General features: G+C 74.1%; 223 protein-coding genes and 1 pseudogene (1 of these 224 cut by a window edge). 108 read left to right on the top strand and 116 right to left on the bottom strand.

The features are described 5' to 3' along the window. The 4 genes in view from EV188_RS07435 to EV188_RS07420 are tightly spaced (each overlapping or abutting the next) and all read right to left on the bottom strand, a layout consistent with a single transcriptional unit that may run on beyond the window. Positions 1-960, bottom strand: partial view of an ABC transporter substrate-binding protein gene (locus EV188_RS07435; RefSeq protein WP_133825636.1) — the 5' portion only. The gene continues 522 nt to the left of window position 1, outside the view; 960 of the gene's 1482 nt are visible here — the first part of the coding sequence; it begins with the start codon at positions 958-960; its stop codon lies beyond the left edge, outside the window. Continuing rightward, positions 957-2219, bottom strand: a complete 1263-nt coding sequence (locus tag EV188_RS07430) for an MFS transporter (RefSeq protein ID WP_133825635.1) — start codon at positions 2217-2219, stop codon at positions 957-959. The genes EV188_RS07435 and EV188_RS07430 overlap by 4 nt, the downstream gene beginning before the upstream one ends. After that, on the bottom strand, positions 2216-2992 hold the full coding sequence (locus tag EV188_RS07425) for an ABC transporter ATP-binding protein (protein WP_133825634.1): 777 nt from the start codon (positions 2990-2992) through the stop codon (positions 2216-2218). Before EV188_RS07425 ends, EV188_RS07430 begins: the two co-directional genes overlap by 4 nt. Then, positions 2989-3747 (bottom strand): ATP-binding cassette domain-containing protein, encoded by a 759-nt coding sequence (locus EV188_RS07420; protein WP_341770744.1) that lies wholly within the window; start codon positions 3745-3747, stop codon positions 2989-2991. Before EV188_RS07420 ends, EV188_RS07425 begins: the two co-directional genes overlap by 4 nt. 247 nt (positions 3748-3994) lie before the next feature. Between EV188_RS07420 and EV188_RS07415 the strand changes: the two genes are divergently transcribed. Both EV188_RS07415 and EV188_RS07410 read left to right on the top strand, forming a co-directional pair. Next, positions 3995-4207 (top strand): CbtB domain-containing protein, encoded by a 213-nt coding sequence (locus tag EV188_RS07415; RefSeq protein WP_345339361.1) that lies wholly within the window; start codon positions 3995-3997, stop codon positions 4205-4207. After that, on the top strand, positions 4207-5064 hold the full coding sequence (locus EV188_RS07410) for a CbtA family protein (RefSeq protein WP_133825632.1): 858 nt from the start codon (positions 4207-4209) through the stop codon (positions 5062-5064). Before EV188_RS07415 ends, EV188_RS07410 begins: the two co-directional genes overlap by 1 nt. Positions 5065-5124: 60 nt before the next feature. On the opposite strand, the gene EV188_RS31410 is transcribed toward EV188_RS07410, so the two are convergent. From EV188_RS31410 to EV188_RS07390, 5 genes are all read right to left on the bottom strand, one after another. Further along, positions 5125-6537 (bottom strand): nucleoside recognition domain-containing protein, encoded by a 1413-nt coding sequence (locus EV188_RS31410; RefSeq protein WP_166659770.1) that lies wholly within the window; start codon positions 6535-6537, stop codon positions 5125-5127. Next, positions 6534-7364 (bottom strand): FeoB small GTPase domain-containing protein, encoded by an 831-nt coding sequence (locus tag EV188_RS31405; protein ID WP_166659769.1) that lies wholly within the window; start codon positions 7362-7364, stop codon positions 6534-6536. Before EV188_RS31405 ends, EV188_RS31410 begins: the two co-directional genes overlap by 4 nt. A gap of 3 nt (positions 7365-7367) precedes the next feature. Beyond that, positions 7368-7619, bottom strand: coding sequence for a FeoA family protein (locus EV188_RS07400; protein ID WP_133825631.1), 252 nt, complete (start codon positions 7617-7619; stop codon positions 7368-7370). Between the two features lie 68 nt (positions 7620-7687). Next, positions 7688-8407 (bottom strand): metal-dependent transcriptional regulator, encoded by a 720-nt coding sequence (locus EV188_RS07395; RefSeq protein ID WP_133825630.1) that lies wholly within the window; start codon positions 8405-8407, stop codon positions 7688-7690. A gap of 30 nt (positions 8408-8437) precedes the next feature. Then, positions 8438-8782 (bottom strand): four-helix bundle copper-binding protein, encoded by a 345-nt coding sequence (locus EV188_RS07390; RefSeq protein ID WP_133825629.1) that lies wholly within the window; start codon positions 8780-8782, stop codon positions 8438-8440. Between the two features lie 96 nt (positions 8783-8878). On the opposite strand from EV188_RS07390, the gene EV188_RS07385 reads away from it, so the two are divergent. After that, positions 8879-9904 carry an acyl-CoA dehydrogenase family protein gene (locus tag EV188_RS07385; protein WP_133825628.1) on the top strand — a complete coding sequence of 342 codons (1026 nt, stop codon included), beginning with the start codon at positions 8879-8881 and terminating at the stop codon, positions 9902-9904. A gap of 137 nt (positions 9905-10041) precedes the next feature. On the opposite strand, the gene EV188_RS07380 is transcribed toward EV188_RS07385, so the two are convergent. Continuing rightward, positions 10042-10416 (bottom strand): glyoxalase superfamily protein, encoded by a 375-nt coding sequence (locus tag EV188_RS07380; RefSeq protein WP_133825627.1) that lies wholly within the window; start codon positions 10414-10416, stop codon positions 10042-10044. Positions 10417-10533: 117 nt separating this feature from the next. Continuing rightward, entirely contained in the window at positions 10534-11148 is a 615-nt protein-coding gene (locus EV188_RS07375) for a superoxide dismutase (protein ID WP_133825626.1), read from the bottom strand. A gap of 111 nt (positions 11149-11259) precedes the next feature. Here EV188_RS07375 and EV188_RS07370 point away from each other — a divergent pair, with 111 nt between their 5' ends. The 3 genes from EV188_RS07370 to EV188_RS07360 are packed head-to-tail and all read left to right on the top strand — an operon-like array spanning position 11260 to position 14509. Beyond that, positions 11260-12774 carry an ABC transporter substrate-binding protein gene (locus tag EV188_RS07370; RefSeq protein ID WP_243741538.1) on the top strand — a complete coding sequence of 505 codons (1515 nt, stop codon included), beginning with the start codon at positions 11260-11262 and terminating at the stop codon, positions 12772-12774. Then, positions 12774-13706 (top strand): ABC transporter permease, encoded by a 933-nt coding sequence (locus tag EV188_RS07365; RefSeq protein WP_133825624.1) that lies wholly within the window; start codon positions 12774-12776, stop codon positions 13704-13706. Before EV188_RS07370 ends, EV188_RS07365 begins: the two co-directional genes overlap by 1 nt. Beyond that, positions 13703-14509, top strand: a complete 807-nt coding sequence (locus tag EV188_RS07360) for an ABC transporter permease (protein WP_133825623.1) — start codon at positions 13703-13705, stop codon at positions 14507-14509. The genes EV188_RS07365 and EV188_RS07360 overlap by 4 nt, the downstream gene beginning before the upstream one ends. On the opposite strand, the gene EV188_RS07355 is transcribed toward EV188_RS07360, so the two are convergent. Together EV188_RS07355 and EV188_RS07350 are read right to left on the bottom strand one after the other, a co-directional pair. Beyond that, positions 14440-16635, bottom strand: a complete 2196-nt coding sequence (locus EV188_RS07355; RefSeq protein WP_133825622.1) for a S9 family peptidase — start codon at positions 16633-16635, stop codon at positions 14440-14442. The genes EV188_RS07360 and EV188_RS07355 overlap by 70 nt on opposite strands. A 41-nt stretch (positions 16636-16676) precedes the next feature. Continuing rightward, positions 16677-17234 (bottom strand): sigma-70 family RNA polymerase sigma factor, encoded by a 558-nt coding sequence (locus tag EV188_RS07350; protein ID WP_133825621.1) that lies wholly within the window; start codon positions 17232-17234, stop codon positions 16677-16679. A 128-nt stretch (positions 17235-17362) separates the two neighbouring features. Between EV188_RS07350 and EV188_RS07345 the strand changes: the two genes are divergently transcribed. Genes EV188_RS07345 through EV188_RS07335 form a run of 3 tightly spaced genes read left to right on the top strand, consistent with a single transcriptional unit; the run spans position 17363 to position 19851 of the window. Then, positions 17363-18097 (top strand): DUF5134 domain-containing protein, encoded by a 735-nt coding sequence (locus EV188_RS07345; protein WP_133825620.1) that lies wholly within the window; start codon positions 17363-17365, stop codon positions 18095-18097. Positions 18098-18143: 46 nt separating this feature from the next. Continuing rightward, a complete protein-coding gene (locus EV188_RS07340; RefSeq protein ID WP_133825619.1) occupies positions 18144-19532 on the top strand; it encodes a PepSY-associated TM helix domain-containing protein in 1389 nt (462 codons plus the stop codon). A 4-nt stretch (positions 19533-19536) separates the two neighbouring features. Then, a complete protein-coding gene (locus tag EV188_RS07335; protein ID WP_133825618.1) occupies positions 19537-19851 on the top strand; it encodes a zf-HC2 domain-containing protein in 315 nt (104 codons plus the stop codon). A 13-nt stretch (positions 19852-19864) separates the two neighbouring features. Here EV188_RS07335 and EV188_RS07330 read toward each other — a convergent pair whose 3' ends face one another. The 7 genes from EV188_RS07330 to EV188_RS31400 all read right to left on the bottom strand — a co-directional run bounded on the left by EV188_RS07330 (position 19865) and on the right by EV188_RS31400 (position 25988). Then, positions 19865-20881, bottom strand: a complete 1017-nt coding sequence (locus EV188_RS07330; protein ID WP_133825617.1) for a D-alanine--D-alanine ligase family protein — start codon at positions 20879-20881, stop codon at positions 19865-19867. Position 20882: 1 nt separating this feature from the next. Next, a complete protein-coding gene (locus EV188_RS07325; RefSeq protein WP_133825616.1) occupies positions 20883-22190 on the bottom strand; it encodes an ATP-grasp domain-containing protein in 1308 nt (435 codons plus the stop codon). Further along, positions 22187-22975: a TauD/TfdA dioxygenase family protein gene (locus EV188_RS07320; protein ID WP_133825615.1), complete on the bottom strand. Its 789-nt coding sequence runs from the start codon at positions 22973-22975 to the stop codon at positions 22187-22189. Before EV188_RS07320 ends, EV188_RS07325 begins: the two co-directional genes overlap by 4 nt. Positions 22976-22985: 10 nt before the next feature. Then, complete coding sequence (locus EV188_RS07315) at positions 22986-23807, bottom strand: O-methyltransferase (protein ID WP_133825614.1); 822 nt, start codon at positions 23805-23807, stop codon at positions 22986-22988. Next, the gene (locus tag EV188_RS07310; RefSeq protein ID WP_133825613.1) at positions 23804-25003 is read right to left on the bottom strand and encodes a sedoheptulose 7-phosphate cyclase; all 1200 of its coding nucleotides are present in this window, start codon (positions 25001-25003) and stop codon (positions 23804-23806) included. Before EV188_RS07310 ends, EV188_RS07315 begins: the two co-directional genes overlap by 4 nt. 72 nt (positions 25004-25075) lie before the next feature. Continuing rightward, entirely contained in the window at positions 25076-25732 is a 657-nt protein-coding gene (locus tag EV188_RS07305; RefSeq protein ID WP_133825612.1) for an HAD family hydrolase, read from the bottom strand. An 82-nt stretch (positions 25733-25814) separates the two neighbouring features. Continuing rightward, positions 25815-25988, bottom strand: a complete 174-nt coding sequence (locus EV188_RS31400) for a hypothetical protein (protein ID WP_166659768.1) — start codon at positions 25986-25988, stop codon at positions 25815-25817. A gap of 75 nt (positions 25989-26063) precedes the next feature. Here EV188_RS31400 and EV188_RS07300 point away from each other — a divergent pair, with 75 nt between their 5' ends. Both EV188_RS07300 and EV188_RS07295 read left to right on the top strand, forming a co-directional pair. Beyond that, positions 26064-26699, top strand: coding sequence for an ATP-binding cassette domain-containing protein (locus EV188_RS07300; RefSeq protein ID WP_133825611.1), 636 nt, complete (start codon positions 26064-26066; stop codon positions 26697-26699). Continuing rightward, entirely contained in the window at positions 26696-27463 is a 768-nt protein-coding gene (locus tag EV188_RS07295) for an ABC transporter permease (protein WP_133825610.1), read from the top strand. The genes EV188_RS07300 and EV188_RS07295 overlap by 4 nt, the downstream gene beginning before the upstream one ends. Before the next feature lie 258 nt (positions 27464-27721). On the opposite strand, the gene EV188_RS07290 is transcribed toward EV188_RS07295, so the two are convergent. Continuing rightward, positions 27722-28933, bottom strand: coding sequence for a pyridoxal phosphate-dependent aminotransferase (locus EV188_RS07290; protein WP_133825609.1), 1212 nt, complete (start codon positions 28931-28933; stop codon positions 27722-27724). Positions 28934-29096: 163 nt separating this feature from the next. On the opposite strand from EV188_RS07290, the gene EV188_RS07285 reads away from it, so the two are divergent. From EV188_RS07285 to EV188_RS07270, 4 genes are all read left to right on the top strand, one after another. Beyond that, positions 29097-29693 (top strand): dihydrofolate reductase family protein, encoded by a 597-nt coding sequence (locus EV188_RS07285; protein ID WP_243741536.1) that lies wholly within the window; start codon positions 29097-29099, stop codon positions 29691-29693. 120 nt (positions 29694-29813) lie between these two features. Continuing rightward, a complete protein-coding gene (locus tag EV188_RS07280; protein WP_243741535.1) occupies positions 29814-30929 on the top strand; it encodes an alcohol dehydrogenase catalytic domain-containing protein in 1116 nt (371 codons plus the stop codon). A 14-nt stretch (positions 30930-30943) separates the two neighbouring features. Next, a complete protein-coding gene (locus EV188_RS07275) occupies positions 30944-31861 on the top strand; it encodes a fumarylacetoacetate hydrolase family protein (protein ID WP_243741534.1) in 918 nt (305 codons plus the stop codon). Next, positions 31849-32739 carry a VOC family protein gene (locus EV188_RS07270; protein ID WP_133825607.1) on the top strand — a complete coding sequence of 297 codons (891 nt, stop codon included), beginning with the start codon at positions 31849-31851 and terminating at the stop codon, positions 32737-32739. The genes EV188_RS07275 and EV188_RS07270 overlap by 13 nt, the downstream gene beginning before the upstream one ends. 69 nt (positions 32740-32808) lie before the next feature. Here EV188_RS07270 and EV188_RS07265 read toward each other — a convergent pair whose 3' ends face one another. The 5 genes from EV188_RS07265 to EV188_RS07245 are packed head-to-tail and all read right to left on the bottom strand — an operon-like array spanning position 32809 to position 36026. Continuing rightward, on the bottom strand, positions 32809-33567 hold the full coding sequence (locus EV188_RS07265) for a GntR family transcriptional regulator (protein WP_166659767.1): 759 nt from the start codon (positions 33565-33567) through the stop codon (positions 32809-32811). Positions 33568-33602: 35 nt separating this feature from the next. After that, a complete protein-coding gene (locus EV188_RS07260; RefSeq protein ID WP_133825605.1) occupies positions 33603-34253 on the bottom strand; it encodes a class II aldolase/adducin family protein in 651 nt (216 codons plus the stop codon). After that, the gene (locus EV188_RS07255) at positions 34250-34642 is read right to left on the bottom strand and encodes a nuclear transport factor 2 family protein (protein WP_133825604.1); all 393 of its coding nucleotides are present in this window, start codon (positions 34640-34642) and stop codon (positions 34250-34252) included. The genes EV188_RS07260 and EV188_RS07255 overlap by 4 nt, the downstream gene beginning before the upstream one ends. Before the next feature lie 17 nt (positions 34643-34659). Then, on the bottom strand, positions 34660-35124 hold the full coding sequence (locus EV188_RS07250) for an SRPBCC family protein (protein WP_133825603.1): 465 nt from the start codon (positions 35122-35124) through the stop codon (positions 34660-34662). Beyond that, a complete protein-coding gene (locus EV188_RS07245) occupies positions 35121-36026 on the bottom strand; it encodes a VOC family protein (protein WP_133825602.1) in 906 nt (301 codons plus the stop codon). The genes EV188_RS07250 and EV188_RS07245 overlap by 4 nt, the downstream gene beginning before the upstream one ends. A 109-nt stretch (positions 36027-36135) precedes the next feature. Here EV188_RS07245 and EV188_RS07240 point away from each other — a divergent pair, with 109 nt between their 5' ends. The 3 genes from EV188_RS07240 to EV188_RS07230 all read left to right on the top strand — a co-directional run bounded on the left by EV188_RS07240 (position 36136) and on the right by EV188_RS07230 (position 38187). Further along, complete coding sequence (locus EV188_RS07240; RefSeq protein ID WP_133825601.1) at positions 36136-36951, top strand: SDR family NAD(P)-dependent oxidoreductase; 816 nt, start codon at positions 36136-36138, stop codon at positions 36949-36951. Positions 36952-37205: 254 nt separating this feature from the next. After that, the gene (locus EV188_RS07235) at positions 37206-37466 is read left to right on the top strand and encodes a hypothetical protein (RefSeq protein ID WP_133825600.1); all 261 of its coding nucleotides are present in this window, start codon (positions 37206-37208) and stop codon (positions 37464-37466) included. 16 nt (positions 37467-37482) lie between these two features. Beyond that, positions 37483-38187, top strand: a complete 705-nt coding sequence (locus EV188_RS07230) for a mycothiol-dependent nitroreductase Rv2466c family protein (RefSeq protein WP_133825599.1) — start codon at positions 37483-37485, stop codon at positions 38185-38187. Here EV188_RS07230 and EV188_RS07225 read toward each other — a convergent pair. The 3 genes from EV188_RS07225 to EV188_RS31395 form a co-directional block, all read right to left on the bottom strand. Continuing rightward, on the bottom strand, positions 38184-39599 hold the full coding sequence (locus tag EV188_RS07225; RefSeq protein ID WP_133825598.1) for a selenium-binding protein SBP56-related protein: 1416 nt from the start codon (positions 39597-39599) through the stop codon (positions 38184-38186). The genes EV188_RS07230 and EV188_RS07225 overlap by 4 nt on opposite strands. Positions 39600-39694: 95 nt before the next feature. Next, on the bottom strand, positions 39695-40705 hold the full coding sequence (locus EV188_RS07220) for a sigma-70 family RNA polymerase sigma factor (RefSeq protein WP_133825597.1): 1011 nt from the start codon (positions 40703-40705) through the stop codon (positions 39695-39697). Beyond that, a complete protein-coding gene (locus EV188_RS31395) occupies positions 40702-41520 on the bottom strand; it encodes a MerR family transcriptional regulator (protein ID WP_243741533.1) in 819 nt (272 codons plus the stop codon). Before EV188_RS31395 ends, EV188_RS07220 begins: the two co-directional genes overlap by 4 nt. Positions 41521-41691: 171 nt before the next feature. On the opposite strand from EV188_RS31395, the gene EV188_RS07210 reads away from it, so the two are divergent. Further along, a complete protein-coding gene (locus EV188_RS07210) occupies positions 41692-42810 on the top strand; it encodes a ferredoxin reductase (protein WP_243741532.1) in 1119 nt (372 codons plus the stop codon). Positions 42811-42845: 35 nt separating this feature from the next. Beyond that, a complete protein-coding gene (locus EV188_RS07205; protein ID WP_133825595.1) occupies positions 42846-44063 on the top strand; it encodes a fatty acid desaturase family protein in 1218 nt (405 codons plus the stop codon). Between the two features lie 4 nt (positions 44064-44067). On the opposite strand, the gene EV188_RS07200 is transcribed toward EV188_RS07205, so the two are convergent. The 3 genes from EV188_RS07200 to EV188_RS07190 form a co-directional block, all read right to left on the bottom strand. Beyond that, on the bottom strand, positions 44068-45360 hold the full coding sequence (locus EV188_RS07200; RefSeq protein WP_133825594.1) for an MSMEG_0569 family flavin-dependent oxidoreductase: 1293 nt from the start codon (positions 45358-45360) through the stop codon (positions 44068-44070). A 99-nt stretch (positions 45361-45459) separates the two neighbouring features. Continuing rightward, the gene (locus EV188_RS07195; RefSeq protein WP_133825593.1) at positions 45460-46617 is read right to left on the bottom strand and encodes an LLM class flavin-dependent oxidoreductase; all 1158 of its coding nucleotides are present in this window, start codon (positions 46615-46617) and stop codon (positions 45460-45462) included. A gap of 1 nt (position 46618) precedes the next feature. Further along, positions 46619-47416 carry an alpha/beta fold hydrolase gene (locus EV188_RS07190; protein WP_133825592.1) on the bottom strand — a complete coding sequence of 266 codons (798 nt, stop codon included), beginning with the start codon at positions 47414-47416 and terminating at the stop codon, positions 46619-46621. A gap of 117 nt (positions 47417-47533) precedes the next feature. Between EV188_RS07190 and EV188_RS07185 the strand changes: the two genes are divergently transcribed. Beyond that, on the top strand, positions 47534-48529 hold the full coding sequence (locus EV188_RS07185) for a helix-turn-helix transcriptional regulator (protein WP_133825591.1): 996 nt from the start codon (positions 47534-47536) through the stop codon (positions 48527-48529). Between the two features lie 49 nt (positions 48530-48578). Here EV188_RS07185 and EV188_RS07180 read toward each other — a convergent pair whose 3' ends face one another. The 3 genes from EV188_RS07180 to EV188_RS07170 all read right to left on the bottom strand — a co-directional run bounded on the left by EV188_RS07180 (position 48579) and on the right by EV188_RS07170 (position 51386). Then, positions 48579-49376 carry a methyltransferase domain-containing protein gene (locus EV188_RS07180; protein WP_133825590.1) on the bottom strand — a complete coding sequence of 266 codons (798 nt, stop codon included), beginning with the start codon at positions 49374-49376 and terminating at the stop codon, positions 48579-48581. A 53-nt stretch (positions 49377-49429) separates the two neighbouring features. Continuing rightward, positions 49430-50266 (bottom strand): DMT family transporter, encoded by an 837-nt coding sequence (locus EV188_RS07175; protein WP_133825589.1) that lies wholly within the window; start codon positions 50264-50266, stop codon positions 49430-49432. A 250-nt stretch (positions 50267-50516) separates the two neighbouring features. After that, complete coding sequence (locus EV188_RS07170) at positions 50517-51386, bottom strand: aldo/keto reductase (RefSeq protein WP_133825588.1); 870 nt, start codon at positions 51384-51386, stop codon at positions 50517-50519. Between the two features lie 59 nt (positions 51387-51445). On the opposite strand from EV188_RS07170, the gene EV188_RS07165 reads away from it, so the two are divergent. Further along, complete coding sequence (locus tag EV188_RS07165) at positions 51446-53341, top strand: DUF222 domain-containing protein (RefSeq protein ID WP_133825587.1); 1896 nt, start codon at positions 51446-51448, stop codon at positions 53339-53341. Between the two features lie 89 nt (positions 53342-53430). Next, positions 53431-54612, top strand: coding sequence for an FAD-dependent monooxygenase (locus EV188_RS07160; protein WP_166659765.1), 1182 nt, complete (start codon positions 53431-53433; stop codon positions 54610-54612). 66 nt (positions 54613-54678) lie between these two features. Here EV188_RS07160 and EV188_RS07155 read toward each other — a convergent pair whose 3' ends face one another. After that, positions 54679-56097 (bottom strand): amidohydrolase family protein, encoded by a 1419-nt coding sequence (locus EV188_RS07155; protein ID WP_133825585.1) that lies wholly within the window; start codon positions 56095-56097, stop codon positions 54679-54681. A gap of 225 nt (positions 56098-56322) precedes the next feature. Here EV188_RS07155 and EV188_RS07150 point away from each other — a divergent pair, with 225 nt between their 5' ends. From EV188_RS07150 to EV188_RS07130, 5 genes are all read left to right on the top strand, one after another. Then, on the top strand, positions 56323-57129 hold the full coding sequence (locus tag EV188_RS07150; protein WP_133825584.1) for an IclR family transcriptional regulator domain-containing protein: 807 nt from the start codon (positions 56323-56325) through the stop codon (positions 57127-57129). A 90-nt stretch (positions 57130-57219) separates the two neighbouring features. Next, the gene (locus EV188_RS07145; RefSeq protein WP_133825583.1) at positions 57220-58380 is read left to right on the top strand and encodes a CaiB/BaiF CoA transferase family protein; all 1161 of its coding nucleotides are present in this window, start codon (positions 57220-57222) and stop codon (positions 58378-58380) included. Then, positions 58373-59173: a citryl-CoA lyase gene (locus tag EV188_RS07140; protein ID WP_133825582.1), complete on the top strand. Its 801-nt coding sequence runs from the start codon at positions 58373-58375 to the stop codon at positions 59171-59173. Before EV188_RS07145 ends, EV188_RS07140 begins: the two co-directional genes overlap by 8 nt. 20 nt (positions 59174-59193) lie before the next feature. Further along, the gene (locus tag EV188_RS07135; protein ID WP_133825581.1) at positions 59194-60069 is read left to right on the top strand and encodes a dioxygenase family protein; all 876 of its coding nucleotides are present in this window, start codon (positions 59194-59196) and stop codon (positions 60067-60069) included. Beyond that, entirely contained in the window at positions 60066-61127 is a 1062-nt protein-coding gene (locus tag EV188_RS07130) for a 5-methyltetrahydropteroyltriglutamate--homocysteine methyltransferase (protein WP_133825580.1), read from the top strand. The genes EV188_RS07135 and EV188_RS07130 overlap by 4 nt, the downstream gene beginning before the upstream one ends. A gap of 6 nt (positions 61128-61133) precedes the next feature. Here the strand turns inward: EV188_RS07130 and EV188_RS07125 are convergent, their stop codons facing one another. After that, complete coding sequence (locus EV188_RS07125; protein ID WP_133825579.1) at positions 61134-61427, bottom strand: hypothetical protein; 294 nt, start codon at positions 61425-61427, stop codon at positions 61134-61136. A gap of 148 nt (positions 61428-61575) precedes the next feature. Between EV188_RS07125 and EV188_RS07120 the strand changes: the two genes are divergently transcribed. From EV188_RS07120 to EV188_RS07110, 3 genes are read left to right on the top strand one after another with little or no spacing between them, the layout of a single operon-like run. Continuing rightward, positions 61576-62082 (top strand): hypothetical protein, encoded by a 507-nt coding sequence (locus EV188_RS07120; protein ID WP_133825578.1) that lies wholly within the window; start codon positions 61576-61578, stop codon positions 62080-62082. Between the two features lies 1 nt (position 62083). Beyond that, positions 62084-62695 (top strand): hypothetical protein, encoded by a 612-nt coding sequence (locus tag EV188_RS07115; RefSeq protein ID WP_133825577.1) that lies wholly within the window; start codon positions 62084-62086, stop codon positions 62693-62695. 7 nt (positions 62696-62702) lie between these two features. Further along, a complete protein-coding gene (locus tag EV188_RS07110) occupies positions 62703-63017 on the top strand; it encodes a hypothetical protein (protein WP_133825576.1) in 315 nt (104 codons plus the stop codon). Here EV188_RS07110 and EV188_RS07105 read toward each other — a convergent pair. Next, a complete protein-coding gene (locus EV188_RS07105) occupies positions 63007-64305 on the bottom strand; it encodes an MFS transporter (RefSeq protein WP_133825575.1) in 1299 nt (432 codons plus the stop codon). The genes EV188_RS07110 and EV188_RS07105 overlap by 11 nt on opposite strands. Positions 64306-64403: 98 nt before the next feature. Between EV188_RS07105 and EV188_RS07100 the strand changes: the two genes are divergently transcribed. From EV188_RS07100 to EV188_RS07070, 7 genes are all read left to right on the top strand, one after another. Continuing rightward, positions 64404-65570 carry a PucR family transcriptional regulator gene (locus tag EV188_RS07100; RefSeq protein WP_133825574.1) on the top strand — a complete coding sequence of 389 codons (1167 nt, stop codon included), beginning with the start codon at positions 64404-64406 and terminating at the stop codon, positions 65568-65570. Positions 65571-65630: 60 nt separating this feature from the next. Next, on the top strand, positions 65631-66806 hold the full coding sequence (locus EV188_RS07095; protein WP_208114055.1) for a cytochrome P450: 1176 nt from the start codon (positions 65631-65633) through the stop codon (positions 66804-66806). Positions 66807-66901: 95 nt separating this feature from the next. Then, complete coding sequence (locus EV188_RS07090; RefSeq protein ID WP_133825572.1) at positions 66902-67696, top strand: IclR family transcriptional regulator; 795 nt, start codon at positions 66902-66904, stop codon at positions 67694-67696. A 20-nt stretch (positions 67697-67716) separates the two neighbouring features. Continuing rightward, entirely contained in the window at positions 67717-69018 is a 1302-nt protein-coding gene (locus EV188_RS07085) for an MFS transporter (RefSeq protein ID WP_133825571.1), read from the top strand. 41 nt (positions 69019-69059) lie between these two features. After that, positions 69060-69743 carry a GntR family transcriptional regulator gene (locus EV188_RS07080; RefSeq protein ID WP_166659764.1) on the top strand — a complete coding sequence of 228 codons (684 nt, stop codon included), beginning with the start codon at positions 69060-69062 and terminating at the stop codon, positions 69741-69743. A 15-nt stretch (positions 69744-69758) separates the two neighbouring features. Then, positions 69759-70895 (top strand): acyl-CoA dehydrogenase family protein, encoded by a 1137-nt coding sequence (locus EV188_RS07075; RefSeq protein WP_133825569.1) that lies wholly within the window; start codon positions 69759-69761, stop codon positions 70893-70895. Beyond that, positions 70892-71701: an oxygenase MpaB family protein gene (locus EV188_RS07070; RefSeq protein ID WP_133825568.1), complete on the top strand. Its 810-nt coding sequence runs from the start codon at positions 70892-70894 to the stop codon at positions 71699-71701. Before EV188_RS07075 ends, EV188_RS07070 begins: the two co-directional genes overlap by 4 nt. Here EV188_RS07070 and EV188_RS07065 read toward each other — a convergent pair whose 3' ends face one another. The 3 genes from EV188_RS07065 to EV188_RS07055 all read right to left on the bottom strand — a co-directional run bounded on the left by EV188_RS07065 (position 71702) and on the right by EV188_RS07055 (position 74902). Next, positions 71702-73384: a class I adenylate-forming enzyme family protein gene (locus EV188_RS07065; protein ID WP_133825567.1), complete on the bottom strand. Its 1683-nt coding sequence runs from the start codon at positions 73382-73384 to the stop codon at positions 71702-71704. It lies immediately after the preceding gene. Beyond that, a complete protein-coding gene (locus EV188_RS07060; RefSeq protein ID WP_133825566.1) occupies positions 73381-74427 on the bottom strand; it encodes an LLM class flavin-dependent oxidoreductase in 1047 nt (348 codons plus the stop codon). The genes EV188_RS07065 and EV188_RS07060 overlap by 4 nt, the downstream gene beginning before the upstream one ends. Positions 74428-74491: 64 nt before the next feature. Further along, positions 74492-74902, bottom strand: coding sequence for a GlcG/HbpS family heme-binding protein (locus tag EV188_RS07055; protein ID WP_133825565.1), 411 nt, complete (start codon positions 74900-74902; stop codon positions 74492-74494). Positions 74903-75094: 192 nt separating this feature from the next. Between EV188_RS07055 and EV188_RS07050 the strand changes: the two genes are divergently transcribed. Both EV188_RS07050 and EV188_RS07045 read left to right on the top strand, forming a co-directional pair. Next, positions 75095-75709: a sulfite oxidase-like oxidoreductase gene (locus EV188_RS07050; protein ID WP_133826272.1), complete on the top strand. Its 615-nt coding sequence runs from the start codon at positions 75095-75097 to the stop codon at positions 75707-75709. Beyond that, positions 75684-76430: an FAD-binding oxidoreductase gene (locus EV188_RS07045; RefSeq protein WP_133825564.1), complete on the top strand. Its 747-nt coding sequence runs from the start codon at positions 75684-75686 to the stop codon at positions 76428-76430. Before EV188_RS07050 ends, EV188_RS07045 begins: the two co-directional genes overlap by 26 nt. Before the next feature lie 78 nt (positions 76431-76508). On the opposite strand, the gene EV188_RS07040 is transcribed toward EV188_RS07045, so the two are convergent. Continuing rightward, complete coding sequence (locus tag EV188_RS07040) at positions 76509-76856, bottom strand: UBP-type zinc finger domain-containing protein (protein WP_133825563.1); 348 nt, start codon at positions 76854-76856, stop codon at positions 76509-76511. After that, complete coding sequence (locus EV188_RS07035; protein WP_166659763.1) at positions 76853-77206, bottom strand: GNAT family N-acetyltransferase; 354 nt, start codon at positions 77204-77206, stop codon at positions 76853-76855. The genes EV188_RS07040 and EV188_RS07035 overlap by 4 nt, the downstream gene beginning before the upstream one ends. A gap of 160 nt (positions 77207-77366) precedes the next feature. On the opposite strand from EV188_RS07035, the gene EV188_RS07030 reads away from it, so the two are divergent. Together EV188_RS07030 and EV188_RS07025 are read left to right on the top strand one after the other, a co-directional pair. Further along, on the top strand, positions 77367-78578 hold the full coding sequence (locus EV188_RS07030) for a thiolase family protein (protein WP_133825561.1): 1212 nt from the start codon (positions 77367-77369) through the stop codon (positions 78576-78578). Then, positions 78575-79273 (top strand): SDR family oxidoreductase, encoded by a 699-nt coding sequence (locus EV188_RS07025; protein WP_133825560.1) that lies wholly within the window; start codon positions 78575-78577, stop codon positions 79271-79273. Before EV188_RS07030 ends, EV188_RS07025 begins: the two co-directional genes overlap by 4 nt. Here EV188_RS07025 and EV188_RS07020 read toward each other — a convergent pair. Genes EV188_RS07020 through EV188_RS31390 form a run of 3 tightly spaced genes read right to left on the bottom strand, consistent with a single transcriptional unit; the run spans position 79270 to position 81342 of the window. Next, on the bottom strand, positions 79270-80565 hold the full coding sequence (locus EV188_RS07020) for a hemolysin family protein (RefSeq protein WP_133825559.1): 1296 nt from the start codon (positions 80563-80565) through the stop codon (positions 79270-79272). The genes EV188_RS07025 and EV188_RS07020 overlap by 4 nt on opposite strands. 38 nt (positions 80566-80603) lie before the next feature. Next, positions 80604-81140: a TIGR03086 family metal-binding protein gene (locus EV188_RS07015; protein WP_133825558.1), complete on the bottom strand. Its 537-nt coding sequence runs from the start codon at positions 81138-81140 to the stop codon at positions 80604-80606. A 43-nt stretch (positions 81141-81183) separates the two neighbouring features. Next, on the bottom strand, positions 81184-81342 hold the full coding sequence (locus EV188_RS31390; RefSeq protein WP_166659762.1) for a hypothetical protein: 159 nt from the start codon (positions 81340-81342) through the stop codon (positions 81184-81186). Between the two features lie 77 nt (positions 81343-81419). On the opposite strand from EV188_RS31390, the gene EV188_RS07010 reads away from it, so the two are divergent. Continuing rightward, positions 81420-81899 carry a CGNR zinc finger domain-containing protein gene (locus EV188_RS07010; RefSeq protein ID WP_243741531.1) on the top strand — a complete coding sequence of 160 codons (480 nt, stop codon included), beginning with the start codon at positions 81420-81422 and terminating at the stop codon, positions 81897-81899. 73 nt (positions 81900-81972) lie between these two features. Beyond that, a complete protein-coding gene (locus EV188_RS07005; protein ID WP_133825556.1) occupies positions 81973-82170 on the top strand; it encodes an Lsr2 family DNA-binding protein in 198 nt (65 codons plus the stop codon). On the opposite strand, the gene EV188_RS07000 is transcribed toward EV188_RS07005, so the two are convergent. Genes EV188_RS07000 through EV188_RS06980 form a run of 5 tightly spaced genes read right to left on the bottom strand, consistent with a single transcriptional unit; the run spans position 82171 to position 86603 of the window. Next, on the bottom strand, positions 82171-82725 hold the full coding sequence (locus tag EV188_RS07000) for a VOC family protein (protein WP_166659761.1): 555 nt from the start codon (positions 82723-82725) through the stop codon (positions 82171-82173). Next, positions 82722-83735, bottom strand: a complete 1014-nt coding sequence (locus EV188_RS06995) for an LLM class flavin-dependent oxidoreductase (protein ID WP_133825554.1) — start codon at positions 83733-83735, stop codon at positions 82722-82724. Before EV188_RS06995 ends, EV188_RS07000 begins: the two co-directional genes overlap by 4 nt. Continuing rightward, entirely contained in the window at positions 83732-84106 is a 375-nt protein-coding gene (locus tag EV188_RS06990) for a nuclear transport factor 2 family protein (RefSeq protein WP_166659760.1), read from the bottom strand. The genes EV188_RS06995 and EV188_RS06990 overlap by 4 nt, the downstream gene beginning before the upstream one ends. Then, the gene (locus EV188_RS06985; RefSeq protein WP_133825553.1) at positions 84103-85212 is read right to left on the bottom strand and encodes an LLM class flavin-dependent oxidoreductase; all 1110 of its coding nucleotides are present in this window, start codon (positions 85210-85212) and stop codon (positions 84103-84105) included. Before EV188_RS06985 ends, EV188_RS06990 begins: the two co-directional genes overlap by 4 nt. Next, positions 85212-86603, bottom strand: a complete 1392-nt coding sequence (locus EV188_RS06980) for a phytoene desaturase family protein (RefSeq protein WP_166659759.1) — start codon at positions 86601-86603, stop codon at positions 85212-85214. The genes EV188_RS06985 and EV188_RS06980 overlap by 1 nt, the downstream gene beginning before the upstream one ends. 84 nt (positions 86604-86687) lie before the next feature. On the opposite strand from EV188_RS06980, the gene EV188_RS06975 reads away from it, so the two are divergent. The 11 genes from EV188_RS06975 to EV188_RS06925 all read left to right on the top strand — a co-directional run bounded on the left by EV188_RS06975 (position 86688) and on the right by EV188_RS06925 (position 97312). Then, positions 86688-87566: an LLM class flavin-dependent oxidoreductase gene (locus EV188_RS06975; RefSeq protein ID WP_133825551.1), complete on the top strand. Its 879-nt coding sequence runs from the start codon at positions 86688-86690 to the stop codon at positions 87564-87566. A 279-nt stretch (positions 87567-87845) separates the two neighbouring features. Next, entirely contained in the window at positions 87846-88724 is an 879-nt protein-coding gene (locus EV188_RS06970; RefSeq protein ID WP_133825550.1) for a hypothetical protein, read from the top strand. Between the two features lie 190 nt (positions 88725-88914). Beyond that, on the top strand, positions 88915-90129 hold the full coding sequence (locus EV188_RS06965; protein ID WP_133825549.1) for a cytochrome P450: 1215 nt from the start codon (positions 88915-88917) through the stop codon (positions 90127-90129). Between the two features lie 10 nt (positions 90130-90139). Next, positions 90140-90550 (top strand): nuclear transport factor 2 family protein, encoded by a 411-nt coding sequence (locus EV188_RS06960; protein ID WP_133825548.1) that lies wholly within the window; start codon positions 90140-90142, stop codon positions 90548-90550. Next, on the top strand, positions 90550-92121 hold the full coding sequence (locus EV188_RS06955) for an AMP-binding protein (RefSeq protein ID WP_133825547.1): 1572 nt from the start codon (positions 90550-90552) through the stop codon (positions 92119-92121). The genes EV188_RS06960 and EV188_RS06955 overlap by 1 nt, the downstream gene beginning before the upstream one ends. Positions 92122-92143: 22 nt before the next feature. Continuing rightward, positions 92144-92980 (top strand): mycofactocin-coupled SDR family oxidoreductase, encoded by an 837-nt coding sequence (locus EV188_RS06950; protein ID WP_133825546.1) that lies wholly within the window; start codon positions 92144-92146, stop codon positions 92978-92980. Between the two features lie 31 nt (positions 92981-93011). After that, on the top strand, positions 93012-94130 hold the full coding sequence (locus tag EV188_RS06945; RefSeq protein ID WP_133825545.1) for an NDMA-dependent alcohol dehydrogenase: 1119 nt from the start codon (positions 93012-93014) through the stop codon (positions 94128-94130). Between the two features lie 12 nt (positions 94131-94142). Beyond that, complete coding sequence (locus tag EV188_RS06940; protein ID WP_133825544.1) at positions 94143-94568, top strand: nuclear transport factor 2 family protein; 426 nt, start codon at positions 94143-94145, stop codon at positions 94566-94568. Next, the gene (locus EV188_RS06935) at positions 94565-95005 is read left to right on the top strand and encodes a nuclear transport factor 2 family protein (protein WP_133825543.1); all 441 of its coding nucleotides are present in this window, start codon (positions 94565-94567) and stop codon (positions 95003-95005) included. Before EV188_RS06940 ends, EV188_RS06935 begins: the two co-directional genes overlap by 4 nt. Beyond that, entirely contained in the window at positions 95002-96540 is a 1539-nt protein-coding gene (locus tag EV188_RS06930; protein WP_166659758.1) for a class I adenylate-forming enzyme family protein, read from the top strand. Before EV188_RS06935 ends, EV188_RS06930 begins: the two co-directional genes overlap by 4 nt. 100 nt (positions 96541-96640) lie before the next feature. Next, positions 96641-97312: a TetR/AcrR family transcriptional regulator gene (locus EV188_RS06925; RefSeq protein ID WP_133825541.1), complete on the top strand. Its 672-nt coding sequence runs from the start codon at positions 96641-96643 to the stop codon at positions 97310-97312. A gap of 52 nt (positions 97313-97364) precedes the next feature. Here the strand turns inward: EV188_RS06925 and EV188_RS06920 are convergent, their stop codons facing one another. Next, positions 97365-99065, bottom strand: coding sequence for an acetyl/propionyl/methylcrotonyl-CoA carboxylase subunit alpha (locus tag EV188_RS06920; protein ID WP_133825540.1), 1701 nt, complete (start codon positions 99063-99065; stop codon positions 97365-97367). An 89-nt stretch (positions 99066-99154) separates the two neighbouring features. Here EV188_RS06920 and EV188_RS06915 point away from each other — a divergent pair, with 89 nt between their 5' ends. The 10 genes from EV188_RS06915 to EV188_RS06870 all read left to right on the top strand — a co-directional run bounded on the left by EV188_RS06915 (position 99155) and on the right by EV188_RS06870 (position 110387). Continuing rightward, positions 99155-100741, top strand: a complete 1587-nt coding sequence (locus EV188_RS06915) for an acyl-CoA carboxylase subunit beta (protein WP_166659757.1) — start codon at positions 99155-99157, stop codon at positions 100739-100741. Next, positions 100738-101514 carry an enoyl-CoA hydratase/isomerase family protein gene (locus tag EV188_RS06910; protein ID WP_133825538.1) on the top strand — a complete coding sequence of 259 codons (777 nt, stop codon included), beginning with the start codon at positions 100738-100740 and terminating at the stop codon, positions 101512-101514. Before EV188_RS06915 ends, EV188_RS06910 begins: the two co-directional genes overlap by 4 nt. Before the next feature lie 79 nt (positions 101515-101593). Continuing rightward, the gene (locus tag EV188_RS06905) at positions 101594-102343 is read left to right on the top strand and encodes an ester cyclase (protein WP_243741606.1); all 750 of its coding nucleotides are present in this window, start codon (positions 101594-101596) and stop codon (positions 102341-102343) included. Further along, positions 102340-103278: an LLM class flavin-dependent oxidoreductase gene (locus tag EV188_RS06900; RefSeq protein ID WP_133825536.1), complete on the top strand. Its 939-nt coding sequence runs from the start codon at positions 102340-102342 to the stop codon at positions 103276-103278. Before EV188_RS06905 ends, EV188_RS06900 begins: the two co-directional genes overlap by 4 nt. Beyond that, positions 103275-104513 carry a cytochrome P450 gene (locus EV188_RS06895; protein ID WP_133825535.1) on the top strand — a complete coding sequence of 413 codons (1239 nt, stop codon included), beginning with the start codon at positions 103275-103277 and terminating at the stop codon, positions 104511-104513. The genes EV188_RS06900 and EV188_RS06895 overlap by 4 nt, the downstream gene beginning before the upstream one ends. Further along, on the top strand, positions 104510-106090 hold the full coding sequence (locus tag EV188_RS06890; RefSeq protein ID WP_133825534.1) for a class I adenylate-forming enzyme family protein: 1581 nt from the start codon (positions 104510-104512) through the stop codon (positions 106088-106090). The genes EV188_RS06895 and EV188_RS06890 overlap by 4 nt, the downstream gene beginning before the upstream one ends. Further along, positions 106087-106902: a MaoC family dehydratase gene (locus EV188_RS32465; RefSeq protein WP_243741530.1), complete on the top strand. Its 816-nt coding sequence runs from the start codon at positions 106087-106089 to the stop codon at positions 106900-106902. The genes EV188_RS06890 and EV188_RS32465 overlap by 4 nt, the downstream gene beginning before the upstream one ends. Positions 106903-106919: 17 nt before the next feature. Next, on the top strand, positions 106920-107750 hold the full coding sequence (locus EV188_RS06880; protein ID WP_133825533.1) for a mycofactocin-coupled SDR family oxidoreductase: 831 nt from the start codon (positions 106920-106922) through the stop codon (positions 107748-107750). A 73-nt stretch (positions 107751-107823) separates the two neighbouring features. Then, positions 107824-108744 (top strand): alpha/beta hydrolase, encoded by a 921-nt coding sequence (locus EV188_RS06875; protein WP_133825532.1) that lies wholly within the window; start codon positions 107824-107826, stop codon positions 108742-108744. A 20-nt stretch (positions 108745-108764) separates the two neighbouring features. Beyond that, positions 108765-110387 (top strand): flavin-containing monooxygenase, encoded by a 1623-nt coding sequence (locus tag EV188_RS06870; RefSeq protein WP_279536706.1) that lies wholly within the window; start codon positions 108765-108767, stop codon positions 110385-110387. Here EV188_RS06870 and EV188_RS06865 read toward each other — a convergent pair. The 3 genes from EV188_RS06865 to EV188_RS06855 all read right to left on the bottom strand — a co-directional run bounded on the left by EV188_RS06865 (position 110384) and on the right by EV188_RS06855 (position 112778). Further along, complete coding sequence (locus EV188_RS06865) at positions 110384-111115, bottom strand: GAF and ANTAR domain-containing protein (RefSeq protein WP_133825531.1); 732 nt, start codon at positions 111113-111115, stop codon at positions 110384-110386. The genes EV188_RS06870 and EV188_RS06865 overlap by 4 nt on opposite strands. 193 nt (positions 111116-111308) lie before the next feature. After that, on the bottom strand, positions 111309-111650 hold the full coding sequence (locus tag EV188_RS06860; protein ID WP_133825530.1) for a hypothetical protein: 342 nt from the start codon (positions 111648-111650) through the stop codon (positions 111309-111311). Between the two features lie 120 nt (positions 111651-111770). Continuing rightward, positions 111771-112778, bottom strand: coding sequence for an AraC-like ligand-binding domain-containing protein (locus tag EV188_RS06855; protein WP_133825529.1), 1008 nt, complete (start codon positions 112776-112778; stop codon positions 111771-111773). Between the two features lie 234 nt (positions 112779-113012). On the opposite strand from EV188_RS06855, the gene EV188_RS06850 reads away from it, so the two are divergent. Further along, entirely contained in the window at positions 113013-115148 is a 2136-nt protein-coding gene (locus tag EV188_RS06850; RefSeq protein WP_133825528.1) for a molybdopterin-containing oxidoreductase family protein, read from the top strand. 1 nt (position 115149) lies between these two features. Here EV188_RS06850 and EV188_RS06845 read toward each other — a convergent pair whose 3' ends face one another. The 7 genes from EV188_RS06845 to EV188_RS06815 all read right to left on the bottom strand — a co-directional run bounded on the left by EV188_RS06845 (position 115150) and on the right by EV188_RS06815 (position 121625). Further along, positions 115150-115437, bottom strand: coding sequence for a hypothetical protein (locus tag EV188_RS06845; RefSeq protein WP_133825527.1), 288 nt, complete (start codon positions 115435-115437; stop codon positions 115150-115152). Position 115438: 1 nt separating this feature from the next. After that, the gene (locus EV188_RS06840) at positions 115439-115630 is read right to left on the bottom strand and encodes a hypothetical protein (RefSeq protein WP_133825526.1); all 192 of its coding nucleotides are present in this window, start codon (positions 115628-115630) and stop codon (positions 115439-115441) included. A 220-nt stretch (positions 115631-115850) separates the two neighbouring features. After that, on the bottom strand, positions 115851-116507 hold the full coding sequence (locus tag EV188_RS06835) for an O-methyltransferase (RefSeq protein WP_133825525.1): 657 nt from the start codon (positions 116505-116507) through the stop codon (positions 115851-115853). Beyond that, positions 116504-119032, bottom strand: coding sequence for an HAD-IC family P-type ATPase (locus EV188_RS06830; protein WP_133825524.1), 2529 nt, complete (start codon positions 119030-119032; stop codon positions 116504-116506). Before EV188_RS06830 ends, EV188_RS06835 begins: the two co-directional genes overlap by 4 nt. A 74-nt stretch (positions 119033-119106) precedes the next feature. Continuing rightward, a complete protein-coding gene (locus tag EV188_RS06825) occupies positions 119107-119718 on the bottom strand; it encodes a TetR/AcrR family transcriptional regulator (protein WP_133825523.1) in 612 nt (203 codons plus the stop codon). Positions 119719-119754: 36 nt separating this feature from the next. Continuing rightward, on the bottom strand, positions 119755-120966 hold the full coding sequence (locus tag EV188_RS06820) for a cytochrome P450 (RefSeq protein ID WP_133825522.1): 1212 nt from the start codon (positions 120964-120966) through the stop codon (positions 119755-119757). Beyond that, positions 120963-121625 carry a TetR/AcrR family transcriptional regulator gene (locus EV188_RS06815; protein WP_243741529.1) on the bottom strand — a complete coding sequence of 221 codons (663 nt, stop codon included), beginning with the start codon at positions 121623-121625 and terminating at the stop codon, positions 120963-120965. The genes EV188_RS06820 and EV188_RS06815 overlap by 4 nt, the downstream gene beginning before the upstream one ends. Positions 121626-121673: 48 nt before the next feature. On the opposite strand from EV188_RS06815, the pseudogene EV188_RS06810 reads away from it, so the two are divergent. Next, positions 121674-123056: pseudogene (locus tag EV188_RS06810) on the top strand (MFS transporter); the annotation flags it as partial. Positions 123057-123420: 364 nt separating this feature from the next. On the opposite strand, the gene EV188_RS06805 reads toward EV188_RS06810, so the two are convergent. Both EV188_RS06805 and EV188_RS06800 read right to left on the bottom strand, forming a co-directional pair. Further along, complete coding sequence (locus EV188_RS06805; RefSeq protein ID WP_133825519.1) at positions 123421-124020, bottom strand: FMN reductase; 600 nt, start codon at positions 124018-124020, stop codon at positions 123421-123423. Beyond that, entirely contained in the window at positions 124017-125114 is a 1098-nt protein-coding gene (locus tag EV188_RS06800; RefSeq protein ID WP_133825518.1) for an LLM class flavin-dependent oxidoreductase, read from the bottom strand. Before EV188_RS06800 ends, EV188_RS06805 begins: the two co-directional genes overlap by 4 nt. 213 nt (positions 125115-125327) lie before the next feature. On the opposite strand from EV188_RS06800, the gene EV188_RS06795 reads away from it, so the two are divergent. Both EV188_RS06795 and EV188_RS06790 read left to right on the top strand, forming a co-directional pair. Then, a complete protein-coding gene (locus tag EV188_RS06795; protein WP_133825517.1) occupies positions 125328-126950 on the top strand; it encodes an FAD-dependent monooxygenase in 1623 nt (540 codons plus the stop codon). A 183-nt stretch (positions 126951-127133) separates the two neighbouring features. After that, positions 127134-128975, top strand: coding sequence for a GmrSD restriction endonuclease domain-containing protein (locus EV188_RS06790; RefSeq protein WP_133825516.1), 1842 nt, complete (start codon positions 127134-127136; stop codon positions 128973-128975). Positions 128976-129038: 63 nt separating this feature from the next. Here the strand turns inward: EV188_RS06790 and EV188_RS06785 are convergent, their stop codons facing one another. Genes EV188_RS06785 through EV188_RS06775 form a run of 3 tightly spaced genes read right to left on the bottom strand, consistent with a single transcriptional unit; the run spans position 129039 to position 132351 of the window. Next, entirely contained in the window at positions 129039-130505 is a 1467-nt protein-coding gene (locus tag EV188_RS06785) for a protein adenylyltransferase SelO (protein ID WP_133825515.1), read from the bottom strand. Beyond that, positions 130502-131128 carry a hypothetical protein gene (locus EV188_RS06780; protein ID WP_133825514.1) on the bottom strand — a complete coding sequence of 209 codons (627 nt, stop codon included), beginning with the start codon at positions 131126-131128 and terminating at the stop codon, positions 130502-130504. Before EV188_RS06780 ends, EV188_RS06785 begins: the two co-directional genes overlap by 4 nt. A gap of 17 nt (positions 131129-131145) precedes the next feature. Beyond that, on the bottom strand, positions 131146-132351 hold the full coding sequence (locus EV188_RS06775) for a cytochrome P450 (RefSeq protein ID WP_133825513.1): 1206 nt from the start codon (positions 132349-132351) through the stop codon (positions 131146-131148). Positions 132352-132426: 75 nt separating this feature from the next. On the opposite strand from EV188_RS06775, the gene EV188_RS06770 reads away from it, so the two are divergent. Then, positions 132427-133080 carry a TetR/AcrR family transcriptional regulator gene (locus tag EV188_RS06770; RefSeq protein WP_133825512.1) on the top strand — a complete coding sequence of 218 codons (654 nt, stop codon included), beginning with the start codon at positions 132427-132429 and terminating at the stop codon, positions 133078-133080. Here EV188_RS06770 and EV188_RS06765 read toward each other — a convergent pair. Further along, on the bottom strand, positions 133073-134263 hold the full coding sequence (locus EV188_RS06765; protein WP_166659755.1) for an alpha/beta hydrolase: 1191 nt from the start codon (positions 134261-134263) through the stop codon (positions 133073-133075). The genes EV188_RS06770 and EV188_RS06765 overlap by 8 nt on opposite strands. Before the next feature lie 88 nt (positions 134264-134351). On the opposite strand from EV188_RS06765, the gene EV188_RS06760 reads away from it, so the two are divergent. Then, the gene (locus EV188_RS06760) at positions 134352-136112 is read left to right on the top strand and encodes a pyruvate dehydrogenase (protein WP_133825510.1); all 1761 of its coding nucleotides are present in this window, start codon (positions 134352-134354) and stop codon (positions 136110-136112) included. Between the two features lie 155 nt (positions 136113-136267). On the opposite strand, the gene EV188_RS06755 is transcribed toward EV188_RS06760, so the two are convergent. The 3 genes from EV188_RS06755 to EV188_RS06745 all read right to left on the bottom strand — a co-directional run bounded on the left by EV188_RS06755 (position 136268) and on the right by EV188_RS06745 (position 139946). Then, positions 136268-136873 carry a TetR/AcrR family transcriptional regulator gene (locus EV188_RS06755; RefSeq protein ID WP_166659754.1) on the bottom strand — a complete coding sequence of 202 codons (606 nt, stop codon included), beginning with the start codon at positions 136871-136873 and terminating at the stop codon, positions 136268-136270. Between the two features lie 11 nt (positions 136874-136884). After that, positions 136885-138153, bottom strand: a complete 1269-nt coding sequence (locus EV188_RS06750; RefSeq protein WP_243741528.1) for a cytochrome P450 — start codon at positions 138151-138153, stop codon at positions 136885-136887. Positions 138154-138410: 257 nt separating this feature from the next. Continuing rightward, positions 138411-139946: an adenylate/guanylate cyclase domain-containing protein gene (locus EV188_RS06745; RefSeq protein WP_166659753.1), complete on the bottom strand. Its 1536-nt coding sequence runs from the start codon at positions 139944-139946 to the stop codon at positions 138411-138413. A 361-nt stretch (positions 139947-140307) separates the two neighbouring features. On the opposite strand from EV188_RS06745, the gene katG reads away from it, so the two are divergent. Then, positions 140308-142500, top strand: a complete 2193-nt coding sequence (gene katG / locus EV188_RS06740; protein WP_133826266.1) for a catalase/peroxidase HPI — start codon at positions 140308-140310, stop codon at positions 142498-142500. Positions 142501-142563: 63 nt separating this feature from the next. On the opposite strand, the gene EV188_RS06735 is transcribed toward katG, so the two are convergent. The 4 genes from EV188_RS06735 to EV188_RS33080 form a co-directional block, all read right to left on the bottom strand. Further along, a complete protein-coding gene (locus EV188_RS06735; RefSeq protein WP_133825508.1) occupies positions 142564-143988 on the bottom strand; it encodes a carotenoid oxygenase family protein in 1425 nt (474 codons plus the stop codon). Between the two features lie 11 nt (positions 143989-143999). Further along, entirely contained in the window at positions 144000-144626 is a 627-nt protein-coding gene (locus EV188_RS06730) for a DUF3159 domain-containing protein (protein WP_208114052.1), read from the bottom strand. 135 nt (positions 144627-144761) lie between these two features. Next, entirely contained in the window at positions 144762-145172 is a 411-nt protein-coding gene (locus EV188_RS06725; RefSeq protein ID WP_133825507.1) for a hypothetical protein, read from the bottom strand. A 100-nt stretch (positions 145173-145272) separates the two neighbouring features. Continuing rightward, positions 145273-146154, bottom strand: coding sequence for a hypothetical protein (locus tag EV188_RS33080; protein ID WP_341770743.1), 882 nt, complete (start codon positions 146152-146154; stop codon positions 145273-145275). 311 nt (positions 146155-146465) lie between these two features. Here EV188_RS33080 and EV188_RS33075 point away from each other — a divergent pair, with 311 nt between their 5' ends. Then, a complete protein-coding gene (locus EV188_RS33075) occupies positions 146466-146636 on the top strand; it encodes a hypothetical protein (RefSeq protein ID WP_341770742.1) in 171 nt (56 codons plus the stop codon). Here the strand turns inward: EV188_RS33075 and EV188_RS06715 are convergent. Continuing rightward, complete coding sequence (locus EV188_RS06715) at positions 146633-147436, bottom strand: class I SAM-dependent methyltransferase (protein ID WP_208114051.1); 804 nt, start codon at positions 147434-147436, stop codon at positions 146633-146635. The genes EV188_RS33075 and EV188_RS06715 overlap by 4 nt on opposite strands. A gap of 66 nt (positions 147437-147502) precedes the next feature. Between EV188_RS06715 and EV188_RS06710 the strand changes: the two genes are divergently transcribed. Continuing rightward, positions 147503-148288 (top strand): aldo/keto reductase, encoded by a 786-nt coding sequence (locus tag EV188_RS06710; protein WP_133825506.1) that lies wholly within the window; start codon positions 147503-147505, stop codon positions 148286-148288. Between the two features lie 3 nt (positions 148289-148291). Here the strand turns inward: EV188_RS06710 and EV188_RS06705 are convergent, their stop codons facing one another. The 3 genes from EV188_RS06705 to EV188_RS06695 all read right to left on the bottom strand — a co-directional run bounded on the left by EV188_RS06705 (position 148292) and on the right by EV188_RS06695 (position 151010). Continuing rightward, positions 148292-148897, bottom strand: coding sequence for a TetR/AcrR family transcriptional regulator (locus tag EV188_RS06705; RefSeq protein ID WP_133825505.1), 606 nt, complete (start codon positions 148895-148897; stop codon positions 148292-148294). 21 nt (positions 148898-148918) lie between these two features. Continuing rightward, the gene (locus EV188_RS06700) at positions 148919-150127 is read right to left on the bottom strand and encodes an acyl-CoA dehydrogenase family protein (RefSeq protein WP_133825504.1); all 1209 of its coding nucleotides are present in this window, start codon (positions 150125-150127) and stop codon (positions 148919-148921) included. A gap of 88 nt (positions 150128-150215) precedes the next feature. Beyond that, positions 150216-151010: an SDR family NAD(P)-dependent oxidoreductase gene (locus EV188_RS06695; protein ID WP_133825503.1), complete on the bottom strand. Its 795-nt coding sequence runs from the start codon at positions 151008-151010 to the stop codon at positions 150216-150218. A 53-nt stretch (positions 151011-151063) separates the two neighbouring features. Between EV188_RS06695 and EV188_RS06690 the strand changes: the two genes are divergently transcribed. Then, the gene (locus tag EV188_RS06690) at positions 151064-151873 is read left to right on the top strand and encodes an enoyl-CoA hydratase/isomerase family protein (RefSeq protein ID WP_133825502.1); all 810 of its coding nucleotides are present in this window, start codon (positions 151064-151066) and stop codon (positions 151871-151873) included. On the opposite strand, the gene EV188_RS06685 is transcribed toward EV188_RS06690, so the two are convergent. The 5 genes from EV188_RS06685 to EV188_RS06665 are packed head-to-tail and all read right to left on the bottom strand — an operon-like array spanning position 151860 to position 155718. Continuing rightward, positions 151860-152456 (bottom strand): TetR/AcrR family transcriptional regulator, encoded by a 597-nt coding sequence (locus EV188_RS06685; RefSeq protein ID WP_133825501.1) that lies wholly within the window; start codon positions 152454-152456, stop codon positions 151860-151862. The genes EV188_RS06690 and EV188_RS06685 overlap by 14 nt on opposite strands. 9 nt (positions 152457-152465) lie before the next feature. Continuing rightward, the gene (locus tag EV188_RS06680) at positions 152466-152705 is read right to left on the bottom strand and encodes a hypothetical protein (RefSeq protein WP_133825500.1); all 240 of its coding nucleotides are present in this window, start codon (positions 152703-152705) and stop codon (positions 152466-152468) included. Positions 152706-152718: 13 nt separating this feature from the next. Beyond that, complete coding sequence (locus tag EV188_RS06675) at positions 152719-153201, bottom strand: aromatic-ring-hydroxylating dioxygenase subunit beta (RefSeq protein WP_133825499.1); 483 nt, start codon at positions 153199-153201, stop codon at positions 152719-152721. Then, complete coding sequence (locus tag EV188_RS06670; protein WP_133825498.1) at positions 153198-154502, bottom strand: aromatic ring-hydroxylating oxygenase subunit alpha; 1305 nt, start codon at positions 154500-154502, stop codon at positions 153198-153200. The genes EV188_RS06675 and EV188_RS06670 overlap by 4 nt, the downstream gene beginning before the upstream one ends. A 13-nt stretch (positions 154503-154515) precedes the next feature. Continuing rightward, on the bottom strand, positions 154516-155718 hold the full coding sequence (locus tag EV188_RS06665) for an enoyl-CoA hydratase-related protein (protein WP_133825497.1): 1203 nt from the start codon (positions 155716-155718) through the stop codon (positions 154516-154518). A gap of 56 nt (positions 155719-155774) precedes the next feature. Here EV188_RS06665 and EV188_RS06660 point away from each other — a divergent pair, with 56 nt between their 5' ends. Beyond that, a complete protein-coding gene (locus tag EV188_RS06660; protein ID WP_133825496.1) occupies positions 155775-156530 on the top strand; it encodes an enoyl-CoA hydratase/isomerase family protein in 756 nt (251 codons plus the stop codon). Positions 156531-156646: 116 nt separating this feature from the next. Next, positions 156647-158371 (top strand): class I adenylate-forming enzyme family protein, encoded by a 1725-nt coding sequence (locus EV188_RS06655; RefSeq protein ID WP_243741526.1) that lies wholly within the window; start codon positions 156647-156649, stop codon positions 158369-158371. Between the two features lie 9 nt (positions 158372-158380). Here the strand turns inward: EV188_RS06655 and EV188_RS06650 are convergent, their stop codons facing one another. Continuing rightward, complete coding sequence (locus tag EV188_RS06650) at positions 158381-159694, bottom strand: phytoene desaturase family protein (RefSeq protein ID WP_133825495.1); 1314 nt, start codon at positions 159692-159694, stop codon at positions 158381-158383. Between the two features lie 66 nt (positions 159695-159760). On the opposite strand from EV188_RS06650, the gene EV188_RS06645 reads away from it, so the two are divergent. Beyond that, positions 159761-160879: an LLM class flavin-dependent oxidoreductase gene (locus EV188_RS06645; protein ID WP_133825494.1), complete on the top strand. Its 1119-nt coding sequence runs from the start codon at positions 159761-159763 to the stop codon at positions 160877-160879. Here EV188_RS06645 and EV188_RS06640 read toward each other — a convergent pair. Continuing rightward, on the bottom strand, positions 160843-161589 hold the full coding sequence (locus tag EV188_RS06640) for an SDR family NAD(P)-dependent oxidoreductase (RefSeq protein WP_208114050.1): 747 nt from the start codon (positions 161587-161589) through the stop codon (positions 160843-160845). The genes EV188_RS06645 and EV188_RS06640 overlap by 37 nt on opposite strands. Positions 161590-161618: 29 nt before the next feature. After that, a complete protein-coding gene (locus EV188_RS06635; protein ID WP_133825493.1) occupies positions 161619-161981 on the bottom strand; it encodes a hypothetical protein in 363 nt (120 codons plus the stop codon). 281 nt (positions 161982-162262) lie between these two features. Between EV188_RS06635 and EV188_RS06630 the strand changes: the two genes are divergently transcribed. Next, positions 162263-162931 (top strand): TetR/AcrR family transcriptional regulator, encoded by a 669-nt coding sequence (locus EV188_RS06630; RefSeq protein WP_166659752.1) that lies wholly within the window; start codon positions 162263-162265, stop codon positions 162929-162931. A gap of 101 nt (positions 162932-163032) precedes the next feature. Beyond that, positions 163033-163278, top strand: a complete 246-nt coding sequence (locus EV188_RS06625; protein ID WP_133825491.1) for a hypothetical protein — start codon at positions 163033-163035, stop codon at positions 163276-163278. Here the strand turns inward: EV188_RS06625 and rox are convergent. Then, positions 163250-164725 carry a rifampin monooxygenase gene (rox, locus tag EV188_RS06620; protein WP_133825490.1) on the bottom strand — a complete coding sequence of 492 codons (1476 nt, stop codon included), beginning with the start codon at positions 164723-164725 and terminating at the stop codon, positions 163250-163252. The two genes, EV188_RS06625 and rox, sit on opposite strands and share 29 nt — an antisense overlap. A 78-nt stretch (positions 164726-164803) precedes the next feature. Beyond that, positions 164804-167182 (bottom strand): xanthine dehydrogenase family protein molybdopterin-binding subunit, encoded by a 2379-nt coding sequence (locus EV188_RS06615; RefSeq protein WP_133825489.1) that lies wholly within the window; start codon positions 167180-167182, stop codon positions 164804-164806. A 61-nt stretch (positions 167183-167243) separates the two neighbouring features. On the opposite strand from EV188_RS06615, the gene EV188_RS06610 reads away from it, so the two are divergent. The 12 genes from EV188_RS06610 (at position 167244) to EV188_RS06555 (ending at position 181655) form a co-directional block, all read left to right on the top strand. Beyond that, positions 167244-168059, top strand: coding sequence for an SDR family NAD(P)-dependent oxidoreductase (locus EV188_RS06610; RefSeq protein WP_208114049.1), 816 nt, complete (start codon positions 167244-167246; stop codon positions 168057-168059). A gap of 89 nt (positions 168060-168148) precedes the next feature. After that, entirely contained in the window at positions 168149-168937 is a 789-nt protein-coding gene (locus EV188_RS06605; protein WP_133825487.1) for an alpha/beta fold hydrolase, read from the top strand. Between the two features lie 168 nt (positions 168938-169105). Then, positions 169106-171205, top strand: a complete 2100-nt coding sequence (locus EV188_RS06600; RefSeq protein ID WP_133825486.1) for a hydantoinase/oxoprolinase family protein — start codon at positions 169106-169108, stop codon at positions 171203-171205. 3 nt (positions 171206-171208) lie between these two features. Then, the gene (locus tag EV188_RS06595) at positions 171209-173527 is read left to right on the top strand and encodes a hydantoinase B/oxoprolinase family protein (protein ID WP_133825485.1); all 2319 of its coding nucleotides are present in this window, start codon (positions 171209-171211) and stop codon (positions 173525-173527) included. 1 nt (position 173528) lies between these two features. After that, positions 173529-175127: an FAD-dependent monooxygenase gene (locus EV188_RS06590; protein ID WP_133825484.1), complete on the top strand. Its 1599-nt coding sequence runs from the start codon at positions 173529-173531 to the stop codon at positions 175125-175127. After that, positions 175124-176698, top strand: a complete 1575-nt coding sequence (locus EV188_RS06585) for a (2,3-dihydroxybenzoyl)adenylate synthase (RefSeq protein ID WP_133825483.1) — start codon at positions 175124-175126, stop codon at positions 176696-176698. Before EV188_RS06590 ends, EV188_RS06585 begins: the two co-directional genes overlap by 4 nt. Then, the gene (locus EV188_RS06580; RefSeq protein WP_133825482.1) at positions 176695-177453 is read left to right on the top strand and encodes a maleate cis-trans isomerase family protein; all 759 of its coding nucleotides are present in this window, start codon (positions 176695-176697) and stop codon (positions 177451-177453) included. The genes EV188_RS06585 and EV188_RS06580 overlap by 4 nt, the downstream gene beginning before the upstream one ends. A gap of 9 nt (positions 177454-177462) precedes the next feature. After that, complete coding sequence (locus tag EV188_RS06575; RefSeq protein ID WP_133825481.1) at positions 177463-178689, top strand: cytochrome P450; 1227 nt, start codon at positions 177463-177465, stop codon at positions 178687-178689. Positions 178690-178758: 69 nt separating this feature from the next. Further along, on the top strand, positions 178759-179487 hold the full coding sequence (locus EV188_RS06570; protein WP_133825480.1) for a TetR/AcrR family transcriptional regulator: 729 nt from the start codon (positions 178759-178761) through the stop codon (positions 179485-179487). Positions 179488-179533: 46 nt separating this feature from the next. Next, positions 179534-180157, top strand: a complete 624-nt coding sequence (locus tag EV188_RS06565) for a VOC family protein (protein WP_133825479.1) — start codon at positions 179534-179536, stop codon at positions 180155-180157. Then, positions 180154-180399, top strand: coding sequence for a hypothetical protein (locus tag EV188_RS06560; RefSeq protein ID WP_133825478.1), 246 nt, complete (start codon positions 180154-180156; stop codon positions 180397-180399). Before EV188_RS06565 ends, EV188_RS06560 begins: the two co-directional genes overlap by 4 nt. Next, positions 180396-181655, top strand: coding sequence for an alpha/beta fold hydrolase (locus EV188_RS06555; protein WP_133825477.1), 1260 nt, complete (start codon positions 180396-180398; stop codon positions 181653-181655). Before EV188_RS06560 ends, EV188_RS06555 begins: the two co-directional genes overlap by 4 nt. Here the strand turns inward: EV188_RS06555 and EV188_RS06550 are convergent. Next, positions 181630-182187, bottom strand: coding sequence for a hypothetical protein (locus tag EV188_RS06550; RefSeq protein WP_133825476.1), 558 nt, complete (start codon positions 182185-182187; stop codon positions 181630-181632). The two genes, EV188_RS06555 and EV188_RS06550, sit on opposite strands and share 26 nt — an antisense overlap. Positions 182188-182329: 142 nt before the next feature. Between EV188_RS06550 and EV188_RS06545 the strand changes: the two genes are divergently transcribed. Then, the gene (locus EV188_RS06545; RefSeq protein ID WP_133825475.1) at positions 182330-183529 is read left to right on the top strand and encodes a sensor histidine kinase; all 1200 of its coding nucleotides are present in this window, start codon (positions 182330-182332) and stop codon (positions 183527-183529) included. Next, complete coding sequence (locus EV188_RS06540; protein WP_133825474.1) at positions 183526-184176, top strand: response regulator; 651 nt, start codon at positions 183526-183528, stop codon at positions 184174-184176. The genes EV188_RS06545 and EV188_RS06540 overlap by 4 nt, the downstream gene beginning before the upstream one ends. Here the strand turns inward: EV188_RS06540 and EV188_RS06535 are convergent. Together EV188_RS06535 and EV188_RS06530 are read right to left on the bottom strand one after the other, a co-directional pair. Next, a complete protein-coding gene (locus tag EV188_RS06535) occupies positions 184161-184640 on the bottom strand; it encodes an SCO family protein (RefSeq protein ID WP_133825473.1) in 480 nt (159 codons plus the stop codon). The two genes, EV188_RS06540 and EV188_RS06535, sit on opposite strands and share 16 nt — an antisense overlap. After that, entirely contained in the window at positions 184637-186109 is a 1473-nt protein-coding gene (locus EV188_RS06530; protein WP_133825472.1) for a linalool dehydratase/isomerase domain-containing protein, read from the bottom strand. Before EV188_RS06530 ends, EV188_RS06535 begins: the two co-directional genes overlap by 4 nt. A gap of 96 nt (positions 186110-186205) precedes the next feature. On the opposite strand from EV188_RS06530, the gene EV188_RS06525 reads away from it, so the two are divergent. Next, positions 186206-187138, top strand: coding sequence for an AraC family transcriptional regulator (locus EV188_RS06525; RefSeq protein WP_133825471.1), 933 nt, complete (start codon positions 186206-186208; stop codon positions 187136-187138). A 58-nt stretch (positions 187139-187196) separates the two neighbouring features. Here EV188_RS06525 and EV188_RS06520 read toward each other — a convergent pair whose 3' ends face one another. The 3 genes from EV188_RS06520 to EV188_RS06510 all read right to left on the bottom strand — a co-directional run bounded on the left by EV188_RS06520 (position 187197) and on the right by EV188_RS06510 (position 189373). Beyond that, positions 187197-188162, bottom strand: coding sequence for a mechanosensitive ion channel family protein (locus EV188_RS06520; RefSeq protein ID WP_133825470.1), 966 nt, complete (start codon positions 188160-188162; stop codon positions 187197-187199). A 74-nt stretch (positions 188163-188236) separates the two neighbouring features. Next, positions 188237-188602, bottom strand: a complete 366-nt coding sequence (locus tag EV188_RS06515; RefSeq protein ID WP_133825469.1) for a VOC family protein — start codon at positions 188600-188602, stop codon at positions 188237-188239. Positions 188603-188629: 27 nt separating this feature from the next. Further along, a complete protein-coding gene (locus EV188_RS06510) occupies positions 188630-189373 on the bottom strand; it encodes an SDR family NAD(P)-dependent oxidoreductase (protein WP_133825468.1) in 744 nt (247 codons plus the stop codon). Between the two features lie 33 nt (positions 189374-189406). On the opposite strand from EV188_RS06510, the gene EV188_RS06505 reads away from it, so the two are divergent. Further along, positions 189407-190417, top strand: a complete 1011-nt coding sequence (locus EV188_RS06505; RefSeq protein WP_133825467.1) for a phosphotransferase family protein — start codon at positions 189407-189409, stop codon at positions 190415-190417. Here EV188_RS06505 and EV188_RS06500 read toward each other — a convergent pair. The 5 genes from EV188_RS06500 to EV188_RS06480 all read right to left on the bottom strand — a co-directional run bounded on the left by EV188_RS06500 (position 190414) and on the right by EV188_RS06480 (position 195683). Continuing rightward, the gene (locus EV188_RS06500; RefSeq protein ID WP_133825466.1) at positions 190414-191526 is read right to left on the bottom strand and encodes a uroporphyrinogen decarboxylase/cobalamine-independent methonine synthase family protein; all 1113 of its coding nucleotides are present in this window, start codon (positions 191524-191526) and stop codon (positions 190414-190416) included. The genes EV188_RS06505 and EV188_RS06500 overlap by 4 nt on opposite strands. Further along, positions 191523-192665 (bottom strand): LLM class flavin-dependent oxidoreductase, encoded by a 1143-nt coding sequence (locus tag EV188_RS06495; protein ID WP_133825465.1) that lies wholly within the window; start codon positions 192663-192665, stop codon positions 191523-191525. Before EV188_RS06495 ends, EV188_RS06500 begins: the two co-directional genes overlap by 4 nt. 17 nt (positions 192666-192682) lie before the next feature. Beyond that, positions 192683-194134, bottom strand: a complete 1452-nt coding sequence (locus EV188_RS06490) for an aldehyde dehydrogenase family protein (protein WP_208114048.1) — start codon at positions 194132-194134, stop codon at positions 192683-192685. Then, the gene (locus tag EV188_RS06485) at positions 194131-194820 is read right to left on the bottom strand and encodes a class II aldolase/adducin family protein (RefSeq protein ID WP_133825464.1); all 690 of its coding nucleotides are present in this window, start codon (positions 194818-194820) and stop codon (positions 194131-194133) included. The genes EV188_RS06490 and EV188_RS06485 overlap by 4 nt, the downstream gene beginning before the upstream one ends. A gap of 143 nt (positions 194821-194963) precedes the next feature. Then, positions 194964-195683, bottom strand: a complete 720-nt coding sequence (locus tag EV188_RS06480; protein WP_133825463.1) for an IclR family transcriptional regulator — start codon at positions 195681-195683, stop codon at positions 194964-194966. Between the two features lie 48 nt (positions 195684-195731). On the opposite strand from EV188_RS06480, the gene EV188_RS06475 reads away from it, so the two are divergent. Together EV188_RS06475 and EV188_RS06470 are read left to right on the top strand one after the other, a co-directional pair. Then, positions 195732-197537: an FAD-dependent monooxygenase gene (locus EV188_RS06475; protein ID WP_133825462.1), complete on the top strand. Its 1806-nt coding sequence runs from the start codon at positions 195732-195734 to the stop codon at positions 197535-197537. Positions 197538-197602: 65 nt separating this feature from the next. Beyond that, positions 197603-198292 (top strand): DUF4190 domain-containing protein, encoded by a 690-nt coding sequence (locus EV188_RS06470; RefSeq protein WP_166659751.1) that lies wholly within the window; start codon positions 197603-197605, stop codon positions 198290-198292. 249 nt (positions 198293-198541) lie between these two features. On the opposite strand, the gene EV188_RS06465 is transcribed toward EV188_RS06470, so the two are convergent. Then, the gene (locus EV188_RS06465; protein WP_133825460.1) at positions 198542-199948 is read right to left on the bottom strand and encodes a flavin-containing monooxygenase; all 1407 of its coding nucleotides are present in this window, start codon (positions 199946-199948) and stop codon (positions 198542-198544) included. Next, entirely contained in the window at positions 199921-200499 is a 579-nt protein-coding gene (locus EV188_RS06460; protein WP_133825459.1) for a P-loop nucleotide/nucleoside kinase family protein, read from the bottom strand. The genes EV188_RS06465 and EV188_RS06460 overlap by 28 nt, the downstream gene beginning before the upstream one ends. Before the next feature lie 59 nt (positions 200500-200558). Here EV188_RS06460 and ypfJ point away from each other — a divergent pair, with 59 nt between their 5' ends. The 3 genes from ypfJ to EV188_RS06445 all read left to right on the top strand — a co-directional run bounded on the left by ypfJ (position 200559) and on the right by EV188_RS06445 (position 202873). Then, positions 200559-201578 (top strand): KPN_02809 family neutral zinc metallopeptidase, encoded by a 1020-nt coding sequence (gene ypfJ, locus EV188_RS06455; RefSeq protein WP_133825458.1) that lies wholly within the window; start codon positions 200559-200561, stop codon positions 201576-201578. Between the two features lie 91 nt (positions 201579-201669). Beyond that, positions 201670-202035, top strand: coding sequence for a hypothetical protein (locus tag EV188_RS06450; protein ID WP_133825457.1), 366 nt, complete (start codon positions 201670-201672; stop codon positions 202033-202035). A gap of 43 nt (positions 202036-202078) precedes the next feature. Further along, the gene (locus tag EV188_RS06445) at positions 202079-202873 is read left to right on the top strand and encodes an alpha/beta fold hydrolase (RefSeq protein WP_133825456.1); all 795 of its coding nucleotides are present in this window, start codon (positions 202079-202081) and stop codon (positions 202871-202873) included. Here EV188_RS06445 and EV188_RS06440 read toward each other — a convergent pair. The 13 genes from EV188_RS06440 to EV188_RS06390 all read right to left on the bottom strand — a co-directional run bounded on the left by EV188_RS06440 (position 202858) and on the right by EV188_RS06390 (position 216847). Continuing rightward, entirely contained in the window at positions 202858-206235 is a 3378-nt protein-coding gene (locus EV188_RS06440) for a molybdopterin cofactor-binding domain-containing protein (RefSeq protein WP_166659750.1), read from the bottom strand. The genes EV188_RS06445 and EV188_RS06440 overlap by 16 nt on opposite strands. Further along, positions 206232-206717: a (2Fe-2S)-binding protein gene (locus tag EV188_RS06435; RefSeq protein WP_133825454.1), complete on the bottom strand. Its 486-nt coding sequence runs from the start codon at positions 206715-206717 to the stop codon at positions 206232-206234. The genes EV188_RS06440 and EV188_RS06435 overlap by 4 nt, the downstream gene beginning before the upstream one ends. A gap of 29 nt (positions 206718-206746) precedes the next feature. After that, positions 206747-207169: a GMC oxidoreductase gene (locus EV188_RS32195; protein ID WP_424922919.1), complete on the bottom strand. Its 423-nt coding sequence runs from the start codon at positions 207167-207169 to the stop codon at positions 206747-206749. Positions 207170-207385: 216 nt separating this feature from the next. Then, the gene (locus EV188_RS32190) at positions 207386-208222 is read right to left on the bottom strand and encodes a GMC family oxidoreductase (RefSeq protein WP_208114046.1); all 837 of its coding nucleotides are present in this window, start codon (positions 208220-208222) and stop codon (positions 207386-207388) included. A gap of 91 nt (positions 208223-208313) precedes the next feature. Continuing rightward, the gene (locus tag EV188_RS06425; RefSeq protein ID WP_133825453.1) at positions 208314-209609 is read right to left on the bottom strand and encodes an MmgE/PrpD family protein; all 1296 of its coding nucleotides are present in this window, start codon (positions 209607-209609) and stop codon (positions 208314-208316) included. Continuing rightward, entirely contained in the window at positions 209606-210619 is a 1014-nt protein-coding gene (locus EV188_RS06420) for an LLM class flavin-dependent oxidoreductase (RefSeq protein WP_208114045.1), read from the bottom strand. The genes EV188_RS06425 and EV188_RS06420 overlap by 4 nt, the downstream gene beginning before the upstream one ends. Further along, positions 210616-211458 (bottom strand): alpha/beta fold hydrolase, encoded by an 843-nt coding sequence (locus tag EV188_RS06415; protein WP_133825452.1) that lies wholly within the window; start codon positions 211456-211458, stop codon positions 210616-210618. The genes EV188_RS06420 and EV188_RS06415 overlap by 4 nt, the downstream gene beginning before the upstream one ends. Next, positions 211455-212444 (bottom strand): DODA-type extradiol aromatic ring-opening family dioxygenase, encoded by a 990-nt coding sequence (locus tag EV188_RS06410; RefSeq protein WP_133825451.1) that lies wholly within the window; start codon positions 212442-212444, stop codon positions 211455-211457. The genes EV188_RS06415 and EV188_RS06410 overlap by 4 nt, the downstream gene beginning before the upstream one ends. Further along, the gene (locus EV188_RS06405; protein WP_133825450.1) at positions 212441-213775 is read right to left on the bottom strand and encodes a zinc-binding metallopeptidase family protein; all 1335 of its coding nucleotides are present in this window, start codon (positions 213773-213775) and stop codon (positions 212441-212443) included. Before EV188_RS06405 ends, EV188_RS06410 begins: the two co-directional genes overlap by 4 nt. Beyond that, a complete protein-coding gene (locus EV188_RS32905) occupies positions 213772-213894 on the bottom strand; it encodes a hypothetical protein (RefSeq protein WP_279536705.1) in 123 nt (40 codons plus the stop codon). The genes EV188_RS06405 and EV188_RS32905 overlap by 4 nt, the downstream gene beginning before the upstream one ends. Further along, a complete protein-coding gene (locus EV188_RS06400) occupies positions 213891-214682 on the bottom strand; it encodes an alpha/beta fold hydrolase (RefSeq protein ID WP_133825449.1) in 792 nt (263 codons plus the stop codon). The genes EV188_RS32905 and EV188_RS06400 overlap by 4 nt, the downstream gene beginning before the upstream one ends. Beyond that, positions 214672-215886, bottom strand: coding sequence for an aromatic ring-hydroxylating dioxygenase subunit alpha (locus tag EV188_RS06395; RefSeq protein WP_208114044.1), 1215 nt, complete (start codon positions 215884-215886; stop codon positions 214672-214674). Before EV188_RS06395 ends, EV188_RS06400 begins: the two co-directional genes overlap by 11 nt. Positions 215887-215908: 22 nt before the next feature. Further along, the gene (locus EV188_RS06390) at positions 215909-216847 is read right to left on the bottom strand and encodes a PDR/VanB family oxidoreductase (protein ID WP_341770741.1); all 939 of its coding nucleotides are present in this window, start codon (positions 216845-216847) and stop codon (positions 215909-215911) included. 289 nt (positions 216848-217136) lie between these two features. Between EV188_RS06390 and EV188_RS06385 the strand changes: the two genes are divergently transcribed. After that, the gene (locus EV188_RS06385; RefSeq protein ID WP_133825448.1) at positions 217137-218474 is read left to right on the top strand and encodes an MFS transporter; all 1338 of its coding nucleotides are present in this window, start codon (positions 217137-217139) and stop codon (positions 218472-218474) included. A gap of 29 nt (positions 218475-218503) precedes the next feature. Here the strand turns inward: EV188_RS06385 and EV188_RS06380 are convergent, their stop codons facing one another. After that, positions 218504-219238, bottom strand: coding sequence for a TetR/AcrR family transcriptional regulator (locus EV188_RS06380; RefSeq protein ID WP_133825447.1), 735 nt, complete (start codon positions 219236-219238; stop codon positions 218504-218506). Between the two features lie 90 nt (positions 219239-219328). Between EV188_RS06380 and EV188_RS06375 the strand changes: the two genes are divergently transcribed. From EV188_RS06375 to EV188_RS06350, 6 genes are all read left to right on the top strand, one after another. Further along, positions 219329-220084, top strand: coding sequence for an IclR family transcriptional regulator (locus EV188_RS06375; protein ID WP_133825446.1), 756 nt, complete (start codon positions 219329-219331; stop codon positions 220082-220084). A gap of 230 nt (positions 220085-220314) precedes the next feature. Then, positions 220315-221106, top strand: coding sequence for a 2-keto-4-pentenoate hydratase (locus tag EV188_RS06370; RefSeq protein ID WP_243741525.1), 792 nt, complete (start codon positions 220315-220317; stop codon positions 221104-221106). Further along, a complete protein-coding gene (locus tag EV188_RS06365; RefSeq protein WP_133825444.1) occupies positions 221103-222053 on the top strand; it encodes an acetaldehyde dehydrogenase (acetylating) in 951 nt (316 codons plus the stop codon). Before EV188_RS06370 ends, EV188_RS06365 begins: the two co-directional genes overlap by 4 nt. Next, positions 222050-223081: a 4-hydroxy-2-oxovalerate aldolase gene (gene dmpG, locus EV188_RS06360; RefSeq protein ID WP_133825443.1), complete on the top strand. Its 1032-nt coding sequence runs from the start codon at positions 222050-222052 to the stop codon at positions 223079-223081. The genes EV188_RS06365 and dmpG overlap by 4 nt, the downstream gene beginning before the upstream one ends. 19 nt (positions 223082-223100) lie before the next feature. Then, positions 223101-224129, top strand: a complete 1029-nt coding sequence (gene mtnA, locus EV188_RS06355) for an S-methyl-5-thioribose-1-phosphate isomerase (protein WP_208114043.1) — start codon at positions 223101-223103, stop codon at positions 224127-224129. Beyond that, positions 224126-224764, top strand: coding sequence for a class II aldolase/adducin family protein (locus EV188_RS06350; protein ID WP_208114042.1), 639 nt, complete (start codon positions 224126-224128; stop codon positions 224762-224764). Before mtnA ends, EV188_RS06350 begins: the two co-directional genes overlap by 4 nt. Positions 224765-224860: the final 96 nt, after the last annotated feature.

The raw sequence follows: 224860 nt of genomic DNA, 5'->3' as shown, positions 1-224860 counted from the left end.
GCGCGCTGCGGCCCACGGCGTCGCGGGCCCGAACAGGCCCGCCGCGGCGTCCGCGCGGCCCTCGTAGATCGTGCCGGCGACGTCGATCGGCGCGATCGCGCCGCGCACCGCCGCCCGCACGCCCGGGTCGGCGAGCACCGGCGAGCGCTGGTCGAGGTACACGGCGACGCTGCGCGGCAGCGGGACGCCGACGACCTGCTGCGGCGCGGTGATCGTCGGGACCTGCGAGACCGGGATCGCCTCGGCGACGTCCAGCTCGCCGGCGCGCAGGGCGTTGGCGCGGGCCGTCCCGTCGGCGAGGAACCGGGCGTCGACGCCGGGTGCGGCGACCGGACCGCGCCAGTACGCGGGGTTGGCCGCGAGCGTCGCGCCCGCCGAGCCGTCGACCCGCTCGAGCACGAACGGCCCGGTCCCGGCGCGTACCGGGCTCGGGCGGGTCGGGTCGGCGTAGGCGCCGGGCGCGAGGACCACGAGCTCGGGCGAGGCCAGGCGCTGGGGCAGCACGGGGTCGGGGACGGGCGTGGTCACGACGACGCCGTCGCCGTCGGCGCGCGCCGTCACCGGGAGGCCCGCCTCGGCCAGCGACGCCAGCGCCCGGGGGACCGGGGTGGCTGCGGCCGCCCGGTTCAGGCTCCCCGCGACGGCGTCCGGGGTCAGCGGCGAGCCGTCGTGGAAGGTCACGCCCGGGCGCAGCACGAACCGCCACGCGGTCGGCGCGATCTGGGTCCACGCGGTGGCCAGCGCCGGGATCGGGGTGCCGCCGACGAGGGTGACCAGGGGCTCGGTGACCCCGAGCCGCGTGGCGAGCGTGGCCTCGTTGCCGTACGGGGACAGGCCCGACGTGGGCGGGAACGAGAGCCCGACCCGCAGCCGTCCCTCGGCGGGATCACCCCCGGAACCGCTGAAGCACCCCGCCAGGGCCAGCCCCAGCACGGCGAGGACGACAGCGAGGCGCTTCATGAACGGTTCCTCTCGAACGACGGCTCGGGAGCCAGCGCCGGCACGCGACGCACGAGCACACCCATGACGATCGCGCTGGCCAGGGGGAGGGCGGCCGTGACCGCCCAGGGCAGGGCGGGCGGGCCGCCGGCATCGAGCAGGGCGCCGAGCAGCGAGCTGCCGCCGAGCACTGCGAGCCCGCCCGCGGACGCGAGCACGCCGAAGTGCGCGCCGAGCCGCCGCTCGCCCGCGAGCCGCCCGACGGCGTCCTGGGCGACGGGCACGACCGTCATCTGCCCGAGCGTCAGCGTCACGACGAACGCGACGGCGGGCACCGGGCCGGGGGCGTCGACCGCGATCAGCGCCGCCGTGACGAGGAACGCCAGCGCGAGCACCGCGAACCCCATCGGCAGCGCGCGCGTCCCGAGCCGGCGGCGCACGAACTCGGCGAGCGGGAGCTGCCCGAGCACGACCATGACCGCCGAGACGACGAACAGCCCGCCCAGGAGCCCGGCCGCCCCGACGCGGTCGAGCTCGACCGGCAGCGCCAGGTAGAGCTGGTTGTAGGACAGCAGCCAGGACGCGTAGGCGAGCGTGAACGACAGGAACGCGCGGTTGCGCAGCACCTCGCCCCAGCCCGCGAGGATCGGCTCGCCCGCGTGCGCGGCGGGCTCGCGCGGCATCCCGCGGGCGAAGGCGACGAGCACGACGACGAACACGCCGGCGGCGGCCACCGTCGTCACCGCGAAGTCGACCGTCAGCAGCAGCGAGCCGATCACCGGCCCGACGACGATGCCGACCTCGCCGGCGACGCCGAACATCGCGAACGCCTCGGAGCGGGTCGGGCCCTCGGACCTCTCCAGGTCCCCGGCCCGTCGCGCCAGCTCGGCCTCCACGGCGGGCGAGAAGAGCGCCGCGGCGAAGCCCGTCGCCACCGTCCCGGCCACCAGCAGCACCGGCCCCGCGGCCAGCGCGAGCAGCAGGAACCCGGCGATGCGGACGACGAACCCGGTGAGCGCGACCGGCCGGGTGCCGAAGCGGTCGGCGAGCGCCCCGCCGAGGAAGAACAGGCCCTGCTGGCTGAACGTGCGCAGCCCGAGCAGCAGCCCGACCAGCGCGCCGCCGAACCCGAGGTCGCGCGTGAGGTGCAGCGCGAAGAACGGCAGCACCAGGTAGAAGCCGGTGTTGAAGGCGAGCTGGCCCAGCACGATCAGGCGCATCGGCCGGGGCAGCTCGCCCAGGCGCCCGAGGATCGACCAGCGCCGCAGCAGGTCCCTCATCCGACGCTCACCCGCAGCACGGCGTCGAGCAGGGCGCGGGTGGCGTCCGCGGTGGGGCGGGCGAAGACCGCGTCGACGGGGCCGGTCTCGACGACCCGCCCCGCGTCGAGGACGGCGACGTCGGCGCAGAGGCGCTGGGCGATCCCGAGGTCGTGGGTGACGAGCAGCAGCTGGGTGCCCGACGCACGGGCCAGGTCGCCGACCAGCGTGACGAGACGCCCCCGCGTCGTCGGGTCGACGGCGCTGAACGGTTCGTCGCCCACGAGCACCGCGGGGCGGGCCGCGAGGGCGCGGGCGAGCGCGATCCGCTGGCGCTCGCCACCGGAGAACCCGGCGGGGCGGCGGTCGGCGACACCTGGGTCGAGACCGACGGCGTCGAGCAGCTCGGCGACGCGGGCGCCGTGGTCGCCGGGGACGGCGAGGCACTCGAGGGGCTCGCGGATGCTCGCGCCGACGGGCAGGCGCGGATCGAGCGAGCTGCCGGGGTCCTGCGCGACGACGCCGACGTCCCGGCGCAGCGCACCGGGGTTCCGCGGCGTGACGACGTCCCCGCGGAACCGGACCGTGCCGGCGTCGGGCGCCTCGAGGGCGAGCAGGAGCCGCAGCAGCGTCGACTTCCCCGAGCCCGAGGCCCCGACGATCGCGAGGTCGCGCCCGGCCGGGACCGTCAGGTCGACGCCGTCGAGGGCCGTGCGCGGGACGCGGCGCCAGGGTCGGTCGCCCGGCACGGTGTAGCGGCGGGCGACCCCGTCGAGGGCGAACGTGGCGGTCACGTCGGCACCGACAGCTGCGCCGCGTCGACGAGGGCGCGCGTGACCTCGTGCTGCGGGGCGGCGAGGACCTCGGGCACCGGGCCGGACTCGACGACCCGGCCTCCGGCGAGCACCACGACCCGCTCGCACACCGCCGCGAGCACGCCGAGGTCGTGGGTGACCAGCAGCAGCGCGGTCCCGGTCGCCGTCAGCGAGCGGTCGAGCCGGTCGAGCAGCGCCCGGGCGACGGGCGGGTCGAGGGCGGCGGTCGGTTCGTCGGCGACGAGCAGCCGCGGCCGGCAGGCCAGCGCGCCGGCGAGCGCGACCCGCTGGCGCTGCCCGCCGGAGAGCTGCGCGGGGCGGGCGCGGGCGAGCTCGGGTGGCAGGTCGACGGCGGCGAGGAGCTCGTCCACGGGGGAGCGGTCGAGCCCTTGGTGCCGGCGCAGGGGCAGGGCGAGCTGACGCCCGATCGTCAGCAGGGGGTGGAGCGCGACGGCGGAGTCCTGGGCGACGAGCGCGACGCCCCGCCCGCGGACCGCCGTCCCGGACGTCCCCACGAGCTCGGTCCCGTCGACGCGGATGCTGCCGGTGGCCGTCGTGCCGGGCGGCAGCAGGCCCGCGACGGCGGCCGCGGTCAGCGACTTACCGGCGCCCGACGGGCCGACGATGCCCCAGCGCTCGCCGGCCCCGACCGTCAGCGTCAGCCCGTCCACGAGCGTCGTGTCGCCGGCGGCGATCCGGACATCGCGGACGTCGGCGACGGGTGTGGACATCATCGCGGCGACCCTAGGTGCTTCCCGCCGCACCCGGGCCGTTGCGTGGAGTGGTTTGCGACGCAGAGGTCGCACGCGCATGTGTTCATCTGTTGCCACACCAGGGCGGCACGAGGTGATCGCCCTGCTCAGCCCCGATAGCTCATCACATGCTGAGACGTTGACGCCGTGATCGTCGGGCCCCTACGGTCGCACCGGTCGCCGTCCGACGGGGAGGGCGATGTCGTCGTGTCATGCACAGGAGGAGCCCGTGACCACTGCCGGTGCCGTCGCCCGCGCCAGAGCCACCACCGTGTCGGCGTCCGAGACGCTGCCCTGGCTGGTCAGCGCCCTGCTCGTGGGGCTGGTGCTCTACTACTTCATCGGCATCGACGAGGGTGCGGTCTCGGTCTTCGGCGACACGAGCTACATCCACGAGCTCGTGCACGACGCCCGCCACTTCCTCGGCTTCCCCTGCCACTGATGGAAGCGCGCTCCTTCGTCCTCCGCGGCGCGCTGGCCGGCGCCGTCGCCGGGGTCGTCGCCTGGTTGTTCGCCCTCGTGTTCGCCGAGCCGCAGGTCGAGGCCGCGATCGGTTACGAGGAGGGTCGCGGCGCGGCCGAGGAAGCGCTGGCCACCGCGGCCGGCGCCGCCCCAGCGGGCGGTGCCGAGGAGGAGATCGTCAGCCGCGGCATCCAGTCGACCCTCGGCATCGGGATCGGCATGGTCGGGATCGGCATCGCGCTGGGCCTGCTGTTCGCCGTGGCGTACACGCTGCTGCACGGCCGGGTCGCCCTGCGGCCGCGGGTGCTCGCGCTCGTCGTGGCCGGGGCCGGCTTCCTGACGATCTACGCGACGCCGTTCGTGAAGTACCCGGCGAGCCCGCCCGCCGTCGGCAGCGACGAGACGATCGGCGACCGGACCGCGCTGTACCTGGTCATGGTCGTCGGCTCGCTCGTGTTCCTCGCGGCGGCGGTGTTCGTCGCCCGCCTGGTCCGCGAGCGGCTCGGCACGTGGAACGCCGTGCTCGTCGGTGGCGTCGTCTACCTCGCGCTGTCGGCGATCCTCATGACGGTGCTGCCGGGCCTCGGCGAGCTGACGATCAACGTCGTCGAGAACGGCCCGCGGGTCACCGAGACGCCGCTGCCGCTGCGCGACGCCTCCGGGGCGATCCTCTACCCGGGCTTCGACGCGGACGTGCTCTACGACTTCCGCGTCGCGTCGTTCGCGGCCCAGGCGCTGCTCTGGGGCGTGCTCGGCCTGGTGTTCGGCGGTCTCGTCGAGCGCCGCCTCGCCCGCGGCGAGTCCGCCGAGCGCACGGCGGAGACGACCTCCGCCTGACGTGCCTCCGTGAGTGCTTTCCGGCCCTGGAGGGCCGGAGAGCACTCACAGAGGTCGGGGTCAGGCCCAGCCCGCCAGCCGCGCCACGCCCGCCGTCAGCGCGCAGACGGCAAACCCGAGTCCCAGCGGCAGCAGGGTCGCCAGCGTCGTCCAGCGGACGCTGCGGGTCTCGTGCCAGATGGTCATCACGGTGGTGCTGCACGGGTTGTGCAGGAGCGTGAACAGCATGAGGTTCACGGCCGTGAGCAGCGTCCAGCCGCCCGCGGTGACGAGCACCGACCCGATCTGCGCGTCGTCGCCCAGCTCGAGCATGACGCCCGGCGCGGCGCCCAGGGTGTTCGCGCCGAGGGTCAGGGTCAGCATGACGATGGTCGGAATGATGATCTCGTTGGCCGGCACCGCCACGAGGTAGGCGAGCAGGATGACGCCGTTGAGGCCGATCACCCAGCCCAGCGGGTTCAGCGCCGTGACCAAGTGCGCGGCCACGCTCGCGTCGCCGAGGTGCACGTTGCCGATCAGCCAGATCACGGCGCCGGCCGGGGCGGCCATGAGCACCGCGCGGCGCAGCACCTTGAGCGTGCGGTCGATGATGCTGGTGTAGAGCGTGCGCCAGACCTGCGGCGGGCGGTACGGCGGCAGCTCGAGCGAGTACACGGAGCTCTCGCCGCGCAGCACGGTGCGCGAGAGCAGCCACGACACCGCGAGCGTCACGCCGATCCCGACGATCACGACGGCGACGACGCTGCCCGCGGCGACGAAACCGGCGAGCGCCGGCGGCACGACCGCGCCGACGAAGATCGTCCCCATGAGGATCAGCGTCGGCCAGCGGCCGTTGCAGATGCTGAAGTTGTTGGTGATGATCGCGATCAGGCGCTCGCGGCGGCTGTCGATGATCCGCGTGGCCGTCACGCCGGCGGCGTTGCAGCCGTAGCCCATCATCATCGTCAGCGCCTGCTTGCCGTGGGCGCCGGAGCGGGCGAAGAGCCGGTCGAGGTTGAACGCCACGCGCGGCAGGTAGCCGAAGTCCTCGAGCAGCGTGAACAGCGGGAAGAAGATCGCCATCGGCGGCAGCATCACCGCGATCACCCAGGCCGTGGCCAGGTAGACGCCGTCGACCAGCAGGCCGGTGACCCACCACGGCGACCCGACGGCCTCGAACAGCCCGCGCAGCCACGCGTGCCCGTTCTCGACGAGCAGCACGTAGAGCAGGTCCGACGGCACCGCGGCGCCCGCGATGGTGAACCAGAAGACGCCGAAGAACAGCACGCCCATCGCCAGGAAGCCCCACACGCGGTGGGTGAGCACGCGGTCGAGCGCCCGGTCGAGGGTGAGCTTCGCGCGGGCGTCGTCGCGGTCGACGCTGGTGTCGGCGATCCGCGCGGCGTCGGTGTAGAGCGACTCGACGATCTTGTCGCCCACATCGTCCGAGAGGTTCCGGCGCAGGCGGGCGGCCTCGTCGAGGAGGTCGGTCATGCGGCTTCCCGGGGTGTCGCGAGGTCGCCGAGGGTGCCGTTGCGCACCGCCTCCTCGATGCCCGCGTCGCCCTCGAGCAGGCGCAGGGCCACCCAGCGGCTGTTGGGCACGCCGGGGAAGCGGGCCTCGACCTGCGCGGCGAGGTCGGCGACGGCCTTCTCGAGGGCGGGGTCGTGGTGGGTCAGGCGCAGGGGCTTCGGCGGGTCGTCGGCCGTGGCGACCTGCGCGATCGCCGCGAGCAGCTCGGGCAGCCCCTCGTTCCGGCGGGCGGCGGTGGCGACGACGGGGACGCCGAGCTCGCGGGTGAGGTGGCGGGTGTCGACGGTGATGCCGTGTCGGCGGGCCTCGTCGACGAGGTTGAGCGCGACGACCACCCGCCCGGTGATCTGGCGGATCTGCAGTACCAGGGGCAGGTTGCGCTCGAGGCGTGTCGCGTCGACGACCACCACGACGACGTCCGGGCGCCCGAAGAGCAGCACGTCGCGGGCGACGTCCTCGTCGGTGCTGGTCGACAGCAGCGAGTAGGTGCCGGGCAGGTCGACGATCCGGTAGCCGGCGCCGCCGAAGGAGAACCCGCCCTCGGCGCGCGCGACGGTCTTGCCCGCCCAGTTGCCGACGTGCTGGCGCAGCCCGGTCAGCGCGTTGAACACCGTGCTCTTGCCGGTGTTCGGGTTGCCGGCGAGCGCGACGACGTGGTCGTGACGGCCAGGGGCGAGGCCGAGGCGGGCGAGCCGGGCGGTGGACGGGGCCAGCGCGCACGACGTGCACGCCCCGGCGGGTTCTGCGGGGGACGGCCCGACGCCCGGCGTCGGCAGGGGGGCCGCCATTCCTCAGCGCTCCGTGGATCCGGAAGGGGTACCGGAGTGCTCGACGTGCACGGTCTTCGCCTGGCCCCGGCGCAGGACGACGAGCGCGCCGCGGACCTCGTAAGCGGTGGGGTCGCCCAGCGGGCTCGTCATGTCGGCGCGGATCGCGGCGCCGGGCAGCAGCCCGAGGTCCATGAGGCGGCGGCGCTCGCCGCCGCGCAGGTCGAGCGCGGTGACCACGGCCCGCTGGCCGCGGGGTAGCTCGTCGAGGGTCATCGCTCTCCCCGTGGTGCGCCGCCGGAGGTTTCGCCCGAACCTACCCGCAAAGTTCGGCTGGGCGAACTCTACGTTGCGGTGCCGCGATGAAACAATCCTTCGACGACGTGGTCGACCCAGAGGGCGTCGGCGAGCTCGGGGCCCAGATCGAGGTCCTGCTCGGGGTCCTGCCCCGACACCCGCACCTCGAACGATCCGCCGAAGGGCCGGCGGGCGACGAGCTCCAGCGTCACGCCCAGCTCGACGGTGTGCTCGCGCAGCCAGGTGAGCATGGCGGGCTCGGTGTCGTCGACGCGGACGAGCTGCCCGCGGTCGCCGGGCTCGAGGGTCGCGAACCGCCGCCCGGAGAACTCCGCGACCGTGCCGTCGGCGGCGGGGATCGGGTCGCCGTGCGGGTCGAAGCGCGGGTGGCCCAGGCGGGCGTCCATGCGGTCGAGCAGCGTGCGCGACACGTGGTGCTCGAGGACCTCCGCCTCGTCGTGCACCTCGTCCCAGCCGTACCCGAGCTCGCGGACGAGGTAGGTCTCGAGCAGCCGGTGGCGGCGCAGGACGTCGAGCGCGGCGCGGGTGCCGTCCTCGGTGAGCCGGACCCCGCCGTACGGGCGGTGCTCGACGAGGCCCTGGTCGGTGAGCTTCTTGAGCATCCCCGAGACCGAGGACGCGCCCACGCCGAGGCGCTTGGCCAGCGCCGTGGTCGACGCCGGCCCCTCGCCGCGCTCGTAGACCGCGTAGATGGTCTTGATGTAGTCGTCGACCGCGGCCGTGCGGGGCGCGACGGTCTCGGACATGGGTGTCAGGGTACCGGGGCCACCGCCTCCTCAGAGGGTGGTCCGCACCGCCGTCACCGCTCGTGAGCAGGCCGCGGCCGACTCCGCGTGTCGCCGGCAGTGGTCGTGGTGATCGGCGTGGGCGCCGCACGCGGCCGCGCTCGCGTCGCTCGCCCGGACGGCGGCGTCGAGGATCCCGGCCAGCGTGGCCGCGTCGCCGCCCTCGCCGCGCGCGAGCACGCGGTGGGCGGCGGCGCAGACGTCGGCGCAGTCGAGGGCCAGACGGACCTCGGCCGCCATGCCCCCGGTCGCGGTCATCGCGATCGCGCAGGACGTGCTGACCTTCTCGCAGTGGTGCAGGGCGTCGAGGGCCTGGTCGCGTTCAGCGGCTGTCATGCGTCCCGACCCTGCCCGGCGGGGCGCCCGCGGGGAAGGTGCGAGGGCACGGAGGTCGCCCTGCTCGCAGAGCGCCGGGAGCTATCCTCGGATCTCGTGGGCGACGTGCTGGACCGGGCGCGCGAGGTCGCCGCCGACGTGCTGTTCCCGGCGGCGGACGAGGTCGACCGCACCTCGACGATCCCCGAGGGGCACTTCCGCGCGCTGGCTGACGCCGGCCTCTACGGGCTGGCCGCCTCCGACGACGTCGCGTTCTCCGACTTTGTCGGCGTCGTGGAGATCCTCGCCGGCGCGTGCCTCACCACGACGTTCACGTGGATGCAGCACCACGGGGTGGTGCGCGGGCTCTCCGCGACGGCGAACACGGCGCTGCGCGAGCGTCACCTCGCCGACGCCACCCGCGGCGCGACCCGCTGCGGCGTGGCCTTCGCCGGCGCGATCCCGCAGCCGCCGAAGCTCTGGGCCACCGCCGTCGACGGCGGCTGGCGCCTCGACGGCGTCGCCCCGCTCGTCACCGGGTGGGGCCTGGTCGACCTGCTGCAGGTCTCGGCGCGCGACGCGGCCACGGCGGACGCCGACGACGAGCACGCCCGCGTCGTGGCCGTCCTGGTCCCGGCGACGGCCGCCGACGGTGTCACCGTGCACCCCCTCGACCTCGCCGCCGCCAACGGCAGCCGCACGGTGCGTCTCGACGTCGACGGGTGGTTCGTCGGGGAGGACGCGGTGGTCGCGACGCCGACGCGCGCCGAGTTCCTCGCGGGCCAGCACTTCAGCGCGCGGATCAACGGCTGCCTGGCCCTCGGGGTGGCCGGGCGCTGTGCCGCGCTGGTCGCCGAGGCCGGCGAGCCCGACGCCGCGGCGGCCCTGCGCAAGGCGCTCGACGCGGTGCGTGACGACCTCGACGCCGGCCTCGCCGAGGCCCCGCGCATGGCCCCGGCCCGCGCGGCGGCCTCTGCCCTGGCGGTCCGGGCGGCCGCGACCCTGACCGTCGCCGTCGGGAGCCGCGCGATCGTCGGGCGCCACCCGGCCCGGCGCCTGGCGCGCGAGGCGGCGTTCACCCTCGTCGCCGCGGGCCGACCCGAGATCCGCGCGGAACTGCTGGACGTCCTGCCGCCGAAGTAGGACGTCTCTGGGGAGCGTGACCGTTCGGGCCATCGCCGGGACCTCTCGCCGAGTCGACCGACGAGACCTAGGCCCATGATCGCATCGAGTCCGACCGTCCGACTCGACGCGATCATGGGCCTAGGTCGGCCGGGGTCTCACCGTCGCTCGTCGAGGCGAAGCGTGTTGCCGAAGGGGTCGAGCAGGGTGATGCACGCGCCGCCCTCGTCACCCGGGCTGGGCTCGAGGCCGGGGTGGAGGAAGGGGTAGTCCTTGGCGGCGAGCTCGGCGTGCAGCTCGCGCACGCCCCGGGCGCCGACGTACACGACCGTCCCGGGCGTCCCGTCGCCGTGGTGCTCGGAGAGGTGCAGGACGAGGTCACCGCGGGAGACCTGGGTGTAGGTCGGTCCCTCGTCGTCGACGCTGTGGGTCCAGTCGACGGTGCAGCCCAGGTAGTCGACGTAGAACTCGTGGGCCCGGTCCCTGTCGAAGATTCGCAGGATCGGCACGACGCGATCCACCGCGAAGCTCATGGCGTGATCGTAGGCAGGCACACGACGACCCCCCGACCGAGGAGGGTCGAGGGGTCGCCGCGCGCCGCGCGGCGCACGTTTGTCGGAACGATCACCGCGCGAGTTCTCCGGGAGGGCTCAGACCAGGGTCAGGCCCTTCGCGTGTTCGAAGCGCTCGGCCGCGTCGGCCCAGTTCACGACGTTCCACCAGGCCTTGACGTAGTCCGGCTTCACGTTGAGGTAGTCCAGGTAGAAGGCGTGCTCCCACATGTCGAGCATGACCACCGGGACGATGCCGAGCGGCACGTTCGCCTGCTGGTCGTAGAGCTGGAAGATGCGCAGCTTCTGGGCGAGCGTGTCGAAGCCCAGGATCGACCAGCCCGACCCCTGGATGGTCGTGGCGACCGACGTGAAGTGCTTCTGGAACAGCTCGAACGACCCGAAGTCCCGGTCGATCGCCGAGGCCAGGTCGCCGGTGGGCTTGTCGCCGCCGTCGGGGCTGAGGTTCTTCCAGAACACCGAGTGGTTGATGTGCCCGCCGTAGTTGAACGCGAGGTTCTTCTCCCACAGCAGGGCCGTGGTGCCGATCGTGTCCTGCTCGCGGGCCTCCGCGAGGGCGTCGATCGCCGCGTTCAGCCCGGTGACGTAGGTGTTGTGGTGCTTGTCGTGGTGCAGCTCCATGATCTTGCCCGAGATGTGCGGCTCGAGGGCGCCGTAGTCGTAGGGCAGGTCGGGCAGCGTGAACTCCGGCATGGGTCCAAGCTTGATGCTGTTGCCTCTGTCTTGCAACTCCGAGTGGCTGGCGATGTCCGATGTGACCGGAATCGTGCAGACACCTCAGCGACTGCTGAGATGATCAGGAGCGTGCGCTCCCTCGTCCTCGCTCTCGCCGCCCTGCTCATCCTCGCGGGCTGCGGTACGACCGCCCCCGCGGACCAGGGCGTCCGGGTGGCGCTGCAGTTCCCCCCACGCGCGGGCTACGCGTTCGACGCCGACGACGGCGGCCTGCTGACCAAGCTCGGGGTGGCCGAGCCCCTGGTCGGCCTCGACCCGCAGGGCAGCGCGGTGCCGGGGCTCGCGACGTCGTGGGCGCGCGAGGGCGACGGCCGGACCTGGCGCTTCGTGCTCCGCGAGGGCGTGGTGTTCCACGACGGCGCGCGCCTCGACTCCGGCGCCGTCGTCACGGCGTTGACCTCCGTGCTCTCGCGGCCCACCCCGCCGCGATCGATCGCGGACCTCGGGATGCGGGTCGAGGCCGACGGCCCCGGCGCGGTCCGGGTCAGCACCGACGCCCCCGACCCCGTCCTCCCGCTGCGGCTGAGCTCCGGCACGACGTCGGTGCTCTCGCCCGCGGCCTACGCGGCGGCCTCCTCGTCCGGCGGCCAGCCGTCGCCGCAGGACACCGGCACCGGTCCCCTGCGGATGACCGAGATCCGCGGGACCCAGGGCGCGACGCTGTTGCGCCACGACGGCTACTGGGGACCGCGCGCGGCGTCGTCGCAGGTGACCGTCGACTACGTGACCGAGCCCCAGACCCGCGAGCTCGCCCTGCGTTCCGGCGACGTCGGCTTCGCCGAGGGCCTGCCCGAGACCTCGCGGGCGAGCCTGCAGGCCGACCCCGACGTCACGTTCTCCGAGTACCCGTCGGCGCGCACCGTCCTCCTGCAGCTGAACGGCTCGGCGGCGCCCTTCGACGACGTGCGGGTCCGCCGGGCCGTCACCGCGGCCCTCGACCGGACCGCCCTCGCCGACCAGGTGCTCGGCGGCTCCGCGGCCCCGGCGGCCGACCTCTTCGGGCCCGCCGTCCCCTACGGAATGACCACGCCGCCGCCCGACGGCGACGTGCCCGCGGCGCAGGCCCTGCTCGCCGAGGCCGGGTACGGCCCCGCGAACCCGTTGCGCGTGCGGCTGTGGACCTTCCCCAACCGCCCCGAGCTCCCCGTGCTCGCGTCCGCGATCGCCGCGCAGCTCGAGCCGGCCGGGATCGCGGTCGACATCACCGTCGGCGACTACGCCGCCCAGGAGCCCGAGCTGCTCGCCGGCCGCTACGACATGTTCATCAACTCGCGCAGCTACCTCTCCGACTTCCCGGACCCCGCGGGCGTCCTGGACTCGGACTACACCTGCGACGGGTCGTACAACATCGACCGCTTCTGCGACCCCGCGTTCGACGCAACGGTGGCGGGCCTGGGCGCGCTGTCCGACCCGGCCCAGCGCGCCGAGGTGTTCCGGGCCGCGGCGGCGACGCTGACCGCGAACGCCGTCAACGTGCCGCTCGTGCACCCGCAGAACACCGCCGCGCAGCGGGGCGTCACCGGCTTCACCCCGGACCCGCTGGACCTGCGGCCGGTGCTGCCCACGTTGGCGCCGACCGACTAGTGCTCGGCGTCGCCCTGCGCCGGCTGGCGTGGATCCCGCCCGTCCTGCTCGTTACGTCGGTCGCGGTGTTCGCGCTGCCGCGGCTGCTCGGTGGCGAGGTGACCCGCTCGGTGATCCGCGCGCGCAGCGCGTCGTCGACGCCGGACCCGGCCGTCGAGGAGCGGCTGAACCGCGAGCTCGGGCTCGACCGGCCGGTGGTGACGCAGTACCTCGACTGGCTCGGCGGGGCCCTGCGCGGCGACCTCGGGACGTCGTTCACCACCCGCTCGCCGGTCGGCCCGGCTGTGCTCGAGGCGGCCGGGGTCTCGGCCGTGCTGGCGGCGCTCGCGCTCGCCCTGGCCCTGGCCGTCGGTGTGCCACTGGGCGCGCTCGCGGCCGGGCGGCCGGAGGGTGCGGCGGACCGGGCGACGCGGTGGGGCGGGGCGGTGGCGCTCGCGGTGCCGGAGTTCGTGCTGGGCCCGGTGCTCGTCCTCGTCGTCGCGGTGGGGCTCGGCTGGCTCCCGGCGCTGGGGTGGGGGAGCCCGGCGCAGGCCGTGCTGCCGGTGCTGACGCTCGCCGCGTTCCCGGCGGCGCTCGCGGCGCGGCTGGTGCGGGCCGAGACCGCCGAGGTGCTCGGGCACGCCTCGGTCCGCACCGCCCGCGCCAAGGGCCTGTCGCCGCGCCGGACCCTGCTCGTGCACGTGGTGCCGCGCGCCCTGACCTCGGTCACCGCGGGCGCCGGCCCGTTCCTCGGCGGGACGCTGGGCGGGGCCGTCGTGGTCGAGGTCGTGTTCGCCGTCCCGGGGCTCGGACGGCTGCTCGCCGAGGCCGTCGAGGACCGCGACCTGCCGGTGATCCAGGCCGGCCTGGTGGTCGTCGTCGCCGTCGCGCTGCTCGCCGCCCTCGCGACCGAGCTGGCCCAGCTCGCCGCCGACCCGCGGTTGCGCTCGTGAGACGCGCGGTGCCGGTGGTGCTCCTCGTCGTCGTCGCGGTGATCGACTGGCCCGCCGAGGTCGTCGACTTCGGCGACCGGCTCGCCCCGCCCTCGCCGGCGCACCTGCTGGGCACCGACGTCCTCGGCCGCGACGTGCTCGCCCGCGTCCTCGGCGGCGTGCGGTGGTCGCTGGGGCTCGGGCTGCTCGCGCTGGTCGTGGCCACGGCCGTCGGGACCGCGAGCGGGCTGGCGAGCGGCTGGTGGCCCGGGCACCCGCTCGGGCGCGGGGTGCAGGCCGTCGTCGACGTGCTCGTGGCGCTGCCGGCCCTGCTCGTGGGGCTGGTCGTCGCCGCGGTGCTCGGGCCGGGGCTCGCGCCCGCCCTGCTCGCCGTCGTGCTCACCGGGTGGGCGCCGTTCGCGAGGCAGGCGCACCGGCTGACGGTCGCGGTGCGCTCGGAGGGCTGGGTGCTCGCGGCGACCGCGCTCGGCGCGGGCTCCGGGCGCGTGCTGGGCCGCCACGTACTGCCCGCGGTCGCCTCGCCGCTGCTCGCGGCGGTCGCGGCGCGCTTCGCGGGCACCGTGCTCACCCTGGCCGGGCTGTCGTTCCTCGGGCTGGGCGTCCAGCCGCCGACCCCCGAGTGGGGCGCCATGCTCGCCGAGGGCCGCACCTACGTGTTCGTAGCCCCGTGGCTGGTCGCGGCCCCGGCGGCGGCTCTGGTGATCAGCACGCTCGCGCTCGGGTGGGGCACCGCTCAGCCGAGCGGCAGCGGCGCCAGGCGGTACCTCGGCGGCTCCTGGCCGTGGAGGTGGCGCACGAAGTAGTCCCAGGTCCGGCGGAACACGTGGTGGCGACGGTGGAGGATCGCGTGATCGCCGCCCGCGACGATGAGCATGTCGACGTCCTCGTCGGCGGCGATCAGCGCGTCGGCGAGCCGGTAGGTCTGCGACACGAGCACCGTCTCGTCGAGCTCGCCGTGGATCAGCAGCAGCTTGCCCTGCAGGTTGGCCGCGAGCGCGGGCGTCGAGAGGCTGCTCAGGTCCGCGTCACCGTGGTAGTGCTCGGCCCACATCTGCAGGCCGTAGGTGTCGTCGTGGTTGCCGGACACCGCCACGGCGACCCGGTAGAACTCAGGGTGCGCGAGCAGCCCGCGCGCCGCGGCGAACCCGCCCGCCGAGTGGCCGGTGATGCCGACGCGGTCGGTGTCGAGCCAGGGGTGGCGCCGCCTGAGCTCCCGGATCGCGGCGACGTGGTCGTCGAGCGCGCCGGCGTTGCCGAGGTCGCCGTAGGAGTGGTCGTGGAAGGCCTTGCTGCGTCCGGCCGTGCCCCGACCGTCGATGGCGACGACCGCGAAGCCGAGCGCCGCCAGCGCCTCCGGCTCGCCCTGGTGCGGGGAGTCGAAGGCGGGCAGGGCGCGGTGGTTCTGCGGGCCGGGGTAGACGTGGTCGATCACCGGGTAGGGGCGCTCCGGGTCGAACCCGTGCGGGCGCCACAGCAGGCCGAAGACCGGGGTGCGGCCGTCGGCGGCGGTGGCGCGGAACCGCTCGGGCGGGGTCCAGCCCTCGGCGCGCAGCGCGTCGGTCCCCGGCGCCTCGAGCTCGACGAGCACCTCGCCGTCCTCGTCGAGCACCCGCGTGCGCGGGGGCGTGGACGGCGACGAGGCGCTGTCCACGACGTAGCCGCCGCCGGGCGGGGCGACCGCGTCGTGGTCGAGGTCGTCGTCGGTGAGGCGGACGAAGCCCGTGCCGTCGAGGCCGATCCGCGCGATCTGCCTGATGTACGGGTCGTCGTGCAGCCCGCCCGCGACGAACCACACCTGCCGGCGCTCCTCGTCGACTCGCAGCACGCCGCGGATCTGCCACGAGCCGGAGGTGACCTGCGTGGCCTCGCCGTCGGGGGAGTACAGCCACAGGTGGCCCCACCCGTCCCGCTGCGACCACCACAGGATCTCCCCGGTGGCCAGCACGTGGGTCATCGTCGGCTCGCCGAGCTGCGGGGTCGCGTCGACGCGGGTGGCGGCGGTCTCGGTGACGAGCGTCGTGGTCGCCCCGGTCGCGGGGTCGAGGCGCCGCAGGTGCAGGGTCCTCGCGTCCCGCGACTGGCGCAGGTAGTGGACGGTGTCGCCGTCGGCGCTCCACCACGCGTACACGAACGCCGTGCCGTGCACCGCGGGCTCCGGCGCGTCCTGCCCGTCGACCCGCGTGCGGGCGGCGACGTCGAGCACGTGCCACGTCATCGTCGGGTGCGCCTCGTCGCCCGGCATCGGGTAGGGCAGGCGGTGCTCCACCGGGCGCCCGCCCCCGGCCGGCACGGATTCGACGAGCACCTGCTCGGGCAGCCCGCGCTCGTCGAGCCGGTGCACCAGGAGCCGGGTCGAGTCGGGCGACCAGGTGGCGTGGAAGAGCGGGCCGAGGCCGAACGAGCGCAGCAGGGTCCCCATGGCCATCGGGGCGTTGGCGGCGCCGTAGGCGAGGCCCGGCTCCGCGTCGTCGGTCAGCGCGACCTCCTCGCCGCCGTCCCGGTCGCGCACCCAGACGTTCCCGTCGCGGGCGAAGGCGACCCGGCGCCCGTCGGGCGAGGCGATCTCGCCGGGCAGCGGCGAGGTCTCGTCGATGCTGGTCAGCGCCCCGTCGGCCCACCGGTACCGCTGTCCGAGCGCGGTGAACCGGACGCCGAGGTCGTCGACCTCCACCGCCACCACCGGCAGCGCGTCGGCCGTCGCAGCCTGGCCGGTCTCGAGCGACAGCGCGGCGGCGACCCGCTCGTGGTCGAAGAGCTCGGTCCGTGCGGCTTTGCCCGGGTCGACGAGCACGTGGCGGCCCCCGACCACGTACCAGAAGCGCTCGCCGTCGCCCAGCCACTGCGGCGTCACCGTCGGCACCCGGCGGGCCCGGTAGGGCGCGAGCATCTGCTCGGCGCGGGCGTAGTCGGCGGCGGTGAGCGGTGACATGGACGAATCAGACACCGTGCCGTCGCGGCATGGTCAAGCGTTCAGCCGGTCTGCGCGGGCCCGGTCTCGTCCAGCAGTTCGACGAGCTCGTCGCGCGCCCGCGCCACGCGCGACCGGACGGTGCCGACCGGGCACCCCAGCACGGCCGCGGTCTCGCGGTAGTCCAGCCCGAGCACCTGCGTGAGCACGAACGCCTCGCGGCGGTCGGCGCCCAGCGCGTCGAGCAGGGAGCCGAGCGCGACGCGCTCCGCGTGGTCGTCCGGGGCGGGCGACTCGTCCTCCGCGGTCGGGCAGGCCTCGGCCGGTCGGCGGCGGCGCCGGCGGAGGTGGTCGGCGGCCACCCGGCGCGCGATGACGAGCAGCCACGTCCGCGCCGACGAGTCGCCCCGGAACCGGGGGAGCGCGACGAACGCGCGCTCGTAGGTCTCCTGCGTCAGGTCCTCGGCCACCGCGGCCTCCGTCAGGTGCGCCAGGAGGCGCCACACCTGCCGCTGGGTCGACGTGACGAACTCCCGCGCGGCGTCGCGGTTGCCGTCACGGGCTCCGAGCGCGGCGGCGGTGAGCGCGTCGACGGCGTCGCCACCCCGGTCGGGATCCACGGTGCCGAGACTCTTCGCGGGCCCGCGGACCGCGTCAAGCCGTCGGTCGGACGCATCACGCGACGCCGAGAAAGTGCGTGGGGCGTGGAACCGGCCGCGTCCGGCGGACGACTACCTCCTGCGTGTCCATGTTCTCGGCTCCCCTCGCCGGCGCGTTCACGGCGCTGTTCGTCCTGACCGGCGCCTACGCGTTCGTGCGCTACGTGCGGATCACCACGGGCGCGACGCACGCCGCCCGCGGGTCCGACGGCGAGGCCCGGGCGGTCGAGCTGCTGCACCTGCTCATGAGCATCGCGATGATCGCGATGGCCTGGGGCTGGTCGGGCGGCCCCACCTCGGGGAGCGGCGTGGTCCAGCTCGTCGTCTTCGGGGTGCTCACCGTGCTGTTCGGCGGGCTGGCGGCCGTCGCACGCGACCGGGGGCGGGCGGTCTCCCGGGCGGCGCACGCGCTGATGTCCGGGGCCATGGTGTGGATGGTCGCGACGATGCCGCTGCTCATGGGCCACTCCGGCGACGACGGGGGGAGCGGCGGCGGGCACGCCGGGCACGGCGGGTCGGAGGCCGCGGACGGCGCGGCCATGGTCATGCCGCCCGCGCCGGCGCCGGGGTGGGTCGTGGTGGCCACGGTGGTGCTGGCGCTGCTCCTCGCCGCCGCCGCGGTGCGGTGGGGTGTGGCCGTGGTGCGCGCGAGCACCCGCGTCGACGTCCCGACCCCGCCGGAGGTCACGGCCGACGGCGGCGGCGTCAGCACGCTCGTCGCCACCCCGGTCCGCACCGTGCGGACGCGGCGCGGCGGCCTCGCCGCGTCCTGCCACGCCCTCATGAGCCTCGGCATGGCCGCGATGTTGCTCGCGATGCTCTGACGCCCCGCGTCCCCCGCCCGTCCCCGACGATCCCGAGCGAGGAACCTTGTCCGACGTCACCCTCGACCCGCCGGCGCCCGGTGCCGAGCTGCCCCGCGCCGAGGCGTCCCGCCCCGGCGGCGCCGCCTGGTGGTGGCGGGGTCTGCGGCCCCTGGTGCGGCGCCTGCACTTCTACGTCGGGCTGTTCGTCGGCCCGTTCCTGTTCGTCGCCGCGTTCAGCGGGCTGCTCTACACGCTGTCGCCGCAGCTCGACCAGGTCGTGTACGGCCACGAGCTGCGCGTCCCCGTCGCCCCGACGGCCCCGCTCGACCTCGGCGCGCAGGTCCGCGCGGCGCAGGCCGCGGTCCCGGACGGCACGGTCACCGAGGTCCGTCCGGCGCCCACGGCCGACGCCACCACGCGGGTGTCCTTCGACGCCCCCGGCGTGCGCGAGGACTTCGCCCGGACCGCGTTCGTCGACCCGTACACCGGCGACGTGCGCGGGGTGCTCGACACCTTCGGTGAGTGGCTGCCGGCGCGGGCCTGGATCGACGAGATGCACCGCACGCTCTTCCTCGGCGACGTGGGCCGCGTCTACAGCGAGCTCGCCGCGAGCTGGCTGTGGGTCCTCGCGCTGTCGGGGGTCGCGCTGTGGGTGGTCCGGCGGCGCCGCGCCCGGCGCGTCCGGCGCACCCTGCTGCCCGAGGCCTCCGCACCGTCCGGCCAGCGCCTGCGGTCCTGGCACGGCGCGGTCGGGCTGTGGGCGACGGTCGGGCTGCTGTTCCTGTCGGCGACGGGCCTGACCTGGTCCCAGTTCGCCGGCGAGAACGTCTCGACGCTGCGCACGGCGCTCGACTGGTCGACCCCCGAGGTCAGCCAGGACCTCGCCACCGGCACGCCGTCGACGCCGCTGCCGGTCGACGCGACCTCCGACCGGGTGCTCGCCGCCGCCCGCGGCGCCGGGCTGAGCAACCCGGTCGCGATCACCCCCGCCGACCCGGGGGAGGCCTGGGTCGTCAGCCAGGTGAAGCGCTCCTGGCCGGAGAAGCAGGACTCGGTCTCGGTCGACCCCGCGACCGGGCAGGTCCTCGACGTCAGCCGGTTCGCCGACTGGCCACTGGCGGCGAAGCTCGCGCAGTGGGGCATCGACGCGCACATGGGCCTGCTCTTCGGCTGGGTCAGCCAGGTCTTCCTGGCCGCGCTCGCCCTCGGGCTGATGTGCATGGTCGCCTGGGGCTACCGGATGTGGTGGAAGCGGCGCCCGACCCGCGGCGGCCTGCCCGGCCCGCCGGGCGGGACGCAGCGGCCCGGCGTGGGCGCCGTGCTCGTCGTCGCGCTCGTGGCGATCGCCGTCGGCCTGTTCCTCCCGGTCCTCGGGGCGTCCCTGCTGGTCTTCCTGCTGGCGGACGGTGTCCGCCAGGCGGTGTCCGGCGCCACGGTCGTCCGGGCAGGATGAACCCGTGGACTGCGCGACGTGCCGCGAGATCGTGTCGGCGGGGCTCGACGGCGAGGCCGGCCTCGACGAGGAGAGCGCGGCCGCGGAGCACCTCGAGGGGTGCGCCACCTGCCGGACGGCCGCGGACCGCGCGGCGGGGGTGACGCGGCGGGTCCGGCTCTCGCGTGCCGCCGAGGGGCCCGACGTCGTCGACGCCGTGCTCGCGCGCGTGTTCGGTGACGAGGTGCGGGTCCTGCCCACCGTCACCTGCGGCTGCGCGCACACCTGCGCGTGCGGCTGCCAGGACGGCAACCCGTGCCGGTGCCGGGGCGCGGCCTGAGGGGCGCGCTCGCTCACCGGCGCGCCAGCGCACCCCGGACGGCCGTCGCGAGCAGCTCGTCGAGCTCGATCCCGCCGGCCTTCGCCATCACCGCGAGCACGCTGGACGGCGAGAACGAGCAGTAGAGGCTCGCCTCGAGGAACACCGGGCGCCCGGTCGAGTCGACGCGCAGGTCGAACAGGGAGTGGTCGCGGCAGCCCAGCGCGACGTGGGCGCGCTTCGCGACGTCCCACACGCGCGCGGTCAGCGGGTCGTCGGGGTCGACGATGACGACGTCCGGGTTGTCCTTGGCCACGAGCCGCAGGCCGGAGTCGGCGGGCGCGAGCTTGTCGGCGTACCCGCGGATCGGGCGGGTGTCGGCGTCGAGGAGGTACTCCTCCACCGGCAGCCCGACGAGCTCCCCGTCCCGCTCGACCAGCCCGCAGCGCACCTCGCGCCCCAGCGGGACGAACTCCTCGACGATCACGCGCCCGGCGTGCGCGAACGCCGTGTCGAGGGCGGCGTCGAACTCCCCGGGCGAGTGCACGAGCGTCACGCCGAGCGAGTTGTCGGCGTCCTCGGGCTTGACCACCGCGGGCGGCGTGATCGTCGGGCGCTGTCCGGGCGCGAGGACCTCACCGGCCGCGACGTCGACGCCCGCCGCCGCGACCAGCGCCTTCGCGGCCGCCTTGCGCGCGCCGAGGGCCATCACCTCGCCGGTGTTGCCGACCACCGGGATGCCGAGCACCTCGAACAGCGAGCGGTAGGACGTCATCCCGGGCAGGCAGAACATCTGGGGGAGGACGACGTCGATCCCGAGCCGGCCGAGGTGGGCCAGGGCGTCCGGGGCGTCGAAGGGGACGGCCGCCGCGATCGCGGCGTCGTCGAACGAGGCCGGGAAGCGCCACCGCCCGCCCGGCGAGACGTACGCCGCGTGGGACTCGTACGCGTCGCCCATGGCCGCGAGGCAGCCGCGGGCGTAGGTCAGCGACAGGTCGGCGTGGAAGTCGCTCACGGCGGACCCGGCGAGGTGCAGCACGCGCAGCGGCACGTCAGTCCCCCGCCGGCTCGACGAGCTTGCCGATGTTGACGTCGACGCGGATCCAGGGCTTCCCCGTGACGAGGGCGCGCAGCAGCAGCGACGGGATCTGCAGGTGGTGCAGCAGCAGGAACGGCAGCGGGTCGTCGCGGTCGAACACGGCGTCGGTCCCCGCGCGGAGCACGCGCAGCCGCTCGCGCACCGACGCCGGCCGGGAGACGAGGCGCCACAGCTCCTGGTAGAGCCAGTAGGTCGGGCGGCTGTCCGCGCTCGGGGTCAGGGGCGGGCCGTCGACGTCCTCGAGGTACGCGCGGGCCAGCGCGTGGGCGTCGCGGTGGAACATCGTGATCGCCGAGTGGGTCCGCGGGTTGCACTCCAGCGCGACGAGCGAGCCGTCGGGGGTCTCGATGAAGTCGAACGACACCTGCCCGGTGACGCGCAGGGCCCCGACGAACCGGCGCACCCACTCCTCGATCTCCGGCTTGTCGACCATCGCGTAGTTGAGCTGGAACGCCGACGACTCGCAGCACGCCCAGACCTGCACCCGGCCCTCGCGGACGGTGGCGTGGGTGCAGTACTCGCGGCCGGGGGTGAAGGCCTGCAGGATCCACGGCGCCTCGTCCGACATCGGCTTCGCGCGCGCCAGCTCGGCGGTCTGCGCGCGCGTCGGGCGCGGCAGCGTCGTGAGGTCGAGGCGGGCGACCGGGTCGTACGGGACGCTCTTGAGGATCCACGGCCCGGGCCGGGCGTCGAAGTCGAAGTCCTCGACCTGGGCGGGCGCGGTGACCCGGTGGGTCTCCGGGACGGGCAGCCCGAGGGTGTCGGCGGCCTCGGCGAACCGGTCCTTGTCGTCGAGGATGCGCAGCACCTGCGGGTCGGGGTGCAGCACCTCGCAGAACTCGGCGATCACGGGCTTGGCCAGCGCGTCGTACCGGCTGGCGGCGGGGCTGCACACCGGCACCCAGACGTCGACGCCCTCGGCCACCACCACGTCGCGCAGCGCGTCGACGTAGCCCGGCGCCCCCGGTTCCGGGATCACGTGGAAGGCGTCGACGGCGCGGGAGAACCGGTGCCCGGTGAAGCGGTACTTCGCCGACTCGACGAGCACCACGCGGTGCCCGGCGGTGTGGAACGCCCGCGCCAGCGCCAGCGCCTTGGTCATCTTGCCGCCGGTGACCAGCACCGTGCGGGGCTGCACGGCCTCGGCGCGGCGGGCCGGCACGACCACCGAGCGCACCAGGGCGGCCGCGGTCACCGCGAGCGTCACGGGCAGCGGGACGGTGAGCAGGGCGAGCGCGCCGAGGGTCTTGAGACGGTTCACGGTGTCGATTCCGGGACCGTGACCATCCCCCGGTGCATCACGCGGTCACCCGAGACGGCGCCGTGGTCCGCGCGGTGCAGGACGCAGCCGTTGTCCCAGATGACGACGTCGCCCGGCGACCAGGCGTGGCGGAAGACGTTGTCCTCGGTGGTCGAGTGCTCGTAGAGGTAGCCGATCGTCGTCCGCGACGAGCCGCGGTCCATGTCGCTGATCTGCACGCAGCGCTCCGGGGTGGAGAGGTAGAGCGAGGTGCGTCCGGACACGGGGTGGCGCCGGAACAGCGGGTGCTGGGCGCTGGTCTCGGGTCCGGCGTCCTCGGGCGCCAGCCCGCTGACGACGTGGGTGACCCGGCGTCCGGCGAGGTGGCTGCGGATGTCGCCGGGCAGCGTGTCGTAGGCGCGGTACTGGTTGGTGAACAGCGTCTCGCCCCCGGACTCCGGGATGGTCACCGCCCGCAGCGCCGTGTACGTCGGCGGCCGGGACACGTAGCTCGTGTCGACGTGGAACACGCTGCGCGGCGGCGTCGTGCGCCCGACGTTGCTGACGACGTTGAGGTCGTCGCGCCCCTCCACCGGCGTCTCGCCGGTCGTGAACGTGATCTCGCCGAAGCGCGCGAGGAACGCGGCGAAGCCGTCGTCGTCGAGCCCGTCCTGGCCGGGGATGACGACGACGCCGTGCTCGCCCAGCAGGGTGCGCAGCTCGGCGACCTGCTCGTCGTCGAGCCCCGCCGCGAGGTCGAGCCCGGTCACCTCGGCGCCGATCGGGGTCTGCGGGGTGGTGTGCACGCGGTACCTCCTACGCGGCCTGGTCGACGTGGGCCCGGCGGATGAGGGTCAGGCCGTCGCGCAGGGGCAGGAGCACCTGCTCGACGCGCGGGTCGGCGGCGACCGTGTCGTTGAAGTCGGCGATCGCCTTGCCGTTCCCGCCCGGGGTGCCGGTCCACGGCTCGCCCTGCATGAGGGTGTTGTCGACGCAGATCAGGCCGTGCGGGGCGAGCAGCTCGCCGTCGAGCAGCGTCGCGACGTAGTCGGCGTAGCCGGCCTTGTCGGCGTCGACGAAGACGAGGTCGAACTGGTCGCCCGCCGTCACCAGCGCGGCGAGCGTCTGCGCCGCCGGCCCGACCTCGACGGTGATGCGCCCGCCGGCGGGGGAGTCGGCGAACGACCGGCACGCGCGCGCCGCGACCTCGGCGTCGAGCTCGCACGCCAGGAGCCGGCCGCCCTCGGGCAGCGCCTCCGCCATCGCCAGCGCGGAGTAGCCCGTGAACAGCCCGATCTCGAGCACCTTCCGGGCCCGCGTGGCCGCGACGAGCATCTTCAGCGTCTGGCCCTCGACGTGGCCCGAGAGCATCTCCTGCTCGAGGAAGACCGCCGAGGCGTCCCGCGCGGACCAGTCGTGCTCGTGCGTCGCGGCGGCGAGCCGCGCGAGGGCCGGCGACTCGGGCGTCGTGCACTGCTCGAGGTACGGGTCCAGCCCGCCGGCCAGCGCGCGGGCGTGCTCCAGGTCGTCGCGGACCTCGTCGGGCACGTCGGCGACGCCGGCCAGCCCGTCGGCGACGCGCTCCAGCGTGGCCGCGAGGATGCCGACCGGGGTGACCGGACGGGGCGGCGCGCTCATCGGCGGAACACGTCGACGCCGGCGCCCGCGCGCGGGAGGCCGGCGCAGACCTCGCGGTGCGCGTCGAGGGCCGCCACGAGCTCGTCGGCGTCGAGGTCGTTGACGAAGTGGCAGGTCCCGATCGGGCGCGGCACCGCGGCGCGCAGCAGGCCGTCGCGGGTCTGCAGGATCGAGTCGGTCGCCTTGCGCAGCAGCTCCGGGGTCAGGTGCGGGCTGTCGAGCGAGAGCCCGAGGCGGCTCATCAGCCCGAGCACGCGGTCGCGGGCCGCGGCGGTGATGTAGCCGCGGCGCTCGGCGAGCGTCGTCGAGAGCGCCATGTCGACGCTGATCGCGTGGCCGTGGAAGAACGGCTCGTCGGCGGAGAGCTCCAGGGTCGGGCTCCAGGTGTGGCCGAACGCGATGACGCGGTCGAGGTCGAGCTCCTGGAGGTTCGGCACCTCGAGGCGCAGCATCGTCTCGATCGCGTCCCACGTGAGCCGGTCGGTCACCTCGCGCAGCTCCGGGGACCCCTGGAGGTGCCCGAAGCGGGTCTCGAGCAGGTCCTCGCCGTACTTCTCGAGGAGCTCGAAGATGCCCTCGTTGCCGACGACGGCGATCTTGATGAGCTCGGCCATGCCGTTGCGCACCTGCTCGGTGGGCAGGGTCGCGAGGAACGAGAAGTCGAGGAACACCTGCCGGGAGGCGTGGAAGGCCCCGAGGCGGTTCTTCGCCTTGCCGTGGTTGACCGCGACCTTGATCGCGACGCTGGCGTCGACGAGCCCGATCAGCGTGGTCGGGATGCGGATGTAGTCGGTCGACCGGCGGAAGATCGAGCACGCGAACCCGGCGACGTCGGTGGTGAGGCCGCCGCCGACGACGAGCACCGGCTCGGTGCGGATGAGGCCGAAGTCGCCGAACGCGTCGACGATCCGCTCCGCGGTGCGCAGGGTCTTGTCGGCCTCGTCGATGGCGATCGGGAACACCGTGACGTGGATCCCGTGGTGCGCGAAGTAGGCGCGCATCGCGTCGCCGTGCAGCTCGTCGACGGTCGCGTCGACCACGGCCAGACAGCGGCCGTAGGGGCGGTAGGCGTCCGCGAGCCCGGTGTTGGCCGGGGCGAACACCCCGTCGGTGATGACGAGCGAGTAGTCGATCTTCTGGTAGCCCTCGACGTGGAAGGCGGTGTCGGTCGCGGTGAGGGTGGGTTCGGCGGTCATGGGGCTCCGTCCGGGCGCGCGTCGTCCGGCCGCCGGGGTGCGGCGGCCTGCAGGGAGGTGGGGTGCCTGGGGTCAGGCGGCGGTGACGTCCTCGGGGGCGAGGCGGTCGACCCGGCGGGCGGCACCCGGGAAGTCGACGGCGACGGTGTTCTCGTTCGGGAACGCGAGGCAGGTGACGCCGGCCGCGGCGGCGGCGCGGACCCCGTCGGGGTTGTCCTCGATCGCCACGGCGGACCCGGCCTCCTCGCCGAGGGCCTGCAGCGCGAAGGTGTAGGCGGCGGGGTCGGGCTTGACCGCGTCGACCGAGTCGGTGGCGACGACGACGTCGAAGTCGTCGGGCCCGACGGCGGGGCCGAGGGCGTCGATCACCGCGAGCACGTTGTCGCGGGACGTCGTCGTGACGAAGCCGACCTTCCAGCCGTTGTTCTTGGCCGCGCCCAGGGTGTCGAGCACCCCGTCGCGCGGCGCGGCGCCGCCGCTGCGCAGCTTCTCGCGGAAGATCCGGGACTTCGTGGCGTGCACGGCGGCGGCGTCGACGTCCTCGCCGCGCCGGCGGGCCTCCTGCGCGATCCGCTCCGCGCCACCGGCATGGTCCAGGCGGGACCGGTAGCCCTCACGGTCCCAGTTCCAGTCGAGGCCGTGCTCGGCGAAGGCCTCGTTGAAGGCCGCCCGCTGGATCTCGGAGGTGTCGGCGATGCTGCTGATCGAGCCGAACAGGAGTGCGCTCACCAGGGGTCCCTTCGCCGTCGGGGCGCGGGTGTCGCGCCCCGACGCGGGTCCCCGAGGGGGAAGGGCCGAAACTTCTCCTCCGTCAGGCCTTCTCGGGAGTGGGCAGCGCCTCCTGGATGGCGCGCAGCTCCTGGGCCACGGTGACGAGCCCGTCGGCGTTCACGCGCCGCAGCTCCTCGAGCACCTGCTCGAGCAGGGTGTTGGTGGTCTCCAGGGCCTCGCGCAGGGGCGCGGTTCCGGCGATGTCGCCGAGCATGGGGTCCTCCTCCGTCTACTAGGTACCGACGGTACCTGATATTCGGCGGAAGTGGTGTGGGGAACCCTGGCGATCGTGACCGACCGGAGCTTCTCCCTGCGCGGCGTCGTCGTCCGCCGCGGCGACCGTGCCGTGCTCGACGACGTCGACGCCGACATCCCGTCCGACGGCATCACGGTGCTGTGGGGGCCGTCGGGGGCGGGCAAGACCACGCTGTTGCGCCTGCTCGACCGTCTCGACGTGCCGGACGCGGGCACGGTCTCGTACGGCGGCACCCCGCTCGACGACCTCGACGTGCTCGCCCTGCGCCGGCGCGTCGGGATGGTCTTCCAGCGGGCGACGCCGTTCGCCGGGACCGTCCGCGACAACCTCGCCGTCGCCGCGCCCGACGCGGACGACGACGCGGTGCGCCGGGTGCTGCAACGGGTCTCCCTGGACGCCGCGCTGCTCGACCGCGACGCGGACACGCTCTCCGGCGGCGAGGTCCAGCGGATGTGCCTCGCGCGCACGCTGATCACCGAACCGGAGGCGGTGCTGCTCGACGAGCCCACCTCGGCGCTCGACGAGGGCCCGCGGCGGACGTTCGAGCAGTCGGTGCTGGAGCTCGCGCGCGACGGCCTGACGGTCGTCTGGGTGGGCCACGACGAGGAGCAGGTACGGCGCGTCGCCGACCGCGTCCTGCACGTGTCGGAAGGCCGGGTGACGACGTGACCGTCAGCCTCGCCGGGCTCGCCGTCTCGCTGCTGCTGGTCGGTGTCGCCGCCCTGGTGTCGCTGCTGTGGCGCCTGGGCCTCGAGCTCTCGATCCTCTGGGCCGCCCTGCGGGCCCTCGTCCAGTTGCTGCTGGTCGGCGGCGTGCTGGTGCTGCTGCTCGCACCGGGGCGGTCGCTGTGGTGGTCCTGGCTGTGGGTGCTCCTCATGGTCGGCTACGCCGGGTGGACCGCCCGCCAGCGCGCGCCCGAGGTCCCGCGGCTGCTGCCGGTCGCGGCCGTCGCCTTCCTGGCGGCGAGCGCGGTGACGATGGCCGTCATCTTCGGTCTCGGCGTGCTGCCGCTGACCTCGAAGACGCTGGTGCCGATCGCCGGGCTGATCATCGGCAACGCGATGACCGCGACCGTGCTCGTCGGGCGCCGGCTGCTCGAGGAGCTGCGCGACAAGCGCGACGAGGTCGAGGCGCGCCTGGCGCTGGGTCAGCCGTCGTCCCAGGCCTCGCGGCCCTACCTGCGCGCGGCCCTGCGCTCGGCGCTGACCCCGCAGATCGAGACGACGAAGGCCACCGGCCTGGTGTTCCTGCCCGGCGCGATGACGGGGCTGATCCTCGCCGGCGTCGACCCGGTCTCGGCGGTGCTCGTGCAGGCGGTGGTCATGTTCCTGGTCCTCGCGGCGGCGGCGACCACGACGACCGTGGTGGCCCTCGGCGTCGTCCGCCGCCTGTTCACGCCCGACCACCGCCTCGTCGCCCCGAGCCGCTCCTGACCGGGTCGACGTGTTCCAGCCTGGCGGCCACGCTGGCGTTGAACGTCAGGAAAGCCCCCACGATCTCCACGGGGATGCCGCGTCGCCTGCCGGCGCCGCCCCGTCGGTGATCGAGGCGGATTTCCTGACATCTGACGTCAGCGTCCAAGCCCCACGCTGAAACACCTCGCCGACCACGGTGCACCGGCGTGTCGCGCAGCGAGGATGTGGCGAGTCTGGCGTCAGACGCCAGCGATGCCGCATCGCTCGCAAAGCCCTTCAGCCCTGGCGGTAGGTCTCCAGGAACGAGCCGATGCGGGTGATCGCGTCGTCGAGGGTCGCCGCGTGGGGGAGCGTGAGGATCCGGAAGTGGTCGGTCGTGGGCCAGTTGAAGCCCGTGCCCTGCACGACCTGGATCTTCTCCTCGCGCAGGAGGTCGAGCACGAACTGCTCGTCGTCCTTGATCGGGTAGACGTCCGGGTCGAGGCGCGGGAACGCGTAGAGCGCGCCGCGGGGCTTCACGCACGACACCCCGGGGATCGCGTTGAGCTTCTCGTACGCGCGGTCGCGCTGCTCGTGCAGCCGCCCGCCCGGGGCGCAGAGCTCGCCGATCGTCTGCCGCCCGCCGAGCGCCGCCTGGATCGCGTACTGCGCCGGGGTGTTCGCGCACAGGCGCATCGAGGCCAGCATCGCGAGGCCCTCGAGGTAGTCGCGGGCGTGCTGCCGCGGCCCGGTGACGACGAGCCAGCCGGAGCGGAAGCCGGCGACGCGGTGGGTCTTCGAGAGCCCCGAGAACGTCAGGACCACGAGGTCGGGCGCGAGGGAGGCGACGTCGTGGTGGACGGCGTCGTCGTAGAGCACCTGGTCGTAGATCTCGTCGGCCATCACCATCAGCCCGTGCCGGCGCGCGAGGTCGAGCAGGCCCTCCAGGATCTCCTTCGAGTACACCGCGCCGGTCGGGTTGTTCGGGTTGATGATCACGAGCGCCTTGGTGCGGTCGGTGATCCTGCGGGCCACGTCGTCGAGGTCGGGGGCCCAGTCGGCCTGCTCGTCGCAGCGGTAGTGCACGGCGTTCCCGCCGGCCAGGGTCGCGACGGCGGTCCAGAGCGGGTAGTCGGGCGCGGGGACGAGCACCTCGTCGCCGTCCTCCACCAGCGCCTGCACGGCCATGGAGATCAGCTCGGAGACCCCGTTGCCGAGGAAGACGTCGTCGACGTCGACGTCGAGCCCGCGCGCCTGGTAGCGCTGGGCGACGGCCCGGCGCGCGGGCAGGATGCCGCGCGAGTCGGTGTAGCCGTGCGCCTGCGGGAGCATCCGGATCATGTCCTGGACGATCTCCTCGGGCGCCTCGAAGTCGAACAGCGCGGGGTTGCCGGTGTTGAGGCGCAGGACGCTGTGCCCCGCCTCCTCCAGCAGGTTCGCCTGCTCGACCACCGGGCCGCGGATCTCGTAACAGACGTCGCGGAGCTTGTTCGACTGGCGGAACTCCACTGGCACTACCCCTCGCACATCGAGCACTGACACGACACCGTGCCGCGTCCCGGTCTACCAAACGAGGACGTGTGAGCGGCACCTCCGGTTGTTCAACTAGATGGTTGAACAACGAGTCCTAGAGCGATACCGTCGTGTTCACACGAGGAACAGGAGGTTCGTCATGGCCGTGGTGCTGGTGGCGACGATGTCGCTCGACGGGTTCATCGCCCGTCCCGACGACTCGGTGGGTCCGATCTTCGACTGGTTCTCGGCCGGTGAGGTCGACGTCCACGCCGGCGACGAGCAGCGCCCCTTCCGCACGGGCCGGGAGAGCGCGGACTGGATGCGCGAGCACTGGGGACGCGTCCGGTCGGGTGTCATCGGGCGCCACCTGTTCGACCACACCAACGGCTGGGAGGGTCGCCCGCCCGCCGGCGAGCACGTCGTGGTCCTCACGCACTCGGTGCCCACCGACTGGCCGCACTACGGCACCGCGCCCTTCACCTTCGTCACCGAGGGCATCGAGAAGGCCGTCGCGACGGCCCGGGAGCTGGCCGGGGAGGCCGACGTGACCGTGACGGCCGGCGACGTCGGCGGGCAGGCGCTCGCCGCGGGGCTGATCGACGAGGTGGAGATCGACCTGGCCCCCGTGGTGCTCGGACGCGGCAAGCGGTTCTTCGGCGAGGACGCCCCGGAGGTCGTGCTCGACGACCCGTACCTGGTCGTGCCGAGCGCGCGCGTCACGCACTTCCGCTATCGCGTCCGCAAGATCGGCTGAGGGCGCACGGGAGCGCATTGCGTCCTCCACCAAAGTGTGTGCACTATGACTCCGCGCAGTGCTCGGCCTCCGGCGCGGCAGCTCCGCTGCGCTCCGTGCCGCACGACAAGGAGCCCGTCGATGCCGACCCTCTCCGCGAGTCCCGTCCCCGCCGTCTGGCCCCGCGTCCCGCCCGAGGTCCCGCGCACGATGTCGGCGGTCGTGCTCGACCGCTTCGGCCCGCCCGACGTGCTGACACTCGCCACGGTGCCGACCCCGGAGCCGGGGCCCGGCGACGTCCTCGTGCGGGTCGCGGCCGTGTGCGTCGGGCGCTTCCTCGACGTGTCCCTGCGCGCCGGGCGGCACCCGGTGAGGCCCGCGCTGCCGCACGTCCTGGGCGTCGAGCACGCCGGGACGGTCGTGGCCGTCGGCGCCGACGTGCGCGGGATCGACGTCGGCCAGCACGTCGCCGTCTGGCCGGTCCTCGGGTGCGGCGACTGCGCGGCCTGCGCCGACGGCGCCAAGGAGGCCTGTCCCCGCCTGCACATCGCCGGCGTGCACGGCCCGGGCGCCTACGCCGAGTACACCGCGGTCCCCGCCGCCGCGATCTGGGCCATCCCCGACGACCTCGACCCCGCGACCGCCGCGGGCGTCGCGCTCGCCGGCCCCGTCGCCATGAACCAGCTCCGCCAGGCCGGCCTGCGCCAGGGCGACTGGGTGCTCGTGGTCGGCGCGGCGTCGGCCCTCGGGTCGACCACCGCCGAGCTCGCCCGCCACCTCGGGGCGCGGGTCATCGGCACCTCGCGGTCGGGCTGGAAGCGCGAGCGCCTGCTCGGCCTGGGCCTCGAGGCGGCGCTCGACCCGATGTCCGACTCCTTCGTCGACGACGTCCGCGCCCTCACCGGCGGGGCCGGCGTGGCCGTGGCCGTCGACGACCTCGGCGAGCCCGAGATCTTCGGCCGCGTCACCGACGTCCTCGCCCCCCGCGGCACCGTGGTCTCCTCCGGTGCGTTCCTCGGCGGCACGGTGCCCCTGAACCTGGCGCGGCTCTACACGCTCAACCAGCGCGTCCTCGGCGTGCGCACCGGCAACGACGCGAGCGCCGAGGCGCTGTGGGCCGAGGTCGGGCGCGGCTTCCGCCCGGTGGTCGACCGCGCGTTCCCGCTGGAGGCGGCGGCCGTCGCGCACCGCTTCCTCGAGGCCGACGACAACATGGGCCGCATCGTGCTGACGACCGCGGCCGCCGACAACGGCTGATCAGGAGGAGACGCGTGCGCGAGCCGCCGTGGATGCTCGTCACCCACCACCAGGGTGACCTGTCGAAGGCCGAGGTCGGCGTCCGCGCCGACGGGGTGATCCGGCGGGCGCCGGACGAGCTCGCCGGGCGCACCATGCTCGAGGTGCTGGGGGCGTGGGACGAGCTGGCGCCGACCCTGCGCGCCCTCGACCCCGACCGCCTCGACCCGGTGCCCGGCGCGGTCCTCGCCGCGCCGCTGCTCTACCCGCGCAAGGTGCTCTGCGCCGGCGCCAACTACTACGCCCACCTCGCCGAGATGGGCGTCGCGCGCCCCGAGGGCGACGTCGAGCCGTACTTCTTCTTCAAGCCGCCGACCACCTCGGTCATCGGGCCGGACGACGCGATCGTGCTGCCCGACCGCGCCGGCCGGAAGATCGACTGGGAGGTGGAGCTCGCCGCCGTCATCGGGCGCCGGTGCGTCGACGTCCCGGTCGAGCGCGCGTTCGAGGTCGTGGCCGGCTGGACGGTCGTCAACGACATCTCGTCGCGCGACCTGCTCGAGCGCGCCGACGCCGTCGCCCCGCCGTTCGGGCACGACTGGATCCTGGCCAAGGCCGGCGACACGTTCTGCCCGCTCGGGCCGGGGATCGTGCCGTCGTGGATGGTCGCCGACCCGCAGGACGTCGCGCTGCGGCTGACGGTCAACGGCGTGGTCAAGCAGGACTCGAGCACCACCGACATGGTCACCCCGATCGACCGGCTCATCGCCGCCGCCAGCCGCGCGGTGACGCTCGAGCCGGGCGACGTCATCGCCACCGGGACCCCGGCCGGGGTCGGCTTCCCGCGCGGCGAGGGCCTGGCCCCCGGCGACGTCACCGTCGCCGAGGTCGACGGGGTGGGCGCGCTGCACAATCACGTCACGGAGAGAGAGGACGTCTCATGGGCACGGTGAACGTCTCGAAGCTCGGCTACGTCGGCTTCGAGACCCCCGACGTCGAGCGGCTGGTGGAGTACTACACGAAGGTCCTGGACTTCGTGCTCGTCGACGGCGACGAGCGCGGGGCGTTCCTGACCACCGGGGTCGACCACCACTGCGTGGTCGTGACGAAGGGCGAGGCCAAGGCCCGCCAGGTCGTCGGCTACGAGCTGTGGGAGGACCTCGACAGCGCCGAGGCGCGGCTCAAGGACGCCGGGTACGTCACCGAGCGCCGCAGCGACATCGGCCCGGGCACCCCCGACGTGCTGGTGCTCGACGAGCCGCTCACCGGCGTCGCCCTGCACCTGGTCACCGCGCAGGACCCGAGCGGCGTCGCCGGCTTCACCCCGCTGCGTCCCACCAAGCTCGGCCACGTCGCGGCGTACACCCCCGAGCTCGCCCCGATGCAGGCCTTCTACCAGGACCTCCTCGGCTTCCGCTGGTCGGACACCGTCGGCGACTTCTTCGTGTTCATGCGCTGCAACGCCGACCACCACGCGGCCAACTTCATGGCGAGCCAGAAGTACTCGGGCATGCACCACGTCGCCTACGAGATGCGCGACCCGGACCACCTGATCTCGATGCTCGACCACCTGGCGCAGAACAAGTACCGCCTGCACTGGGGGCCGGGGCGCCACGGGCCGGGCCACAACCTGTTCACCTACCACCGCGACCCCGACGGCAACGTCATCGAGCTGTTCACCCAGATCGACGTCGTGCACGACGAGGCCAAGGGCTACTGGGAACCGCGTCCCTGGCACGAGGAGTTCCCCATGTACCCGCGGACGTGGGAGGTCGACCTGGCGACGGTCAACCAGTGGGGCCCGATCGACCCGCCGTCCTTGGACCACTGACCCGCTCCAAGACCGCGCCGTCAGCGCTCCTCCGTCGCGCTGCCGACCCGGCCGTCGCGGAGGGGACCACTAGGTCGTCGAGCAGCCGTTCAGCAGCAGGGACAGCGCCGCGTCGACGCACGGGGTGCCGTGGCCCGGGGCCCGGTTCGACAAGCCGTCGACCACGCGCCGGGCCGTCCCCGCGAGGTGGTTCGCCATCGCCGCGACGGCCGCGCCGCCGTCGCCGTCGCGCACCGCCTCGAAGATCGCCTGGTGCTCGGCCTGGCGCGACGAGAAGTCGTTGCCGTGCTGGTTCTGGTCGATGCGCACGTAGCGCTCGCTCTGCTGCGCGTACGAGTTGATCGTCCGCAGCACGGTCGCCCCGCAGCGCCCGACGAGCAGGCGGTGGAAGCTGCGGTGGGCGACGGTCCAGCTCGCCATGTCGCCGGCCTTGTACGTGCGCTCCATCTCGCGGAACGCGGCCGTCGCGCTGCGGAGCTCCTCGCGGCTGAGCTTGCCGGCGGTCAGCCGGGCCCCGAGCGACTCGAGCGTGACGCGCGCGGCGTAGAGCGAGTCGAGCTCCTCGGCGTCGAGCCCGACCACGCGGCTGCGCTGGTTGGGCTCGGCGGAGATGAGCCCCTCCTCCTGCAGCATCCGGAACGCCTCGCGCAGCGGCGTGCGCGACACCGCGAGGACGCGCGCGAGCTCGGCCTGCTTGAGCTGGGTGCCCGGGGGGAGGTCGCCGCTGATGATCAGGTCGCGCAGGTAGGTGTGCACGCTGACGCTCGTCTGGCGCGGGTCGGGGATGCGCAGCCCGTCGCGCCCCCCGATGAGCTCGCCGATCGACACCGGGGGAGTGTATGCAGGCGGCGGCGGTGATCGCGTCACGACGAGTCCGCCAGGTGACGCCACAGGCGCTCCAGCAGGGGCGGGGCGGCCTCGCGCCAGGCCTCGATGTCGTCGGGGTCGAGGGCCCGCGCCTGGTGCCCCGCGACGGCGAGGTGCACCCGGCAGGCGGCGTCGAGCAGCCACATCCGCGCCACCGCGGTCCCCGGTGAGTCCCCGACGGTCAGCGCCCCGTTCCCGCGCAGCAGCAGGGCGTCGGCGTCGGCGAGGGTGCGGGCGGCCGCCGCGGCACGCTCGGGGTCGCGCAGCAGGCGGGCGGGCTCGTGCACGGGCACCCGGCGCCCCAGCCAGGTCGCCTGCCCGTGCAGCGGCATCAGCTCGTGGGTGACGGCCGCCGCGGCGAACGCCGACTCCGGCTGGGCCCGCGCCACGGCGGCGACGTCGGGGCGCGCGCGGTAGACGGCGAGGTGGGCCCAGGTCTCCGGCGCGGCGCCCGGCGGCAGCTCGTCGGCGTCGACGTCGACGGTCACGAGGTCGGCGGTCCTGACCAGGCCCGGCGCCGTCGGCGGCGTGACGACGATCTTCCCGCCGAGGCGCGCCGACACGTGCCCGAACGCGGTGACCAGGCCGTGGTGGGCCAGGACGCGCGCGGCGAGGGCGGTCTGTTCGTGGACCTCGGTGTCCGTCACGAGACGGGCTGGGCCTCCTGGGCCATCGCGGCGAACAGCGGCGCGAGGTCGATGTGGATGCGCAGCGAGGTCACCTTGCCCTCGGCGTCCCGGTCGAGGATCGACACGCACGGCAGCGGCACAGGGGCGCCGCCCTTGGTCGTGTAGTGGGTGGTGACCTCGAGGATCACGGTGGCGCCGTCGTCCACGTCCCAGCGGTGGTGCACCTCGTGGCGCATCCCGCCGATCATCCCGAAGAACCCCTCGAAGGCGTCGTGGATCGCGGCGATGCCGACCGTCGGCGGCTGGTTGCCGAAGACCACCACGGCGTCCTCGGCGTGGCGCGCGACGAAGGGCTCGAGGCGCAGCGCGTCGACGTCGGCGTAGTAGTCGGTGATCCAGTCGGACATGCGATCTCCTCTGATCGTCAGACGGATGCGCCGGCGGCGATCTTGCGCACGGCGTCGAGCGTGGCGGCGACCGCGGAGCGGTACATGCCGGTCATCCGGTCGGCGTGGGCCTGCTCGCCCGCCGACCCGCCCGGCTCGCCCGCCACGACCAGCGCGAAGCTGAAGCGCAGCGTGAGCTGGTCGGGAGCGTCCCCCTCGATCTCGTTGGCGATCGTGCCCAGCACCGGCCCGGCGATGCGGGTGAACACCACCCGGTGCGGGTGCTCGAGCGTGATCCGCTCGGTGAACGCCTCGCCCTGGAGCACGATGTCGCGGTCGAAGACCGTCTCGCTGTACCGGGCGGTCACGGTGCAGTCGGTGATCGCGGGGACGAACGGCAGCGCGTTCTCGGCCTTGCGCACGAGCCCGTCCCACAGGGCGTCGCGGGTGATCAGCGGCTCGCCGGGCTCGTTCACCGGCAGCGCGTGCGACACGAAGATCATGGGTGGATCCCCTCCGGGATCAGCTGCGGCTGGGTGACGGGTTTCTGGGTCGGCCCGAGCCACATGTCGATCGAGCCGCGCTCGGCCGGGTCGAAGTACCGGGGCCGCCAGGCCGCCTCGTCCGTGATCCGGCGCACGCCGTACGAGTACTCGTAGGTCAGGCCCTCGGGGCCGAGGAAGTAGAGGAAGACCGCGCCGGACTGCGGGTGGCGCCCCGGCCCCATCTCGATGACGACGTCGTGCTCCTGCAGGTGGTGCCAGTTGCGGAAGACGTCATCGAGCTCGGCGACCTGGAAGTTCACGTGGCACAGGCCCGGCCGCTCGCCCTGGAACACCGCGAGCTTGTGGTGCACCTCGTCGATGCGCATCAGGCACGCCGCGTCGCCGATCCAGTCCGAGGCGCGGACGTTGAACGTCGTCGACCAGAACCGGTGGGCCTCGGCGACGTCGGGGGCGTCGAGGCAGAGGTGGCCGAACTCGGTGATCCCGGAGCCCCGCCCGAACCGGACCGGGCGCGCCAGCGTCTGCTGGCCGACGACCAGCTCGATGCGGTTGCCGAAGGGGTCGTCGAACGCGACGAACTCGCTCACGCGGCGGGAACGAGCCTCGTCGGCGTCGCCGCGGCGGACCGTGAACCCCCGCGTCTCGAGCTCGGTCTCCGCCAGGGCCAGCGCGCCGGGGTCGGCCACCGTGAAGGCCGAGGCGATGACGCCGCTCGCGCCCTCGACGAACGCGAGGCAGTGGTGGCGGCCGTCGGCCCGCAGGTGGGCGACCCCCGGCTCGGTGTCGCCCGCGGGGCCGTCCACGTGCTCCAGCCCGACCACCTCGGTCGCGAACCGCACGGCGCCGGCGAGGTCGGCCGCGCCGGAACGGACGTAGGCGATGTCGACCAGCTCGATCACACCTCCAGAGTGGATACAGTTATGGGTGATGTCAACCACTCCGACGGAGCAGGTCGATCGGCGTCGGCGCGCATTGACGCGGTCACCAAGGTGTGCACACTCTGGACGCATGAGCACGCTCCCGGCCGACGCCGCCCGCGCCCCTGCCCCGACGGCTCCGACGGGGGGACGACTCGCCGGCAAGCGGGTGCTCCTCACCGGCACGGCGGGCGGTCAGGGCGAGGCCGCGCAGGCCGCGTTCGTCCGCGAGGGCGCTCGCGTCGCCGGCTGCGACGTGCAGGACGGCGCGGCCGAGGGCACCGCCGCCGCGCTCGCGTCCGAGGGGTTCGACGTCGTCGGGAGCACCGTCGACCTCGCCGACCCGGTGGCCGCGGCGCGCTGGGTCGAGGAGAGCGCCGAGCGCCTCGGCGGCATCGACGTGCTCTACAACAACGCCGCCGGCGCCGGGTTCGCGCCGTTCGACGACATGTCGCTCGACCTCTGGCGCCACGTGCTGCACGTCGAGCTCGACATCGTCTTCCACACCACCTCGCCCGCGTGGCCGCACCTGCTCGCGAGCGGCAACGCCTCGATCATCAACACCGCCTCGATGTCGGGGCTGCGCGGCATCGCGCCCCTCGGGCAGGTCGCCCACTCGGCGGCCAAGGGCGGGGTGATCGCCATGACGCGCTCGCTCGCGGCCGAGGGCGCCGAGCGCGGCGTGCGCGCCAACGCGATCTCCCCGGGATTCGTCACCTCCCCGGCCACCGACACGTTCGTCGGCGAGGAGCTGCGCAACTTCCAGATGGGCATGCACCTCATCCGCCGCCCGGGCACGGGCATCGACGTGGCTGCGCTCGCCGTCTACCTGGCCTCGGACGAGTCGGTGTGGGTCACCGGCCAGAACATCTCGATCGACGGCGGGGTCACGGCCGGCTTCCGCTGAAACGCGCCCAGTCCTCCGGGTCGTGCGTGACCCGGACCGGCGCTCCGTCGAGGGCGACGAGGCGGCGGACGGTTCCGGGGTCACGGGGGAGGCGTACCCGGGAGGACGGCGCCGCTGTGGTGAGGATGCTTCGGAAACCGAAGCACTCTGCGGACAGAGAGGCCCGACCGACGGTCACTACTGCAAACGGCGTAACGCTCGTGGATCTCCCGGCGATGGGTCGTCGACTGCGACGACGTCGGGAGATGACTGCGATGACCACGGTTCCCCAGCCGTTCGAGGCGCCGGCCCCGCGATCGGCGTCCACCGAGGTGCGGACCGTGCTCACGACGGTGACCGTCCTCGTCGTCGGCGGGTTCCTCGTGATCTTCGCTCTGCTGATGGCCACGCCCGCCGCGACGACCAGCACCCCGCCGGCGCCGGCCACGCCGTTCCCGGTCGTGCCGGAGTACGACACGACCGGCGGCCTGGTCTGGAGCCTCTACCTGCGGTCCGGCGGGTCGCTCGCACCCTGACGGGTAGCCGGATGCCATGTCCGACCGGCTCGAGTTCTTCTTCGACCCCATCTGCCCGTTCTGCTGGGTGACCTCACGGTGGGTCGTCGAGGTCGCGCGGCAGCGTCCCCTCGAGGTCACGTGGCGTCCCGTCTCGCTGGCGATCCTCAACGAGGAGATCAGCTACGACGAGCGGAGGAAGGCGTCGCCCGACTACCCCGACAGCCACGTCCGCGGGCTGGAGATGCTGCGTGTCGTCCACGCGGCGCGCGAGCAGCACGGCCCCGGGGTCGTCGGCGACCTCTACACGGCGCTGGGCGAGCTCGTCTGGGACGCCGATCCGCCCGAGGGCGACGACTTCAGAGCCGTCATGGGCGAGATGGCGCGCCGCCGGGACCTGCGCCCCGCCCTCGAGCGCGTGGGCCTGCCGGCCGACCTCGCCGACGCCGCCGACGACACGTCCCGCGACGACGCCTTGCGCACCGAGACCCAGGAGGCCGCGGAGCGCTGCGGCGGCGGCGTGGGGACGCCGATCCTGTCGTTCGACCCGCCCAACGGGCCGGCCCTCTTCGGGCCCGTGATCGACGCCCCGCCGCAGGGCGAGGACGCCCTGCGGCTGTGGGACGCCGTCGCGACGCTCGCGCAGTGGCGGGGGTTCGCCGAGCTCAAGCGCACGCTGCGCTCGTTCCCGGACACCCCGATGTCGGCGAAGCTCGCGCGGACGGAGACGACGGTCCGCTAGGAGCGGTAGCAGTACGAGTCCGACGACGCGTCCCCGCCCTGGAGGCGCACCTGGTGCACGCGCCGGCCGCGGAAGTCGTCGCCGTGCGGGAAGAACCGCGGGTCCGGGGTGAAGCCGCCGTCGGGCCACACGTCCAGCTTCGCCATCCAGGCGCCGACGCCGTCGGGGTAGAACTGGTCGTCCCACGCCCCGTACAGCGAGTTGGTGACGTAGACGCGGCGCCCGTCGCGGCTCACCTCGACCATCTGCGGGCCTCCGGAGAGCGGTTCGTCGGGCCGCGCGGGGTGGGGCCGGCGGCCGACGATGCCGCCGAGGCGCACCGAGCCGACCTCGCGCGGGTGGGCCGGGTCGCTGACGTCGTACTGCTTGAGCTCGCCGGTGCCCCAGCACGAGACGTAGAGGAAGCGGTCGTCGACCGACAGGTCGATGTCGGTGACGAGCGGCGGCACCGCCCCGAACGGCTTCAGCGCGGGCGGGAGCAGCGACTCCTCGGCGGGCTCGGCGGGGATCGTGATGACCTTGTCGACCTCCCACGGCCCCTGCGGGTCGGCGCGGTGCCACCGCCACACCGACGCGGACAGGTCGGCGGTCGAGATGACCACGCCGACGAAGCCCCAGGTGGCCTCCGGGTCGTGGGACGGGCGGATCTCGAGCACCATCTGCTGCTCGGCGCCCAGGTCGACGCTCTGCTGGTGCACGCCCTTCGCGAGGTCCCAGAAGTGCAGGCTGTGGCCGTAGTTCCCCGCGAGCAGCTGCTCGGGCACGAGCCCGTCCTCGATCATCGAGGGCGTGCCCCACTCGCTGGAGACCAGCACGTTCTGGTTGAGGTGCCACCAGGCGTCATAGGCCAGGCGCTGGGGTCCGCGGTCGGTCTCCCAGGGGCCGACGACGTCGAACGTGGAGTGGTCGAGCAGCGCGACCCCGCCCGGGCCGTCGGGGTCGTCGAGCGGGCCGCCGACGCAGGTCAGGAAGATGCCGTCCGGTCCGCAGTGCAGCGTGTGGGGGCGGGAGTAGCCGGCCTTCGCGGACAGCTCGGCGGCGGCGATCGTCTTCGTGATCTCCGGTGCGCGCGGGTCGGGCTGCGTGTCGAGGACGTGCACGTCCGACGAGCGCAGCCCCGGCACGAGCAGGTAGCGGCGGGAGAGGCCGTTCATGTCGTGACCCTCGTGCTGCAGGGCGCTGCTGCAGGCGTTCCAGCCGAAGTGGTGCAGCTCGGCCCCGGCCGGGAGGTCGGTCCAGCCGACGACCCGTCCGTAGCTCTCGGAGCTCGCGTTGACGTCGACGACCGCCATGGCGTCCGGGAGGTCCCCGGACCGGTCGAACGCCGCGACGTACGCGAGCTGCTCGGGCGGCGCCGCGGCGGCGTCCGCGGGGGAGCGGTAGAAGGTCGGGTCGGTGGTCGGCGAGGTCATCGGAGGTCCCCCGGGTGTCGGCGGTGGAACCGTCCAGCGTCACAGCCGCGGGGACCCGGGCGTAAGGCGTCGTCCGGCGGCGGCGGGTGCGCCGCTCAGGGCAGCTCGGCGGGCAGCCCGAACGCGGCGTGGTGCTCGGCGCCGATGAACGAGGTGACGGCGGCGATGCGGTCGCCGCGCAGGGTCAGCACGTCGATCGACCACGGGCGGTGCGGGGCGTCGTCGGGCTCGCCGGGCGGGCGGAGGTAGGACGCGACGGCGACCTGGCCGTTGGCGACGACCTCGAGGTGGCGCCACGACCCGCAGTCGCCGCTGACCGGGACGGCGCGCGCGAACGCCTCGACGTCGGCGATCCCCGCGTACCAGCGCCCCATCGGCGGCATGGACCACGTGACGTCCTCGGTGAGCAGCGCGACCAGCGCCTCGGCGTCGCCCTGCTCGAGCGCCGTGGAGTAGCCGGTGACGACCGCGCGCAGGCGGGCGTCGTCGAGCTCGCGCAGCGTGCGCTGCTGACCGATGTCCGGCACCTTCTCGCTGACCAGCTTGCGGGCCCGCTGCAGCGCCGAGTTCACCGACGCCGTCGAGGTGTCCATCACCGTCGCGATCTCCGCCGCCGAGAACCCGAGCACCTCGAACAGCACGAGCGCCGCGCGCTGGTTGCCCGGCAGGTGCTGCAGCGCGGCGACGAACGCCAGCTCGACGGCCTCGCGCTCCTCGGCGCGCGCGCCCGGCTCGTCGGGGTAGGGGCCGAGCCACGCGACCTCGGTGAGCGGCACGTCCTCGCGGACGACCCGGTCGCTCGCGGCGGCGAGGTCCATCGGCAGCGCCCGCCGATCACGCGCGTCCACGAGGTCGAGGCACACCCGGGTGGCGACGGTGTAGAGCCAGGTGCGGAACGAGCTGCGGCCCTCGAAGCCCGCGAGCTTGCGCCATGCGCGCACCAGCGTGTCCTGCAGGGCGTCGTCGGCGTCGTGCGACGAGCCGAGCATCCGGTAGCAGTGCGCGTGCAGCTCGCGGCGCAGCGGCGCGACGAGGCGGCCGAAGGCGGCGTCGTCACCGTCGCGGGCGTGCGCGAGATCGGTGTCGGGCACCGTCGTCTCGGTCACGCCTCCGAGTCTGCCGCAGCGACGCCGCCTCCGGTGCCGTCTCCGGTGCCACTCCGGGGGTGCCCCTGCTCGAAGGCGTCGGAGACCTCGTCGAGGAAGAGCGAGATCGCCGCCGGCATCGACTCCCGGAACGTCGCGAGCAGCGCCTGCGCCGCGACCGGCTGCAGGGCGCCGACGACGTCGCGCACCTGCTGGGCGCGGTCGGCGGGCAGCCCCTCGCCGACGAAGTCCGCCCACACCGTGCGGCGGAACAGGTCGACGAAGCGCGCGGTGACGGCCCCGACGTGCGTGGTCAGCTCCTCGCGCATGATCACGAGGTCCCGCGGCGCCATGCCGAGGCGCACCGCCTCGGCGCCGGCCCGGACGAGTCCGGGGTTCGGGACGCGGATCCGGCCGCCGTCGTGGTGCACGACGAGGCCGGCGTCGACGAGCGCCTGCCACGTGTCGCCGGCGACCTCCACCCCGAGCCACCCGGGCAGCTCCGTGGCGGCCATCTCCAGCGACGGCTCCGGCGCCCACGGCGCGAGCATGTGGAGGTACTGCGCGAGCGCCTCCTCGGCGGACTGGCGCGGGGTCGACGCCACGAGCCGCTCGATCGCCGCGAGCGCGAACCCCTGCTCCTGGAGCTGCGTGATCAGCTCGAGGCGGGCGAGGTGCTCGGTGCCGTAGTACCCGGTGCGGCCCTGCAGGCGCGGGGGCGGGAGCAGGCCGCGGGCCGCGTGGGCGCGCACGTTACGAACCGTCATGCCCGCTCGTTGGGCGAGCACGTCGACGGTCATGCCCTGCCCGCCGGCTCCCGCGTCCCCCGTGTCCACCGTCGCCCACGCTAGCGATCGTCCTTCGTGACACCGCGAGGCGACATATGACACGTGATCGTGTTTCATGACACGCCTCCCGGGTACCAACGGAGCAACGTACGCCGGGGTAACTGTTACCACCGGTTCCCGGTACCGATGGTTCCGTGTAGCGTGGTGGAGGTGAGCGACGTGAGCGAAGGGCAGACCCCCGGCCGACTCCCCCGCGGCGTGCGACGTCTGCGGAAGGTGGCCTCCCGCTTCACCACCCCGCTGCTCCCCGACGACTACCTCTCGCTGATCAATCCCCTGTGGTCGGCCCGCGAGCTGCGCGGCAAGGTCGTCAAGGTCGTGCCGGAGACCGAGGACGCCGTCACCCTCGTCATCAAGCCGGGCTGGGGATGGTCGTTCGACCACCAGGCCGGCCAGTACGTGGGCATCGCCGTCTCGGTGGACGGGCGCTTCCACTGGCGGTCGTACTCGCTGACCTCGCCGCCCCGCAAGGACCAGGGCCACCTCTCGGTGACGGTCAAGGCGATGCCCGAGGGCTTCCTGTCCAAGCACCTCGTCGAGGGCCTCGAGCCCGGCACGATCGTGCGGCTCGCGCCACCGAGCGGCGAGTTCGTGCTGCCCGACCCGCCGCCCAAGAAGATCCTGTTCCTGACGGGCGGCAGCGGCGTCACCCCGATCATCGCGATGCTGCGCACGCTCGACCGTCGCGGCACCATGCCCGACGTCCTCGTCGCGCACTCGGCGCCGGACCAAGACAGCCTGATCTTCTCCGACGAGCTCGACCAGCTCGCCGAGAAGCACGAGAACCTGCGCGTGCACAAGCAGTACACCCGCCAGGACGGCCACCTCGACCTCGACAACCTCACCGACCTCTGCCCCGACTGGCGCGAGCGCCAGACGTGGGTCTGCGGGCCGAACGCGCTGCTCGACGACGCCGAGCGCGTCTTCACCGAGGCCGGCCTCGAGGAGCAGCTGCACGTCGAGCGCTTCTCGGTCGACCTCGCGGGCGGCGAGGCCGAGGGCGGCACCGTGACGTTCAAGCAGTCCGGGGTGGACGTCGAGATCGACGGCGCCACCACGCTTCTCGAGGCCGGCGAGCAGGCCGGCCTGCAGCTCCCGTTCGGATGCCGGATGGGCATCTGCCACACCTGCGTCGTCCCCCTCCGCCAGGGCGTCGTCCGCGACCTGCGCGACGGCACCGAGCACCGGGCCGACGGCTCGGGCGGGGCCGACTGGGACGCCGTGAAGATCCAGACATGTATCGGCGCCGCCGCCGGCGACGTCGTGCTCGACGTATAAACCGAAGCCAGAAACTCGTCGGGAGGAAGACCCCTATGGCCATCGCCGACGTCAAGGAGTTCGCCCACCTCACGGAGGCGGACGTCGAGGCCCTCGGTCGCGAGTTCGACCAGATCCGCGCCGACTTCGAGGAGAAGCGCGGCGACGAGGACGCCGCCTACATCCGTCGTCTGATCACCATCCAGCGCCGGCTCAACGTGGCCGGGCGCGCGATGCTGTTCGGCAGCCACCGCCGCGAGCTGTGGTGGGCCGGTGCGCTGACGCTGTCCGTGGCCAAGATCCTCGAGAACATGGAGATCGGCCACAACGTCATGCACGGCCAGTTCGACTGGATGAACGACCCCGAGGTCCATTCGGCGACCTGGGAGTGGGACAACGTCTGCCCGGCCGACCAGTGGAAGCACTCCCACAACTACCTGCACCACACCTATACGAACGTGATCGGCAAGGACAAGGACGTCGGGTACGAGATCCTGCGCGTCCGGTCCGACCAGCCGTGGCACCCGTACTACCTGACGCAGCCCGTGGTGAACACGCTGCTGATGCTCGCGTTCGAGTACGGCGTGTCCCTGCACGACCTCGACATCGACGGCCTCGTCAAGCTGCAGCTCGAGGACCCCGAGGAGTTCCGGCGCAAGCTCGAGGGCATCGCCCGCAAGCAGGCCCGCCAGATCGGCAAGGACTACATCCTCTTCCCGGCGCTGGCCGGGAAGAACTTCGTCCCGACGGCGACGGCGAACTTCACCGCGAACATCATCCGCAACATCTGGTCGTACGCGATCATCTTCTGCGGGCACTTCCCGGACGGCGCCGAGGTGTTCACCGAGGAGGAGCTGGAGAACGAGACGCAGGGCGAGTGGTACCTGCGCCAGCTGCTCGGCTCGGCGAACTTCACCGGCAACCGGCTGATGCACATCATGTCGGGCTCGCTCGGCTACCAGATCGAGCACCACCTGTACCCGGACCTGCCGTGCAACCGGTACCCGGAGATCCAGGAGCGCGTCCTCGCGCTGTGCGAGAAGTACGAGCTGCCCTACACCACGGGCTCGTTCCCGCGGCAGTTCTGGCAGGCCACGCGCTCGATCTGGCGGCTCTCGCTGCCGGCGAAGAAGATGCGCGAGGCCTCGCAGCGTCGTCAGGCCCGGGGCCTGCCGCGCAGCGCGGGCGCCGTGCGCGCCGAGGGCGAGCACGCGCCGTCGACGCCGCAGACCGCGCCGGCGCCGGCGAACACGCCGAAGCACCCCGGGACGTAGGCCCTCACGAGCCCAGCGCGAGGACGTTGCAGACGTCCCCGCGCGGGCCCGTGCCGGTCAGGCCGCGCTGCGAGCGGATGCGCTCGGCGAGGTACTCGGCGTCGCGCCCGACGCCGGAGAAGCGGCCCGACCCCCACGTCCACAGCCAGGGCAGCCCGAGGAAGTACAGGCCGGGCGAGCTGGTGACGCCGCGGGAGTGGGCGGGTGCGCCGCGACCGGTGAACACCGGGACGTCGACCCACCGGAAGTCCTGGCGGAACCCGATGCACCAGACCACCGCGGTGATGCCGGAGTCGGCGAGGCGGAGCTCGAGCGTCTCGCCGTCCGGCCGCCACACCGGGGTGTAGCGCTCCTCGACGGGGGCGTCGACGCCGCTGCGGGCGATGTACGCGTCGATGGTGTCCTTGATCGACTCGGACACCTCGTCGGCGTGGTCGAGCCGCTCGGTGAGGTCGGGCTTGAAGTGCAGGACACCGTCGCGGTGGTCGGTGAGCAGGCCGTAGAGCGACATGCCGGCCGCGGCGTGCGCGCGCAGGTCGATGTCGCGGCCGCCGTCGCGCCCGGTGACGTAGTGGTTGGCCTGCGCGCGGACCGCCTCGCGGCGCGGGTGCTCGGTGACGGGCATGTCGTAGTAGCCCATCTCGGCGAGCCAGTCGGTGACGTCGCGGCCGCGGTAGAACCGCGCCACCCGCGGGGCGTCGCCGACCACGAGGTGGACCTTGCGGCCCTCGAGGTGCAGGTCCTCGGCGATCTGCGCGCCGGACTGGCCGGACCCGACGACGAGCACCTCGCCGGGCGGCAGCTGCGCGCCGCTGCGGTAGTCCTGCGACTGGACCTGCGTGATCTCCTCGGGCAGCGCCTGGGACAGCGGCGGGGTGATCGGCGTGTGGTAGCCGCCGGTGGCCACGACGACCTGGTCGGCGGTCAGCTCGCCCCGGCTCGTGGCGAGCCGGTACGTCCCGCGCTCGTCGCGCGTCACGCGGGTGACCTCGACGCCCTCGACGATCGGCGGGTCGACGAACGCGCGGTAGGCCTCGAGGTAGTCGACGATCTGGTCGCGGACCATGAACCCGTGGGGGTCGTCGCCCGCGTACGGGAAGTCCGGGAGCTGGCACTGCCAGTTCGGCGTGACCAGGCAGAAGGTGTCCCACCGGTAGGTCTTCCACGAGTGCGCGACCTCGGAGCGCTCGAGCACGACGTGGTCGATCCCGCGCCGTCCCAGGCACCGGCTCATCGACAGCCCCGCCTGCCCGCCGCCCACGACGACGACCGGCCAGTGCCCGCCCGACAACTCCATGATCGCTCCCCGCGTCGCTCGGCTTCCTCCTCACGATGTGCGGGGCTCGTTGCGGGGTGATTGCCTCCGGACTGCGCGCTCGTTGCCGCGTGTAACGGGTCAGGGCGAGGCGGTCACCGGGCTCCTCTTCAGCTCCGGGATGACCTCGGTCGCGAAGATGTCGGTGTTGCGCCGGACCATCTCCGCCGGCATCGCGCCGATCGTCAGCATGGTCATGAGCTGCCCGAACCCGAGCTCGTCGCGCAGCTCGCCGAGCCGGTTGCGGACCTGCTCCGGGCCGCCGACGACGACGTAGCCGAGGTCGAGCAGCTCCTCGTAGGACAGCTCGGGGAAGGCCTTCATGTTCGCCTTGAGCAGTCCCTTCATGGCCGCGGGGCTCATGTAGCCGGGCGGGAAGACGATCTCCAGGCCCTGGCGCAGCCCGCGGTGGAAGAGCCACTCGACGTACGGGCGCGCCTCGCGGTGCGCCGACGCGTCGTCCTCGCCGACGAAGACCGGCAGCGCCATCCCGATCTTCTCGGGCTCCGGGACGTAGCCGAGGTCCGCGGCCGCGGCGCGGTAGCCGTCGAACCACGTCTTCACGACGCGGGTCGGCGCGTAGACCGAGACGTAGGTGTAGTGGTTCTCGGCCACCCACCGCATCGTCTCCGGGCTGCCGGCGCCGGGCACCGCGATCGGCGGGTGCGGCTGCTGCAGTGGGCGGGGCCAGATGTTGACGTAGCGGTACTCGTAGTGCTCGCCGTACCAGCTGAACGGCCCCGGCTCGGTCCACGCCTTCTTGATCAGGTCGTGGGCCTCGTTGAAGCGCGACCGCGAGTCGGCGGGGTTGATGCTGTGGCCGAAGTGCTCCCAGCCGATGCCACGCACGAACCCCGAGAGCAGCCGGCCCTTCGTGAGGTGGTCCAGCATCGCGATCTCCTCGGCCACCCGCAGCGGGTTGCCGCGCAGCGGGATCGCGTTGCCGAGCACCATGATCGTCGCCTGGCTCGTCCGGCGGGCCAGCGCCGCGGCCATGATGTTGGGCGAGGGCATCGTCCCGTAGGCCGACTGGTGGTGCTCGTTGACGACGATCCCGTCGAAGCCGACCGTCTCCGCGTACTCGAGCTCGTCGAGGTAGCGGTGGTAGAGGTCCACGCCGATCGCCGGGTCGAAGTGGGCGTTCGAGAACGTCAGCGACGGCGAGGGGTACTTCTCGACGTCGTCGAAGTCGTCGGGCAGGTACGGGTAGGGCATCAGGTGGAAGAAGTTGACCTTCATCTCAGCTCCCCAGGTGCTCGAGGACGGCGGCGGTGACCTCGGCCGGCTTCTCGCCGTGCATGGCGTGCCCGCAGTCGGGGACGACCCGCAGCCGCGCGTCCGGGATGGCGGCGGCGTAGCGCTCGGCGTGCACGCGCGGGACCAGCCGGTCCTCGCCGGCGGCGAGCACCAGGGTCGGCGCGGTGATGCGGTGCAGGCGGCGCTCGAGCTTCGGGTCGTTGAGGAACGGGTGCCAGCCGAAGCGGGCCAGGGCGCCGAGGTCGCGGTAGGTGGCGAGGATCTGGTCGGCGGTCGGCTCGGCCGCGAGCGCCGCCGACACCAGGGCGTCGTCGTGGAAGAGCGCGCGCATCAGCTGCGGCGGGTTCATGAGGAAGAGGTCCGCGATCGGCGCCTCGGGGACGCGCAGGCCGACCGCGGCCCCGAGGACGAGGCGGCGCACGCGCTCGGGGGAGTGCATGGCGAGCTCCGCGGCGACCCAGCCGCCGAAGGAGACGCCGACGACGTCGACCTGCGCGAGGCCGAGGCCGTCGAGCAGGTCGAGGTAGTGGTAGACGAGGTCGTCGACGGTGTGCAGCTCGGGGAGGTCGTCCGAGAGGCCGAAGCCGGGGTGGTCGGGCGCGATGAGATCGGCGGTGCCGGTGAGCCCGAGCTGCAGCGGGCCCCACTCGTTCGCGCCGCCCGCGGAGTGCAAGAGCAGCACCGGGCGGCCCTGCCCGGCGCGGCGGTAGGCGATCTCGCCGCTGCCCGCCGCACGCCGCTGGACCGGCGGGGTGGCCGGGTCGACGTCGGTGACGGTCATGGGTCCTCCTGTCAGGATGTGACTGCGGACACTAGGAAGTGCGCCGCGCTCGGCACGATCCGGTGACCGCCGCCGTCGGCCGGTTCCTGCAGGGGATCTCGTGCGAGGAGGACGTCGATGTCGCTCGCGTTCACCGAGGACCTGGCGCGTCCCGAGCTCGGCGCCGCCACGGTCGACATCCGCACCTCGCGGCCGGCGCTGGCGCGCTCGCGGACGATCGAGTTCCTCGGGTGCGGGCACGCGATGACCGTCGACGACGACGTCGAGGACTTCGACGCCGCGGTGTCCTGGCGCCGCCTCGGCGGGGTCGGGGTGCTGCGCTCGCGCTACCGGTCGCCCGTCACGGTGACCTGCACGCCGCCGATCCCGTGGGTGACCATCAGCTTCGTCCCGCGGGGGGCGGTGTCGTTCGCCGCGTCCGGGCACAGCGTCGTCGGCGACCGGACGCGTGGGGTCGTCCTCGACTACGCCGACCGCGTCGACATGCGCTGGGGCCCCGGCACCGAGCAGTTCATGGTCGCGATCGAGCGCGAGCGGCTCGAGCGCGGGCTCCGGGCGCTGGTCGAGGACGTCCCCGACGCGCCGCTGGCGTTCGAGCCGGGGCTGGACGTCGACGGCACCGGGGCGGCCGTGGTCGGGGCGGTGGCGAGCCTGCGGGCGCTGCTCGCGCACTCGCCGGGGCAGGTCCCGGCCGTGCTGTCCGGCGAGGTGGAGCACGCCGTGGTGACCGCGCTGCTGCTGGGCACGCGCCACAACCACCGGGACCGGATCTTCCGGCGGTCGCCGCCCGCGCCGCGGCGCGTGCTGCGCCGGGTGCTCGACCTCGTCGAGTCCGCGCACGACAGCACGCTCACCGTCGCCGACCTCGCCGCCTGCGCGGGCACCAGCGAGCGGGCGCTGTACGCGGCCTTCCGCCGCGAGCTGGGCACCACGCCCATGGCCTACCTGCGGGACCGGCGACTCGAGGCCGCGCGGGAGGAGCTGCGCGCCGCGGAGCCGGGCGACGGCGTGGCCGCGATCGCCATGCGGCACGGGTTCTCGCACCTGGGGCGCTTCGCCGCCGCGTACCGGCGGCGGTTCGGGGAGGCGCCGTCGTCGACTCTCCGTCGTTGATCCGCCGAAGCGACGGCCCGCGGTGCTCCTGCGTCGCTCCGCGGGCAGGTCACCGGCGGGGGGCGACGCTGATCAGCACCTCGCCGTGGGGGATGCTGAACCAGCCGTCGGGGTGGGCGGCCCAGGCGCGCCAGGCGTCGGCGATGTCGTCGAGCTCGGCGCGGGTCGCGAAGCCGCCGTCGACGGCGCGCTCGGCGATCGTGGACGCGACGATCCGCTCGGCCCACTGCCCGCCCCACCAGGCCCGTTCGTCCGGGGTCGCGAACGACCAGATCGACGCGCTCGGGGTCACGTCCGTCGCGCCGGCGGCGTGCGCCCAGGCCATGAGGCGCCGGCCCGCGTCGGGCTCGGTGCCGTGGGCGTGCGCGACGCCCCGGTAGATCGCCAGCCAGCGGTCGAGGCGCGGGTCGTGGGGCCACATCGCGATGGCGGCGTAGTCGCACTCGCGGGCGGCGACGATCCCTCCCGGGCGGGTCACGCGGAGCATCTCGCGCAGCGCCGCGACGGGGTCGGTGAGGTGGAGCAGGACCTGGTGGGCGTGGACGACGTCGAAGGGTCCGTCGGGGAGGTCGTCGGCGTCGCCGGTCACGAAGCGGACGTTGTCGACGCCCTCGGCGTTCGCCCGGGCCGTGGCCAGCGTCGGCTCGTCGGGGTCGAGGCCTGTCACGTCGCCGGGAGCCACCCGTCGGGCCAGGTCAACGGTGATCGTCCCCGGTCCGCAGCCGACGTCGAGCACGCGCGCCCCGGCCGTGAGGTGCGGCGCGAGGTGGGCGGCCGAGTTGTCGACCGTCCGCCAGGTCTGCGACGCCAGCACGCTCGCGGCGTGCCCTTGGCTGTAGGCCGTCATGCTCGTCTCACAATCTGGGATGCGATCTCATATTTCGGATGACCTTACGCCGCTCAGGAGACGTCGACCAGCACGATCCCGACCAGCACCACCGCCGCCGAGATCGCCCGCCCGCGGCCGAAGCGCTCGCCGAGGAAGACGGAGCCGATCAGCGCGCCGATGACGATGCTGGTCTCGCGCAGGGCGGCGATCGCGGCCGTGGCCCCGCTGGTCTGCGCGACGAGCACCAGCCCGTACGCGGCGAGGGAGACGACGCCGCCGGCGAGGCCGGCGAGGACGACTCCCCGGCTCAGGGTGCGCAGCCGTCGCCCCCGTCGAACCAGCGCGATCACCGGCATCACCGGACCCTGGAGCAGGAACATCCACGCCGCGTAGACGGCCACCGGGGTCGTGCTCACGGCCGTCGCGTCGACGACCGTGTAGGCGGCGATGCTGATGCCCGTCGCCAGCGCGGCGCCCAGGGCCGGCAGCGTCGCCCGGGTGATCCGGCCGCCGTCGAGGGCGAGGCTGAGCAGGCCGAGCGAGATGACGCCGATCCCGACGAGCTGGAGCGTCGGCATCTGTTGGCCGCGCGCGATCTCGATCACCGCGACCACCCACGGCGCCGACCCGCGCGCCACCGGGTAGACCTGGCTGAACTCGCCGAGCTCGTAGCTCCACCAGAGCAGCAGCGTGTAGACGACGTGGATCGCCGCCGAGGTGAGGATCGCGGGCCAGGCATCTGTCGGCGGCGGGCCGAGCGCCAGGGCGGTGCCCCCGCCGATCACGACGTACGTGGTGCCGAGCAGGGCGAACCCCACGAGACGGTCGGGCACGCCGTGGGCGACGGCGTTCCACGTCGCGTGCAGGACCGCGGCGAGGAGGACGAGGGCCGTGACTGCGGTGGTCACCGGAGAGGCTCCCTGGGGTCGCTGCCCGTCCGGGAACGGGCACGTCGAACAGGAGCCCTCGGGGCTTCTCTCCCGTCAGGTGTCGACCGGCCCGGACCGTGGGTCGGGGGCGGCCGTGGCGCCGCTCGGTCCAGTCCCCGGCCATCCCTGGTTGTGGGCTGGATGACGGGCGGCGGGCGGAACCCTAGGCGCAACCACGTGCTGGCCGGACCCTAACTCCGATTCGCGCGAGCCGCTCGGGGCTCGGCGGTCACCGCGGCGCGGTGCGGAGCCTCGCCACGGACAGCGCCCGCAGCTCGTCGTCGGTCAACCGGATCGAGGCGGCCTCGATGTTCGTGCGCAGGTGGCCGAGGCTGGTGGTGCCGGGCAGCGGCAGCACCGGCCGGTCGGGCCGGCTCTGGTGATGGACCCAGGCGAGCGCGACCTGGGCCGGTGTGACGCCGAGCCGGGCCGCCGGTCCCGCCAGGGCCGCACGGAGCGGGGCGGGCGCGGTGTCGCCCGAGAGCTGACCGTGGCCCAGCGGCGAGTGCGCCACGAGGACGATGTCCAGGTCGGCGACGGCCGGCAGGAACTCCTCGGCGGCATCGGCCGCGAGCGACCACTGCTCCTGCAGGGCGCTCACCGGGTGGACGGCGTGAGCGCGGCGGACGTCCTCGACGGTCACGTTCGACAGGCCGATCTCACGGATCTTGCCGGCGGCGACGAGCTGCGCCATGGCGGTGACGGTCTCCTCGATCGGGGTCTCGTCGCTGCGGTGGTGCAGGTAGTAGACGTCGATGAGGTCGACGCCCAGGCGGGACAGGCTCGCGTCGCAGGAGCGCACCACGCTGGCGCGGTCGGCGTGGACGCTCCAGTCGTCGAACCGGCCCGAGTCGCCCCAGCGCACCCCGAACTTCGAGCAGAGGACCACCTCGTCCCGCCGCCCCGCGACGGCGCGCCCGACCAGGTCCTCGTTCCCGTACATCTCGGCGGTGTCGAGCACGGTCACGCCGTGGTCGAGGGCGGCGTGCACGACCGCGACGGGATCGGCTCCGGCGTCCGCCTCGGGGTGGCCCAGGCGCATCAGGCCGAGGCCCTGTCCGGGCGGCGCCTCGGTGGCGCGGCGCAGCGGCGAGGACATGGATCGACGCTAGTGGCAACCGCCCCCGCGGTGTCGGTGTGACTGGTATCATCGAACACATGTTCGACAGCGGGTGGACGGCGGTGGTCGAGGAGCCACGTCCCTCCGCGTCACCCTGCTGGTCGCAGTGGACGCCGGGCCCGGAGCTGGCGGTCGCGCTGGAGGCGTGCGAGCCGGTCGATGTCGCGGTCGACGAGGGTTACGACGCCGCGGAGCGGCTCGCCGGGTACGAGGCGCTGGCGAACTGGGCGGCCGGGCGGCTCTACCGCGAGACCGCCGAGTACCTGCAGGCGCGCCAGGCCGTCGTTCGTGGTGCCGGGCGCGCGGAGCTGATCTCCGAGTCGGTGGCGATGGAGGTCGCCGCGCTGGGGCGGGTGGCTGCGCGCACCGGTGAGATTCGGGTGTTCCAGGCCGAGATGCTGCTCGACCGGCTGCCACACACGCTGTCGGCGCTGGAGGAGGGGCGGATCTCCCTGGGTCACGCGCGGGTGGTGCTCGAGCAGGTCGAGGGCTGCGATCGGGAGACCGCGCGGCTGGTCGACGCCGAGCTGTGGTTGCGGACCCCGCGGGATCGCACGCCCACCCAGCTGCGTGACGTGGTGCGGCGGATCATCACCCGCCTGGCGCCGGACATGATCCGCCGACGCCCCGAGCAGGCGATGACCAAGCGCGGCCTGCGGTACTGGTCGGACGACCACGGCGCCACCGGGGTGCTGCAGCTGCGCCTGCCCGCCGACCAGGCCCGCGGCGTGTACTCGGTGATCGACGCCGTGGCCCGCCGGGCCGGCGACGACCCCGGCGCCCCGCGCGACATGGTCCAGAAGCGCGGTGACACCACCCGCGACCTGGTCCTCGACGGCGCCGCCGCCCACGGCGTCCCCTGCGACCCCGACTGCTGCCCGGACGACGACCACGACGACCCGGTGGGGTCAGCCGGCGAGGCGAACGACGGCGCGGCTGACGACGGCGCGGCTGGCGACGGCGCGACCGGGGACGGAGCGGCCAGCGACAACGCGGCCAACGACGGCAGGACCGGTGACGACGCGACCAGCGACGACGCGACCGGTGACGGCGCGTCCGCTGACGGCGCGACCGGCGACGACGCGACCGGTGACGGCGCGTCCGCTGACGGCGCGACCGGCGACGACGCGACCGCCGACGACCTGACCGGCGACGACCCGACCGGCGACGGCAGGACCGGCGATGGCGCGGCTGGCAGCGACCAGCCGACCGGCGACGGGAGCCCGCCCGACGACAGCGACTCGACCGACGCGCGTGATCCCGTGCGTGGAGTGCGGCGGGGCACGCGGTCGCCGGTGCGCACCGAGGTGCGGGTGACCATCGGGTGGGACGTGCTCGCCGGGCTCTCCGATCGCCCCGGCGAGCTCGAAGGCCACGGCCCGATCCTCGCCGCCATGGCCCGACGCCTCGCCAGCAACCCCGACGCGTGGTGGCGGCGACTGTTCACCGACCCGGTCACCGGCACCGCATCCCACCTCGACGCCCGCCGCTACCGACCACCCGCAGCCATGCAGGACTTCGTGCGCGCCCGCGACATGACCTGCGCTGCCCCCGGCTGCCGGGTGCCCGCGTCACGCTGCGACCTCGACCACGTCGCGCGCTACGAGCACCACCGCCCCGGCGGCGGCACCGGCCCGACCCGCGCCGACAAGCTCAAACCGGCCTGCCGACGACACCACCGCATCAAGACACACGGACAGTGGTCCGCGGCGCTCGAACCCGACCCCGACGGCGGCGCCGCGCCCGTGATCACCTGGACCTCGCCGTCCGGGCACCGCTGGTCGGTGCGCTCACCCGAGCTCGACCCACCCTGGTGGGAACGCGACACCGAACCCGACACCCCCGACCCCGGCTGGCCCCGCGACATCGACTCCTGGCGCCGCCGCGAAGCCCAGCCGCCACCCGGCGACCCGTGGAGGCGACGTGCGGTCTGACCCCGGAGGACACCCGGAGCACGTGATCTCCTTCCCGTTCGCCGGGAGTCGCGCTGCGGACCGGGCTCGCCGCGGGCGACAGTGGCGGGGTGCGGACGGACGTGGTCGTCGTGGGTGCCGGGCCGGCCGGGCTGATCCTCGCGTGGCTGCTGCAGCGGGCCGGTGTCGCGACGACGGTGATCGAGAGCCAGCCGTGCGACGAGCTCGGCAAGCTCCCCAAGGCGGGCATCCTCGAGTACCGCACCGTGCAGCTGCTCACCGCCGAAGGCCTCGGCGGCACCGTCCTGGACTTCGCGGCCGAGAACCACCGCTGCGAGTTCCGGACCGCCGACGAGTCGGTCCTCGTCGACTACGGCGCCCTCACCGGGGGCCGCCCGCACTACGTCTTCCCCCAGCACGACCTCGTCGACCGGGTCGCGACGTCCCTCCTCGACGAGGGCGGCGAGGTGCTCTTCGGCCACCGCGTCACCGGCGTCGAGCAGGACGCGGACGGCGCGACGGTCCACGCCACCGGGCCCGACGGGGCGTGCGTGCTCGAGGCCGAGGTGGTCATCGGGTGCGACGGCGCGGGCAGCGCGGTGGCGCGGTCGCTGGCCGGCGTCGTCACCCAGCACGACCGCCGCCACCCCCAGCGCTTCCTCGTGATCAGCGCCGCGATGCCGCCGCTGGTGGACCACACGATCTACGCCGCCCACCCCCGCGGCTACGCGGCCCACATGCGCCGGCTGCCGGAGGTCACGCGGCTGTACATGGAGGTCCCCGGCGACCAGTCGCCCGCCGACTGGCCCCACGACCGAATCCGCGACGAGGTCGGCAGGCGCCTCGGGGTCGGGTCCGCGCTGGGCGGCGTCGAGCTGCCCGAGGTCGACGTCCTCGACCTGCGGACCCGGGTGACGACGCCGATGCAGCACGGCCGGGTCTTCCTCGTCGGCGACGCCGCGCACCTGATCACGCCGGCGGGCGGGAAGGGCATGAACCTCGCGATCTTCGACGCCGTCGAGCTCGCCCACGGCCTGGTCGAGCGGTTCGGCCCGAAGGGCGACCCCGCCCGCGCCGAGCGCTACGGCGAGACCCGCCTCCCCGCGATCTGGCGCACCCAGGCGTTCTCCGACTGGTTCCTGCGGATCATGACCGCCCCGCCGGGCGCGGGCGACGAGCGCGACGGGTTCGGGCTCGGCCTGCGCGAGGGCTGGGTGTCGTCGCTGCAGCGCGACCCGCTGCTGCGGCGCTGGTTCGCCCACGCCTACGCCGGGGTGGACCCCGAGGAGTGACGCACGGCGGCCCTCGACCCGGAGGACCCGGGTCGAGGGCCGGTGCGCGTCGGCGCCCTCGGGGGATCAGGCGCCGTGCGTCGAGGCCGAGCGGTAGTCGGTGTAGGTGTACGGGTTGTCGAGGACCTTGGTCTCCGGGATGTCCGGGTTCATCCCCTGGCGCCAGGCGTCCTCGCCGAGCTCCGAGCGCAGGTGCTCGACGCTCTGCTCCACCGTGCGCCGCGCCGCGGCCAGGTCGACGCCGACGAGGCGGTGGTCGCGCTTGACGACGCGGCCGTCGACGAGCACGGCCTCGACGTCGCCGCGCTGGGCCTGGAAGGCGACGTGGCCGTGCGGGTGCAGCAGCGGGAACGACACCGGCGAGTGCTCGTTGCGGATCAGCACGAGGTCGGCCTTCTTGCCCACCGCGACGCTGCCGAGGTCGTCCTCGCGCCCGAGGGCCCGGGCGCCGCCGCGGGTCGCCATGTCGACGACGTGCTCGGCGCGCAGGGAGGCGTGGGTGACGGTCTCGCCCTTGGCGTGGGCTTCGAGGTGCTCGCGGGAGCGGTCGGCGCCGAGCGTCGTGCGCATCGCCGAGAACAGGTCGCCGCTCCACCACACCGAGGTGTCCATGGACAGCGACACCGGGATGTCGTGGCTGCGCAGCACCCAGGTGGGCGGGTAGCCCTGGCCGGCGCTCTGCTCGCTCTCGGTGGACGCGGACACTGAGCCGCCCGTGGCCGCGATCCGGTGGTACGAGTCCGCCGACAGCGTCGCGGCGTGCACGTAGATCGACTCGGGACCCATGAAGCCGTTCTCGTGCATGAGGCGGATGCCGTCGTCGTTGGTCGCGCCCCAGACGCCGGCGTGGGTGGTCACCGGCAGGCCCAGGTCGCGGGCCACCTCGAACGCGGGCCTCTCGGGGAACGCCGGGTCGCCGGTGACGTCGAAGGCGAGCTGAAAGCCCTCGACGTCGCCGCGGCGGCGGGTGAGGAAGTCGCGCAGCTCGGGGGTCGCGGTCCAGTTCGCGGGCGCGTCCTGGATGTTGCCGTAGGCGAGCAGGAAGCGGCCCGGGACGGCGGCGAGGGCGTCGACGGCGGCGTCGGCGTGCTCGGTGGTCTGCAGGCCGTGCGACCAGTCGACGCAGGTGGTGACCCCGGCGTCGATCGCCTCGATGGCCGCGAGCAGGTTGCCCGCGTGCACGTCCTGCGGGCGGAAGCGCCGACCCCAGTCGAGGTAGTACCAGACGAAGTACTGCGTGAGCGTCCAGTCGGCGCCGTAGCCGCGCATCGCGGTCTGCCACATGTGCCGGTGGGTGTCGACCATGCCGGGCATGACGATCCCGCCGCGGGCGTCGATCTCGTCGGTGCCGGCGGGGACCTCGAGGTCGACACCGATGGCGGCGATGCGGTCGTCGACGACGAGCACGTCGTGCCCCTCTAGCACGGTGTGGGCGTCGTCGACGGTGATGACCGTGCCCCCGCGCAGGACGACGGGCTGGCTCATGAGGGCGCTCCTCGACGGTGACGAGACGGTGACGAGACGGTGGTCAAGCAACTACGGACAGTTGTCCGACTGACGGTCGGATGACCCGGGTCACTGTTGTGCAGGGATGGTGCAGTTGTCAACGACCGCGCGGGGCCGCCGGAGTGACCGCGGACGGCGCGTGCTGTCCGTCTGGCGGTCGGTGTGGTTACGCTCCCGACCACCGCGCCAGGAGGAGGGACGCCCATGCCGCGAGACGGAGCGGGGCCCGACTTCATCGAGGCCTTGGCCCGCGGGCTCGACGTGCTCACCGCGTTCGGCGCCGAGCGCCCGGTGATGAGCCTCGCCGAGGTCGCCGCGGCGACGGGGCTCGCCCGGCCGACGGCGCGCCGCATCCTGCTCACGCTCGCCGAGCTCGGGTACGTCCGCTCCGGCGAGCGCGGCTTCACCCTGACGCCCCGGGTGCTCGACCTCGGCGTCGCGTACGTCGACGCGATGGGCCTGTGGGACGTGGCCCGCCCGCACCTCGAGCGCCTGGTCGCGCGCACCGGCGAGTCCTGCTCGATCGCGCAGCTCGACGGCTCGGACATCGTCTACGTCGCCCGCGTCGCCGTCCCCAAGATCGTGGCGCTGACCGTGCAGATCGGGACGCGGTTCCCGGCGCTGCCGACGTCGCTGGGCAAGGTCCAGCTCGCCGCCCTCCCGCCCGCCGAGCTGGAGCGGGTGCTCGCCGAGCCGACCCGCTCGGGCCTCACGCCGCGCTGGCGCCCCGACGCGGACGAGCGCGACGCCGTGCTGCGCGAGGTCCGCGCCCGCGGCTGGGCGCTCACCGACGAGCAGCTGGCGCCAGGGATCCGGTCGGTGGCCGCCCCGCTGCGCGACGGCGAGGGCCGGGTGGTCGCCGGCGTGAACGTCAACTGCCACGCCGCCGAGACGTCGGTCGACCACCTCCTCGAGCACCACCTGCCCCTGCTGCTGCAGGCCGCGGGCGACATCTCCGCGGACTTCGCCCGCCGCGAGGCGCTCCCCCGCGTGACGGCGCCCGCCTCGTGATCACGGGTTGACACCGCGCTCGCCGAGGGTTTCGATCGGTTGACGGACGGTTGTCCGTCAGACGGACACATCGGATGGCAAGGAGGCTGGATGGTCGACGACCGCGCCGGTGGTGGCCCGCTCGCCGGGTTGCTGGTGGCCGACTTCTCGCGCGTGCTCGCCGGGCCCTACGCCACGATGCTGCTGGCGGACCTGGGCGCCGAGGTGATCAAGGTCGAGTCGCCGCAGGGCGACGAGACGCGCACCTGGATGCCGCCCACGCGCGGCGAGACATCGACCTACTACCTCGGGATCAACCGCGGCAAGCGCTCCATCGCGCTCGACCTGCGCGACGAGGCCGACATCGCCGTGGCCAAGGAGCTCGCGCGGCGCGCGGACATCCTCATCGAGAACCTGCGCCCCGGCGGCATGGCGAAGTACGGGCTCGACTACGCGTCGGTCTCCGCCGACAACCCCGGCCTCGTCTACGCCTCGATCTCCGGCTTCGGGTCCACCGGCGGCAGCCACGTGCCCGGCTACGACCTCATGGTCCAGGCGGTGTCCGGCCTGATGAGCCTCACCGGCTCCGCCGACGGCCCGCCGTTCCGCGCCGGCATCTCGATCTTCGACGTGATGGCGGGCAAGGACGCGCTGATCGGCATCCTCGCCGCGCTGCGCCACCGCGACGCCACCGGGCGCGGCCAGCACGTCGAGCTGTCGCTGCTCGCGTCGGCGATGTCCGGGATGGTCAACCAGAGCTCGGCGTACGCCGCCGGCGGCGTCGTCCCGACCCGCATGGGCAACGCCCACCCCAGCGTCGTGCCCTACGAGCCGCTCCCCACCGCCGACAACGATCTCATCGTCGCGGCCGCCAACGACGGCCAGTTCCGCAAGCTGTGCGGGGTCCTCGGCATGCCCGAGCTGGCCGACGACCCCCGCTTCGTGCGCAACGCCGACCGCACCGAGCACCGCGAGGAGCTCAAGCCGATCCTCATCGAGGCGCTCTCGAGCAAGGGTGCCGACGAGTGGTTCGACCTCCTCGTCGCCGCGGGCGTCCCGGCCGGGCCGATCAACAGCATCGCCGGCGGCTTCGCCATCGCCGAGCGCTTCGGTCTCGACCCGGTGGTCCCGGTCGGCGAGGGCGACCGCGAGGTGCCGACCACCCGCAACCCGATCCGCTTCTCCGACACCCCGGTGACCTACGAGCTGCCGCCGCCCGAGCTCGACGAGCACGGGGCCGAGCTGCGGAAGTGGCTGGGATCCGATGCCTGAGTACCCCACCGCCCTCGGTGCGGCGTCCAAGGACGAGATCACCCTGCTCGGCCACAGCCTGGCGAACGACGTCATGGGCGAGGTCGGGTTCGGCGAGCTGGCGTTCTGGCTCGCCACGCAGCGCCGGCCGACGCCGGGGGAGACCCGGGTGTTCGAGGCCGTCCTCGCCGCGCTGGCCGACCACGGCTACACGCCGACCGCGATCATCAGCCGGCTGAGCTACCTCTCGGCGCCCGACTCCGTGCAGGGCGCGCTCGCCGCGGGCCTGCTCGCCGGCGGGTCGCGGTTCCTCGGCGTCACCGAGGACTGCGGGCGCTTCCTGCACGACGTGCTGGTCGCTCAGGAGCAGCTGCCCACCGACGACGCCGGGTGGGACGACCTCGCCCGCGCGACCGTCCAGACGCAGCGCGAGGCGAAGAAGTTCGTCCCGGGCCTGGGCCACCACGTCCACAAGGACGGCGACCCGCGCACGCCGCGGCTCATGGCGATCGCCGCCGAGGAGGGGGTCACGGGCCCGCACCTCGCGCTCTTCGCCGCGATCGGGCGGGTGCACCCCGAGATCCTCGGGAAGACGCTGCCCCTCAACGGCGCCGGCGTCTGCGGGGCGGCGCTGGCCGACCTCGGGCTGCCGCTCGAGCTGCTGCGCGCGTTCGCGCTGCTCGCCCGCACCGCGGGGCTGATCGGCCAGCTCGCCGAGGAGCTGCGCCACCCCGTCGCGAACGACATCTTCCTGTCGGTGGACCTGAACAACCGGCCGGTCGATCCTGATCCGTACGTCCCGGAAAGCTTCTAGTCACCACTGGAGGGGTCGCGATGGCGCACCCGGTCACCCCCACCGTCGTCACCGAGGACACGATCACCGATGTCGCGGCCGAACGTTGGGGCACGGCGCACGACCCGCGCACCGCGGAGCTGCTGACGGCGCTCGTCCGCCACCTGCACGCCTTCGCGCGCGAGACCCGTCTGTCCGAGGCGGAGTGGATGGCCGCGATCCGCTGGCTCACCGAGGTCGGCCAGATCAGCGACGAGAAGCGCGAGGAGTTCATCCTCACCTCCGACGTGCTGGGCCTGTCGATGCTGGTCGTGCAGCAGAACCACCGGTTCGCCGAGGGCGCGACGCCGGCGACGGTGCTCGGCCCCTTCCACATCGAGGGCTCGCCGGAGCTCGGGTACGGCGCGGACATGTCCGAGGGGCTGCCGGGCACGCCGCTCTACGTCCACGGCACCGTCCGCGCGCTCGACGGGGCGCCGATCCCCGGCGCGGTGCTCGACGTCTGGCAGGCGGACTCCGACGGCGCCTACGAGTCCCAGCTCGACGTCGACGAGGCCCGCCTGCGGGGCAAGTACACGACGCGCGAGGACGGCGCGTACTGCGTGCGCACCATCGCGCCGCTCGGCTACGCCATCCCCATGGACGGGCCCGTCGGCCGCCTCATCCGCCAGACGGAGATCAGCCACTTCCGCCCGGCCCACGTGCATTTCCTGCTCAACGTGCCGGGGTACGAGCCGCTGATCACCCACCTGTTCCGCGAGGGCGCGGAGTACCTCGACAGCGACGTCGTGTTCGGCGTCAAGCGCGAGCTGGTGGTGACCTTCGCCGAGCGGGAGCCGGGCCCGACGCCCGACGGCGGCCACAGTGACGTCCCGTGGTGCGAGGCCGCCTACGACTTCGTGCTGCAGCCCGCATGAGCGCGCCGATCCTGCCGACCTCGCTCGTCGGGAGCTACGCCCAGCCGGACTGGCTCATCGACCGCGCCCGGCTCGCCGACCGGTTCCCGCCGCGGGTGCGCGCGAAGGAGCTGTGGCGGGTGGCGCCGGAGCTCCTCGAGCAGGCCCAGGACGACGCGACGCTGCTCGCGGTCCGCGCGCAGGAGCGGGCGGGGCTCGACATCCTCACCGACGGCGAGATCCGCCGGGAGAGCTACTCGAACCACTTCGCCACCGCGCTCGAGGGCGTCGACGTCGACAACCCCGGCACGGCGCTGGACCGCAGCGGGCACCCCAACCCGGTCCCGCGGATCACCGGGCCGATCAGCAGGCCGGCGCCGGTGCAGGTCGACGACCTGCACTTCCTGCGCGCGGCGACCGACCACCCGATCAAGATCACCGTGCCCGGCCCGTTCACGATGTCCCAGCAGGCCCAGGACGACCACTACGGCGACCCGGGCGCGGCGGCGATGGCGTACGCGGCGGCGGTCAACGCCGAGGTCCGCGACCTGTTCGCGGCCGGCGCGGACGTCGTGCAGATCGACGAGCCCTACATGCAGGCCCGGCCCGACGCCGCCCGCGCCTACGGGCTCGAGGCGCTCAACGCCGCGCTCGACGGGGTCAGCGGCACCACCGCGGTGCACATCTGCTTCGGCTACGCGGCGATCATCCACGAGCGCCCCGAGGGCTACTCGTTCCTCCCGGAGCTCGCGGGTTCGCCCGTCAAGCAGATCTCCATCGAGACCGCGCAGTCCGGCCTCGACCTCGGCGTGCTCAGTGACCTCACCGACAAGACCATCATCCTCGGCGTGCTCGACCTGTCAGACCCGGCGGTCGAGAGCCCGGGTGTCGTGGCCGGCCGGGCGCGGCGGGCGTTCGAGCGCATCCCACCCGAGCAGCTCGTGCTGGCCCCCGACTGCGGCCTCAAGTACCTGCCGCGGGAGTCGGCGTTCGGGAAGATGCGCTCGCTGGCCGACGCCGCGAAGCGCCTGCGCGCGGAGCTCCGCTCGGGCGGGGAGGGCGTCCCGACGCCGCAGTAGGGCTGCTCAGGCCTCCGTCATCGCGTCGCCGAGGTCGCGCACCGTCCTGCTGGAGCGGTCGGCGGCCAGCACGTGCCCGCCGGCGATGACGAGCGCGATCGGCCACTCGAGCAGGTCGAGCGCCGTCAGCCCGGCGATGCCGCCGACGTAGGCGAGCTCCGCCCTCGACAGCTCGATCGTGCCCAGCCACGTGATCGGCAGGCTGACGCCGTCCGGTCCGCTCGACCGGACGCGCTCCGGGGTGGGCCGGCCGGCGTCGGTCGGGGGCAGGGCGGGCGTCGTCGTCATCGTCGCGGTCATCGAGGAGCGTGCCCGATCCGCCGTCTCCCGACGCGGGCGAGGGGCACGGGCCGCCGCACGGGCGAGGACGCGCGGCCACGTGGGTGATCGGCGACCGGGCGGATCGGGTACCAGCGCGCCCGGAGAGCCGTTCGAGCAGGAGGAGTCCATGGCCGATCCGGGCGAGTCCACGAAGGCGACACGCGCCCGCCAGCGTGTGGCCGGAGCCGTCAAGCAGGCGGCCGGCGCGATCACCGACAACCAGGACCTGCGGGCCGAGGGCGAGCTGCAGCAGGAGACGGCCGACGCGGCCAAGGAGGCGAAGCGCGCCGACGAGTTCGCGGCGCAGAAGCGCGAGGAGGCCGAGGCGCGGGCCGCGGAGGAGGAGCTCCGGGTCGAGCGGGAGCGGCTGGCCGCCGAGGACGCCACCGCCGCGCGCGAGGAGCGCGCCGAGCGCGACCGGCGGGCCGAGCAGCAGCAGGCGGCGCAGGACACGGCGGCCCGCCGGCAGGCCACCGAGCAGGTGACGCAGGCGCGCGAGCAGGAGCTGCGCCGCGACGAGGTGGACGCCGCGCGCGAGCGTGCCGCCGCCGAGGCGCGCGCCCGGGACGAGGAGGTGCGCGCCGAGCAGGCCCGGCGCGACGCCCGCGCGATCGAGAACGTGGAGGAGAGCTGACATGGCGCCGTTGGCAGGAGTGCCCCGGACGGTCGTCTCGCTGGGGTTCGGCGTGGCCCGGGTCCCCGTCGACCTGCTCGCGCAGGTGACCGGCAACGGCGGCAACCGCGAGTGGGGGCCGACCCTGGCGTTCGACAGCGTCGAGGCGACGGTGCGCGGCGTCCTCGGCTCGGTGCTGGGCGACCCGGAGCTCGCCGCGCAGGGCCACCTGAAGGACGCCCGGGTCGAGCGCCGCAGCGAGGCCGCGGAGCGCGAGCAGGCCGCGGACGCCCGCCGCGAGGTGGCCGACGACCGGCTCCAGCAGCGCCGCGAGCGCGACCAGCAGCAGCGCCGGCAGGCCCGCGAGCAGTCCGCCGAGCAGAAGAAGCGCCTCGAGGAGGAGCGGCGGCAGCGGGAGCAGAAGGCCGAGGAGCGCGAGCGGCAGCGCAAGGAGCAGGCGGCGCGCGACGAGGCGACGGCGCACGAGAAGATCGACGAGCACGCCCGGGAGGCGCGGCGGACCCGCGTCGCCGAGGAGTCCGAGGCGGTGAAGGCCGAGCGCGAGGCCGCCGAGAAGAAGGCCGAGGCCCTGGAGCTGGCCGAGGCCGCGGACGAGGCCAGGCAGCGGCGCTGACGAGGTCGTGACCGACCGCGAGGCACTGCTGCGCCGCTACCGGGACCTCGTCGACCACGAGCTCCCGGCGGCGGCCGCGCGCGACCGGTGGGTGATCCGCAACGACCACTGCTTCGGTCGCGTGCTCCTCGACGACGCGGTGGGGGCGTGCTGGTACGACGTGCTCGACCGGCGGGCCGGCGCCGCGTACCGGCAGCTCGACGACGACCGCCTCGCCCACGCCGTCGCCCGCGGGGAGCGGATGCTCGCCGAGGGCGACCCGCTCGTCCGCGAGCTCGACGCGCGCTCCCTCGCGTGGCGGGGCAAGCCCGCTAAGTCGTGACGCGGTCGCGCGGCTTGTGCGTCTCGTGCAGCAGCCAGGCCGAGACCGCGGTGATCACGCCCATGGCCAGCAGGTACAGCGAGACGGACGCCGACGTGCCGGTCGCCTGGTACAGCGCGGCGGCGATCAGCGGGGCGAGCCCGCCGCCGAGCACCGCGCCGATCTGGTAGCCCAGCGAGGCGCCCGAGTAGCGCACCTCGGCGCTGAACAGCTCCGCGAAGAACGCCGCCTGCGGCCCGTACATGGCGGAGTTGGCGATGCCGCCGAGCAGCAGGCCCAGGAAGATCAGGAACGTCGATCTCGTGTCGATCAGCCAGAACACCGGGAACGCGGCGAGGATCGTGCCGATCGCGCCCGCCAGGTAGACGGGCCGTCGGCCGACCCGGTCGGAGAGCAGCGCGAACGCCGGGATCAGCGCGAGGTTGACCGCGCTCGACCCGAGGATGCCGATGAGCATCGTCGACTCGGGCAGCTTCAGCACCTTGGTGCCGTAGGACAGCGCGTAGACGATGTAGACGTAGAACCCGCCGTTGACCGCGATGAACGAGCCGGCGGCCAGCAGCACCTGCCGCGGGTGCGAGCGGAGCACCTCGATGATCGGTGAGCGCTTCTTCCCGGCGTCCTTCGCCGCGATCTCCTTGAACGCCGGCGTGTCCTCCAGGCGCAGCTGCGCGTAGAGCGCGACGCCGATGAGCAGCACCGAGAGCAGGAACGGCACCCGCCAGCCCCAGCTCTCGAAGGCCTCCTCGCCTAGCCCGGCCTCGAGCGCCAGGAAGATGCCGTTCGAGAGGATCACGGCGACGGGGACGCCGAGCTGGGGGAAGCTGCCGTAGAAGCCCTTACGGTCCGGCGGGGCGTACTCGGTGGCGATGAGGACCGCGCCGCCCCACTGCCCGCCGACGGCCAGCCCCTGCAGGATGCGCAGCACGAACAGCAGGATCGGCGCCGCGACGCCGATCGTCGCGTAGCTCGGCAGCAGGCCCACGAGCGTCGTCGACGCCCCCATGAGGAACAGCGCCGAGACCAGCGCCTTCTTGCGTCCGATCCGGTCGCCGAAGTGGCCCCAGATGATGCCGCCGACCGGCCGGGCGATGAACCCGACCGCGAACGAGCTGAACGCCGCGAGCGTCCCGACGAACGGGTCGACGCTCGGGAAGAAGGCGGTGTTGAGGACCAGCGCCGCGGCGGTCCCGTAGATGAAGAAGTCGTACCACTCGATCGTCGAGCCCAGGAGGCTCACGAGCGAGGTCCGCCGGACCTCGCTCCGGTCCGCACCCACTCCGGTCATGGCGATCGAGCCTCGTCCGGCGATGTCGCGGGCGGTATGGGCGCCGAGCACAGGATGTGACGTGGACCCCACAGCGCCGCGCACGGCATGCTGCGCCGATGGTGGCGCCCGCCGGGACGGCCCGGGACTCGCTGACGGTGCTGTGCCGGGCGCTGCTCGAGGAGGTCGACGAGCTCGCCGACCGCCTCACGGCGCAGATCCTCGAGCGCGAGGACGTGTACGGGGTGCTCGGCGTCCCGGTGCACGACGACCTGCGCACGACGTGCCGGGCGAGCCTGGAGCGGCTGCTCACCCAGCTCGCCGGTGACCTCCCGCCCGCCGTCGACGCGGGCGCGCTCACCGTCGACACCGGGCGGCGCCGCGCGCGCCAGGGCGTCCCGCTCGAGGTCGTGCTGCGCGCCTACCGCCAGTGCGGCCGGCTGGTGTGGGAGCGGATGCGCGCGGTGTCGCGCGAGCGGTTCGCGGGCGTGCACGACGGCGCGCTGCTGGTCGTCGCCGACGACGTGTGGCGCATCCTCGACGCGAGCTCCGACCGCCTCGTCGACGCCTACCGCCGCGAGGAGACCCGCCTGCGCGGGGTCGAGATCGGCCGGCGCTGGGCGGTGCTCGAGGGCCTGCTCGCCGGGCGCGGCCACGAGCCCGCGTTCGCGCTCGACGCCGCCCGCCTGCTCGACGTCGACCCGGAGGTGCCGGTGCTCTGCGTCGTGGCGCCGGCGGACGAGGACGACCCCGCCGAGGTGCTCCCCGGCTCGTTCTGGCACGTTCGCTCGGCGGAGATCGTCGGCGTGGTGGTCGGCGGCCGGGTCGGCGAGGTGGTCGCGGCGCTGCGGGCGCGCGCCACCGGGCCGGTCGGCGTCTCGCCGCCCGTCGACGGCCTCGGCCAGCTTGACGTCGCCTACCGGTGGGCGCGCCTGGCCGCGCGGACGCTCCCGGCGGGCGTCGGCGCCGTCGCCGACCTGGACGACCGCCTGCCCGAGGCCCTGCTCGCCGAGGCCGCCGACCTCGTGCCGCGCCTGCGCCGGGCCGCGCTCGGCGACCTGCTCGACCTGCCCGCCGCGGAGCGCGGCACGCTGCTGGCGACCCTGCGCGCCGTGCTCGACGCCGACGGGTCGCCGTCGCACGCCGCGACCGCGCTCTACTGCCACCGCAACACCGTGATGTACCGGCTCGCGCGGCTGGAGACGCTCACCGGCCGCCGGCTCGCCGACGCCCGCGACCGCCTGCTGCTCGGCCTCGCGCTCGTCGCCGCGGAGGACGACGGGTAGGTCTCCCGGCATCCGGGGATCGGGCTGCGGCGCGGGGCGACGGGGTGGTCGGATGGCCCCGTGGAGCTCGACGTCGACCCGTTCGCCCTCGACGTCCTCGCCGACCCGGTCCCCGCCGACACCGCGATCCGCGAGGCCGGGCCCGTGGTGTGGCTGCCCGCGCACGGGGTGTGGGCCGCCGGGCGCCACGACGAGGTGTCGGCGGTCTTCCGGGACTGGGGCACGTGGTCGTCGGCGGCCGGCACGGGGCTCGCCGACATCCGGCGCGGCGAGGGCTGGCGCCCGCCGAGCGTGCTGCTCGACGCCGACCCGCCCGCGCACACCGCCGCCCGCCGGGTGATGAACCGGGTGCTCTCGCCGCGGGCGCTGGCGGACCTGGCGGCGCGGTTCGCGACGGTGGCCGCCGAGGTGGTCGACGACGCGGTCACCGCGCAGGAGGTCGACGCCGCCGTCGCCCTCGCCGAGCGCTTCCCGATGACCGTGCTGCCCGACGCGGTCGGCATGGCGCCCGAGGGCCGCGAGCACCTCCTGCCCTACGCGGCGCTGAACTTCGAGTCGATGGGGCCGCACAACTCCCTGCGCGCCGAGGCCGAGCGACGGGCGGGCGGGGCGCGCGAGTACGTGACCTGGCAGGTCCGCCGCGAGGCGCTCGCCGACGACGGGATCGGCGCCGCGGTCTACGCCTACGCCGAGGCCGGCGACATCGGGGCCGACGACGCCGCGCTGCTCGTGCGCTCGTTCCTGTCCGCCGGGATCGACACGACGATCCTCGCGCTGGGCTCGGTGGTGCACGAGCTCGCGCGCCGCCCCGGGCAGTGGGCGGCGCTGCACGCCGACCCCGGCCTCGCTCGGGCGGCGTTCGAGGAGGGCCTGCGCTTCCACACCCCGAGCCCGGTGATCGGGCGGACGGCGACGCGCGAGGTGACGGTCGGCGACACCACGGTCGCCCCCGACCAGAAGCTGCTCATGATGCTCGGTGCCGCCAACCGCGACCCGCGCCGCTGGGACGATCCGGACGCGTTCGACCTGCACCGGCGCACCGCGGGCCACACGTCGTTCGGCGCCGGCGTGCACAACTGCGTCGGCCAGGTGATCGCGCGGATGGAGGCCGAGGCGCTCCTGGGTGCGCTCGCCCGCCGGGTCGCGCGGCTGGAGCCGGCGGGGGAGTCGGCGCCGCGCCTGTCGAACTGGCTGCGCGGCTTCGCGTCGGTCCCCGTCCGTCTCGTCCCCGCCTGAGGGAATCCTTCCGGCATCCGGAAACCGCCGTGGGCACGTCCCGTGACGGACCGCACACTCTCCCGATCCGTGCCGCCGACGTCACCGGAGGGTCCATGACGGTCACGCACGTGGTCGACCGGTCGGAACGGGTGTCCACGGGACCGGTGGTCGCCCGGGCGCTGCGCCTGCTCGAGGCGTTCTCCGACGAGCGCCCGACGCTGACCCTCAGCGAGATCTCGCGGCGCTCCGGGGTGCCGCTGTCGACCGCGCACCGGCTCATCGCCGAGCTCGAGGCGTGGGGCGCGGTCGAGCGCGACGGCAACGGGCGCTACCAGGTCGGCCTGCGGCTGTGGGAGGTCGGCGCGCTGGCGCCGCGCGGGCCGGGCCTGCGGGAGCGCGCGCTGCCCTATCTCGAGGACCTGTGCGCCGTGACCCGCGAGAACGTCCAGCTCGCGGTGCGCGAGGACGACGAGATCGTCTACGTCGAGCGCCTCGCCGGCACCCGCGCCGTCGGCGTCCTCACCCGCGTCGGCGGCCGGTGGGCGATGACGGCGACCGGCGTCGGCCTGGTCCTCCTCGCCCACGCGCCCTCGGACGTCGTCGAGCGCGTCCTCGAGGGGCCGTTCACCCGCCACACGCCGTACACGCTCACCGACCCCGTCCGGATCCGGGAGATGCTCGCCGCCATCCGGACCCGCGGCTACGCGGTCAGCGAGCGCCAGATCACCGACGACGCGACCTCGGTCGCCGCGCCGGTCCACGACGCGTCCGGGGAGGTCGTGGCCGCCCTGTCGGTCGTCGCCCACCACGGCAACCCGCCGGTCTCGGTGCTCGCCCCGCTGGTGCGCACGAGCGCCGCCGGCGTCTCGCACGCCCTGGCCGCCGGTCGCCGGCGCCGGACCCACTGACCCTGTTCGGAGGCCCGACCATGGCTGAACAGACCCGCTCCGGCCGCGAGGTCCGCAAGGTCGCCCTCGCGAGCCTCGTGGGCACGTCGATCGAGTGGTACGACTTCTACATCTACGGCCTCGCGGCCGTCACGGTGTTCGCGCCGCAGTTCTTCCCGCAGGTCAGCTCGCTGACCGGCACGCTCGCGGCGTTCGCGACGTTCGCGGTCGGGTTCATCGCGCGGCCCATCGGCGGCGTGGTGTTCGGGCACCTCGGCGACCGCATCGGGCGCAAGGCCACGCTCGTCACGACGCTGGTGACGATGGGTGTCGCGACGACGCTCATCGGCCTGCTCCCGACCTACGCCGCGGTCGGCGCGCTCGCCCCGGTCCTGCTCGTCGTGCTGCGCCTCGTGCAGGGCTTCGCGGTCGGCGGCGAGTGGGGCGGCGCGGTCCTGATCTCCGTGGAGCACGCGCCCGAGTCGAAGCGCGCCTTCTACGGCAGCTTCCCGCAGCTCGGGGTGCCGATCGGGCTCATCGCCTCGAACGCGATCTTCCTGGTGCTCGCCGCCGCGATGCCCGCCGAGGCGTTCGCGACGTGGGGCTGGCGCATCCCGTTCCTGCTCAGCGCCGTCCTCGTGGTCGTCGGGCTGTGGGTGCGGCTGCGGATCGAGGAGAGCTCGGAGTTCGTGGCCGTCCGCCGGGCCGGGTCGATGGCGTTGCCGCTCGCGTCGGTCCTGCGCCACCACTTCCCGCAGGTCCTGTGCGGGATCGCGATGTTCACCGGCATCACGGGCATCGGCTACATGGCCGCGACGTACACCATCCAGTACGGCACGAACGCCCTCGACCTGCCCCGCGCGCCACTGATCGCGATCGTGCTCGCCGTCGCGGTGCTCGAGGTGCCGCTGATCCTGTGGGTCTCCGCCGGCGCCGACCGGTGGGGCCTGTCCCGCACGATCGTCGCCGGCAGCATCGCCACCGCCGTCGTCGCCGCGGTGTTCCTGCCCCTGCTTGCCTCCGGGTCGCTGCTGCTCATCGCGGTCGCCGTGGCCGCGGCACGGTGGGCGTCGGCGCCGATGTGGGGACCGTCCGCCGCCCTCGCCGCCGAGTGCTACCCGACCGAGATCCGCTACAGCGGCGCGTCGGTCGGCTACCAGCTCGGCTCGATCGTCGGCGGCGCGCTCGCCCCGATCTTCACGACGCTGCTGCTCGCGTCGCCGCTCGGGATCGTCGGCGCCTCGGGGTACCTCGTGCTGATCACCCTGATCTCGGGCCTCGGCGCGCTCGCCGCCGACCGGATCGTGCGGCGGTCGGGGACACGGGAGCCGGTCGTCGCCTGACGCCTGGCCGCGTCAAATCCCATAGGATATGGTCCCGCGTCGTGAGCGGGTCCGACACGGCGCTGCTCGGCGACGCCCCGGCGCTGCCCGAGCAGGTGGCGCTGCAGCTGCGCGAGCGCATCCTGTCCGGCGTCCTGCGCCCCGGCACGTTCCTGCGTCCCGACCGTCTCGCCGTCGAGCTCGGGGTCAGCCCGACGCCCGTCCGCGAGGCGCTGCAGGCGCTGCGCGCCGACGACATGGTGCGCGCGCTGCCGCGGCGCGGGTTCGTCGTCGCGCCGCTGGACCGTGACGACGTCGTCGACCTGTTCGCGGTCCAGGCGCAGCTCACCGGCGAGCTGGCCGCCCGCGCGGCGGTGTCGCTGGACGCCGAGGGGCTCGCGACGGTGACGGCACGCGCGGCCGAGGTCGACGCGCTCGTCGACGGTGGCGCGCCGGACGCGCTCGCCGAGGCCGAGCACCGCTTCCACGCGACGCTCAACCGCGCCGCCGGCGCCCGCAAGCTCGCGTGGCTGGTCGGGCGGGCCGCCCACTACCTGCCGCCGCGCTTCTACACCGACCGCCACGCCTGGCGCACCGCCACCGTCGCGGCCCACCGCACGCTGCTCGACGCGCTCGCGTCGGGCGACGCCGACACCGCCCGGGCGGCGATGGAGGGTCACGTCCTCGACGGCCGCGACCTGCTCGTCGCCCACCTCGAGGCGGTCGGCTTCTGGGACGAGAGCTAGCGAAGGAGACCGACGATGCCCGTCACCCTGACCGAGGAGCAGCAGGACCTCGCGAACGCGATCGGCGAGTTCGGGCGCCGCGAGGTGCCGGACAAGGCGCGGCGCGACGAGCTGACCGCCGAGGGCCCGCACTCGATGGAGATCTACCGCAAGATGGCCGACCAGGGCTGGCTCGGCATCGCGCTGCCCGAGGCGTACGGCGGCTCCGGCGGGTCGATGACCGACCTGCTCGTCTTCCTCGAGGAGACGTCGTACCACCAGATCCCGATCGGCGGCTTCGGCACGACGATCATCACCGCGGCCGCCATCGAGCGGAACGGCTCCGAGGAGCAGAAGCAGGAGCTGCTCGGCGGCGTCGTGAACGGCGAGCTGCTGGCGATCTCGATGTCCGAGCCGGGCGCCGGGTCCGACGTCGGCGGCCTGACCTGCAAGGCCGAGAAGACCGAGAACGGCTGGGTGGTCAACGGCCAGAAGACGTGGTGCTCGAACGCCCACATCTCCAAGACCATCCTGCTGGTCGCGCGCACCTCCACCGAGGGCGGCAAGCACGACGGCCTGACGATGTTCCGCGTGCCCACCGACGCCGACGGGCTCGAGATGCACGGCATCGAGACGATGGGCGGCAAGGAGGTCAACGACCTCTACTTCACCGACTGCCACCTGCCCGCCGACGCCGTCATCGGCACCGAGGGGCAGGGCTGGCGCCAGCTCATGGCCGGGCTGAACCTCGAGCGCATGATCCTCGCCGGGCTCATGCTCGGGCTCGCGCGCCGCGCGTTCGACGACACCGTCGCCTACGTCAAGGAGCGCCACCAGTTCGGCCGGCCGGTCGGCAGCTTCCAGGCGATGCGCCACCGGATCGCCGACAACGCCACCGACCTCGCGGCCACCAAGCTCCTGGTGCACGACACCGCGCGGACGATCGACGCCAACCCCGGCGCCCTGTTCCCGCGCGAGGCGTCGATGGCCAAGCTCAAGGCCACCGAGATCGCCAAGCACCTCTCGCTCGAGGGCATGCAGATGCTCGGCGGCTACGGCTACGCCACCGAGTACGGGATGGAGCGCCTGCTGCGCCAGAGCGTCGTGAGCACCGTCTACGGCGGCACCAGCGAGATCCAGCGCGACATCATCGGCAAGTCGTACGGCCTGTGAACCCCCGGTCGGCCCGGGACCTCGTCCTCGGGCCGGTCGTGCTCTCGGCGACCGCCAACGTGATCATGGAGCTGTCGTGGCCGGGCGTCGGTCACGGGGTCGCCGAGAGCCGGGTGGACTCCGGCAACGTCATGCTCCACCCGCTGCACCGCTTCCGGACGACCAACGCCTACCTCGCCGTCGCGCTGCTCGGCACCGACGCCGAGCGCGCGGACTACCGGCGGGCGGTCGGCCGCTCGCACGCCCACGTGCACGCGACCGCGGACTCGCCGGTCGACTACGACGCGTTCGACCCGGAGCTGCAGCGGTGGGTGGCGCTGTGCCTCTACCGCGCGTTCGAGGACACCTGGGGCCTGCTCGCCGGCGAGCCCGGGCTGCGGTTGCCGGACGCGGTGTACCGGGAGTGCGCGGTGCTCGGGACGACGCTGCAGGTGCGGCCCGAGCAGTGGCCCGCCGACCGCGCCGCGTTCGACGACGCCTGGGACGACGGGCTCGCCCACGTGCGGATCGACGACGCCGTGCGCGCGTACTTCCACCGGTTGCTGCGCGGGGACTTCCTCCCGGACCCGGTGCGCCGGGCCACGGAGCCGACGCGGACGTTCCTCACGACGGGCTTCCTGCACGAGCCGTTCCGCGCGCTGCTGGGCCTGGAGTGGTCGGCGGCCGACCAGGAGCGCTTCGCGGCGTGGATGCGCCGGCTCGGGACGGTCGTGCACCGGCTGCCCGCACCGGTGCGCCGGGCGCCCTACAGCACCGCGCTCGCCGACCTGCGCGTGCGCCGCACCCTCGGGCTGGCGCTCGTGTGATCAGCCGGCGAGCTCGCGGCGCAGCGTGTCCTTGAGGATCTTGCCCGTCGCCGTGCGCGGCAGCGGGTCCGGGCGCCAGATCACCGTGCCGGGCACGGCGAACCCGGGCAGGACGGCGCGCAGGGCCGCCTGCAGCGCGTCCGTCCCCGGCGCGGCGCCGGGGACGGCGACCAGCACCGCGGCCACGTCCTCGCCGAGGCGCGGGTGGGGCACGCCGACGACGGCGGCCTCGAGGACGCCGGGCTGGGCGAGCAGCGCGGCCTCGACCTCCCCGCAGAACACGTTCTCGCCGCCGCGCACGATGACGTCCTTGGCGCGGTCGACGACGTACACCCAGCCCTCGCGGACCAGGCCCAGGTCGCCGGAGTGCAGCCAGCCGTCGCGCAGCACGGCCGCGGTGGCCTCCTCGTTGCGCCAGTAGCCGCGCATGATCTGCGGGCCGCGGAAGCACAGCTCGCCGACCGTGCCCTCCGGTACCTCGTCACCGGTGACCGGGTCGACCACGCGCAGCTCGGTGCCGGGCACCGGGCGCCCGACGCTGTCGGGGTGCGCGGCGTAGTCGGCGCCGGTGTTGGCGCAGACCGCCGACGTCGTCTCGGTCGCGCCGTACCCGTTGGCGGCCGACGCGCGCCCGGCGAGCCCGGTGGCGACCCGGCGGACCAGCGACGGCGGGATCGGGGCGCCGCCCATGGCGATGCGGGTGAGCGAGGCGGTCTCGCGCGGGTGCTCGACGGCCAGCTCGACGACGTCGCGCAGCACCGCCGGCACGCCCGAGGCGTTGGTCAGCTGCTCGGTCGCGATGAGGCGCAGCGCCTCGTCCGGGTCCCAGTGGTGCAGCAGTGCGAGCGTCGCGCCGGACAGCGCGGCGCCGTAGAGCCCGTTGAGCCCGGCGATGTGGAACATCGGGTACGCCAGCAGCGTCCCGGGCCGCGCCGAAGCGGGCGCCGGCTCGCCGCGTCGCGCGGCCGCCAGCTGGTTCGCGCGGCCGAGGCACGCGACGTTGAGCGCGTTCGTCACGTGGCTGCGGTGGCTGGTGACGACGCCCTTGGGCGCCCCGGTGGTGCCGGACGTGTAGATGATCGTGGCCGTGTCGTCGGGGGTCACCGCGACGTCGGGCAGCGGGTGGTCGCCGGCCCCCACGACGTCGTCCCACGCGAGCGCGCCGGAAGGCGGGTCGCCCCGGACCGCCACGACCGGTGGGAGGTCGGCCTGCCCGGCCAGCGCCGCGACCCGCTCGGGGTCGGCGACGACCACCCGGGCCTGCGCGTGCCGGAGCGCGCCGGCCAGCTGCTCCCCGGTCCACCAGGCGTTGAGCGGCACGACGACGAGGCCGGCGACCACGCCCGCCCAGAACGCGACGGTCCACTCGGGCACGTTGCGCATCGCGATCGCGAGGCGCTCGCCCGGGCGCAGCCCCTGGTCGTCGACGAGCCAGCGGGCGAGCGCGCGCACCCGGCGCCGGTGCTCGCCCCAGGGACAGCGCTCGTCCCCGTAGACCGTGGCCGTGCGCTCGTCCGGCGCCGGCGAGGTCAGGTAGAGCTCGCGCAGCGTGTGCGGCCCGCGCTCGTGGACGCGCATCGCGATGCCGTCGACGGTCACCGGGACCATCGCGAACTCCCCGCCCGGCGCGGTGAGCTCCGCGAGGATCGGGCCCAGCCCGACCCGGTCGGCGTGGTCGGTCACGCGGAGGGCTTCCACCCCAGCGCCGGCCCGAGCTTCGTCGCCATGTCGGTGAGGACCTGCACGTAGTCCTCGTGCTCGAACGTGAACGGCAGGGCGAACACGACCTCGCGGACCTCGCGGAACGCCGCGTCGGCGTACAGCTTCTCGGCGACCTCGTCGGACGTGCCCAGCACGTCGGGGGCCGCGAGCAGACCCGGTCCGGGCGGGCCCATCGGCGCGGACGTCCGCGGCGTGCGCTTCTCGACGTAGGCCTCGTACTTCGCGCGCTGCTCCGGCGTCGCCGAGTCGGTGGGGATGACGACGAGCCCCTGCGAGACGCGGGCGCCGTCGCCGTCGCTGTGGTGGGCCTTGAACAGGGCGATCTGGCGCTGCTGGATGGCGGCGAAGTCCCACTTGCCGTCCTGCTCGAGGTCGCCGTCCTCGGGCTTGATGATGTTGCTCGTCAGCAGGTTGAGCCCCTGCTCGGCGGCCCACTGCGTCGAGCGCTTGCTGCCCGCGCCGTACCAGATGCGGTCGCCGAGGCCGGGGGAGTGCGGCTCGACCCGCGCCGAGAACTCCTCGAAGCCCGCGGTGCCCTCGAACGTGCTCACGGCCTCGCCGCGGATCATCCGCAGGAGCCGGGCCACGCGCTCGTAGGTGAGGTCCTCGCGGTCGGCGGTGTCGGGGTAGAGCGCGGCCTTGACGTCGTCCCAGTGGATCGGCGGGCCGACGCTGAAGCCGGGCTCGAGCCGCCCGCCGGACAGGATGTCGACGGTGGCGAGGTCCTCGGCCATCCGCAGCGGGTTCTCCCAGCCCAGCGGCGTGACCGCGGTGCCCATGGCGATCCGCGAGGTGCGCTGGGAGAGGGCGGCCATGATCGCGATCGGCGAGGAGATGCCGGTCTGGAAGTGCCGGTGGCGCAGGTAGACGCTGTCGAACCCGAGCTGCTCGCCGAGCTCGGCGACCTGCAGCGTCGACTCCATGCCGGGGCCGGGATCGTCGCCGTCGAAGGTTCCGAGCGTGAGGAATCCCAGCTTCTCGAGCGGGACGTCGGGCGTGGGCACGGCGGGGCTCCTCTCCGGCGGTTCCGGTGGTCGGGTCAACGGCGGCCGCCGCGGGAGTGTTCCCCTAGAGCGCGGCGGCGGCCGCGGTCGCGACGGCCTGGTCCTGCTCGCCCGTCCCGCCGCTGACCCCGACGGCCCCGACGACGGCGTCACCGGACATCAGCGGCACCCCACCGGCGAAGATCATGACGCGTCCGTGGTTGGAGTCCTGGATGCCGAAGAACTGTCCGCCGGGCTGGGCGTTCTGCCCGAGGCCCTGGGTGGAGACGTCGAACGCCCGGGCGCTGAACGCCTTGTTGATCGCCACGTCGACGCTGCCGATCCAGGCCCCGTCCTGGCGGATGTGGGCGACGAGGTTGCCGCCCGCGTCGACCACGGCGATGTTCATCGGTTGTCCCTGGTCGGTGGCCTCCGCCTCGCCGGCGGCGATGACGCGGCGGGCGTCCTCCAGGGTCACGGTCTCGATGCTGCGCACGGCGGATCCTCTCCGGACGGCGTCGGTGAGCACGCCGGACGGGTCGACGTCCTGCCCATCGTGGCCGCGTCGCCGGGCGCCGTCGATCCCGGCAGCGTCACGGGATTCACGCAGGCCTGCGGCATTCGTGGGACGTCGCGCGGCGTTCCACCCGTTAGTGTCGACGAAGAGTCACGCGGGGACGGAGTGATCATCGTGGCGACCACACGCGGTTTCTTCGGGCGGCGGCGCGAGAGCGAGCGCGATCCGCGCCTGCCGCCGGGGCAGTACGACGTCGGGGCCGGGTGGCCGGTGCTCACGGCCGAGGCGACGCCGCGCGTCGACGCCGACCGCTGGAGCATCACCGTCGACGGGCTGGTGGACACGCCGACGACGTGGACGCTGCGCGAGCTGCGCCTGCTGCCGCCGTCGGTGTACGCGGGCGACATCCATTGCGTGACGACGTGGTCGAAGCTCGACACCAACTTCACCGGCATCTCGTTCGACACGCTGCTCGACGCGGTCGGCGTGCGGCCCGAGGCGACCTTCGTCGTCGAGACCTCGACCACCGGCTACACCACCAACCTGCCGCTGGACGACGTCCGCGGCGGCAAGGCGTGGATCGTCTGGGAGCACGAGGGCAAGCCGCTGACCCGCGAGCACGGCGGGCCGGTGCGGATGCTCGTGCCGCACCTCTACTTCTGGAAGTCCGCGAAGTGGATCGAGAGGATCACCCTGCTCGACCACGACGAGCCCGGCTTCTGGGAGGTGAACGGCTATCACGAGCGAGGCGACCCCTGGCGTGAGCAGCGCTTCGACGGGGACTGAGTACGCCGTTCCCGACGACCGTCCCGGCGGCCCCAACGACCGCCGCGGAGCGGCGAAGTGGCGCGACGCCCGGGTGGTCGAGGTGGCGCACCCGGGCGACGACGCCGTGGTGCTGCGCCTCGCCGTGCCCGAGCGCGTCCAGCACCACCCCGGGCAGCACTACGTCGTGCGGCTGCGCGCGCCCGACGGGTACACCGCGCAGCGCTCCTACTCCGTGGCGTCCGCGCCGGGGGACGACCTGGTCGAGCTCTTCGTCGAGCGCATCGAGGACGGCGAGGTGTCGGGCTACCTCGCCGAGGTCGTCGAGCCCGGCGACGAGCTCGAGGTCCGCGGCCCGATCGGGCGCTGGTTCGTGTGGAGCGGGGGCGTCCCGGCGATCGCGATCGGTGGCGGCAGCGGCGTCGCCCCGCTCGTGGGGATGCTGCGCCACGCCGTCGACCTCGGGCATCCGGAGGACCTCCGGCTGGCCGTCAGCGCGACGACCCGGGCGCGCCTGCCCTACGCCGACGAGCTCGAGGCCGCCGGCGCCCGGATCGCCCTGACCCGCGAGCCCGGCGGCGGCCGGCTCGACGCGTCGGCGATCGCCGGGCTCGTCGACCCGGACCTCACCGTGTACCTCTGCGGCTCCGCGCGCTTCACCGGCGCGATGGAGACGCTGCTCGTCGACGCCGGCCAGCCGGCGAAGAGCATCCGCGTGGAGCGCTTCGGGCCCACCGGCTGAGGCGGAGCCTCCGCGCCGGAGGTCGCAGGACAGCGCGACGACGGAGCGCTGGCGTGCGCATCTCCTTGGCGCGACGACTCAGTGGAGCCGGCGCTGCCAGTCCTTCGGCACCCGCGCGGTCGGCCCGGGGACGCCCTGGTCCTCCGGGTGGTTCTGCGCCCCGGCCAGGACGGGGCCGTGCCCGACGCTGCCGTCGCGGTCGTCGAAGAACCAGTCCTCGCCGGGCTCGAAGCTCGTGAGGATCGGGTGGCCCTGCTCGCGGGCGTGGCGGGTCGCGTGCTGGCCGGGCGACGAGTCGCAGCACCCGATGTGGCCGCACGCCGCGCACCGACGCAGGTGGAACCACCACCCGTCGTGCTGGTCGCACTCGAGGCACCCGGTGCCCGAGGGCTCGGCGTGCGGGTCGATCTCCTGGACGTCGCTCACTGTTCCTCTCCTGCCATCTGGGGCTCCGGAAGGCCGAGCTTCTGCCGGTCGTGCGCCGGGACGTCGGCGAGGTACTCGGGGTGCAGGCCGACCCAGCGCTGCGCGTACTCGCAGAGCGGGACGAGGGGGACCTCCTCGGCCCGCGCGGCCTCGAAGACCGCGCGCACCAGCCGCCGGCCGAGCCCCTGACCGCCCCAGGCCGGCTCGACCTCGGTGTGGATCAGGACGAGCGCCGCCGGAGCCGTCCGGCGCCGGTAGTCCACGTGCCCCGCCTCGACGCCGTCGACGGTCAGGACGAAGGCCCCGCGATCCGGGTCCTCCCGCACCTGGACGTCACTCGAGTCGTCCATCGATCTCCTCACGCGTGGGTTCCCGACCGCCCCATCCTGCTCCTCCGCGGACGCGGACGCCCGTGACCTGTGGCACCGGCCGTTGACGCCCCTCGAGGACCGGCGCAGAATCAGGACCGATCGGTCCGGGACCGTTCGGTCCCTTTCTCGAGGAGGAATCATGAGGGACGCGGTGGTGGTCGACGCCGTGCGCACCCCGCTCGCCAAGGGCAAGGCGGGCGGCGCGTACGCGGGGGTGCATCCGGTGGAGCTGCACGCGCACGTGCTCCGTGCGCTGGTCGACCGGACGGGCCTCGACCCGGCCGAGGTCGACGACGTCATCGGCGGCGCGGTCGGGCAGGTCGGCGAGCAGAGCGGCAACACGACCCGGTTCGCGGCGCTGGCGGCGGGCTTCCCCGAGTCGGTGCCCGGCGTGACCGTCGACCGGCAGTGCGGGTCGAGCCAGCAGGCGCTCTCGTTCGCCGCACAGGGCGTCATCGCCGGGGCCTACGACGTCGCGATCGCGTCGGGCGTCGAGTCGATGTCGCGCATCCCGATCGGCAGCCAGACGCAGGTGGGCGGCGTCGCCCAGGACGTCGCCGGGCCCTCGGTGGCCGGCCGGTACGCGCCCGGCCTGGTCCCCCAGGGCGTCAGCGCCGAGCTCATCGCGCGGCGCTGGGGCCTGTCGCGGCAGCAGGCCGACGAGTTCGCGCTCGCGAGCCACCGCAAGGCCGCCGCCGCGTGGGCCGAGGGCCGCTTCGCGGGCGAGGTCGCGCCGCTGAAGGCCCCGCGCGCCGACGGGTCGGTCGGGCAGCTGGAGACCGACGAGACGATCCGCCCGGGCACCACCCCGGAGGCGCTCGCCGCGCTGCGCCCCGCCTTCGCCGCCGACCGGTGGACCGACCGGTTCGGGGAGATCGACTGGACGGTGACCGCGGGCAACGCGAGCCCCTACAACGACGGCGCCGCGGCCCTGCTCGTCACGACCTCGGAGATCGCCGCCGCGCACGGCTGGACGCCGCGCGCCCGCGTGCACACCGCCACCGTCACCGGCGACGACCCGGTGCTGATGCTGACCGGGATCCTCCCGGCGACCGCCAAGGTCCTCGCGCGCGCCGGGCTCGACCTCCGCGACGTCGACGCGTTCGAGGTCAACGAGGCCTTCGCGTCGGTGGTGCTCGCCTGGCTCGCCGAGACCGGCGCCGACCCGGCCCGCGTCAACGTGAACGGCGGCGCGCTCGCCATCGGCCACCCGCTGGGCGCGAGCGGCGCCCGGCTCGCCACGACCCTGCTCGGTGTCCTCGAGCAGACCGGCGGGCGCTACGGCCTGCAGACCATGTGCGAGGCCGGCGGCACCGCCAACGCCACCATCCTGGAGAGGCTCGGCCGATGATCATCTCAGGCAGGAACGCGCTGGTCACCGGCGCGAACCGCGGCCTCGGCGCGGCGCTCCTCGAGGAGCTGCTCGCCCGCGGCGCCGGCACCGTCTACGCGGCGGCGCGCGACCCCCGCGGCGCCGCGCACAAGGACCCGCGGGTCGTCCCGCTGCTCCTCGACGTCACCGAGCTCGCGACCGTCAAGGCCGCCGCCGAGCGCGCGGGCGACGTCGACATCCTCGTCAACAACGCCGGGGTGGGCGGCGCCGGCTCGCTGCTGACCGCCGACCCGGAGCGCGCCCGCGCCGAGATGGAGACCAACTTCTGGGGACCGGTCGCCGTCCTGCGTGCGTTCGCCCCGGTGCTCGCCCGTCGCGGCGGCGGCGCGGCCGTCACCGTGCTGTCCGCGCTGTCGTGGGCGGCGATGCCCGGCGCCGGCTCGTACTCGGCGACGAAGGCCGCGGCGTGGTCGTTCACGAACACCGCGCGCGCCGAGCTGCGCGACCAGGGCACCCAGGTCGTCGGCGTGCACCTCGGGTTCATGGACACCGACATGGTCGCCCACCTCGACGTCCCGAAGATCGCGGCGCCCGACGTCGCCCGCCAGATCGTCGACGCGCTCGAGTCGGGCGCCGAGGAGGTGCTCGCCGACGTCCCGAGCCGCGGGCTCAAGGAGGCGCTGGCCGGGCCGCCGAAGGGGCTGGAGATCTAGACCGGCTGGTCCTCGTGGTCCAGCGGCGTGATGCGGACCCGGGCGACCCGCAGGCCGTCGACCGCGGTGACGACGAAGCGGTGGTCGAGGTCGTCGACGACGTCGCCGACCACCGGGGTGCGCCCGAGCAGCTGCAGCACGAAGCCCCCGAGGGTGTCGAACGAGCCGTCGGGCAGCTCGACGCCCGTCTGCTCGGCGACCTCGCTGCGGTGCAGCAGGCCGTCGACCTCGTGCGCGCCGTCGCTCGGCGGGCGGACGTGGTGGGCCGGGTCGTACTCGTCGCGGATCTCGCCGACGATCTCCTCGACGAGGTCCTCCATGGTCACGATCCCGTCGGTGCCGCCGTACTCGTCGATGACGACGGCGAGGTGCCCGCCGCCGCGCCGCAGCAGGGACAGCGTGTCGATGACGGGCTTGCTGCCGGGCAGCACGGTGACGGTGCGGACGATGTCGCGCAGCCGCGGCGACTCGCCCTCGGCGGTGACGTGGGCGGTGAGGACGTCGCGGACGTGGACGAACCCGAGGACGTCGTCGACCGACTCGCCGATCACCGGGTAGCGGGAGTGCGGCCGGTCGGAGATGTGGGCGACGGCCTGCGCGGCGGTGAGGTCGGCGTCGAGGAAGTCGACCTCGGTGCGCGGGACCATCACCTCGGAGAGCACCCGGTCGGTGGCCTCGAAGGCGTCGGTGAGCAGGCGGCGCTCGTCGTCGGTGAGCGTGCTGGTGGTGCGCACCATGTCGCGCAGCTCGTCCTCGCTGACCTCGTCCTCGGTGTGCTTCGGGTCGACGCCCAGCAGGCGCACGACGGCGTTCGTCGACCGCGACAGCAGCCAGATCAGCGGGCGGGTGAGCGAGGCGAGGCGGTCGAGCACCGGGGCCGTCGTCAGCGACACGCCCTCCGGGTTCTGCAGCGCCAGCCGCTTGGGCACCAGCTCGCCCGCGACCAGCGACAGGTACGACACGAGCGCGGTGACCAGGACCAGGGCGACGGTCGCGGCGAGCGCCACCGGCAGGCCGATCCCCGTCAGCCCCGGCTCGAGGCGCCCCGCGAGCGTGGCGCCGCCGTAGCTCGAGGCGAAGAAGCCGGTGAACGTCACGCCGATCTGCACCGCGGACAGGAAGCGGTTGGAGTCGGCGCGCAGGTGGGCGACCGCCCGGCCGCGCCTGCCGCGCTCGGCGAGCGCGGAGACCTGGCCGGAGCGCAGCGACACCAGCGCGATCTCGGCCGCGGCGAAGAACCCGCCGACCAGGACGAAGACCAGCACCAGCCCGAGCTCGAGCACTACGTCCACCCGCTGATCCTGACAGTCGGGAGGTATCGGGTCGGTGATCAGGGTCGGCGGCCGGTCCCGGCCACCACGCGGTCCCACAGGGGCGCGTCCGCTCCGAGGGCCACCGGCGTCCCCCACAGTTCCGGCAGCGGCGCCTGCGGCACGAACGCCTCGACGTGCGCGAGGGTCACGCGCAGGAGGTCGTCGGGGAGGTCCGGCGCCGGGCGGTCGAGCACCCGCGCGAGGTCCCAGGCGTGCACGACGAGCTCGGTGAGCCCGATGCGGCCCCAGGTGGGGCGGGGGAGCTCCGGCGGCCCGGCGACGCCCTGCCAGGCGGCGGGGTCGCGCCAGGCGTCGGCCATGACGGCGAGGGCGTCGGCGAGGGCGGCGCGCCGTCCGGCGTCCCAGGGGCCGTCGCCGGGCTTCTCGGCGCCGCCCGCGAGCGTGGTGAAGCCGGCGGCGACGACGTCGAGGTGGTCGAGCAGGTCGCCCACCGACCAGGCGGTGCACGGCGTGGGATCGGCGAGGCGCTCGTCGTCGACGGCGGTGACCAGCGTGCCCAGCGCGCGGGCGGCGGGGCGGAGATCGATGTCCATGAGGGGTGGACGGCCGGCGGCGCCCGGACTCATCGCCCGCGGGTCACGCCGCGCGCTCGAGGGGTCGGCACGCCGCGACCGGCGCGGCGACGACCTCGACGCCCTGCAGCGTGCGCCAGCGACCGCAGCGGCAGCGCTGGTAGCGCACCGGGCCCTCGGCGGTGCGGTGGGTGGAGACGGTGGACCACTGGTGTTCTCTCATGGCCTCCAGCGTGGTGTCATGGTCTTGTGCACCTCAACCCTTACGGAGGTGACGCGGTTCTCCTCGCCGCGGACCTCGTGAACCGGCCGCCGGCGAGCGCCGCCGAGCTCGAGGAGCGGTGCCGCGCGGCCGGTCTCGATGTCGACCGACCGGCCGTCGACCAGGACGTTCTCGCCGTCCGGGCGTATCTGGAGCGCTGGACGGCCGTCGTCGACGAGCCCGACCCACCGGCCCGGGCGGACCTGTTGAACACGCTGCTGGCCACCTCGACCGCGCACCCGCGGCTCACCGACCACGCCGGCACGGGGTGGCACATCCATTACCGGGACGACGACATGACGCTCGCCGCGCTGCTGCGCTCGCTCGTCAGCGTCGGCACGGCGCTGCACCTGACCGCGCGCGGGATACACCGGCTCGCCCGCTGCGCCACCGGCGGCTGCGAGCGGGTGTTCGCCGACGTCTCGCGCACGGGCCGGCAGCGCTACTGCACGCCGTCCTGCGCCAACCGGGACGCGGTCCGGCGGCACCGGGCGGGAGCACGTGCAGCGGGGGCGTAACGTGGGTCACAGCGGTCCGGCGACCGCCGGGCTGTGACGCAGCGGTGACAACGACGTCATCGGAGGTACTCGCATGACCGACGCCAAGCGCGAACCCACCACTCCCCGCGAGCGGCACGACGCCGACGAGCCCGTGCGCAAGGGCAACGTCCACGGCCTCGTCGAGGCCGCCCGGCTGTGGGCCCGTCAGAAGGGCATGGCGGTGCCGTCCACCGGCCCGCTCCCACGCGAGATCATGGCGCAGTACAAGCGGCAGCAGACCTGGGAGTAGTCAGCAGTTCTCGCGCAGGACGGCCCGCTCGTCCTCGGTGAACACGACCCGGCCGGCCAGGACGTCGTCGAGCGTGATCCCCGAGGCGGCGGGTTCGTCCCAGCGCTTCGTCGTGTCCGCGAGCTGCAGCAGCGCGCCGAACGCCGAGCGCGGGCGGACGAACGCCTCGCGCCAGTGCGGGCTGTCCAGATTCACGTCGACGACCTCGTAGTCCAGCCCCCGCAAGCGGGCGACCGCAACCTCCACGTCCTCGACCAGCAGCGTGAGGTGGTGCACGCCCTCGCCGCGGCGCTCCAGGAACCGCGCCACCGGGGCGTCGTCGCGCAGCGGGGAGATCAGCTCGATCTTCATGCCGCCGGGCAGGGCGAACTGGGCGACGCGGATGCCCTGGTGGTCGTTGTCGCCGCCGAAGAGGAACCGCCCGCCCAGCGCGTCCCCGTACAGCGCGGCGCCCGCGCGGACGTCGCGGACGGCCACGGCGACGTGGTCGAGGCGCAGGACGCCGGCGTCGGACGGGATGTCGGACGGGATCTCGGAGGTGACGCCCTCGGTCACGCGTGCTCCTTCGTCGTGCTGGCGGCCATCCGCTCGATCGTCGCAGCCGGTCCGTCGGGGTCGCCCGGCACCGCGCCCGGGGTCAGCGCGATCGGCAGGTCGACGCCCGCCGCTCGGAGGGCGTCCACCCGGCGCGCCACGTCGTCGCCGGTGCCCAGCGCGCACATGGCGTCGACGGCGTCGTCGTCCACGAGCTGGAGTGCCTTCTTCCGGTCGCCGTCCTCCCAGGCGCGCGCGGCCTCGTCGAGGCGGGCGAAGCTGCCCCGGAACGACGGCCGGTGCGTCGGGACCATCGCGTACTGCAGCACGAACCGGCGCAGACGCTCCTGCGCCTCGTCGACGCGGTCGCCGGCGTAGGCCCAGAACGAGGCCGCGATCCCGACCTCGTCCGGGTCGCGCCCGGCGGCCGCCGCGCCCTCGCGGACCAGCGCGATCTTGGGTCCGTACTCGGCGGGCGGGGTCCAGGTCAGGAACGCGACGTCGGCGATCGCGCCGGCGAGGCGGAGCATCCGCGGGTTCATCGCCGCGACGAGAATCGGCACGTCGACGGGACCGAGCCCGGCGCGGAACCCGTGCGAGCGGACGTGCGCGCCGTCGAGGTCGGTCCGCTCGCCGCGGAACACCGTGCGCAGCGCGGCCACGTACTCCTCGAGGCGCGCGCGGGGCGCGTCGAAGCCGAGGCCGTGCCACTGCTCGACGATGATCGGGCTCGACGCGCCGAGGCCGGCGAGCACGCGGCCCGGGGCGAGCGAGGCGAGCGTCGTGAACCCCATCGCCGTGAGCACGGCCGTGCGCGGGTAGACGCCGACGATGCCGCTGCCCAGGCGGATGCGGCTCGTCGAGGCGGCGATCATGCCGAGCATCGCGAAGACCTCGGGGCCCGCGACCTCGCCGACCAGCACGTCCGTGCACCCGGCGTCCTCGGCGAGCCGCGCCAGGTCGAGGTACTGCCCGGCGGACAGGCCCTCGTCGACGGGGAGGGTGACGCCGAGGCCCTGGATGATCGTCATGACCGCAGCTGACGGGCGACCGCCGCCGTGTCGTACCAGGTCGAGAGGGCCTCGATCGTCGTCCCGCTGTCGTCGAGGTCGAAGACGTCGACGGCGTCGAACGTGACCGCCCGGCCGTCCGTCGTCCGGCCCGCGAAGCGGATCTCGACGAGGACGGTCGGGCCGGCGACGACGACGCGGGTGGGCTCGTCGTGGTGCACGGGCAGCGCCGCGAGGACCTTCGGGAAGTGCGCGGCGATCTCGTCGCGTCCCCGCCGCGTCGGCGCGCCGACCGTGCGCAGCGCGGCGTCCGGGGCGAAGAGGTCGCGGATCGTGTCCCAGTCCTCGGCGTTGACCGCGGCGAAGTAGCGCTCGACGGCCGGGGGCGTCACCGGCCCAACCGCTTCCGCAGCTCCGACATCGCGCCGAACGACCAGCGCGCGAGCGACGGGTTGCCGAAGGCGGTGATGTTCCACATGACGAGGTGGCGCAGGCCCTGCTCGGCGTACTCCTCGACCTGGTCGGCGACCTCGTCCGGCGTGCCGCAGAACGCGTAGTGACGCACCACCGCGGGCGGGATCGCGTCGATGATCCGCAGGGACTCGGCGCGGTCGATCGCCGTCGGGATGAAGTCGTGGAACCCGGAGCCGTCGGGGTACGGGCCCTCCACGCCCAGGTCGCGGAACACCTGGGCCGGCAGCAGCACGCACAGCGCGCGCACCAGCGGGGCCTCGGTGAGCCGCTGCACGGTCTCGGCGTCCGGACCCATGAGGACGTAGCCGAGCATGCCGGGCGTGATGGCGTCGGGGTCGCGTCCCTCCTGGTCGGCGGCCTGCCGGATGGTCGTCAGCGCGTCGCCGTACTCGGCGGGCCCGAGCTTGGTGGGCAGCCAGCCGTCGGCCTTGCGCCCGGTCAGGCGCAGCATCCGCGGGCCGTGCGCGGCGGTCCAGATCTCGGGCGGCGTCGCGCCGTAGGGCTGCAGGCCGAGGACCGCCTTGTCGAGCCGGTGGAAGCGGCCCTCGTGGTCGACGGGCCCGTCGGCGGTCATGAGCAGGCGCATCACGTCGATGCCCTCCTCGAGCCGCGCGACCGGCTTGTCGAACGGCATCCCGTAGGGCGTCGCGTTGAGCTGCTCGCCACTGCCCAGCCCGATGATCGCGCGGCCCTGCGTCACGTGGTCGAGGGTGAGCGCGGTCTGCGCGGCCATGGCGGGGTGGCGGCGGATGAGGTCGGTGACGCAGACGCCGACCTTGATGCGCTCGGTCGCCGCGCCGACGACGCCCATCATCACGGCGGGGTCGAAGTAGACGTGCGGGTTGGCCTGGTGCTCGGCGAGCGGGGTGAGGTCCGGCGTCCACATCGTGTCCGGGTGCCAGCCCATGAGGTGGTCGGGCCACCAGACGGCGTCGAACCCCTCGTCCTCGCTGCGCTTCGCGAACTTCACCGCCGCAGCAGCCGGCGGCATGATCTGTCCGGGAACGCCCAGTTCGATGGGCATCAGTAGCGCCACCCGTCGCCGAAGGTCTCCAGCCGGCGGCCGAGGTACTCCTCGACGACGGTGACGGCGGCGCGCGCGGCGCGGTCGGTGCCGATGCCGCGGCTGCGGAACGTCTCGCCGGCGAACCACAGGCCCTCGGGGCGCGGCGGGTTCCAGTGCGGGCGGTAGGCGCCGACCAGCCCGGGCTTCTGGATCACGCCGAAGCTGGGCTCGAACACGAGGTGGCGGCGACGCCAGACCGGTTTCGCGAAGCCGGGCCACATCTCCGCGACGTCGGCCTCGAACTGCTCGGTCTGGCGGCGCAGCCACGCCCGGTCGCGGCCCTTCTCGCCGGGGAAGATCCCGCCCATGACGTGCAGGTGGGTGCCCTCGGGCGAGCACGTGGGGTCCATGGCGGTCTGGTTGAACATGAAGCCGGAGAGCGCGGTGTTCGGGGTCTTCAGCCACGTCGAGAGCTCGCGCGGGTCGTACTGGTGCACGGGCTCCTCGGTGGCGAGGTAGAGCCCGATCCAGGCGATCCGGAACTTGTCCTGCGCGAGGAACTTGATCTGCTCGGCGTACCAGTCGGGCAGGTCGCCCTCGTCGACGACGTTGAGCACGTGCCAGACCGGCAGGGTGCAGATGACGTGGTCGGCCTCGAGGATCTCCTCCTCGAAGAACTCGTTGGGCAGCACGCGCGGCTGGCGGGCGATCGCCACGCCCTTCGTCACGCCGTCCTCGATGACGACGCGCTCGACGGGGGTGGAGAGGCGAAGGTCGCCGCCGGCCTGTGTGAAGGCGTCGGCGAGGTCGGCCCACATCCCGTCCCAGCCCTGGCCGGGCCAGCACGAGTAGGCGGCGGTGCCCCGCTCGGCGAAGTGCATCTTGCGGACGAAGAGGTTGTCGCTGGCGGAGTGGTCCCACCAGTTGTCGGTCATGCACTCGAGCACGGTGATGAACTCGAAGAGGTCGACGACGCCCTGGTCGTCGGTGTGCTGGTGGAGCCACTGGCGCAGCGGGCGGTCGTCCCACCGGTCGAGCTCGTCCCACTCGGTGTTCAGCAGCGCCTTGATGACCTTCTTCAGCTCGCCCTTGCTGCCCGAGTAGCGGTCGCGGATCGAGCCCCAGCGGCCCCGCTCGTGGTCCCACACGGGCATCTCCGCGGAGACCTCGCCGTGCTGCAGCGTCTTGCCGACGTGCTCGAAGACCTTGGTCAGGCCTGACCCCGGGTCCTCGATGAGGTGGCCGCCGACGTTGACCGTGAACCCCTCGTCGGGCACCGCCATGCCCCGTCCGCCGAGGTAGGGCGAGCGTTCGAGCAGGCAGACGCTCTTGCCCTCGACGGCGAGCAGCGACGCCGCCGTCAGCCCCGCCGCGCCTGCTCCGATGACCACGACGTCGTACTTCGCCACGCGGGCCTCCCGTCTACCAAACGACCGTTCGACAGCGTGGCAAGTCGTCGTGCCCCCGGTCAAGCGGCTTGGCATGATGCCGCGGTGGCGACCACTCCGAAGTTCGGCTGGCTCTCCCCGGTGATCGGGAACCGGTGGAGCGACCACCGCCCCATCGCCGCCGACCAGGACACCGCGATCCTGCCCGCGGCGCTGCCGCACTTCGATTCGCTGTGGATCGCCGACCACTTCTACGGCTTCGACCAGAAGACCGACCCGTTCCTCGAGGCGTGGACGACGCTGACCTGGCTCGCGGCGCGCCATCCCTCGGTCGACCTGTGCCACCACGTGCTCGGCGTCGGCTACCGGCACCCGCCGCTGCTGGCGAAGATGGCCGCGACGCTGCAGTACCTGTCGGGCGGGCGCTTCGTCCTCGGCATCGGCGCCGGCTGGCGCGAGCCCGAGTACGAGGCCTACGGCTACGACTTCCCGCGCCCGTCCGTCCGCTTCGCCCAGCTGGAGGAAGCGGTCACGATCTGCCGGCTGATGTGGGCCGAGGCCGACCCGTCGTTCGAGGGCCGGCACTACCGCATCGACGGCGCCGCGGCCCCGCCGCTGACCGACCCGCCACCGCGCGTCTGCATCGGCGCCGCCGGCGAGAAGGTCGGGCTGCCGCTGGTCGGGCGGCTGGCGGACATGTGGAACGGGCCGTTCAAGGGGGAGCCGGAGGACTTCGTCCGGCGACGCGACATCGTGCGCCGCTCCGCGGAGGAGGCGGGCCGGGACCCGGACGCGATCGAGGTCTCGGTGACCCTGGAACGCGCGCTGCCCGAGAGCGACGAGGACTCGTCGCGGCTGGTGGACGAGCTGGCGGCGAAGCGCGACGTCGGCGTCGACCACTTCGTCATGGACTTCGGCAACCCGGCCTCGACGGAACCGGTGCTGCGCTTCGCGGAACAGGTCATCGCGCCGCTGCGGGGGTGACCGCGCTCCGGCTCCACGGCTCGCGTGGGGCGGCGGCCGGCGTGCCGGGCGCGGCTGGTGATCACGGGTGACCTCACGCACCTCGTTCGGTCTGCGAGGTGCACGACGTCGCCCCTGATCTCCGGGTGGTGTGCGAGGGGTGTCTCGCTCCGGAGATCACGGGCGACCTCACGCACCGCGTGCGGCGAGCGAGGTGCATGACGTCGCTCTTGATCTCCGTCCGCGGGGTCCAACGCCACGCGGAGGGAACCGTTCGCGCGCCGCGCCCCTCCAACAGGTATGGACTTCGCGAAACCCTTCCGCGGCAGCGCGGCTGTCAGCGCCGGGGAGACCACCTGGCGTCGCCTCGGCGGCCCCGGGTTCGACCACCTGGGGTACGACACCTACGTCGCCGCCGGCACCGTGCTCGATCTCTCCGGACGTGCCGTCGCCGCGGCCCTCGCGGTGCCGGGCGGGGTGATCGGCGGCTACGGGGCGGCGGAGCTCCTCGAAGCACCGTGTGCGCCTCGCAACGCCCGGGTCGAGGTGGTGGTGGGACGCCGGAGGGTCCGTCCGCACGACGGCCTACTGATCCGGCAGGACGTCCTGGCGGACGACGAGGTCGTCGACGTCCACGGCACCCTCGTGACCTCCCCGCTGCGCACGGCGTTCGATCTCGCGCGCCGCCGCGACCACGTCGAGGCGGTCGTCGCCGTCGACGCCCTCGCGCACCGGCACGAGCTCGACGTCGCGGCGCTCGCCTCGTACCCGGCGCTCCGCGACAACCCCCGGGGCGCACGTCGGCTGCCGCGCGTGATCGCCGACGCCGACGCGCGGGCGGAGTCGCCACCGGAGACGCGCCTGCGTCTCGTCCTCCACGCCGCCGGGCTGGCACCGGAGCCACAGCTGCAGGTCCGCGACGACTGGGGTGACGACGTCGCGCGGGTCGACTTCGGGTGGCGCGAGCTGCGGTTCGCCCTCGAGTACCAGGGTGACGATCACCGGACCGACCAGGAGCAGTGGCGCCGCGACGTCGAGCGCATCGCGCGCCTGGCGGCGGTCGGCTGGCTCGTCCTGCCGGTCACCGCGCTCGACCTTCGCCGGCCGGACTTCTTCGTCCGCGGGGTCCGGGTCGCGCTCGGGCATCGCCGGCTCGAACTCATGGCCCGCGCCTCGTGATCAGGGGCGACCCCACGCACTCGAAGAGCGGCGCGACGTGCGTGACGTCGCCCGTGATCACCGCGGTGAGGCGGGCGGCAAGCCGCCGCGAACGCCCTTGACCCGACCGGGTGTGATGCTAGTCTCGCCACGCGTACCAAACGATCGGTAGGTGCGCCGCCAACGACGTCTTCGCAGGTCGGGGGACCCAATGACGGCCACGCTCGAACCGCCGGACATCCTCTCGCCGGAGTTCGCCCGCGACCCGTACAGCGCCTACCGGCTGCTGCGCGACGAGTTCCCGCTCGTGTGGCACGAGGCCATGCAGACCTACGTGATCAGCCGCTACGAGGACGTGCAGCGGGCGTTCAAGGACCCGGTGTTCACGAGCGAGAACTACGCGTGGCAGCTCGAGCCCGTGCACGGGCGCACGATCCTGCAGATGGAGGGCCGCGAGCACTCCACGCACCGCTCGCTGGTGGCGCCCGCCTTCCGGGGCAAGGCACTCCAGGAGCAGTTCGGCCCCACCATCCGCCGCAACTCGCGCGACCTCGTCGACGCCTTCCGCGCCGACGGCCACGTCGACCTCGTCGACGCGTACGCGACGCGGTTCCCGATCAACGTCATCGTCGACATGCTCGGCCTGCCGCGGACCGATCACGACCGCTTCCACGCCTGGTACACGTCGATCATGGGGTTCCTGTCGAACCTCGCCGGCGACGAGGCCGTGATGGCGGAGGGCCTGCGCACCAAGGCCGAGTTCGAGGCCTACATGATCCCGCGCATCCGGGAGCGGCGGGAGCACCCGGGCGACGACCTGCTCTCCACGCTCTGCGCCGCCGAGATCGACGGCGAGTCGATGACCGACGAGGAGATCAAGGCCTTCTGCAGCCTGCTCCTCACCGCGGGCGGCGAGACCACGGACAAGGCGATCACCAGCCTGATGGCCGACCTCGTCGCGCACCCCGAGCAGCTGGACGCCGTCCGACGGGACCGGTCCCTCATCCCCGCCGCCTTCGCCGAGACGCTGCGCTGGTCACCGCCCGTCCACATGATCATGCGTCAGCCCTCGGAGGCCGTGGAGCTCTCGGGCGGGGTGGTGGAGGCCGGGCGCACGGTCACGTGCCTCATCGGCGCCGCCAACCGCGACGAGCGCCGCTTCGAGCGCCCCGAGGTCTTCGACGTCCTGCGCGCCGACCTCGACCACTCGCGCGCCTTCTCCGCCGCCGCCGACCACCTCGCGTTCTGCCTCGGCCGGCACTTCTGCGTCGGCGCGCTGCTCTCGCTGTTCGAGATCGAGGTCGGCATGAACGACCTGCTCGACGCGATGACCGACATCCGCTTCGCGGGCGGCGAGCCGCCGCCCGAGACCGGGGTGTTCACGCGGGCCCCCGGCCGCCTGCTCCTCGAGTTCACCCCCAGCTAGGAGGACACCCGTGCCCGTTCGTCCCCACATCGAGAACCTCCTCGGCAAGGCCTCCTGGGGCTACGACGAGGCCGACCCCGACCTCATCGCGTCCTGCTTCACCGAGGACGCCCGGATGAGCCTGCGCATCGGGCGCGACGGCCAGCTCGTCGGCCCCTTCGAGGGCCGCGAGGCCATCCGCAAGCTCCACGCCGACTCGATGGCCGCCCAGACCGACCAGCGCCGGCACAACCTGTCCAACCTCTGGTTCGAGAAGGAGAGCGACGACGAGGCGGTCGCGGTCACCAACCTGACGCTGCTCTCGATCGAGCACGGCACGGTCAAGGTGCTCTCCAGCGGCTGGTACCGCGACCAGCTGACCCACCGCGACGGCACGTGGCTGATCGCCGACCGGTACGTCTACCTGGACCTGCCCTACTGATGGTCAACATCGGTCGCATCCCCGAGAAGTGGGCGGCCCTGACCCCGCGCGGGGACGCCGTCGTCGACACCACCACCGAGCGCCGCACGAGCTGGGCCGAGCTCGACGAGCGCGTGCGGCGCCTGGCCAACGGGCTGCGCGGGCCGCGCCCCGACGGGCTGGCGCTGCAGCGCGGCGACCGCGTCGCCGTGCTCGCGAAGAACTCCACCGAGTTCCAGGAGATCTACTACGCCGCCGGGCGCGCGGGCCTGGTCGTGCAGCCGCTGAACTGGCGCCTCGGCGCGGGCGAGCTCGCGCGGATCGTCACCGACGGCGGGCCGCGGGCGATCGTCGTCGCGGGGGAGTGGGCCGAGGTCGGGCGCGAGCTCGGCGGGCTCGTCGACGTCGAGCACTGGCTCTCGTACGGGCCGGGCGGCGACGGCAGCTACGAGGACCTGCTCGCGGCGTCGTCGGACGACGAGCCAACCGACAGCGCGAGCGTCGGCGACGACGACCCCTTCTTCATCCTCTACACGGGCGGCACGACGGGGGCGTCGAAGGGCGCGCTGCACACCCACCGCAGCGCGTCGTTCGGGATGCTCAACCAGACCGTCGCCGAGCGCATCGTCCCGACCGACGTCTACATGCTGACCGGGCAGATGTACCACATCCCGGTCGTGCTCTCGATGAACTACATGCGCCACGGCTGCCCGCTCGTGCTGATGAACTTCGAGGCCAAGCGGTCGCTGGAGATCATCGAGGCGGAGCGCGTCTCGGCGTTCCTCGGGATCACCACAATGCTCAACTGGATGATGGCGGTCCCCGGGTTCTCCGGGTACGACATCGCGAGCCTGCGCAACATCCAGTACGGCGGCGGGCCGATGCCCTCGGCCGTCGTGAAGAACGCGCTGCAGGCCTTCCCGTGCACGCTCATCCAGGGCTACGGGCAGACCGAGGGCACGACGATGTGCTTCCTCTCCCAGGAGGACCACCACGCGGCGGTCAACGGGGTGCACCCCGAGCGGCTGCAGTCGTGCGGTCGCGAGGGGTTCGTGACGTCGGTGCGGATCGTCGACGTCGACGGCAACCCCGTGCCGACCGACGGCAGCACGGTCGGGCAGATCGTCGTGCGCTCCGAGGCCAACATGGCGGGCTACTGGAACCGGCCGGACCTCACCGCCGACACCCTGCGCGACGGCTGGATGTGGACCGGCGACCTCGCCACCTGGGACGCGGACCGCTACGTGTTCATCGTCGACCGCGCCAAGGACATGATCATCTCGGGCGGCGAGAACATCTACTCGGTCCAGGTCGAGGAGGCCGTCAACCACCACCCCTCGGTGCTCGAGTGCGCGGTGATCGGCGTGCCCGACGAGGAGTGGGGCGAGAGCGTCAAGGCGTTCGTCGTGCTCAAGCCGGACACGACCGCGACCGAGGCCGACATCGTCGAGACCGCCCGGGCGCACCTCGCGTCGTACCAGAAGCCGCGCTCGGTGGAGTTCGTCGACGCCCTGCCGAAGGCGCCCACCGGCAAGATCCTCAAACGCGACCTGCGCGCCCCGTACTGGGGCGAGCACGGGCGCGCTGTCTAGAACTGTCTGAGAGGGAACGACCATGACCGGACGCATGGAGGGCAAGGTCGTCCTCGTCACCGGGGCCGCCCGCGGGCAGGGCCGGGCCCACGCGGTCCGCCTCGCCCAGGAGGGCGCCGACGTCGTCGCCGTCGACCTCTGCGACGGCATCGACACGGTCGTCGGCAAGTACCCGCCGGCCACGCGCGAGGACCTCGACGAAACGGTCGCCCTGGTCGAGAAGCTGGACCGGCGGATCGTCGCCCGCGTCGCCGACGTACGCGACCAGGCCGCGCTCGACGCGGCGGTCGCCGACGGGATCGCGGAGCTGGGCCGGCTCGACGGCGTCGTCGCCAACGCCGGCATCGCGAGCTACGGGCGCGCGTGGGAGCTCGACGAGACCACGTGGCAGGACATGATCGACGTCAACCTCACCGGCGTCTGGCACACCGCGAAGGCGGCGATCCCGCAGCTCATCGAGGGCGGGGGCGGCGCGATGGTGTTCACGAGCTCGATCGGCGGGTTCAAGGGCATCCAGCAGGTCGGCCACTACGTGTCCGCCAAGCACGGAGTCGTCGGGCTCATGCGCAACCTCGCCAACGAGCTCGCGCCCTACCGCGTGCGCGTCAACACGGTGCACCCGACGAACGTCGACACGCACATGATCCAGAACCCGGGCACCTGGGGGATGTTCGCCCCCGGCGACCCGGAGCCCACGCAGGAGAAGGCCATCCCCGGCTTCACCTCGCTGAACGCGCTCGAGATCCCGTGGATCGAGTCGGTCGACGTCTCGAACGCGGTGCTGTTCCTGCTCTCCGACGAGGCTCGCTACATCACCGGCGCGACGCTGCCGGTCGATGCGGGCGCCGCGATCAAGTGACCAGGCCATCGACCGAACTGGGGAGACGACCATGAAGACCCGCGGAGCCCTCATCTGGGAGCCCGGCACGCGCTCGGGCTGGAGCGTCGAGGACATCGAGATCGACCCGCCCAAGGAGCACGAGGCGCTGATCAAGCTCGCGGCCTCGGGCATCTGCCACTCCGACGACCACATCGACACCGGCGACATCCCGCTGCCGTGGGCGCCGCTGCTCGGCGGGCACGAGGGGGCGGGCGTCGTCGAGGAGGTCGGGCCCGGCGTCACCTACGTGAAGCCCGGCGACCACGTCGTCATGTCGTTCCTGCCCTCGTGCGGGCGGTGCGCGATGTGCGTCAAGGGCAAGGGCAGCCTCTGCGAGCTGGCCGCGGGCGTGCTCTCCGGCGTCGCGCCCGACGGCACCCACCGCGTGCACGCGCGTGGCAAGGGCGTCGGCTGCATGTCCTACCTCGGCACCTTCAGCCCGTACGTCTGCGCCCCGCTCGACGCCGTGGTCAAGGTCCCCGAGGACATGCCGCTGGACAAGGCCGCGCTGATCGGGTGCGGGGTGCCCACCGGCTGGGGCTCGGCGGTGTACGCCGCGGAGATCCAGCTGGGCGACACCGTGGTGGTCGTCGGCACCGGCGGCGTCGGGATGAACGCGGTGCAGGGCGCCCGGCTCAAGGGCGCGCGGAACATCGTCGCCGTCGACCCGGTCTCCTTCAAGCGCGAGAAGGCCATGGAGTTCGGCGCGACGCACGCCGCGTCGGACTGGGCGGAGGCCCGGGAGATCGTCGACGCCCTGACGAACGGGCAGGGCGCCGAGCGCGTGATCCTCACCGTCGGCGTCGTCGAGGGCGACATGCTCGAGGAGGCGCAGCAGCTGGTGACGCGCGGCGGGGTGCTCGTCCTGACCGGGGTGTCGCCGGCGCTGCAGCGCGAGGTGAAGCTCGACATCTTCACCGTCGTGCTCTCGGGCAAGCGGATCCAGGGCTCGCTCTACGGGACGACGAACGCGCGCACCGACATCCCGCTGCTCGCTGACCTCTACCTGCGCGGCGAGCTGAAGCTCGACGAGCTGATCACGCGCACCTACTCGCTCGACGACATCAACCAGGCCTTCCGCGACATGCACGACGGCAAGAACGTGCGCGGCGTGATCGTCTACGACTGAGGAGCTGCTCCGATGCCCGACGCGAACGACCGCGCCGAGATCGTCCAGGCCACCCACCTCTACGCCCGGGGCCTCGACCGCTTCGACCCCAAGGAGGCCCTCTCCGCCTACACCGACGACGCCGTCTGGGACGCGACGGGCGTCGGCCTGGAGCGCTACGAGGGCCGCGAGCAGGTCCTCGCGTTCTTCGAGCGCGACGCCGGCTCGATGGCCGAGCAGTTCCACCTCATGACCAACCACGTCGTCGAGTTCGACGACGACGACCACGCGCACGGCACGAACTACGTGCTGGCCGAGGGGAGGACGACGACCGGGGCGTCGATCAAGGCGGCGGCACTCAACGTCGACACCTACCGGCGCACGGCGAGCGGGTGGAAGATCGCCAGCCGCGTGATCACGCCGTTGACGACCCCGCAGATGGAGGGGTTCGAGGCATGAGCTCCTCCGACGCCGACGAGGTCGTGCGCGCCTATCTCGACGCGGTCGGCGCGCTGGACCTCGAGGCGCTCGCGGACACGCTCGCCGACGACGTCGTCATGGACCTGCCCTACGCCCCGCCCGGCTTCCCGCGGCGGGTCGAGGGCAAGGCGGACGTCACCGCGTTCTTCGCCGGGATGCCGGCGATGATCACGCCGCTGCGCTTCCACGACTACCGGCTCGACGCGCTGGCCGACGACCCGGGCTCGATCGTCGCGCAGTACGCCAGCGACGCCCGCATCCTCGCCACCGACCGGCCGTACCGGAACTCCTACATCGCGCGGTTCCGGGTGCGCGGCGGCGCGATCACGTGGTTCGCCGAGTACTTCGACCCCGTCACGCTCGTCGAGGCGCTCGGCGGCACGGTGACGATGCCGGGGCAGGAGGTCCCGACGTGAGGGTGCTCCGCACCCTGCCGCAGCTGCTCGACGACGCGGTGGCGCGGTCGCCGACGCGGGAGGTCGCGTTCCCGGCGGAGCGCGCGAGCTGGCCCTCCCTGCGGGGTACCGCCCGGGCCTGGGCGGCGGGCCTGCACGCGCGCGGGGTGCGGCGCGGCGACCGGGTGCTGCTCGTCCTGCCGAGCGGGCTCGACGCCGTCGCCGGCATCGTCGGGGCGACGATGCTCGGCGCGATCCCGACGCCGGTGAACCCGCGGGGCACCGCGGACGAGACCGCGTGGCTGCGCGGGGACGCCGAGCCCGCCGTCGTCGTCGCGTCGCCGGAGCTGCTGTCCCTCGCGGGGCCGGGCGCGGTCACGCCGGACGAGATCGCCGGGAACGGCGACGTCCCCGACGTCGCCGTCACTCCCGACGACCCGATGATCCTGCTCTACACGTCGGGCACGACGTCGCGCCCGCGCGGCTGCGTGCACACCCACGGCGCGTACACGGCACTGGGCGAGAACCTCGTCGAGCGGCTGCGGCTGACGCCCGACGACCGGTTCTGGACGCCGCTGCCGCTGCACCACTGCGGCGGGATCGACCTGCTCACGGGCTCGCTCGCCGCCGGCTGCACGCTCGTGCACGTCGGGGCGTTCACGCCGGACACCGCCTGGCGCCAGCTCGTCGACGAGCGCGCGAGCGTCGCGTTCCCGGCGTTCGACACGATCTGGCTGCCGGTGCTCGACCACCCGGCCTACGACCCGGCGCTCGTGCCCGACCTGCGCACCGTGATCAACGTCGGGCCGGCCGAGCGGATGGCCGCGATGCAGGCGCGGATGCCCGGGTCTGTCCAGATCTCGTGCCTCGGTGGCACCGAGTCAGCCGGGTTCTGCTGCGTGGGGTCGGTCGACGACCCGCCCGAGGCCCGCGCGGGCACGAGCGGCGTGCCGCTGCGGGACATGGAGGCGACGGTCCGCGATCCGGAGACCGGACGCGAGTGCGGGCCGGGCGAGATCGGGGAGTTCCTGCACCGCGGGGTCTCGCGGATGGCGTACTACCACGGCGACCCGGAGACCACGGCCGAGCGGATCGACGCCGAGGGCTGGTTCCACACCGGCGACCTGGTGCGCCGCGACGCCGCCGGGCGGTTCACGTTCGTCAGCAGGCTCAAGGACATGCTCAAGGTCGGCGGGGAGAACGTCGCCGCGGCGGAGGTCGAGGGCCGGCTCGCCGAGCACCCGGCGGTCGGCGTGGTGGCGGTGGTCGGCGCGCCCGACGCGCGGCTCGGCGAGGTGGCCGCGGCGTACGTCGAGCTGGCGCCGGCGTTCCGGGACGCGGACACCGACGCGCTGGGCCGCGAGCTCCTCGACCACTGCCTGGCGACGCTCGCGACGTTCAAGGCCCCGCGCTACCTCGAGTTCGTCGACGCGTGGCCGATGTCGGGCACCAAGGTGCAGAAAGGGGTGCTGCGCGAGCGGATCGCCGCCGACCTCGCCGCGCGGGGCGTGACCGAGGCGCCGCGGATGTCGCGGCGTCACCTGACGGCGGGGTAAGCTGCGCGGCGCGTACCTACCGACCGTATGGTGGTCAGGCGGGAGACGAAGCTTGCGGAGCTCGACCCGTGGTGGAGAGCGAACACCAGGAGCAGAGCACATGGCACAGGACCGCCGCCCGGCCGGGCGCAGCGAGCGCCGGGCCGCCGGGGAGCGCAAGCCCCGGGAGGAGCGCTGGGCCCAGCTCCTCGAGGTGGCCACCCAGATGTTCTACGAGAAGGGCTACGACGGCGCCTCCCTGCAGGACATCGCCGACCGCCTCGGCATGCTCAAGGGCAGCCTGTACTACTACATCCAGTCCAAGGAGGACCTGCTCTTCGAGGTGATCAGCGAGGTCCACCGCGAGGGCTTCGCCGTGGTCTCCTCCGCCTCGCAGGGCCCCGGCGACCCCCTGGACCGCCTCGAGCGCACCATCCGCGCCCACGTCGAGCACGCGTGCCGCAACCTCGTGCCGACCGCCGTGTTCCTCCACGAGCTCGAGTCGCTGCCCACCGCCCGCCGCGAGGAGATCCTCGGCAGCGGCCACGCCTACCAGGGCGTGTTCCGCGACCTCGTCGCCGAGGCGCAGCGCGACGGCCTCGCCCGCCCCGACGTCGACCCGCGCGTCGCCGGGCTGTCGATCCTCGGGTCGACGAACTGGGTCTACCGCTGGTTCCGCGCCGACGGCCCCTCGACGCCCGAGGAGATCGGCGTCCAGCTCGCCGCGATGGCCGTGCACGGCGTCGCGACGGCCGAGGTCCTCGCCGCCCGCGGCGCCGTGGTCGGCGCGTAGGGAGCAGCGAACGGCCTGTTCGCTGCTTCTCCGCGCGCTAAGTCCGCGTTGATCATGGCGCGCCCATCACCACCAGCGCGCTCCCCGCCGTCACGCGGTCGCCGGGCGCCACGTGCACGGCGTCGACGCGTGCCGCGTGCGGCGCGCGCACGGGCAGCTCCATCTTCATCGCCTCGAGCACGACGAGGACCGCGCCGGCGGCCACGTCGTCGCCCGCCTTCACCGCGACGTCGACGACGGTGGCGTCCATCGGCGCGACGGGGTCGCCGGTGGCCGCGGCGGCGGACGGGGCGTCGGCCGACGGGGCCGCGGCCTCGGTGACGACGGCGTCGCCCCGGTGGCGCGGGACGCGCAGGGTCAGCGGGCCGCGGTCGGTGGCGAGGCGGATCGAGCGTGTCGTGGAGGCCGCGGCCGCGGGCGAGGCGGGCGTCGGCGACGGTGCCCAGTCCCGCTCCACGCTGCCGGTGTCGTGGGCCACGGCCGCGTACTCGGGGCGGTCGAGCACCGTGCGCAGGTACGACGCCGTGGTGGGCACGCCGGCGACCACGAGGTCGTCGAGCCCGCCGGCGAGACGGGTCACCGCCGTCGCGCGGTCGGGGCCCCAGGCGAGGACCTTGCCGAGCAGCGAGTCGTAGTCGCGGGGCACGGTGTCGCCGGCCTCGACGCCGAGGTCGGCGCGGACCCAAGGCCCGGTCGGGACCCGGAGGTCGCTGATCCGCCCGGGGGACGGCACGAACCCCGCCCCCGGGTCCTCGGCGGCGATGCGGGCCTGGATCGCGTGGCCGCGCACCTCGACGGTGCCGAGGACGTCGTGCAGCGTCTCCCCGGCCGCGAGCCGGAGCTGGGCGACGACGAGGTCGACGCCCGTGACCAGCTCGGTGACGCCGTGCTCGACCTGCAGCCGGGTGTTCATCTCGAGGAACGCGGGCGCGCCGGTGTCGCGGTCGAGCAGGAACTCGACGGTGCCCGCCCCCCGGTACCCGACGCCGTCCGCGAGGCGACGTGCCGCCGCGTGGAGCTCGTCGCGGACGGGCAGGTCCGGCGCCGGGGCCTCCTCGAGCAGTTTCTGGTGGCGGCGCTGCACGGTGCAGTCGCGGTCGCCGAGGACGGCCACCGCGCCGTGGTGGTCGGCGAGCACCTGCACCTCGACGTGGCGCGCGCGGGCGACGTGGCGCTCGAGGAACACCTCGCCGCGCCCGAACGCCGCGGCCGCCTCGCGCCCGGCGGCGGCCAGGGCGTCGTCGAGGTCGGCGGGCCCGGCGACGACGCGCATGCCCCGCCCGCCGCCGCCGTGCGCGGCCTTGACCAGGAGCGGGAAGCCGATCTCGGCGGCGGCGGCGCGCGCGAGATCGGCCTCCACCGGCCCGTCGCTCCCGGGAAGCACCGGCACCCCGGCCTCGCGCGCCAGCGCCCGCGCGCGCACCTTGTCGCCCATCGCCGCGACGACGTCGGCCGGCGGGCCCACGAACACCAGCCCGGCCTCGACCACCGCCCGCGCGAACCCGGCGTCCTCGGCGAGCAGGCCGTAGCCGGGGTGCACCGCCCCGACCCCGCCGTCGAGCGCCGCGCGCACGACGGCGTCGACGTCCAGGTAGGAGGCCACGGGCACGGCGTCGTCGGCGACGCGCACCGCCAGCGACCCGGCGTCGACGTCGGTGTGCACCACGATCGAGCGCAGCCCCAGTTCGCGGCAGGCGCGCACGATCCGGACGGCCACCTCACCCCGGTTGGCGACGAGGACGGAGCCGAGCATGGCGACCTCCCGAGAACTCATCTACCAAACGGCCGGATGGTAGATTACCGTCGCCGCGAGAGCCACGTCACGTCATGCGGGAGGCCATCGTGCCGGTCGAGCACGCCGGGGGGCGCGCGAACGGCGTGTCCACCTCACGCGCGGGCATGGACGCCGCGCACGCCGAGCTCGACCGCCGCCGCGCCGCCGCCGAGGCCATGGGCGGCGAGCAGGCGATCGCGCGGCACCACGCGTCGGGCCGGATGACGGTGCGCGAGCGGGTCGCGCGGCTCGTGGACGCGGGGACCTGGTTCGAGATCGGGGCGCTCGCCGAGCCGGAGATCCGGCGCGAGAAGCCGGTGCCCGGTGACGCCGTCGTCACCGGGTTCGGCACGCTCGACGGGCGCCGGGTCGGCGTGATCGGCATCGACGCGACGGCCGTCGCCGGGACCACCGCGCCGATCAGCATGCGCAAGCAGGGCCGCCTCATCGAGCACGCCCAGCGCGGCGGGTTCCCGCTGGTGCTGCTCTGCGACGCCGACGGCGGCCGCATGCCCGACGTCATGGGCTGGCGGTTCTCCGGCCTGCCCCTGGACTTCACGAGCTTCCTCGGCGCCACCGACGGCTCGCCCGCGGTCCCGCGCGCGGCCGCCGTGCTCGGCCCGAGCTACGGCGACTCGGCCCTGCACGCCGCCACGGCGCACTACGTCGTCATGACCCGCGGGTCGTCGGTGGCCCTGTCGGGGCCGTCGGTGGTCGAGCCCGCGATCGGCGAGCGCGTGTCCGACGACGAGCTCGGCGGCCCCGAGGCCGCGACGGCCGCCGGCAACGCGCACCTCGTCGTCGACACCGAGCGCGACGCGCTCGCCGCGCTCGGCGCGTTCCTGTCGTACCTGCCGTCCAACGCCGCGCTGCCCGCCCCGGTGAGCGACTCCGTGGCGCCCGCCCGCACCGACCTCGCCGACGTCGTGCCCACCGGCGCCCGCGCGGGCTACGACATGCGCGAGGTGATCGCCGGCGTCGCCGACGCCGAGTCGGTGCTGCCATGGGCGGACGGGTGGGGCCCGAGCCTGCTGTGCGCGCTCGCCCGGATCGAGGGCCGGCCGGTGGGGATCGTCGCCAACCAGCCCCTGGTCCGCGCCGGCGCGCTCGACCCCGAGTCGCTGGCCAAGGAGCACGACTTCGTCGACCTCTGCGACACCTTCGGGCTGCCGCTCGTGTTCCTGCACGACGTGCCGGGCCTGATGATCGGCAGCCAGGCCGAGCGCGCCGGCATCCTGCACGCCTACGAGCGCACGGTCTCGCGCATCGCCCGGGCCACGGTCCCGCGCGTCGGCGTCGTGCTGCGCAAGGCCTACGGCGGCGGGCACTTCGCCATGGGCGGGCGCCCCACCCGGCCGGACTTCCTCTACGCCTGGCCCACCGCCGAGATGGGGTTCATGGCGCCCGAGACCGGCATCCGCACCGTGCACCGCCGCGCGCTCGACCGCCTGCTCGAGGACGAGGGCCCGGAGGCCCGCGACGCCCGCGCCGCCGAGCTGACCGCCGAGTGGGTCGCCGAGTCCGAGCCGTGGGAGGCCGCCGCGCACCTCTCGCTCGACGACGTCATCGCGCCGGCGTCCACCCGGCACGTGATCGCCACCAGCATCGAGATCGCGTGGGGCGAGCGGCCGCACCGGACGGGAGCTCGGCCATGACGGAGTACACCGAGATCACCGTGAAAGACGACGGCCCGGTCGCGGTGATCCACCTCGACCGGCCCGAGAAGCTCAACGCGCTCACCGAGGCGTTCTGGCCGCAGATGCGCGACGCGCTCGCGCGGCTCGAGGCGTCGGGGACGACGCGCGCCGTGGTGCTCACCGGCGCCGGCGACAAGGCGTTCTCCGCGGGCGGTGACATCGCCGGGTTCGGCGAGCTGGACGGCACCGCGGCCAAGCGGGCGTTCCAGGCCGACTGCCTGCGGACGTTCGCGGCGATCGAGGAGTCGCCGTTGCCGGTGATCGCCGCGGTCAACGGCTACGCCTTCGGCGGCGGCTGCGAGCTGGCGCTGGCGTGCGACCTGGTGATCGCCTCCGAGCGGGCGGCGTTCGCCATGCCCGAGAGCGGGATCGGCCTCGTCCCGGGCTTCGGCGTGCTGCGCGGACCGGCGGTGATGGGCCGGCACTGGACGAAGTGGATGGTGCTCGCGGGCGAGCGGCTCGACGCCGCGACCGCCGAGCGCGTCGGCCTCGTGCAGAAGGTGACGGCCCACGACGCGCTGCTCGACGAGGCCGTCGCCCTGGGGCAGCGGATCGCCCGCGCGGCGCCGCTGGCCGTGCGCGTCGGCAAGACGATGATCAACCGCGGCGTCGACCGCGGCGAGACCGGCTACTCGCTCGAGGCGGTGACCATGCTGCAGGAGACCGCCGACACCGCCGAGGGGATCGCGGCGTTCACCGAGAAGCGGCCGCCGCGGTTCGAGGGTCGCTGACATGGAGACGGAGCATCCAGACGAGCACGCCGATAGGGGAGCTCGACGATCGACACAGCCCGATCCGTTCGTGGCGCTCATGCGCCGCTACGTCGTCGACTACACCAACTCCCACGACCTCGCGGTCTGCGACGAGATCATGGAGCCCGACTACGTGCTGCGCATGGGCCCGCACGAGGTCGCCGGCCGCGACGAGGCCTACAAGCCCGCGACGCGGCGCCAGCTCGAGCAGTTCCCGGGCCTCGGGCTCACCGTCCACGACGTCGTCAGCAACGGTGAGCGCCTCGCCCTGCTGTTCTCCGAGCACGGCGCCTCGGTGCGCCACGACGGCGCGCCGGCCGCCTGGCGCGGCATCGGGCTCTACGCGTGGAACGGCACCCGCCTGACCGCCAACCGCGTCGAGCAGGACTACCTGGCCCGCCGCCGCCAGCTCGCCGACGGCATTCCGGACACGGTGCCGTCGCCGGCCCTCGCGCCGTGGGACACCGTCGCCCGCGAGCCCGACGCCGCCGTCGAGAAGGTCGCCGCCGCGTGGGCCGATCAGGGGGCGCCGGCGGTCGGTGACGTGGTGCTGGACGACGGGCGGGACCCCGACCCGTTGATCGACATCGACGACGTCGTCGTCGACGACCTGTTCACCGCCGGCGACCGGGCCGCGGTGCACGTGACCGTGCACGGCCGGTTCCGGGGCGGGCTGGACGGCTGTGACCAGCAGGTCGGTGCCCCGGCGACCCTGCACGCCGCCGCGCTCGTCACCGTCGCCGACGGGCACGTGGTCGCCGGCCAGGTGGTCCGCGACCGCCTGGGGCTCGCGAAGGCGCTGCGATGACGCGCGTCGGGCTGTACCTCGACCTGCGCATCCCGCCCGGCACGCGCGGCGCCGACGTCTACGCGCGCACGCTCGACCGCGTCGCCGACGCCGAGCGCCGCGGGCTCGAGGCCGCGTGGGTCACCGAGCACCACGGGTTCGCCGACGGCTACCTGCCCGCCCCGTTGACCGCGACCGCGGCGATCGCCGCGCGGACCCGGACCCTGCGTGTCGGCACGGCCGTGGTGATCGGGCCGATGCTCCCGGCGGAGACGCTCGCCGAGCAGGCCGCGGTCGTCGACCTGATCTCCGGCGGACGGCTCGAGCTCGGCGTCGGCGCGGGCTGGAGCGCCGCCGAGTTCGCGCGGGTCGGCGCCGACCACCGCGCCCGCTACACGACGCTCGAGGACCAGCTGCGCCGGCTGCCCGGGCTCTGGGCCGACGGCACCGTCACCCCCGCGCCGGTGCAGGACCCGCTGCCGACGTGGGTCGGCGCGCGCGGCCCGCGCGGCGCGCGCCTCGCCGGGCGCGTCGGCGCCGGGCTGCTGTGGCTCGACCCGGCCCTGGTCGACCCGTACCTCGAGGGGCTGGGTGGTCGCGAGGGCCGCCTCGGCGGGCTCGTCAACGTCCTGCTCGCCGACGACCCGGACGCCGCGAAGGAGGAGGTCCGTGCGGCCGCGCGCCGCAACCGCGCGTCGTACTCCGGCAACGACGACGCCGCAGCCACGAAGGGCGACACCACCTTCCCGAGACTGCGCGTCCTCACCGCCGACGACGCCGTGGCCGCGATCCGCGAGCAGCTGGCGCCGCTGGCCGCGCGGCTCCCCGTCACCGACGTCTTCTGCTTCGCCGACCTCGGCGGGCTGCCCGCGGACGTCGTCGACCGCCACCTCGAGCTGGTCACCGACGTGCTGCGGCCCGGACTCGAGCTCGCCCCCGTCGGAGGTGCGCCATGACCCTCGAGCTCCCCGACGACCTCCTCACCCCCGAGGCCGTCCGCGACCCCGACGCCGCCGCCGCGGTGCTGCGCGCGCACGACCCCGTGCACTGGAGCCCGGCGCACCGCGCGTGGCTGGTCACGCGCTTCGACGACGTCGTCGCCGCGTTCCGCAACCCGGCACTGTCGTCGGACCGGGTGCGACCCGTCATGCAGCGCCGCACGCAGCCCGCGGACGCGACGCACCGGGTCCTCGGGCTCATCAGCGAGTGGATGGTCGTCACCGACCCGCCCGCGCACACCCGCCTGCGGCGCCTGGCCGGGGCGGCGTTCAAGCAGCAGCAGATCGCCGCCATGGAGGACCGGATCCAGGCCCTCGTCGACGAGCTGGTGGACGCGTTCCTGGCGGACGACGGCACCGACCTCGTCGCCGGCGTCGCCTACCCGCTGCCCGCCATCGTCATCGCCGAGATGCTCGGCGCGCCGCCGCGGGACCGCGACCGCTTCCGCGAGTGGTCCGACGAGCTCGCCCTCGTGGCGTTCGGCGCCGGTGGCGACGCGCGCCCCGACCGCCACGAGCGGGCCCTGCGCGGGCTCGAGGAGATGGCGGGCTACTTCCGCGAGCTGGTCGCGCACCGCCGTCACGACCCGGGCGGCGACATGCTCTCGGCGATGATCAGTGACGGCACCGAGCAGGACGGGCTCTCCGACGACGAGCTCGTCGGCATGTGCGCGCTGCTGCTGTTCGCCGGCCACGAGACGACGACCAACGCCATCGCCAACGCCGTCCGCCTGCTCACCGCCGACCCCGCGCTGCGCGACCGCGTGCGCGACGACCCGGCGCTGGTCAACCCGGCCGTCGAGGAGGCGCTGCGGCTCGTGGGGCCGATCAAGGTGCTGGTGCGCTGGGTCGTCGAGGACCACGAGCTGCGGGGGCACACGATCCGCCAGGGCGAGCGCGTCTACCTGCTGCTCTGCGGCGCCAACCGCGACCCCGAGCGCTTCGCCGACCCGGACACGGTCGACCTCGCCCGCGAGCGCGCCACCCACATCGCGTTCGGGCGCGGCATCCACGCCTGCATCGGCGCCCAGCTCGCGCGCATCGAGACCCGCATCGCCGTCGGCACGCTGCTGCGCCGGCTGCCGGGGCTGCGCGTCGAGGGCGACCCCGAGTACCTGCCGACGATCGCCTCGCGCGCGCAGACGTCGTTGCCGGTGACCCACGACGGCGTGCCGGCCGGGACGACGCGATGAGACCCCGCGTCACGACCCTGCACGAGCTCGTCGACGAGTCCGCCGCGCTCGACCCGGACGCCGAGGCCCTGGTCTTCGCCGACGGCGAGCGGCTGACCGTCGGCGCGCTCGCCGACCGGTCGGTGCGCCACGCCGCCGCGCTGCTCGCGCTCGGGGTGACCGCGGGCGACCGGGTGGCGCTGCTCCTGCCCGCCTCCGCCGACCTGGTCGCGCTCCTGCTCGCCGTGACGCGGGTCGGGGCGGTGGCCGTGCCCGTCAACGCCCGCTACCGCCCCGACGAGGTGCGCCACGTCGTCGTGCACTCCGGCGCCGCGCTCGTCGTCACCGCGCCCCCGAGCACCCCCGGCGCGCCGGACCTTGACGACCTCGCGCGCCGGGCCGTCGCCGCGGGCCCGACGCCGGAGCTGCGGGCGGTGGCCACCCTGGCGGAGCTCGGCGACCACGACACGGCGCCGGTGGCCGACGCCCAGGCCGGCACCCGCGTCCGCGACGCCGCCGTGCTCGTCTACACGTCCGGCACGACCGCGGCGCCGAAGGGCGCGCTGCTCTCCCACGAGGCGCTCGTGCGGCTCGCGGCCGGGATCGCCGAGCGGATGGCGCTCACGCCCGCCGACCGCATCTGGACCGCGATCCCGCTCTTCCACGGCGGCGGCATCACGTTCGCGCTGTCGGCCCTGACCGCCCGCGCCGCGTTCGTCCACCCCGGCTTCTTCGACCCGACGACGACGCCGGCCCTGCTGGAGTCCGAGCGGATCACGGTCGCGCTCGCGGCGTTCGAGACGATCTGGATGCCGGTGCTGGACCGCCCCGACTTCCCCGACCGGGACCTGCAGCGGATCCGGCTCGTCATGGCGGTTGGGGTGCCCGAGCGGCTGCGGACGATGGCCGACCGCGTCCCGCAGGCGGCCCACGTCTCGTGCGTCGCGATGACCGAGTCGTCGGCGTTCCTCGCCCTCGGTCGCCTCGACGACCCGCTCGACGCCCGCCTGACCACCGGTGGCCACCCGATGCCGGGCATGCGCGTGCGCGTGGTCGACCCGGAGACCGGGCGCGACCTCCCGCCCGACACCCCGGGCGAGCTGCTGTTCCGGGGGCCGACCGCGTTCGACGGCTACTTCCGCGACCCCGAGGCCACCGCCGCGACGATCGACGCCCAAGGCTGGGTGCACACCGGCGACGTCGTCACGGTCGACGCCGACGGCCGCGTCACGTTCCGCACGCGCCTCAAGGACATGCTCAAGGTCGGCGGCGAGAACGTGTCGGCCGCCGAGATCGAGAACCACCTGCTCACCCACCCCGCGGTGGGCGTCGTCGCGGTCGTCGCCGCGCCGGACGCCCGCTACGTCGAGGTGCCCGCCGCGTTCGTCCAGCTCGCGCCCGGCGCGACCGCGACCGCCGAGGAGCTGATCGCCCACTGCGTCGGGCGGATCGCGAGCTTCCGCGTGCCGCGCTACGTGCGCTTCGTCGAGGCGTGGCCGATGTCGGGCACCAAGATCCGCAAGGTCGAGCTGCGAGGCCGGATCGCCGAGGAGCTCGCGGCCGCGGGGATCACCGAGGCGCCGCGGGTGGGCGCGTGACGACGGTCCCGGCCCCCGAGGAGCTCGCCGGCCGGCGGCTGCCCGGCGGCACGTGCCGCGTCGAGGGCTACGAGAGCCTGCTGATGCACGACGCGGTGCGGGCCCCGCGCGCGGCGCACCCGCACCCGATCTGGGCGTTCCTCGCGCCGCAGCGGGGGATGGGGTGCTCGCTCGGGGAGCTGTTCGAGAGCTTCGGCTGCGCGCTCGACGAGGGGCCGCTGCTGGGGCGGTTCGGCGCGCGGTTCGCCGGCCCGCTGGTGCTCGACGTCGAGCACGAGGTGCGGGGCGGCATCACCGGCGTCCGGCGCCGGCGGGGACGCGTGCTGGGGGTCGTCGACGAGGTCGAGATGGTGCTCGACCTGCTGCGCGACGGCGCCCCGGTGCTCACCGCGACCTACGGGTTCCTGCTGCCGCGACCGGGGATCACCGACGCGCCGGCGGCGTCCGGGACGCGCGAGAACGTCCCCGAGAGCACCGAGCACCTCGGACCGTCGATCACCGTCCGCGCCGACGAGATGAAGCTGATGGCGCTCCTGCTGCGCGACCCCAACCCGATCCACCTCGACCCGGACGCCGCGGCCGCCGCGGGCCTCGGCCGCGCGTGCGTCAACCAGGGCCCCGCGAACCTCGCCTACGCGCTGACCCACCTCACCGCGCGGGCCCCGGGCGCGACGCTCACGGCGTTCGACGCCCGCTTCCGCGCGACGGTCGTGGCCGGCGACGTCGTCACCCCGGTCGCGCGCGACGACGGCCGGTTCGCGCTGCGCCACGCCGACGGCCGGGACGCGGTGACCGGCACCGCGGAGTTCTGAGCACAGGGAGGTCCGGCATGGGACGGGTCGAGGGCAAGGTCGCCCTGATCACCGGGGCCGCGCGCGGCCAGGGACGCTCGCACGCGCTGCGGCTCGCCGAGGAGGGCGCCGACGTCGTGCTCGTCGACGCGTGCGCCCCGATCCCCAGCGCACCGATCGACATGCCGCGCGAGGACGACCTCGACCGCGTCGCCGAGAAGGTCCGCGCGGCGGGGCGGCGCGCGGTCGCCCACGTCGTCGACGTGCGGGACACCGGCGGGCTCGCGAAGGTCGTCGACGACGCCGTCGGCACCCTGGGGCGCCTCGACATCGTCTGCGCCAACGCGGGCATCTTCCCGACCGCGCCCGCCGTGGCGACCGACGACGCGCTGTGGGACGAGACCATCGCGATCAATCTGACCGGCGTCTTCCGCACCGTCCGCGCCGCCGTCCCGCCCATGATCGACCGGGGCGAGGGCGGCTCGGTGATCCTCACCAGCTCGACCGCCGGGCTCAAGGGCGTGCCGAACACCGTCGCCTACGCCGCGGCGAAGCACGGCGTCGTCGGGGTCATGCGCGTGCTGGCGAACGAGCTGGCCCGCCACCGCATCCGCGTGAACTCGGTGCACCCCACCGGCGTCGACACCGCGATGATCCGCAACGAGGCGACCTACAAGCTCATGGTGCCCGGCGAGGAGCACCCGACCGTCGAGCAGGCCGAGCCGGTGTTCCGGTCGATCAACGCGCTGCCGGTGCCGTGGGTCGACGCCGCGGACGTCAGCAACGCCGTGCTCTGGCTCGCGTCCGACGAGTCCCGCTACGTCACCGGCGTGACGCTGCCCGTGGACGCCGGCGCGACGGGGAAGTGAGCTTGCGCAACGTTGTGATCAGGACCACGCCGATCTAGACTACCGATCGTTTGGTAGCGACGAGCGGAGGCTCATGGCTCTCGACGACGCGAGCACGGCACTGCTGACCCAGCTCGGCGAGAGCGGCCTTCCGCCGATCAGCGACATGACCCCGGACGAGGCCCGCAAGCTCGGCCCGGCACTGGCCGAGATGTACGGGCCGGGCCCGGACGTCGAGCTCGTCGTGGAGCCCGCGGACGCCCCGGTGCCGATGCGGGTGATCGTTCCCGAGGGCACGGCGCGTGGCGTCGTCGTCTACTTCCACGGCGGCGGCTGGGTGATCGGGGCGCTCGACGAGTTCGAGACGCTCGGCCGGACCCTCGCCGTGCGCACCGGGTGCGTGGTGGTGCTCGTCGACTACCGGCTCGCGCCCGAGCACCGGTACCCGGCGGCGGTCGACGACGCGTGGACCGCGCTGCGCTGGGTCGACGAGCACGTCGAGACGCTCGCGGGTGCCAGGGTGCCGATCATCGCCGCCGGCGACTCGGCGGGTGGCAACCTCACCGCGATCGTCGCCCGGCGCGCCCGTGACGCGGGCGGGCCGGCCCTCGCCGCGCAGGTGCTGGTCTATCCCGTCACGGACGCGAACGTCGACCGGCCGTCGTACACCGACCCCGCCAACCAGCTCATCGTCAGCCGCGCCGCCATGATCTGGTTCTGGGGCCACTACGTCCCGGACCCCGCGGCGCGCAGCGAGCCCGACGCCTCGCCCCTGCGCGCCGACGACCTCGGCGGGCTGCCCCCGGCGGCCGTCCTGCTCGCCGAGCACGACCCGCTGCGCGACGAGGGCGAGGCCTACGCGCGCCGGCTGGCCGAGGCCGGCAACGCCGTCGAGACCCTGCTCGTCCCCGGGCAGATGCACGGCTTCTTCACTCTGCTCACCCTGCCCGGCGCCGCCGTGGGGATGGACTTCGTCGTCGAGGAGATCGCGAAGCACCTCACGTCGTCGCACTGAGTCCGCCACCGGAGGTGCCCGTGACCGCCCCTGCCACCGCCACTCCCGCCCGCCGCGTCGACGCCCTCGTCGTCGGCGCCGGCCTGTTCGGGCTCTACATGCTCCACCGGTTCCGCGGCCTCGGCCTGGACACCGTCGTCCTCGAGGCCGGCGAGGACATCGGGGGCACGTGGTTCTGGAACCGCTACCCCGGCGCCCGCTGCGACGTGGAGAGCATGGAGTACTCGTACTCGTTCTCCACCGAGCTCGAGCAGGAGTGGGACTGGACCGAGAAGTACCCGACGCAGCCGGAGATCCTGCGCTACATCCACCACGTCGCCGACCGCTTCGGCCTGCACGACGGGGTCCGCCTGGGCACGCGCGTGGCGTCGGCGCACTTCCGCGACGCCGACGGGCGGTGGACGGTCACCACGGAGTCGGGCGACCGGTACGACACCGAGCAGCTGGTGATGGCCACCGGGTGCCTGTCGACCTCCAAGCTCCCCGAGATCCCGGGCGTCGAGCGCTTCGCCGGCCGCACGTTCCACACCGCGCACTGGCCCCACGAGAAGGTGGACTTCACCGGCCGGCGGGTCGCGGTGATCGGTACCGGGTCGTCGGGGATCCAGGCGATCCCGCTGATCGCGGAGGAGGCCGCGGACCTCACGGTGTTCCAGCGGACCGCCAACTTCAGCATGCCGGCCAACAACGCCCCGCTCTCCGACGAGGCGCAGGCGGAGCGCAAGCGGGGCTACCGCGAGCACCGGGAGGCCGCCCGCACGTCCGGCTTCGGCGTCCCCGTGGAGGAGGCGACGCAGTCGGCGCTCGAGGTCGACCCCGCGGAGCGCCACGCGAAGTACGAGTCGGTGTGGGGCCGCAACCTCGTGGGGCTCCTGGCCTCCTACACCGACAGCATCGTCGACGCCGACGCCAACGAGACGGCCGCGGAGTTCGTGCGCGAGAAGATCCGGGAGATCGTCGACGACCCGGAGGTCGCCGAGACGCTCAGCCCGCGCGACCACCCGTTCGGCACCAAGCGGCCGTGCCTCGACAGCGGGTACTACGCGACGTTCAACCGCGAGACGGTGCACCTCGTCGACCTCAAGAAGACGCCGCTGGCCGAGATCACCGAGACCGGGATCCGCACGTCGGACGCCGAGTACGCGGTGGACGACATCGTCTTCGCCACCGGCTTCGACGCGATGACGGGCAGCCTCGGCGCCATCGACATCCGGGGCCGGGCGGGCCTGCCGCTGGCCGACAAGTGGGCGGACGGGCCGGTCACCCACCTCGGGCTTCAGGTCGCCGGGTTCCCGAACCTGTACACGATCACGGGGCCGGGGAGCCCGTCGGTGCTGTCGAACATGATGGTGTCGATCGAGCAGCACGTGGACTTCGTCGCCGACGCCGTCGCGCACGCCCACGCCCGCGGCGACACCGTCGTCGAGTCCACCGAGGACGCCGAGCGGGGCTGGACCGACCACGTCCGCGAGGTCGGCGACTACACGCTCTACCCGCGCGCGAACTCCTGGTACATGGGCTCGAACGTGCCCGGCAAGCCGCGGGTGTTCATGGCCTACATCGGCGGCGTCGGGAACTACCGGGCGCACTGCGACCAGCTCGCCGCGTCCGGCTACCCGGGGTTCGCCTTCTCGGCGCCCTAGTGTCCGCCGAGGTCGACGACGAGCGCGGCGACCTCGCGCAGCTTGATGTTGTGGTTCTGCGAGAGGCGGCGCAGCAGCGCGAACGCCTCGTCGTTGCTCTTGCCGCGTGCCATGAGCAGGCCCTTCGCCTGCTCGATGACCGCGCGCGACTCCAGCGCGGTGCGCAGCTCCTCGGTCAGCTTGGCCATCGCGGTCTGGCGGGCGAGGGCGGCGAGCGCCGTGGAGGCGAGGTCGGCGGCGAGCCGCGCGACCGGGCGCACGACGCCCAGGTCGGCGTCGGGGTCGGTGGCGTAGAGGTTGAGGGTGCCGAGCACCTCGTCGCCGGCCGAGAGCGGCAGGACGAGGCAGGAGCGCACGCCGAGCTCGGCCGCGCACGTGGCGTACGGCGGCCAGGCGCGGCCCGCGGCGTCGTCCACCTGGACCGGGCGGCGCTCGCGCAGCGCGAGGGGCACGGGGCCGACGCCGGCGGCGTACTGGACGTCCTCGAGGGCGGTGAAGCGCGCGGCGTCGCGGCGCACCGACCGCGGCACGCCGGCGCGCAGGAGCGTCACGCCGGGCCCGGCGACGCCCGGGAGGCCGGGCAGGGCCTGCTCGACGGCGGTCCACACGAGCTCGTCGGCGGCGTCGGGCGTGGCGCTCGGCGGGGCCTCCGCGAGCCGGCCGAGGACGCCCGCGACGGCGTTGAGACCACGGTCGGCGGGGGCCGAGGGGCGCGGGCTCGCGGACATGCACTCACTCCCGGGGAATCGACCCCGAGGCGCGACGAGGCGACCGGGGCAGCTCCTCCGGTGGCGTGAGCGTCTCAACCACCGTGCTTGGCCGGACGAACCTACCGGCCGGTCACCCCCGCGACCGATCCGGGTCCGGACACACGTGCGTGATCTTCTGAGCCATAGCTCAGAAGATCACGCACGTAGGGGATCAGGCGAAGCCGTCGGGGTCGGTGCGGACGGTCTCGTAGGTGCCGTCGGCGTCGGTGTCGATGGCGGCGCTGTCGAAGTCGCCGTCGTTGTCGGTGTCGACCAGGATCGTCTCGCCGTAGCCGTCGGCGTTGGTGTCCACGACGCCGGTCTCGAAGGTGCCGTTGTGGTCGGTGTCGGCGACGACGGTGTCGACGCGGCCGTCGCCGTCCTCGTCGGTGGAGGTGGACTCGAGGTGGCCGTGCTCGTCGAGCTGGTAGGTGCCGACCACGGTGCCGTCGGCCTCGTAGATGTTGCCGTCGGCGGCGAAGTGGCGGTCTCCGGCGGTGGTGTCGGCGCTCATGATCGGTGCTCGCTCTCTGTCAGTGCTCGGTGCCCTCGTGGTGGGCGTTCGGCACTGTGACGGTGCGAGCGGGCGGGGATGTTCCCGCCGGAGCAGGGAATTCTTTCCGCGAGCCGGCGACTACGGACGGTGGCGGAGACGGAACGTGCTCGGCGGCTCGTGGAACGTCTCCTTGAACGCCCGGCTGAACGCGGCGAGGTCGCCGAAGCCGCAGCGCAGCGCGATGTCGGTGACCGACAGGTCGGCGAGCCGCGGATCGGTGAGCTCCCGCTGCCCGTGCTCGAGGCGGCGCCTGCGCACCAGCCGGCCCACCGTCGTCGACACCTCGGCGAACGCCCGGTGCAGCTGGCGGGTCGAGACGAACTGCGCCCGCGCGATCGTCTCGGGGCCGAGGTCGGGGTCCTCGAGGTGCTCGGCGACGTAGGCCTCCACGCGGGCGCGCAGCTCGGCGACCCCGCGGGGGCCGGCGAGGCGGTCGCCGTGCAGGGCCTCGCCGGCGACGGTGCCGAGGAGCTCGGCGAGCTCGGTGGCCAGGCGCGCGCCGCCGGCGGGGGAGAGCTCGGGCGGCGCGGCCACGACGTCGGCGAGCGTCCGCCCGACGATCGCGCCGAGGCGGTCGCCGCCGAGCGCGCGGGCGGTGGCGCCCCGGGAGGTGTCCTGGTCGATGCCGACGAGGTCGCGGGGCCAGGTGAACACCAACATCCGCCAGTCGCCCCGGAACCGCCACGCGAACGGCCGCCCCGTCTCGTAGATCGTGTAGGCGCCGGGGCCGAGCAGCGCCTCCCGCCCGTCCTGGCGCACCACGGCCTCGCCCTTGGCCATGAGGCCGACCTGCAGGTAGTCGTCGGGGTCGTGGCGCGCCAGCCCCGGCGTGCGCACGCACTCCTGGCCCGTCGAGTCGACGGTCGCCACCGCCAGGTGCCCGACGAGGCTGCTGCGGACCGCGCCGTCGAAGGGCGCGTCGCCCTCGGCGTGCACGTCGAGCGCCACGAAGTGCTCGCGCAGCAGGTCGCGCCAGCCGGTGAGGTGCTCGGCGTGGCCGCGGACCTCCGGGGTCTCCGGCGCGCGCGCCACCCTCGGGCGGGGGCGGGGGAACGGCCCCACGGGGCGGGCGGCGGTGGTCGCCACGGGCGGCTCCCGGGAGGGAGGGGAGGGGTGAGGGGCTCGACGACGGTGACGGCGGTCATCCGACGCTAGGGAACCCCGCCCCGTCGGTCAACGGCACGCAACTCGTCGCGGAGCGACAAGCACCCGACATCGCTCGGTGCCCATGCTGTCACCGGCGGTCGCCCCGCCCCTCGGGGCGACCGCCGGCCCACCGCTCCGGAGCCCTGGCCCGAGACCACCACCCCGGGAGACGCCGTGACCGCGCTCGACGACCTGCCCCTCACGCCCACCACGACGACGGTGCGCGCGGCGTGTCCGCACGACTGCCCCGACACCTGCGCGATGACGGTGACCGTCGAGAACGGCGTGGCCACGGGGGTGCGCGGCGACCCCGAGCACCCGATCACCCGCGGCGGGCTCTGCGTCAAGGTCAACAACTACCAGGACAAGGTCTACAACCCCGACCGCGTCCTGCACCCCCTGCGCCGCACCGGCCCCAAGGGCAGCGGGCGCTTCGAGGAGATCACCTGGGACGAGGCGCTGGAGACGATCGCCTCGACGTTCCGGGCGAAGATCGCCGAGCACGGCGCCGAGACCGTCATGCCGGTCAGCTACCTCGGCACCCAGGGCATCCTCAACGGACTCTCGGTCGGCGACGCGTTCTTCCACCGCCTCGGCGCGACGATCACCGAGCGGACCTACTGCGACTCGGGCTCCTGCACCGCCTACGCCGCCACGATCGGCGCGACCGCGGGCGTCGACCCCGAGAGCATCGTGCACTCCCGCTACATCATCATCTGGGCCTGCAACATGGTCTCGACCAACCTGCACCTGTGGCCGATCGTCGCCGAGGCGCAGAAGCGGGGCGCGAAGGTCGTCGTCATCGACCCCGTGCGGCACAAGACCGCGCGGCGCGCCGACTGGTACATCCCGATCCGCCCGGGCACCGACGGCGCCCTCGCGCTCGCGATGATGAACGTGATCATCTCCGAGGGCCTCACCGACGAGGACTACGTCCGCGAGCACACCGCGGGCTACGAGGAGATGGTCGAGCGCGCCGCGCAGTACACGCCGGAGTGGGCGGCGCAGGAGACCGGCATCCCGGCCGAGGACATCCGCACGCTGGCCCGCGAGTACGCCACCTCGGACCCGTCGCTCATCCGCATCGGCGTCGCGATCGAGCGCCACGCGGGCGGCGGGCAGACGGTCCGCTCCATCGCCTGCCTCCCCGCGCTGGTCGGGGCCTGGCGCCACGTCGGCGGCGGTCTGCTGCAGCTCCCGCTGTGGGCCCACCCCGTCAACTGGCCGGCGTTCATCCACCCCGAGATGGCGACGCCGGGCACGCGCGTCGTCAACCAGTACCTGCTCGGGCGGGCGCTCACCGGTGAGCTCGAGCTGGACCCGCCGATCACGGCGCTGATGGTCTACAACTCGAACCCCATGGTGGTCTGCCCCGAGCAGGAGAAGACCGCGCGCGGGCTGGCCCGCGAGGACCTGTTCACCGTCGTCAGCGACCACGTCCTCACCGACACGGCGCGCTACGCCGACATCGTCCTGCCCGCGACGACCCAGCTCGAGCAGCACGACATCATGTTCAGCTGGGGCCACTTCTACGTCACGCTCAACACCCCGGCCATCGAGCCGCTGGGCGACGCGATACCGAACACCGAGCTGTTCCGCCGCCTCGCCGCGGCGATGGGCTTCGACGACGACTACTTCCTCCTCACCGACGAGGAGCTGCTCGAGCAGGCCTACGACTGGTCCGCGCCGGCGATGGAGGGCATCACGCTGGAGTCGCTGCGCGAGACCGGGTGGGCGCGGCTGAACCTCCCGAGCCCCGACGAGTACCGCCCCCACGCCGAGGGCGGGTTCCCGACGCCGTCGGGGAAGACCGAGTTCCGGTCGGCCGCCCTGGAGGCGGCGGGCAACTTCGTCGTGCCGCTGTTCCGGCAGCTCTACGAGGAGTTCCAGCCCGGCGGGGTCGTCGACCCGCTGCCGCACTACATCGCCCCGCGCGAGACCGGCGACAGCCACCCGCTGAACCTGCTCTCGCCGAAGTCGCACGCCTACCTCAACTCGAGCGCGGGCGACCAGGCCATGCAGAAGCGGGTGCAGGGCGAGCAGATGGTCACCCTGCACCCCGCCGACGCCGAGGCCCGCGACATCGTCGACGGCACCTACGTGTCGGTGTTCAACGACCGCGGGCGCTTCGTCGCGCTGGCGCGCGTCAGCGACGAGGTGGCCCCGGGCGTCGCGGTCGCGCCCATGGGGGCGTGGGCGAAGAACGCCAAGGACCAGAGCACGGTCAACGCCGTGAACCCGTTCGTCTTCGCCGACCTCGGCAACGCGCCGACGTTCTCCGACACCCGGGTCGAGATCGCGCCGGTCTGAGCTACCGGGCGGCCAGGACCTGCGGGGCCTGGTCGCCCGGGGTGCGCGGCGCCGGCGTGGCCGGCGTCGTGTCCAGGGCGGCGAGCATCCGGCGCGCGGCGCGGTCCGCGCGGTCGGCGACGTCGTCCGCGTCGCGTCCCCGTCCCACCGCGCGGAACAGCTCCGCGAGCGCGGCGACGGCCGCCGGCGAGAGGGTCACGCCGCCGTCCGGTACGGCGCGCGGGGCGAGGGCGGCGGCGGCGCGCAGCGAGGCGCCGCCGGGGGACTCGACGGTCGTCTCGGGAGCCATCTCATCGCCCCCGGACGCGGACCGACTCGGGGATCTCGGCGGCCAGGTGCGCCGCCGGGGTGTCGTGCCAGACGCGCTGGAAGGAGCCGGACTTGGTGCGGCCCTTCTCGGTCCGGCGGGTGTCCGTCCGGCCCAGGTCGGGCCGGAGCGTCTCGGTGCGCGCCACCTCGGCGCGCCAGTGCAGGTGCCACATGGGCGGGGTCCTCCTCGTCCGCCACCGGGACCCGTGGTCGCGCGCCCGCACGTCGGGGTGGGCGCCGCGTTCACGGAGGGTCGACCGTGGCTCGCGGACTGAACACGGCACCCGCGATAGTGGGCCAGATCACGCACGGCTCGCCACGCGAGCGAACTCTGAACCGAAACAGCACCAGTTCGGACGAAAGCTCTTTCACTCGGGCGCCATCCGCTGCTCATCACCCGGTCACGGTGGCGAGCAGGACGCCGTCCCAGCCCTTGCGGTCGACGATCTGCAGGGCGGTCGCGCCCTCGAGGCGGGGGTCGCCGGCGACGAGCTCGACGACCTCGTGCACGCCGCGCACCGTCGGGGAGTCGTCGGCGGGGTCGGCCACCCGCCCGCCGCGCACGACGTTGTCGACGACGACGAGCGCGCCCGGCCGGCACAGGGGCAGCGCCGCGCGGACGTAGCCGGCGTTGTTCTCCTTGTCGGCGTCGATGAACACGAGGTCGAGGGGCCCGGCGACGGTCGGGAGGGTCTCGATGGCGGGCCCGAGGAGGATCTCGACGCGGTCGCCCACCCCGGCCTCGTCGACGCAGGTGCGGGCGACCTCGGCGTGGTGCGGGTCGATCTCGAGGGTCGTGACGAGGCCCTGCGCGCCGACCGCGCGGGCGAGCCAGATCGTCGAGTAGCCGCCGAGGGTGCCGACCTCGAGCACCCGGCGCGCCCCCGCGAGCCGCGCCAGCGTGGCCAGGAAGGCGCCCTGCGCCGGCGCGACCGCGATGTCGGGCAGCCCCGCCCCGCCGGCCCGCTCGCGGGCGGCGCGCAGCGTGTCGTCCTCGAGGTGCAGGTGCTCGGTGAACCAGGCGTCGACGTCGTCCGCGGTCGGGGTCATGCCCCGACCGTAGGCCGGTACAGGCCGAGGACGCGCTCGAGCACCCGGTACCGGAGCACGAGGGAGAGGGTGACGAACCACAGCACCAGCGCGATCGCCGGGTAGATGATCACGGGCGGGTCCGGCGCGGTCAGCCCGAAGTACTCGCGCGTCGCGGGCACGATCAGCACGACCGCGAACGCCGCGAACAGGCCCAGCGCGAGCCAGGTCGGCCTGCGGTCGCTGCTCACCGGCGTCCACGCGGTGAACAGCCGGTGCGGGGGCTCGAGCAGCAGGATCAGCACGATCGCCGTCGTCGACACGAACACCGACATCGCCGACTGCGCGCCGAGGGTCGCCGAGGCCTCGACGAAGTCGGCGTCGACCCCGTAGGTCAGGCCCGTGTACTGCTCGAACAGGCGGATCGCGTCGGGGAACGGCGTGCCGGTGAAGCCGTCGGTGATCTGGCGGTAGAGGTAGGCGTAGATCGCGGTGGCGAAGCCCGCGGTGAGCACCCCGACCGGGATCACGAACCGCGCGAGCGAGACCAGCAGGTCCTCGGCGGGGGCCGTCGGGCGCGCCCACATCGTGAGGAAGAACGTCGGGAGCCCGACGGTGAACAGGGTCAGCCCGACCTGCGTCGGCGTGTACGGGAAGCCGAGCCCGAGCAGCGTCACGGTGAGGATGACGAGCATCTGCGTCGCGACCCGCGAGAGGAACAGGTACATCGACGCGCCGACGCCCGCGATGATCCGGCGGCCCTCGGTGCGCGCGGGCGCCAGGGTGGTGAACGAGTCGTCGAGCAGCACGATGTCGGCGACGTCGCGGGTCACCGAGCTGCCCGAGCGCATCGCCACCCCGACCTGCGCGGTCTTGAGCGCCCGGGCGTCGTTGACGCCGTCGCCGACCATCGCGACCTGGTGCCCGCGGCGGCGCAGCGAGGCGACGATCTGCTCCTTCTGCTCCGGGGCGATCCGGCCGAAGACGCCGTGGGTGTCGACGGCGTCGTCGAAGGCCGCACCCTCGAGCCGCGCCAGCCGCGGGCCGGCGATCCCCGGGGCGTCGAGCCCGGCCCGGCGGGCGAGGGCGGCGACGGTGTCCGGGTCGTCGCCCGAGATCACCTTCACCGCGACGCCCTCGGCGCCCAGGTCGGCGAGGACGCCGGTGACGCCGTCGCGCAGCTCGTCGGCGAGCGCGAGCAGGGCGACACCGTGCAGGCGCGGCAGCCGCGGAGTGCCGTCGGCGTCGCGGAGGCCGCCGGTGGCGCGGGCGAGGACGAGCACCCGCAGGCCCTGGTCGGTGCGGCGGCGCACGGCGTCCTCGGCGGCGATCGCCGGGTCGGTCAGCGACGGCCGCAGCGTCGAGGGCGCGCCGAGCACCAGCGACGTGCCGTCGGCGAGCGTGACCCCGCTCCAGCGCAGCGAGGACCGGAACTCCACCTCGTCCACGGCGTCCACACGCTCGCCGGGGAGGTCGACGAGGGCGGCGGTGGTCGCGTTGGTCGCGGCGACCGAGCGGGCGAAGGTGCCCAGCAGCTCCCGCGCGCCGGCCTCGGCTGTGTCATCGGGTCGAGCTCCGGCAAGCTCCGTCTCCCAGCCTGCGGGCACCACCTCGGCCAGCGTCAGCCGCCCGCTGGTCAGCGTGCCCGTCTTGTCGGTGCACACGACGTCCACGCGGCTGACGGCCTCGACGGCGTTGGTCCGCTGCACGAGGGCCCCACGGCCGGCGATCCGCGCGGCGCCGACCGTGTAGGCGACGGCGATGAGGAAGAAGAGCCCGTAGGGCACGAGTCCCGAGAGCACCGCCGAGGTCTGGACGAAGCGCAGCACCGTCGACCCGTCGAGGGCGGCCTGGGCGAGGATCGCCCCGCTCATCAGCACCACGAGCAGGATGAGCAGGCGCACCACCAGCTCGATGCGCCACTGCAGCGGCGTGAGCACGGTCGTGTCGGCGCGCGCGGCGAGCGTCAGGCGCCCCGCGTGGCTCTCGGTGCCGACGGCCTCGGCGCGCTGCAGGCCCTCGCCGCCCGCGCACGCGCTGCCCGAGAGCAGCGGGTCCCCGACGGCCTTGGCGATCGGGTCGGACTCGCCGGTCAGCAGCGACTCGTCGGCCTCGACCCGGCCGTCGACGAGCGGGCCGTCGACGACGATCTGGTCCCCGGTCCGCAGCCGCACCAGGTCGCCGACGACGACCTCGCCGGGCGGGACCGTCCGGTCCTCGCCGTCGCGCACCACCGTGACGGGCTCGCGGGCGAGCAGCTGGAGCCGGTCGAGCTGACGCTTCGCGCGCAGCTCCTGGACCGCGGCGAGCGCCGCGTTGATGATCCCGAGACCCACGCTGACCAGGGCGTCGCTGTAGCGGCCGAGGGCGAGCAGCGCGATCCCGATGGCGAAGAGCGTGTTGTTGTAGAACGAGAAGACCGTCGTGCGCAGGATGCGCCCGGTGGTGCGGCCGGAACCGGAGACCGGGGTGTTGGCCTGCCCCCGCCGCGCCGCCTCCCGCGCCTGTGTCTCGCTGAGTCCCTCGAGCGTCGCCGCCTGTCCCACGCGGGCATGATCCCGTCCGGACCTGGCCCGGAGCTGAAGGGGCACCCCGGCGGCGGCCCCGGTCGGGGTGCGCGTCAGGCGTCGGGGCGCAGCGCCCGGCGCCACTGCTCGGTGACGTCGCGGCGCAGCCGCTCGGTGTCGACGCCCTCGGGGTCGACGAGGCGCTGCATCCCGATGCCGCGCAGCTGGCCGACGATCGCGACGGCGACGGCCTCCGGATCCGCGTCCGGGCGGATCTCGCCGGCGGCGAGGCCCGCGTCGATGTCCACGCGCAGGTCGGCGCGGAAGCCGCGGTCACGGGCCCGGAAGGTCTCGGCGAGCTCCGTGGCCGAGGCCGCCTCCGCCCAGAGCAGCAGGAACGCGCGGTTCGCGGTGCCGAGCGCGGTGACGGCGTGCACGTAGCCGTCGACGAGCGCGAGCAGCCGCTCGAGGCCCGGGGTCATCGCGTCGAGCCCCGGGACGAAGCCGCCCTGGATGGAGCTCGCCAGGGCGTCGACGAGGCCCTGCTTGGAGCCGAAGTGGTGGGTGACGATCCCGCGGCTGTAGCCCGCGCGCTCGCCGACGCGGGCGAGCGTGAGCGCGCGGACCCCGGACTCCACGACGATCTCGGCGGCCGCGGCCACGAGCGCGGTCTCGGTGTGCTCGCGGCGCTCGGCCTGGGTGCGGCGTCGGGGCTGGGCGCTCACCGCGTCGACCCTAGCCCGGCGCACGGCGAGGGACGCTCACCACGCGACCGGCAGCCGCTCGAGCCCGTGGATGGCGTGCGCGGTGGCGAAGTCGACCTCCCTGTCATCGTCGCTGTCGGCGGTCGCGAGGTGCAGCGTCGGGAACCGGCGCAGCAGGGCGGGGAACGCGATCCGCATCTCCATGCGCGCCAGCGGGGCGCCGAGGCAGTGGTGCACGCCGTGGCCGAAGGCGACGTGGGGCGGCCCGTCGCGCGTGATGTCGAAGCGCTCCGGGTCGTCGACGACCGCGGGGTCGCGGTTGGCCGTCGGCAGGTTGAACACCACGAGGTCGCCGCGGCGGATCGCCGCGCCCTCGATCTCGACGTCGCGCAGGGCCAGGCGGGGCGAGCCGCTGCTGACGATCGAGAGCCAGCGCATCAGCTCCTCGACGGCGGGCGCCACGGCGTCCTCGTCGTCGCGGACGCGGGCGAGCTGGTCGGGGTGGCGCAGGAGGGCGAGCGTGCCGAGCCCGAGCATGTTTGCGGTGGTCTCGTGGCCCGCGACGAGCAGCAGGTTCGCGATGCCGACGAGCTCGTCGTTGGTCAGGTCGTCGTCGTGCTCGCGGATGAGCATGCCGATGAGGTCCTCGCCGGGCTCCCGGCGGGCGCGGGCGACGAGGCCCTGCATGTACGCCAGCGCCTCGGCCGCGAGCGCCACCCGGCGCTCCTCGGACTGGCCGATGTCGAGCTGGGCGCTGGTGCGCGCCTGGAACTCGTCCTGGTCGCCCGGCGGCACGCCGAGCAGCTCGCAGATCACCAGCGACGGGATCGGCAGGGCGTACTGCGACACCAGGTCCGCCGGCGTGCCGGAGCGCTCGAGGGCGTCGAGGTGGTCGTCGACGATCTCGACGATGCGGGGCTCGAGGCGGCGCATGCGGCGCACGGTGAACTCGCCGGCCAGCATCTTGCGCAGCCGCGTGTGCTCGGGCGGGTCGAGGGAGAGCAGGTTGCCGCTGCGGTCGCCGGAGAGCTGGCGCGGGTCCCGGCGGACGTCGCCCGCGAGGTCGTCGGGGGTCCAGCCGTTGGCGAAGGTGTCGGCGTCGCCGAGCATCCGGCGCACGTCGGCCTGGCGCGTCAGCAGCCACGCGGGCGGTCCGAACGGCGTCGGCACCCGCGCGATCCCGGCGCCGTCCCGGACCGCCTCCGCGTCGGGCGCGGGCCCGAAACCGGTGCGGCGCAGGTCGACGGGGGACTCGGTGCGTGACGTCACGCATGCTCCTGATCTGTGGTGGGGGTGACGGGCGCGAGCCAGACGCCGACGAGGACGTCGACGAGGCCCGTGGCGGTGTCGGCCCAGGTGGCCCGGGTCGTGGGGGTGCCCTCGGCGAGGGCGCGCTCGCGCTCGACGGGGACGTGCACCAGCAGGTGGCGCGCGACGTCGCCGCGCTCGCGGAACACGGCGGGCGGCAGGCTCGGCAGGCACGCGTGCAGCCCGTCGAGGATGCGCACGAGGAACGGCGAGCCCAGGTGCTCGTCCACGAGGATCTCGCGCAGCGCCGGGTCGGTCATCACCTGCGCGCCGAAGCGCGCGTACCAGCTGGGCGTGCCGAGCGCGGCCATGTGGTCGAAGGTCGGGCGCACGAGGCAGTCGAGCCAGTCGCGGAGGTCGTCGCTGCCCGCGACGCGGGCGACCATCGCCTCGCGCGTGGCCTCGATGTCCTCGGTGTGCCGGCGCACGATCGCGCGGACCAGGTCGGACTTGGTGCCGAAGTGGTAGCCCACGACGGCGGTGTTGCCCTGGCCGGCGGCCTCGGCGACCTGGCGGTTGGACACCTCGTGGACGCCGTGCTCGGCGAAGAGGCGCTCCGCGGCGTCGAGGATGCGCTCACGGGTGGCGGCGTTGCGGTCGGTCCGGGCCTTGGCGGGCACGCGACGAGTGAACGACCTCATCTCGCAGGTGTCAATCGACTGATTTAGATTGTGTCGGTGACCTCCACTCGCGCCCCGGCCTTCGTCCCGGTGCTCGCGCTGGCCGGCATCACGGTCTCGCTGCAGCAGACGCTCGTGGTGCCGCTGGTGCCGCAGTTCCCGCGGCTGCTCGGCGCGGCGCCCGCCGACACGGCGTGGATCGTCACCGCGACGCTGCTGACCGCGGCGGTCGCGGTGCCGATCGTCGGGCGCCTGGCCGACATGGTGGGCAAGCGGCGGATGCTGCTCGTCTGCCTCGCGATGCTCATCGCGGGCTCGGTGGTCGCGGCGCTGTCGACGTCGCTGGTCCCGCTCATCGTCGGGCGCGCGCTGCAGGGGCTCGCGACGGGCGTGATCCCGCTGGGCATCAGCCTCATGCGCGACGAGCTCCCGCCCGAGCGCCTCGGGTCGGCGACGGCGCTGATGAGCGCCTCGCTGGGTGTCGGTGGCGCGCTGGGCCTGCCGCTGGCGGCGCTCATCGCGCAGACCGCCGACTGGCACGTGCTGTTCTGGGCGGCCGGCGGGCTCGGGGTCGTCGTGCTCGTCGGGGTGCTCGCGCTCGTGCCCGAGTCGACGCAGCGCGCGGGCGGCCGGTTCGACCTGGTCGGCGCCGTCGGGCTCGCGATCGCCTTGGTGTCCCTGCTGCTCGCCGTGTCGAAGGGCGGCACGTGGGGCTGGGGCAGCGCGACGACGGTGACGCTGTTCGTCGTCGCGGCCGTGGTGCTGCTGCTGTGGGCGTGGTGGGAGCTGCGCACGCGCCAGCCGCTGGTCGACCTGCGGGTCAGCCGGCGTCGCCAGGTGCTGCTGACCAACACCGCGTCCATCGTCATGGGCTTCTCGATGTTCGCGATGTCGCTGGTCTACCCGCAGCTGCTGCAGCTGCCGACCTCGACCGGCTACGGGCTCGGGCAGTCGATCCTCGTCGCGGGCCTCGTCCTCGCGCCCGGCGGGCTCTGCATGATGGCGATGTCGCCGGTGTCGGCCCGCATCAGCGCCGCGTCCGGCCCGCGCACGACGCTGATGATCGGCGCGTTCGTCGTGGCCGTCGGCTACGGCGTCGGCGCGGTGTTCCACGGCTCGGTGTGGGAGCTGGTGATCAGCTCGATCGTCATCGCCTGCGGCATCGGGCTCGGCTACGGCGCCATGCCCTCGCTGATCATGGCCGCCGTGCCGGTCGAGCAGACGGCGGCGGCGAACAGCCTCAACAACCTCATGCGCGCGCTCGGCACGTCGTTCGCCAGCGCGGTCGCCGGCGTCCTGCTGGCCTCGCTCGTCACCGCGGCCGGTGTGCCCACCGAGGGCGCGTTCGTGCTGGTCATGGTGCTCGGCGCCGGCGCGGCCGTGGTCGCGGTGGCGATCGTCGCGGCGATCCCGCCGCAGCGGCCGGTGCCGCGCCGGACGGAGCGGACCGGGACGGCGGAGGCGGTCGCGGCGGAGCCGGAGCCCGTGGCGGCACCCGCCCTCGTCCGTGGCGTCGTCCGCCACCGCGACGCCCCGGCGGGCGGCGCGGTGCTCACCGTCGTCAGCACCGACGGCCACCAGCTCGGGACGGTCCGGGCCGGCGAGGACGGGACGTTCGCGGTCCCGCGCACCGGCACCGGGCGCGCCCACCTGCTCGTCGTGCAGTGGTCCGGGATCGCGCAGGCCGAGCCGCTGGGCGGCACCGACGGCGTGGAGCGCGACGTCGACCTCCCCGGGGATGCAGGACGGGACCGGGGCGGGCGCGGTGCGCCCGCCCCGTCCCTCACGGTGTAGGTCACGCGCCGCGCAGCAGCGCCTCGAACGGCGTCGGGTCGGCCAACGGGTCGGCGACCGTCGCCGCGGGACGCGCGGCGACTAGGTCGGCGAGCTCGCCCGCGGCGCGGGTGATGCGCTCGGCCAGCTCCGCGCTCGACCCCCAGTCCTCGGACGCCGCGAACACCCCGGTCGGCACGACCGTCGCGTGCAGGTACGCGAACAGCGGGCGCATCGCGTGGTCCAGCGCGAGCTGGTGGCGTGCGGTGCCCGCCGTCGCGCCGAGCAGTACCGGGGTGCCCGTCAGCGCGTCTCGGTCGAGGACGTCGACGAACGTCTTGAACAGGCCGCTGTAGGACGCCGAGAAGATCGGCGACACGGCGATCAGCCCGTCCGCGCCGGCGACGGTGTCGAGCACCGGGCGCAGGGCGGCGTTCGGGAAGCCGGTGACGAGGTGGTCGGCGAGGTCGCGGGCGTGGTCGCGCAGCTCGATCACCTCGGGCCGCGCCGCGACCCCGCGCTCGCCGAGGGCCGCCACCGTGGCGTCGGTGAGGCGGTCGGCGAGCAGGCGCGTCGACGACGGCGTCGACAGGCCTGCGCTGACCACCGCGAGGGTCCTCATCGGACGGTCACCTCCTGCTGCGCGATCTGCGCCGCCACGAGCGACTCGTGGGTCGGCGCCTCCGGCACGTGGGCCGGCTTGCGGGCGGCGAACTCCTTGCGCAGCACCGGCACGACCTCCTCGCCGAGCAGGTCCAGCTGCTCGAGCACCGACTTCAGCGGCAGGCCCGCGTGGTCGATGAGGAACAGCTGGCGCTGGTAGTCGCCGACGTAGTCGCGGAAGCCCAGCGTCCGGTCGATGACCTGCTGCGGGCTGCCGACGGTCAGCGGCGTCTCGCGGGTGAAGTCCTCGAGCGACGGGCCGTGCCCGTACACCGGGGCCTCGTCGAAGTACGGCCGGAACTCGCGCACGGCGTCCTGCGAGTTCTTGCGCATGAACACCTGGCCGCCGAGGCCGACGATCGCCTGGTCGGCGTCGCCGTGCCCGTAGTGCTCGAAGCGGCGGCGGTAGAAGTCGACCATCCGCCGGGTGTGGTCGGCGGGCCAGAAGATGTGGTTGTGGAAGAAGCCGTCGCCGTAGTACGCGGCCTGCTCGGCGATCTCGGGGCTGCGGATCGACCCGTGCCACACGAACGGCGCGACGCCGTCGAGCGGGCGCGGCGTGGAGGTGAAGCTCTGCAACGGGGTGCGGAACTTCCCCTCCCAGTCGACGACGTCCTCGTCCCACAGGCGTCGCAGCAGCGCGTAGTTCTCGATCGCCAGCGGGATGCCCTGGCGGATGTCCTGGCCGAACCAGGGGTAGACCGGCCCGGTGTTGCCGCGGCCCAGGGTGAGGTCGACGCGACCGCCCGCGAGGTGCTGCAGCATCGCGTAGTCCTCGGCGATCTTCACCGGGTCGTTCGTGGTGATCAGCGTGGTCGCGGTGGACAACTGCAGGCGCTGCGTGCGGCCCGCGAGGTACCCGAGCGTCGTCGTCGGGGAGGACGAGAAGAACGGCGGGTTGTGGTGCTCGCCGAGGGCGAAGACGTCGAGGCCGACCTCCTCCGTCTTCTCCGCGATCCGCAGCACGGCCTGGAGGCGCTCCGCCTCGGTGGGGGCGCGGCCGGTCGTCGGGTCGGGGGTGATGTCGCTGACCGAGAAGACACCGAACTGCATGACCCTGCGCTCCGTTCGTTGACGTTTCAACCTGCACTCTGTCGAACAGTGGTTGACCTGTCAACTATTCCATGCCCGTCCCCGGGTGGATCTCGTTGACGATCGTCCGGCGTGTGCGTTGTACTCACGGTCATCGATGGCCGACGCGGGCACTCCGTTCGGCCCAGCGGTCGGGGTTCCGCGAGTACGTCGTGTGACCGACAGGAGCGTGCCATGGACGTGGATGTGGACGTCGTCGTCGCGGGAGCCGGGCCCGTCGGCCTGACCGCCGCGGTGGAGCTCGCGCGGCGCGGGGTGCGCGCGCGGGTGGTCGAGCAGCTCGCGGCGCCCCGTGGGTACGCCAAGGCGGTCGGGCTCCAGCCGCGCACGCTGGAGCACTGGGAGCGCAGCGGCATGCTCACCGCGGTGCTCGACGAGGTCCGCACGCTGCGCGGCAACATCGTCTACCGCGACGGGGTGCAGGCCGCGCGCCTCGAGGTCGCGCTGCCCCCGGACGTGCCCTACGGGTTCACGGCCCTGCCGCAGTACACGACCGAGCGCCTGCTCGCCGAGGAGCTGCGCCGGCACGGCGGGTCGGTCGAGCGCTCGACCGAGCTCATCGGCTTCGAGCAGGACGCCGACGGCGTGACCGTGCGGCTGCGCACGCCCGCCGGCGAGGAGACGGTGCGGACGTCGTACCTGGTCGGCGCGGACGGCGCCCACAGCGTGGTGCGCAAGGGGCTCGGCCTGTCGTTCGAGGGCGACGCCTTCGGCGAGGAGTACATGCTCGGCGACGTCGTCCTGAGCTGGGCGATGCCGGCCGGCTACGGGGTCCGCATCACGCGGACGCAGCCCGACGGTCCCGACGACGTCCTCGTCGCGATCCCCCTGCCCGGCGCCGGGCGCTACCGCATCACGATGCTCGCGCCGCCCGAGCTGTCGACCCGCGCCGCCGCCGGCGGCGTCGCCCACGGGTTCGAGGGCGGTCGCGCCCCCGAGCTCCACCACCTGCAGACGGTCGTGGACCGCCTCGCCCCCCAGTCGACGACCGTGTCGGACCTGCGCTGGTCGTCGGTGTTCCGCATCAGCCACCGGATCGTCGACCGCTACGCCGACGGGCGGGTCTTCGTCGCCGGGGACGCCGCGCACATCCACCCGCCGACCGGTGGGCAGGGCATGAACACCGGCATCCAGGACGCCATCAACCTCGCGTGGAAGCTCGCGCTCGTCGTCGACGGCGTCGCCTCGCCCGCCCTGCTCGAGAGCTACGACCTCGAGCGCCGCCCGGTCGGCGAGGAGGTCGTCGGCCGCACCACCCGCCAGGCCCGCACGGGCTTCGAGACGTCCGACCCGGCGGCGATGCTGCGCCGCGAGGCCCAGCTGCTCGTGAGCTACCCCGACAGCCCGGTCGTCGGCGCGGCCGGCGGGTCGCTCGGCGTCGCGCCCGGCGACCGCGCACCCGACGCCCGCGGGCTGCGCCGCCCGGCGGTCACCGACCCGATCCGCCTGCACGCGGTGCTCGCGGCCACCGAGCACGCCCTGCTCGTCTACGTCGACGACGTCGCCCAGATCGCCGAGGTCAACGCCGCCCGGGTGCACGCCGCGACGGTGCCGCTGCCGATGCGCGTGCACGTGGTCGTCGGGCCGGACCTCGGCCCGGTGCTCGCCGACGCCGGCGAGCCGTGCCTCGTCGACAGCGCCGGCGACCTCGCCGCGGTGTACGGGATGCGCGGCGGCGACGCGGTGCTCGTGCGCCCCGACGGCTACGTCGGCTGGACCGCGCGCCCGCTGGCGACGGCGGAGTTCGCGAGCTACCTGGAGTCGCTGGTGGGCTCGGGTTCTCAGGTTCCGCAGTAGGTGACGTAGCCCGGCGCGAGAAGCACTCCGCGAAGGACGACACGGCGCCGGCGGCTCCCGCCCGAGTCGGGCAACACGCACGGCTGAGCGGTCGCCCGGATGGGCGCATGACGAGCACGAAGGGAGCACCACGTAACTTCCGACCCGCTCCGCGTCACCGACGTGTCCGAGGGGGAACCGCACATGCCGTTCGAGAGTCCGGACGTCGAACTCGAGGACCTGCTCGAGCTCGCGGCGACGGGGAAGCTGCAGCTTCCCGACTTCCAACGGGGTTGGAAGTGGGACGACGACCGCATCCGCGCCCTGATCGCGAGCGTGGCCCAGGGGCATCCGGTCGGCGTCGCGATGACGCTCGAAGTCGGTGGCGGCGGGTCCAACTTCAAGCCGATCCCGATCGCCGGGGTCGATCCGGCGTCGGCGGCGAAGCCCGAGCAGCTCCTCCTGGACGGGCAGCAGCGGACCACGTCGCTCTACCAGTCGCTGTACTCGGGGCGGGTCGTGGACACCAAGGACGCGCGCGATCGCCGCATCAGGCGGTGGTACTTCCTCGACATCGAGAAGGCCCTGGCCCCGAACGCCGATCTCGAGGACGCCGTCGTCTCGATCCCCGAGGACCTGGTCGTCCGCGAGAACTTCGGGAAAGATGTCCTCACCGACCTGCGCACGACGGAGAAGCAGTGCGAGGCGGGCGCCTTCCCCGCGTGGATCGTGTTCGACAGTGACGCGACGACCGAGTGGATGTGGGCCTACATCGAGGCCGACCCCGCGAACAAGGACCGGTGGAAGGAGTTCCACAAGAAGGTCCTCAAGGAGATCACCGGTTACAAGGTCCCCGTGATCCGCCTGACGAAGGACACCTCGAAGGAGGCGGTCTGCACCGTCTTCGAGAAGGTCAACACGGGCGGTGTGCCGCTCAACGCGTTCGAACTGTTGACGGCCACGTTCGCCACGGCCGACTTCTCCCTCAAGGACGACTGGGCGCACCGCCAGGAGCGGCTCCACCGGAAGCCGGTCCTGCGCTCCCTCGAGAGCACCGACTTCCTCCAGGCGATCTCGCTCCTCGCCACCGGTGCGCGCCGGGGCGACGGGCTGATCGAGCCGGGGTCGACCTCCTGCAAGCGGCGCGACATCCTCCGGCTCGGTCTCGAGGATTACCGGCGATGGGCCGACCCCGTGACCGAGGCCCTGGAGTGGTGCCACCAGTTCCTCGCGCACGAGCACTTCTTCCGGGCCGCCGATCTGCCCTACCGCACGCAGCTCGTTCCTCTCGCGGTCATCAGAGTCCTCCTCGGCAAGGATGCCGACGTCTTCGCCACGCGCGCGATGATCCGTCGCTGGTTCTGGTGCGGGGTGCTCGGCGAGATGTACGGCGGGAGCACCGAGACGAGGTTCGCCCGTGACGTCGAGCAGGTCCCGGCCTGGGTGCGGGGCGGTCGGCGCGAGCCCGGCACCGTCGGTGAAGCCGCTTTCTACGCGGCCCGGCTCCTGACGCTGAAGACCAGGAATTCGGCCGCGTACAAGGGCGTCTATGCGCTGCTGATGAAGCGCGGGTGCCTGGACTGGATCAAGGACCAGCCGATGGGTCTCGCCACGTTCTTCGACTACAAGATCGATATCCACCACATCTTCCCGAAGGCGTGGTGTGACAAGAACGGGGTGGACGCCGATCACCGCGAGAGCATCGTCAACAAGACCGCGATCTCCTTCGACACGAACAGGACGATCGGTGGCGTCGCGCCGTCCAAGTATCTGGAGAAGGTCGAGAAGAAGTCGGGACTCGAGGCTGCAGCGCTGGACCGGGTGCTGGAAACCCACCTCATCGAGTCGTCCGCGCTCCGAGCAGACGACTTCGACTCCTTCTTCCAGGCACGCCGCGCCGCTCTGCTGGAGCTGATCGCCGACGCGATGGAGAAGCGAGCCATCGACGACGCGGCGGACGACGCTGCCGAGGCCGCGATGTTCGAGCCGCAGGCGGAGGACCCGGAGGACGAGGGCGCCCTGGTCTCCGAGCTGCCGGCAGCATGACGTGCAAGTAGTGCTACCCGTGTCCTGAGGACACGGGTAGCACCGATCCGGGGCGAGGTCGGCTCAGGTCCCGCAGTAGGTCGTGTAGCCCGTGGCCGACGGGTCGCCCTTCGCGTAGTCCTCGAGGCCCGGCCGCTCCTCGTACGGGCGCGAGACGACGTCGACGAGCTGGTGGAACGGCGCGTGGTCGCCGGCGACGGCCGCGTCGAGCGCCGCCTCCACGTGGTGGTTGCGCGGGATGTAGACCGGGTTGACCCGGTCCATCGCGTCGGCCGACTCGGCGACCGGGCGCTCCTGGGACTCCAGCGCCGTCCGCCAGCGGGAGAGCCACGCGTCGACGGCGTCGCGGTCGACGACGAGGTCGAGCACCGGTGAGGTGTCGCCCCGCGCGGCGGCGGAGAGCCCGCGGAAGAAGCGGGTGTGGTCGGGCTTCTGGTCGGCCATGAGCGTGACCAGCTCCTCGGCCAGCTCCCGGTGCTCGCCGGTCAGCCCGAGCTTGGCGTGCAGCCCGGCCGAGCGGTGCCGTCCGAAGCGCTCGGCGAACGACGACACCACATCGGTCGCGGCGGGGATCGCGGCCTCCGGGTCGTCCTCGATCTGCGTCAGCAGCGACTCCGCGAACCGGGCGAGGTTCCACTGCGCGGCCTGCGGCTGGTTGCCGAACGCGTACCGGCCGCCGTGGTCGATCGAGCTGAACACGGTCGCCGGGTCGTAGGCGTCGAGGAACGCGCAGGGCCCGTAGTCGATGGTCTCGCCGGAGATCGTCATGTTGTCGGTGTTCATGACGCCGTGCACGAACCCGACGTCCATCCACTGCGCGACGAGCGCCGCCTGCGCCTCCACGACCGCCTCGAGCAGCGCGAGCGCGGGCTTCTCGGCCTCGGCGGCCTGCGGGTGGTGGCGCGCGATGGCGTGCTCGGTGAGGCGGCGTAGCAGGTCGGCGTCACCCGTCGCCGCCGCGTACTGGAAGGTGCCGACACGCAGGTGGCTGGACGCGACGCGGGCGAGCACGGCGCCGAGCAGCGGGCGCTCGCGCATCACTCGCTCGCCGGTGGTGGCGACCGCCAGGGCGCGCGTGGTCGGGATGCCGAGCGCGTGCATCGCCTCGCCGACGACGTACTCCCGCAGCATCGGCCCGAGCGTCGCCAGCCCGTCGCCGCCGCGGGCGAACGGCGTGCGGCCCGAGCCCTTGAGGTGCAGGTCGCGGCGCCGCCCAGCGGTGTCGGTGAGCTCGCCGAGCAGCAGCGCGCGCCCGTCGCCGAGGCGGGGGGAGTAGTTGCCGAACTGGTGGCCGGCGTACGCCATGGCCACCGGGGTCGCGCCCGCGGGGACGGCGGTGCCGGCCAGCACGGCGACGCCCTCGGGCTTGCGGAGATCCTCGGCGTCGAGACCCAGCTCGCCGGCCAGCTCGTCGTTCAGCGCGACCAGCTCCGGCGACGGGGCAGGTGCGGCCTGCCACGGCTGGTAGAGGCCCCCGAGGTCCCGGACGAACCAGTCGTCGAGGGTGACGGGCGACGCGGCGACGGTCATGTCCCCGAGGCTAACCGCCGCGCCGCCGTGTCATGCCTGATCAAGGTCGTGATGCGGACCAGCGACGGCGTCCGGGGCGTCGACCCGAAACCGAAGTGCACCGGCGGGTCGACGGCCGTCAGCGCCCCCTGGTCGACGCCCTCCCAGCGCACGCGGGCGTCGGCGACCCGGTGCAGGTCCCGCGCGCCGTAGTACTCGCGGCGCCCGCCGCCCGCGGACCCGACCGTGCGCACACCGGGCAGCACGCGCCGCGCCACGACGTCGATCGCGGTGATCCACGCGGGCGCCGTGGCGAGCCGTCCCGGTACCGCGCGCAGCAGCCATCCGAGCGGCGAGCGGCCGCCGACGTGCAGGGTCAGGTCGAGCTCGACGGTCGTGACCCGGTGCTCGCCGATCCCGGCGGCGTGCGTCACCGGGCCCAGCCGCGTCTCGTCGAACGTGTACGTGGCGCCCACGAACTCGGCGACGCGCTCGTTGGGGGCGAGCAGGATCCGGCGGCCGTCGGGGCGCTCGACCATGACGTCGGTGAACGCCCCGAGGGGCGACCGCGGCCAGTGGCCCACGACGGCGCGCAGCCCGCCCGCCGTGCCGACGCCGGCGATCCAGCCCTCGAAGCGATCCATGCTCCGCGGCTACCCGCTCACCACCGGACGGGCAGCTCCGCAGGCCCCCGCACGAGGGCGGTCTCACGCCACACGACCTCGCCAGCGCGGTCGAGCGTCGGTACGCGGGTGACGAGCGTCGTCAGCGCCGTCTGCAGCTCCATGCGCGCCAGCGAGGCGCCGAGGCAGTGGTGGGGACCGAAACCGAACGCGACGTGGCTGCTGGAACCGCGGTCGAGGTGCAGCTCCTCGGGCTCGTCGAACACCTCCGGGTCGCGGTTGGCGGCGATCGTCGAGACGAGCACGGCCTCGCCCGCGTGCACCGTGCCGCCCTCGAGCTCGACGTCCTCGGTCGCGATGCGCGGCAGTCCCGCGTGGCGGCCCAGCGGCGTGATGCGCAGCATCTCCTCGACCGCCGCCGGCACCTGCTCGGGGTCGGCGACCAGCGCCTCCCAGCGCGAGCGCTTCGCGAGCAGCGTGAGCACCATGTCGCTGGTCATGTTCATGGTCGTCTCGTGGCCGGCGACGAGGATGGCGACGCCGAGGCTCACCAGCTCGGCCTCCGAGAGCCGGTCGCCGTCCTCCTCGCGCGCCGAGATGAGCGCGCCGAGGACGTCGTCGCCGGGGCCGTCGGGGCGGGCGCGCCGGTCGGCGACCAGCGAGCCGATGTAGCGCTGCAGGTCGGCCATCGCGGCCTGGCGCTCCTCGGCGGGCACCTTGGAGGTCGAGAGCGCGGCGTCGGCGCCGGCGCGGAAGACGTCCCGGTCGGCCAGCGGGACGCCGAGCAGCTCGCAGATCACGATCACCGGCAGCGGCATCGCGACGGCCTCGACGAGGTTCGCGGGCGACCCGGAGGCGAGCATGTCGTCGACGAGCCCGTCGGCGACCTCGCGCACCCGCGGGCGCAGCGCCTCCGCGCGGCGGGCGGTGAACGCCGACGCGACGAGGCGGCGGACGCGGCCGTGCTCCGGCGGGTCGATGTTGGTGATCGTGTCCGGGCGGTCGATCTTCTCGGGGATCGCGCGCGGCACGTCCGCCCCGACGACCGCGGCGCGGCTGAACCGCGGGTCCGACAGCACGGTCTTCACGTCGGCGTAGCGCGTGGCGAGCCGGCCCTCCGCGCCGTACGGCATGCGGATGCGGGCCAGCGGCTCCTCGGCGCGCAGGCGCGCGTAGGTCGGGTCGAACTCGAGGGCCTCGGCCTCGCCGAACGGATAGTCGTGGGCGTACGGGCAGGTGGTCATGCTCCTATTATGGCACTCAATGACAGAAAGGCGCGACGAGACAGGTTGTCGCCACGGGCGCTACCGTGGTCGGTCATGACGACGGTCGCCGAGACGCCCCGTGCCCCGCGCGGGCGCCGGCCGATGAGCGAGCGCCGGCGCGACCTGCAGCGGCTGGAGATCTCCCGCGAGGCCGTGCGGCTCTTCCGCGCCCAGGGCCTCGCGGCCACCAGCGGGGAGCAGATCGCCGAGGGCGTCGGGCTGTCGGTCCGCACGCTGTGGCGCTACTTCCGCAGCAAGGAGAGCTGCGTCGAGCCCCTGCTCTCGCAGTCGTCCGCCGCCTTCGTCGCGATGCTGCGCCGCTGGCCGCGCGACCGGTCGCTCGAGGAGCACCTGATCGCCGACGCCCGCCCGTCGTCGCCGACGTCGCCGGGTGACGACGAGGCCGCGCTCGCGGTGATCGCGATGTCCCGCGCCGAGCCCGCGTTCCGGGCGATCTGGCTGGTGGTCCACGAGCGCTCCGAGCCCGTGCTCGCCGAGGTCATCGCCGACCGCCTCGGGCGGGCGCCGGAGGAGCTCGCCGTGCGCGTCCAGGCCGCCACGCTCGCCGCGGCCCTGCGCATCACCACCGAGGACTACGCGGTGGCGCTCGCCGACGGGGTCGCGATCACGGGCGAGGACATGGTCGCGCGGCTCTCCGAGGCCGTCCGCGCGGCGACGCACGGCGTGATCGGGGAGGCGCTCACCTGACCTGCGCCGTCACCCAGGCCTCGAGCGTCGAGAACGCCGCCTGGTGGCCCAGCGAGCCGTCCGGTCCGGTGTCGAAGGCGTGGTCGGCGAACGGGATGTCGACCTGCTCGGCGTCCACCCCGGCGGCACGAGCGGCCTCGACGAAGCGGGTCGCGCCCTCGGGCGGCACGAGGTGGTCGCGGGCCGGCACGACCGCGAACGTCGGCGGCGCCTCCCGGGTCAGGGCGTCGACGCCCTCCAGGGCGCGGTAGCGGTCGGGCACCTGCTCGGGCGTGCCGCCGGTGTAGGCGACGGCGAAGCGCTGCGCCCCGATGCCGCGGCGGTAGGTGTCGTCGAGGTCGACGGCCGGATAGATCGTCGCGATCGCGCGGGGGACGGGCACCGGGACCGGCGACGCGCACGCCGAGGGCTGGGTGCCGGACGCCGCGCGGTACCCGACGGAGACGGCGAGCTGGCCGCCGGCGGAGTCGCCGCCCAGCACGATCCGGCGCGGGTCGCCGCCCTGCTCGGCCGCGTGCTCGGACACCCGCGCGAGCGCGCACGCGACCTGCGGGCCGGCGACGTCCCACGTCGGGCGGCCGGGCTCGGAGAGCGTGTACTCCACCGAGACCGCGAGGAAGCCCGCGTCGGCGAGACGGCGCATGTCGGCGGCGCGGTCGAGCTCCGAGCCGGCCGACCAGCCGCCGCCGTGCACCCACACGACGACGGGCGCGGGGCCGGCGGCGTCGCGGGGGCGCGTGATCGCCAGGTGCAGGTCCTGGCCCGCGGGGGTGGTCGTGTAGACGGTGCGCGCGTCGGGCGCCGAGCCCTCCGGGGGACCGGCGAGCGTCAGCGCGCGCCAGGGGTCGATGCTCCCGCCGGCGCCGAGCGTCGCGGTGACGACGGCACCGACGGCGCCGGCGAGCACGAGCGTCGCGACGGTGGCGGCGACGGCCACGGTGGTGGCGACCGCGCGTCGCGCGCGTCCCCGTCGCGTGAGCCACGCACCGACCGAGACGACGACGCCGAGGACCACCAGCAGCGGGCCCCACACCACGACGATGCGCTGCGAGGTCTCCGCGTCGAACAGCACCAGGTCGGGGACGAGCGCGGTGAGCGCGGCGGCGAGCAGGAACAGCGTCGCGACGCCCAGCACGACGAGGGCCGCGAGTCCTGTCGTCCGCGTCCGTTCCACCGCCACCACGTACCCAGGGTGCACTGCCGCTCCCGGGCACGTTCGGGTGCTCCATGACTCAGGTGCGTTCGGCGGGCGCAAGCGAGAAGATCACGCCATGGCTCGCACCGTCGCCGACCAGCTCATCGAGGTCCTGATCCAGGCCGGCGTCCGCCGGATCTACGGTCTGGTCGGGGACAGCCTGAACCCGATCGTCGACGCCGTCCGCCGCTCCGGTGGCGCGGCGCAGGGCGGGATCGACTGGGTCCACGTCCACAACGAGGAGGCCGGCGCGCTCGCCGCGGCCGCCGAGGCCCAGCTGACCGGCACGCTCGCGGTGTGCGCGGGCAGCTGCGGGCCCGGCAACACGCACCTGATCCAGGGCCTGTACGACGCGCACCGCTCCGGCGCGCCGGTGCTCGCGATCGCGTCGCACATCCCGTCGCTGCAGATCGGCACCACCTACTTCCAGGAGACCCACCCCGAGCGGCTCTTCGGGGAGTGCTCCTCCTGGTGCGAGCTGATCTCGCGGCCGGAGCAGATGCCGCGCCTGCAGCGGATCGCGATGCAGACCGCGCTCGCCGACCGCGGCGTCTCGGTGCTCGTGCTGCCCGGCGACATCACCGCCCTGCCCGCCGCGCACCCCACCGGCCAGGGTGACCTCGTCGCCCCCTCGTCGGTCGTGCAGCCCGCGCCCGACCGCATCGAGGCCCTCGCGGAGCGGATCAACCGCGCGCGGACGGTGACGCTGTTCGTCGGCGCCGGCGTGCGCGAGGCGCGCGACGAGGTGCTGGCGCTGGCCGAGCGGGTGGGGTCGCCGGTGGGGCACTCGCTGGGCGGCAAGGAGTGGATCCAGTACGACAACCCGTACGACGTCGGGATGAGCGGGCTGCTCGGCTACGGCGCCTGCTTCGAGGCGACCCACGAGGCCGAGCTGCTCGTGCTGCTCGGCACCGACTTCCCCTACGACGGGTTCCTGCCGCAGGCGCGCACCGTGCAGGTCGACCGCGACGCCCGGCACCTCGGTCGGCGCACCGTGCTCGACCTCGGCGTCGAGGGCGACGTCGGCGCGACCCTGCGCGCGCTGCTCCCGCTCGTCGAGGAGAAGACCGACCGCACCTTCCTCGACACGATGCTGCGCCACCACGCCGACGCGCTCGAGCACGTCGTCGACGCGTACACGCAGCGCGTCGAGGACCACCGGCCCGTGCACCCCGAGTACGTCGCGTCGGTGCTCGACGACGAGCTCGACGACGACGCCGTCGTCACCGTCGACACCGGGATGTGCAACGTGTGGGCCGCGCGCTACATCTCGCCGACGGGGCGCCGGCGCATCCTCGGCTCGTTCCGGCACGGGACGATGGCGAACGCGCTGCCGCACGCGATCGGGGCGGCGGTCTCGCAGCCGGGCCGGCAGGTCGTGTCGATGTCCGGCGACGGCGGGCTGACGATGCTGCTCGGCGAGCTGCTGACGGCCGTGGAGCAGGACCTCGACCTCACCGTCGTCGCGTTCAACAACGGCTCGCTGGGCATGATCCGGCTCGAGATGATGGTCGCCGGCTTCCCGTCGTTCCAGACCGACCACGGCCCCGCCGACCTCGGCGCGATCGCCCGGGCGGCCGGGCTGCACGCGGTCACCGTCGACGATCCGCGCGAGCTGCGCGGGGCGCTGCGCGAGGCGCTCGACCACCGCGGACCCGCGCTCGTCGACGTGCGCACCGACCCCAACGCGCTCTCGATCCCGCCGCACATCACCGCCGAACAGGTCCGCGGCTTCGCGCTCGCGGGCATGCGCACGGTGCTCGCCGGCGGCGTCGGGAAGATGGTCGACCTCGCCCGCTCGAACCTCCGCTCCGTGCCGCGCCACCCCCTGCGCTGACCCGGGGTCTGACGCACCCGACGTGCGAGCGATGCGGCTTCGCTGGCGTCTGACGCCAGGCTCGCCACATCCTCGCTCGCGCGACACGCCGAGGCTGGCGTGTTGTTGCAGCCTGGCGGCCACGCTGGCGTTGAACGTCAGGAAAGCCCCCACGATCACGGGCGATCGAGACCCGCGGCGAGGGTGGCGAAGGCCGTCGCGACTTCCGCGCGCAGGACCTCGAGCGGCGGCGGGTCGTCGCCGGTCGAGCGCTCCAGCCAGCGGTCGAGCGTGAGGCGCAGGGTGGCGAACGCGACCGTCGCGCACAACCGCGCATAGGCGTCGTCCGGCTCGGCCAGGCGCGAACCGATCGCCGCCGCCAGCGCCTTCTCCTGCGCCGCGAGCACCGACAGCTGCTGGGGGAGCAGCGACGGCGCCGCGCGCGCCAACCGCAGCACCGCGACGTGCTCGTGGCCGGCGACGTCGTCGCGGTCCATCACCTCGAGCACCGCCTCGCGCAGCGCGTGCAGCACCGACTCCTCCGGCGGGCGCGCCCGGAAGCGCGCCACGACGGCCTCGGCGCCGACCGCGGCCGTCGCGAGCAGCGCCTCCTCCTTGCCGGAGAAGTAGTTGAAGAAGGTGCGCCGGGCGATGTCGGCCTCGTCGGCGATGCGCTCCGCCGTGACGTTCTCGACGCCGTCGCGCAGCGCCAGACGCAGGGCGGCCTGGCGCAGCGCGGCGCGGGTCGCGAGCTTCTTGCGCTCCCGACGACCGGTCTCCACGACGGACATCATCATCCCCAGGCGACCGGCAGCGCGCGCACCCCGAAGATCAGCATGTCGTTGCGCAGCGGCACCTCCTCGGCCGGCACCGCGAGGCGCAGGTCGGGCATGCGGGCCACGAGCTCGGAGATGCCGACGCGCATCTCGGCGCGCGCGAGCTGCTGACCGAGGCACTGGTGGATGCCGTGCCCGAACGCCAGGTGCGGCGCGCGCTCGCGGTGGACGTCGAGGTGGTCGGGGTCGGCCCAGTGCCGCGGGTCGCGGTTGGTCTCCGGGGTCCCGACGACGACGGTCTCGCCGGCCGCCACCGTCACGCCGCCGAGCTCCACGTCCTCGGTCGCGACGCGGCTGACGCCGAGCTGGATGATCGAGCAGTAGCGCAGGAGCTCCTCGACCGTGCCGTCGATGAGCGACGGGTCGGCGCGCAGGGCGGCGAGCTGCTCGGGGCGCTCGAGCAGCGCGAACATCCCGAGCGCGAGGTTGTTCGCGGTCGTCTCGTGACCCGCACCGAGCAGCACCAGCGACATGTCGATCAGCTGGGCGTCGGTCAGCGGCGGGTCGGCGTCGTGCACGAGCCCGGAGAGCAGGTCGTCGGTGCGCTCGGCGCGCTTCGCGGCGACGAGACCCGCGATGAACGCGTAGAGCTCGCCGCCGGCGCGCGCCTTCTCCTCGTCCGACGAGCTCGAGCTCAGCGCCACCCCGGTGTTGCGCTGGAACGTCTCGCGGTCCGCGTAGTCGACGCCGAGCAGTTCGCAGATCATCAGCGACGGCAGCGGCAGCGCGTACGACGGCACGAGGTCGGCGGACGTCCCGGCGGCCCGCATCGCCTCGATGTGCTCGACGGCGATCTCGCGCAGCCGCGACTCGAGCGCGCGCATCCGGCGCACCGTGAACTGGCCGGTGAGCAGGCTGCGCAGGCGCGTGTGCTCCGGCGGGTCCATGAAGATGAACATGCCGTCCTGGCGCTCGGGGATGTCGACGGCCGGGGCGCCGGACGCCGCCTGCTCCGCGGTCATCTGCGTCGCGTCGGGGTGGCGGATGCGGTCGTTGGAGAACCGCGGGTCGGCGAGCACCGCGCGCGCCTCGTCGAAGCCCGTCACGAGCCACGCCCGCGCGCCGTTCGCCAGCGGCAGCGGCTGCACCGGATCGCCGTCGCGGCGCGCCACGAGCCCCGGCGCCGGGTCGAAGGGGCAGCGCGCGTCGCGCTCGAGGAGGTCGGCGGGCATCGCGCCGCGCAGGGCGGTCGGGGAGCTGGTGGTGGTGTCGCTGCTCGGGTCCACGCCTCGACCGTACGGACTCGATGCACGCCGTGCACGAATGCACACTGAGCATCAAGTGCGAGTGATCGTGGGGGAGTTTCTGACGTTCAACGTCTGTATCTCGCCTCCGGCGCGGCAGCTCCGCTGCGCTGCGTGCCGCGGGTGGCCGCCAGGCTGCAACACCCCGGACGACGCCCGCTTCGGCGTGTCGCGAAGGCGAGCATGTGGCGATCCTGGCGTCACACGCCAGCGATGCCGCATCGCTCGTACTCAGGACCTCAGCTCGGCGCGTGGACGTGCGTCACGCGGCTGCGGCCGCGCAGGCGGACGACGTCGACTTCGCACCAGCGCGCGGCTTCGGACTCGCCGGCGCGGGAGATCGCGGCGTCCGACGCCGCGATGCGGCCGGGCAGGCCCTTGGCGACGTCGCAGAGGCGCGCGGCCTCGTTCACCGGGTCGCCGATCACCGTGTACTCGTAGCGCCGCGCGTCGCCGATGTTGCCGGCGACGGCGGGGCCGGCGGACACCCCGATGCCGGCGCCCGGGTCTCGGCCCGCGAGTCGTTCGCCGAGCGCGCGGGCGGCCGCGAGGGCGGCGGCGGCGGGGTCGGCGTGGTCGTCCGGCGCCCCGAACACGGCGAGCGCGGCGTCGCCCTCGAACTTGTCGATCCAGCCGCGGTGGCTCTCGATCACGTCGACGACCTCGCCGAAGAACGCGTTGAGCACCGCGACGACCTCCTGCGGCGGGCGGTCGAACGCCATCTCGGTGGAGCCGATGATGTCGACGAAGACGACGGCGACCTCGCGCACCTCGCCGCCCAGCTCGATCTCGTCGGCGAGCGCGGCCTGGGCGACCTCCCGCCCGACGTGGCGTCCGAAGACCTCGCGGACGTGGTCGCGCTCGCGCAGTCCGGCGGCCATCTCGTTGAACCCGGCCTGCAGCATGCCGAGCTCGGTGGCGTCCGAGACCTCCACGCGCGCGTCGAGGTCGCCGTCCTGCACGCGCTTGAGGGCGTTGCGGACCGCGATCACGGGCGTCGTCATCGCCGTCGAGGTCAGCGCCGTGAGCAGGAAGCCGACGGCGAGCGCCACGACGGCGAGCACGAGCACGACCACGCCGAGGCGGGTGACCGTGTAGTAGTCGCGGAACAGCAGCGACGCCGCGGCGGCGAGCGCGATCCCGAGCACCGGCACCCCGGTCCCCAGCAGCCAGGCGCCGAGCGAGCGGGCCGCGACGCCGGGGATCACGCCGAGCCGGTTCGGCGGGTCCTCGGCGAGCACGCGCGCGACCTCGCCGCGCAGCGTCAGCTCGGAGAGGCGGTAGCCGACGGCGACCGTCGCGATGCCGCCGAGCGCGACCACGCACCCGACGGTGAGCGCGACGGTGAGCGAGAAGCGCGCGTTGATCGTCGCGAAGAGCAGGACGGCGAGCACCCACGGCACGGCCTGCACGACGGTGATCCGCATCGGCGCGCCGAGCACGGCCCGCCGGGCGAGGTGGCGGTGGCGCGCCCACGCGCCCTCGTCGTCCGACTCGGCGGGCAGCGGCGGGACGCGCACCCACCGGTAGCCCCAGACCAGGCCCACGAGCACCGCGGCGGCGAGGTAGAGGCCGAAGGTCCACAGGTTGCGGGCGAGCGCGCCCTCCGGGGCGGCCACCAGCGACTGGGTCGGCAGGACGTAGCCGGCGAGGCCCAGCACGATGGCGGCCCCGACCACGTTGGACACGACGACCTGCGCGCCGACCATCGCCTTCGTCGCCGGCCGGAAGTCGCGGTGGACGGTCCCGCGACCACCGGCCGTCGTCGACGTCATCCCCCGAGCCTAATCAAGCGGTACCGGCGGTACCGCCTGCACGTACGAACGAGGGCCGTCGCCGGCCGTGGTCGATCCCGCTCGCTGCTGCGCCGATCGTGTGAGGTGTGCCGCGGACCGCGTGCGCTCCGTCATACCCGGTGCTCATCGGCGCTGATCGACGACGCGCAGATGTTGCTCGCTCACCCCGGATTCTTGATCTGTTCCAGAAAAGGGGCGACACTGCGAGCCGTGTCACCGCCGGTCCGGACCCGGCCCCTCGCCGGGGATCGACAGGTCTGGGAGCCCGGCTCCACCGCAACGACAGCTCAGTGACCCGGAGGACCTCCTCGTGTCAGAACACGTGACCCGCGAGACCGAGATGAACACCCAGGACGCCGGTGGGTGCCCGGTCAACGGGGGCCGTCTCGCGCACCCGACCGAGGGTGGCGGCAACATCGACTGGTGGCCGAACCAGCTCAACCTGCGCGTCCTGCGCACGCACACCGCCGTCTCCAACCCGATGGACGACGACTTCGACTACGCCGCGGCGTTCAAGACCGTCGACCTCGACGCGCTCGCCGCTGACGTCGACCACGTCCTGACCACCTCGCAGGACTGGTGGCCCGCCGACTTCGGTCACTACGGCGGCTTCATGATCCGCCTCGCCTGGCACTCGGCCGGCACCTACCGCCTGGCCGACGGCCGCGGTGGCGCCGGCATGGGCCTGCAGCGCTTCGCCCCGCTGAACAGCTGGCCGGACAACGGCAACCTCGACAAGGCCCGCCGCCTGCTCTGGCCCGTCAAGCAGAAGTGGGGCAACAAGATCTCCTGGGCCGACCTCCTGATCCTCGCGGGCAACCGGGCCCTCGAGACGATGGGGTTCGAGACCTACGGCTTCGCGGGCGGGCGCCCCGACGTGTGGGAGCCCGACAACGAGACCTACTGGGGCCCCGAGAACTACTGGCTCGGCGGCGACCAGCGCTACACGGGTGACCGCAAGCTCGAGCAGCCGCTCGGCGCGTCGCAGATGGGCCTGATCTACGTCAACCCCGAGGGCCCGGACGGCAACCCGGACCCGCTGGCCGCGGCCCGCGACATCCGCGAGACGTTCGGCCGGATGGCGATGAACGACGAGGAGACCGTCGCCCTCATCGCCGGTGGCCACACCTTCGGCAAGACGCACGGTGCGGCCGACCCCGACCAGTACGTCGGCCCGGAGCCCGAGGGCGCCTCCATCGAGGAGCAGGGCCTCGGCTGGCACCAGAAGTTCGGCAAGGGCAAGGGCCGCGACACCATCACCTCCGGCCTCGAGGTCACCTGGACCTCCACGCCGGCGCAGTGGAGCAACGGCTACTTCGACAACCTCTTCGGCTACGAGTGGGAGCTCCACAAGTCGCCGGCGGGCGCGTGGCAGTACCGCCCGGTGAACAACGGCGGCGCCAACACCGTCCCCGACCCGGAGACCGGTGAGCTCACCCGCCAGCCCACGATGCTGGTCACCGACCTCTCCCTGCGCGTCGACCCGGTCTACGAGCAGATCTCGCGGCGGTTCCACCAGAACCCGGACGAGTTCGCCGACGCGTTCGCCCGCGCCTGGTACAAGCTCACCCACCGCGACATGGGCCCGATCCAGCGCTACCTCGGCCCCTGGGTGCCGCAGGAGACGCTGATCTGGCAGGACCCGGTGCCCGCGCACGAGGGCCCGCTCGTCAGCTCGTCGGAGATCGCCGACCTGAAGCAGCAGATCCTCGGCGCCGGCGTCGGCATCTCCGCGCTGGTCAAGGCGGCCTGGGCGTCGGCGTCGACGTTCCGCATCGGCGACAAGCGCGGCGGCGCCAACGGTGCCCGCGTGCGTCTCGACCCGCAGATCGACTGGGAGGTCAACGACCCCCAGGAGCTGCGCCGGACGCTGTCCGCGCTCGAGGGCGTGCAGTCGTCGTTCAACGCCTCGGGCACCAAGGTGTCGCTGGCCGACCTCATCGTCCTCGGCGGCGTCGCCGCGGTGGAGAAGGCGGCCAAGGACGCGGGCCACGACGTCACCGTGCCGTTCACCCCGGGCCGCACGGACGCCTCGCTCGAGTGGACGGACGTCGACTCGTTCACCCACCTCGAGCCGAAGGCCGACGGCTTCCGCAACTACCTCGGCAAGGGGCTCCCGCTGCCCGCCGAGTACCTGCTGGTCGACCGCGCGAACCTGCTCAACCTGTCGGCGCCGGAGATGACCGTGCTCGTCGGCGGTCTGCGCGTGCTCGGCGCCAACACCGCGGGCTCGACCCACGGTGTGCTCACCGACCGCGTCGGGCAGCTGACGAACGACTTCTTCGTCAACCTGCTCGACGGGAACACGCAGTGGGCGGGCGTGGCCGAGGAGGAGGGCCTCTACGAGGCCCGCGGCACCGACGGCGAGGTCCGCTGGACCGGCACCCGCAACGACCTCGTGTTCGGCTCGAACTCCGAGCTGCGCGCGATCGCCGAGGTCTACGCCTCGTCCGACGGCGCCGAGAAGTTCGTCCGCGACTTCGCGAAGGCGTTCGACAAGGTCATGCAGCTCGACCGCTACGACCTGAACTGATCTCCACCTGACAGCAGAACGCCCCGGTCGCACCATGCGACCGGGGCGTTCTGCTGTCCGGGGCTACTCCTCCGTCGGCAGCCACGCGCCGTGCAGGCCCAGCGGGACGCGCACCGGGATGCGCACCCGCGCGACCGGCCCGGCCGCCGGGTCGGCGGCGGCGAACACGACGAACCAGCTCGACCGGTCGGTGCGGTCGGTCGCGAACGTGACCCACCAGCCGTGCGACGAGTCGGTGTCACCCGGGCGCGGCACGAAGCACGGCTCGCCGACCGAGAGGTCGCCGGCCTCCCACGTCTCGGTGCGCCCCGTCGCGGGGTCGAGCCAGAGCACCGCGTCGAACTCGCCGTTCGCGAGCTCGGCGCGCCCGGTCTTGGTGCCGAGCGCGACGACGCCGTGCTCGTGCCCGATGCGCCGGTCGTCGACGCGCGGGAACTCCATGCCGTGCGGGTCGGTGAGGAACCGGCGGGTGATCGTCCCGCCCACCGGGTCGATCTCTGCCCGCGCGATGCCGCCGACGATCGGGCCGCCGCGGGACAGCCCGCCCGGCCGGGACCACTCGACGAAGTCGAGGACGACGCCGCCGTCGTCCGCGTCGTAGGCGTTGGCGCTGTGCCAGCTCCAGAACGCCTCGGTGTGCGCCCACCGCACCGGGCTGCCGTCGCGCGGGATCAGCGCGATCCGCGTGCCGTCCTCGGGGCGCCACGCGAGCAGCGAGCCGCCGCGCATCGCCGCGGCCATGTCGAAGTACATCGGCCCGAGCACGAGCACCACGAAGCGCTCGGTGAGCGCCATGTCGTGGATCATCACCGGCTGGTCGACACCGGTCACCGCCGTCGGCGCGCGCCGCGTCCCGCCGTCGGGGCCGAGCACCGCCCACGTCAGGTACGGCGCCTCGAGGCCGTAGCAGAACACGACCATCTCGCCGGTGCGCGGATCGACCTTCGGGTGGGCGCACAGGCCCGCGGGCAGCGACCCGCCGAAGGTCTCCTTCCCGACCGTCGCGAGCTCCGGGGTCAACGCGTAGGGCGGCGACGACTCCGCGAGCGCGAGCAGCTTCCCGCCGTGGCGCACGACGTTGATGTCGGGCAGGTCGCGCATCGTCCCGGCGAGCGACGGCCCCACGACGTCGGCGCCCGGCGAGTAGCCGCTCATGATCCCGCCCCACAGCGCGCGGCCCGCGGTGATCTCCGCGTCGAGCATCGGCGTGTGGACGAAGCGGTTGGAGTACCGGGCCTTCCCGCCCGACACCCACAGCCCGTGCACCATCCCGTCGCCCTCGAGGGGATAGATGTACGAGCCGAGCGGGGTGAAGCGCGGGTTCGGGCCGTTGCGGAGGTACATGCCGTCCATCTCGGGCGGCAGCTCGCCGGTGACCTCGAGGTCGCCGGCGTCGATCTCGTCGATCACCGGCTCGAACACCCCGGACAGGTGCGGGTCGTTCGCGGCGTCGACGGGCGGGGGTGCGCTGGGCGCGGTGGTGGTCACGGTGTGCTCCCTCAGGCCGGCTGGGCCGGGTTGCGGGGCGCCTCGTGAGCCTCGTGGGCACCGTGGGCGCGGTGCTCCTTCAGCTGGCTCCGGACGTGCTCGGGGTACCAGCCGGTGATCTTGACAGCGACCACGATGGCGACGATCGGGATCACCCAGTTGAAGAGGTCCGCGCTCGCCCCGAAGTAGCCGACCGCCACGTCGCACAGCGCGTTGAGCACGAAGACGCCGCCCCAGAGGCCGGTGAGCACGCGGTTGACCTTCTTGAAGGTCGGCGAGCTCCAGACCTCCTTCGGCGCCTGCTTCTTCGCGTAGAACTCGGTGAACGGGCGGCCGACGGCCAGCGAGCCGAGCGCGACCACGGCGATGACGACGCTGGAGATCAGCTGGGCGCGGTCCTCGATGGGCTGCAGCGCCGCGCGGTCGAGCACGAGCGAGAGCACCACGAGCACCGCGAAGAACAGGAGCGCGGCCGCGTCGAGGATGCTGATCGACCGGTAGTTCCGCCAGTCCGGGACCGCCAGCACGAGCGAGCACACGAGGGCGGCCAGCGCCGCCCACATCCACGTGCTCGGCCCCGCGACGACCGAGAAGACGATCCAGGGCACGAACCCCAGGAAGATGGCGGCCTTCTGCACGACGTTGCCTCCTGCCGACGATGATGACTCTCCGTCATCATGAGAGGAGGCGCGGCGGGAGACAAGAGATCTGTCACCCGGAAGACGTTGCGCCAGGTAACGATCGCCGGTTGGCAGTACTCCGGACGAGTGACGTCAGGGAGTGGGGCCGACCGTCCGGAGGGTGGCGATCGCGGCCCGCAGGGGCACGCCGCCGACCGTGCGCGGCATCGGCACGGGGCCCGCGCCGGCACCGACCACGACCAGGCCGTCCACCGCGGGGTGCTGCGCGTAGCGGGCGAGCCGGGAGGTCAGGACCTCGTCCGGTGAGCTCGACGCCACGACCGCCGGCACGATCCCGATCGACGCCTCGACGCGGGGGAACGGCTCGGCGACGAGCAGTGGTAGGCGGTCGCCGCCGCCGAGCGCGTAGTCCCGGACCGTGACGAACCCGGCGCCCGCGAGCAGGAGGGCGATCACGCCGATCACCGAGCCGGGGTCGAGGTGGGGGAAGACGGCGCCCTCGATGAGCTGCACCACGCGCTGGGCCAGCAGGTCGGCGTGCACGATCCCCTCCCTCCCCGCATCGGGTGTCGTCGCATCATGATTCCTGGTGAGGGCGCTCGGGGCGAGACCCAGTTCCGGCGCGTCGGCGCGGTTTCGGGGATCAGCAGGGCGAAAAGCATGATCGACGGCCTTTCCCGGCCTGTTGATCTCCTCGAGAGCGCCTGACGATCTCAATCAGATGATTTACGGTTGTCGTATGGCAACGACCCGGCAGGCCCCACCACGCCCCTCGCTGCGCCGGCCGATCCCCGCCGGGATGGTCGGTCGCGGCGGCTGCCCGTTCGACCCTCCGGCCGGTCTGCGGGCGGTGCACGACGAGGGCCCGATCGCGCCGGTGACGCTGACGAACGGCGCGCGGACGTGGGTCGTCACGGGCTACGAGGAAGCGCGGACCATCTTCGGCGACACCCGGTTCAGCTCCGACCGCCTGCGCCACCGCGACGCGCTCTCGCTCGCCCCGGACGAGGTCGGCACGCAGCCGGTGCCCTACGTCAGCACGCCGGTGGGCGAGGGTCCGGGCCACGGCATCTTCATCATGATGGACCCGCCGGAGCACACCCGGCTGCGCAAGCTGCTCGTCGGGCAGTTCACGGTGCGCCGCATGCGCGCGCTCTCCGACCAGGTGACGCGGTACGCCGTCGAGCTGATCGACGCGATGCGGGCGGCGGGGTCGTCCGCCGACCTCTGCACCGACTTCGCGCTGCCGCTGCCCTCGCTCGTCATCTGCGACCTGCTCGGCGTCGACCACGCCGACCGCGCCGAGTTCCAGGAACGCGCGGCGACGACGCTGAACCTCACCGCGAGCGACGACGACCGTCTCGCGGCGCAGGCCGGGATGCGCGCGTTCATGACGGACCTCGTCGCCGCGAAGCGCGCGGACCCGTCCGACGACCTGCTCTCCGCTCTCGTGCACGACACCGAGGCGGCGCTGACCGACGCCGAGCTGGTCGACGTCGCCCAGGTGCTGCTGACCGCGGGCCACGAGACGACGGCGAAACATGCTCGCGCTCGGGACGTTCGCGCTGCTCGAGCACCCCGACCAGCTCGCCGCGCTCCGGGACGACCCGACACGGGTCGACACGGCCGTCGAGGAGCTGCTGCGCTACCTCTCGATCCTGCACCTCGGGCTCTCGCGCGTCGCGACGGAGGACGTCGTCGTCGGCGGCACGCGCATCGCGGCGGGCGACACCGTGCTGCTCGCGCTGTCCGAGGCCAACCCCCGCGCACTGGCCCGAGCCCGGGCGGCTGGACGTCGCGCGCGAGCGCAGCCCGCACCTGGCGTTCGGGCACGGGGTGCACCAGTGCCTCGGCCAGCAGCTCGCCCGCGTCGAGATGCGCGTCGGGTTCACCGAGCTGCTCACGCGCCTGCCCGGGCTGCGGCTCACCGTGCCGCCGGACGAGGTCCCGCTGCGCACCGACATGATCGTGTACGGGGTGCACGCGCTGCCGGTGGCCTGGTCCTAGCCCGCGGGACGCTCCGCCTCGACGAGGTGCGCCGACATCGACGCGGTGATCGGGCCGTCGCCGAGCATCCGGGTCATCGCGACCGCCACGCGGTCGACGGTCCCCTCGAGGTCGCCGCGGCGCTCGAGCGCGGCGCGCAGCGGCGACCCGGTGCACAGTCCGACGGCGATCTGGCGGGCGTCGTCGGCGCGGCCCTCGAGGGTCAGGGTCGCGACGCCGACGACGTCGAGCCCCGCGGCGCGCACGTCGGCGGTGACCACCTCGGTGTCGTGGTAGCCGTGCGGCACCGCCTCGAGGAACGCCGGCACGTCGCCGTCGAACACCTGCTCGAGCGCGAGGCCGAGCGGGTGCGCGAAGCCGTGCGACGCGAGCGTGTCCCACGTCGTGAAGAGGAAGCGGCCGCCGGGGGCGAGGACACGGGCGGCCTCGGCGTAGGCGGCGGGCTTGTCCGGCAGGAACATGACGCCGAAGCCGCACACCACGGCGTCGAACGCCGCGTCGTCGAACGGCAGCCGCATCGCGTCGGCGACCTGCCACGTCGGCCCGGGCACGCGCGCCGTCGAGAGCTCGACCATCGCCGGGTTGAGGTCGGTCGCCGTGATCGCGGCGTCCGGGCACGCGGCGACGAGCTCGCGGGTCACCGCACCGGTGCCGGCCGCGAGCTCCAGGACGCGGCGGGGATCCCCGTGGGCCGTGCGCCGCGCGAGCTCGCCGGCGAACGGCCGGAAGAACGGGGCGACGAGGCACCGCTCGTACACCTCGGGCATCGATCCGACCCAGCGCGCGCTCTCCGTGTCCATGTCCGTCGGTTGTCCTCGCCCTCCCGGCGCAGGGCAAGGGCCGCCCGGGTAGTAGGAACGCACCCGATGACCGACATCCCGGACCTCCTGCTCAACGACGGCACCGCGATCCCGCAGGTCGGGCTCGGCGTCTACCAGGTGCCCCCGGACGACACCGCCGCGCTGGTGCGCGCCGCGCTGGAGATGGGCTACCGCCACATCGACACCGCGCAGGGCTACGGCAACGAGGCCGGCGTCGGGGAGGGCCTGCGCGCGTCCGGCGTCCCCCGCGAGGACGTGTGGATCACGACGAAGCTCGACGACCCGTTCCACGGCGACGCCGCGCCGGCCGCGCTCGACGACAGCCTCGCCCGTCTCGGCACCGACTACGTCGACCTCTTCCTCGTGCACCGCCCGGGCGACGGCGACGACGTCGACACCTGGCAGGCCCTCGAGTCGCTGCGCGTCGACGGGCGGGCGCGCTCGATCGGCCTGTCGAACTTCACCCGCGACGGCATCGAGCGCCTCGTCGCGGCCCACGGCGTCGTGCCCTCGGTGCACCAGATCCGGTTGAACCCGCGGACCCCGCAGTCCCCGATGCGGCGCTACCACCGGCGCCGCGGGATCGCGACGGAGTCGTGGGCGCCGCTGCGCGAGGGCAAGCTCGCGCGCGACCCGATCGTGCGCCGGATCGCCGCGCGCCACGGCCGCACGCCCGCGCAGGTCGTGCTGCGCTGGCACCTGCAGCACGGGCTCATCGTGTTCCCGAAGTCGTCGAACCCCGAGCGGCTGCGCGAGAACCTCGACGTCACCGGCTTCGAGCTCACCCGCACCGACCTGGCCGCGCTCGGGCTGCTGCGGCGCAAGCCGTAGCCGTCACGACGCGGCCAGCCCGTCGCGCACGAGTCGCTGCGCCGCGTCGATGACGCCCTCCAGCGAGCCGCGCGCCGGGTCCCACCACTCGGCGGTCCAGTTGAGCGCGCCCAGCACGACCATCAGCGCGGTGCCCGGGTCGAGCGCGGGGTCGAGGTCGCCGTCGTCGCGGACCTCGGCGACGAGCCCGCGCCACACGGCGAGGTAGTCGCGCTGCGCCTGGCGGTGGCGCTCGCGCATCGCCTCGGGCAGCTGCGGCACGGTGCGCACGGCCGCGGCGGCGTGGTCGGAGTGCGTGAGCAGGGTGCGCAGGTGCGCGGCGACCGCGATCGCGAGCCGGTCGATCGCGGGGAGGCCGGCGGGCGCCTGCGCGAGGGCCTCGGTGACCAGCGACTGCGCCCGGTCGAGCCCGACGGCGACGGCCTCGTCGATCAGCTCGTCGCGCGAGGAGAAGTAGTAGTAGATCGCCGGCGCCTGCACCTGCGCGACCTCGGCGACGTCGGAGAGCCGCGTGCCGGCGTAGCCGCGGCGCAGCAGGACGTGCGCGGCCGCGTCGACGACACGACGGCGGGTCCGCGCGGACTTCGTGTCCCGCACGGTCTCGGTCATCGGCTCAGCGTAGGGCGCGCATCAGTACGACGACGGCAGCCCGAGGCTGTGCTGCGCGACGAAGTTCAGCACCATCTCCCGGCTCACCGGCGCGGTCTTGAGCATGCGCGCGAGGAACCACAGGTCGGCGAGCCCGTACTCGAGCGCGAGGCCGTTGCCGCCGTGGGTCTGCATGGCCTGGTCGAGCGCGCGCAGCGACGCGTCGGCGGCGGCGAACTTGGCGATGTTCGACGCCTCGGCGGTGCGAGTCGCGTCGGCACCCGCGTCGAAGAGCTCGGCCGCGCGCGCCGCCATGAGCCGCGCCTGCGCGACGCCGATGTAGGCCTCGGCGAGCGGGTGCGCGACACCTTGGTGCGCACCGATCGGCACGCCCTTCCACACCGCGCGCTGGTTCGCGTACGTCGCCGCCTTGTCGAGGGCGTACAGCGAGATGCCGTTGCTGATCGAGGCGGCGGTGATGCGCTCGGGGTTGAGGCCGGAGAAGACCTGGCGCAGCCCGTTGCCGTCGTCGCCGATGAGCGCCTCGGGACCGAGCGGGACGTCGTCGAACCACACCGTGAACTGCTGCTCGGGCTGCACGAGCGCCGCCTCGATCGGCTGCCACGTGAGGCCGGGGGAGTCGGTGGGGACGACGAACAGACTCAAGGGACGGCGGGGGCCGCTCGCCTCGGCGGACCCGCTGCGCGCCACGACCAGGATCGCGTCGGCCTCGTCGACCCCGCTGGTCCAGTACTTGGTGCCGGACAGTCGCCAGCCCGCGCCGTCGGCGTGCGCGGTCGTCGTGATCTCGTGCGAGTTCGACCCGGCGTCCGGCTCGGTGATCGCGAACGCCATCTTCGTCGAGCCGTCGGCGATGCCGGTGAGCCAGCGCCGGTTCATCTCGTCCGACGCGTGGCGGGCGAGGATCGTGCCGCAGATCGCCGGCGAGATGACGGTCATGAGCAGCGGGCAGCCCGCCGCCGACGCCGCCTCGACCACCACCGAGAAGTCGCCGAGCGTGCCGCCGCCCCCGCCGTAGGCCTCGGGGAGGTGCACGCCCAGGAAGCCGTTGGCGCCGAGGTCCTTCCACAGCGCGGTCGGCTCCTCGTGCGCCCGGGCGCGGGCGACGAAGTAGTCGTGGCCGTAGCGGCCCACGAGACCCGTGACGGCCTCGCGCAGCGCCGCGCGCTCGTCGGTCTCGGGGACGATCGAGGACTGCTTCACGCGGGGCTCCCGGGCTCGGTTTCTCATCCAGAATAAAAACTGCGGGCGCCCGTGTCTACGAGGCTCCGCAGGTGCGCGATATGGGTCGCCCTGGCGACCCATATCGCGCACGTGCCTACGGCATCGACGAGCCGCCGCCGACGGCGAGGACCTGGCCGGTCACCTGGCGCGCCGCGCGGGGCGAGGAGAGCCAGACGACGGCGTCGGCGATGTCGGCGGCGGTGGTCAGCCGGCGCAGCGGCTGCTGCTTCACGACGGACGCGACCTGCGCCTCGTCGAACACCGCGTCCTGCCCGCCCGCCCACAGGCTCGTCGCGCCGACGCCGCCCTCCTCGGGGAGCACGAGCCCGGGGCACACGACGTTCGACCGGACGCCGTGGCGCCCCTGCTCCCGCGCGGTCGTGCGCGCCAGCGCGATCAGCCCGGCCTTCGTCGTGCCGTAGACGCCCTGGCGGATCGCGCCGAACGCGGCGTCGCTGGAGATGAACACGATCGACCCCGCGCCGGCCGCGGCCATCGGGGCGAGCGCGGCCTGCGTGCAGTCGATCGCCGTGTAGAGGTTGGTCTCGATCGTGCGCTGCCACAGTGCCCGGTCGGTCTGCTCGGTGAGGAAGCCCGGCACGCTCCAGCCGGCGTTGTTCACCAGCGCGTCGACGCCGTCGAAGCGATCGAGCGCCGCGGCGACGACCCGCCCGCCCGCGCCGTCCGTGGTCAGGTCGATCTCGAGCACCTCGAGCGCCGCCGCCCCCAGCGCGAGCCCCTCCTCGCACACCCGCGCGGCCTGCTCGCCGTCGCGGTCGGCGAGCAGGATGCGGGCGCCCTCCCGGGCGAAGCCGTGCACGATGCCGCGACCGATGTTGGACGCGCCGCCGGTCACGATCACGCGGGCGTCGGCGAGACCGAGATCCATGGGCCCTCCCGTGTACGGTTAATCCGCATTAGAAACCAGCGAGGAGGTTACCGGTGGGCGAGCAGGTCGTGGGGTCGGGACCGGTGCTGCTCGACGTCGACGACCGGGGCGTCGCGCGCCTGCGGCTGAACCGGCCGGAGGCCTCCAACGGCCTCGACGTCGAGCTGCTGCGCGCGTTCCACGACGCGGTCATGGCGTGCCACGCGCGCCCGGGGCTGCGCGTGCTCGTGATCACCGGCGAGGGCAAGCACTTCTGCGCGGGCGGCGACGTGAAGACGTTCGCGAGCAAGGGCACCGGCCTCCCGGACTACCTGCGCGAGGCCACCTCGCGGCTGCAGATGGTCGTGCAGGCGCTGCTCGCGCTGCCGGCGCCGGTGGTCGCGTCGGTGCACGGGTTCGCGGCGGGCGGCGGCGGGTTCGGGCTCGTGTGCGCGGCGGACCTCGTCGTCGCCGCCGAGTCCGCGCAGTTCCTCGGCGGCGCGACCCGCGTCGGCATGGCGCCGGACGCCGGCGCGACCGTGACGCTCCCGGCGCTCGTGGGGCTGCGCAAGGCGATGGAGATCGCGCTGACCAACCCGGTGCTGTCCGCCGCCGAGGCGCTCGACGCCGGCATCCTCACCGCCGTCGTGCCCGACGACGAGCTCGCCGCGCGCACCGAGGAGCTCGTCGAGAAGCTCGCCGCCGGCGCCCCGCAGGCGCTCGCCGCCACCAAGCGGCTGCTGTGGTCCGGGCTCGGCGCACGCGTCGAGGCGCAGCTGCCCGAGGAGGCCCGCACGGTCTCGGAGCTCTCGGGCACCGCCGACGCGCGCGAGGGCCTGGACGCGGTGATCGAGCGGCGGGCGCCCCGCTTCAGTGGGGAGTGAGGCCCCGTCGCACGACGTGCTGCGTCGTCGCGACGACGTCCTCGAGCGATCCGCGGTCGGGGTTCCACCACTCCGGCGCCCAGTTCAGCGCGCCGAGCACGAGCATGCGGGCGGCGCGGGTGTCGACGTCGGCGGTCAGCTCCCCGGCGGCGACGGCGTCCTCGACCAGCCCGCGCCACACGTCGGCGTACTCGCGCTGACCGACGAGCTGGCACTCGCGGATGTCGTCGGGCAGCTGCGCGGCGTTGCGGATCGCGGCCAGCGAGAACTCGGAGCGGCGCAGCACGACCTCGAGGTGGGCGGCGATCGCGCCGTCGATCCGGTCGAGGGCCGAGGCGTCGGCGGGCAGCGCGGCGAGCGAGGCGACGACGTGCTCGAGGGTGGCCTGCTGCCCCGTGGTGACGACCTCGGCGAGCAGGTCCTCGCGCGAGGGCCAGTAGTAGTAGACCGCCGGCGCCTGCACCGCGGCGACCTCGGCGATGTCGACCAGACGCGTGCCCGCCCAGCCCTTGCGGGACAGGACCTGCGCGGCCGCGGCGAGGATGCGCTCGCGGGTGCGGGCGGACTTCCGCTCCCGGGGCACGGCGTGATCCTAGGGGTCGAGCGACTCCTGGGCGGGGCCCCGATCGGCGTCGCGCCAGCGGTGCTGCGACGGGTCGAGCAGCGCGCGCATCCACGCCTCCGGCGCCCACACGATCGACTCCAGCTCGAGCGCGTCGAGGTAGCGCACGGTCCCGGTGCGCAGGTCCTCGAGCCGCAGGCGGGTGCTGTTGCCGCGGTCGTCCACCGACACGGCGACCGTGGCGAACTCGTTGGCGACGACGTCCTCCATCAGGCTGAGTCCATCAGACCAGGAATGACATCGTCGGCAGGGACCGGTCGGAGTCGACGAGGACCACCGTCTTCGCGGCCATCCGCAGCTCGCCCTCCACGCGGCGCAGGCGGTGCGTCACACGCCCGACCCACCACGTCGTCCCGCGGTCGCGCGACTCGAGGATCTGGACGACCGAGCCGACGAGCGTGTCCCCGCCGTCGGCGCCCAGGAGCTCCACGTTCGTCACCGACCGGCACAGCCGCGACGGCGGGCGCTGCGAGTGCCGGCGCCCGGTCTGCAGCTGCTTGATCCGCGTCGCGATGCGGCCGCGGTTGTCGAAGACGATCGACATGTGGGTGCGCGGATCGGCGTCCGGGTCGACGGGCACGTGGTAGACGGCGTCGTCGGTCCAGAGCGCCTCCCACTCCTCGAGCGCGAACGCGTCGGCGAGGCGCGCCTCGCGGTAGAGGAACTGCTCGGCCTCGCGCACGTCGATGTCCAGTGCGGCGGTCATGGCTCCTCCGATGGTCGAGCTCCGCTGCGCTCCGTCTCCATGAGCTCCAGGTAGTGCCGCCACATCGCCCGCATCGACGTCTCGTCGGTGGCGGTGCCGATCGTGTGGCCGTCGTCGTCGAGGCGCTCGCGGTGCAGGCCGCGCGTGAGGTCGAGCCACTCCGGCTGCCGCTGCGCGACGCCGCGCTGGTTCCGCTCGTACATCTCGGCGTCGTCGGCCAGCAGCATCCCGGCGGGCCCCACGGAGCCGACGCACTGGGTGACGAGGCGGCGGTTGAGGTCGGGCGCGCCCTTGAACTGGATCGCGGTGACGTGCTGGACGGTGCGGTCGACCGCGAGGGGCTGGATCTGGAAGAGCTGGATCTCGGCGACGAAGAGGTTCGGGAAGATCATGACGTGGGGCGAGCCGTTGATCATGATCTCGTCGGCGGTGTCGGAGCCGTACGACGCCCGCATCGCGGCGACGTAGTCGGGGATCTTCGACTCCGGCGTGCCCGCCCAGCCCATCGGGACGCCGAGGCGGCGGAACTCGGGGCTCAGGTCGTTCTCGGTGTGCCCGCCGCCGAGCGCGCGCGTCACCGCCGTCGACTTGTCGCTGTAGAGCGCGCCGATGCCGCTGCCGGAGATCGAGAAGATCGAGGAGTGGACGAACTGCGGGTGATACCCGTCGGTCTCGTTCTCGACGAGCATCTTCCAGTTCGCGGTGACCTCGTGCTTGACCCAGCCGGCGGTCAGCTCGACCTCGCCCTCGGGGGAGAGGCGGCACAGCCGGTCGAGGCGCTCGGCGGCCGCGCCGAGGTGCTCGATCAGCGTCGGCCCGTCGGCCGCGAGGCTCGCGAAGACGAAGCCGCGATAGGACTCCACGCGCGGTGCGGCGCCGAGGCCGGGGAGCTGGGCGCGGGCCGCGGACCCGCCGTAGCCCTGGTTGAACGGGAAGCCGAGCAGGTCGCCCGTGTTGGCGAAGGTCCACCCGTGGTACGGGCAGCGGAACGACCCGGCGTTGCCGCGGTCGGCGTCGCAGACCAGGTTGCCGCGGTGCGAGCAGCGGTTGTGCAGGACGTGGATCGCGCCGGTCTTGTCGCGCGTCATGACGACCTGCTGCGGGCCGATCGTCTTGCGCACGTAGTCGTTGGGCTCGGGCACCTCGCTCGCGTGCCCGACGTAGACCCACGTCGAGTACCAGATGCGCTCGAGCTCGCGGGCGTAGATCTCGGCGTCGGTGTAGACCGATCCGTGGACGCGGTCGGGGAGGACCAGCGCGCGGAGGCGCGCCGCCTCCGGGTCGACGTCGGTGGTGGTCATCGGTTCCTCACTGTCAGCGACCACGGAAGTCCGGACGCCGGCGCTCCACGAACGCCGTAATCCCCTCGCGGGCGTCGTCGGTCGCGCCGGACGCGGTCATGCGCCGGGTCTCCTCGGCGAGCTGGTCGGAGAGCGTCGCGTCCTGGCTCGCGAGCAGCAGCCGCTTCATGTGCCCGAACGCCTGCGTCGGTCCGGCGGCGAGGGTCGTCGCGAGCTCCCGGGCCCGCGCGGCCAGGTCGGCGGCCGGCACGACCTCGGTGACGAGGCCGGCCGCGAGCGCCTCGGGGCCGGTCAGCATCCGGTTGAGCAGGAACATCTCCTGGGCGCGCCGCATCCCGACCAGGCGCGGCAGGTACCAGGTGTTCGCCCCGTCCGAGGCCAGCCCGATCGCGCCGTAGCCCACGGCCCACTTGCTGTCGTCGGCGGCGATCACGATGTCGCTGACGTGCGCGAGCCCGAGCCCGCCGCCGGCGAGCGCGCCGTGCACGGCGCAGACCACCGGCGCCTCGAGCGTGGCCAGGCGGTCGAGCGTGACGTGGTAGCGGTCGATGATCCCCCGCAGCCGCGCCGGGATGTCGTCGGCGTGGCGGGTGAAGTACGCGAGGTCGCCGCCGACCGAGAGGTTCCGGCCCGTGCCGAGGATCAGGACCGCGCGCACCGACGGGTCGTGCGCGGCGCGGAACGTGGCCTCGTCGAGGTCCTCGACCATGGTCGGGTCGATCGCGTTGCCGGCCTCGGGACGGTCGAGCTCGACGGTCGCGACGCCGTCGGTGACGTCGTAGCGGACGACGCGCAGCTCCCGCCGCCCGGCGGGCACGGACCGGGTGGCCCCGGCCCAGCGCGCGCTGTCGGTGTACTGGCGCAGCGAGGCGATGCGGCCGTCGTCGGTGAAGGTCAGGACGTGCGCGAACGCGGCGTCGAGCTCACGGCCCCCCTCGCGCGCGGTGCCGGCGTAGCGCCCGAGGACGAGGAGCCCGCCGTCGGCGAGCGCGAGGAACTCCGCGGGCTCGGCGCGGACGCGGTAGTGCCGCCCGACCGCCCACCAGAAATCGCGGATCATCGCCTCGGCGCCGTCGTGGGAGCCGCCGAGACCGAACGGCAGGCCCTCCGTGGCCTCGCCGGTGAAGGCCGGGTCGAGGATCGTGTCGAGGACGGCGCGGTCGCCCGTGGCCAGCGCGTCGTAGAGCAGCCGGGCGCTCTTCTCGTGCGACTCCATGCGACCTCCTCGTTCTTCTAATATGGATTAGAACACGCTGCGACGGAGGAGTCATCGTGTCCGAGGACGTGCTCACCGAGATCGTCGGCGACGTCGGGCACGTCGTGCTGAACCGTCCCCGGGCCCGCAACGCGATCACCGTGTCGCTGGCGGACGGGCTGCACGACGCGCTCGTCGACCTCGCCGCGCGCACGCGGGTGATCGTCGTGCGCGGCGCGGGCGGGCACTTCTGTGCGGGCGGCGACGTGGACGAGGTGACGCGGTTGCGTGCCGAGGGCGGCGACGCGCTGCGCACGCTCTTCGACGCCTTCCACCGCGCCTGCTCGGTGGTGGCGACGCTGCCCGTCCCGGTCGTCGCGGCCGTCGAGGGGGCGGCGACCGCGGGCGGCTTCGAGTTCGTCCAGGCCGCCGACGTCGCCGTGGTGCGCGACGACGCCGTGCTCGCCGACAACCACGCGCGCCTCGGCCAGGTCCCCGCCGGCGGTGGCTCGCAGCGGCTGCCGCGACTGCTCGGGTCCCAGCGCGCGCTGACCCACATCCTGCTCGGCGAGCGGCTCTCGGGCGCCGACGCCGTCGCGCTCGGGCTGGCCTGGCGCAGCGCGCCCGCCGAGGGGTTCGACGCGCTGGTCGACGAGGTCGTCGAGCGTCTGCTGCGCGCCGACCCGGGCGCGGCGGCACGGACGAAACGCCTGGTCCACGAGGGCTTGCGCGGCCCGCTCTCCGACGGTCTGGCGCGCGAGACCGAGGTGGTGCTGGAGCACCTCGCCGACCCCGCGGTGAGCGAGCGCCTCGCCCGGTTCCGCGCCCGCTGACCGTTTCGTCGTGTACGCGCCGTGACGGTCCGGCCACGGATCTGGCGGTGGTCCGGGTCACGCCTCCCGCATATTCTTCTCGCGACTAAAAAACGGGGGACGCGGTCCGAGGAGTGATGGCGGAGATGGGTGCGAGCCTCGACGAGCGGCGCGACGCGCTGCGGCGGCGGTTCCCGGAGTGGAACCCGATGACGCTGCACGAGCGGCTCGCGCGGTGCGCCGAGGAGTTCGGCGACCGCCCGATGGTGATCACCGACGAGCGCACGGTGACCTACGCCGACGTCGCCGCGTGGACCGAGCGCCTCGCCGACGGCCTCGTCGCGCTGGGCGTGCGCCCGGGCGACCGCGTCGGGCTGGTCATGGCGAACTACGTCGAGTTCGTGCCGCTGAAGTTCGCGATCTCGCGAGCGGGCGCGATCGCGATCCCGTTCAACTACCTGTACCGCACCGACGAGCTGCGCTACGTCCTCGAGCAGTCCGAGGCGAACCTGCTGATCACCATGACCGGGTTCGCCGGGCTCGACCACCTCGGGATGCTCGACGAGATCGCGCCCGGCTGGGACTCGGGCGAGCAGACCGCGCTGCCGAACCTGCGCGGGGTCGTGACGCTGTCCACCGACCAGCGTTCCCGCGAGGGCGTCGGGTCGGTCGAGGAGCTCGAGGCGCTGGGCCGCCAGCACCCGGGTGGCAGCGCGGAGCGGGGAGCGGCCCCCGACGACGTCGCCGACATCCTCTACACGTCGGGCACCACGGGCTCGCCCAAGGGCGTGCTGATCACCCACGACGCGAGCCAGCGCACCGGCTACGCGTCGGCGCTGACCAGGGCGTTCGAGGACGGGCGCCGCATCTTGTTCTCGCTGCCGTGCTACCACATGTTCGGCTACGTCGAGGGCCTGATGGCGGCCATGATGGTCGGCGGCGCGATCATCCCGCAGACCGCGTTCGACCCCATGCGCTATCTCGAGGGCATCGAGCGCCATCGCGCCACCGACATCCTCTGCGTGCCGACGATGACCGTCGCGATCCTCGAGCACCCCGACCTGGCGACCCGCGACCTGTCCAGCCTGCGCGCGATCCTCTCCGGCGCGGCGCCGGCGCCGGTGTGGCTCTGGGAGAAGGTCCGCGACACCCTCGGCGTCGACGAGATCGTCACCGGCTACGGCATGACCGAGCAGGGCGGGGCGATGACGCTCTCGCTGCCCGAGGACCCGTTCGAGCGGCTCTCGGGGACCGTGGGACGGGTCAAGCTCGCGGGATCGGCCGGCCTGCCGGAGACCCGCGACCTCACCGAGTACCGCACGATCGACGTCCTGACCGGCGAGCCGCTGCCCGCGGGTGAGGAGGGCGAGCTCGCGGCCCGCGGTCCGACGAACATGCTCGGCTTCTACGGCAAGCCCGAGGAGACCGCGCGGGCCCTGGACGACGAGGGCTGGGTGCGCTCGGGCGATCTCGGCTACCTCACCGAGGACCGCTACGTCGTGCTCACCGGGCGTAGCAAGGAGCTCTACAAGTCCGGCGGCGAGCTCGTCATGCCCAAGGAGGTCGAGGAGGTCCTCTCGCGCCACCCGGGCGTCAGCCAGGCGTTCGCGGTCGGCGTCGCCGACGAGCGGTGGGGCGAGATCGGCGTCGCGTGCGTCGTGCCGAAGGCGGGCGTGGCGGTGACCGCCGACGACCTCGTCGCGCTGTGCAAGGAGCAGCTCGCGCGGTTCAAGGTGCCGCGGCGCGTGGTGTTCCTCGAGGCCACGGACCTGCCCACCACCCCGACCGGCAAGGTGCAGAAGTTCCGCCTGGCGCGGATGGTGGCGGAGCAGGCGTCCACCGAGCCGGTGCCCGCGTCCTGAGGACGCGGCTCAAGCCGTCGTCTCCCGCACCGGGAACCGCGCCGCGATCTCGTCGACGACGAGCGCCGCGGTCTCCGCGCACGCCGTCGTCCCGCCGTTCGCGAACTGCTTCACCGCGTCGCCGACGTTCCAGAGGTTCGCGATCGGCGTCGTGTGCGGCAGGTCGTGGCCGGCGACGGCGCGCTGCGGCGGCCACGCGTCGCGCCACACGGTCGTCGAGAGCACGCGCGCGCCGTCGAAGCCGGGGATCTGCTCGCGCAGGTCGGCGTACAGGAGGTCCATCTCGCGGGACTCGTCGAAGTCCCCGGTCGCGGGCTCGGGCACCGAGGTGCCGTTGTAGAGGTGCCAGCCCTCGGGCGCCATCTCGGGGCAGGTCGCGGTGAAGTTGGCGACGTAGCACATCCGGCGGGTGGTGGCGAAGCTCAGCAGCCCGGGTGCCTCGACGAGCGGCTCGCGGCTCGCGAAGTTGACGACGAGCATCGCGCACGGCGTCGTGTCCACCGTGGCGGCGTAGTCGGCGGGCAGGCGGTCGCGGCCGACGAGGTCCGCGGTCGCGGCGGGTCCGGCGTCGCTGACCGCGACCCGGCAGGTCACGGACACCTCGCGCCCGTCCCGGACGACGGTGGCGCCGGCGACGGCGCCGTCCGGGCCCAGATCGACCGACCGCACCTCGCTGGACAACCACACCTCACCGTGCCCGCTGCCCTCGACGGCGTCGGCGAGCGCGCGCCACACGCCGATCGTGCCCTCGGGGCAGAAGCCGAACTTCTTGAACGCGCTGCGGCGGGTGAAGTAGGTCAGGAACACCGCCGCCGGGAGGTCGTCGGAGCTCACCGCGAAGATCGACGCGCACATGTTGCGGAAGATCCCGTGGACCTTCTCGTTGCCCGTGTACCGGCGCACCCAGTCGGTGGTCGAGAGCCCGCCGTCGGGCAGTCCGTCGTCGGTGCGCGCCGCGCCCAGGCCGTCGAGCAGCTTCGCGCCCTGGCGGGTCAGCTTGCCCAGCAGGTAGCCCCAGCCGCCGCCGGTGACGTCGACGTCCTTGCCGCCGAGGCGGTAGAGGATCGGGGGCTTCGCGGGGCGCACGTCGAAGCGCGCGCCGACCTCGGCGAACGTCTGCTCGGTGATCCCGCCGGTCTCGATGACGATCGCGCCGTTGTTGACCGTGAAGCCGTCGATGACCTCGCTCGAGGCCCGCCCGCCGACGCGGTCGAGGCGCTCGACCACGAGCGTCCGGTACCCGCGGTGGGCCAGCCGGGCGGCGGTGAACAGCCCGCCCGCGCCGGCACCGATGACGAGGACGTCGACGTCGTGCTGCTCCATAACTCCGGATCGTTGCCCAGGCCCGGCATTTTTTCTAGTCTGGATTCAGAAAAGGGGTGGTCACCGATGCACGTCGGCATGGGGCTGTTCTTCCAGGGGCTGGAGGACGGGCGCGACGACCACGACGTGGTCCGCGGCGGGCTCGCGCTGGCCGACCAGGCCGAGCCGCGGGGCTTCGGGTCGATCTGGACCGCGGAGCACCACTTCACGCGCTATCACATGATGCCGAACCCGGCCCAGCTCCTGACCTACCTCGCGGGCCGGACGACGCACGCGCGGCTGGGCACGATGGTCATGGTGCTGCCCTGGCACGACCCGGTGCGGGTGGCCGAGGAGATCGCCTGGCTGGACTCGGTCTCGGGCGGGCGCGTCGTGCTGGGCCTGGGGCGCGGGCTGGGGTCGGTCGAGTTCGACGGGTTCCGCCTCGAGATGGGGGAGTCGCGGCAGCGGTTCGTCGAGTACGCGACGGCGATCTCGGGGGCGTTCGAGACCGGCGCGCTCGAGGCCGACGGCAAGCTCTACCGCCAGCCGCGCGCGGAGCTGCACCCGCCCGCGTTCACCACGTTCCGCGGGCGGACCTACGCGTCGGCGGTGTCGCCGGAGTCGGCGCGGATCATGGCGGCGCTCGGGTACGGGCTCATGCTCATCGCGCAGAAGCCGTGGGAGGTCACCGTCCGCGAGACCGCGGACTACCGCGAGCTCTTCCGGGAGATCCACGACGCCGAGCCGCCCGCGCCGGTGCTCGTCAACTTCACGACGGTCGACCCCGACCCGGGGCGCGCGCAGGAGCTGCACGACGAGTACGCGACGGCCTACGCGCGCTCGACGATCGACCACTACGGGTTCACCGACGAGCGCCTCGAGCACGTGCCGGGCTACGAGTACTACGCGGGACTGCGCCGCAACATCACCAAGCACGGGCTGCCGGCGTTCAACCGCTTCCTCGCCGACCTGCAGATGGGCGGCACGCCCGACCAGCTCGTCGAGCAGACCGTCGAACGGGTGCGCGCGCTCGACGCCGGCGGGGTCGTGAACCTCTTCGCCTTCGGCGGCATGCCCCAGCACGTGGCGCAGCGCGCGCTCGACGTCTACGCCGAGCGGGTCCTCCCGAAGCTGGCCGCCGTCGACCCGCAGCGTGGCATCGCTGCTCAGAGGGCGTACCCGCCGTCGACGTCGATGGTCTGACCCGTGATCCACCCGGCGCGCGACGACACGAGGAACGCGACGACCTCGGCGACGTCGTCGACCGACCCGAACCGGCGCAGCGCGAGGTTGCGGCGCGCGGTGTCGAGGAGCTCGTCGGTGTAGTCACCGCGCGCGACGAGCTCGCGCCACATGCCCTCGCCCTCGATCAGCCCGACGCCGACGCAGTTGGCGCGCACGCCGTAGCGGCCCTCCTCGGCGGCGATGCCGCGCACGGTCGCGGCGACCGACGCCTTCGGTGCCGAGGACAGCGCGTCCTTCTTCGAGTAGCGCTCGATCGCCGGCGTCACGAGCGCGACCATGCTGCCGCGCGTCTCGCGCAGCACGCCCATGGCGGGGTGCAGCAGGTTGTAGGCCGCGACCGTGTCGCCGAGGATCTGCGCGCGGTACTGCTCCGGCGTGATCGCCGAGAGGTAGCGCATCGGGATGTGCGGGCCCGCCGCGTAGACCACGGCCGTCGGCGGCTCGGGCGTCGCGGTGCGCACGACCTCGGCCGTCGCGGCGGCGTCCTCCAGGTCGAGCGCGACCGTGACCGCCCGGCGCCCCGCGTCCTCGACGTCCCGGGCGGCGTCCGCGGCGGCCTCCGGGCGCGACCGGTAGGTCAGGGCCACGTCCCAGCCGTCGCCGGCGAGCCGGCGACCGATCGCCCGCCCGATGCCGCCGGATCCGCCCGCCACCAGCGCCCACGCCACTCCGCGAGGCTAGATCGCCCCGGGGCCGCTCACACCGGCAGGATCGGTGCCGCGTGCGGCCGGCGCGCGACGAAGTGCTCGTCGGTGACGTCGTCGGTGCCCGCGACGTGGTTCCAGCCGCTGACGAACACGCCCTGCTCGGTGAGCACGCGGACGGCGACCGCCTGGGCGACGGCCGGGCGCACCCGCGGCGCCGCACCGCGCGGGGCGAGGGGCATCGACCACGAGACCCGGCCGTTGCGGCGGCACAGCAGCGACCACCCGTCGCGGGACGGCGGGACCTCACGCAGCAGCTCGTAGGTGACCTCGTCCGGGGACGCCGTGCGCGCCGGGGCGGCGAAGCCGTCGAGGTCGCGCAGCCCGATGACGTCGAGATCGCGGTTCGTGATCATCGTGGTCCCTCCCCGCCGTGCCCGTCGCCCCGCGTGCGCCCCCGGCGATACACAGCAGCCATGTATCGAATCAACTCAAACGTTATCCTTGCCACACCGGCTCGAGCAATACGGTCTGTATCGGTCACCCCGGATGGCGCCTGCCGGTCGATGACCTGATCACTCGATCGGCCCAGCAGTGTTGTCTCCACGTGAAGCCGATCTCGCTGCCGGCCAGGTGGTCACGCAGCGCCGCGATACGACACGTTTGTGTATCCATCGCCCGGGGTCACCTAGGGGTCGTGTCCACGGCCGCGCACCGCCCCGTGCCCCCACCGGCGGCGCCGCCCCGTCCGGTGGCGTCGGGCGACGGCGCCACGCACGTCGGGGGCCGGCCGCGGAACGCCGAGATCGACCGGCTCGTGCTGGAGGTGGCCCTCGGCCACCTCCGCCGCGACGGGCTGCCGGGGCTGTCCGTCGCCGCGGTCGCCGAGGAGGCGGGCACCACGCGGGCGGCGATCTACCGTCGCTGGTCCGGGCGGGTCGAGCTCGCGGTCGCCGCGCTCGCCACGATCGACGCCGGCGGCCCCACGCCGTCGACGGGCGACCCGTTCGCCGACCTCGTCACCGAGCTCGCGCGGTTCCGGCGCTTCGTCGTCGAGCACGACGCGACCGCCCTCGTCGCCGTGGCGCTCGTCGCGGGCACCGACCCGCGGGTCCGCGAGCAGATCCGGCGCCGCCTCGTCGAGCCCTGTCACGAGCGGGTGCGGGCCTGCCTGCACGCCGGCGTCGCGGCCGGGGCGCTGCGCGGGCACGCCGACCACACGACGGCGGAGGACCTGCTGACCGGCTCCTGGCTGGCGCACGCCGCGCGCGGCGAGACGCTCGACGAGGACTGGGCGGCGCGCACCGCGGCGATGGTCTGGGCCGGGTGCGGTGGCGTCCCGGGCGAGTCGCCCGTCGGTCGCTGACGGGCCCGCCCCGTTCGGGCGATCGAGCCCGGCGCGCGGCGAACCGTTGTCGGGGCGTGACCGCATCGCCGGATGTCGCCCCGCAGAGTGTCCCCGAGAGAGTGCCCGCCCGGGTTTCTGCCCGAGCCTCCGTCCGTCTCGTCGCCGGGGTCGTCGCGGTCCGCGCGGCGATCGCCGACGGCTCGCTGCACCACCACCGTCCCGAGGACGTCCCGACCGGTCACCGGTCGCACGCCGTCGAGGTGGTCCGGGCCTGGGCGGCGGGGGAGGACCTCGAGGCCCAGCGCCGCCGCTGCGGGGTGTGCGCGCCGGCCCTCGTCACGCCCCGCCCGCGCGGGTCGGCCTGACCGGCCCGGCGTCCACGGGGACTCCGAACCACCGCGCCAGCCGCTCGGTGAGCGCCTCCTGGTCGTCGCCGACCCAGGCGACGTAGCCGTCGGGACGCAGGAGGACCGCGGGCACGTCGACCGCCGCGCCCGGATCCGCCGCGTGGTCGACGCGGTCGGCCCACCCCGCCACGGACAGCGCGCCGGCGCGGTCGAGCAGCAGCCCGCGGGCGTCGCGCTGGCGCTCGTAGAGCCGTCCGCCGGTGAGCGGGACGTCGCGCAGCCGCTGTCCGACGAGCGGGTGGTCCCTGTCTTGATCGGGGCCCAGGTCGTAGCGGATCCCGATCGCCGTGATCTTCTCGACGAGGAACCGGTTGACGTCGGGGAAGTCCATGAGCTGCGCGAACAGCTGCCGCGCGGCCTGCGGCCCGGGTTCGGTCGCCATCAGCTCCATCTGCGCGCGGGTGGTGGCGAGGACGTCGGCGGCGACCGGGTGCCGCTCGGCCTCGTAGGTGTCCAGCAGCCCGTCGGGCGCCCATCCGGCGACCGTCGCGGCCAGCTTCCAGCCGAGGTTCGCCGCGTCCTGGACGCCGAGGTTGAGCCCCTGCCCGCCGACCGGTGGGTGGACGTGCGCGGCGTCGCCGGCCATCAGCGCCCGGCTGACGCGGTAGCGCTCCGCCTGCCGGGTGGCGTCGCCGAAGCGTGAGAGCCAGCGCGGGGAGTGCACACCGAAGTCGGTGCCGGCGACGGCCCGCAGTTGCGCCCGAACGTCGTCGAGCGTGGGGGCGCCGCGGCCCTCGGCCACGTCGGCGGCCGGCACGACGACGCGGTACACGCCGTCGGTTCCCGAGGGGCCGAGACCGAAGCGCCGCTGGGTGCGCCGGACCTCGGCGACGACCGACGCCACCTCGTCCGGCGCCGCCGTCGCCTCCATCTCCCCGAGCAGCGTGTCGTTGCGCGACGGCTCGCCGGGGAAGCCGACCCCGAGCAGCTTGCGCACGGGGCTGCGCCCGCCGTCGGCGCCGACGAGGTACCGCCCGCGGAGATCGGCGCCGTCGGCGAGCGTCACCGTGACACCGTCCTCGTCCTGCTCGAGCCCGACCACCTCCACCCCGCGGCGGACGTCGGCACCCAGCTCGGCGGCGCGTTCGGCGAGCAGGCGGTCGGTCGTCGTCTGCGGGATGCCGAGGACGTAGCCGTGCGCTGTGTCGAGGTCCTCCGGCGCCGGCTTCGTGATGCCGGCGAAGAACCCGCCGAGCGGGTGGCGCTGCCCCTCGGCGAGGAACCGCTCGAGCAGCCCGCGCTGGTCCATCAGCTCGATGCTGCGCACGTGCAGCCCCAGGGACCGCACGAACGGGGGCGGTGCCGTGTCCTTCTCGAGGACGACGACACCGGCCCCGCCCAGGCGCAGCTCGGCAGCCAGCATCATGCCGGTGGGGCCGCCGCCCACCACGATCACGTCGATCACGGTCGGCGATTCTGCGAGCCACCCCGGGTCTTGCGGCAAGTCCCCGGCGCGGCGATAGCGTGGCAGTGGAGGGACGTCCTACACGTCCACGGCCGCCGCCTCCGGGTCCGCGGAGGCCCCGCGCACGGGCAGGTCGGCGAAGAACGCCGGCGGCTCCGTCCACGGGTCCGCGGGGGTGCCCGCCTCGGCGTCGCGGATCGCCCGCCACACCCGGTCCGGGGTCAGCGGCATGTCCACGTGCCGCACGCCGAGCGGGGCCAGCGCGTCCACCACGGCGTTCTGCACGGCGGGCGTCGAGCCGATCGTCGCGGCCTCCCCGATGCCCTTGGCGCCGAGCGGGTTGTAGGGCGTCGGGGTCTCGGTGGACGACGCCTCGTACATCGGCACCTCGGCCGCGGTCGGCAGCAGGTAGGCGGCGAACGTGCCCGAGGTGGGGTTGCCGTCGGCGTCGTAGGAGAAGCCCTCCCACAGCGCCTGCGAGATGCCCTGCGCGAGACCGCCGTGCTGCTGCCCGGCGACGAGGGTCGGGTTGAGCACGGTGCCGCAGTCGTCGACGGCGACGTGGCGCACCGGCGTGACCCGCCCGGTGTCCAGGTCGACCTCGACGACGGAGACGTGCGCGCCGAACGGGTAGGTGGCGCCGGGCTGCGTCTCGTCGCGGGCCTCGGACAGCGACACGCCCTGCCCGTCGGCGGCGGCCGCGATCTCGCGCCAGGTCAGCGCGCGGTCCGGCACTCCGGCGACGCCCAGCCCGCCGTCCGTGGCGGTGATGTCGTCGACGTCCGCCTCGAGGGCGGTCGCGACCACCTGCTTCGCCCGCTCCAGCACCGTGTCGGCGGCGACCAGGACGCTGGACCCGGCGAGCTGCAGCGACCGCGAGCCGCCCGTCCCGCCCCCGCGCGGCACCGCCGCGGTGTCGGACTGGACGAAGCGCACCTGCTCCATCGGCACGCCGAGGCGGTCGGCGACGATCATCGCGAACGACGTCGCGTGGCCCTGGCCGTGTGCCGACGTGCCCACCGAGACCGTCGCGCCGCCGTCGGCGTCGACGCTCACCGAGCCGTACTCGCCGCCCCCGCCCCCGGCGGTGACCTCGACGTACACGGCGAGCCCGATGCCCAGCGCCACGCGGTCGCCGCGCTCGCGGCGCTGCGCCTGCTCGTGGCGCAGCGCCTCGTACCCGGACTCGCGCAGCGCCACGTCGAGGGCGTGGCCGTAGTCGCCGGAGTCGTAGAGCGAGCCCGTCCGCGTGGTCAGCGGGAACTCCTCGGGCTGCAGGAAGTTCTTCCGCCGCAGCTCGGCGGGGTCCATCGCGAGCTCGCGGGCCGCCATGTCCACCAGCCGCTCGACCATGGCGGCGGCCTCGGGGCGCCCGGCGCCGCGGAACGCGCCCATCGGCGTCGTGGTGGTCAGCACGGCCGCGCCGTCGTACGCGATCTCCGGGATGCGGTAGACGCCCTGCGCCATGTTCCGCGTCGGCCCGAGGGTGAGCGCCCCGCCGAAGCCCGCGTACGCCCCGGAGTCGCCGACCACCCGCGCGCGCAGCCCGACGATCGTGCCGTCGCGGCGCAGCCCGAGCTCGCCGTACTGCACCTGGCCGCGCCCGTGCGGCATCGCGGTGAGGTTCTCCGAGCGGGTCTCGGTCCAGGTCACCGCGCGGCCCAGCTGGCGCGCCGCCTCGATGACCACCGCGTGCTCGGGCGCCAGGCCGGCCTTGCCGCCGAACCCGCCGCCGACGTGCGGCGCGACCACGCGGACCCGCTCGGTGTCCCAGCCCCACTGCGCCGCGACCTGCCCGCGCAGCCCGTGCGGCATCTGCGTGGAGACGTGGACGGTCATGTCGTACGGCTCGTCGGCACCGCCGGGCGCGGCCGTCACCGCGTTGCCCTCCATCGGCGCGACGGCGAGGCGCTGGTTGACGATCCGCGCGCGCACCACGACGTCGGCGTCGTCGAGCGGGCGGACGTCGTCGGGGTCGCGGAACCCGGCGGCGAGGTTGCTGCCGAGCTCCTCGAACTGGAGCGGGGCGCCGTCGGCGAGGGCGGCCTCCGGGTCGACGACCGGCTCGAGCGGGTCGTAGTCGATCTCCACCAGCTCGGCGGCGTCGACGGCCTCGGCGCGGGTCGTGGCGATCACCGCGGCCACCATGTCGCCGACGAACCGCACCTTGCCGCGGGCGAGCAGCGGCCGGGCGCAGGCGTCGTTGAGCACCATGAACGGGCGGTGGTCGGGGATCCCGCCCATGTCGTCGCCGGTCAGGACCGCGACGACGCCGGGCGCCTCGCGGGCCTTCGCGACGTCGACGGTGTCGAGGCGCGCGTGCGCGAGCGGTGAGCGCACGAAGACGCAGTGCAGCGTCCCCGGCGGCACGATGTTGTCGACGTAGGTGGCGTGACCGCGGATCAGCTCCGGGTCCTCGACGCGTCGGACGGCCGTTCCCATGATCGAACCAGGCACGTCCTCGACGCTATGCCTTCGAGCGCGCTCCAACGCAAGCCGGAGCGGGTACTTCCCGGCCATGCCGCTGCCCCCGCCCGGTCCCGATTCCCGCGTCGTCGTCACCGGGGCGTCCTCGGGCATCGGCGCCGCGATCGCGCGGGCGCTCGCGCGGCGCGGCCACCCGACGATCCTCGTGGCGCGGACGCAGGAAGCGCTCGCCGACCTCGCGACCGAGCTCACGGGCCTCGCCGGCGACGCGACGGTCCACGCCGCGGACCTGGGCACGGACGCGGGGCTCGACGCCACCCGCGTCCTGCTCGACGATCCCGACGTCGTCGGTCTCGTGAACGCGGCCGGCTTCGGTGTCACCGGGCGGGTGGCCGAGCTCGCCGGCGACGCGGAGCAGCGGGCCGCGCTCGACGGGCTCGTGCGCCTCAACGTGCTGGCCCTGCACGACCTGACCGTCGCCGCCGTGGGCGCGCTGACCCGCCGCGGTCGCCCGGGAGCGATCCTCAACGTCTCGTCGATCACCGCGTTCCAGCCCCTCCCGGGCGCCGCGTCCTACGCCGCGGGCAAGGCGTTCGTGCAGTCGTTCTCCGAGGCCGTGCACACCGAGCTCGCCGGCACCGGGATCACGCTGACCACCGTCAGCCCGGGCCTGACCCGCACCGGCTTCGCGGACGCGGCCGGCACCGACGCCTTCGACCAGGTGCCCGACCTCCTCGTCGGAGAGGCCGACGACGTCGCCGAGGCGGGGGTCGCGGCGATGGCGCGGGGCGACCGCGCGGTCACGCCCGGCCTGCTCAACCAGCTCTCCGCGCTCGGCGGGCGGCTCGCCCCGCGGACCCTGCTGCTGCCGGTCCTCGACGCGGGGATGCGCGCCGTCGAGGACTGAGCGGAAATCTCCCGGGTCCGGTGTCGAAAGGGTCCGGGGCCGTTCGACGCAGGGGCGAGACCAGCCCGCCCCCGTGAACGGAGACCCCGATGAGCACCCCGACCCGCACCGGACACGCCCCGATCGGCGACCTGCAGATGTACTTCGAGATCCACGGCGACGGTGGCGTCCCTCTGCTGGTCCTGCACGGCGGGCTGTTCGACATCGAGCTGCAGTTCGGCGCCCTGCTGCCCGGCCTGTCGGCGGGCCGGACGGTGATCGCCGCCGACTTCCAGGGCCACGGCCGCACCAACGACGTCGACCGCCCGCTCGCCATCCCCGAGCTCACCGGCGACGTCGTCGCGCTGCTCGCGCACCTGGGGATCGAGCAGGTCGACGTGTTCGGCTTCAGCGTCGGCGGGGCCGTGGCGCTGACGCTCGCGATCCGGCACCCCGAGCTGGTCCGGCGCGCCGTCGTGTCCTCGGTCGCGTTCACCCCCGACGGCATGCGCCCGGAGAACACCGAGGCCGTCGGCGCCATGACCGTCGACATGATCGAGGGGACGCCGATGGCGGACTCCTACCGCGCGAAGTCGCCGCACCCCGAGGGCCTGCAGGGCCTGCTCGACAAGCTCGGCGCGCTCGACCCCGGCCCGGCGTGGAGCGACGACGACATCGCGGGCTACGCCGCGCCGACCCTGTACACGGTGGGCGACTGCGACGCCGTGCGCCTCGAGCACGCCCTGCGCTTCCTGCGCCTGCGCGGCGGCGACGTCAACGGCGACTTCGTCGGCGTCCCGGCCACCCAGCTCGCGGTCCTGCCCGGCACCACGCACTTCACCGGCATCGCCCGCACCGCACTCGTGCAGGACGTCGTGACCACGTTCCTCGACGCCTGAGCCGTTCCGGCGAGGGGCGCCCCTCGCCGCTCTCTCCGAGCGAAGGTGCCCCTCGCTCATCCGCGGTCGGACCCGGCAGCCCCTTGACGAGATTTCGCTGGTGTCAGATAGTCGACGCTACCGTCAAACGCGTGGCTCGGGTCACGCCTGCTCGTCGAGGAGTGGTCCATGACCTACGTGATCGGCGTCGACGTCGGGGGCACGTTCACCGACGCGGTGCTCGACGACGACTCCGGCTCGGTCATCGCGGCGAAGGCGCCGTCGACGCCGCCGGACTACTCGCGGGGCGTGCTGGACGTGCTCGAGCTGCTCGCCGAGCAGCTCGGGCGCCCCGTCGAGGACATGCTGGCCGAGACCCACCACGTCGCCCACGGCACGACGTCGAGCCTCAACGCGCTGGTGATGCGCAGGGTCCCCGAGGTCGGGTTCCTCACCACCAAGGGCCACCGCGACTCGATCTTCATCATGAACGTCGAGGGGCGCTACCTGGGCCGCAGCCCGCACGAGCTGCAGCACGTCCTCGCCCAGGACAAGGACCACCACCTGCTGCCCAAGCGGCACGCCCTCGAGGTCACCGAGCGGGTCGACCGCGACGGCAACGTCATCGTCGCGCTCGACGAGGACGAGGTCCGGGCGCAGGTGCGCACGCTCCAGGACGACGGCATCCGCGCCATCGCCGTCTCCCTGCTCTGGGCCTTCCGCAACCCCGTCCACGAGCGCCGCGTCCGCGAGCTGGTGGCCGAGATCGACCCCGACATCTACGTCGCGCTCTCCAGCGAGGTCAGCCCGCGCATCCGCGAGTTCGCCCGCAACTCCACGACGATCATGAGCACCCAGGTCGGGCCCGGCCTGCGCGACTACCTCACCAACCTCGAGACCAGCCTCAAGGAGCGCGGTCTCGCCGGCCCGCTGCTCGTCATGCAGTCCAACGGGGGCGCGGTCGCGGCCTCCGAGGCGCCGGCGCAGGCGATCTCCACCGTCGGGTCGGTGCTCACCGGCGGCGTCGTCGGCTCCAGCCAGCTCGGCCGCCGCCTCGGCCACAAGAACATCATCTCCACCGACGTCGGCGGCACGACGTTCCTCGTCGGGCTGATCGTCGACGGCGAGCCGGAGCGCGACACCACCACGGTCATCAACCACCACCCGATCAACGTGCCGACCCTGCGCGTGCACGCCATCGGATCCGGCGGCGGCGCGATCGCGTGGGTCGACGCGGGCGGCAACCTGCGCATCGGGCCGCACAGCGCGCAGGCCGACCCCGGCCCCGCCTGCTACGGCCAGGGCGGCACCGAGCCCACCAACACCGACGCGAACCTCGTCCTCGGCATCCTCCCGGCGACGGGCCTGCTCGGCGGACGCAAGGCGCTCGACGTCGAGAAGGCCCGCGAGGCGATCCGCGTCAAGGTCGCCGAGCCCCTGCACCTGAGCATCGAGGACGCCGCCGCGGCCATCCACGCCGCGCAGAACGCCCAGACCGGCGACCTGCTGCGCAAGAGCGTCGTCGAGGCCGGCCACGACCCCCGCGAGTTCGTCCTCTACGCCTTCGGGGGCTCCGGCCCGGCGTTCTGCGCGAAGTACGCGACGCACCTCGGGGTCGCCGAGGTCGTCGTCCCGCTCGGCCCGGTCGCGTCCGCGTTCTCCGCGTACGGCCTGGCCGCGTCCGACATCGCGCTCGCCCAGGAGCTCTCCGACCCCGCCCAGCTCCCCGTCGACCCGGTGCGCGCGGAGAAGAACTTCGCCCAGCTCGAGGACCAGGTCCGCCAGGGTCTCGACCGGCAGGGCCTGAAGTTCGACCGCGTGGAGATCGTCCGCGAGGTCGACATGCGCTACGCCATGCAGCTCGCCGAGGTCACCGTGCCCGTCGGCGACGGCCCGCTCGACGAGAACGCCATGAACGCCGCCGCGCAGCGGTTCGAGACCAAGTACGCCGAGCTGTTCGGCCAGGGCTCGGGCTTCAGCGCCGCCGGCATCCAGGCCATCACCTACCGCGTGCGCGGCCGCGGCGTCCTGCCGTTCAGCCCCGAGCTGCCGCCGCTGGAGACGGGCGACGGCGAGCCACCCGTCAGCGGCCGGAGGCCGGTCTACCTCGAGATCGGCCAGGGCTTCGTCGACACCCCGATCTACGACTACGCCGCCCTGCGCGCCGGCCACGTGATCACCGGCCCGGCCGTCGTCGAGGTCCCGACCACCACCGTGGTCGTCCCCGAGGGCCGCACCGGCACCGTCGACGAGCTCGGCAACCTCCACATCGTCAAGAACGGAGCCTGAATCATGGTCATGGCCGTCCCCGGCTCCGAGAGGTTCTCGAGCCGTCCCGTCGACCCCGCCGAGCTCGCCGCGCAGCTGCCGGAGAGCCTGCCGGTGCACACCGTCACGCAGGAGCAGATCGACGCGCTCGACCCGCTGACCTACGAGGTCGTGCGGCACCGCCTGTGGTCGGTCACCGACGAGATGGGCGAGGCGCTCAAGCGCATGTCCGGCTCGCCGATCGTCACCGACGCCAACGACTTCGACTTCGCCGTGAGCGACGAGCTGGGCCAGGAGGTGCAGGTCGGGCTCTACAACACGATGCTCGTCGGCGCCGTCGACCTCGCCATCTACTGGACCCTGCAGCACCGGGCGACCAACCCCGGCATCGCCGAGGGCGACATGTTCCTCACCAACGACCCGTGGGTCGGCGGCGGGCTGCACCAGAACGACGCGATGGTCTACCAGCCCGTGTTCACCGACGGGAAGCTCTTCGGCTGGACCTCGGCGATCGCCCACCAGCCCGACCTCGGGGGCGTCGGCCTCGGCTCGTTCTCCCCGGCCGCGCAGGACGTCTTCTCCGAGTCCCTGCCCACGCCGCCGATCAAGGTCGTGCGCGACGGGGTGCTGCAGGACGACGTCGCCGACGTCTGGGTCCGCCGCTCCCGCGTCCCGATGATGATCGGGCTGGACCTGCGGGCGAAGGTCGGCGCCAACACCGTCGGCCGCGACCGCCTCCTCGCGGTCATCGAGCAGTACGGCGCCGACACGGTGAAGGCCGTGATGAAGCGGATGATGGCCGACGCCGAGTCGCGGCTGCGCGGCAAGCTCACCGACCTCCCCGACGGCACCTGGCACGCCACCGGCTACCAGGACCAGTCGCACACCGGCGACCGCGGCCTGCACAAGATCACGGTCGCGATGACGAAGTCGGCGAACCACCTGACGTTCGACTTCACCGGCACGGACCCGCAGTCCGGCGTCGTCAACTGCACCTACGCCGGCATGCGCGGCGGCGTGATGCTCGCGCTGCTGCCGATCCTCGCCGGCGACATCCCGTGGTCGGCCGGCGGGCTGATGCGCTGCTTCGACCTCGTCGCCGAGGAAGGCACGATCAACAACGCCAGCTTCCCGGCGGCGGTCGGTCGCGGACCGATCGGCCCGGCGTGGCTGACCGGCAACCTCGTCGCCGAGTGCCTGAGCCAGATGCTCGACCAGGCCCCGGACCTCGACGCGCACGTCCAGGCCACGTGCTGCGGCACCTGGGACACCGCCGTGATCGCCGGGCTCGACCAGCGCGGGGCCGTCCCGACGCCGTTCCTCTCGATCATGATGGACCCGATGGCGGGCGGCTACGGCGCCCAGCCCCAGGCCGACGGCATGGACACCGGCGGCCTGTTCTGCATCCCGCTCGGGCGCGTGCCCGACGTCGAGATGACCGAGTTCCTCTACCCGGTGCTCGCGCTCTGGCGCCGCGAGGAGCCCGACTCGGGCGGTCCCGGACGGCGCCGCGGCGGCGTCGGCGCGTCGCTCGCGATCACCCCCCACGGCACGAGCTTCCCGATCGGCCTCGTCCTCGCCTCCAACGGCAAGGCCGTGAGCCAGAACAACGGGCTCGCCGGCGGCTACCCGGGCAACACCGGCGTCGAGTGGATCGCCCGCGACAGCGAGGTCGACGCGATGCTCGGCGCCGGCCGTCTGCCGGCCGGGCTCGACGAGGTCGGCGGCACCGCCGAGCTGCAGCCCTGCTACGGCGAGACCTACGTGGCGCCGGGCGAGGTCTTCACCATGTTCTGGCAGGGCGGCGGGGGCTACGGCGACCCGCTGACCCGCGACCCCGAGGACGTCGTGCGCGACGTGCGCGAGGAGAAGGTCACGGCGGCCACGGCCGAGGCGGCGTACGGCGTCGTCCTCGACGGCTCCGGCGCGGTCGACGCGCAGGCCACCGACACCCGCCGCCAGGAGCTCAAGGACGCCCGGCGGGCCCGTGGCCCCGCGGACGGCACGCGGGAGACCATCGAGCTGACGGACGCCCGGCGCCTCGACGACAACCTCGTCGCCGTCACTCTCGACGGGGTCGACCAGGTCGCGTGCCGGCACTGCGCCTCCGTGCTCGGGTCCGGCGCGGTCGGCGAGCTCGACCTCGTGCGCTACGAGGGGCCGGTCACGGACGCGGGCCCGCAGGTCGTGGACGGCGCGGGGGACTACGTCGACGGCGCGGTGCACTTCCGGCAGTACTGCTGCCCGGGGTGCTTCACGGCGATCTCGACGGCGGTCGTGCCGGTCGACCACGTCGACGACGTGACCCGCACCAGCCGCGTGCTCGCGGATGCGAGGTCCTGACGTGCAGCTCCGTCGTGTGGCCGTGCTCGGCGGCGGGCCGGGGGGCCTGTACGCCGCGCGGCTGCTCAAGCTCGCCCGGCCCGGGTGCGACGTCGTCGTGCACGAGCAGGGCGTGCCGGACCAGACGTTCGGGTTCGGGGTCGGGCTCGCCGCGCGGACCCAGCGCCGGCTCGCCGAGGCCGACCCCGCCTCGCTCGACGACATCCTCGCGAACGCGTGGTCGCACGACATGCGGATGCGCGTCGGCGGCCGCGAGGCGGGGATGAGCGTCTCCAGCCTCGTCGCGGTCGGGCGGGCGGAGCTGCTGCGGGTGCTGCAGCGCCACGCCGAGGACGCCGGGGTGAAGCTCGAGTTCGGCACGCGGCGCTCCGCCGACGAGCTGGACGCGGACCTGGTGATCGCGGCCGACGGGGTCGGGAGCGCGACCCGCGCCGCGGGGGCGTTCGGCGAGGACGTCGAAGTCGGGTCCGGCTGGTACCTGTGGGCCGGCGTCGACGTCGCGCTGCCGCACGCGCTGTTCGCGCCCGAGCACACCGAGCACGGCGTGTTCGTCACGCACGCCTACCCCTACGCGCCCGACCGCAGCACGTTCCTCGTCGAGACCGACGAGGCGACGTGGCGGGCGGCGGGGTTCGACGCGACGTCGGAGGGTCTGGGCTTCGACGAGTCCGACACCGTGGCGCTCGAGTACCTCTCCGACGTCTTCGCGAAGCACCTCGACGGCCACCGGCTGATCGGGAACCGCACGCGCTGGCTGCAGTTCCGCACGGTGCGGTGCGAGCGCTGGCACGACGGGCGGACGGTGCTGCTCGGGGACGCCGCCCACACCGCGCACTACTCGGTGGGCTCGGGGACGAAGCTCGCGATGGAGGACGCGATCGCGCTGGTCTCCTCGCTGCAGGAGGCGGACGACCTCGAGACCGCGCTGACCGCCTACGAGGAGGCGCGCCGTCCCGCGGTCACCCGCATCCAGGACATCGCGGAGCGGTCCCGCCGCTGGTGGGAGACGTTCCCGGAGCGCCTGGACCTCCCCGTCGAGCAGCTCCTCGTGGCCTACATGACCCGCGCCGGGAACGTGTCGCTCGACCGCTTCGCCGCCGGCACGCCCGACGTCGTCAACGCCGCGCTGCAGCAGTGGGCGGGCGAGGAGCCGCCTGCTGTCACCTCGGCGGCCGGGGGGTCGCTGATGGAGTGGGCGCTCGCGCGGGCGCTGCGCCCGTCGACCCCGGGCCAGGAGCCCGAGACGGCGGACGAGCACCTCGGCACCCGCGGCTTCGACGCCCGCGTCGTCCCCGACGACCCCGCGGCACTCGCGGCAAAAGGGTTCGATGTGACGGTGCTCGACGTCGGCACCGACGACCGCCCGTCGGGGCGGGAGGAGGCCGTCGAGGAGGCCGTCACCCGGGGCTCCGCGGTGATCGACATGGTGTGGCTGACCGGCGGCGACGACCGGTCCAGCGTGCTCACCCGACTCGAGGTCGCCGAGCGGCTGCGACGCCGCACCCCGGCCCTCGTCGTCGTCGCGGGCCCGCACGACCTGCGCGTCGAGCTCGCCGACGGCCTCGCCGCCGATCGCACGCACCTGGTGGCGCTGCGATGACCCGGGCCGAGTACGCCGACGTCTGGGGCACGCGGACGATCGCCGACGAGCTCCACGCCGTCGCGCTCGCCCACCCGGACCGTGACGCCGTCGTCGCCGCGCAGGGCCGTCGGACCTACGCCGCGCTCGACGCCGAGACCGACCGCATCGCCGTCGGGCTCGCGGACCTCGGGCTGGCGCCCGGCGACCCGGTGATCGTGCAGGTCACCAACCGGCTCGAGACCGTCGTCGCCTGGTACGCGCTGCTCAAGGCGGGTCTCGTGCCCGTGGCGACGCTCGCCGCGCACCGGGGACACGAGATCGCGCACATCAGCCGGGCGGTCGGCGCCCGCGCGCACCTGGTGGAAGCCGGGACGCGGGGCATCGACCTCGTCGCCTTCGCCCACGAGCAGGCGGCGGGCCACCCGACGCTGCGCCACGTCCTGGTCCTCGACGACCTGCCCGCTGCCGAGCTCGACCCCGACGAGGCGCGCAAGCGGGTCGAGGAGATCCAGCGCGGCATCGATCCCGACGACGTCGCCGTCTTCCAGCTCTCGGGCGGCACGACCGGGGTCCCGAAGCTGATCCCGCGGCGGCACGCCGAGTACTGGTACAACGCCCGCGCCTACGCCGACGTCCTCGGCTGGAGCGCCGACGACCGCGTCGGGCACCTCATCCCGGTGATCCACAACGCCGGCGTGGTGTGCGGGGTGCACGCCTCGCACGCCGTCGGCGCGTGCCTCGTGCTCACCGACCACGACCTCGACACCGCCATGCCGCTGCTCGTCGCCGAGCGCACCACCTCGGTGCTGTTCGGCCATGTCCACTACCGGGCGCCCGAGCACCCGCTCTACGACGAGCTCGCGACGACACTCCGCGTCGTCCTGCTCTCCGGGGCGAAGGTCTCGGAGGAGCTGTTCGCGGCGACGGGGCGGGGCGGGGCGTGGGTCGGGCAGCTCTTCGGGATGGCCGAGGGGATGTTCCTCGTGACCCCGCGGGGCACGTCCGCCGAGCTGCGCCGCACCACCGTCGGGGTGCCGATCTCCCCGCGCGACGAGGTGCGCGTGCTCGTGCCGGGCAGTGAGGAGGAGGTCGCCGACGGCGACGTCGGCGAGCTCTGCTGCCGCGGCCCCTACACGTTGCGCGGGTACTTCGGTGTCGACCGTCCGGAGGCGTTCACGGCCGACGGCGCCTACCGCACCGGCGACCTCGCCGCCGTCCGCGTCCTCGACGGGCACCGGGCGATCTCGATCGAGGGGCGGATCAAGGACCTCATCAACCGCGGCGGCGAGAAGATCAACGCCGAGGAGGTCGAGCTCCTCCTGCTCGCGCACCCCCACGTGGTGGAGGCGGCGCTGGTCGCGATGCCCGACCCGCGGCTGGGGGAGCGGGGCTGCGCCTACCTCGCGACCGACGGCACCCCCGTGACGCTCGAGGACCTGCGCGCGCACCTGGGCGCCCTCGACGTCGCCAAGTTCAAGTGGCCGGAGCGCGTGGAGCTGGTCGAGGCCCTGCCGCGCACGAAGGTCGGGAAGCTCGACAAGAAGGCGATGACTGCGGAGATCACGGAGAAGCTGAGGAGCGGACGTTGAGCCATCACCGTGTCGGGCTGATCGTCCCGAGCTCCAACGTCACCGTCGAGACCGAGATCCCCGCCCTGCTCGCGCGCCACCGCGACGCGACGTTCTCGTTCCACGGCAGCCGGATGCGCATGCACACGGTCTCGCCCGAGGAGCTCGCGGCGATGAACGACCAGCGGGGGCGGTGCGTCGACGAGCTCGCCGACGCCGGCGTCGACGCGCTGCTCTACGCGTGCCTGGTCGCCGTCATGGCGCAGGGCCCGGGGGAGCACCGGCGCGTCGAGTCGGAGGTCGCCGCGCAGCTGCACGAGCGGTCCGCCGACGCCGACCTGGTCTCCAGCGCCGGCGCGCTGGTGGACGCGCTGGGCGCGCTCGGTGCCCGCCGGATCGCGCTGGTGACGCCGTACGTGCGCCCGCTGGCCGAGCGGGTCGTCGCCTACCTCGAGGCGGAGGAGCTCGAGGTCGCCGACTGGGTCGCCCTCGAGGTCGCCGACAACGCCGAGGTGGGCGCCATCCCCGGCGAGCGGGTGATGGACGCGGCGCGCGGGCTCGACCTCACCGGCGTCGACGCCCTCGTGATCTCCGCCTGCGTGCAGATGCCGTCGCTGCCGCTGGTCGAGCGCGCCGAGCAGGAGCTCGGCCTGCCCGTCCTGTCCGCCGCCACGGCGGGCGCGTTCTGCCTGCTGCGGGGCCTCGGCCTCGCCCCCGACCTCCCCGACGCCGGGTCCCTCCTGCGCGCCGGCTCCACCGCTGCTCTCCACCGCTGAGGAGTCCTCGTGACCACCACCGAGTCCGACGCCGCTGCGTTCAACCCGCTCGCCCCCGGCCCGATCGACGAGGTGCGCGCCGAGCTCGCCGAGGTCCGCGCCGGCTGCCCCGTGCACCGCGTCGCCCCCGGCCTCGGGTTCGCCGGGCGCCACGAGGTCGTCCGCACGGCGCTGCTCGACCACGGGACCTTCTCGAACGAGGGCAACTTCGTGCTCGAGGGCGACGAGGGTGCCGAGCCGCCGCCCGCACTGATCACCCAGAGCGACCCGCCCGACCACACCGCCCTGCGCTCGCTGCTGCGGCCCGGGTTCGCGCGCAGGGCCATCACCGACGCCGCGCCGTGGGTCCGCGAGTACGCCGAGGAGCTCATCGACGCCCTGCCGGCCGGCGGTCCCGCCGACCTCGTGGGCCAGGTGGCGCTGCCGCTGACCGCGCGGGTCATCGCGCGGCTGGTCGGCGTCCCGGCCGAGGACTCCGACGAGCTCGCCCGGCTCTCGCTGGCGATCACCGCGATCCTGCCGGCGAGCTTCGTCGGCACCGACGAGTGGCGCCGGCTGGAGGAGTACTTCACCGCCGCCGCCCGGTCGCGGCGCACCCAGGAGAACCCGCCCGACGACCTCGTCACGCGCCTCGCGCTGGGCCGGGTCGACGGCCGCGAGCTGACCGACCAGGAGGTGGCGTTCCACTCCTGGCAGCTCTTCGTCGCGGGGCTGGAGAGCACCGCGTACACGATCGGCTCGATGGTGTACCAGCTCCTGGTCGACCGGTCCCGGTGGGAGCGGGTGCTCGCGGATCGGGAGACGGAGCGCAGCGGAGCTCGACCCGCCGGAGCGAGCTCGCTGGTCGACCAGGTGCGCGAGGAGGGCCTGCGGTACGGCTCGGCGATCCGGTGGGTGCTGCGCACGGTCACGACGGACACCGCGCTCGAGGGGGAGGCGCTCGCCGCCGACGAGCGCCTGATCATCGGCCTGGAGTCGGCGAACCTGGACACCGCCGTGTTCGGCGACGACGCCGACGCGTTCGTCCTCGACCGCCCGACGGCCCGCCGGCACTTCTCGTTCGGCCACGGCGTGCATCTCTGCCTGGGCGCGGAGCTCTCGCGCATCGAGATCTCGACGGTGCTCGAGACCCTGCTCGACCGGCTCCCGACGCTCGCGCTCGCTCCCGGCGCGACGTACGACGACGTCGCGAGCCCGATGTTCTGCGGGCCGCAGCGCGTGGACGTGGTCTGGTGACCACCGCGGGCGCGGCGCGGACGTCCGCGTGAGACGCGGACCCGTGCTGCGCCCGTATCGTCGCCGGTCATGAGCGCGGCACAACCCGACGAGCTCCCGGCCCGCAAGCCCCGCCGGGAGCTGGTCGAGGCCCAGATCTACGAGCAGGCCACCCGCCTGTTCGCCGAGCGCGGGTTCGCGGGCACGAGCCTGCAGGACATCGCGGACGCGATGGGCATGACCCGGCCGGCGCTCTACTACTACGTCAAGAACAAGGACCAGCTGCTCGCGCGCCTGGTCACCGAGATCACCGAGGGGCCCGCCGCCGCGACCGAGGCGATCGCGGACTCCGACGCCGACGCCACGTCGAAGCTGCGCGACCTCGTCCTGCTCGTCGCCGGACAGCAGGCCCGGCACGCTGCGCGCTTCCAGCTGGTGATCCGCTCGGAGTCCGAGCTGCCCGACGACCTCGCCGTCGCCCACGAGGCGGCGAAGCGCCGGGTGCTCGACGGGTTCTCCCGCGTCGTCGACCAGGGCGTGCGCAGCGGCGAGTTCCGCCCGCGCCCGGTGCGGACCACGGCGCTCGCGGTCATCGGGATGTGCAACTGGGTGGCGTGGTGGTTCCGGCCCGGTGGGGCGCAGTCGCCGGACGAGGTGGCCGACCAGATGGCCGACATGGCCGTCTCGCTGGTCGCACAGGCGCCGGACAGGCTCCCGGAGAGCCCGCGCCCCGACGACCCGGCGGCCGCGCTGCGGCTGCTGCGCCAGGACCTCGACTACCTCGAGAGCGTGCTGACGACGGAGACGTCGAAAGATTGACGCTGACGTAGAGAGCTCGTAGCCTGGTCGTCAGGAGGTACGAGACATGGCTGAGCTCGAGCACAAGGTCCGCGGTGTCGACCACGCGGCGTTCCCGACGTTCGACCCCGCGGGGACGGTGCGCTTCTACCGCGACGTCCTCGGCTTCCCGGTCGTGCACTCGATCTGCGCGGCCGGCTGGGGCCCGGAGGACCACCCGGACTTCATCCACTTCTTCTTCGACATCGGCAACGACGACCGGATCGCGTTCTTCTACTACTTCGGGCTCGAGCCCCAGCACAGCCACGGGCGCGGCGACGTCTACGCGGGCTTCGGCCCCGAGGTCCCCGAGTTCTTCGTCCGGTCGCGCCACCTGGCGATCCACGTCGACGACCAGGACGACCTGCTCGAGTACCGGCGCCGGCTGGACGACTCGCAGTGGCCGGTCGAGATGCAGATCCAGCACGAGACCATCGAGTCGATCTACACCCACGACCCGAACGGCTACATGGTCGAGTTCACCCGCGCGATGCGGCCGGTGACGCCGCAGGAGGACCTCGACGCCAACCTGACGATCGACGCGCTGCTCGACGTCGTGGGTGCCCCGGAGCCGACGTTCGGCAAGCTGCTCGCCCGCAAGGCCGAGCTGATCGTGGAGCGCGCCGCGGCCTGGGACGAGGCGCAGGTATGACCGCGCTCTACGTCCTCGACGTCCCGGAGAACACCTCGGTGGCGAAGGTGGCGGGCGAGGACGAGACCGTCACCGTCAACAAGATCGGGCCGTACTTCGAGATCACCGCGGACGGCCCGATCGTCGTCGACCGGCGCGCGACAGGCTGCCGCCACGCGGTCTGGTACTCGTGCGTCGCTGGCGTCGCCGGCGGACACATCACGCAGCACGACAAGAACGCGCTGCGGGTCGAGCCGGCATGAGTGCTCCTGCCGCCGGGCTGGGCGCCGGGCGCTACGTCGCCGTCGACGAGCGCCCCGCCGCCACCGTCACGAGCGTCCACGAGCTGACGACGGCCGACGGCGCCACGGTGCGCGGGGTGCTCGCGACCGTGCCCGGCGCCCGCACGGTCGTGTGCCTCATGCACCCGCGCCAGGACGTCACCCACCACGCGCTGGTCCCGCACCTGCTGCGCGCCGGGGCGGCGGTGTGGACCCAGCACACCCGCTCGGTCAACAACGACCTCACGCTCGTCCACGAGCAGGCGCTGCTCGACGTCGCCGCGGGCATGGTGTTCCTGCGCGAGCGGGGGTTCGACGCGGTCGTCCCGCTCGGGCACTCCGGCGGCGGCACGCTCTACGCCTTCTACCTCGAGCAGGCCGGGCTGGCGCCCGCCGACCGCCTCGCGACCACGCCCGCCGGGCGCCCGACGAAGCTGGCCGACGCGGCCATGCCGCTGTCCGACGGCGTGGTCTTCCTGGCTCCGCACCCCGGCCAGGGCCGCCTGCTGCTCGGCTGCATCGACCCCTCGGTGGCCGACGAGGCCGATCCGCTGTCGGTGGTCCCGGAGCTCGACCCCTTCCGCGCGGAGAACGGGTTCGCCGAGCCGCCGGCGAGCTCGTCGTACGCGCCGGCGTTCCTCGAGCGCTACCGCGCGGCCCAGCGCGAGCGGGTCGCGCGCATCGACGCGGTCGCCCGCGAGCACGTCGCCCGGGCCGCCGAGGCCCGCGCCGCCCACCAGCGCTCCGGCGACCCCGCCGACCGCCGCCGCGCGCTCGCCCCGCACGTGATCACGGTGTTCCGCACCGACGCCGACCCGCGCACGGTCGACCTGTCGCTCGACCCCAGCGAGCGCCCCTACGGCTCGCTGTTCGGGGCGCGGCCCGACCTCATCAACTACGGCCAGGTCGGGTTCGGCCGGCTCACCACCCCGGAGGCGTGGCTCTCGACGTGGTCCGGGCTCTCCACGCGCGCCGACTTCGCCCGCTGCGCGCCGGGGGTCACCGTGCCGACGCTGTTCGTCGAGCTCACCGGCGACCAGGCGGCGTTCCCGTCGGACACCCGCACGATGGTCGCCGCGCTCGGCGCCACGGACCGCACCCACGTCGCCGTGCGCGGCACCCACTTCGGCGGCGCGATCGCCCCGGGCGAGCCCACGGGCAACGAGCTCGCCGCGGAGCGCATCGCGACCTGGCTCGGCGAGCGCCACGAGCTCACGCCGCCCGCGCCGAGCCCATGAAGCGGGCCGGGCCCGTCACGAACCAGATCAGCGTGACGAGCCCGAGCCGCCCGAACCACGGGTCCAGCGCGGTGAGGTCGGCGCCGGGGCCGGCGAGCAGGTGCACCAGGCCGAGCGTGGCGGCGCAGATCAGCGCCGCGGCGACCCAGCGGCCGAAGCGGTCCCACTCGTGGCGGGCCCGCTCGGGACCCTGTTTCGGCACCGGGGTCGGCGCGGGTCCGCCGGCCCAGCGGTGCGCGGCGCGCACGTCGGCCCACCGCACGATGACCGGGCCGAACGCCACCGACACCCCGATGTAGATCGCGGCGAGGCCGTGGGCCATCGTCGCGGCGGATCCGGACCGGATGTCGATCACCGCTGTGGTGAGGATGCCGAGGTCGACGAGCACCGTCGACGCGAGCAGCACGGCGCCGAGCCGGGGCCGGCGCAGCAGGTAGCGGGCGGCGAGCCCGCTCGCGAGGAACACCCAGAAGAGGATCTCGCCGGCGACGAGCGCGATGAGGGCCGGCGAGGCGTACACGGCTGGAGTCATGGTGTCGACCCTGCGCGGCACGACCCCGGGCTCGCGTCGGTCCGCCGCCGCCCGCGGGGTCATCCTTTCGTCGCACGCCACGGGCCCGGGGCGCGACCCTCGACGGATCCGGGCACCTCGCCCGCCGTGGTGGGATGGCGACGTGCTGTCCGCGATCCGAGACCAGACGCCCCGGCCCTGGTGGTGGGACGGCGGGATCGCGGCGCTCTACGCGACGTTCGCGGTGCTCACGACGCTCGTGTGGCCGCTGGGCTTCGTCACCCTCGCCGCGGGCTCCCCGCCGGTCCTGCGCCTCGGGCTCGGGCTGGCGGCCGCGGCGACGGTCGTGCTGCGCACGCGCCGCCCCGTCCTCGCGCTCGCCCTGGCCCTGCCGTTCGTGGCGGTCGACGTCGCGCTCGGGCCCTCGCTCGCGACGGCGCTGGTCCTCGCCGACCTGCTCTACTGCGTCGCCCTGCACGGCTCCGCCGGCGCGAGCGAGCGGGTCCGCGCCGCGGCGTTCGCGGTCTTCGCCGGGCTGGTCGTCCTCGTGCTGCTCACGACCGGCGACGCCCGCGCCACCGTGACGACGGCCCTGACCGCGAGCGCGGTGCTCCTGCTGCCCGTGTCCTGGGGCCGCGAGGTCCGCCGGCCCACCGAGGAGGCCGCCGCCGCGCGCCGGGAGGCCGCGCAGGCCGCCCGGATCGCCGAGCTCGACCGGCGCCGCGCGGTGGCCGCCGAACGCGCCCGCGTCGCCCGCGACCTGCACGACTCCGTCGCCGGGCACCTCTCCGCGATCGCCCTGCAGTCGCAGGCCGCGCTCGGTGCGGACCCGGCGACCCCGGCCGGCGGCGAGCTGCGCGACCGCGTGCTGACCTCGGTGCGCGAGAACAGCGTGCGCGCGCTGGAGGAGATGCGGTCGCTGATCGAGGTGCTGCGCGACGACACCGACCCCGACGGCGAGGCCCGCGAGGCCCCGGCGCGCCTGGCGGACCTGCCCCGGCTCGTGGAGTCGGCGCGGGTGGGCGGGCTCGCGGTCACAGCAGACCTCGACGACCTCGGGGACGCACCGGCTCCGACAGAGCTGACCGTGTACCGCATCGCCCAGGAGGCGCTCACCAACGTCGGGCGTCACGCGCCCGGCGCGGACGTCACGGTGCGGCTCGCCCGCGAGGACGCCGAGCTGGTGCTGGAGGTGACCAACACCCGGCCGGCCGGGGCGCCGGAGCGCCGGGGCACCGGGAGCGGGCTGGAGGGGATGCGGGTGCGCGCGCAGGCGGTCGGGGGCTCGGCGAGCGCGGGCCCGGACGGCGACCGGTGGCGGGTGACGGCGCGGCTGCCGGTGCCGTCGGTGGTGCGCACGTGACCGTCCGCGTGCTCGTGGCCGACGACCACGAGGCCGTCCGCACCGGCCTGGTCATGATCCTCTCCGCGGCCGAGGGCGTGGAGGTGGTCGGCGAGGCGGGCGACGGCGACGCCGCGGTGCGCCGGGCCCGCGACCTGCGCCCGGACGTCGTGCTCATGGACGTGCGCATGCCGACCACCGACGGCATCACCGCGACGCGCGAGCTCGTGGCCGACGGCGTGTGCGCGGTGCTCGTCCTGACGACGTTCGACCACGACGAGTACGTGTTCGCGGCGCTCCGGGCGGGCGCGGCGGGCTTCCTGCTCAAGTCGGTCGACGCGGCGCGCCTCGTCGACGGCGCGCGGCGGGTCGCCGCGGGGGAGGGGGTGCTCGAGCCCGGCGTCACCCCGCGGGTGATCGCGGCGGCCGTGTCGGCGGAGCCGGCGGGGGAGGCGCCGCCGGGCGTCGACGACCTCACCGAGCGCGAGCGGGAGGTGTTCGCCGAGCTCGGCGAGGGCCTGTCCAACCAGGAGATCGGCCGGCGCCTGCACCTCTCCGAGGCCACCGTGAAGACCCACGTGTCGCGGGTCCTGGCGAAGCTCGACCTCCGATCGCGCACCCAGGCCGCGATCCTCGCGTCGCGCTGGGCGGGTCAGGCGAGCACGTAGCCCGCCAGGTCGGCCGCGATCGTCGCGGCGTCGGCGGTGTCGGGCCAGTGGTGGGCCGGGCGGCCGTCGGGGTCGAGCAGGTAGGTGATCGCGGTGTGGCGGATCTCGTCGGGGTCGGCACCGCGTCGCGCGAACACGCGGAACGCCGCCGCGGCGTCCCGCGTCTGCGCCGCCGACCCCGTCAGGCCGGTGAAGCGCGGGTGGTCGGCGGCGAGGAACGCGCGCATCACCTCGGGGGTGTCGCGCTCCGGGTCGACGGTGACGTAGAGGGCCACGACCGGCGAGCCGTCGCCGAGCAGGTCGAGCGCCTCGTCGAGCTTCGCCAGCGCCCGCGGGCACACCACCCGGCAGTGGGTGAAGCCGAACTGCACGAGCTGCCAGGACCCGCGGTAGGTGGCCTCGGTGACGGCGCTCCCGTGGTGGTCGACCAGCGCGTAGGTGGCGCGGATCGGGGGCGCGCTCACGGGGCCGCCACGAGGTCGACGGCGGGCCCGCCCGGGACGTCCACGACGCCCCCGGGCGCGGCCACCTCCACCCCGTCGAGGCGCACCCGCGCCCCCTCGGGAAGGCGGCCGAGGACGACGCGGCCCTCCCCGGGCACCGCGGTCTCGCGGCGCAGACGGGCGTGCAGGACGCCGTCGACGACCTCGGCGCGGCTCACCTCCACGTCGCGGTCGACCTCGACCAGGGCGGGCTCCGTGTGGTGCTCCGGACCCCAGGGCCGCTGGTAGAGGCCCCACAGGCCGTCGGGGACGTTGAGCCGGGCGTACCCGAGCAGCACGTTGCCCGTCATCGGCTCGATGTCGGTGCGCCGGCCGTGGGCGTCGGTCGGGGTGTCGTTGCGCGGGTAGTACAGGCCGCCGTCGCGCCAGGTCGGGTTCATCCGCCGGTCGACGTGGGCGAGGAGCCGGTCGAGGGTGTCGCGGTCGCCCATCTCGGACGCCCAGGCGGACACCCAGCCGGTGTCGCAGGTGTCGGTGACGAGCGTCTGACCCATCACCTCGCGCGTGGGCGCCGAGCGCACCGAGAGCGTGCCGTCATCACCGGAAACGTCACCCGGGACGAGGAAGGCGGCGACCTGGCACGGGTAGTGCCGGTGCACGAAGTCGCGGTTCCACATGGTCATCAGCGCGCCGCACCACGCGTCCACCCACGGCGACGGCGCCTCGTTGGGGCGCACCGCGCGGCTGTCCTCGAGCACCATCATCGCGTAGTGGCCGTTCTCGTCGAGCCGGCCGAAGTCCGCCCACGCCTTCTCGTAGCCCGCGATCACCTCGTCGGCGCGCGAGCCGCCGTGGATCAGGTCGTGCAGCCGGAACCCGAGGATCGCGGGCTGGTTGCAGATCTGGAACACGCAGTTCGGCTCGCACGCGACGCCGAGATACCCGTTCTCGACCATCTGCCAGTACAGGTGCTCGGTCAGCGAGTCGCGGTCGTAGGAGAACCGCTTCTCCCCGCCGCCCCAGAAGAACGACCAGTGCCGGAACGTCAGCGCGCCGGGTGCGGCGTAGCGGTCCTCGGCGAAGAGGTGGTCGTGCAGGAGCGCGCACGACTGCACGTACGCCGAGTACATGATGTTGTCGCGGACGACCGGGTCCCACTCCTCGTGCAGCTGGTCGACGAGGTGCGCGTTGAACACCGCGCCGCCGCGGCTCACGTCACGCCAGTACAACCAGACCTCGGGCAGCAGCAGCTTCTCGATCAGCCGCTGCATGGTCGGGCGGAACAGGCCCGGGGCGGCGGGGAGGCGGTGGCGGTGGGTCAGCGCGAGCCCGTAGACCATGTAGGCGAGCTGGAAGCGGTAGCCGCCGAAGTCGTCCTGGCTGGTGCCCTTGCCCTGCATGAGCGACCAGTCGTTCGGCCACTGCCGCGACAGGTTGTCCCAGTGCCGCAGATGCCCCAGTTGCTCGCGATCGAGCACCGCTCCGCTCATCTGCCCGACGGTAGGGGGCCCGTCGTGCCCGGTCACGGCGTTGCGGGAACCGGCGTGCGGCGGTGCCGGAACCGGCGCCGGACCTAGCATCGCGGCATGTACTCCGCGGTGGCGGACTCGGTCGAGGCGTGGAGCGCCGTCGCCGACGACTGCTTCGTGCCGCTGCAGGTCCGCCCGCCCGGGTCCGAGCCGCGCGCCTTCCACGGCGAGGTCGTGTCCCACGCGCTCGACCACCGGGTGACCCTCGCCCGGATCGCCGCGTCGTCGTGCCGCATGGTCCGCACGACGCGGGCGGCGGCGAGCGACGACATCCCGGACACCCTGTTCGTCTCCCTGCAGCGCGCCGGCACGTTCCGCGCCACGCTCGCGGGCCGGGCGGCGGCGGTCACCGCCGGCGAGGCGGTGCTCTACCGCAGCCGCGAGGCGATGACGCTGGACGTCGACGACGCCGGCTCGTGCCTGACCCTGCAGATCCCCGTCGACGCGGCCGGCCTGCGCGACCCGCTGGTGACCGCGGCGCTCGCCCGCCCCGTCCCGGCGGCGCACCCGCTGCTGCGCGTGCTCACGGCCACCGCCGACAGCCTCGAGACCACGGCCCCCGACCTCGACCCGGTCGCCGGCGCGCGCATGTCGTCGACGGTGATCGACCTCGTCGACGCCCTGCTGCGCTCGGTCGCCGGCGACGACGAGGCCCGCCCGACGGGGTCCGCCGCGCTCGCGACCGCGATGCAGCGGTTCCTGCTCGACCACCTCGGCGACCCGGCGCTCTCGGTCGACGCCGTCGCGCGCCGCTTCGGTGTCTCGGCGCGCTACGTCGGGCGGGTCTTCGCCGACGCGGGCGAGGCGCCGCCCGCGACCTGGCTGCGCGACGAGCGCCTGCGCCGGGCCGCGCGGCTGCTCGAGCGCACCCCGTCGCCGACGGTGGCCGCGGTCGCGGCGCGAAGCGGGTTCGCCGACGTCACGACGTTCGCGCGGGCTTTCCGCCGCCGGTACGGGGTGCCGCCGCGGGCCTGGCGGGCTCTGCCCTGACACACGACCGCCCCGGGACGAGGAGCGTCCCGGGGCGGTGCGTGCCGAGCGGAGGAGGTCAGCGGCGGGGCGTCCCACCCGGGGGCGTCGGGGTCACCGGCTCGGTCCTCCCGGGCTGCGGCTCGGTGTACGGGTCGCCGGGCCGGGTCGCCCCGGCCGGCGGCGCGGCCGGCATGCCCTCGGGCGGCGTGGGCGAGGCCTGCGGCGGGGGCTGGGGCGTGGCGTACTGCGCCGTTGCCTCGTGCCCGCCGTTGCCCTGCCCGAACCCGTTCGGCGCGTGCGCCCGGGCGTCGGCCTCGGCGCGCTCGCGGCCGACCTGCAGGTCGCGCTGGACCTGGCCGGACTGCTGCTGGGCGCGGCGGTAGCCGGAGTTGATGAGGTCGGCGGCGGCGTCGCGCCCCCCGAGCCCGAACGCCAGCGCGGAGCCGAGCGCCACCGCGCCGATGAGCGCGATGTAGGTGGTGTTGACGATCGTCTCGGCGATCCCGAGCTGGTTGAGGATCATGAAGACGGCGATCGCCATGACCAGCGTCGGCGCCGCGGAGCGGGCGACCCGGCCGGTCGGGGTGTCGCCCATGGTGCGGTGCACCAGGCCGCCGACGGCGGCGGCGATCGCGGCGGCGACCAGGAAGATCAGCAGCGCGGCGAGCACGTTCGGCAGGTACGACAGGACCAGGTTCACGAACCCGGTGACCGCGGGGATGTTCAGGGTCCCGACCGCGGAGACGATCACGAAGACCATCAGGACGTACTGCACGACGAGCCCGACGAGCTGGGAGGGCTTGCCCTGCGGGGAGAAGCGGGAGACGTACTCGCCGCCCTTGCCGTGCGTGAGCTTCTCGTCGACGCGCACCTTGCGCAGCAGCTTGCTGATCCCGGCCCGGATCAGGCGGGCGATGATGTAACCGATGATCAGGACCAGCAGGGCCCCGATGATGTTGGGCACGTAGTTCAGGAGGGTGGTGAACGCGTTCTGCAGGCTCTGCAGCACGTTGAACCCGCCCCCCGCGGGCGGTGTGGGCATCGAGATTCGCTCCCCGGTCGGGTCACTCCGTCGTGGACGCGGCGTGGTGCCCGATCGCTCTCGACGACAACCCCCTACCGCGCCGGCAGCACGCAGAACTCGTTGCCCTCGGGGTCGGCGAGCACGACCCACGGGTGGTCGGGCGCCTCGTCGAGGACCGTCGCCCCGAGGCCGACGAGCCGGTCGACCTCGGCCTGCTGGTCGCCGGGTGCGGCGAGGTCGAGGTGCATCCGGTTCTTGCCGGCCTTCCGGTCGGCGACGTGCTGGAAGAGCAGGACCGCCTCGTCCGCCAGCGCCACCTCGACGTACGCCGTGCCGTGCGCGTCGTCCCAGCGGCGCACCACCGACGAGCCCAGCGCGGCGCACCAGAACCAGGCGAGCGCCTCCGGCTCGCGGGCGTCGAGCGCGACGGCGACCAGGCGGGCGCGGGAGGGCGGCACGGAGGAACGCTAGCGAGCCCGATCCCCTCAGGGCATCCCGCCGTCGACGCGCAGCACCGCGCCGGTGGTGAACGACGCCTCGTCCGAGGCGAGGTGCAGCACCGCGGGCACGACCTCCTCCGGCTCGCCGATCCGCCGCAGCGCCGTGCTGCGCTCGAACGCCCCGACGACCTCCGGGGTCCAGGCCGTCGAGATGTCGGTGCGGAACGGGCCCGCCTGCACGGCGTTGACCCGCACCGTCGGGCCGAAGGCCTGCGCCAGGCCCTCGGTGAGCGTGTTCAGCCCGGCCTTCGCCATCGCGTACGGCAGCTCGGCGGGGCCCGGACGGATCGCCGCGATCGAGCTGATGTTGACGATCGCCCCGCCCCCGGCCGCGACCATGCGCGTCCCGAGCGCGGCCGCCAGGCGGAACGGTCCCTTGAGGTTGACGCCGAGCACCTTGTCGAACAGGCCCTCGGACACCTCGCCGAGCGCGGGGTAGAGCGGCGAGAGCCCGGCGTTGTTGACCAGCACGTCGGCCCGCCCGAACGCTTCGTCGACGGCGGCGACCAGGGCGTCGCAGTCGTCCCAGCTCGAGACGTTGCAGGCCACGGGCAGCGTCGGGACGCCGTGCTGGGCGCTCACCTCGGCGGCCAGCTCCTCGCACGCGTCGATCTTCCGGCTCGCGATCACCACGGACGCGCCCTCCGCCGCGAACGCCCGCACCATCGCGCGGCCCATGCCGCGGCTGCCGCCCGTGACGACGACGACCTTGTCCCCGAACCTGCCCATGCGCGCCGTTTCCCCCGTCGTGATGATGGACGCATGCTGGCACGCGAGGAGACCGACGCCGTCGTCGCGTGGCTGTCGTCGGCGGGGATCGGCGACGGGCCCTGGACGTTCGAGCCGCTGGCCGGCGGCACGCAGAACCTCATGCTGCGCGCGGTCGGGCCCGAGCGGCGCGTCGTCGTCCGCAGCGGGCCCCGCCACCTGCGCAAGGGCAGCAACGCGGCGATCGAGCGCGAGATCCGGGTGCTCGGCGCCCTGGCGTCCACCGACGTCCCGCACCCGCGCCTGCTCGCCACCGCGCCCGCCGACGGCGTGCTGCCGGGCCGCGTCGTCTACGCGATGGCCGAGGTCCCGGGCGTCAACGTCGCGACCGGGCCCTCGCCCGCGCAGGAGGCCGACGCGGGCCTGCGGCACGGGCTGGGCCCCGGGATGGTCGACGCGCTCGCCGCCCTGCACGCCGTCGACGTGGACGCGGTCGGGCTGGGCGACGTCGGCAACCCGCAGGGGTTCCTCGCGCGCCAGGTGCCGCGCTGGCGCGACGAGCTCGCCCGCTACCGCGAGGTCGAGGGCTACCCGGGCTTCGGCGACGACACCGACGACGTCGCCGACTGGCTCGAGCGCCACCGCCCCGAGTCCGGCCCGCCCGCGCTCGCCCACGGCGACTTCCACCTCGCCAACGTGCTGTTCGACCCCGACGGCGCGACGGTGACCGCGATCGTCGACTGGGAGATGGCGACGGTCGCCGACCCGCTGCTCGACCTCGGGTGGCTGCTCGCGACGTGGCCCGCGAGCGGGATGGACCTCGGCTGGGCGCGCGTCGAGGGCCTGGCGCACGAGGACGAGCTGGTCGCGCGCTACGCCGAGCTGACCGGCACCGACCCCGCTGTCGTGCCCTGGTACGCGGTGATGGCGTGCTTCAAGCTCGGCGTCCTGCTCGAGGGCACCCACGCCCGTGCCTGCGCCGGCAAGGCCCCGGAGGACGTCGGCGCGCGGATGCACGCCTCGGCCCGCAGTCTCGTGCATCAGGCACGGCGGCGGATCGGCTAGCCCCAGATCCTCTGAGCCGCCTCCAGCAGCACCTCGAACTTGCGCCACTGCTGGTCCGGGGTCACGTCGTTGCCCTCGATCGTCGAGGCGAACCCGCACTGCGGGCTGACCGCGAGCTGGTCGAGCGGCAGGTGCCGGGCCGCCTCCTCGACGCGCGCCACCACCTCGTCGACGGTCTCGACGCGCGCCGACTTGGTGCTGACGACGCCGAGCACCACCGTCGTCCCGGGCCGCACGAACCGCAGCGGCGCGAACGACCCGGCGCGCTCGGTGTCGTACTCGAGCAGGATCCGGTCGTGCTCCAGCTCGGAGAACACCTGCTCGGCGATCGGGTCGTAGTGGCCCTCGCGGTGCCAGTGGCCCTGCTCGTTGCCGCGGCACAGGTGCAGGCCGAACGTCGTGCCTCCGAAGCCGCGGACCACGGCGTTCTCGGCCGCGAGGGTGCGGGTGAGCACGTCGGCGGGGTCGAGGCCGCGGCGGCGCAGGCGCTCCAGCGACGGCGGGTCGACGTAGGCGGTCAGCCCCGGCGCGTCCACGTGGACGTACCGGCAGCCCGCGTCGACGAGGCCCGCCACGATGTCGCGCTCGACGGTGACGACGTCGTCGAGGAACGCCCACGGGTCGGGGTAGACCGCGCGCGAGCCCTCGGCGTCGAACGTCTGGAAGACGCGGTCGGGGCCGAGGATGGTGGTCTTCACCGGGACGTCGGTGCAGCCCTGCGCGAACGCGAACTCCTCGCGCGGCATGTTGTGCACCAGCCGCAGCGGCTCGGTCGCGACCGTGGCGCTCGACGCGGACGGGGCCTCGGCGCGCTCCGGCGCGTCGACGTCCAGCGTCCGGCGGGCGTGCGCGGCCCAGAGGTTCGCGGCGAGCTCGCCGTAGCAGGCGACGTCGGCGAAGCTGTCCATGAACGTCGATCGGCGGTACTCGCCGTCGACGACCACGGGCAGCCCGACCTTCTCCTGGGCGGCCACGACGTCGCGGACCGCCTCGTCCTGCGCCTCGTGCAGCGTCCCGGTGCCGATCTCGCCGCGCCGCCACCGCGCGAACGCCTCGCCCAGCGCCGGCGGGCGCAGCAGGCTCCCGACGGAATCGACCCGCAGGGTCACCGCAGCCCGGCCTGGACGATCATCGGGTAGACCTCCTGCTGGAAGCGCCGCATGTCCTGCACGTAGCGGGGGAAGGACAGGATGACGCCGTCGAGGCCGGTCGCGACGAGATCGCTCAGCGCGCCGACGATCTGCTCGCCGGTGCCGACGATCGGGTAGCCCGCCCAGCCGGCGATGAAGTGGCGCTTCATGTCCTCGATGGTCGACAGGTCGTAGGACTGCGAGTTCACGCCGAGCGAGGTGACGAGGTTCGACGCCGCCTCCCAGTCGCCGAGCTCGTCGACGTAGTGGTGCAGGAACTGCTGCGCGTCGGCCTCGGTGTCGCCCTGCACGATGTAGGCGTTGATCCAGACCTGGATCTCGCGGCCGTACTCCGTGCGGGCCAGCTCGCGGAACTGGTTGACCTTGTCCTTCATGCCCTCGGGGGTCTGGTTCTTGATGTCGGAGGACGCGAAGACGACGTCGCAGTTCCGGGCGCCGAAGTGCCGGCCCTTCGGCGAGCTGCCGGCGTTCATCGTCACGGGGTAGGGCGACTGGACGGGCAGCGGCGAGATGCGGGCGTCGACGACCCTGTAGAACTCGCCGTCGTAGTCGAACGTCTCCTCGGCGGTCCACAGCCGCGTGACGATGTCGAACCACTCCTGCGACATGTCGTAGCGCTTGTCGTGCTCGAGCTGCGCGGCGCCGAACATCTCGATCTCGGGCGTGTGCCAGCCCGTGACGATGTTGAGCGCGACGCGGCCGCCCGTGATGTGGTCGACGGTCGCGGCCTGCTTCGCGGCCATCAGGGGGTGGATCGTCGGGACGTGCGAGGTGATGAAGACCCCCGCGTCCTCGGTCGTCGCCCCGATGCCCGCGGCCCACGTGAAGCACTCGAACCCGGTGCCGTTGAAGTTCGTCGGCCCGCCGAAGCCCCGCCAGCGCCCGACCGGGACGAGCGCCTCGAACCCCATCTCGTCGCTCATCCGCGCGAGCGTCGAGGTGTTCTCCCAGGTCGCCTCCAGCGCGCCCTCGATCGTGGAGATCGAGCAGCCGCCGGACAGGTTCGTCGAGAACGTGCCGAGGTGCAGCTTGCGGTCGTTGTAGACGGGGTGCTTGGCCGCGCGCAGTTGGTCGGCGCGCGTCTCGGTGGTCGTCATGCGGGTCCTCGCCGGGGTCAGATGTGGCCGTAGTTGATGTGCACGTTCTTGAGCTGCGTGTACGAGAAGAGCTCGTCGAGGTCCTCCTCGCGGCCGATCCCGCTGTCCTTGACGCCGCCGAACGGCGTGCCGGGGACGTGGCGCCCGACCTCGTTGACCCAGACGTAGCCGGCCTCGAGGTCCTCGGCGAAGCGGTGCGCGGTGCCGAGGTCGCGGGTGAAGACGCTGGCGGTCAGGCCCAGGCTCGTGGCGTTGGCGATGCGCAGGGCCTCGTCGGCGTCGGTGAAGGGCCGCATCACGGCCAGCACCGGGCCGAAGATCTCCTCCTGGGCCAGGCGCGAGCCCGGGTCGACGTCGGCGAACACCGCGGGCCGGACGAACAGGCCGTCGGCGAGCCCGCCCTCGGTGACGCGGTCGCCGCCGGTGCACAGCCGCGCGCCCTCGTCCTGGCCGAGGCGCACGTAGGACAGCACCTTCTCGAGCTGCCCGGCGTTGACGATCGCGCCGGTGTCGGCGTCGGGGTCGTCGGGCAGGCCGGGTCGCAGGGCGCCGACGGTGGCGGCGAGCTTCTCGACGAACGCGTCGTGGACGTCCCGGTGCACGACGACGCGCGAGAGCGAGCCGCACGACTGGCCCTGCCAGGTGAAGTTCATGCCGCGCACCGAGGCCGCGACGGCCACGTCGAGGTCGGCGTCGGGGAACACGACCAGCGGGTTCTTGCCGCCGAGCTCGAGGGTCACCGTCTTGATCGAGACCTCGGCCGCGCGCCGCTGGATCGCGCGCCCGGTGGCGGCGGATCCGGTGAACGCGAGGCGCCGCACGTCCGGGTGCGCGACCAGGGCGTCGCCGGAGCGCGCGCCGGTGCCCGTCACGACGTTGAGCACGCCGGGCGGGACGACGTCGGCGGCGAGCTCGCCGAGGCGCAGCGCCGAGAGGCTGGTGTGCTCGCTCGGCTTGATCACCACGGTGTTGCCGGCCGCGAGCGGCGCCGCGATCTTCGACGCCGCGAACATCAGCGGGTGGTTGAACGGGATCAGCCGCCCGACCACCCCGTACGGCCGGCGCACCGAGTACGTCAGCGTCCCCGGCTCGCTCGGGACGGTGTCGCCGTGCAGCTGGAGCGTCAGCCCGGCGTAGTAGCGCAGGTAGAAGACCGCCATGTCGACGTCGCGGCGCATCTCCCGGTAGAGCGAGCCATTGTCGTCGGCGTCGAGGCGCGCGAGCTCGTCGGCGTGCGCGGCGACGACGTCGGCCAGGGTCGTGAGCAGCGCGGACCGCTCGCCCGGGGTGCTGCGCCGCCAGGTCGCGAAGGCCGACGAGGCGGCGGCGACGGCGTCGTCGACGTCGCCGGGAGTGGCGTCGGGGATGGTGGTCAGCCGCACGCCGGTCGCCGGGTTCAGGGCGTCGAGGACGGAGCCGTCGGAGGCCGGGCGGAGCTTGCCGCCGATGAGCATGGTCGTGTCGTTCACCGGCCCAGCTCCCGCACGAGGTGGTCCCAGACCGCGGCGATCGCGGTGGGGTGGTAGATGTGCTCGCGCTTGGCGAGCGCCTCCTCGGGCGGCGACCACGACGGCCATCCGCCCGCGCTGCGCGTGAGGATCTGCTGGGCGCAGGCGCGCTCGAGGACCACCGCGGTGACGACGGCTGTCGGCAGGTCGGGGCCGACGGTGACGATGCCGTGGTTGACCAGGAAGAGGGCGTTCCGCTCGCCGAGCTCTTCCGCGACCCGCTTGCCGAGCTCCGCGGTGAGGACGAGGTCGGCGGTGTCGGTGAAGCGCGGCACCTCGGGCGGCACGAACATCGTGGCCGCGTGGCTGACCGGCTGCAGCGACTGGCCGGAGGCGGCGAGCGCCACGGCGTGCGGCGGGTGCGTGTGCACGACGGCGCCGACGTCCGGGCGTGCGGCCAGGATCTCGGTGTGGATGGGGTACTCGCTGTGCCGCGGGCTCGGCGACCCGTCTCGAACCGTGCCCGTGCCGTCGACGAGGTGCACGCGGTCGGCGGTGACCTCCCCGAGGCTCCACTCCGCCGTCTTGAGCCACGCGCCGCCGCCGTCGGGGTCCCGTACCGAGGCGTGGCCCCAGATGAGGTCGTCGTGTCCGTTCGCGGCGAGCACGCGTGACGCCGTGGCCACCAGCTCCGCGATCTCGTTCATGCGGTCCCCTCCGGGAGCGACGTGGGTCACGTTCCTCTGGGAAGAAGGTCTAGTCGGCCGCCCGGGCTTCCTGGGCGAGATTCTGCTGAGAAGAACCTGGTTCTGCTGACCGCGACCCGGCGTCGCGGCCCGGTCGCGCCGGGTCAGAGGTCGCGGGCGATGCGCCGGGCGGTGTCGGCGAGCAGGCCGGCCCACTCGGGGAGTCGCGCCCGCCGGTAGCGCGCGGTGGGCATGGAGATCGAGATGGCGCCGGCGACGGCGGTGGTCGGCACGGCCGCACCGATCGCCGTCACCCCGGTCTCGGTGCGCTGGTCGTTGAGCGCGAAGCCCTGCCGACGGGTGCGCCGCAGGTCGCGGAGCAGGGCCTCGGCGTCGACGGCCCCGTCGTCGTAGAGCGCGCGGACCTCGGCCTCGTCCCGCGTCGCGAGGACCGCGCGCCCGCCCGAGGCCAGGTGCGCCGGGAGCACGCGGCCGCCGCGGTCGCCGACGCGCAGCACCTGCTCGCACTCGACCGACGCCACGAAGCGCGCCTCGTCGTCGACCACCACGAGGAGGTTCGTCGTCTCGGCGGTCCGCTCGGTCAGCTCCTGCAGGTGCGGCACCGCGGCCCGGCGCAGGTCGGCGACCGGTTCGGGGGCGGCGGGCCGGCGCAGGACCGGGCCGGCGACGTAGCGGCGGTCCTCGTCCTGCTCGGCGAAGTCGCGGTAGACGAGCATCGCGAGCAGTCGGTGCGCCGTCGACCGCGCCACCCCGAGCCGCTCGGCGGCGTCGCTGACCCGCAGCGGACCCTCCTGCTGCAGCACCGCCGCGAGCCGCAGCGCGTGGTCCACCGACTGGATCCCGTAGGTCGGCTTGTTCTGCACGCCAGAAGAGTAGGGGCTGCCGGGCAGAACGCACCTAGCCTCGGAGCGATGGCCCAGTTCTACGTCGGCGGGTACCGCACCGGCGACCCGTTCGTCGAGGACCCGGATCCCTCGGTCGCGCAGCGGTCCGACGAGCTCCCCGACACCACCGACGTGCTGGTCGTCGGCTGCGGGCCGGCGGGCCTCGTGCTCGCCGCGCAGCTGGCGGCGTTCCCCGACATCCGGACCGTCGTCGTCGACCGCCGCGACGGCCCGCTCGAGGTCGGGCAGGCCGACGGCGTCGCGTGCCGGACCGTCGAGATGTTCGAGGCGTTCGGGCTGGCGCGGAACATCGTGGCCGAGGGCTACCAGGTCAACGAGGTCGCGTTCTGGCGCCCGCACCCGCAGGACCCATCCGGCATCGTGCGGACCGGGCGCATCCCGGACGTCGAGGACGACCTCTCCGAGATGCCGCACCTGATCGTCAACCAGGCGCGCATGCTCGCCTTCCTCCGCGAGCGCATGGCGCGCTCGGCGAGCCGGCTCGCGCCGCGGTACGAGCTGTCCGTCACGGGGCTGGAGGTCGGTGCCGGCGAGTACCCGGTGTCCGTCGAGCTGAACGGGTCGTCGACGATCCGCGCGCGCTACGTCGTCGGGTGCGACGGCGCGCGCAGCGCCGTCCGGCGGGCGATCGGGCAACGGCTCGCGGGCGACGAGATGCACCAGGCGTGGGGTGTCATGGACGTCCTCGCCGTCACCGACTTCCCGGACATCCGGCTCAAGAGCGCGATCACCTCGGGCGCGGGCAGCCTGCTGATCATCCCGCGCGAGGGCGGGTACCTCGTGCGGCTCTACATCGAGCTCGACGACGATCGCGGGTCCGTCACCCCCGAGACGCTCACCGAGGTCGCCAACCGCATCCTGCACCCGTACGTGATCGACGTGCGCGACGTCGGCTGGTGGTCGGTGTACGAGGTCGGGCAGCGGCTGTGCGAGCGGTTCGACGACGGACCGGGCGAGCCGCGCGTGTTCATCGCCGGCGACGCCTGCCACACCCACAGCGCCAAGGCGGGCCAGGGCATGAACGTGTCGATGGCCGACACGTGGAACCTCGGCTGGAAGCTGGCGGCGGTGCTGCGGGGGCGCGCGCGTCCCGAGCTGCTCGACACGTACTCGGCGGAGCGCCAGGCCGTCGCGCAGGAGCTGATCGACTTCGACCGCGAGTTCGCGGCGATGTTCAGCGCGCATCCCGAGGGGAGCACGGCCGATCCCGAGAAGTTCCAGCGCTACTTCCGCGACCAGGGACGCTTCACCGCCGGCGTCGCCGTCCGCTACGCGCCGTCGATGATCACCTCGGGCGCGCCGCACCAGCACCTCGCCGAGGGCCTGCCGGTGGGGATGCGGTTCCACTCGGCGCCGGTCGTGCGCGTGGCCGACGCCAAGCCGATGCACCTCGGGCACGCGGCGCGCGCCGACGGGGCCTGGCGGCTCTACGTCTTCGCCGACGCCGACCGCGTGCGCTTCGACCCGCTGTGCGCGTTCCTGGGCTCGTTCGTGCCGCGCTTCACCCCGTCCGGCGCCGACCCCGACACGGTGATCGACGTCCGCGCCGTCCTCCCGCAGGGGCACCGCGAGGTCGAGGTCGGCGACCTGCCGCCCGTGCTCCGGCCCCGCAAGGGACCGTTCGGGCTGGTCGACCAGGAGAAGGTGTTCAGCCCCGACCCGGCCCGCCCCGACGTCTTCGACCTGCGCGGGATCGACCGCGGCGGCGCCGTGGTGGTCGTGCGCCCCGACCAGTACGTCGCGCACGTCCTCCCGCTAGACGCCCACGACGAGCTCGCCGGCTTCCTCGACCGGGTGCTCGTCCGGACCTGACGTAACGCCCACCCGGCGACGAACGAGACACGCGTGTCCGGTTCATGATCAGTCGGGGGTTCGTCGTGACGCAGCAGTACCCGCCGCCGTACCAGCAGTACGGGGCGCCCTACGGTCAGCCGCCCGGGTACTACGCCCCGCCGCAGCCGCCCCAGCAGCAGTCCAACGGGATCGCGACCGGCGGGTTCGTCGTGGCGCTGGTCGGCGCGGTGCTCGCGCTCGTCCCGTTCCTCGGGATCGTGTCCTGGGTGATCAGCCCCGTCGGCCTCGTGCTCTCGATCGTCGGGCTGACGGCGGCGTCGCGGAAGGGCGGCGCGGGCCGCGGGCTCGCGACCGCGGGGATCATCCTCGGCGCGGTCGGCCTGCTCATCTGCACGCTGTGGGCGATCGGGTTCGCGGGTGCGGTCAGCGAGTCGAACTCGGGCACCTCGACCAGCTACACGGCGCCGTCGTACTCGGCGCCGTCGTACTCGGCGCCCTCCTCCGCCGCCGCACCGACCAGTGTCGCCGCACCGGCCGGCAGCTTCTCGCAGGGCACCTACACGGTCGGCTCGGAGATCGCGCCCGGGCGCTACCGCACGGACGGCCCTCCGACGGACGAGGGCTTTTCGTACTGCTCGGCCTCGCGGCAGACCACCGACGGCTCCAGCATCGGCTCGGAGGGCACGAGCGGGGGCGCGGCCTACGTCACCGTGCGGCCAGGTGATGGCCAGGTCGAGTTCTATGGCGACTGCGTCTGGTCGCCCGCGTCGTAGTTCGTCGACCGCTCGCGACAGGCACGTTCGGCAGGCCGAACCCCCGCTGATCATGCCCAACGTGCCCCTCGCGCGCCGCTCCGTACCGGCGAGGGGCGCCCCTCGCCGCTCTATCCGAGCGGAGGTGCCCCTCGCTCAGAACACGCGGGTCCGTGCTGGGCACCGCGCTTGATCGTCGGGGCTGGCGAGGGGCGCCCCTCGCCGCTCTATCCGAGCGAAGGTGCCCTTCGCTCGGAATCCGGGGCCGCGTCAGGTGCGCTGGAACGACGGGTAGCCGGCGGCCGCTTCCTGCTCGCAGCGCGCCACGTAGTCGCCGACGCCGTCCACCGTGGTCTCGGCCGCCGCCACCGCCTCGATCGTCGACGCCCCAATCGCGGTGAGGTCACGGATCGCGCGGGCGATCCACGCCGCCTGGTGGGCGCGGACCGTCGTCATCACCGCGTCGCGCGAGGTCGGGGCCGGGGGCGTGGCGGTGGTGAACAGGTTCGGGAAACCCGGGGTGCCCAGGCCGAGCACGGTGCCCGGCGCGTCGGCGAGCGACCGGCCCCCGCGGCCGAGGACGTCGACACCGCGCAGCGCCGGCGGCCCGGCGTCGAACTCCTCGGTCAGCACGATCACGTCGAGCTCGTGCAGGGCGCCGGACGCGAGCTCGAGGCCCTCGGCACGGACAGCGGCGACCGGGTCGGCGCGCAGGTCGACGAGGTCGACGTCGGCGCGGTGGAAGGCCTCGAGGAACCCGGCGTCCAGGGTGATCGGCGCGTCGTCGGACGAGGGCACCAGCACCGCCGCCAGGGCGGGATCGCCGAGCCGCTCGGTCATCGCCGCGCGCACGTACGCCGCGACCGCCTCGTCCGGCGGGGCACCGAACCAGAGGTGCCGCGAGCCGTCGGCGTAGCGCTCGGCGAGGTCGCCCGCCGCCGGCTCGTCCTCGCCGCCCGTGCGGGTGTGCGGCAGCCTCGCGCGCAGCTCCGCGAACCGCGCGCGGTAGGCGTCGCGCTCCGGCCAGCCGTACACCGGGTTCGACCGCGGCACGACGGCCACGGGCTCGCGGGCGAACACCGTCACGCGCGCGGTCTCGGCGACGATCCGTGGGACGAGCTGGACGCCCGCGACGCCCACGCCGACGACGCCCACCCGCCGGCCGACGAGGTCAGGGCCCTTCTCCGGCCAGCGGGAGGTCCGCACCACCGTGCCCGCGAAGCCCTCGCCGGGCAGCGTCTCGGCCGGGCCGGGGCAGAACCCGGTGCACCCGACGACGAAGCGCGCCTCGACCGTCTCGCCGTGCCCGGTGCGCACCGTCCACCGCCCGCGCTCCTCGTCGAACGTCGCGGCGACGACCGGCGTGGACAGCACGATGTCGCGGCGCAGGTCGAGGCGGTCGGCGACGAACCGCAGCCACCGCAGCACCTCGTACCCGGCGGGGAAGCGCTCGCTCCAGCCCCAGTCGCGGACGAGGTCCTCGCGGAAGAAGTACTGGTAGACGGGCCCCTCGGTGTCGAGCCGCGAGCCGGGGTAGCCGTGCCACCACCAGGCGCCGCCGACGTCGTCCGCGGCGTCGTAGGCGCGGACCCGCAGGCCCTGCTCGCGCAGCAGGTGCAGCGTGGCCAGCCCGGCGACGCCGGCGCCGATCACGACGACGTCGAGCTCGTCTCCCATGGACGGGGATTCTGGCGCAGCTGATCGTCGATCTCACGGGTCGTGTCCACGGCGAGGTGCGGCACGGGCGGCGGGGTGTCCGGCTGCATCCGCGCGACGAAGGCGTCGAACCCGGCGAGCTTGCCGGCGTCCTGCGCGCGCCCGCGCGCCTCGAGGCGGCGCCGCAGCGTCGCCGGGTCGCACGAGACCCAGACGAGGTGCACGGGGTCGCCGCCGAGCTCGGCGACCCACGACGCCCAGCGCGCCGAATCGCGGATCTGGCCGGTGAACGGGGCGCTGAGCACGACCGGGCAGCCGCGGGACCGGACCTCGCGCGCGACGGCCGTCATGCCCGCGTACTCGTGGACCTTGACGTGCTCGTCGTACCAGGGGCCCTCCCGCTCGCCGGGTTCCCGGCCCGCGACGGCGAGGGTCGCGGCGACGAAGTCGCCGTACATCGTGTCCTTGTCCAGGAGCGCCGGGACGGGGTCGAGCAGGGCGAGCAGCCGGTCGGCGACCGTGCTCTTCCCGGCTCCGGGCGCCCCGCCGACGACCCACACGTCCGCCGTCACACCCCCAGCTTCACATGCGACAGGCGACGCGGAGGGCACTCCTGCGCCAGGATCAGACCATGCGCTACGAGGACGACGCCCAGCTCGACGCGTCGGAGGTCACCGACCAGCGGGGCCAGAGCGGCGGCGGGTCCCCGTTCGGGGGCATGGGCGGCGGCGGGGGCGGCGGCATGGGCGCCCTGCTGCCGATGCTGATCAGCCTGCTGTTCCGCGGGCGCAGCGGGAAGGTCAGCTGGGTCCTGATCGTCGTGGTGATCGTCGGGTTCTTCGCCCTGCCGTACCTCACCGGCGGGTCGGGCACGTCGTCGTCGGTGGCGGGCGGCTTCGGCGAGCCCGGCGGGCCCGCGGTGACGGGGACCTCCGAGCTCGCGAGCGAGTGCCGCACCGGCGCCGACGCGAACACCAACCCCGACTGCGCGATCGTCGCCGACATCAACTCGATCCAGGCGTACTGGGCGGGCGGGGGCTACGCGCAGGTCGCCGGGGTGACGCGCGGCGCGCAGCCGACCTACCAGCGCGTCGACACGGTCTTCTTCTCCGGCGCGGTGAACACCCGCTGCGGGCGCGCGGACTCGAGCGCCGGGCCCTTCTACTGCCCCGCCGACGACCTCGTCTACATCGACCTGACCTTCTACGACCAGCTCAAGTCGCAGTTCGGTGCCCAGGGCGGCGGCCTGACCAACGCCTACGTGCTCGCCCACGAGTACGGCCACCACGTGCAGGACCAGCTGGGCACCGAGGCGGCGGTCCGGTCGCGGCAGGGGGCGACGTCGGACGCCGTGCGCCTGGAGCTGCAGGCGGACTGCTACGCGGGTGTGTGGATGAACCACGCCGCGACGCCGTCGAACGGGCGCCCCGCGTTCATCACCGACGTCACCCGGGCCGACCTCGACGGCGCGGTCGACGCCGCCCAGCGGATCGGCGACGACTACATCCAGGGCCGCCTCGGCGGCGGGACCGTGAACCCCGACTCGTTCACCCACGGCACCTCGGCGCAGCGCAAGAAGTGGCTGACCACCGGATACACCACCGGCGACCCGACCCGCTGCGACACCTTCCGCACCAACGACCTGGGCTGATCCGGAGCAGTGCGCCCGGCGGTCGTTCCCTCGGGCGACGCCGCTCGTTCCTCCGGGTGACGGGCGGGCACACGGTGGGGAGTGGTCGGCGATGGGGCACCACCGGAAGGGCCGGCCGAGCCGTCGCCCGGAGCAGCAGCCCGAGCCCGCGCGCGTCGAGGCGATCGCGCCGACCCCGACGCCGACCCCGACACCGACGGCCCCGGCTCCCCGGGAGGGCTCCCCCCGCGGCGTCTCGGAGCGCGGCCTGGACGAGCTCGCCGACACCGCCCGCGCCGCCCGCCGGACCGGCTGGCCGTTCGGGGCGGAGATCCTCGCGACCGTCGACACCCGCGGCGTCCCGGCGACGACCCCGCCGCCGCGCGACGGCAAGCCCCGCCGCTACGCGACGCATCAGCCGACGGCCCCGCTCGAGGTCATCACCGAGGCCCAGGTCACGGGGACCCGCCGGCCCTGACCCGCTACCGTGCACCGTACATAGTACGAGCACGGGAGGCATCGTGCGTCACGGCTTCGCCGACACCCGCTTCGGCCAGGTGCACTACGTCGACGACGGAGCCGGAGAACCGGTCCTGCTGCTGCACCAGACGCCCCGCTCGTCCGACGAGTACCGCGACGTCCTGCCGCTGCTCGGCCGCCAGTTCCGGGCCGTCGCCCCGGACACCCCGGGGTTCGGGCTCTCGGACGGCCCGACCGGGCCGTGGAGCATCGAGCTGTTCGCGGCGGGCATCGTCGACCTGTGCGACGCGCTGGGCCTCGACCGCGTGTCCCTCGTCGGGCACCACACCGGCGCGGTCGTCGCCACCGAGATCGCGGCCGCCGTGCCGGAGCGCGTGCGGGCCCTGGTGGTGTCCGGCATGCCCTACGTCGACGCCGACCGCCGCCACCGGGTCGCGACGGGCCGGCCACCGATCGACCACGTCGAGCGCACCGACGACGGCGCGCACCTGCGGCAGCTCTGGGACAACCGCGCGCCCTACTACCCCGCCGACCGGCCGGACCTGCTCGAGCGCCTCGTCCGCGACGCCGTCGCCGTGATCGACCGGGTCGAGGAGGGCCACGAGGCGGTCAACCGCTACCGCATGGAGGACCGCATCACGCTCGTCCGGGCGGCGACGCTCGTGCTGTGCGGGGAGCTCGACACGTTCTCGCTGCCCGACGTCGCCCCGATCCTCGCGGCGATCCCCGGCGCCGTCGCCGAGGTCCTGCTCGGCACGGGCGTCCCGTCCGTGGACCACCGCCCCGAGCTGTTCGCCGACGCGGTGACCCGGTTCCTCGCTCAGAGCGCGTCGTAGGCCTGCTCCACCAGCCCCGCCGCGGCGTCGAGCTTCCAGCCGTTGCGGGGCAGCGGGTGGGCGTGGCGGTCCAGCTCGGCGTCCACGAGCCGCCGCACGTCGGCGACCGTCGGCCGGGTCCCGGTCAGCGCGGCCTCCACCGCGCGCAGCCGCCACGGCGTCGGCGCGACCGCCCCGAGCACGAGCCGCACATCGCACCAGCGCCCGTCGGTGTCGGCGACCACGGTCAGCGCCGCCGACGCCGTCGCGAAGTCGCCGGTGTAGAGCCCCAGCTTGGTGAACGCCCCGCGCCGGGCCGCGACGAGCGGGATCCGGACCTCCGCGACGAGCTCCCCGTCGCGCAGCACGGTCTCGCCCGGCCCGGAGTAGAAGTCGGCGGCGTCGACCTCACGCCGCACGCCGGCCGCGCCGGCCAGGACGAGCACCGCGTCCAGCGCCGGCAGCACGGTGCCGACGTCGGACGGCGTCACGGCCTGGCAGCGGTGCCCGTCGACGGCCGCGTGCTGGAAGCGGTGGTCGCCGAGGACCGCGTAGCAGGGGCTCGTCGCCCCGTTGCGCTTGTAGCAGTCGAAGCCGTTGCGGAAGAACCAGCAGCGCTTGGCCTGGACGAGGTTGCCCGCGACGGTCGCGGTGTTGCGGATCTGGGGCGAGGCGATCGAGCGCAGCGCGGTGACCAGCACGTCCGGGGTGTCGGGGTGCTCGGCGAGCTCGGCGAGGGTCACGGCGCCGCCGACGCGCAGCACGCCGTCGCGGGTCTCCAGACGCCGCATCTCGGTGACCGCCGAGGTGGCCACGAGCACGGGCGCGGGGCGCGCCTGCCGGGGGCGGTCCGGGAGCAGGTCGGTGCCGCCGCCCAAGGCCGCCGCACCCGGGCGGGCGAGCGCGGTCAGGGCGTCGTCGAGACCGGTCGCGACGAGCACCGCGGGCGCCGCGGCCGGCGGACGTGACCGCGCGCGACGGGCCGGGCCGAGGCGGGTGCCCCAGCGGTCGAGGACGTGGTGCAGCCCGAGCGGGTAGAGCGCGCGGATCGCGGCGATCCACCAGCGCGAGGGCCGGCGCCAGATGCCGTGCCGGCGACGCCTGCCCTCCTGCTCGGCGAGGGCCGTCAGCACCTTGTCCGGGGTGATCGGCAGCTCGCGCAGCCGCACCCCGAGCGCGTCGGCGACGGCGTTCGCGACGGCCCCGCCCGGCGGGACGATCGACATCTCGCCGACGGACTTCGCGCCGTAGGGCCCGGCGGCCTCGTGGTTGTCGACGACGTGCGCGCGCACCCGCGGCAGGTCGGCGCTGCGGGGCATCGCGTAGTGCAGGTAGGTGCTGTTGACGACCCGGCCCGCCTCGCGGACGAGGTCCTCGCCGAGCGCCGCCCCCAGGCCCATCGCCGCGCCGCCGACGATCTGGCCCTCGACCGCCGTCGGGTTGATCGCCGTCCCGACGTCGTGGGCGGCGAGGTAGTCGACGACCCGGACCTCGCCGGTGCGCCGGTCGACGTCGACGACCGCGCCGTGGGCGGCGAAGGCGTAGCTCGGCGACAGGTTGGCCCGGTCCTTGTCCGGCGTGAGCATCTCGGTGCCCTCGACCCGGTAGCTGGTCTCGTGGCTGAGCACCCCGTCGCGCGCCTCGGCGGCGAGCCCGACGAGGTCGCCCAGCTCGACGTCCCGGCCCTGCGCGTGGGCCCGGCCGCCGCGCAGCACGACCTCGGCGGCGTCGGCACCGAGCTTCTCCGCGGCGAGCTCGCGCACCCGCCCGGCGAGCTCGCGCCCGGCCTGCCCGACCGACGAGCCCGTCATGTGCGTCCCGCGCGACGACCAGGCGCCGAGCTCGAAGGGCGTGCGCTCGGTGTCGGTCGAGAGGACCTCGACGTCGGCGAGGTCGACGCCGAGCTCGTCGGCGGCGATCTGGGCGAGGATCGTGTTCTGGCCGGTCCCGGCGTCGGACCCACCGTGGCGGACGCGGACCCGGCCGTCGTCGAACAGGTCGAGCGCGGCGTCGCTGCGGTCGGCCTGGTCGTAGGCGAAGGCGCCGCTGCCGTGCGACCCCGCCGCGACGCCCCAGCCCCGCCGCACCGGCCCGTCGCCGCGCGGCGCCGAGCGTGCCGCGTCCCAGTCGAGGCCGTCGCGGACGGCGACGAGGCAGTCCCCGAGCCGGTTGGTGCCGACGCGGTAGCCGCACAGGGTCTCGGCGTGCTCGGGGGCGAGGTTGCGCAGCCGCAGGTCGATGGGGTCGATCCCGAGCCGCGCGGCGATCTCGTCGACCTGCGACTCCATGGCGAGCGAGACCTGCGGCGTCCCGTACCCGCGGAACTGCCCGCCGGGCTGGGTGGCGGTGTCGACGAGACGCGCGGTGAAGTGCACCCCGTCGGGCCGGTACATCGAGCCGAGGGTGATGACGCCGACGCGCATCACCGAGGTGCCCATGTGGTTGTAGGAGCCGTTGTCGACGGCGATGTCGGCGTCGAGCGCGCGCAGGACGCCGTCGGCGTCGGCCTCGGTGCGCAGGGTCGTCTCGAAGCGGTGGCGGGGCTTGTTCGCGCCCAGCTCCTCCTCGCGGGACAACGCGACGAGCACCGGGGCTCCGGCGGCGCGGGACAGGGCGGCGGCGAGCGCCTCGTGCTCGGAGGCCTTGGACTTGCTGCCGAAGCCGCCGCCGGCCGCGACCTCGCGGATGACGACGTCGTCGTGGGCGATGCCGAGGAGCTGCGAGACCTCCTTCGCGATGAACCACGGCGCCTGGGTCGAGGTCCACAGCTCGACGCGGCCGCGCGCGGCGTCCCAGGACGCCAGCGTGGTGTTCGGCTCCATGACGGCGTGCGAGACGCTCGGGTAGGAGAAGGAGCCCGACACCGCGACGACGGCGGCGCGGTGCCCGGCGTCCGGGTCGCCCCACGTGGTGTCGAGGCGCATCGACACGTTCGCCTCGTCGGTGGTGCGGACGTGCAGCCGGCGGGCGCCGGGGGAGCGGGCCTGTCCGGGCGTCAGGGGCGCGCGCCGCGGCCGGTAGCGCACCCGGATCGCCCGCAGCGCGGCGGCGGCCTGCTCCGGGGTCTCGGCGGCGACGGCGGCGACCTCCTGCCCGACGTGGCGCACGACGCCGTCGGCGAGCGGCGGCCGGTCGGAGAGCGGGCCGCCGCGGTGCACGTAGCGGGCGCCGGGCGCGAAGTCGGCGGCCGTGATCACCGCGTGCACGCCCGGCATCGCGCGCGCCCGCGTCGTGTCGATCGCGACGACCTCGGCGTACGCGTGCGGCGAGCGCAGGATCCGGCCGACGAGGCGCTCGCCGGGCAGGTCGGCGGTGAAGAGCGTCCGGCCCGCGCTGCGGTCGTCCCAGTCGATCGGCCGGACGCGGCTCCCGACCCAGCTCACGACGCCTGCTCCGTCTCGCGGGCGTCGGCCACGGTGCACACGGACGCGACGATCGCCTGGTAGCCGGTGCAGCGGCAGATGTTGCCCGACATCGCGTGGCGCACATGCTCCTGGCGCTCTTCGGAACCCGGCGGCAGCCCTGCGCGCAGCAGGGCGGTCGCGTGCACCACCTGCCCGGGCGTGCAGAACCCGCACTGGAACGCGCCCGTGTCGGCGAAGCACGCCCGCAGGTCGGCGCTCTCGGCGGCGAGGCCCTCGCTGGTCTCCACCGGCTCGCGCACCAGCACCGCCGGCGTGATGCAGCCCATCACCGGGCGGCCGCCGACGAGCACGGTGCACGCGCCGCACTCGCCCCGCCCGCACGCGACCTTCGCGGCGGTCAGGCCGAGACGGTCGCGCAGGACGGTGGCGAGCGAGGGCATGCCGGTGACGTCGACCTCGACGGTCTCGCCGTTGACGACGAGCGGGTGCTGCGGGGCCATGGTGGTGGGGCCTCCCGGGGGTGTGGCGCTCAGGCGATGAGGTCGGCGGCCTTCTCCGCGATCATCGCCGTGGGGGCGTTGGTGTTGGCCGAGGTGATGGCCGGCATCACGGAGGCGTCCGCGACACGCAGGCCCTCGATCCCGCGGACCCGCAGCTGCGGGTCGACGACGGCGTCGTCGCCGCTGCCCATCGCGCACGTGCCGACGGGGTGGAAGTAGGGCATGGCGGCCCGGCGGACGAACGTGGTGAGCGCGGCGCGGTCGATCTCCGCCCCGGGGGCGACCCGGCGGGCGACGAGCTTGCGGAACGCCGGCTGGTCGGCGAGCTCGAGCCCGATCTCGACGCCGGCGACCGCGGCCTCGAGGTCGGCCGGGTCGGCGAGCATGTTGGCCACGATGTCCAGGGTGCCGCCCTCGGTGAGGCGCAGGTGCCCGCGGCTGCGCACGTTCATCAGGCCGGGTGCCAGGCAGAAGGCGTTGGCGGGAACGGGATGGGCGGCGGCGACCTCGGCGGACACGTAGGGGATCTGCACCGACACGTAGGTCAGGTCCGGTACCGCGACGTCGGGAGCGCTGCGCCAGAACGCCATCGAGCCCTCGAGGTTGTGGGTGGGCGCCGGGAGCGGTTCCGCGGCCTCGAAGCACAGGCCGGCGATGATCGGGTGCTCCTAGAGGTTCTCACCGACGCCGGGCAGGTCGAGCACCGGCGTGACGCCGACGCCGCGGAGCTGGTCGGCGGGGCCGATCCCGGAGGAGAGCAGCAGGCGTGGGGTGTTGATCGACCCGGCGCAGAGCACGACCTCGCGCTCGGCACGGATCTCGACGTCGCCGTCGTCGGTGTGGACCCGGATCCCCGTGCACCGTCCGCCCCGCAGCACCAGCCCCGTCACCTCGGACTGCACGAGCGTGAGGCGCTCGTCGTCGAGCACGGGACGCAGGTGGCCGGTCCAGGTGCTGGTGCGCTCGCCCCCGCGCACGTCCATGGTGATCGGGCCGGCGCCGAGGGGCTCCGCGACGTTGATGTCGTCGAGGTAGGGCATGCCGTAGCTGATCCCGGCCTCGACGAGGGCCTGCGCGACGGGGTGCAGGTCGGTGGCCGTCTCGACCTCGACCGTCTCGGCGCGCCGGAAGTACGGCAGCACCTCGTCGTAGCTCCAGCCGGTGGCGCCGCCCGCGGCCCAGCCGTCGTAGTCGGCGCGCTGGCCGCGCACCCAGACCAGGGCGTTCGTGCTGCCCGACCCGCCGAGCACCTTGCCCCGCGAGAGGAACAGGGTGCGGCCGTCGAGGTGCTCCTCCGGCCCGTAGGAGTAGGCCCAGTCGTGGGGCCCGCCGATGTTCTCCACCCAGCGGGCCGGGTCGGTCGACGACGCGATGCCGTCGGGCGACCCGCCCGCCTCGACGACGACGACCGTGGCACCGGACCGCTCGAGCAGGCGGCGGGCGACGACACAGCCGGCGGTTCCGGCGCCGACGACGACGTAGTCGGCCGAGCGAGGGGTGCTCATGGGGCTCTCCGCGGGGTGGTGGACGGGAGGGTTCGTACTATGTACGGGACAGTGAACGAGCGGTGGCCGTCGCCGTCAAGCGACAGTCCTGTTACGGCCCCCGACGACCGGCCCCCACGAACGGCCCCGCGTCGAGGTCGAGCCACCCGGCGAGGTCCTGCCCGGCCAGGCGTGACGCGCGGGCGAGCAGGGCGGCGTCGTCGAGGGGGCGTTCCGGATCCCCGGGCGGGACGAGACAGCTCGCCGCGCCGACCGTCCCGCCGTCGCGCTCGACGCGGACGTGCGCCCCCCAGCGCGCCGGGAAGGCGGCGTCGAGGTCGTCCGCCGCCGCGAGCTCCACCGCGATCTCGGGCCCGCGCTCGACCCCGGCGGCGACGTCCCGGTACCAGCGCGGATCCGCCGCGCGGCCGACCGCGTGGCCCCGGACGGCGACCACGGCGCTCGCCGCGGCGGTGGTCGCGTCCGCGGGAGCCGGGTCGGCGGTGACGAAGTGCCGCGCCGCCGCGGGCAGGGCGACGACGACGGTGTCTCCCGCGCGCGGCGCCGTCCCGATCTCGTCGAGGGCGGCGAGCGCGGACTGCAGCGGGCGCGAGCACGGCCAGGTCTTGGTGCCGACGCCGGTCACGTGCGGTGCGCCGGGCGGTGACGCGGGCGCCGGAGGATGACCGAACAGGGCCGCGGCGGGCCCGTCGAGCAGGGTCGTCGACACCGCCAGGCCCGCCTGCGCCCCGCGCGCCGCGCGCAGCCCCGCGCGGGCGGCGGTGCCGGCGAGCAGGTAGTGGCCGTGGCCGAGGACGTCGGCGGAGAGGAAGCCCCCGATCCCGGCGGCGGCGAGGGCGAGCGCGCGGGTCGTCGCGTCCTCGTCGAGCCCGAGCAGCACGGACGTCGCCGCGGCCGCCGCGAGCGGGCCGAACACCGCCGTCGGCCACAGCCCGCGGCCGTAGAGGGCGGGGCCGCCGAAACGCAGGCTCGCGTCGATCCCGGCCTCGTGCCCCGCGACGACGGCGCGCGCCAGCAGCTCGCCCGGGCACCCGTGCGCGAGCGACACGGCGACCGCCGTCGGCACCACCACCGCGCCCGCCGCGAACGCGCCGGGGCCGTGCAGCGGGTCGAGCTCGTCGAGGTGCGCGAGCGTCGCGCCCACCTCGACGGCGTCGTCGAGCGCGCGGACGCCGGGCACGCCCGGGAGGACGACCCCACCGCGCCGGGGGTCGTCGTCCACCTCCGGCACCAGCGGCAGCCACGTCGTCGCGACCGGGTGGCCCGCTCCGGACGCCACGCAGCCGAGGACGTCGAGCACCTGCCGGGCGGCCTGGTGCCGCGTGTCCGCGTCGGCGTCCCGGGCCGCGGCCACCGACCGCGTCGCGAGCTCCGCGAGCGTGCTCACCGGCGGGGCAGGACGTCGCGGGCGAGGTCGCCGAGGAGACGCTCCGGCAGGTCGTAGGACCCGACGTGCTGGAGGAACACCCCGTCGACACCCGCCGCGTCGAGCTCCGCGAGGCGCGCGTCGATCTCCTTCGCGCTCCCGAACAGGCAGAACTCGCGGGCGAAGCGGACGACGGCCTCGTCGGAGACGTACGCGTCGCAGAACCGCACGGCCGCGTCCCAGTCCTCGGCGTGCACGAGGTCGGGGTAGACGCCCTCGACCGTCGCCGGTGTCGTCACCTCGATCCCCGCCGCCGCCATCGCCGCGCCGCCGCCGTTGCGCGCGATCTCCACGCAGATCGGCTTGAGCTCGCGGGCGTCACGCTCGACGTCGTCGGTGACCCGGCAGAACGCCGACACGGTGATCGGCGCGGGCGCCCGGCCCGCGGCCTGCGCCCCCTCCGCGACACGGGCGGTCGCGAACGCCAGCGGGCCCGGGGCGACGCCGGAGAGCAGGATCGCGCCGTCGGCCACCTCGCCGGCCAGCCGCAGGTTGCGCGGCCCGCTCGCCGCGAGGTGCAGGGGCACGTCCAGCGGATCCCGCAGGCGGGAGGTCACCCCGGGGAAGTCCACGTCCTCCCCGGACAGCAGCGACCGGATCGTCGCCATCCCCTCGCGCAGCGCGCGCCCCGTCGACGGCGACATCCCGACCGGGCCGACCGAGCTGTTCCCGACGCCGAGCCCGAGCACGAACCGGCCCGGAGCGATCTCGCCGACCGTCCGGGCCGCGGAGGCGACGACCGCGGGGTGGCGGGTGGCCACGTTGGTGACCGCCGTGCCGACGCCCACCCGCTCGGTCCCCGCCGCCACGGCCGCGGTGACGGCGAAGACGTCGCGCCAGAGCAGCTGCGAGTCGGGGAACCAGAGCTGGTCGAGCCCCGCCGCCTCGGCCTCGCGGGCGAACGCGACGAGGTCCGGGATGGGCGCGCACGGCGGGATGCGCAGGCCCAATCTCATGGTGTGACCGCTCATGACAGGAAGGTCAGCGCGAGGTCGTCGAACCGGGCGCTGTGCTCGTGCTGGGGCCAGTGCCCGCACTCGCCGAAGATCTCCAGCTTGGCGCCGGGGATGGACTCCTGCATGCGGTGCGCCTCGGGGACGTCGCCGAACGGGTTCTGCGCGCCCCACACGATGAGCGTCGGTGCCGCGATGCGCGCCATCTGCTCGGGCGTGAGCAGGTCCTCCGTGCGGTTCTCCATCTGCTGCAGGCACAGCAGGTGGTCGATGCCGGCGACGAACGCCGGGCGGTGGTAGATGCGGTGGCGCACGTCGACGAGCTCGTCGGTGACGTTCGCCGGGTCGTGCATGAGCAGCTCGAGGCGCTGGCGGGTCAGTGCCCGGTCGTCGGTCTCGACGGCGCGGCGGGTGCTGGTGCGGATCCGGTCCATCACCTCGGGGTTCGCGACGGTGCCGCCGGGCGCGACGAGCACGAGCCGGCCGACGCGCTCGGGGTGGTCGGCGGCGAGCCGGCCGGCGACCCAGCCGCCGAGCGACTCGCCCACGACGTGCGCCCGCTCGATGCCCTGCGCGTCGAGGTAGGCGAGCACGTGGTCGACGTAGCGGGGAATGCGCAGGTCGCCGCCGGGGTTGTCGGTGTAGCCGTGACCGAGCATGTCGAGCGCGTGCACGGTGAAGCGCTGCGAGAACGCCGGGATATTGCGGACGAACGCCTCGATGTGCCCGCTGGTGCCGTGCAGCATCACGACGTGGTCGGGCCCTGCGCCGGCGCGCAGCACGCGGGTGCGTGCGCCGCCGACGGTCTCGTGGCTGATCGCGAAGTCGACCTCGGCGAGGTCGGTCCAGAGGGTCATCGGGCGTTCTCCAGAGCAGTCGTGGTGGTGGGCAGGGGGAGGTGGGCGGGCGTCATGACCGAGACCCCCATGCCGGTCAGCCAGGGGCCGACGGCGGCGTAGGCGGCGGTCGCGGCGCGGGGCGGGCCGTCGGGGCCGGTGAGCGCGGCCTGCACGGCGAGCCAGGACCGGATCTCGTGGGCGCCGTTGCCGGCCTCGGCCTCGAGCTCGTCGTCGGTCATCGCGAGCACGGGGGCGACGTCGCCGTCCTCGAGCATCGACAGGAACCGTGCGTCGAAGTCCGCGTTGATGTCCGGCCGCGCCGCGCGGATGATCTGCCGGCGCCGCACCTCGTACTCGGCCCAGGAGTCGCGGCCGTTGAGCCAGGCCTCGACGAGGAAGCGGTCGTCGTCCGACAGCGTCGCGAACCACTTCGGCCAGGGCAGCCGATGCGAGAGCCCGCCCGAGGCGATGAGCGCGACACGGCGGTCGGCGCCGTCGGAGCGCAGCACCCGCCCGATCGTCGCCCCGAGCCGCGCGCACCGCGCCAGGGGCGGCAGCGGCGGGGCGAACATGTTGAGCACGACGGGCACGATCGGCACGTCCAGCGCGGGCACCAGGTGCTGCAGCGAGTGCGTGATCCCGTGGTCGACGGTCAGGCGCAGCGAGAACGCGGGGTCGAAGCCGTCGGCGACCATGCCGTCGACGAGCGAGCGCGCGAGCTCGGTGTCGACGGGCAACGGGCCGCCCGGGGTGCCCGCCTCGCCGGCACCGAGCACCTCACCGACGCCGACCGTCACGGCCGGCATGAGGTCGAGGAACATGCCGCGGAAGTGGTTGGAGCCGACGACGACCACCGCGTCGGGCCGCGCGGCGGCGAGCGCCTCGCGGGCCGTGGCGAGGCCGTCGCGGAACCGGTGGGCCTCGGGGAGGTGGTCGACCTCGTCCCAGTGGGTGTTCATCAGCGTGCTGTGCGAGGCCCCGAGGCCGAGCACGATCTCGCTCACGACGGCGTCCTTTCGCGGGTGCACAGCGACACCGCCGTGTGCACGAGGTGCCGGGCCAGCCGCAGGGCCTCCCGGATGTCGACGACGTTCATCCCGGCCGGGAAGTCCAGCGGGATCGGCGCGTCGGGGCCGATGCGGTCCATGCCGATGCGCGCGGTCGGCAGCCCGCGAGTGCGCAGGATGTTCGCGTCGGTGGCGCCGCTGTTCGCGACGATCGGCGCGTGCTCGCGGCCCGCGAGGTCCTCCCAGGCCGCGATCGCCGCGGCGACGACCGGCGCGTCCTGCGGCGTGTGGGTGCCGGGGATCGCGAGGACCATCTCCCAGTCGACGTCGAGCTCGGGGTGCCCGGCGGTGATGGCGGCGATCGCCGCACCGAACTCGCGGCGCACGTCGGCGGGGGTCGACCGCGGGCTGGTGCGCAGGTCGACGGTGAAGCGGCACAGCGCCGAGGTGGCCGATGCGAGCCGCGGCCAGCCGCCCTCGACCGAGGCGACGATGCCCTGCGGCGCGACGAGCCCGTCGGTGTGCCACGCCGCGTACTCCGGGAACCAGCGCTCCAGCGCGTCGATCACCGTCGCGGCGTGGGCGATCGGGTTGCGGTACGGCATCCGGTGCCGGGACCCGACGTAGGAGAACGCGCCGCGCACCCGCACCTCGAACCAGCAGAGGCCGACCTCCTCCCACGCGACGGCCCAGCCCGGCTTGGCGATCACCGCGTGGTCGGCCCACACGCCCTGCTCGAGCAGGAACGAGGCGCCGACGCCCTGACCGGTGTTGCGCCGCGTCAGGCCCCGGGCGTCGCGCCCGTTGGTGGGCATGCCGCCGGCGCCCAGCCCGACGAGCAGGTCGCCGCGCAGCGGGATCCCGGCCGTGGCGATCGCCTCGGCGGCGGCGACCACCGCGGCGCCGTGGCCCTTGGGGTTGCTCGCGCCGAGGCCCAGGACGTGGTCGCCGTGCACCTGGGCGCGGGGCTGCATGTCGGTACGCAGCTCGGGGCCGATCCAGGGCACGTCCTCGGCCGGGTCGCCGACGGTGAACGTGTCGATGGGCGCGTAGAGCAGCAGGCTCTCGCCGGTGCCGTCGCCGGCGAGGCGGCCGTGGGCGTTGGCCTGGCGGTCGTCGAGGGGCTGGACGCGACCCGCCAGGCCCGCGGCGTCGAGCTGCCCGGCGAGCCACTCCGCGAGCGGGCCCTCCTCGCCGGTCGGGCTGGGGATGTCGACCATGCCGACGACCAGCTCGGTGAGCCGGCCGGCGTCGAGACGCGAGCAGGCGTCGTCGACCCAGCGGCGCTGCTGCTCGGTGAGGGTCGAGGGTTTCGCGGGCGCGCTCATCGCCCGGCCCGGACCGTGCGGACGGTGGTGCGCCGGCCGAGCTTGGCGAGGGCGCCGGTGCGGGCGGCGACGACGACCCCCGCGGTGGCGGCGAGGGCGGCAGCGGCGAGTCGGGTCACGACGAGCTCCCCAGGTGGGCGTCGACGAGCGCGGCGACGGCGTCGGGGCGCTCGGACTGCGGGTGGTGGGCGGTGGCGTGCAGGACGGTGAGGTCGGCGCGGGGCAGCGCGTCGGCGAGGGCGGCGGCGTAGGCCGGGCCGGCGAACGGGTCGTGGCGCCCCCAGACGAGGTGCACCGGGGCGGCGACGGCGTCGAGGTGCTCCGCGAGGTCTTCCGGCGTCCCGCTCGCCCCCTCGGCGAGGCGGTCGGCGCGGAACCGGGCCGCGACCAGGGCGTCCGGGAGCCGGGCGCCGTCGTGCCACTCGGCGTCGGTCATCAGCCGGCGCATCCGGTCGAGGTCGGGACGACCGTCGCCGGCATAGGCGGCGCGCAAGCGGGCACCGAGACCGGGGTCGAGCAGGTCGGGGACGCCGCCCGGCGCCGGCGTCGGCGTGCTGCCGATCAGCACCATGCGGCGCACGGCCGCCGGCGCGTCGCTCGCGAGCAGGAGCGCGACCGAGCCGCCGTAGGACTGCGCGAGCACGTCGACGGGGCCGACACCGAGCTCGTTGAGCAGCTCGCGCAGCGCGGCGGCGGCCGTGCCGAGACGGGGACCGCCGGCGGCGGGGGAGGCGCCGTACCCGGGGAGGTCGACCCACAGCCACGACCGCTGCGGGCGGGCGGCCATCACGGCGCCGAAGTCGCTCGCCGCGTGGCAGCCCGGCCCGCCGCCGTGCAGGACGAGGGTGACCGGCCCGCCGACAGCGCCGGCGCGCCCGTGCGAGAGGACCGCGGCGTCAGTGTCCACGGCCGGCCACCGACTGGACGACGACGTCGCTGTCCTCGATGTGCTTGCGCCATGCCGTCAGCGAGAGGTCGGGGCGGTAGAGCCGCTCGGGCGGCGAGTCCATGACGTCGACCATCCAGGCGTCCTGCGCCGTGAACTGGCCGTGGAAGAGCCAGCGGATCGCGCCGAGGTACTTCGCCTTGAACGCCGCGGCCTTCAGCCCGGTCTCGAACCGGACCATGAGCTGCACGTAGCGCACGTGGTCGGCGTCGACCGGGACGTACCACTCGTAGTGGATGAACTGCGGGTACGCGACGCGCAGGATGCCGGGCAGCCGGATGCTGACGAATCCCGGCAGGTCCAGGCCGGCGATCACCGGGTTGGCGTCGCCGTTCTTGCCCGGGCGGTCGGGCAGCGGCATGCGCTTCCACCAGCGCTTGTTGCTGAAGGTGCCGACGCCCGGGAACTCGGCCTCCCAGTGCACCTCGTCCTGCACGCGGATGAGCCAGCCGTCGCGCTCGACGATGCGCGTCTTGTTCCAGGTCGGCATGACCTTGAACAGCCGCCACAGCGCCGTGTTGTGCAGGTACTTCGCGTGACCCTCGTCGAACCCGTTCTCGGCGGCGAAGCGCCAGTTGCCGTCGCGGATCTCGTTGCGGCCGCCGAGGACCAGCGTGTTCTCGGTGAGCTCGGTCGGGATGTCCTCCTCGACGGGCGGGGCGGTGCCGTCCTCGGAGAGCTCGCCGATGTAGACGAAGACGAGCCCGAGGCGTTCCTCGACCGGGTAGGTCGCGACCGAGACCTTGCCGCAGATCGGGGAGTCGGGGCCGTCGGTGATGACGGCGGCGAGCCGGCCGTCCTCGAGGTCGTAGGTCCAGCCGTGGTACGGGCAGGAGATCGTGCCGGGGAACTGGCGCCGGCCCAGCGAGAGCGGGACGCCGCGGTGCGGGCAGCGGTCGTGCAGCCCCCGGATCCTCCCGGTGCGGTCGTCCCGGACGAGCACGACCTTCTCGCCGCAGATCGTCACCGGCACCGGTTTGCGGCCCACCTCGTGCGCCCAGACGGCCGGGTACCAGTGGTTGCGGAACCCCAGCTCGGCGCGGTCGTAGGTGCTCCATGACGTCCAGTCGGAGCCGGCCTGCACGGGCGGGCCCGGCTCGGGCGCGGGGCCGCGGCGCGGGCGCCGGGCGCGGCGGGGGACGGTGTCGGTCGCTTCGGTGGTCACGAGGAACTCCTGTGGTGGGTGCTCAGAGGTCCAGCACGAGCTCGGCGCCCCGGGCGCGCGAGACGCAGGGGGCCATGACGTCGGTGCGGTCGGGCTCGGTGAGGGCGTCGCGGTGCCACGGCGCGCCATCGACGACGCCGACGAGGCAGCTGCCGCAGACGCCGTCGCGGCACGCGTTCGGCAGCCCGATCCCCGCGGCGTCGAGGACCTCGAGCGCGGAGCGGTCGGCGGGCACCGCGAGCCGGCGTCCGGTGCTGGCGACGACGACGTCGAACGCCTCGAGGACCTCGTCCCCGTCGCGCTCCGCCGCGGCGAAGCGCTCGGCCCGCGGGGCGGGCAGGCCGCGGTCGGCGCAGTGGCGCTCGACGGCGCCGATGAGCCCGGCCGGGCCGCAGACGGCGACGGCGGTGTCCCCGTCGACGTCCTTGAGGAGCCGCTCGAGGTCGGGCGCGCCGTCGGTGTCGTCGGCGTGGACGGTCACGCGGGTGCTGTCCAGCGCAGCGAGGTCGTCGAGGAACGCCATGCTGCGCCGGGACCGGCCGAGGTAGACGAGCTGCCAGTCCGCGCCGCGCGCGGTGAGCTCCGCGGCCATGGTCATCACCGGGGTGATGCCGATGCCGCCCGCGACGAGCACGTGCCGCTCCGCGTCGGCCAGCGGGAAGTGGTTGCGGGGGCCGCCGACCTCGACCTCGTCGCCCGGGCGCAGCCGCTCGTGGACGTGGCGGGACCCGCCGCGCGAGGCCGGCTCGCGCAGGACGGCGACGCGGTAGCGCCGGCGCTGGGCGGGGTCGCCGCACAGCGAGTACTGGCGGACGTGCTCGCCCACCGCGAGGTCGATGTGCGCCCCGGGGGACCAGGCCGGCAGCAGCCGGTCGGCCGGGTCGCGCAGCTCGACGGCGAGGACGCCGTCCGCCTCGCGGCGCAGCCCCACGACCTCGAGGTCCATCACGGTGTCGTCCACGCCGCCTCCGGTCCGCTCGTGCTCGTACTAAGTACGGTACGGACGATGGCACACGGGCCGACGAAAGTCACGAGCGCTCGTATTTCCGTTGTGTGACGAGGCGGAGCCCTCGGAAAATGCGTGCTTGACGGCGCCGTGCACCGCACCATACAAAGTACGAACACCCGATCGGACGGTGTGCTCGCCGGCGACGTCGCCGCCGAGCACGGCAGTGCGCGACGAGATCGGGTATCACCGAAGCTCCCGGCCCCGGCCGCGTGACTTCCCCGCCCTCCTCCCGGGAGACCCCATGTCCGTCACCACCGGACCTCGCCGCAGTCCGGCGAAGGCCGTGATCGCCAGCTGGATCGGCACGACCATCGAGTACTACGACTTCGCGATCTACGGGCTCGCGTCGTCGCTGGTGTTCGCGAAGCTCTTCTTCCCGACCTTCGACCCGCTCGCCGGCACGCTGATCGCGCTGTCGACGTTCGGCGTCGGCTACGTGGCGCGCCCGCTCGGCGCGCTGATCTTCGGCCACTTCGGCGACCGCGTCGGGCGGCGCACGATCCTCGTGATCACGCTGCTGATGATGGGCGGCTCGACGTTCCTCATCGGCCTGCTCCCGACCTACGCGAGCATCGGGATCGCGGCGCCGATCCTGCTCGTGTTCCTGCGCATCCTGCAGGGCGTCTCGGTCGGCGGGGAGTACAGCGGTGCCGTGCTCATGACCGTCGAGCACTCCGAACAGTCACGGCGCGGCGTGCGCGGCGCGCTGGTCAACACCGGCACCTCGACCGGCATGATCCTCTCGAACCTGGTCTTCCTTGCCGTCCTCACGCTGCCGGAGCCCGCGCTGCTGTCGTGGGGCTGGCGCATCCCGTTCCTCGCCAGCGGCGTCCTCGTCGTCGTCGGCTTCGTCGTGCGCTGGACGCTCGAGGAGAGCCCCGACTTCGTCGCGGTCAAGCAGGCCGGCGCCGTGCGTCGCCTGCCGCTGATCGAGGTCCTGCGCGGCAGCGGGCGCGCCGTCGTGCTGGTCGCCCTGGCGACGATCTCGGCCGGCATGGTCTTCACGCTGACCACGGTCTTCTCGATCTCCTACGGCCGCACCGCGCTGGGCCTGCCGAGCTCGACCATGCTCGCGGTGCTGCTGCCGGCCGCGGTCGTGCTGCTCATCGCGATCCCGATCGCCGGGCGCCTCGCCGACCGGGTCGGCGTGCGCGCGGTGTTCCTCGTCGGCGCGGCCGCGCTGGTGGTCACGCCGTTCGCCTGGTTCGCGCTGCTCGACACCCGCAGCTACGGGCTGATGCTGCTCGGCTTCGTCATCGTGTTCCTGGCCTACTCCGCGAACTACGCCGTCTTCCCGGTGTACTTCTCGCAGGTCTTCCCGGCCGCCCTGCGCTTCTCGGGCATGGGCATCGGCTTCACCATCGGCACGATCCTGGGCAACGCGTTCGCCCCGGCCGTCGCCGCGTCGCTGCTGGACGCCACCGGCGGCTGGTGGGGCATCGCGCTCTACATGGCCGGCGGCGCCGTGATCTCGCTGCTCGCGGGCCTCGCGCTACGGCTGCCCGAGCAGCCGTCGGACGCGCCGGCCGCCCCGGCGACGACGGGCGAGACCCGCGCGGTGCCGGCCGCGGGGAGCTGACCCGAGCGCTGTCGAGCGCGGTCCGGGCCTCAGGTCCGGGCCGCGCGCTGCGTCGTCTGTGCCGGGGCTGTCGGCAGCTGGGCCACCATCCCCGCGATCCAGGCCTCGAGGCCGTCGGCGAACTGCTCGTCGGTCGGCAGTGCGGGCAGCTCCTCGGCCAACCCGACCGTGTGCGGGAAGCGGTCCCGCGACAGGCCCGCGTAGAAATGCGAGCGCTGGCGCCGGGCCTCGGACCGATCGTCGTCCTGGCCCTGCCCCTGCCCCCAGCTCCGCGGCGCCTGGTAGGCGGCGAAACCCAGGGCGTAGGTGATGAGGAAGCCGTAGCAGCGCACGGCGAGCGGGCCGGTGATGCCGGCGGCGGCGAGCCGCGCGAGCACCCCCTCCATCGCGTTGACCAGCGCGCCCGGGCTGTCGGTGACCCGCGTCGAGAGCAGGCGGACGACGCTCGGGTGGTCGCGCATCATCGCGAGGAACGCGTGCCCGAGGCTGCGCAGCGCCGCGGCCGGCTCGGTCTCGACCTCCGCGGGCAGGTCCATCGACCCGAGGATGCGGTCGCCCATGGCGTCGAGGATCTCGTCCTTGTTGCGGAAGTAGCCGTAGAGCGTCATGACGCCGACGTCGAGGTCGGCGGCGAGACGCCGCACGGTGAGCTTGTCGAGGTCCGCCTCCTGGTCGGCGATCGCGAGGGCCGCGTCGACGATCCGGTCGGCGGTGAGCGCGACGGCCGGCGCGGAGCCGGTGCCTCGACGCCGACGTGGCGGCACGACATCCTCCTGCTGCGACGGGCGAACCGGACGAACGCCGTACCGTTCACTGTATCGAGCGGAGGTGCCGACAGCGGGGAGTATGGCCGCATGGGCGTGCCGGAGACGGTCCTGGGCAAGGCCCTCGCCGTGCTGCGGGCGTTCACCGCCGAGGACGCCGCGCTCGGGTTCGCCGAGATCCAGCGGCGCACCGGGCTCGCGAAGAGCACCGTGCACCGCACCCTGGGCGAGCTCGTCGACCACGGCCTGCTGGAGCGCACCGAGGGCCGCTACCGCCTGTCGGGCCTGGTGTTCGAGCTGGGGATGCGCGCGTCGGTGGGGCGCGGGCTGCTGGAGGTCGCGACGCCGTTCCTCGAGGACCTCTACGAGCGCACCCACGAGACCGTGCACCTCGGCGTGCGCGAGGGCGCCGAGGTCGTCTACGTGGCCAAGATGGGCGGGCACCGGCAGGCGCGGTCGCCGTCGCGCCTGGGCGGGCGCATGCCGCTGCACGCGACGGCGATCGGCAAGGTGCTGCTCGCCCACGCGCCGGCCTCCGACGTCGATGCGCTGCTCGCCGGTCCGCTCGCCCGCCGCGCACCCCGCACGATCACCCATGCCCCGGTGCTCCGCGCCCAGCTCGCCGAGGTCCTCGAGCGCGGGGTGGCGTTCGAGCACGAGGAGTCGGCCACCGGGATCACGTGCGTCGCCGCCGGCGTCGCCGAACCCGGCGGCGTGCGGACGGCGGTGAGCGTCACGGGCCCGGTGCACCGCTTCCACCCCGAACGCCACGCCGACGCCGTGCGCGCCGCGGCGTCCGGGATCGCGGCGATGCTCGCCCACCGCGCGGCCCTGCGCGAGCCCTGAGCTCGCCGGCCTTCCGCAGCGAACGGGCGGTTCGCTGCTTCTACGCGCCCGAAGTCCCCGGTCGCGGGAGTGCTCGCGCAACACCGCGGTGATCAGGGGCGACGTCACGCACCTCGGCGGGTCCGCGAGGTGCGTCAGGACGCCCGTGATCTCCCGGGAGCCGCGTCGAGTTCAGCTCAGCGGAACTCCTTGCTGGTCTCCTCGACCGGCCGCGCGGCACGGTGCTCCCCGTGCCCACGCAGACATCCGCCGTCGACCAGGCCGCCGAGCGCCTTCTCGACGCCGCCGCCACGGGAACGCCCTGCGCCCCGGTCCGCGACCTCATCGGCCCCGACGACGTCGACGCCGCCTACGCCGTGCAGCGCCGGCTCGCCGCGCACCGCGTCGAGGCCGGCGCGCGGGTGGTCGGGCGCAAGATCGGGCTGACGAACCCCGCGGTCCAGGCCCAGCTCGGCGTCGACTCCCCGGACTTCGGCGTGCTCTTCGACGACATGGCGGTCGACGGCGTCGTCCCCGCGGGGCGCCTGCTCCAGCCCAAGGTGGAGGCCGAGGTCGCGTTCGTCCTCGGGACCGACCTCGCCGACGGCGACCTGGACGACGCGCAGGTCCGCGCCGCCGTCGACCACCAGCGCGCCGCCCTCGAGATCGTCGACAGCCGCATCGCCGGCTGGGACATCACGTTCGGCGACACCGTCGCCGACAACGGGTCGAGCGGGCTGTACGTGCTCGGTCCCGAGCAGGTCGGGCTCGACCAGGTGCGCCCGGTCGACGTCGCCATGACCCTGGACCGCGGCGGCGAGCAGGTCTCCACCGGCACCGGGAAGGCCTGCCTCGGCGACCCCCTGGCCGCGCTGGCCTGGCTGGCTCGCACCGCCCGCGACCTCGGTGACCCGCTGCGCGCCGGCGAGGTCGTGCTGTCCGGCGCGCTCGGGCCGATGGTCGCCGCCGCACCCGGCGACCGGTTCACCGCGTCCCTCACCGGCCTCGGCGACGTGGCCGTCCGCTTCGAGGAGGAGAAGTGACCACGAAGGTCGCGATCATCGGGTCGGGCAACATCGGCTCCGATCTCATGCTCAAGATCGTCCGGCTCTCGGAGACCCTCGAGGTCGCTGCGATGGTCGGCATCGACCCCGACTCCGACGGCCTCGCCCGCGCCCGGCGCCTCGGCATCGCCGCGGTCGACACGGGCGCCCAGGGCCTCGTCGAGCTCGACGGGTTCGACGACATCGACATCGTCTTCGACGCCACGTCGGCGAAGGCCCACGTCGCCAACGCCGCGCTGCTGGCCCCGCACGGCAAGCGCCTCGTCGACCTGACGCCCGCGGCGATCGGGCCCTACGTCGTCCCGCCGGTGAACCTCGAGGGGCTCGGCGACGTCACGGACGTCAACATGGTCACCTGCGGCGGCCAGGCCACGATCCCGATCGTCGCCGCCGTCGCGTCGGTGGCGCCCGTGCCCTACGCCGAGATCGTCGCCTCGATCGCGTCGAGGTCGGCGGGCCCGGGCACCCGCGCCAACATCGACGAGTTCACCGAGACCACCGCCGCCGCGATCGAGCAGGTCGGCGGCGCCGGGTGCGGCAAGGCGATCATCGTGCTGAACCCGGCCGACCCACCGCTGATCATGCGCGACACCGTGCTGTGTCTGGTCGGCGACGCCTCCGAGCCCCAGGACGAGCAGCTCCTCGCCGCCGAGATCACGAGCGCCGTCGAGGCCATGGTCAAGACCGTCGCCGAGTACGTGCCCGGCTACCGGCTCAAGCAGGCCGTGCAGGTGCGCGCGATCCCGGACGACCAGCCGCTGCACACGCTGATCGGCGACGCGCCACGTCCCACCCACCAGGTGTCGGTGTTCCTCGAGGTCGAGGGCGCCGCGCACTACCTCCCGGCCTACGCCGGCAACCTCGACATCATGACCTCGGCGGCCCTGCGCGTCGGCGAGGAACTGGCCCAGCGGAGCGCCCGATGACGACGAACCTGTACGTGCAGGACGTGACCCTCCGGGACGGCATGCACGCCATCCGGCACCGCCTCGCCCCCGACGCGGTCGGGACGATCACGCGCGCACTGGCCGACGCCGGCGTCGACGCGATCGAGGTCTCGCACGGCGACGGGCTCGCCGGCGCCAGCCTCACCTACGGGCCCGGCTCGAACACCGACTGGGAGTGGATCGCCGCCGCCGCGGAGGCGATCGAGGCGAGCGACAACAGCCCGGTGCTGACCACCCTGCTGCTGCCCGGCATCGGCACGATCCGCGAGCTGCGCCACGCCCACGAGCTCGGCGTCCGCTCGGTCCGCGTCGCCACGCACTGCACCGAGGCCGACGTCGCCGCGCAGCACGTCGCCACCGCCCGCGAGCTGGGCATGGACGTCTCCGGCTTCCTCATGATGAGCCACATGGCCCCGCCCGCCGAGCTCGCCCGCCAGGCGAAGCTCATGGAGTCCTACGGCGCGCACTGCGTCTACGTCACCGACTCCGGCGGCCGCCTGACCATGCCCGACGTCGCCGAGCGCATCCGCGCCTACCGCGACGTCCTCGACCCCGGCACCCAGATCGGCATCCACGCCCACGAGAACCTCTCGCTCTCGGTGGCCAACTCCGTCGTCGCCGTCGAGGAGGGGGTCACGCGCGTCGACGCCTCCCTCGCCGGGCAGGGCGCCGGCGCCGGCAACACGCCGCTCGAGGCGTTCGTCGCCGTCGCGAACACCTACGGCTGGACCCACCGCTGCGACCTGTTCGCCCTGCAGGACGCCGCCGACGACCTCGTCCGGCCCCTCCAGGACCGGCCGGTGCGCGTCGACCGCGAGACCCTCACCCTCGGCTACGCCGGGGTCTACGGCAGCTTCCTGCGCCACGCCGAGAACGCCGCCGCCCAGTACGGGGTCGACACCCGCGACATCCTCACCGAGGCCGGACGGCGCCGGCTGGTCGGCGGGCAGGAGGACATGATCATCGACATCGCCCTCGATCTCGTGGCCACCCGCGGCGCGGCCTGACCACGGCAGACTGGAGGCCATGGCGCGCACCGTGGACTGGGACGACGGCGACGGGGGAGCGGTCACGGCGATCGACCAGCGGGCGCTGCCCGCCGAGTACCGGGTGCAACGCCTGGCGTCGGTCGACTCGCTCGTCGCCGCGATCGCCGACCTGACCATCCGTGGCGCCCCGGCCCTCGGTGCCGCGGGCGCCCTCGGTGTCGCGCTCGCCGCGCGCCGCCACCCCGGCGACCCCGACCGGGTGCGGTCCGAGGCCGAGCGGGTCGCCGCGGTCCGCCCGACCGCGGTGAACCTGCGCCGCGGCGTCGAGCGGGCGCTGGCGCGGCTCGACGAGGGCGCCGACGCCGTGGTCGCCGAGGCGTGCGCGGTGCTCGACGAGGACGAGGCGACGAACCGGCGGCTGGGACGGCGCGCCGCCGACGTCCTCACCGCGCTGGGCCCCGACCGCCCGCTGCGTCTGCTCACCCACTGCAACTCCGGCGCCCTCGCGACCGTCACCTGGGGCACCGGGCTCGGCGCGGTCCGCGAGCTGGCCGAGCGCGGCCGGGTGGCCGAGGTCCTCGCCTGCGAGACCCGCCCGCTGCTGCAGGGCGCGCGCCTGACCGCCTGGGAGCTCCGCGAGATGGGCGTCGCCCACCGCCTGCTCGTCGACGCGGCGGCCGCGTCGGCGATGGCCCGCGGGCTCGTCGACGCGGTGGTCGTCGGCGCCGACCGGATCGCCGCCAACGGCGACGCCGCCAACAAGATCGGGACCTACGCGCTGGCCTGCGCCGCGGTGCGCCACGGGCTGCCGATGGTCGTGGTGGCGCCCGAGTCGACGGTCGACCACGCCACCGCGTCCGGCGACGACATCGTCATCGAGGAGCGGGACGGCGACGAGGTCCGGGCGTTCGCCGGCGTGCCCACGGCACCGCCGGGCACGGCCGTCTACAACCCCGCCTTCGACGTGACGCCCGCGGAGCTGCTCGCCGCCGTGGTCACCGAGGAGGCGACGTTCCGGGCGGGCGCGTGGGAGCGGGAGGCTGCGCTGGAGAGGGGGCTGCGGTGAAGATGCGGGACGAGCGCGAGGCCGTCATCGCATACTCGCGGCGGATGGCCGGCGACGGGCTCGCGGTCGGGACGTCGGGCAACGTCTCGGTCCGCACCGGTGACCTCATCGCCATCACGCCGACCGGCGTCGCCTACGACGACCTCACCGCCGCCGACGTCTGCCTCGTCGACCTCGACGGCGAGCCGGTGGACGCGCGGCTGCGGCCGTCGTCCGAGGTGCCGATGCACACGGCCGTCTACCGGGCGACCGACGCCGGCGCCGTCGTCCACACCCACCCGCTGTACGCCACCGCGCTGTCGACGCTGCTCGACGAGCTGCCGCCCGTGCATTACCTGGTCGCGCAGCTCGGCGGGCCGGTGCGCGTCGTGCCCTACGCGCCCTACGGCACCGAGGAGCTCGCGCGCCTCGGTGTCGAGGGGCTGGCCGACCGGACGGCGGTCATCCTCGCCAACCACGGCGCGACGACCTACGGCGAGCACCTCGAGCAGGCGTACACGCGCAGCGTCTACCTCGAGTGGCTCTGCCGGCTGTGGGCGCAGGCCCGCACGCTCGGGGAACCGCGCCTGCTCGACGCCGAGCAGATCGAGGCGGCGCGGGTGGCGTTCGGGGGCTACGGGCAAGCCCAGAACTAGGTGTACTGACCGGACACGTTGGTTGAGCGCGTGTGACGACACGGTCTGAATGATCTTGAGGGGAGGACCTCTCGGGAGTGCTGTGGAGCTGTCTGA

The organism is Actinomycetospora succinea (assembly GCF_004363095.1).
Taxonomy (GTDB): domain Bacteria; phylum Actinomycetota; class Actinomycetes; order Mycobacteriales; family Pseudonocardiaceae; genus Actinomycetospora; species Actinomycetospora succinea.
Note: the sequence above shows the minus strand (reverse complement) of the source record. Positions and strands in the feature narration are given on the sequence as shown.

What these genes read in the sequence shown, in the direction of transcription:
- EV188_RS07430 (WP_133825635.1), bottom strand. Translation starts at nt 2,219, where the DNA reads ATGAGGGACCTGCTGCGGCGCTGGTCGATCCTCGGGCGCCTGGGCGAG.
- EV188_RS07420 (WP_341770744.1), bottom strand. Translation starts at nt 3,747, where the DNA reads ATGATGTCCACACCCGTCGCCGACGTCCGCGATGTCCGGATCGCCGCC.
- EV188_RS07410 (WP_133825632.1), top strand. Translation starts at nt 4,207, where the DNA reads ATGGAAGCGCGCTCCTTCGTCCTCCGCGGCGCGCTGGCCGGCGCCGTC.
- EV188_RS31410 (WP_166659770.1), bottom strand. Translation starts at nt 6,537, where the DNA reads ATGACCGACCTCCTCGACGAGGCCGCCCGCCTGCGCCGGAACCTCTCG.
- EV188_RS31405 (WP_166659769.1), bottom strand. Translation starts at nt 7,364, where the DNA reads ATGGCGGCCCCCCTGCCGACGCCGGGCGTCGGGCCGTCCCCCGCAGAA.
- EV188_RS07400 (WP_133825631.1), bottom strand. Translation starts at nt 7,619, where the DNA reads ATGACCCTCGACGAGCTACCCCGCGGCCAGCGGGCCGTGGTCACCGCG.
- EV188_RS07395 (WP_133825630.1), bottom strand. Translation starts at nt 8,407, where the DNA reads ATGTCCGAGACCGTCGCGCCCCGCACGGCCGCGGTCGACGACTACATC.
- EV188_RS07390 (WP_133825629.1), bottom strand. Translation starts at nt 8,782, where the DNA reads ATGACAGCCGCTGAACGCGACCAGGCCCTCGACGCCCTGCACCACTGC.
- EV188_RS07380 (WP_133825627.1), bottom strand. Translation starts at nt 10,416, where the DNA reads ATGAGCTTCGCGGTGGATCGCGTCGTGCCGATCCTGCGAATCTTCGAC.
- EV188_RS07375 (WP_133825626.1), bottom strand. Translation starts at nt 11,148, where the DNA reads ATGCCGGAGTTCACGCTGCCCGACCTGCCCTACGACTACGGCGCCCTC.
- EV188_RS07355 (WP_133825622.1), bottom strand. Translation starts at nt 16,635, where the DNA reads ATGTCACCGCTCACCGCCGCCGACTACGCCCGCGCCGAGCAGATGCTC.
- EV188_RS07345 (WP_133825620.1), top strand. Translation starts at nt 17,363, where the DNA reads ATGTTCTCGGCTCCCCTCGCCGGCGCGTTCACGGCGCTGTTCGTCCTG.
- EV188_RS07315 (WP_133825614.1), bottom strand. Translation starts at nt 23,807, where the DNA reads ATGAGCGCGCCGCCCCGTCCGGTCACCCCGGTCGGCATCCTCGCGGCC.
- EV188_RS07310 (WP_133825613.1), bottom strand. Translation starts at nt 25,003, where the DNA reads ATGACCGCCGAACCCACCCTCACCGCGACCGACACCGCCTTCCACGTC.
- EV188_RS31400 (WP_166659768.1), bottom strand. Translation starts at nt 25,988, where the DNA reads ATGCTCGGCGACATCGCCGGAACCGCGCCCCTGCGCGAGGCCCTGGAG.
- EV188_RS07285 (WP_243741536.1), top strand. Translation starts at nt 29,097, where the DNA reads ATGGCCGTGGTGCTGGTGGCGACGATGTCGCTCGACGGGTTCATCGCC.
- EV188_RS07280 (WP_243741535.1), top strand. Translation starts at nt 29,814, where the DNA reads ATGCCGACCCTCTCCGCGAGTCCCGTCCCCGCCGTCTGGCCCCGCGTC.
- EV188_RS07270 (WP_133825607.1), top strand. Translation starts at nt 31,849, where the DNA reads ATGGGCACGGTGAACGTCTCGAAGCTCGGCTACGTCGGCTTCGAGACC.
- EV188_RS07255 (WP_133825604.1), bottom strand. Translation starts at nt 34,642, where the DNA reads ATGTCCGACTGGATCACCGACTACTACGCCGACGTCGACGCGCTGCGC.
- EV188_RS07250 (WP_133825603.1), bottom strand. Translation starts at nt 35,124, where the DNA reads ATGATCTTCGTGTCGCACGCGCTGCCGGTGAACGAGCCCGGCGAGCCG.
- EV188_RS07240 (WP_133825601.1), top strand. Translation starts at nt 36,136, where the DNA reads ATGAGCACGCTCCCGGCCGACGCCGCCCGCGCCCCTGCCCCGACGGCT.
- EV188_RS07235 (WP_133825600.1), top strand. Translation starts at nt 37,206, where the DNA reads ATGACCACGGTTCCCCAGCCGTTCGAGGCGCCGGCCCCGCGATCGGCG.
- EV188_RS07230 (WP_133825599.1), top strand. Translation starts at nt 37,483, where the DNA reads ATGTCCGACCGGCTCGAGTTCTTCTTCGACCCCATCTGCCCGTTCTGC.
- EV188_RS07225 (WP_133825598.1), bottom strand. Translation starts at nt 39,599, where the DNA reads ATGACCTCGCCGACCACCGACCCGACCTTCTACCGCTCCCCCGCGGAC.
- EV188_RS07205 (WP_133825595.1), top strand. Translation starts at nt 42,846, where the DNA reads ATGGCCATCGCCGACGTCAAGGAGTTCGCCCACCTCACGGAGGCGGAC.
- EV188_RS07200 (WP_133825594.1), bottom strand. Translation starts at nt 45,360, where the DNA reads ATGGAGTTGTCGGGCGGGCACTGGCCGGTCGTCGTCGTGGGCGGCGGG.
- EV188_RS07195 (WP_133825593.1), bottom strand. Translation starts at nt 46,617, where the DNA reads ATGAAGGTCAACTTCTTCCACCTGATGCCCTACCCGTACCTGCCCGAC.
- EV188_RS07190 (WP_133825592.1), bottom strand. Translation starts at nt 47,416, where the DNA reads ATGACCGTCACCGACGTCGACCCGGCCACCCCGCCGGTCCAGCGGCGT.
- EV188_RS07185 (WP_133825591.1), top strand. Translation starts at nt 47,534, where the DNA reads ATGTCGCTCGCGTTCACCGAGGACCTGGCGCGTCCCGAGCTCGGCGCC.
- EV188_RS07180 (WP_133825590.1), bottom strand. Translation starts at nt 49,376, where the DNA reads ATGACGGCCTACAGCCAAGGGCACGCCGCGAGCGTGCTGGCGTCGCAG.
- EV188_RS07170 (WP_133825588.1), bottom strand. Translation starts at nt 51,386, where the DNA reads ATGTCCTCGCCGCTGCGCCGCGCCACCGAGGCGCCGCCCGGACAGGGC.
- EV188_RS07165 (WP_133825587.1), top strand. Translation starts at nt 51,446, where the DNA reads ATGTTCGACAGCGGGTGGACGGCGGTGGTCGAGGAGCCACGTCCCTCC.
- EV188_RS07155 (WP_133825585.1), bottom strand. Translation starts at nt 56,097, where the DNA reads ATGAGCCAGCCCGTCGTCCTGCGCGGGGGCACGGTCATCACCGTCGAC.
- EV188_RS07150 (WP_133825584.1), top strand. Translation starts at nt 56,323, where the DNA reads ATGCCGCGAGACGGAGCGGGGCCCGACTTCATCGAGGCCTTGGCCCGC.
- EV188_RS07145 (WP_133825583.1), top strand. Translation starts at nt 57,220, where the DNA reads ATGGTCGACGACCGCGCCGGTGGTGGCCCGCTCGCCGGGTTGCTGGTG.
- EV188_RS07140 (WP_133825582.1), top strand. Translation starts at nt 58,373, where the DNA reads ATGCCTGAGTACCCCACCGCCCTCGGTGCGGCGTCCAAGGACGAGATC.
- EV188_RS07135 (WP_133825581.1), top strand. Translation starts at nt 59,194, where the DNA reads ATGGCGCACCCGGTCACCCCCACCGTCGTCACCGAGGACACGATCACC.
- EV188_RS07130 (WP_133825580.1), top strand. Translation starts at nt 60,066, where the DNA reads ATGAGCGCGCCGATCCTGCCGACCTCGCTCGTCGGGAGCTACGCCCAG.
- EV188_RS07125 (WP_133825579.1), bottom strand. Translation starts at nt 61,427, where the DNA reads ATGACCGCGACGATGACGACGACGCCCGCCCTGCCCCCGACCGACGCC.
- EV188_RS07120 (WP_133825578.1), top strand. Translation starts at nt 61,576, where the DNA reads ATGGCCGATCCGGGCGAGTCCACGAAGGCGACACGCGCCCGCCAGCGT.
- EV188_RS07115 (WP_133825577.1), top strand. Translation starts at nt 62,084, where the DNA reads ATGGCGCCGTTGGCAGGAGTGCCCCGGACGGTCGTCTCGCTGGGGTTC.
- EV188_RS07105 (WP_133825575.1), bottom strand. Translation starts at nt 64,305, where the DNA reads ATGACCGGAGTGGGTGCGGACCGGAGCGAGGTCCGGCGGACCTCGCTC.
- EV188_RS07100 (WP_133825574.1), top strand. Translation starts at nt 64,404, where the DNA reads ATGGTGGCGCCCGCCGGGACGGCCCGGGACTCGCTGACGGTGCTGTGC.
- EV188_RS07090 (WP_133825572.1), top strand. Translation starts at nt 66,902, where the DNA reads ATGACGGTCACGCACGTGGTCGACCGGTCGGAACGGGTGTCCACGGGA.
- EV188_RS07085 (WP_133825571.1), top strand. Translation starts at nt 67,717, where the DNA reads ATGGCTGAACAGACCCGCTCCGGCCGCGAGGTCCGCAAGGTCGCCCTC.
- EV188_RS07075 (WP_133825569.1), top strand. Translation starts at nt 69,759, where the DNA reads ATGCCCGTCACCCTGACCGAGGAGCAGCAGGACCTCGCGAACGCGATC.
- EV188_RS07035 (WP_166659763.1), bottom strand. Translation starts at nt 77,206, where the DNA reads ATGGACGACTCGAGTGACGTCCAGGTGCGGGAGGACCCGGATCGCGGG.
- EV188_RS07030 (WP_133825561.1), top strand. Translation starts at nt 77,367, where the DNA reads ATGAGGGACGCGGTGGTGGTCGACGCCGTGCGCACCCCGCTCGCCAAG.
- EV188_RS07025 (WP_133825560.1), top strand. Translation starts at nt 78,575, where the DNA reads ATGATCATCTCAGGCAGGAACGCGCTGGTCACCGGCGCGAACCGCGGC.
- EV188_RS07015 (WP_133825558.1), bottom strand. Translation starts at nt 81,140, where the DNA reads ATGGACATCGATCTCCGCCCCGCCGCCCGCGCGCTGGGCACGCTGGTC.
- EV188_RS31390 (WP_166659762.1), bottom strand. Translation starts at nt 81,342, where the DNA reads ATGAGAGAACACCAGTGGTCCACCGTCTCCACCCACCGCACCGCCGAG.
- EV188_RS07005 (WP_133825556.1), top strand. Translation starts at nt 81,973, where the DNA reads ATGACCGACGCCAAGCGCGAACCCACCACTCCCCGCGAGCGGCACGAC.
- EV188_RS06995 (WP_133825554.1), bottom strand. Translation starts at nt 83,735, where the DNA reads ATGACGATCATCCAGGGCCTCGGCGTCACCCTCCCCGTCGACGAGGGC.
- EV188_RS06985 (WP_133825553.1), bottom strand. Translation starts at nt 85,212, where the DNA reads ATGCCCATCGAACTGGGCGTTCCCGGACAGATCATGCCGCCGGCTGCT.
- EV188_RS06970 (WP_133825550.1), top strand. Translation starts at nt 87,846, where the DNA reads ATGGACTTCGCGAAACCCTTCCGCGGCAGCGCGGCTGTCAGCGCCGGG.
- EV188_RS06965 (WP_133825549.1), top strand. Translation starts at nt 88,915, where the DNA reads ATGACGGCCACGCTCGAACCGCCGGACATCCTCTCGCCGGAGTTCGCC.
- EV188_RS06955 (WP_133825547.1), top strand. Translation starts at nt 90,550, where the DNA reads ATGGTCAACATCGGTCGCATCCCCGAGAAGTGGGCGGCCCTGACCCCG.
- EV188_RS06950 (WP_133825546.1), top strand. Translation starts at nt 92,144, where the DNA reads ATGACCGGACGCATGGAGGGCAAGGTCGTCCTCGTCACCGGGGCCGCC.
- EV188_RS06945 (WP_133825545.1), top strand. Translation starts at nt 93,012, where the DNA reads ATGAAGACCCGCGGAGCCCTCATCTGGGAGCCCGGCACGCGCTCGGGC.
- EV188_RS06940 (WP_133825544.1), top strand. Translation starts at nt 94,143, where the DNA reads ATGCCCGACGCGAACGACCGCGCCGAGATCGTCCAGGCCACCCACCTC.
- EV188_RS06935 (WP_133825543.1), top strand. Translation starts at nt 94,565, where the DNA reads ATGAGCTCCTCCGACGCCGACGAGGTCGTGCGCGCCTATCTCGACGCG.
- EV188_RS06925 (WP_133825541.1), top strand. Translation starts at nt 96,641, where the DNA reads ATGGCACAGGACCGCCGCCCGGCCGGGCGCAGCGAGCGCCGGGCCGCC.
- EV188_RS06920 (WP_133825540.1), bottom strand. Translation starts at nt 99,065, where the DNA reads ATGCTCGGCTCCGTCCTCGTCGCCAACCGGGGTGAGGTGGCCGTCCGG.
- EV188_RS06910 (WP_133825538.1), top strand. Translation starts at nt 100,738, where the DNA reads ATGACGGAGTACACCGAGATCACCGTGAAAGACGACGGCCCGGTCGCG.
- EV188_RS06905 (WP_243741606.1), top strand. Translation starts at nt 101,594, where the DNA reads ATGCGCCGCTACGTCGTCGACTACACCAACTCCCACGACCTCGCGGTC.
- EV188_RS06900 (WP_133825536.1), top strand. Translation starts at nt 102,340, where the DNA reads ATGACGCGCGTCGGGCTGTACCTCGACCTGCGCATCCCGCCCGGCACG.
- EV188_RS06895 (WP_133825535.1), top strand. Translation starts at nt 103,275, where the DNA reads ATGACCCTCGAGCTCCCCGACGACCTCCTCACCCCCGAGGCCGTCCGC.
- EV188_RS06890 (WP_133825534.1), top strand. Translation starts at nt 104,510, where the DNA reads ATGAGACCCCGCGTCACGACCCTGCACGAGCTCGTCGACGAGTCCGCC.
- EV188_RS06880 (WP_133825533.1), top strand. Translation starts at nt 106,920, where the DNA reads ATGGGACGGGTCGAGGGCAAGGTCGCCCTGATCACCGGGGCCGCGCGC.
- EV188_RS06875 (WP_133825532.1), top strand. Translation starts at nt 107,824, where the DNA reads ATGGCTCTCGACGACGCGAGCACGGCACTGCTGACCCAGCTCGGCGAG.
- EV188_RS06865 (WP_133825531.1), bottom strand. Translation starts at nt 111,115, where the DNA reads ATGTCCGCGAGCCCGCGCCCCTCGGCCCCCGCCGACCGTGGTCTCAAC.
- EV188_RS06860 (WP_133825530.1), bottom strand. Translation starts at nt 111,650, where the DNA reads ATGAGCGCCGACACCACCGCCGGAGACCGCCACTTCGCCGCCGACGGC.
- EV188_RS06845 (WP_133825527.1), bottom strand. Translation starts at nt 115,437, where the DNA reads ATGGCTCCCGAGACGACCGTCGAGTCCCCCGGCGGCGCCTCGCTGCGC.
- EV188_RS06840 (WP_133825526.1), bottom strand. Translation starts at nt 115,630, where the DNA reads ATGTGGCACCTGCACTGGCGCGCCGAGGTGGCGCGCACCGAGACGCTC.
- EV188_RS06835 (WP_133825525.1), bottom strand. Translation starts at nt 116,507, where the DNA reads ATGACCCCGACCGCGGACGACGTCGACGCCTGGTTCACCGAGCACCTG.
- EV188_RS06805 (WP_133825519.1), bottom strand. Translation starts at nt 124,020, where the DNA reads ATGAGGACCCTCGCGGTGGTCAGCGCAGGCCTGTCGACGCCGTCGTCG.
- EV188_RS06800 (WP_133825518.1), bottom strand. Translation starts at nt 125,114, where the DNA reads ATGCAGTTCGGTGTCTTCTCGGTCAGCGACATCACCCCCGACCCGACG.
- EV188_RS06795 (WP_133825517.1), top strand. Translation starts at nt 125,328, where the DNA reads ATGGACGTGGATGTGGACGTCGTCGTCGCGGGAGCCGGGCCCGTCGGC.
- EV188_RS06790 (WP_133825516.1), top strand. Translation starts at nt 127,134, where the DNA reads ATGCCGTTCGAGAGTCCGGACGTCGAACTCGAGGACCTGCTCGAGCTC.
- EV188_RS06785 (WP_133825515.1), bottom strand. Translation starts at nt 130,505, where the DNA reads ATGACCGTCGCCGCGTCGCCCGTCACCCTCGACGACTGGTTCGTCCGG.
- EV188_RS06780 (WP_133825514.1), bottom strand. Translation starts at nt 131,128, where the DNA reads ATGGATCGCTTCGAGGGCTGGATCGCCGGCGTCGGCACGGCGGGCGGG.
- EV188_RS06775 (WP_133825513.1), bottom strand. Translation starts at nt 132,351, where the DNA reads ATGACCACCTGCCCGTACGCCCACGACTATCCGTTCGGCGAGGCCGAG.
- EV188_RS06770 (WP_133825512.1), top strand. Translation starts at nt 132,427, where the DNA reads ATGACGACGGTCGCCGAGACGCCCCGTGCCCCGCGCGGGCGCCGGCCG.
- EV188_RS06760 (WP_133825510.1), top strand. Translation starts at nt 134,352, where the DNA reads ATGGCTCGCACCGTCGCCGACCAGCTCATCGAGGTCCTGATCCAGGCC.
- EV188_RS06745 (WP_166659753.1), bottom strand. Translation starts at nt 139,946, where the DNA reads ATGACGTCGACGACGGCCGGTGGTCGCGGGACCGTCCACCGCGACTTC.
- katG (WP_133826266.1), top strand. Translation starts at nt 140,308, where the DNA reads ATGAACACCCAGGACGCCGGTGGGTGCCCGGTCAACGGGGGCCGTCTC.
- EV188_RS06715 (WP_208114051.1), bottom strand. Translation starts at nt 147,436, where the DNA reads ATGGACACGGAGAGCGCGCGCTGGGTCGGATCGATGCCCGAGGTGTAC.
- EV188_RS06710 (WP_133825506.1), top strand. Translation starts at nt 147,503, where the DNA reads ATGACCGACATCCCGGACCTCCTGCTCAACGACGGCACCGCGATCCCG.
- EV188_RS06705 (WP_133825505.1), bottom strand. Translation starts at nt 148,897, where the DNA reads ATGACCGAGACCGTGCGGGACACGAAGTCCGCGCGGACCCGCCGTCGT.
- EV188_RS06700 (WP_133825504.1), bottom strand. Translation starts at nt 150,127, where the DNA reads ATGAGAAACCGAGCCCGGGAGCCCCGCGTGAAGCAGTCCTCGATCGTC.
- EV188_RS06695 (WP_133825503.1), bottom strand. Translation starts at nt 151,010, where the DNA reads ATGGATCTCGGTCTCGCCGACGCCCGCGTGATCGTGACCGGCGGCGCG.
- EV188_RS06680 (WP_133825500.1), bottom strand. Translation starts at nt 152,705, where the DNA reads ATGGAGGACGTCGTCGCCAACGAGTTCGCCACGGTCGCCGTGTCGGTG.
- EV188_RS06675 (WP_133825499.1), bottom strand. Translation starts at nt 153,201, where the DNA reads ATGACCGCCGCACTGGACATCGACGTGCGCGAGGCCGAGCAGTTCCTC.
- EV188_RS06670 (WP_133825498.1), bottom strand. Translation starts at nt 154,502, where the DNA reads ATGACCACCACCGACGTCGACCCGGAGGCGGCGCGCCTCCGCGCGCTG.
- EV188_RS06665 (WP_133825497.1), bottom strand. Translation starts at nt 155,718, where the DNA reads ATGGAGTCGCACGAGAAGAGCGCCCGGCTGCTCTACGACGCGCTGGCC.
- EV188_RS06655 (WP_243741526.1), top strand. Translation starts at nt 156,647, where the DNA reads ATGGCGGAGATGGGTGCGAGCCTCGACGAGCGGCGCGACGCGCTGCGG.
- EV188_RS06650 (WP_133825495.1), bottom strand. Translation starts at nt 159,694, where the DNA reads ATGGAGCAGCACGACGTCGACGTCCTCGTCATCGGTGCCGGCGCGGGC.
- EV188_RS06645 (WP_133825494.1), top strand. Translation starts at nt 159,761, where the DNA reads ATGCACGTCGGCATGGGGCTGTTCTTCCAGGGGCTGGAGGACGGGCGC.
- EV188_RS06635 (WP_133825493.1), bottom strand. Translation starts at nt 161,981, where the DNA reads ATGATCACGAACCGCGATCTCGACGTCATCGGGCTGCGCGACCTCGAC.
- EV188_RS06610 (WP_208114049.1), top strand. Translation starts at nt 167,244, where the DNA reads ATGCCGCTGCCCCCGCCCGGTCCCGATTCCCGCGTCGTCGTCACCGGG.
- EV188_RS06605 (WP_133825487.1), top strand. Translation starts at nt 168,149, where the DNA reads ATGAGCACCCCGACCCGCACCGGACACGCCCCGATCGGCGACCTGCAG.
- EV188_RS06600 (WP_133825486.1), top strand. Translation starts at nt 169,106, where the DNA reads ATGACCTACGTGATCGGCGTCGACGTCGGGGGCACGTTCACCGACGCG.
- EV188_RS06595 (WP_133825485.1), top strand. Translation starts at nt 171,209, where the DNA reads ATGGTCATGGCCGTCCCCGGCTCCGAGAGGTTCTCGAGCCGTCCCGTC.
- EV188_RS06585 (WP_133825483.1), top strand. Translation starts at nt 175,124, where the DNA reads ATGACCCGGGCCGAGTACGCCGACGTCTGGGGCACGCGGACGATCGCC.
- EV188_RS06570 (WP_133825480.1), top strand. Translation starts at nt 178,759, where the DNA reads ATGAGCGCGGCACAACCCGACGAGCTCCCGGCCCGCAAGCCCCGCCGG.
- EV188_RS06565 (WP_133825479.1), top strand. Translation starts at nt 179,534, where the DNA reads ATGGCTGAGCTCGAGCACAAGGTCCGCGGTGTCGACCACGCGGCGTTC.
- EV188_RS06560 (WP_133825478.1), top strand. Translation starts at nt 180,154, where the DNA reads ATGACCGCGCTCTACGTCCTCGACGTCCCGGAGAACACCTCGGTGGCG.
- EV188_RS06555 (WP_133825477.1), top strand. Translation starts at nt 180,396, where the DNA reads ATGAGTGCTCCTGCCGCCGGGCTGGGCGCCGGGCGCTACGTCGCCGTC.
- EV188_RS06550 (WP_133825476.1), bottom strand. Translation starts at nt 182,187, where the DNA reads ATGACTCCAGCCGTGTACGCCTCGCCGGCCCTCATCGCGCTCGTCGCC.
- EV188_RS06530 (WP_133825472.1), bottom strand. Translation starts at nt 186,109, where the DNA reads ATGAGCGGAGCGGTGCTCGATCGCGAGCAACTGGGGCATCTGCGGCAC.
- EV188_RS06525 (WP_133825471.1), top strand. Translation starts at nt 186,206, where the DNA reads ATGTACTCCGCGGTGGCGGACTCGGTCGAGGCGTGGAGCGCCGTCGCC.
- EV188_RS06520 (WP_133825470.1), bottom strand. Translation starts at nt 188,162, where the DNA reads ATGCCCACACCGCCCGCGGGGGGCGGGTTCAACGTGCTGCAGAGCCTG.
- EV188_RS06510 (WP_133825468.1), bottom strand. Translation starts at nt 189,373, where the DNA reads ATGGGCAGGTTCGGGGACAAGGTCGTCGTCGTCACGGGCGGCAGCCGC.
- EV188_RS06505 (WP_133825467.1), top strand. Translation starts at nt 189,407, where the DNA reads ATGCTGGCACGCGAGGAGACCGACGCCGTCGTCGCGTGGCTGTCGTCG.
- EV188_RS06495 (WP_133825465.1), bottom strand. Translation starts at nt 192,665, where the DNA reads ATGACGACCACCGAGACGCGCGCCGACCAACTGCGCGCGGCCAAGCAC.
- EV188_RS06485 (WP_133825464.1), bottom strand. Translation starts at nt 194,820, where the DNA reads ATGAACGAGATCGCGGAGCTGGTGGCCACGGCGTCACGCGTGCTCGCC.
- EV188_RS06475 (WP_133825462.1), top strand. Translation starts at nt 195,732, where the DNA reads ATGGCCCAGTTCTACGTCGGCGGGTACCGCACCGGCGACCCGTTCGTC.
- EV188_RS06465 (WP_133825460.1), bottom strand. Translation starts at nt 199,948, where the DNA reads ATGGGAGACGAGCTCGACGTCGTCGTGATCGGCGCCGGCGTCGCCGGG.
- ypfJ (WP_133825458.1), top strand. Translation starts at nt 200,559, where the DNA reads ATGCGCTACGAGGACGACGCCCAGCTCGACGCGTCGGAGGTCACCGAC.
- EV188_RS06450 (WP_133825457.1), top strand. Translation starts at nt 201,670, where the DNA reads ATGGGGCACCACCGGAAGGGCCGGCCGAGCCGTCGCCCGGAGCAGCAG.
- EV188_RS06435 (WP_133825454.1), bottom strand. Translation starts at nt 206,717, where the DNA reads ATGGCCCCGCAGCACCCGCTCGTCGTCAACGGCGAGACCGTCGAGGTC.
- EV188_RS32195 (WP_424922919.1), bottom strand. Translation starts at nt 207,169, where the DNA reads ATGAACGTGCGCAGCCGCGGGCACCTGCGCCTCACCGAGGGCGGCACC.
- EV188_RS32190 (WP_208114046.1), bottom strand. Translation starts at nt 208,222, where the DNA reads ATGAGCACCCCTCGCTCGGCCGACTACGTCGTCGTCGGCGCCGGAACC.
- EV188_RS06420 (WP_208114045.1), bottom strand. Translation starts at nt 210,619, where the DNA reads ATGAGCGGTCACACCATGAGATTGGGCCTGCGCATCCCGCCGTGCGCG.
- EV188_RS06415 (WP_133825452.1), bottom strand. Translation starts at nt 211,458, where the DNA reads ATGACCCTCTGGACCGACCTCGCCGAGGTCGACTTCGCGATCAGCCAC.
- EV188_RS06405 (WP_133825450.1), bottom strand. Translation starts at nt 213,775, where the DNA reads ATGAGCGCGCCCGCGAAACCCTCGACCCTCACCGAGCAGCAGCGCCGC.
- EV188_RS06385 (WP_133825448.1), top strand. Translation starts at nt 217,137, where the DNA reads ATGTCCGTCACCACCGGACCTCGCCGCAGTCCGGCGAAGGCCGTGATC.
- EV188_RS06375 (WP_133825446.1), top strand. Translation starts at nt 219,329, where the DNA reads ATGGGCGTGCCGGAGACGGTCCTGGGCAAGGCCCTCGCCGTGCTGCGG.
- dmpG (WP_133825443.1), top strand. Translation starts at nt 222,050, where the DNA reads ATGACGACGAACCTGTACGTGCAGGACGTGACCCTCCGGGACGGCATG.
- mtnA (WP_208114043.1), top strand. Translation starts at nt 223,101, where the DNA reads ATGGCGCGCACCGTGGACTGGGACGACGGCGACGGGGGAGCGGTCACG.